Source organism: Pontibacter coccineus (assembly GCF_030546575.1).
Lineage (GTDB): Bacteria > Bacteroidota > Bacteroidia > Cytophagales > Hymenobacteraceae > Pontibacter > Pontibacter coccineus.
In genome coordinates this window covers 1-230,686 of record NZ_JAUOTN010000006.1, presented here as the reverse complement: position 1 = coordinate 230,686, position 230,686 = coordinate 1, and the positions used below count along the sequence as shown (strand labels likewise).

194 protein-coding genes and 3 tRNA genes (1 of these 197 cut by a window edge) are annotated in these 230,686 nt (G+C 50.5%); 107 read left to right on the top strand and 90 right to left on the bottom strand.

The features are described 5' to 3' along the window. The 4 genes from Q4E40_RS15310 to argH all read left to right on the top strand — a co-directional run. A protein-coding gene (locus tag Q4E40_RS15310; protein ID WP_303413380.1) for an N-acetylornithine carbamoyltransferase crosses the window boundary here: on the top strand, positions 1–349 show its final stretch. The gene continues 602 nt to the left of window position 1, outside the view; only the last 349 of its 951 coding nucleotides appear in the window; its start codon lies off the left edge, out of view; the stop codon is at positions 347–349. Between the two features lie 352 nt (positions 350–701). Then, complete coding sequence (gene argB / locus Q4E40_RS15305) at positions 702–1,499, top strand: acetylglutamate kinase (RefSeq protein WP_303413379.1); 798 nt, start codon at positions 702–704, stop codon at positions 1,497–1,499. Beyond that, on the top strand, positions 1,492–2,553 hold the full coding sequence (locus tag Q4E40_RS15300; RefSeq protein ID WP_303413378.1) for a M20 family metallo-hydrolase: 1,062 nt from the start codon (positions 1,492–1,494) through the stop codon (positions 2,551–2,553). The genes argB and Q4E40_RS15300 overlap by 8 nt, the downstream gene beginning before the upstream one ends. 150 nt (positions 2,554–2,703) lie before the next feature. Beyond that, positions 2,704–4,035 (top strand): argininosuccinate lyase, encoded by a 1,332-nt coding sequence (gene argH / locus Q4E40_RS15295; protein WP_303413377.1) that lies wholly within the window; start codon positions 2,704–2,706, stop codon positions 4,033–4,035. A 194-nt stretch (positions 4,036–4,229) separates the two neighbouring features. Here the strand turns inward: argH and Q4E40_RS15290 are convergent, their stop codons facing one another. Continuing rightward, positions 4,230–4,916 (bottom strand): MCP four helix bundle domain-containing protein, encoded by a 687-nt coding sequence (locus tag Q4E40_RS15290; protein WP_303413375.1) that lies wholly within the window; start codon positions 4,914–4,916, stop codon positions 4,230–4,232. A gap of 196 nt (positions 4,917–5,112) precedes the next feature. Here Q4E40_RS15290 and Q4E40_RS15285 point away from each other — a divergent pair, with 196 nt between their 5' ends. The 7 genes from Q4E40_RS15285 (at position 5,113) to Q4E40_RS15255 (ending at position 11,475) form a co-directional block, all read left to right on the top strand. After that, positions 5,113–5,835, top strand: coding sequence for a cysteine peptidase family C39 domain-containing protein (locus tag Q4E40_RS15285; RefSeq protein ID WP_303413373.1), 723 nt, complete (start codon positions 5,113–5,115; stop codon positions 5,833–5,835). A 3-nt stretch (positions 5,836–5,838) separates the two neighbouring features. Continuing rightward, a complete protein-coding gene (locus Q4E40_RS15280; RefSeq protein ID WP_303413372.1) occupies positions 5,839–7,314 on the top strand; it encodes a RimK family protein in 1,476 nt (491 codons plus the stop codon). Then, on the top strand, positions 7,304–8,560 hold the full coding sequence (locus tag Q4E40_RS15275; protein ID WP_303413370.1) for a carboxylate-amine ligase: 1,257 nt from the start codon (positions 7,304–7,306) through the stop codon (positions 8,558–8,560). The genes Q4E40_RS15280 and Q4E40_RS15275 overlap by 11 nt, the downstream gene beginning before the upstream one ends. Further along, the gene (locus Q4E40_RS15270) at positions 8,554–9,279 is read left to right on the top strand and encodes an N-formylglutamate amidohydrolase (RefSeq protein ID WP_303413368.1); all 726 of its coding nucleotides are present in this window, start codon (positions 8,554–8,556) and stop codon (positions 9,277–9,279) included. The genes Q4E40_RS15275 and Q4E40_RS15270 overlap by 7 nt, the downstream gene beginning before the upstream one ends. Before the next feature lie 141 nt (positions 9,280–9,420). Next, the gene (locus Q4E40_RS15265) at positions 9,421–10,029 is read left to right on the top strand and encodes a YqaE/Pmp3 family membrane protein (RefSeq protein ID WP_303413367.1); all 609 of its coding nucleotides are present in this window, start codon (positions 9,421–9,423) and stop codon (positions 10,027–10,029) included. A gap of 127 nt (positions 10,030–10,156) precedes the next feature. Beyond that, the gene (locus Q4E40_RS15260) at positions 10,157–11,089 is read left to right on the top strand and encodes a DnaJ C-terminal domain-containing protein (protein ID WP_303413365.1); all 933 of its coding nucleotides are present in this window, start codon (positions 10,157–10,159) and stop codon (positions 11,087–11,089) included. A gap of 29 nt (positions 11,090–11,118) precedes the next feature. Further along, positions 11,119–11,475, top strand: coding sequence for a hypothetical protein (locus Q4E40_RS15255; RefSeq protein ID WP_303413363.1), 357 nt, complete (start codon positions 11,119–11,121; stop codon positions 11,473–11,475). On the opposite strand, the gene Q4E40_RS15250 is transcribed toward Q4E40_RS15255, so the two are convergent. Further along, the gene (locus tag Q4E40_RS15250; protein WP_303413362.1) at positions 11,461–12,210 is read right to left on the bottom strand and encodes a pseudouridine synthase; all 750 of its coding nucleotides are present in this window, start codon (positions 12,208–12,210) and stop codon (positions 11,461–11,463) included. The two genes, Q4E40_RS15255 and Q4E40_RS15250, sit on opposite strands and share 15 nt — an antisense overlap. A 93-nt stretch (positions 12,211–12,303) precedes the next feature. Between Q4E40_RS15250 and Q4E40_RS15245 the strand changes: the two genes are divergently transcribed. Then, complete coding sequence (locus tag Q4E40_RS15245) at positions 12,304–12,504, top strand: hypothetical protein (RefSeq protein ID WP_303413361.1); 201 nt, start codon at positions 12,304–12,306, stop codon at positions 12,502–12,504. Positions 12,505–12,506: 2 nt separating this feature from the next. Here the strand turns inward: Q4E40_RS15245 and Q4E40_RS15240 are convergent, their stop codons facing one another. Next, entirely contained in the window at positions 12,507–12,770 is a 264-nt protein-coding gene (locus Q4E40_RS15240; RefSeq protein ID WP_303413359.1) for a hypothetical protein, read from the bottom strand. A gap of 33 nt (positions 12,771–12,803) precedes the next feature. Continuing rightward, positions 12,804–13,223, bottom strand: coding sequence for a hypothetical protein (locus tag Q4E40_RS15235; protein WP_303413358.1), 420 nt, complete (start codon positions 13,221–13,223; stop codon positions 12,804–12,806). A gap of 316 nt (positions 13,224–13,539) precedes the next feature. On the opposite strand from Q4E40_RS15235, the gene Q4E40_RS15230 reads away from it, so the two are divergent. The 6 genes from Q4E40_RS15230 to Q4E40_RS15205 all read left to right on the top strand — a co-directional run bounded on the left by Q4E40_RS15230 (position 13,540) and on the right by Q4E40_RS15205 (position 18,111). Then, a complete protein-coding gene (locus Q4E40_RS15230) occupies positions 13,540–13,812 on the top strand; it encodes a hypothetical protein (RefSeq protein WP_303413356.1) in 273 nt (90 codons plus the stop codon). A 47-nt stretch (positions 13,813–13,859) separates the two neighbouring features. Continuing rightward, on the top strand, positions 13,860–14,141 hold the full coding sequence (locus tag Q4E40_RS15225) for a GIY-YIG nuclease family protein (protein ID WP_303413355.1): 282 nt from the start codon (positions 13,860–13,862) through the stop codon (positions 14,139–14,141). Between the two features lie 120 nt (positions 14,142–14,261). Continuing rightward, positions 14,262–15,275: a cation diffusion facilitator family transporter gene (locus Q4E40_RS15220; RefSeq protein WP_303413353.1), complete on the top strand. Its 1,014-nt coding sequence runs from the start codon at positions 14,262–14,264 to the stop codon at positions 15,273–15,275. Between the two features lie 142 nt (positions 15,276–15,417). Then, complete coding sequence (msrA, locus tag Q4E40_RS15215; protein ID WP_303413351.1) at positions 15,418–16,050, top strand: peptide-methionine (S)-S-oxide reductase MsrA; 633 nt, start codon at positions 15,418–15,420, stop codon at positions 16,048–16,050. A gap of 95 nt (positions 16,051–16,145) precedes the next feature. Beyond that, positions 16,146–16,580 (top strand): phage holin family protein, encoded by a 435-nt coding sequence (locus tag Q4E40_RS15210; protein WP_303413349.1) that lies wholly within the window; start codon positions 16,146–16,148, stop codon positions 16,578–16,580. Positions 16,581–16,725: 145 nt separating this feature from the next. Then, the gene (locus tag Q4E40_RS15205) at positions 16,726–18,111 is read left to right on the top strand and encodes a thioredoxin domain-containing protein (protein WP_303413348.1); all 1,386 of its coding nucleotides are present in this window, start codon (positions 16,726–16,728) and stop codon (positions 18,109–18,111) included. Positions 18,112–18,300: 189 nt separating this feature from the next. Here the strand turns inward: Q4E40_RS15205 and Q4E40_RS15200 are convergent, their stop codons facing one another. The 10 genes from Q4E40_RS15200 to Q4E40_RS15155 all read right to left on the bottom strand — a co-directional run bounded on the left by Q4E40_RS15200 (position 18,301) and on the right by Q4E40_RS15155 (position 28,700). After that, complete coding sequence (locus tag Q4E40_RS15200) at positions 18,301–19,434, bottom strand: tetratricopeptide repeat protein (protein ID WP_303413347.1); 1,134 nt, start codon at positions 19,432–19,434, stop codon at positions 18,301–18,303. A gap of 69 nt (positions 19,435–19,503) precedes the next feature. Next, positions 19,504–22,056 (bottom strand): DNA gyrase subunit A, encoded by a 2,553-nt coding sequence (gyrA, locus tag Q4E40_RS15195; protein ID WP_303413451.1) that lies wholly within the window; start codon positions 22,054–22,056, stop codon positions 19,504–19,506. 66 nt (positions 22,057–22,122) lie between these two features. Next, positions 22,123–22,365, bottom strand: a complete 243-nt coding sequence (locus Q4E40_RS15190) for a hypothetical protein (protein ID WP_303413346.1) — start codon at positions 22,363–22,365, stop codon at positions 22,123–22,125. 147 nt (positions 22,366–22,512) lie between these two features. Then, entirely contained in the window at positions 22,513–23,283 is a 771-nt protein-coding gene (locus tag Q4E40_RS15185) for an SDR family oxidoreductase (RefSeq protein ID WP_303413345.1), read from the bottom strand. Between the two features lie 9 nt (positions 23,284–23,292). Further along, positions 23,293–24,312: a metal-dependent hydrolase gene (locus Q4E40_RS15180; protein WP_303413344.1), complete on the bottom strand. Its 1,020-nt coding sequence runs from the start codon at positions 24,310–24,312 to the stop codon at positions 23,293–23,295. 2 nt (positions 24,313–24,314) lie between these two features. Beyond that, positions 24,315–25,478: a hypothetical protein gene (locus tag Q4E40_RS15175; RefSeq protein WP_303413343.1), complete on the bottom strand. Its 1,164-nt coding sequence runs from the start codon at positions 25,476–25,478 to the stop codon at positions 24,315–24,317. A gap of 168 nt (positions 25,479–25,646) precedes the next feature. Next, a tRNA-Thr gene (locus Q4E40_RS15170) sits at positions 25,647–25,719 on the bottom strand. Between the two features lie 22 nt (positions 25,720–25,741). Then, positions 25,742–25,814: transfer RNA gene (locus Q4E40_RS15165), tRNA-Thr, on the bottom strand. 130 nt (positions 25,815–25,944) lie between these two features. Beyond that, complete coding sequence (locus Q4E40_RS15160; RefSeq protein ID WP_303413342.1) at positions 25,945–28,104, bottom strand: DUF349 domain-containing protein; 2,160 nt, start codon at positions 28,102–28,104, stop codon at positions 25,945–25,947. Positions 28,105–28,130: 26 nt separating this feature from the next. Next, positions 28,131–28,700 (bottom strand): YqgE/AlgH family protein, encoded by a 570-nt coding sequence (locus Q4E40_RS15155; RefSeq protein ID WP_303413341.1) that lies wholly within the window; start codon positions 28,698–28,700, stop codon positions 28,131–28,133. Positions 28,701–28,976: 276 nt separating this feature from the next. On the opposite strand from Q4E40_RS15155, the gene pdxH reads away from it, so the two are divergent. From pdxH to Q4E40_RS15135, 4 genes are all read left to right on the top strand, one after another. Further along, positions 28,977–29,627, top strand: coding sequence for a pyridoxamine 5'-phosphate oxidase (pdxH, locus tag Q4E40_RS15150; RefSeq protein WP_303413340.1), 651 nt, complete (start codon positions 28,977–28,979; stop codon positions 29,625–29,627). Positions 29,628–29,688: 61 nt separating this feature from the next. Next, entirely contained in the window at positions 29,689–30,987 is a 1,299-nt protein-coding gene (locus Q4E40_RS15145; RefSeq protein ID WP_303413339.1) for a DUF1015 domain-containing protein, read from the top strand. Next, positions 30,953–31,534: a Maf-like protein gene (locus Q4E40_RS15140; protein ID WP_303413337.1), complete on the top strand. Its 582-nt coding sequence runs from the start codon at positions 30,953–30,955 to the stop codon at positions 31,532–31,534. Before Q4E40_RS15145 ends, Q4E40_RS15140 begins: the two co-directional genes overlap by 35 nt. Positions 31,535–31,700: 166 nt before the next feature. Then, a complete protein-coding gene (locus Q4E40_RS15135) occupies positions 31,701–32,888 on the top strand; it encodes a class I SAM-dependent rRNA methyltransferase (RefSeq protein WP_303413336.1) in 1,188 nt (395 codons plus the stop codon). Between the two features lie 269 nt (positions 32,889–33,157). On the opposite strand, the gene Q4E40_RS15130 is transcribed toward Q4E40_RS15135, so the two are convergent. The 7 genes from Q4E40_RS15130 to sdaAB form a co-directional block, all read right to left on the bottom strand. Further along, the gene (locus tag Q4E40_RS15130; RefSeq protein WP_303413334.1) at positions 33,158–34,564 is read right to left on the bottom strand and encodes a methyltransferase RsmF C-terminal domain-like protein; all 1,407 of its coding nucleotides are present in this window, start codon (positions 34,562–34,564) and stop codon (positions 33,158–33,160) included. A 63-nt stretch (positions 34,565–34,627) separates the two neighbouring features. After that, complete coding sequence (locus Q4E40_RS15125) at positions 34,628–35,020, bottom strand: (deoxy)nucleoside triphosphate pyrophosphohydrolase (protein ID WP_303413333.1); 393 nt, start codon at positions 35,018–35,020, stop codon at positions 34,628–34,630. A 37-nt stretch (positions 35,021–35,057) separates the two neighbouring features. After that, on the bottom strand, positions 35,058–36,047 hold the full coding sequence (locus Q4E40_RS15120; protein WP_303413332.1) for an acyltransferase family protein: 990 nt from the start codon (positions 36,045–36,047) through the stop codon (positions 35,058–35,060). Positions 36,048–36,131: 84 nt separating this feature from the next. Continuing rightward, positions 36,132–37,121 (bottom strand): NAD(P)H-dependent glycerol-3-phosphate dehydrogenase, encoded by a 990-nt coding sequence (locus Q4E40_RS15115; RefSeq protein WP_303413331.1) that lies wholly within the window; start codon positions 37,119–37,121, stop codon positions 36,132–36,134. A gap of 9 nt (positions 37,122–37,130) precedes the next feature. Further along, on the bottom strand, positions 37,131–38,522 hold the full coding sequence (locus Q4E40_RS15110) for an efflux RND transporter periplasmic adaptor subunit (RefSeq protein WP_303413329.1): 1,392 nt from the start codon (positions 38,520–38,522) through the stop codon (positions 37,131–37,133). A gap of 7 nt (positions 38,523–38,529) precedes the next feature. Beyond that, complete coding sequence (locus tag Q4E40_RS15105; RefSeq protein ID WP_303413328.1) at positions 38,530–40,014, bottom strand: TolC family protein; 1,485 nt, start codon at positions 40,012–40,014, stop codon at positions 38,530–38,532. 14 nt (positions 40,015–40,028) lie between these two features. Beyond that, entirely contained in the window at positions 40,029–40,706 is a 678-nt protein-coding gene (sdaAB, locus tag Q4E40_RS15100; RefSeq protein WP_188499525.1) for an L-serine ammonia-lyase, iron-sulfur-dependent subunit beta, read from the bottom strand. Between the two features lie 346 nt (positions 40,707–41,052). Between sdaAB and Q4E40_RS15095 the strand changes: the two genes are divergently transcribed. The 3 genes from Q4E40_RS15095 to Q4E40_RS15085 all read left to right on the top strand — a co-directional run bounded on the left by Q4E40_RS15095 (position 41,053) and on the right by Q4E40_RS15085 (position 44,299). After that, a complete protein-coding gene (locus Q4E40_RS15095) occupies positions 41,053–42,021 on the top strand; it encodes a tryptophan 2,3-dioxygenase family protein (RefSeq protein ID WP_303413325.1) in 969 nt (322 codons plus the stop codon). Positions 42,022–42,268: 247 nt separating this feature from the next. Beyond that, on the top strand, positions 42,269–43,846 hold the full coding sequence (locus Q4E40_RS15090) for an NAD(P)/FAD-dependent oxidoreductase (protein ID WP_303413324.1): 1,578 nt from the start codon (positions 42,269–42,271) through the stop codon (positions 43,844–43,846). Between the two features lie 90 nt (positions 43,847–43,936). Then, positions 43,937–44,299, top strand: coding sequence for a CoA-binding protein (locus Q4E40_RS15085; RefSeq protein ID WP_303413323.1), 363 nt, complete (start codon positions 43,937–43,939; stop codon positions 44,297–44,299). Positions 44,300–44,468: 169 nt separating this feature from the next. Here the strand turns inward: Q4E40_RS15085 and Q4E40_RS15080 are convergent, their stop codons facing one another. The 4 genes from Q4E40_RS15080 to Q4E40_RS15065 form a co-directional block, all read right to left on the bottom strand. Then, positions 44,469–46,088, bottom strand: coding sequence for a GNAT family N-acetyltransferase (locus tag Q4E40_RS15080; protein WP_303413322.1), 1,620 nt, complete (start codon positions 46,086–46,088; stop codon positions 44,469–44,471). Between the two features lie 126 nt (positions 46,089–46,214). Beyond that, a complete protein-coding gene (locus tag Q4E40_RS15075; RefSeq protein WP_303413321.1) occupies positions 46,215–47,129 on the bottom strand; it encodes an ATP-grasp fold amidoligase family protein in 915 nt (304 codons plus the stop codon). 746 nt (positions 47,130–47,875) lie between these two features. Next, positions 47,876–50,386 carry an ABC transporter permease gene (locus Q4E40_RS15070; RefSeq protein WP_303413450.1) on the bottom strand — a complete coding sequence of 837 codons (2,511 nt, stop codon included), beginning with the start codon at positions 50,384–50,386 and terminating at the stop codon, positions 47,876–47,878. 226 nt (positions 50,387–50,612) lie between these two features. Then, the gene (locus Q4E40_RS15065) at positions 50,613–51,332 is read right to left on the bottom strand and encodes an ABC transporter ATP-binding protein (RefSeq protein ID WP_303413320.1); all 720 of its coding nucleotides are present in this window, start codon (positions 51,330–51,332) and stop codon (positions 50,613–50,615) included. 147 nt (positions 51,333–51,479) lie between these two features. On the opposite strand from Q4E40_RS15065, the gene Q4E40_RS15060 reads away from it, so the two are divergent. Further along, entirely contained in the window at positions 51,480–52,199 is a 720-nt protein-coding gene (locus Q4E40_RS15060) for an arylesterase (RefSeq protein ID WP_303413319.1), read from the top strand. Between the two features lie 184 nt (positions 52,200–52,383). Here Q4E40_RS15060 and Q4E40_RS15055 read toward each other — a convergent pair whose 3' ends face one another. The 3 genes from Q4E40_RS15055 to Q4E40_RS15045 form a co-directional block, all read right to left on the bottom strand. Then, positions 52,384–53,556, bottom strand: coding sequence for an efflux RND transporter periplasmic adaptor subunit (locus tag Q4E40_RS15055; protein WP_303413318.1), 1,173 nt, complete (start codon positions 53,554–53,556; stop codon positions 52,384–52,386). A 1-nt stretch (position 53,557) separates the two neighbouring features. After that, entirely contained in the window at positions 53,558–57,955 is a 4,398-nt protein-coding gene (locus Q4E40_RS15050; protein ID WP_303413317.1) for a CusA/CzcA family heavy metal efflux RND transporter, read from the bottom strand. Between the two features lie 105 nt (positions 57,956–58,060). Continuing rightward, positions 58,061–58,384 carry a DUF6660 family protein gene (locus Q4E40_RS15045; protein WP_303413316.1) on the bottom strand — a complete coding sequence of 108 codons (324 nt, stop codon included), beginning with the start codon at positions 58,382–58,384 and terminating at the stop codon, positions 58,061–58,063. A 257-nt stretch (positions 58,385–58,641) separates the two neighbouring features. Here Q4E40_RS15045 and Q4E40_RS15040 point away from each other — a divergent pair, with 257 nt between their 5' ends. The 3 genes from Q4E40_RS15040 to Q4E40_RS15030 are packed head-to-tail and all read left to right on the top strand — an operon-like array spanning position 58,642 to position 61,218. Next, positions 58,642–59,175, top strand: coding sequence for an RNA polymerase sigma factor (locus tag Q4E40_RS15040; RefSeq protein ID WP_303413315.1), 534 nt, complete (start codon positions 58,642–58,644; stop codon positions 59,173–59,175). A gap of 18 nt (positions 59,176–59,193) precedes the next feature. Beyond that, positions 59,194–60,078: a hypothetical protein gene (locus tag Q4E40_RS15035; protein WP_303413313.1), complete on the top strand. Its 885-nt coding sequence runs from the start codon at positions 59,194–59,196 to the stop codon at positions 60,076–60,078. Positions 60,079–60,090: 12 nt separating this feature from the next. Further along, positions 60,091–61,218 carry an outer membrane beta-barrel protein gene (locus tag Q4E40_RS15030; RefSeq protein ID WP_303413312.1) on the top strand — a complete coding sequence of 376 codons (1,128 nt, stop codon included), beginning with the start codon at positions 60,091–60,093 and terminating at the stop codon, positions 61,216–61,218. A gap of 65 nt (positions 61,219–61,283) precedes the next feature. Here Q4E40_RS15030 and Q4E40_RS15025 read toward each other — a convergent pair whose 3' ends face one another. After that, positions 61,284–62,036, bottom strand: a complete 753-nt coding sequence (locus tag Q4E40_RS15025; protein ID WP_303413311.1) for a TrmH family RNA methyltransferase — start codon at positions 62,034–62,036, stop codon at positions 61,284–61,286. Between Q4E40_RS15025 and tamL the strand changes: the two genes are divergently transcribed. Continuing rightward, positions 61,995–64,502 (top strand): translocation and assembly module lipoprotein TamL, encoded by a 2,508-nt coding sequence (gene tamL, locus Q4E40_RS15020; RefSeq protein ID WP_484573335.1) that lies wholly within the window; start codon positions 61,995–61,997, stop codon positions 64,500–64,502. The genes Q4E40_RS15025 and tamL overlap by 42 nt on opposite strands. 65 nt (positions 64,503–64,567) lie before the next feature. On the opposite strand, the gene Q4E40_RS15015 is transcribed toward tamL, so the two are convergent. Next, positions 64,568–66,646 carry an alpha-ketoacid dehydrogenase subunit alpha/beta gene (locus Q4E40_RS15015; RefSeq protein WP_303413309.1) on the bottom strand — a complete coding sequence of 693 codons (2,079 nt, stop codon included), beginning with the start codon at positions 66,644–66,646 and terminating at the stop codon, positions 64,568–64,570. A gap of 280 nt (positions 66,647–66,926) precedes the next feature. On the opposite strand from Q4E40_RS15015, the gene hemF reads away from it, so the two are divergent. From hemF to Q4E40_RS14995, 4 genes are read left to right on the top strand one after another with little or no spacing between them, the layout of a single operon-like run. Next, positions 66,927–67,826 carry an oxygen-dependent coproporphyrinogen oxidase gene (gene hemF, locus Q4E40_RS15010; RefSeq protein ID WP_303413307.1) on the top strand — a complete coding sequence of 300 codons (900 nt, stop codon included), beginning with the start codon at positions 66,927–66,929 and terminating at the stop codon, positions 67,824–67,826. Between the two features lie 2 nt (positions 67,827–67,828). After that, the gene (locus tag Q4E40_RS15005) at positions 67,829–68,416 is read left to right on the top strand and encodes a phosphatase PAP2 family protein (protein ID WP_303413305.1); all 588 of its coding nucleotides are present in this window, start codon (positions 67,829–67,831) and stop codon (positions 68,414–68,416) included. 43 nt (positions 68,417–68,459) lie between these two features. Further along, the gene (locus Q4E40_RS15000) at positions 68,460–70,832 is read left to right on the top strand and encodes a TonB-dependent receptor (protein WP_303413304.1); all 2,373 of its coding nucleotides are present in this window, start codon (positions 68,460–68,462) and stop codon (positions 70,830–70,832) included. Between the two features lie 4 nt (positions 70,833–70,836). Next, on the top strand, positions 70,837–71,769 hold the full coding sequence (locus Q4E40_RS14995) for a DUF4249 family protein (protein ID WP_303413302.1): 933 nt from the start codon (positions 70,837–70,839) through the stop codon (positions 71,767–71,769). Positions 71,770–72,177: 408 nt separating this feature from the next. On the opposite strand, the gene Q4E40_RS14990 is transcribed toward Q4E40_RS14995, so the two are convergent. Next, positions 72,178–72,765: a riboflavin synthase gene (locus tag Q4E40_RS14990; RefSeq protein WP_303413301.1), complete on the bottom strand. Its 588-nt coding sequence runs from the start codon at positions 72,763–72,765 to the stop codon at positions 72,178–72,180. A 237-nt stretch (positions 72,766–73,002) separates the two neighbouring features. Between Q4E40_RS14990 and Q4E40_RS14985 the strand changes: the two genes are divergently transcribed. From Q4E40_RS14985 to Q4E40_RS14975, 3 genes are all read left to right on the top strand, one after another. Next, positions 73,003–73,665, top strand: coding sequence for a protein-L-isoaspartate(D-aspartate) O-methyltransferase (locus tag Q4E40_RS14985; RefSeq protein WP_303413299.1), 663 nt, complete (start codon positions 73,003–73,005; stop codon positions 73,663–73,665). Between the two features lie 86 nt (positions 73,666–73,751). Continuing rightward, complete coding sequence (locus Q4E40_RS14980) at positions 73,752–74,282, top strand: acyl-CoA thioesterase (protein ID WP_303413298.1); 531 nt, start codon at positions 73,752–73,754, stop codon at positions 74,280–74,282. A 15-nt stretch (positions 74,283–74,297) separates the two neighbouring features. Further along, a complete protein-coding gene (locus Q4E40_RS14975) occupies positions 74,298–74,954 on the top strand; it encodes a hypothetical protein (RefSeq protein ID WP_303413297.1) in 657 nt (218 codons plus the stop codon). A 226-nt stretch (positions 74,955–75,180) separates the two neighbouring features. Here the strand turns inward: Q4E40_RS14975 and Q4E40_RS14970 are convergent, their stop codons facing one another. From Q4E40_RS14970 to alaS, 4 genes are all read right to left on the bottom strand, one after another. Further along, positions 75,181–76,290: a TlpA disulfide reductase family protein gene (locus tag Q4E40_RS14970; RefSeq protein ID WP_303413296.1), complete on the bottom strand. Its 1,110-nt coding sequence runs from the start codon at positions 76,288–76,290 to the stop codon at positions 75,181–75,183. Between the two features lie 75 nt (positions 76,291–76,365). After that, positions 76,366–77,823, bottom strand: a complete 1,458-nt coding sequence (gatB, locus tag Q4E40_RS14965; RefSeq protein ID WP_303413293.1) for an Asp-tRNA(Asn)/Glu-tRNA(Gln) amidotransferase subunit GatB — start codon at positions 77,821–77,823, stop codon at positions 76,366–76,368. A gap of 56 nt (positions 77,824–77,879) precedes the next feature. Then, the gene (locus Q4E40_RS14960; RefSeq protein ID WP_303413292.1) at positions 77,880–78,203 is read right to left on the bottom strand and encodes a hypothetical protein; all 324 of its coding nucleotides are present in this window, start codon (positions 78,201–78,203) and stop codon (positions 77,880–77,882) included. Positions 78,204–78,217: 14 nt separating this feature from the next. Then, positions 78,218–80,848, bottom strand: coding sequence for an alanine--tRNA ligase (gene alaS, locus Q4E40_RS14955; protein WP_303413290.1), 2,631 nt, complete (start codon positions 80,846–80,848; stop codon positions 78,218–78,220). Positions 80,849–81,051: 203 nt separating this feature from the next. On the opposite strand from alaS, the gene Q4E40_RS14950 reads away from it, so the two are divergent. The 3 genes from Q4E40_RS14950 (at position 81,052) to Q4E40_RS14940 (ending at position 83,505) form a co-directional block, all read left to right on the top strand. Beyond that, positions 81,052–81,399 (top strand): MerR family transcriptional regulator, encoded by a 348-nt coding sequence (locus Q4E40_RS14950; protein ID WP_303413289.1) that lies wholly within the window; start codon positions 81,052–81,054, stop codon positions 81,397–81,399. Between the two features lie 18 nt (positions 81,400–81,417). Next, positions 81,418–82,539 carry a DNA-processing protein DprA gene (gene dprA, locus Q4E40_RS14945; RefSeq protein ID WP_303413288.1) on the top strand — a complete coding sequence of 374 codons (1,122 nt, stop codon included), beginning with the start codon at positions 81,418–81,420 and terminating at the stop codon, positions 82,537–82,539. A 150-nt stretch (positions 82,540–82,689) separates the two neighbouring features. Further along, complete coding sequence (locus tag Q4E40_RS14940) at positions 82,690–83,505, top strand: aminotransferase class IV (protein WP_303413287.1); 816 nt, start codon at positions 82,690–82,692, stop codon at positions 83,503–83,505. A gap of 38 nt (positions 83,506–83,543) precedes the next feature. Here the strand turns inward: Q4E40_RS14940 and Q4E40_RS14935 are convergent, their stop codons facing one another. Beyond that, positions 83,544–86,186, bottom strand: a complete 2,643-nt coding sequence (locus Q4E40_RS14935; protein WP_303413286.1) for a SusC/RagA family TonB-linked outer membrane protein — start codon at positions 86,184–86,186, stop codon at positions 83,544–83,546. Positions 86,187–86,312: 126 nt separating this feature from the next. On the opposite strand from Q4E40_RS14935, the gene Q4E40_RS14930 reads away from it, so the two are divergent. Together Q4E40_RS14930 and Q4E40_RS14925 are read left to right on the top strand one after the other, a co-directional pair. Beyond that, positions 86,313–87,377, top strand: coding sequence for a Gfo/Idh/MocA family oxidoreductase (locus tag Q4E40_RS14930; protein ID WP_303413284.1), 1,065 nt, complete (start codon positions 86,313–86,315; stop codon positions 87,375–87,377). Positions 87,378–87,469: 92 nt separating this feature from the next. Then, complete coding sequence (locus Q4E40_RS14925; RefSeq protein ID WP_303413282.1) at positions 87,470–88,186, top strand: 3-ketoacyl-ACP reductase; 717 nt, start codon at positions 87,470–87,472, stop codon at positions 88,184–88,186. 60 nt (positions 88,187–88,246) lie between these two features. Here Q4E40_RS14925 and Q4E40_RS14920 read toward each other — a convergent pair whose 3' ends face one another. Further along, positions 88,247–89,041 carry a thymidylate synthase gene (locus tag Q4E40_RS14920; protein WP_303413281.1) on the bottom strand — a complete coding sequence of 265 codons (795 nt, stop codon included), beginning with the start codon at positions 89,039–89,041 and terminating at the stop codon, positions 88,247–88,249. Between the two features lie 220 nt (positions 89,042–89,261). Between Q4E40_RS14920 and Q4E40_RS14915 the strand changes: the two genes are divergently transcribed. Then, the gene (locus tag Q4E40_RS14915; protein WP_303413280.1) at positions 89,262–91,256 is read left to right on the top strand and encodes a monovalent cation:proton antiporter family protein; all 1,995 of its coding nucleotides are present in this window, start codon (positions 89,262–89,264) and stop codon (positions 91,254–91,256) included. 37 nt (positions 91,257–91,293) lie between these two features. Here Q4E40_RS14915 and Q4E40_RS14910 read toward each other — a convergent pair whose 3' ends face one another. Beyond that, positions 91,294–91,902, bottom strand: coding sequence for a DUF4136 domain-containing protein (locus Q4E40_RS14910; protein ID WP_303413277.1), 609 nt, complete (start codon positions 91,900–91,902; stop codon positions 91,294–91,296). 228 nt (positions 91,903–92,130) lie between these two features. Between Q4E40_RS14910 and Q4E40_RS14905 the strand changes: the two genes are divergently transcribed. The 3 genes from Q4E40_RS14905 to Q4E40_RS14895 all read left to right on the top strand — a co-directional run bounded on the left by Q4E40_RS14905 (position 92,131) and on the right by Q4E40_RS14895 (position 96,112). After that, the gene (locus Q4E40_RS14905; protein WP_303413276.1) at positions 92,131–93,420 is read left to right on the top strand and encodes an acetyl-CoA hydrolase/transferase family protein; all 1,290 of its coding nucleotides are present in this window, start codon (positions 92,131–92,133) and stop codon (positions 93,418–93,420) included. A 60-nt stretch (positions 93,421–93,480) separates the two neighbouring features. Further along, positions 93,481–94,323, top strand: coding sequence for a DUF1206 domain-containing protein (locus Q4E40_RS14900; RefSeq protein ID WP_303413274.1), 843 nt, complete (start codon positions 93,481–93,483; stop codon positions 94,321–94,323). A 430-nt stretch (positions 94,324–94,753) separates the two neighbouring features. Further along, entirely contained in the window at positions 94,754–96,112 is a 1,359-nt protein-coding gene (locus Q4E40_RS14895) for a sigma-54-dependent transcriptional regulator (protein WP_303413272.1), read from the top strand. 346 nt (positions 96,113–96,458) lie between these two features. Here Q4E40_RS14895 and Q4E40_RS14890 read toward each other — a convergent pair whose 3' ends face one another. Then, a complete protein-coding gene (locus Q4E40_RS14890) occupies positions 96,459–98,651 on the bottom strand; it encodes a PAS domain-containing sensor histidine kinase (RefSeq protein WP_303413271.1) in 2,193 nt (730 codons plus the stop codon). A gap of 484 nt (positions 98,652–99,135) precedes the next feature. Between Q4E40_RS14890 and Q4E40_RS14885 the strand changes: the two genes are divergently transcribed. The 3 genes from Q4E40_RS14885 to alr all read left to right on the top strand — a co-directional run bounded on the left by Q4E40_RS14885 (position 99,136) and on the right by alr (position 105,553). Continuing rightward, positions 99,136–103,098, top strand: coding sequence for a PAS domain S-box protein (locus Q4E40_RS14885; protein ID WP_303413270.1), 3,963 nt, complete (start codon positions 99,136–99,138; stop codon positions 103,096–103,098). A 114-nt stretch (positions 103,099–103,212) separates the two neighbouring features. Continuing rightward, entirely contained in the window at positions 103,213–104,394 is a 1,182-nt protein-coding gene (locus Q4E40_RS14880; RefSeq protein ID WP_303413269.1) for an amidohydrolase, read from the top strand. 7 nt (positions 104,395–104,401) lie between these two features. After that, complete coding sequence (gene alr / locus Q4E40_RS14875) at positions 104,402–105,553, top strand: alanine racemase (RefSeq protein WP_303413268.1); 1,152 nt, start codon at positions 104,402–104,404, stop codon at positions 105,551–105,553. 21 nt (positions 105,554–105,574) lie between these two features. Here alr and Q4E40_RS14870 read toward each other — a convergent pair whose 3' ends face one another. The 16 genes from Q4E40_RS14870 to Q4E40_RS14795 form a co-directional block, all read right to left on the bottom strand. Next, positions 105,575–106,402 (bottom strand): ion transporter, encoded by an 828-nt coding sequence (locus Q4E40_RS14870; protein WP_303413267.1) that lies wholly within the window; start codon positions 106,400–106,402, stop codon positions 105,575–105,577. Positions 106,403–106,410: 8 nt separating this feature from the next. Then, the gene (locus tag Q4E40_RS14865; protein ID WP_303413265.1) at positions 106,411–107,799 is read right to left on the bottom strand and encodes a TIGR00341 family protein; all 1,389 of its coding nucleotides are present in this window, start codon (positions 107,797–107,799) and stop codon (positions 106,411–106,413) included. 42 nt (positions 107,800–107,841) lie between these two features. Beyond that, the gene (locus Q4E40_RS14860) at positions 107,842–109,191 is read right to left on the bottom strand and encodes a DUF2254 domain-containing protein (RefSeq protein WP_303413264.1); all 1,350 of its coding nucleotides are present in this window, start codon (positions 109,189–109,191) and stop codon (positions 107,842–107,844) included. Positions 109,192–109,307: 116 nt separating this feature from the next. Then, entirely contained in the window at positions 109,308–109,682 is a 375-nt protein-coding gene (locus Q4E40_RS14855) for a Crp/Fnr family transcriptional regulator (RefSeq protein ID WP_303413263.1), read from the bottom strand. 13 nt (positions 109,683–109,695) lie between these two features. Continuing rightward, a complete protein-coding gene (locus tag Q4E40_RS14850; RefSeq protein WP_303413262.1) occupies positions 109,696–110,604 on the bottom strand; it encodes a universal stress protein in 909 nt (302 codons plus the stop codon). Positions 110,605–110,703: 99 nt separating this feature from the next. Continuing rightward, the gene (locus tag Q4E40_RS14845; RefSeq protein ID WP_303413261.1) at positions 110,704–111,420 is read right to left on the bottom strand and encodes a sulfite exporter TauE/SafE family protein; all 717 of its coding nucleotides are present in this window, start codon (positions 111,418–111,420) and stop codon (positions 110,704–110,706) included. Positions 111,421–111,424: 4 nt separating this feature from the next. Then, positions 111,425–111,892: a FixH family protein gene (locus Q4E40_RS14840; protein ID WP_303413260.1), complete on the bottom strand. Its 468-nt coding sequence runs from the start codon at positions 111,890–111,892 to the stop codon at positions 111,425–111,427. Between the two features lie 41 nt (positions 111,893–111,933). Then, complete coding sequence (ccoG, locus tag Q4E40_RS14835) at positions 111,934–113,340, bottom strand: cytochrome c oxidase accessory protein CcoG (protein WP_303413259.1); 1,407 nt, start codon at positions 113,338–113,340, stop codon at positions 111,934–111,936. A gap of 218 nt (positions 113,341–113,558) precedes the next feature. Next, positions 113,559–114,743, bottom strand: coding sequence for a c-type cytochrome (locus Q4E40_RS14830; RefSeq protein WP_303413258.1), 1,185 nt, complete (start codon positions 114,741–114,743; stop codon positions 113,559–113,561). An 8-nt stretch (positions 114,744–114,751) separates the two neighbouring features. Then, complete coding sequence (locus Q4E40_RS14825) at positions 114,752–114,946, bottom strand: hypothetical protein (RefSeq protein WP_303413257.1); 195 nt, start codon at positions 114,944–114,946, stop codon at positions 114,752–114,754. A gap of 105 nt (positions 114,947–115,051) precedes the next feature. Next, positions 115,052–117,235, bottom strand: coding sequence for a cytochrome-c oxidase, cbb3-type subunit I (ccoN, locus tag Q4E40_RS14820; RefSeq protein WP_303413256.1), 2,184 nt, complete (start codon positions 117,233–117,235; stop codon positions 115,052–115,054). A 144-nt stretch (positions 117,236–117,379) separates the two neighbouring features. Further along, positions 117,380–117,565 (bottom strand): cbb3-type cytochrome oxidase assembly protein CcoS, encoded by a 186-nt coding sequence (gene ccoS / locus Q4E40_RS14815; RefSeq protein WP_303413254.1) that lies wholly within the window; start codon positions 117,563–117,565, stop codon positions 117,380–117,382. 173 nt (positions 117,566–117,738) lie between these two features. Further along, positions 117,739–120,147 (bottom strand): heavy metal translocating P-type ATPase, encoded by a 2,409-nt coding sequence (locus tag Q4E40_RS14810; protein ID WP_303413253.1) that lies wholly within the window; start codon positions 120,145–120,147, stop codon positions 117,739–117,741. 325 nt (positions 120,148–120,472) lie between these two features. After that, positions 120,473–121,177, bottom strand: coding sequence for a Crp/Fnr family transcriptional regulator (locus Q4E40_RS14805; protein WP_303413251.1), 705 nt, complete (start codon positions 121,175–121,177; stop codon positions 120,473–120,475). Positions 121,178–121,348: 171 nt separating this feature from the next. Further along, the gene (locus tag Q4E40_RS14800) at positions 121,349–121,882 is read right to left on the bottom strand and encodes a plastocyanin/azurin family copper-binding protein (RefSeq protein WP_303413249.1); all 534 of its coding nucleotides are present in this window, start codon (positions 121,880–121,882) and stop codon (positions 121,349–121,351) included. 37 nt (positions 121,883–121,919) lie between these two features. After that, complete coding sequence (locus Q4E40_RS14795; RefSeq protein ID WP_303413248.1) at positions 121,920–123,659, bottom strand: L,D-transpeptidase family protein; 1,740 nt, start codon at positions 123,657–123,659, stop codon at positions 121,920–121,922. Positions 123,660–124,085: 426 nt separating this feature from the next. Here Q4E40_RS14795 and Q4E40_RS14790 point away from each other — a divergent pair, with 426 nt between their 5' ends. Beyond that, complete coding sequence (locus tag Q4E40_RS14790; protein WP_303413246.1) at positions 124,086–125,888, top strand: M1 family metallopeptidase; 1,803 nt, start codon at positions 124,086–124,088, stop codon at positions 125,886–125,888. Between the two features lie 145 nt (positions 125,889–126,033). Here the strand turns inward: Q4E40_RS14790 and Q4E40_RS14785 are convergent, their stop codons facing one another. Further along, positions 126,034–126,540, bottom strand: coding sequence for a YciE/YciF ferroxidase family protein (locus tag Q4E40_RS14785; protein WP_303413245.1), 507 nt, complete (start codon positions 126,538–126,540; stop codon positions 126,034–126,036). 348 nt (positions 126,541–126,888) lie between these two features. Between Q4E40_RS14785 and Q4E40_RS14780 the strand changes: the two genes are divergently transcribed. Next, on the top strand, positions 126,889–127,785 hold the full coding sequence (locus tag Q4E40_RS14780) for a cyanophycinase (protein WP_303413244.1): 897 nt from the start codon (positions 126,889–126,891) through the stop codon (positions 127,783–127,785). Here the strand turns inward: Q4E40_RS14780 and Q4E40_RS14775 are convergent. Continuing rightward, on the bottom strand, positions 127,782–128,708 hold the full coding sequence (locus Q4E40_RS14775; RefSeq protein ID WP_303413243.1) for an isoaspartyl peptidase/L-asparaginase family protein: 927 nt from the start codon (positions 128,706–128,708) through the stop codon (positions 127,782–127,784). The genes Q4E40_RS14780 and Q4E40_RS14775 overlap by 4 nt on opposite strands. Positions 128,709–128,876: 168 nt before the next feature. On the opposite strand from Q4E40_RS14775, the gene Q4E40_RS14770 reads away from it, so the two are divergent. Both Q4E40_RS14770 and Q4E40_RS14765 read left to right on the top strand, forming a co-directional pair. Continuing rightward, on the top strand, positions 128,877–129,254 hold the full coding sequence (locus tag Q4E40_RS14770; protein WP_303413242.1) for a DUF3127 domain-containing protein: 378 nt from the start codon (positions 128,877–128,879) through the stop codon (positions 129,252–129,254). 155 nt (positions 129,255–129,409) lie between these two features. Beyond that, positions 129,410–130,030, top strand: a complete 621-nt coding sequence (locus tag Q4E40_RS14765; protein ID WP_303413241.1) for an AlbA family DNA-binding domain-containing protein — start codon at positions 129,410–129,412, stop codon at positions 130,028–130,030. A gap of 789 nt (positions 130,031–130,819) precedes the next feature. Here the strand turns inward: Q4E40_RS14765 and Q4E40_RS14760 are convergent. Continuing rightward, complete coding sequence (locus Q4E40_RS14760; protein ID WP_303413239.1) at positions 130,820–131,290, bottom strand: toxin-antitoxin system YwqK family antitoxin; 471 nt, start codon at positions 131,288–131,290, stop codon at positions 130,820–130,822. A gap of 271 nt (positions 131,291–131,561) precedes the next feature. On the opposite strand from Q4E40_RS14760, the gene Q4E40_RS14755 reads away from it, so the two are divergent. Then, the gene (locus tag Q4E40_RS14755) at positions 131,562–132,977 is read left to right on the top strand and encodes a PhoH family protein (protein ID WP_303413238.1); all 1,416 of its coding nucleotides are present in this window, start codon (positions 131,562–131,564) and stop codon (positions 132,975–132,977) included. Between the two features lie 37 nt (positions 132,978–133,014). On the opposite strand, the gene Q4E40_RS14750 is transcribed toward Q4E40_RS14755, so the two are convergent. Next, positions 133,015–133,596 (bottom strand): SRPBCC family protein, encoded by a 582-nt coding sequence (locus Q4E40_RS14750; protein WP_303413236.1) that lies wholly within the window; start codon positions 133,594–133,596, stop codon positions 133,015–133,017. Between the two features lie 197 nt (positions 133,597–133,793). On the opposite strand from Q4E40_RS14750, the gene Q4E40_RS20450 reads away from it, so the two are divergent. From Q4E40_RS20450 to Q4E40_RS14720, 6 genes are all read left to right on the top strand, one after another. After that, on the top strand, positions 133,794–134,243 hold the full coding sequence (locus Q4E40_RS20450) for a YkvA family protein (protein ID WP_425475177.1): 450 nt from the start codon (positions 133,794–133,796) through the stop codon (positions 134,241–134,243). A gap of 318 nt (positions 134,244–134,561) precedes the next feature. Next, the gene (locus Q4E40_RS14740; RefSeq protein ID WP_303413235.1) at positions 134,562–136,889 is read left to right on the top strand and encodes a S46 family peptidase; all 2,328 of its coding nucleotides are present in this window, start codon (positions 134,562–134,564) and stop codon (positions 136,887–136,889) included. A gap of 480 nt (positions 136,890–137,369) precedes the next feature. Beyond that, positions 137,370–139,262: an NADP-dependent phosphogluconate dehydrogenase gene (gndA, locus tag Q4E40_RS14735; protein ID WP_303413234.1), complete on the top strand. Its 1,893-nt coding sequence runs from the start codon at positions 137,370–137,372 to the stop codon at positions 139,260–139,262. Positions 139,263–139,419: 157 nt separating this feature from the next. Next, complete coding sequence (nirK, locus tag Q4E40_RS14730; protein WP_303413233.1) at positions 139,420–140,898, top strand: copper-containing nitrite reductase; 1,479 nt, start codon at positions 139,420–139,422, stop codon at positions 140,896–140,898. 19 nt (positions 140,899–140,917) lie between these two features. After that, complete coding sequence (locus Q4E40_RS14725; protein ID WP_303413231.1) at positions 140,918–141,721, top strand: formylglycine-generating enzyme family protein; 804 nt, start codon at positions 140,918–140,920, stop codon at positions 141,719–141,721. A gap of 10 nt (positions 141,722–141,731) precedes the next feature. Further along, a complete protein-coding gene (locus Q4E40_RS14720; protein WP_303413229.1) occupies positions 141,732–142,391 on the top strand; it encodes an SCO family protein in 660 nt (219 codons plus the stop codon). A gap of 385 nt (positions 142,392–142,776) precedes the next feature. On the opposite strand, the gene Q4E40_RS14715 is transcribed toward Q4E40_RS14720, so the two are convergent. After that, positions 142,777–143,649 carry an SDR family oxidoreductase gene (locus tag Q4E40_RS14715; protein ID WP_303413228.1) on the bottom strand — a complete coding sequence of 291 codons (873 nt, stop codon included), beginning with the start codon at positions 143,647–143,649 and terminating at the stop codon, positions 142,777–142,779. Positions 143,650–143,772: 123 nt separating this feature from the next. Between Q4E40_RS14715 and Q4E40_RS14710 the strand changes: the two genes are divergently transcribed. After that, entirely contained in the window at positions 143,773–144,177 is a 405-nt protein-coding gene (locus Q4E40_RS14710) for a nuclease A inhibitor family protein (protein WP_303413226.1), read from the top strand. A 66-nt stretch (positions 144,178–144,243) separates the two neighbouring features. Here the strand turns inward: Q4E40_RS14710 and Q4E40_RS14705 are convergent, their stop codons facing one another. Continuing rightward, a complete protein-coding gene (locus Q4E40_RS14705) occupies positions 144,244–145,077 on the bottom strand; it encodes a DNA/RNA non-specific endonuclease (protein ID WP_303413224.1) in 834 nt (277 codons plus the stop codon). 201 nt (positions 145,078–145,278) lie between these two features. Next, positions 145,279–146,733: a phytoene desaturase family protein gene (locus Q4E40_RS14700; RefSeq protein WP_303413222.1), complete on the bottom strand. Its 1,455-nt coding sequence runs from the start codon at positions 146,731–146,733 to the stop codon at positions 145,279–145,281. Between the two features lie 81 nt (positions 146,734–146,814). On the opposite strand from Q4E40_RS14700, the gene Q4E40_RS14695 reads away from it, so the two are divergent. The 3 genes from Q4E40_RS14695 (at position 146,815) to Q4E40_RS14685 (ending at position 149,488) form a co-directional block, all read left to right on the top strand. Next, on the top strand, positions 146,815–147,642 hold the full coding sequence (locus Q4E40_RS14695; protein ID WP_303413220.1) for an SDR family oxidoreductase: 828 nt from the start codon (positions 146,815–146,817) through the stop codon (positions 147,640–147,642). 92 nt (positions 147,643–147,734) lie between these two features. Next, a complete protein-coding gene (locus Q4E40_RS14690) occupies positions 147,735–148,964 on the top strand; it encodes a BaiN/RdsA family NAD(P)/FAD-dependent oxidoreductase (RefSeq protein ID WP_303413218.1) in 1,230 nt (409 codons plus the stop codon). Between the two features lie 80 nt (positions 148,965–149,044). Next, positions 149,045–149,488 (top strand): ferritin-like domain-containing protein, encoded by a 444-nt coding sequence (locus Q4E40_RS14685; RefSeq protein WP_303413217.1) that lies wholly within the window; start codon positions 149,045–149,047, stop codon positions 149,486–149,488. 346 nt (positions 149,489–149,834) lie between these two features. On the opposite strand, the gene Q4E40_RS14680 is transcribed toward Q4E40_RS14685, so the two are convergent. Next, the gene (locus tag Q4E40_RS14680; RefSeq protein ID WP_303413216.1) at positions 149,835–151,709 is read right to left on the bottom strand and encodes a DEAD/DEAH box helicase; all 1,875 of its coding nucleotides are present in this window, start codon (positions 151,707–151,709) and stop codon (positions 149,835–149,837) included. 661 nt (positions 151,710–152,370) lie between these two features. On the opposite strand from Q4E40_RS14680, the gene Q4E40_RS14675 reads away from it, so the two are divergent. From Q4E40_RS14675 to Q4E40_RS14650, 6 genes are all read left to right on the top strand, one after another. Further along, complete coding sequence (locus Q4E40_RS14675) at positions 152,371–152,907, top strand: hypothetical protein (protein ID WP_303413213.1); 537 nt, start codon at positions 152,371–152,373, stop codon at positions 152,905–152,907. 175 nt (positions 152,908–153,082) lie between these two features. Further along, positions 153,083–156,481, top strand: a complete 3,399-nt coding sequence (locus Q4E40_RS14670; protein ID WP_303413211.1) for a UvrD-helicase domain-containing protein — start codon at positions 153,083–153,085, stop codon at positions 156,479–156,481. Positions 156,482–156,584: 103 nt separating this feature from the next. Beyond that, entirely contained in the window at positions 156,585–157,139 is a 555-nt protein-coding gene (locus Q4E40_RS14665) for a DUF4287 domain-containing protein (RefSeq protein WP_303413209.1), read from the top strand. 58 nt (positions 157,140–157,197) lie between these two features. Continuing rightward, positions 157,198–157,620, top strand: a complete 423-nt coding sequence (locus Q4E40_RS14660) for a VOC family protein (RefSeq protein ID WP_303413207.1) — start codon at positions 157,198–157,200, stop codon at positions 157,618–157,620. Between the two features lie 128 nt (positions 157,621–157,748). Continuing rightward, a complete protein-coding gene (locus tag Q4E40_RS14655; RefSeq protein ID WP_303413206.1) occupies positions 157,749–160,649 on the top strand; it encodes a PD-(D/E)XK nuclease family protein in 2,901 nt (966 codons plus the stop codon). 89 nt (positions 160,650–160,738) lie between these two features. Next, entirely contained in the window at positions 160,739–161,356 is a 618-nt protein-coding gene (locus Q4E40_RS14650; RefSeq protein WP_303413205.1) for a hypothetical protein, read from the top strand. Positions 161,357–161,420: 64 nt separating this feature from the next. Here Q4E40_RS14650 and Q4E40_RS14645 read toward each other — a convergent pair whose 3' ends face one another. After that, a complete protein-coding gene (locus Q4E40_RS14645) occupies positions 161,421–162,527 on the bottom strand; it encodes an NAD(P)-dependent alcohol dehydrogenase (RefSeq protein ID WP_303413203.1) in 1,107 nt (368 codons plus the stop codon). 258 nt (positions 162,528–162,785) lie between these two features. Here Q4E40_RS14645 and Q4E40_RS14640 point away from each other — a divergent pair, with 258 nt between their 5' ends. The 3 genes from Q4E40_RS14640 (at position 162,786) to Q4E40_RS14630 (ending at position 165,908) form a co-directional block, all read left to right on the top strand. Then, positions 162,786–163,529, top strand: coding sequence for a metallophosphoesterase (locus Q4E40_RS14640; RefSeq protein WP_303413201.1), 744 nt, complete (start codon positions 162,786–162,788; stop codon positions 163,527–163,529). A 267-nt stretch (positions 163,530–163,796) separates the two neighbouring features. Then, positions 163,797–164,894, top strand: a complete 1,098-nt coding sequence (locus tag Q4E40_RS14635; RefSeq protein ID WP_303413200.1) for an N-acetylmuramoyl-L-alanine amidase family protein — start codon at positions 163,797–163,799, stop codon at positions 164,892–164,894. 405 nt (positions 164,895–165,299) lie between these two features. Next, positions 165,300–165,908 carry a hypothetical protein gene (locus tag Q4E40_RS14630; protein ID WP_303413197.1) on the top strand — a complete coding sequence of 203 codons (609 nt, stop codon included), beginning with the start codon at positions 165,300–165,302 and terminating at the stop codon, positions 165,906–165,908. Between the two features lie 73 nt (positions 165,909–165,981). Here the strand turns inward: Q4E40_RS14630 and Q4E40_RS14625 are convergent, their stop codons facing one another. The 3 genes from Q4E40_RS14625 to parS all read right to left on the bottom strand — a co-directional run bounded on the left by Q4E40_RS14625 (position 165,982) and on the right by parS (position 168,252). Further along, positions 165,982–167,241, bottom strand: coding sequence for an alkaline phosphatase family protein (locus Q4E40_RS14625; protein ID WP_303413196.1), 1,260 nt, complete (start codon positions 167,239–167,241; stop codon positions 165,982–165,984). A 124-nt stretch (positions 167,242–167,365) separates the two neighbouring features. Next, positions 167,366–167,827, bottom strand: coding sequence for an RES family NAD+ phosphorylase (locus Q4E40_RS14620; RefSeq protein ID WP_303413195.1), 462 nt, complete (start codon positions 167,825–167,827; stop codon positions 167,366–167,368). Further along, positions 167,824–168,252 (bottom strand): type II RES/Xre toxin-antitoxin system antitoxin, encoded by a 429-nt coding sequence (parS, locus tag Q4E40_RS14615; RefSeq protein ID WP_188503061.1) that lies wholly within the window; start codon positions 168,250–168,252, stop codon positions 167,824–167,826. Before parS ends, Q4E40_RS14620 begins: the two co-directional genes overlap by 4 nt. 232 nt (positions 168,253–168,484) lie before the next feature. Here parS and Q4E40_RS14610 point away from each other — a divergent pair, with 232 nt between their 5' ends. The 3 genes from Q4E40_RS14610 (at position 168,485) to Q4E40_RS14600 (ending at position 170,903) form a co-directional block, all read left to right on the top strand. Next, a complete protein-coding gene (locus Q4E40_RS14610; protein ID WP_303413191.1) occupies positions 168,485–169,198 on the top strand; it encodes a tetratricopeptide repeat protein in 714 nt (237 codons plus the stop codon). Positions 169,199–169,282: 84 nt separating this feature from the next. Beyond that, positions 169,283–170,002, top strand: a complete 720-nt coding sequence (locus tag Q4E40_RS14605; RefSeq protein WP_303413190.1) for a tetratricopeptide repeat protein — start codon at positions 169,283–169,285, stop codon at positions 170,000–170,002. A gap of 43 nt (positions 170,003–170,045) precedes the next feature. Then, positions 170,046–170,903, top strand: coding sequence for an OmpA/MotB family protein (locus tag Q4E40_RS14600; RefSeq protein ID WP_303413188.1), 858 nt, complete (start codon positions 170,046–170,048; stop codon positions 170,901–170,903). An 83-nt stretch (positions 170,904–170,986) separates the two neighbouring features. On the opposite strand, the gene Q4E40_RS14595 is transcribed toward Q4E40_RS14600, so the two are convergent. After that, positions 170,987–171,556, bottom strand: coding sequence for a DUF2062 domain-containing protein (locus tag Q4E40_RS14595; RefSeq protein ID WP_303413187.1), 570 nt, complete (start codon positions 171,554–171,556; stop codon positions 170,987–170,989). Positions 171,557–171,899: 343 nt separating this feature from the next. On the opposite strand from Q4E40_RS14595, the gene Q4E40_RS14590 reads away from it, so the two are divergent. Together Q4E40_RS14590 and Q4E40_RS14585 are read left to right on the top strand one after the other, a co-directional pair. Next, a complete protein-coding gene (locus Q4E40_RS14590; RefSeq protein WP_303413186.1) occupies positions 171,900–172,085 on the top strand; it encodes a hypothetical protein in 186 nt (61 codons plus the stop codon). Between the two features lie 134 nt (positions 172,086–172,219). Next, entirely contained in the window at positions 172,220–173,599 is a 1,380-nt protein-coding gene (locus Q4E40_RS14585; RefSeq protein WP_303413185.1) for a DEAD/DEAH box helicase, read from the top strand. Positions 173,600–174,071: 472 nt separating this feature from the next. Here the strand turns inward: Q4E40_RS14585 and Q4E40_RS14580 are convergent, their stop codons facing one another. Beyond that, positions 174,072–174,353, bottom strand: coding sequence for a hypothetical protein (locus Q4E40_RS14580; protein WP_303413184.1), 282 nt, complete (start codon positions 174,351–174,353; stop codon positions 174,072–174,074). A gap of 309 nt (positions 174,354–174,662) precedes the next feature. Between Q4E40_RS14580 and Q4E40_RS14575 the strand changes: the two genes are divergently transcribed. The 3 genes from Q4E40_RS14575 to Q4E40_RS14565 all read left to right on the top strand — a co-directional run bounded on the left by Q4E40_RS14575 (position 174,663) and on the right by Q4E40_RS14565 (position 177,987). Then, positions 174,663–175,244, top strand: coding sequence for a coiled-coil domain-containing protein (locus tag Q4E40_RS14575; RefSeq protein WP_303413182.1), 582 nt, complete (start codon positions 174,663–174,665; stop codon positions 175,242–175,244). A gap of 163 nt (positions 175,245–175,407) precedes the next feature. Beyond that, the gene (locus Q4E40_RS14570; protein ID WP_303413181.1) at positions 175,408–177,348 is read left to right on the top strand and encodes an AAA domain-containing protein; all 1,941 of its coding nucleotides are present in this window, start codon (positions 175,408–175,410) and stop codon (positions 177,346–177,348) included. Positions 177,349–177,471: 123 nt separating this feature from the next. Further along, positions 177,472–177,987: an FKBP-type peptidyl-prolyl cis-trans isomerase gene (locus tag Q4E40_RS14565; RefSeq protein WP_303413179.1), complete on the top strand. Its 516-nt coding sequence runs from the start codon at positions 177,472–177,474 to the stop codon at positions 177,985–177,987. Between the two features lie 76 nt (positions 177,988–178,063). On the opposite strand, the gene Q4E40_RS14560 is transcribed toward Q4E40_RS14565, so the two are convergent. Next, entirely contained in the window at positions 178,064–178,651 is a 588-nt protein-coding gene (locus Q4E40_RS14560; protein ID WP_303413177.1) for an acyl carrier protein phosphodiesterase, read from the bottom strand. Between the two features lie 137 nt (positions 178,652–178,788). Between Q4E40_RS14560 and Q4E40_RS14555 the strand changes: the two genes are divergently transcribed. Continuing rightward, a complete protein-coding gene (locus tag Q4E40_RS14555; RefSeq protein WP_303413175.1) occupies positions 178,789–179,283 on the top strand; it encodes a pyridoxamine 5'-phosphate oxidase family protein in 495 nt (164 codons plus the stop codon). 117 nt (positions 179,284–179,400) lie between these two features. Then, the gene (locus Q4E40_RS14550; RefSeq protein ID WP_303413173.1) at positions 179,401–180,141 is read left to right on the top strand and encodes a spheroidene monooxygenase; all 741 of its coding nucleotides are present in this window, start codon (positions 179,401–179,403) and stop codon (positions 180,139–180,141) included. 2 nt (positions 180,142–180,143) lie between these two features. Here Q4E40_RS14550 and Q4E40_RS14545 read toward each other — a convergent pair whose 3' ends face one another. After that, positions 180,144–180,839 (bottom strand): DUF1003 domain-containing protein, encoded by a 696-nt coding sequence (locus Q4E40_RS14545; RefSeq protein WP_303413171.1) that lies wholly within the window; start codon positions 180,837–180,839, stop codon positions 180,144–180,146. Continuing rightward, a complete protein-coding gene (locus Q4E40_RS14540; protein WP_303413169.1) occupies positions 180,836–181,486 on the bottom strand; it encodes a DsbA family protein in 651 nt (216 codons plus the stop codon). The genes Q4E40_RS14545 and Q4E40_RS14540 overlap by 4 nt, the downstream gene beginning before the upstream one ends. Before the next feature lie 342 nt (positions 181,487–181,828). On the opposite strand from Q4E40_RS14540, the gene leuS reads away from it, so the two are divergent. Next, on the top strand, positions 181,829–184,600 hold the full coding sequence (leuS, locus tag Q4E40_RS14535; protein WP_303413167.1) for a leucine--tRNA ligase: 2,772 nt from the start codon (positions 181,829–181,831) through the stop codon (positions 184,598–184,600). 140 nt (positions 184,601–184,740) lie between these two features. On the opposite strand, the gene Q4E40_RS14530 is transcribed toward leuS, so the two are convergent. The 4 genes from Q4E40_RS14530 to ispG all read right to left on the bottom strand — a co-directional run bounded on the left by Q4E40_RS14530 (position 184,741) and on the right by ispG (position 188,125). Beyond that, a complete protein-coding gene (locus Q4E40_RS14530; RefSeq protein ID WP_303413165.1) occupies positions 184,741–185,247 on the bottom strand; it encodes a MarR family winged helix-turn-helix transcriptional regulator in 507 nt (168 codons plus the stop codon). Between the two features lie 269 nt (positions 185,248–185,516). Continuing rightward, on the bottom strand, positions 185,517–185,861 hold the full coding sequence (locus tag Q4E40_RS14525; protein WP_303413164.1) for an MmcQ/YjbR family DNA-binding protein: 345 nt from the start codon (positions 185,859–185,861) through the stop codon (positions 185,517–185,519). Between the two features lie 16 nt (positions 185,862–185,877). Further along, the gene (locus Q4E40_RS14520) at positions 185,878–186,042 is read right to left on the bottom strand and encodes a DUF6728 family protein (RefSeq protein WP_303413162.1); all 165 of its coding nucleotides are present in this window, start codon (positions 186,040–186,042) and stop codon (positions 185,878–185,880) included. A 109-nt stretch (positions 186,043–186,151) separates the two neighbouring features. Beyond that, positions 186,152–188,125: a (E)-4-hydroxy-3-methylbut-2-enyl-diphosphate synthase gene (gene ispG / locus Q4E40_RS14515; RefSeq protein WP_303413160.1), complete on the bottom strand. Its 1,974-nt coding sequence runs from the start codon at positions 188,123–188,125 to the stop codon at positions 186,152–186,154. Between the two features lie 180 nt (positions 188,126–188,305). On the opposite strand from ispG, the gene Q4E40_RS14510 reads away from it, so the two are divergent. Both Q4E40_RS14510 and Q4E40_RS14505 read left to right on the top strand, forming a co-directional pair. Beyond that, the gene (locus tag Q4E40_RS14510) at positions 188,306–188,818 is read left to right on the top strand and encodes a flavodoxin family protein (protein ID WP_303413158.1); all 513 of its coding nucleotides are present in this window, start codon (positions 188,306–188,308) and stop codon (positions 188,816–188,818) included. A gap of 11 nt (positions 188,819–188,829) precedes the next feature. After that, positions 188,830–189,201 (top strand): hypothetical protein, encoded by a 372-nt coding sequence (locus Q4E40_RS14505; protein ID WP_303413157.1) that lies wholly within the window; start codon positions 188,830–188,832, stop codon positions 189,199–189,201. A 52-nt stretch (positions 189,202–189,253) separates the two neighbouring features. Here Q4E40_RS14505 and Q4E40_RS14500 read toward each other — a convergent pair whose 3' ends face one another. Next, positions 189,254–191,446 (bottom strand): glutamine synthetase III family protein, encoded by a 2,193-nt coding sequence (locus Q4E40_RS14500; protein WP_303413156.1) that lies wholly within the window; start codon positions 191,444–191,446, stop codon positions 189,254–189,256. Positions 191,447–191,712: 266 nt separating this feature from the next. Here Q4E40_RS14500 and Q4E40_RS14495 point away from each other — a divergent pair, with 266 nt between their 5' ends. From Q4E40_RS14495 to Q4E40_RS14485, 3 genes are all read left to right on the top strand, one after another. Beyond that, the gene (locus tag Q4E40_RS14495; RefSeq protein ID WP_303413155.1) at positions 191,713–193,551 is read left to right on the top strand and encodes an LTA synthase family protein; all 1,839 of its coding nucleotides are present in this window, start codon (positions 191,713–191,715) and stop codon (positions 193,549–193,551) included. 139 nt (positions 193,552–193,690) lie between these two features. Further along, positions 193,691–195,010 (top strand): tRNA (N(6)-L-threonylcarbamoyladenosine(37)-C(2))-methylthiotransferase MtaB, encoded by a 1,320-nt coding sequence (gene mtaB, locus Q4E40_RS14490; protein WP_303413154.1) that lies wholly within the window; start codon positions 193,691–193,693, stop codon positions 195,008–195,010. A 73-nt stretch (positions 195,011–195,083) separates the two neighbouring features. Then, positions 195,084–195,725, top strand: coding sequence for an OmpH/Skp family outer membrane protein (locus tag Q4E40_RS14485; RefSeq protein WP_303413153.1), 642 nt, complete (start codon positions 195,084–195,086; stop codon positions 195,723–195,725). Between the two features lie 443 nt (positions 195,726–196,168). Here the strand turns inward: Q4E40_RS14485 and Q4E40_RS14480 are convergent, their stop codons facing one another. Beyond that, entirely contained in the window at positions 196,169–197,416 is a 1,248-nt protein-coding gene (locus Q4E40_RS14480; RefSeq protein ID WP_303413151.1) for an ABC transporter permease, read from the bottom strand. Between the two features lie 128 nt (positions 197,417–197,544). On the opposite strand from Q4E40_RS14480, the gene Q4E40_RS14475 reads away from it, so the two are divergent. After that, the gene (locus Q4E40_RS14475; protein ID WP_303413149.1) at positions 197,545–198,813 is read left to right on the top strand and encodes an asparagine synthetase B; all 1,269 of its coding nucleotides are present in this window, start codon (positions 197,545–197,547) and stop codon (positions 198,811–198,813) included. A gap of 177 nt (positions 198,814–198,990) precedes the next feature. On the opposite strand, the gene Q4E40_RS14470 is transcribed toward Q4E40_RS14475, so the two are convergent. The 3 genes from Q4E40_RS14470 to lpxK all read right to left on the bottom strand — a co-directional run bounded on the left by Q4E40_RS14470 (position 198,991) and on the right by lpxK (position 202,633). Next, positions 198,991–199,596 (bottom strand): MiaE family protein, encoded by a 606-nt coding sequence (locus Q4E40_RS14470; RefSeq protein ID WP_303413148.1) that lies wholly within the window; start codon positions 199,594–199,596, stop codon positions 198,991–198,993. Positions 199,597–199,609: 13 nt separating this feature from the next. Then, a complete protein-coding gene (locus Q4E40_RS14465; RefSeq protein WP_303413147.1) occupies positions 199,610–201,493 on the bottom strand; it encodes a putative porin in 1,884 nt (627 codons plus the stop codon). A gap of 66 nt (positions 201,494–201,559) precedes the next feature. Beyond that, entirely contained in the window at positions 201,560–202,633 is a 1,074-nt protein-coding gene (lpxK, locus tag Q4E40_RS14460) for a tetraacyldisaccharide 4'-kinase (protein ID WP_303413145.1), read from the bottom strand. 121 nt (positions 202,634–202,754) lie between these two features. On the opposite strand from lpxK, the gene Q4E40_RS14455 reads away from it, so the two are divergent. The 12 genes from Q4E40_RS14455 to groL all read left to right on the top strand — a co-directional run bounded on the left by Q4E40_RS14455 (position 202,755) and on the right by groL (position 215,363). Beyond that, positions 202,755–203,213 (top strand): hypothetical protein, encoded by a 459-nt coding sequence (locus tag Q4E40_RS14455; RefSeq protein ID WP_303413143.1) that lies wholly within the window; start codon positions 202,755–202,757, stop codon positions 203,211–203,213. A gap of 56 nt (positions 203,214–203,269) precedes the next feature. After that, positions 203,270–204,376, top strand: coding sequence for a Nif3-like dinuclear metal center hexameric protein (locus Q4E40_RS14450; protein WP_303413141.1), 1,107 nt, complete (start codon positions 203,270–203,272; stop codon positions 204,374–204,376). A gap of 8 nt (positions 204,377–204,384) precedes the next feature. Then, positions 204,385–205,116, top strand: a complete 732-nt coding sequence (locus Q4E40_RS14445) for a zinc ribbon domain-containing protein (RefSeq protein ID WP_303413139.1) — start codon at positions 204,385–204,387, stop codon at positions 205,114–205,116. A 72-nt stretch (positions 205,117–205,188) separates the two neighbouring features. Next, a complete protein-coding gene (locus Q4E40_RS14440) occupies positions 205,189–206,643 on the top strand; it encodes a tetratricopeptide repeat protein (protein ID WP_303413137.1) in 1,455 nt (484 codons plus the stop codon). A 4-nt stretch (positions 206,644–206,647) separates the two neighbouring features. Continuing rightward, positions 206,648–207,943 (top strand): anthranilate synthase component I family protein, encoded by a 1,296-nt coding sequence (locus Q4E40_RS14435; RefSeq protein WP_303413135.1) that lies wholly within the window; start codon positions 206,648–206,650, stop codon positions 207,941–207,943. A gap of 89 nt (positions 207,944–208,032) precedes the next feature. Beyond that, positions 208,033–209,472 carry a tRNA (N6-isopentenyl adenosine(37)-C2)-methylthiotransferase MiaB gene (gene miaB / locus Q4E40_RS14430; protein ID WP_303413133.1) on the top strand — a complete coding sequence of 480 codons (1,440 nt, stop codon included), beginning with the start codon at positions 208,033–208,035 and terminating at the stop codon, positions 209,470–209,472. A 108-nt stretch (positions 209,473–209,580) separates the two neighbouring features. Continuing rightward, a complete protein-coding gene (locus Q4E40_RS14425) occupies positions 209,581–210,858 on the top strand; it encodes a sigma-54 interaction domain-containing protein (protein WP_303413131.1) in 1,278 nt (425 codons plus the stop codon). Next, positions 210,842–211,366 (top strand): LPS assembly lipoprotein LptE, encoded by a 525-nt coding sequence (gene lptE, locus Q4E40_RS14420; RefSeq protein WP_303413129.1) that lies wholly within the window; start codon positions 210,842–210,844, stop codon positions 211,364–211,366. Before Q4E40_RS14425 ends, lptE begins: the two co-directional genes overlap by 17 nt. 33 nt (positions 211,367–211,399) lie before the next feature. Beyond that, positions 211,400–212,758 (top strand): hypothetical protein, encoded by a 1,359-nt coding sequence (locus tag Q4E40_RS14415; RefSeq protein ID WP_303413128.1) that lies wholly within the window; start codon positions 211,400–211,402, stop codon positions 212,756–212,758. A gap of 1 nt (position 212,759) precedes the next feature. Further along, positions 212,760–213,146, top strand: coding sequence for a preprotein translocase subunit SecG (gene secG / locus Q4E40_RS14410; protein ID WP_303413126.1), 387 nt, complete (start codon positions 212,760–212,762; stop codon positions 213,144–213,146). Between the two features lie 252 nt (positions 213,147–213,398). Next, complete coding sequence (groES, locus tag Q4E40_RS14405) at positions 213,399–213,689, top strand: co-chaperone GroES (protein ID WP_007659288.1); 291 nt, start codon at positions 213,399–213,401, stop codon at positions 213,687–213,689. Between the two features lie 36 nt (positions 213,690–213,725). Further along, positions 213,726–215,363, top strand: coding sequence for a chaperonin GroEL (gene groL / locus Q4E40_RS14400; RefSeq protein WP_303413120.1), 1,638 nt, complete (start codon positions 213,726–213,728; stop codon positions 215,361–215,363). A gap of 125 nt (positions 215,364–215,488) precedes the next feature. Here the strand turns inward: groL and Q4E40_RS14395 are convergent, their stop codons facing one another. Then, entirely contained in the window at positions 215,489–216,088 is a 600-nt protein-coding gene (locus Q4E40_RS14395) for a hypothetical protein (protein ID WP_303413118.1), read from the bottom strand. A 170-nt stretch (positions 216,089–216,258) separates the two neighbouring features. Further along, positions 216,259–217,845 (bottom strand): peptide MFS transporter, encoded by a 1,587-nt coding sequence (locus Q4E40_RS14390; protein WP_303413116.1) that lies wholly within the window; start codon positions 217,843–217,845, stop codon positions 216,259–216,261. A 210-nt stretch (positions 217,846–218,055) separates the two neighbouring features. Here Q4E40_RS14390 and pckA point away from each other — a divergent pair, with 210 nt between their 5' ends. The 3 genes from pckA to Q4E40_RS14375 all read left to right on the top strand — a co-directional run bounded on the left by pckA (position 218,056) and on the right by Q4E40_RS14375 (position 221,209). Beyond that, positions 218,056–219,672 carry a phosphoenolpyruvate carboxykinase (ATP) gene (gene pckA / locus Q4E40_RS14385; RefSeq protein ID WP_303413115.1) on the top strand — a complete coding sequence of 539 codons (1,617 nt, stop codon included), beginning with the start codon at positions 218,056–218,058 and terminating at the stop codon, positions 219,670–219,672. Between the two features lie 136 nt (positions 219,673–219,808). Beyond that, positions 219,809–220,525, top strand: coding sequence for a 16S rRNA (uracil(1498)-N(3))-methyltransferase (locus Q4E40_RS14380; protein ID WP_303413114.1), 717 nt, complete (start codon positions 219,809–219,811; stop codon positions 220,523–220,525). Between the two features lie 18 nt (positions 220,526–220,543). After that, a complete protein-coding gene (locus tag Q4E40_RS14375) occupies positions 220,544–221,209 on the top strand; it encodes a DUF4159 domain-containing protein (protein WP_303413112.1) in 666 nt (221 codons plus the stop codon). A 139-nt stretch (positions 221,210–221,348) separates the two neighbouring features. Here Q4E40_RS14375 and Q4E40_RS14370 read toward each other — a convergent pair whose 3' ends face one another. Further along, positions 221,349–221,897 (bottom strand): hypothetical protein, encoded by a 549-nt coding sequence (locus Q4E40_RS14370; RefSeq protein WP_303413111.1) that lies wholly within the window; start codon positions 221,895–221,897, stop codon positions 221,349–221,351. 141 nt (positions 221,898–222,038) lie between these two features. Here Q4E40_RS14370 and smc point away from each other — a divergent pair, with 141 nt between their 5' ends. Further along, on the top strand, positions 222,039–225,581 hold the full coding sequence (gene smc / locus Q4E40_RS14365; protein ID WP_303413110.1) for a chromosome segregation protein SMC: 3,543 nt from the start codon (positions 222,039–222,041) through the stop codon (positions 225,579–225,581). A gap of 219 nt (positions 225,582–225,800) precedes the next feature. On the opposite strand, the gene Q4E40_RS14360 is transcribed toward smc, so the two are convergent. The 6 genes from Q4E40_RS14360 to Q4E40_RS14335 form a co-directional block, all read right to left on the bottom strand. Further along, positions 225,801–226,148 carry an MmcQ/YjbR family DNA-binding protein gene (locus Q4E40_RS14360; protein WP_303413108.1) on the bottom strand — a complete coding sequence of 116 codons (348 nt, stop codon included), beginning with the start codon at positions 226,146–226,148 and terminating at the stop codon, positions 225,801–225,803. A 31-nt stretch (positions 226,149–226,179) separates the two neighbouring features. Then, positions 226,180–226,731 carry a 1-acyl-sn-glycerol-3-phosphate acyltransferase gene (locus Q4E40_RS14355; protein ID WP_303413107.1) on the bottom strand — a complete coding sequence of 184 codons (552 nt, stop codon included), beginning with the start codon at positions 226,729–226,731 and terminating at the stop codon, positions 226,180–226,182. A gap of 92 nt (positions 226,732–226,823) precedes the next feature. After that, positions 226,824–227,474 (bottom strand): hypothetical protein, encoded by a 651-nt coding sequence (locus tag Q4E40_RS14350; RefSeq protein WP_303413106.1) that lies wholly within the window; start codon positions 227,472–227,474, stop codon positions 226,824–226,826. 118 nt (positions 227,475–227,592) lie between these two features. Further along, complete coding sequence (locus tag Q4E40_RS14345; RefSeq protein ID WP_303413105.1) at positions 227,593–228,363, bottom strand: patatin-like phospholipase family protein; 771 nt, start codon at positions 228,361–228,363, stop codon at positions 227,593–227,595. Beyond that, on the bottom strand, positions 228,363–229,205 hold the full coding sequence (locus Q4E40_RS14340; protein WP_303413104.1) for an MBL fold metallo-hydrolase: 843 nt from the start codon (positions 229,203–229,205) through the stop codon (positions 228,363–228,365). The genes Q4E40_RS14345 and Q4E40_RS14340 overlap by 1 nt, the downstream gene beginning before the upstream one ends. A 231-nt stretch (positions 229,206–229,436) precedes the next feature. Further along, complete coding sequence (locus Q4E40_RS14335; RefSeq protein WP_303413102.1) at positions 229,437–230,387, bottom strand: acetyl-CoA carboxylase carboxyltransferase subunit alpha; 951 nt, start codon at positions 230,385–230,387, stop codon at positions 229,437–229,439. Positions 230,388–230,611: 224 nt separating this feature from the next. Here Q4E40_RS14335 and Q4E40_RS14330 point away from each other — a divergent pair. Further along, a tRNA-Asp gene (locus tag Q4E40_RS14330) sits at positions 230,612–230,685 on the top strand. The last annotated feature ends 1 nt before the right edge of the window (position 230,686 follow it).

Here is a 230,686-nt window from a genome sequence, read left to right as displayed (position 1 = left end):
GATCACCAACCCGGAAGGCTACGATCTGGCTGAAGAGTTTACCAGAGGCGCACAGGTGCTGCACAACCAGGAAGAAGCCTTGCAGGGAGCCGACTTCGTGTACGTGAAGAACTGGTCGAGCTACGAGCAATACGGTAAGGTACTGACTGATGGCGAAGGCTGGATGATCACCAACGAAAAGCTGGCCCTGACCAATAACGCCAAAGTGATGCACTGCCTCCCGGTACGCCGCGGTCTGGAACTGAGCCACGAAGTACTGGATGGTCCCAACTCACTGGTGATCGAACAGGCGAATAATCGTTTATATGCGGCACAGGCCGTGTTGAAACGGATGTTGGAGAAGAAGTGATTTAGTGATTGAGTGGATGAGTGATAGAGTGATTTGAAAATTTGGAGATTTGTGGATTTGCGGATGTTCCAGGTATACTTGTAGGAACTGGTTGTGACCTAATGCCGTCAACTTAGGGAGCAGCATTCCTAGTTTGTCATCTCGACAGCATGGAGAGATCTGGAACGATTTAGAGCAGTAGTAATACTTCAGATTTCTCACTGTGTTCGAAATGACAGACAATTGCCAAATTTGACGGAATTAGGGCGCAACCCGCCTCTGCAGAATCATCCACATCGCTCAACTTTTAAATTAATTCAATCGATCACTCCTTAGCCCACAATTTAAATCACTCATTCACTCAATACAAAAGATGTACATCATTAAAATAGGCGGTAACATTTTAGATAACCCGGAGCGGTTGCAGCGTTTTTTGATTGATTTCGTGCAACTGCCCGGGCCTAAGCTTCTGGTGCACGGCGGCGGCAAAGTTGCTTCTACCATTGGGCTGCAACTGGGTATACAGCCGCAATATGTAGAAGGCCGCCGCCAGACCGACGCCGAAACACTCAAGCTGGTAACGATGGTATATGCCGGGCTCATCAATAAAAACGTGGTGGCGCAACTGCAGGCGCTGGGCTGCAATGCCATCGGAATGACGGGTGCCGACGCGAATGCTATACCTGCTACCAAACGCCCTGTGAAGACGGTGGACTACGGTTTTGCCGGGGACATAGCTGGTCCGGAAACCATCAACGCCATCGCCATCAGAGCATTGCTAGACGCCGGACTTGTCCCTGTTTTTGCCCCACTCACGCATGATGGACAGGGAAGCCTGCTCAATACCAACGCAGATACCATTGCCTCTGTGCTGGCCACGGCACTGGCGCCAAATTATCAGGTACAGTTGGTTTACTGTTTCGAAAAGAAGGGAGTATTAGCTGATGCAGAAAATGATGACGATGTGATCGCCCATATAGACCAATACAAGTACCAGGAACTGAAAGAGAAAGGCGTTGTAACCGATGGCATGATACCAAAGCTGGACAATGCCTTTGCAGCGCTTCGCCAAGGGGTGAGTGCTGTGCTGATCGGGGAAGCTGAAGGGCTTCCTTCGTTAGCTGCTTCGGGCACTTTTTCAGGAACTACCATCACGCTTAGTCATGCATAAAGAATTATACCTGGAGTCACTGGCGCTGCTGCAGCAGCTCATCGCTATACCTTCTTTCAGCAAAGAAGAGGCTAAGACGGCCGACCTGTTGGCGGGTTTTCTGGAAAGCAAAGGCGTAAAAAATCAACGCAGACTGAACAATGTATGGGCATTTAACAAGCACTACGACCCTGCACTGCCAACACTGCTGCTTAACTCACACCACGATACGGTAAAGCCCAACACCGGCTATACCCGCGATCCGTTTGCTGCTACCATCGAAGACGGCAAACTCTATGGATTGGGAAGCAACGATGCAGGCGGTTGCTTGGTGTCGCTGCTGGCTACTTTCCTCTACTTCTATGAGCGCTCTGATCTTCGTTATAACCTGGTTTTTGCAGCTACTGCTGAAGAAGAGATTTCAGGTAGAAATGGTTTGGAACTGATTCTGCCTGAACTGGGAGAATTGGAGGCTGCCATTGTTGGAGAACCCACGCTCATGCAACTGGCTGTGGCCGAGAAAGGTCTGCTGGTGCTTGATTGTGTCGCAAAAGGCCGTTCCGGTCATGCTGCCCGCGAAGAAGGGTTGAACGCGATTTACGAGGCGCTGCCGGATATCACCTGGTTCCAGACCTACCATTTCCCGGAAGTATCGGAGCACCTGGGCCCTGTAAAGATGTCGGTAACCATGGTGCAGTCAGGCACGCAACACAATGTAGTACCGGACCAGTGTTCGTTCACAGTAGATGTGCGTCTGACGGATGCTTACTCGATGGACGAAGTGCTGGAGGTGATTCGCCAAAACGTAAAAGCAGAGGTGACGCCGCGTTCCATGCGACTCAAGCCTTCTGCTATACCGATGGTGCACCCTTTGGTGCAGGCAGGTATAGCATTGGACCGCACGACGTACGGCTCCCCAACCACATCCGACCAGGCGCTGCTCTCTATACCTTCCCTCAAACTCGGCCCCGGTGACTCCGCCCGCTCGCACATGGCCGATGAATTCATCTACCTGAACGAAATAGAAGAAGGTATAAATTTGTACATCGATATCCTGGAAAGAGTAGTTAAGTAGTACCAGGAGCGGAAATCGAACCAGCACAAAATGTCATTTCGAACAGCGCGACTAATCTGGATGTAAAAACCTGGATTCAGATTTCTCACTAGCGTTCGAAATGACAGAAAGAAAATCACGCATTCACTCAATCACCAAATCACTCAAAACATGAAACTCTGGCAAAAGAACACCAACGTCAAAAAGGAGATCGAACAGTTTACCGTTGGCCGCGACCCGGAATTTGACATGCAGCTGGCTGCTTTCGATGTGCTCGGATCTTTGGCGCACACGCGTATGTTGGAGCAGGTGGGCTTGCTGGAGAAAGAAGATCTGGATGCTTTGCAGCAGGAGATGAAAAACATCTACCATCGCATCGTGGCTGGAGATTTTGAGATTGAGCCAGGTGTGGAAGACATTCACTCGCAAGTAGAGCTGGAGCTGACCCGCAAGTTGGGAGAGGCCGGCAAGAAAATTCACAGTGGCCGCTCTCGCAACGACCAGGTGCTGGTAGACCTGAAGCTATACCTGCGCTACGAGCTGCAGCAACTGGTGCAGGAAGTAAAAGCCCTGTTTGATGTGCTGCAGGAGCAAAGCGTGCGTCACAAAGACAAACTGCTGCCTGGCTATACGCATCTGCAGGTGGCCATGCCTTCATCCTTTGGACTGTGGTTTGGCGCCTATGCTGAAAGTCTGGTAGATGACGTGCTGTTACTGCAAGCAGCTTATAAAATTACAGATAAAAACCCGCTGGGATCGGCTGCAGGCTACGGCTCTTCATTCCCGCTCAACCGCCAGCTAACGACAGATTTGCTCGGATTCGGCACCCTGAATTACAATGTGGTGTATGCACAGATGGGCCGCGGTAAAACGGAGCGGGTGGTGAGCACTGCCATGGCTTCGGTGGCGGCCACGCTGGCGCGTATGTCCATGGATCTGTGCCTGTACATGAGCCAGAACTTTGCTTTTGTGAGCCTGCCGGACAACCTCACAACCGGCTCAAGCATCATGCCGCACAAGAAAAACCCGGATGTGTTTGAGATCATGCGCGGCAAGTGCAACAAGATGCAGGCGCTGCCAACGGAGATCTCGATGCTACTTGTCAACCTGCCGTCCGGTTACCACCGGGAGTTGCAGTTGCTCAAAGAATCTCTTTTCCCGGCCATAACTGAACTGAAAGACTGCCTGCAGATGATGTCCTTTATGTTGCCGCAACTACAGGTACGCGATCAGATCATGGAGGAAGAGAAGTATAAGTATGCATTCAGTGTAGATGCTGTCAATGCAGAGGTGCTGGCTGGAATGCCGTTCCGGGATGCCTATAAAGTGGTGGGCGAACGAATTGAAGCAGGCACGTTCACCGTACCGGAGTCCGTCACCCATACCCATGAGGGTAGTATCGGCAATCTTTGCAACGGGGAAATTGCCGCGTTGATGGACCAGGCCATCAGCGGCTTCCAATTCGACAGGGCAGAAAAGGCGTTGAGCGAATTGGTGAAATAAGTTTAAGAGTTGAGGAGTTCGAGTGGTGTGGAATGATGAATTAGAAAAACTTTTGGAAGGCTAGTGCACTGCTTATTTAATTTCTTATACCTTGAAAACATCAAAGGCCTGCTACTATGCAGGCCTTTGATGTTTTTAGTATGGACTAAGCCCTGTTTTCTTAAACTCCTCAACTCTTAAACTCTCAAATTCCCTCAGTTCAGATGGTAGTTCTGCGGCTTGATGTTGTTCAATTTCCGGGTAGCCTGCAGGAGCGTGGCTACCAGCAGGCCGATAAAAACCGCCATACCGATGACCAGGTATGAGAGCACTTTCAGCGTTTTCACCTGACGGTCAGCAGACTGGTACAATTCCTTTCCCACTTCTCCCTGCAGTTTGATCAGTTCGTGCAGTGGCTCCAGCAGATGCAAAAATGCCTGATGCCCTTCTGTCCGGTATAGGTGCCCTGCCTGTGCTTTTTCTCCTTCACTACTCAGTTTTAAGATGCGGTCCTGCACCGCCACCAGCTTTCCGAACTCCTTTTTGTAAGTAGCCAACCGAGCACTTTCCCGCTCGATCAGGTAAGTTTTTTCAAACTGATCGATCAGCGCGTCGATTTCTACTGTATTTGCCACCACAAGCTGGTGCAGACTGTCATGTTCTGAGGCAGAGCCTGAAAGAATATGGTCCTCCAGGGTCAGGCGGTTTTGGTAGTAGCGTTCCATCACATCCGAAATAACCAGCGAAGGCACCAGCCGGTCGTGGTACACCTCACTGAACTGGTTACTCACCCGCCCAATGCTGTAGCTGGCAAACCAGTTCGCCAGAATAATGATAGCAAACACTGAACCCAGCGCAAATGCCACTTTATCACGTTTTGTAATCCGATAGGCCCAGTTCATACCAAACAAGATTTAGGTTAAAGACAAGATACGTTTTCGGCCTATATTCCCCAATATATACCTGGTTATTTAGCGCAGAAATAGCACTGAAACTGCGGCATACTGTTACTTCTTCTTTCTAAAATACAGATAACTTCTTTCATAGTCCGCGTATAACAGGCACACTGTTATTGAGTGCAACACAAAAAAGCTGCCTGTGATTCCGATCAAGATCCATACGCAACCTGACGACTCCACTTGCGGACCTACCAGTTTGCATGCGGTGTATCGCTATTTCAAAGATCCCATCTCGCTGAGCGAGGTCATCAAAGAAGTGCCATACCTGGACGAAGGCGGTACGTTGGAGGTACTGCTAGCCTGCCACGCCCTGAAGCGGGGCTACAAAGCCCGCATCTATACCTACAACCTGCATATTTTTGATCCTACCTGGTTCCTCCTCAGCAATGAGGAAATCATCGTGAAACTGGAGGATCAGCTTCAGTTCAAGAAAGGCGCCAAATTCAAACGGGCCACCCTAGCTTACATTGATTTTTTGCAGAGAGGCGGCGAATTGCGCTGTACCGACCTGACCAAAGTACTTTTGAGGGAGTATTTTGAGAAAGGCATCCCGCTGCTCACAGGACTTAGTGCCACGTACCTGTACCAGAGCGCCCGGGAAACGAGCGATGAAGCCGGCAACTCCATTTATGACGACGTGAGTGGCTACCCGATGGGCCACTTTGTGGTGCTATGCGGCTTTGCCGATGACCAGAAGCAGATTGTGGTGGCGGATCCGTACCAGGAGAATCCTTTTTTTCAAAACAATTACTATGAGGTGAAAGCATCGCACCTGCTCAACTCCATTATGCTGGGCATGGCTACTTTTGATGCCAACCTGCTGGCCATCAAACCAGTGGACTCTGAACCCATCGACGAATAAACCATGCGAAAAATAGTTGTAGTGGATTATCCCAAAGACTGGGATGTGGCGATTGAAGACGTAGAGGTGGTGGATGTGCAAACCTACCTGACAGACACCGCCTATACGGACATAAAGCATGCCCGCATTTTTAACCTGTGCCGTTCTTACAAATACCAGAGTGCCGGTTACTATGTATCTCTGCTGGCCGAGGCGCGGGGACACAAACCTATACCCAGCGTGGCCACCATGCAGGACCTCAAAAGCCCGACCATTGTACGGGCCATTACCGTGGAGCTCAACGACCTGATCCACAAGACCCTGGGCAGTCTGCGATCCAAGTCCTTTACCCTGAGTATTTACTTCGGGCAGAACGTGGCGCAGAAGTACGAGAAGCTTTGCAAGCAACTGCACGACCTGTTCCAGGCGCCGCTCTTGCGGGCGCAGTTTGTCTACAAAGATGAATGGGTGCTGCAAAGTATTTCGGCTATACCTATTAATGACGTGCCGGAGCACCATTGGCGCTATTTGGTGCGTTTTGCCAAGTCCTACTTTGCCAGACATCGCTTTTCGGGCGCCAAGATCGGGCGCAACAAAATCTACGACCTGGCCATATTGGTGGACCCGAACGAGAGTGAACCCCCGTCTAACAAAAAGGCCCTGCAGCACTTCGTAGAGGCCGGGGAGAGCATGGGCTTTTATGTTGAGATGATCACCAAAGACGACTACCGCCGGCTACCCGAGTTTGATGCGCTCTTTATCCGCGAGACTACTTCGGTCAACCACCATACCTACAAGTTCGCCCGCAAGGCGTATGCCGATGGTCTGGTGGTGATCGACGACCCGATCTCGATCCTGCGCTGCACCAACAAGGTATACCTGGCCGAGCTGCTCACCAAAGCCAAAGTGCCAATCCCTAAGACGATGATTATTCACAAAGACAACCGCGATCTGGTGGAGCAGGAGTTAGGTATACCTTGCGTGCTCAAGAAACCGGACAGTTCTTTTTCGCAGGGCGTTGTGAAGGCCAAAGACAGCGAAGGACTGCAGCGCGAGTTGGACGAGATGCTGGTAGACTCTGAACTAATCATTGGCCAGGAATTCACCCCGACGGACTTCGACTGGCGCATCGGCATCATGGACAAGCAGCCGCTCTACGCCTGCAAGTACTTCATGGCCAAAGGGCATTGGCAGATCTATAACTGGAGCGGTAAAAAGAACGACACGGAGGGCGACCACGAAACGGTACCCTTTGAAGACGTGCCCTTCGCGGTGCTGCACACGGCCATTAAGGCGGCGAACCTGATCGGCAACGGGCTGTATGGAGTGGATATTAAAGAGATTGACGGAAAAGCCTACGTGATAGAAGTGAACGACAACCCCAGCATCGACGCCGGTTGCGAAGACCAGATACTCAAAAAAGAGCTGTATACCTCCATCCTTAAATCCATAAAGAAACGCATAGATGACAACAAGAACGTTAGAACAGATGAGTACTAAACCCGCGACACTGCACCTGTTTGAAGGCTATGGTGTGGAAATGGAATACATGATCGTGGACAGGGACATCCTGCAGGTACGGCCCATTACAGACCAGTTGATCTATGACGAGGTAGGCGCCTACGTGTCAGATGTGGAGTTCGGCAAAATGGCCTGGTCCAACGAACTGGTCTTGCACGTGGTGGAACTGAAAACACAGGCACCCGCCCATACCCTGGAAGGGTTAGAGAGTGATTTTCAGGAACATGTCCGGAAGATCAACCAGTTGCTCGAAAAGCACAACGCCATGCTGCTACCGACGGGAGCGCACCCGCTGATGGACCCCTTCCAGGAAACCAAACTGTGGCCTCACGAACACAATGCCGTGTACGAGGCCTACAACCGCATTTTTGACTGCCGCGGACATGGCTGGGCCAATCTGCAAAGCACGCACCTGAACCTGCCTTTCGGCAACGACGAAGAGTTCGGAAAACTGCACGCGGCCATCCGGATGGTGCTGCCCCTTATACCTGCGCTGGCCGCTTCGTCGCCTGTGCTGGACGGCAAGGTTTCCGGTTTACTGGACACCCGCCTGGAGGTATACCGCCAAAACCAAAGCAAGATTCCGGCCATTGCAGGCAAGGTAGTACCCGAGGCTGTGTTCACGCAAAAAGATTACCAGGAGCAGATCCTCAACCGGATGTATGCGGCGGTAGCGCCACACGATCCGGAGGGGGTACTGCAGGAAGAATTCCTGAACTCACGCGGTGCCATCGCCCGCTTTGACCGCAGCGCCATTGAGATTCGCATCATCGACATTCAGGAGAGTCCGGTAGCGGACCTGGCCGTGCTGCAGGCTGTTGTGGCTGCCATTCAGGCGCTGGTAGGTGAGCGTTGGGTTGGTATAGACAAACTGAAGCAATGGGACGAAAACCGTCTGTCGGACCTTTTTCTGCAGGTGGTGCGCAGCGGCCAGGAAGTCGTGATCAGCGACCGTGAGTTCATCGACTGCTTTGGCTTCGACTGCAAAGACAACTGCACTGTTGGCGAACTGTGGAAGCACATCGTATCTGAAACGCTAAATCTCGAAGAGCAGCCTCATGTAGCCTATGCCCTCAATGTAATTTTGTCGCGCGGCTGTCTTTCCAAGCGTATAGTGGAAGCGCTGGGCGAACACCCAGGCGAGCAGGACATCCGGCGTGTATACCTGAGCCTGGCACGCTGCCTGCAACAAGGCAGTGTTTTTATACCTGAAAAACCATGCTGAGACTTTTACTGACATGCGAACACGGAGGTAACCTGATTCCCGCTGCCTATGCACCCCTATTCCAAGGGCATGAGGAAGTGCTAACCACCCACCAGGGCTACGACATTGGCGCGCTGGATCTGTATAACAGCCTCAAACCAATGGCGGATGTAGGTTTTTATTCGGAGACCAGCCGGCTATTAGTTGAATTAAACCGCTCCCAGCACCATGCCCGGCTTTTCTCAGCTTACACCCAGGTGCTGCCACCGGCTGAAAAGGCGCGTTTGCTCGAAAAACACTACAAACCCTACCGGGAGCAGGTAGAGCAAATGGTTTCGGATTTTGTTTCGGCGGGCAGGTGTGTGCTGCATGTGGCCGTGCATACCTTCACGCCGGAGCTTGATGGAGAGGAGCGCCAGGCGGACGTTGGCCTGCTCTATGACCCTAAACGGAAACACGAGCAGGATTTCAGCAGAAAGTGGAAGGCCGCTTTGAATAAAGCAGACAAAAACCTGCTGGTCCGCTTCAACTATCCCTACCTGGGTATAGCTGATGGTTTTCCGACATACCTGCGGCGCAAATTCACGGAGGATGAGTATGTGGGCATCGAGCTTGAGGTAAACCAGAAATACCCGCAACAGGGAGGTGCCCGCTGGCAGGAATTACAGACGCTGTTGGCCCGCACACTTCAGGAGGTGGTAAACTGTAAGGGAGCTATGTTTTCGAAGAATACTATTTAGAGAACAAAATATGTTGTAATACAGTACTGTATGATATATATGAAGAGTTTTGCATATAACCAGAGCACCAACTCATCCATATAGCATATGCCCTTAACCCGGGATCAATCTTTTTAATTTAATATCTTAAATTCTAAAACTATGAAGATCAAAAGTTTACTTAACCTGGTATTTGTACTGATAGCTGCCCAACTGATGTTCGCCTGTAGCTCAGCCAAGTACTATGAGTTTGCAGGCCACAAGCAGGCGCCTTACCATGACATGAAGAAGCCTGCAGCAAAGCAGGAAGTAGCCCCCGAGATATCACTGAGCGAAGTTGCCATGGCTGCAGCTGAAGAGAAAGCAACGGAGAAAGCGGTAGCGGAACCTGTGTTGGAGGCAAGTGCTGCTATACCTGCGGCTCCTGTAGCTCCGGCTCCTAAAATTGCCCCGATTGCCCCTGCTACCGCAGAAGAGGTAACCATTACTGAAGCAGAAGCGATGGCCATGGCGAAAGAGCGTCTTGCCAGTATGACCAAGTTAGAGAAAAAGGAGTTTAAGAAGGAGGTACGTGAGGCGTTGAAACAGGATCGTCGCGGTGGAGGTGATCTGAGCATTATTAAGATCATCCTGGCTGTATTGCTTCCTCCTTTGGCTGTGTTCCTGCACGTAGGTATAGGTACACAATTCTGGATCAGCCTTATCCTGACGCTCCTCTTCTGGATTCCGGGTGTGATCTACGCGCTACTCGTTGTGACAGACACCATCTAAAGTTCAGGCTTTACCCACTCATTAAAAGCACTGCCTTCCGGGGTGGTGCTTTTTGTTTTATACCTGCTTAACCCCCTGTGCAGGTTTGCGTTTTATACCTGTAGTTGACCTTTATACCTTAAAGAGTATGGAATACAAGGACTATTATAAGATTCTAGGTGTAGAGAAGTCTGCCTCCCAGGCCGAGATCAAAAAGGCCTACCGGGCATTAGCCAAAAAGTATCACCCGGATAAGACGAAAGGCGACAAAGCAGCTGAAGAGAAGTTCAAGGATGTCAGTGAGGCCTACGAAGTGCTGGGAGAAGAGCAAAAGCGCAAGCAGTACGAAGAGCTGGGCTCCAACTGGCGGCACTTCCAGCAGCAAGGTAGTCCGTACCAGGGCAGACCCGTCGGGGGCGGGGGCACTTACTACGAAGGCGACATGGGCGATATGTTCGGTGGAGGCAGCGGCTTTTCCGATTTCTTCGAGCAGTTCTTCGGAGGAGGTTTTTCGCAGCAGGGCGGTGGTTTCCGCTCCGGCAGGCGGGCGCCCAAAGGCCAGGACTACGAAGCGGAGATGCTCATTACTATGCAGGAAGCCTACAGCGGCACGTCCCGCCTGCTAACCGTGAACGGCCAGCAACTGCGGATCACGACGAAGCCCGGCGTGGCGGATGGCCAGGTGCTCAAGATCAAAGGCAAAGGCGGACCAGCTATGGGCGGTGGCACGGCCGGAGACCTCTACATACGTGTGCAGGTGCAACCTCTTCCAGGCTTCGAGCGACAAGGGGATGATCTGCACACGAGGCTGAATCTCGACATGTATACCGCCATACTGGGAGGGGAGGAGCATGTTAACACGTTGACCGGCAAATTGAAGCTTAAAATACCGGCCGGTTCGCAGAATGGCAAAACCCTGCGCCTGCGCGGAAAGGGGATGCCGGTGTACGGCAAAGCAGACCAGCACGGAGATTTGTACGTAAAGATAGAGGTGCAGCTACCGGTTCATCTCACAGAAGAGGAGCGGGGCCTGATGGAACGGCTCAAGGAACTGCACCAGCGTAAGACAGCCAGTGTATAAAAGTAAAGTTGAATTTGAACCCGAATGCCATGTTAATGACCATCGACCACCTCACTATCCACAGTCCGATCGATAGCTTTGTTGACAGCCTGGCCGATAGCAACCTGACCTGCTATGCCAGTGATCTGTTGGAGCAGCAAGGCAGTCAGAACCTGCAGGAGCTGAGTGAAGCGGTAAAGCGGGCCACAGAGGTGTGTAATTGCATGCACGTGCCACTACAGGAAAACTTTAAAGTAGTGTATCGCTCCATAAACGGAGAAGTGGTGCAGGACTGGCGCCTGTCACGTATGGCCTACCTGCTAACCGCCCTCAACGCCGATTCCCGCAATGCCTTCGTGGCGCAACTACAACTCGAAATGGTGAACCAGATGCTACGCCATACCTGATTCCAAAGTAGGGAGGTATGCAAACCCTTCTTTTTGTAAAGCCGACTCCCAGCCAAACTGCAAACAAAGCCGTTCGAAGTGCTGTGGCAACGGTGCCTGTATACGGACCAAACTGTCTTGAAAAGGATGAGTGAATGCCAGCGAGGCCGAGTGCAGCAGCATGATCGGGGACTCCAATTGCTCAAGGAACATCTGGTTGTGTCGCCAGTCACCGTGCCGCTTGTCACCAATTATGTAATGCCTGATGTGCGCAAAATGCTTCCGGATCTGGTGCATGCGCCCCGTCTCGGGTTGCACTTTTACCAACGAGTAACGGGCCGTGCTGTAGCGGCCGACAGGTATAGGCAGCTCTGTAGTGGCCAAACGTTCGTAGTGCGTCACCGCGTCCTGAGACGCCTTGTGCCGGTGGTCTTTATCGGGACGGATAGGGCTGTCGATCGTATCCTTTTCGGGGGTATAGCCACGCACGATGGCATAGTATACCTTGTCTACCTGCTTTTCTTCAAAAGCTTTTACCAGTGGCGCAACGGCTTCCGGGTTTTTAGCAAAGAGCAGTACGCCGGACGTGCCGCGATCGAGCCGGTGTGCCGCGTATACCGGATAGCCCAATTGGTCGCGCAGCATTTGGAGGGCAAACTCCTTTTTCTCTTCAGCTATGCGTGTACGGTGCACCAGCAACCCATTGGGTTTGTTCACCGCTACATAGCTTTCGTCCTCGTATATGATCTCTAACAACTTAATTTATTTTCGGCAAAGATAGCCTATCTGGAAAGAAATGAACGGAAAGCTGCCTATACTTGCCGAAAATATACAAGAAGAATACACGGCATGGCCATATCGTTTGACAACCTGAGAAAAGGGAAGAAGTATGTGATGGAGAATTACGGCGAGCGCTTTGAGTTTCAGGTGTTGGATATGCCTGAGGAGGGCAGTTACCTGGTAAAAGACCTGCATACGCTGGATGTGTTCTTGCTGAACGATTTGATCAAGTATGGCCGGGGCAAAGATTTTGACATGCAGGAGCTGTAGTATCAGGTGCTTCTGGTGACTTTTCCCTTTAGGTCCCAGTGGCTGCGTACCACCTTGCCTGTTTTGTTGTCGCGCACAATTTTACGCACATAGCGCTCCCCTGAGATCGCCCCATCATCCAGTCGCTTGCCGATAAACAAGGTAACTGGTTCTCCATTTTCATTGGTAATGAAGGTAAGGTCCTTGCCATTGTAGTGCTGGTCCACTTTACTGTCGGGCGCATACAGTTTGTCCAGTTTCTCGGTTAGTTTTGGTCCTAGTGCCATGTGTTCAGTATTGGTGTGCTTCCGTTCCGGAATTCAATTAACGGATAATAGACTTACCAGGGTACCCCAGGCCTTGGCATCCTTCGGGTCATGAAAAACCTCGGATTCGATGCAGTTCACGGTCAGCTCGTTGATCTGGCTAATTATCTTATGCGTGACCAGTTCCTGGAATACATCGATGGGCGTGACGCGTGCGAACCGCTTTATGGCAGTCTGCTTTATGCGGCCGGCTACCATTTGCGTCAAGGCGTGCTGCATCGACAAGTCTACCTGAAAGCCGATGCTGTTATCAGTTACCCAACTCACCGCCTGGTTAGAAATGGCCATGTCAAGTCCCTTGTCGTAACCGCAAAGTAGCGCCGCTTCATCTGGTGGAAGCAGCCATTTCAGGTATAGTTGGTTGGTGGAAGGGTTGTAGCTGATCTGGCAATAATTGTTGCTATATTGCTTCATGTGTGTTCTCAAATAAGTAGGCCGTATAAGTACAATAACAGTTAGGGGTGCTATAGTTCAAATGCATTACATTTAATGAGTTATTAGTAGGATAGTTCAATGAATAACTTAGTATAAGTAACATTAGATCAGGAGCTATGGTAAAAAATACAAGGAAAGGATAATCCGAGCTATTGTTATGTTATATGTACATGAAAATGAAGAACAGTTGGTACACAGCACTGATTACCTGGAGATCAGGGTGAATGCGGGAGACAAAATGTTACTATCAAATTGGCAAGGGTGGTTGGACTCAGCAAAAGGACATTCGGGCTGTTTGAAAATACTTGACTATGTGAATGAATATAAGATTACTAAAATTCTGAATGACAACTCGAAGGTGACAGGCCATTCGGGTGACACCAAATGGATGAACAAGGTTTGGATACCCGGTTTGCGTGAAGCAGGGGTGCAGTATTTTGCCTGGGTGTATTCTTATGAATTCTTCACACAGATGGAAATTGACAAAACGGTGGACAATAGCACCGGCATTGCGATGCGTACTTTCTTCCTTCCGGAGGATGCCCGTCAGTGGCTGCAGGTTTTCTAACAAGGTGATGCTACTTTCGTATACCTTGTTACAAACTCACCTAAGCCATGCAGCCAAACCAACACACAAATCACTTCTATGTTTACATCGTGGGCGATCAGTCCCAACTAGAGCTAAGCATTGGCGTTTCGAAAGACCTGCTCCAGCAGATGGCTGGCAAAGATGGCTACTCCGGACAGGCCAAACTGGTGTATTACGAACACTATGATCTGGAAGAGGTAGCCCGTGTGCGTGAGAACCGCATCAAATCGGCCGGACCTGAAAATCATCTGCGCCTTGTAGAATCCATGAACCCTAATTGGCTCGATCTGACAGATACGCTGAGCTGAGGATATTGACCGCTATTTCTATCCACTATTTTCCTTTTCGTTTGCCTCAGGAAACTGTACCTAGTATCTTGTGAGGTATAGGATGGTGTGCCACGCACCTGCCGAAACCCAGCTCTAGCAATGAATAAAATGCCGCCGCAGCAAAGTGAGAACGTTCGCATGCAACTACTTGTGCTTGTAGTGGGCGTTTTGCTGCTTCTTGCCAAATTCCTGGCCTATTATCTAACCAATTCCAACGCTATACTCACAGATGCCTTGGAGTCCATTATCAACGTGGTGGCCGGTGGGTTTTCACTTTATAGCCTGGTGCTTTCCGCGCGACCGAGAGACCACAACCACCCCTATGGGCACGGAAAGATTGAGTTCGTGGCTGCTACCCTGGAGGGTTCCCTCATTCTGGTGGCAGGAGGGGCGATCATTCTCAAATCCTTCTATAACCTGTTTGAGCCGCAGGTCATTTCCAGACTCGATGCCGGTATATACCTAATTGCGATTTCGGGTATAATCAATTTCGCAGTGGGCTATGTGACCGAGCGGCGGGGCAACAAGGCCAACTCCATGGTATTGGTGGCCGGAGGCAAGCACCTCAAAACCGACGCCTATTCCACAGCAGGTATACTGATCGGGCTGCTGCTGCTATACCTCACCGGGCAGGTATGGCTGGACAGTGCTGTGGCCATTCTGTTCGGTGCTTTCATCGGTTACACAGGCTATCGTATTTTGCGGGCCTCGCTGGCAGGTATCATGGATGAGGCTGACTATGAACTACTCAAGCGTATTGTGCGCGTGCTGAACGATAACCGCCGCGAAAACTGGATTGATATTCACAACCTGCGTGTGATCAAGTATGGCAACACGCTGCATATAGACTGCCACCTGACTGTGCCCTGGTACTTGACGGTATTGGAAGCGCACGAAGAAGTCGAAGCCGTAGGGGCGCTGGTGCGGGAGCAGATTGACCCGGATATTGAGCTGTTCATACACACCGACCCCTGTGTGGAAGTATCCTGCCCCATCTGCACCAAATCAGATTGCAACGTCCGGCGGGCACCGCTCAACAAGCGGGTAGAGTGGGATCTGGACAAAGTGATTGCCGATAAAAAACACGCCATCCAGGTGCAGGACAAAGTTTGAGAGACTGTGCGGGAGTGAAATGATGAAATTTTTAACAAAAACCTATCCAGTGCGGTTAAATTAGCGTAGCCAATAGAAAGGCTTGTGGCGTATGATCCGTAAATATAACTTTCTTTTCTTCCCCTTATTATTGCTGCTTTGGATGTGCACAGAATCCGGTGGAGAGCAGCGAACTTACTTGCAGCAAAGTGCCTACAGTTATGGCGATAGTCCGGATACCGTTGGGCTTAGCAAAGCTACTTTTGCAGGCGGCTGTTTCTGGTGTACGGAGGCTTATTTTGAACGGCTTAAAGGCGTAGACCGCGTAGAGTCCGGCTATACTGGTGGGAGAGAGCAGCGACCCACATACGAGCAGGTGAGTAGTGGTAAAACAGGCCATGCCGAAGCGGTACGCATCTGGTACAGGCCGGACGTAATCTCTTACCGGGAGTTGCTGGAGGTGTTTTTCGCCACACACGATCCGACTACCTTAAATCGCCAGGGACCTGATGTAGGCAAGCAGTACCGATCCGCCTTATACTATCACGACGACAAGCAACGAAATCAGGCCAGTAACTACATGCGCGCTCTTGAAGATGCTGGTACCTTCCGTAGCATGATCGTAACAGAACTTAAACCAGCTGGCAAATTCTGGATTGCAGAAGATTATCACCAGGATTATTACCGCAACAATCCCGACGACCCTTATGTCGTATCCATTGCCCGGCCTAAGGTTTTAAAGTTCGAAGATGCTTTCCGTAGCAAGTTGAAAGACAGCTATTTGAAACAGCAATAGCTGCCTGTGTATCACAAAAATATAGGTGAGAATATCCATTAAAGTTTGTATCCGTATTAGGACAAAAAAAAAATGAAACTAAATCACTACAAACTATGGACTTTTTACTCAACTTATTAGTAAGCGCCGGTGTCATCCTGCTTTTGTCCTACGCACTGCCACAGGTGCACGTCAAGAGCTTTCTTACAGCTTTGTGGGTGGCTTTTCTGATCGGTCTGTTCAATGCGACGATCGGTTGGCTGCTGCGTGGGGTGCTTAATCTGGTGTCCTTCTTCCTGCTCGAAGCTATTATCGGCCTTATTGTGACGGCGCTGATGATCAAGCTGGTGGATATGCTGGTGCGTAATTTTAAGGTAGACGGCTGGTGGCCGGCCTTTATTATTGCCATTGCAACAGCCATAGCCCTGGCACTGCTTGGCTGGGCTAGAGGTGGCGACGAAGAATACGCCAGACTCGATCATGAACCGAAGATCGAGCAGTATTTCGCCCATTCAGAAATTAACCAGGCAAATACGATTTTGATCGCTTAAAAACCTATAACAGGTATAGAAGGAGTAGCCAGATGACGTATCTGGCTACTTTTTTTATGTTAAATAATTAAATGCATTCAAAGCACCCTATAGTATCTTGTTTTTGCTATATTTAAGAGTATAAAGACACCATCCGAACAATAGTATGAAAACTTTTATTATTCTATTTTGCTTTGCCTTTATCAGCCACAGCGCCTACAACCAGCGCATCAATTTCGAGCAGGATTCTTTGGATGCGGTTTTGGTGAAGGCGCAGCAACTGAATAAACCAGTTTTTATCCTTGTTTCCGGGCCTGAGATCTCCAAGGATGTACCTAGGCAAATGCGTGAACAGATGGTAGGATCGGGGTTAGACCATCCGGAAGTTACAGCGGCTTTTAACAGTCAGTTTGTCAACTTTAAAGCCCCGTACAAATCCAGGGCTGGTAATCAGTTGTCCAATAAGTATAACATTCGCGCATTTCCGACCTTCCTATACCTGAATTCAGATGGCATGCTGATACACCGCAACCACGGAAATTATTCCTCCCCACAGCGCTATCTAAGCGACATTAAGGTCTTTCAGGACAAGCAGAACAGCACACACAACCTGGGTTATTTCCGGGAGGAGTTTGAAAAGGGGCGGAGAGACGTTGATTTTTTGAGACAATACCTGCAGTTGCACAAAGAAATGGGAGTGGAGCCGGAAGCCGGATTGCTCGATGCTTATGCCGGTAGCCTGGCAGATGCAGGTATATTATCTTTTTCTGAAGTGATCTTTATTTATGAGTTTGGACCTGTGGTAGATAGCCGCGCTTATCGGTATGCTCGCCAGGACCAACGCCTGGTGGACAGCCTGTATAGGAGTTTACCGAATGTAAAACGGGTTGAGATCAATAATAAGATCATCGGCAATACCATGCGGAACGCAGTTGAGTTGAAAGATAAACGTATGGCGGAGCATGGCGCTGGTTTTGTAAGAAACACCTGGGCAAATGATCGGGCACGCGGACAGCGGGTATACCTGAATAGCATGCTTAGCTTCCATAGAAATACCAAGGATACAGCAAGTTATATTCCAAGGGCCATTCATTACTACAACCGCTACTTCATGACTATAACCCAGGATTCTGCTGCAAAGCTTGTAGCTCGGGAAAAACAGTTATTACAGGAACGCAGAGCGTCTGGTGCAGCAATGGCTGAAAATATGAGAGATGTCCGTCAGCATAAAGAGACCATGGCCGTGATGCGATTTGAGACGGCGCCAAGTTCCTATACCATGGAACTGAACAACGCGGCATACCACATGTACCAAACCGGCACAACAAACAAACTGGCCCTGAATAATGCAGCGAATTGGAGCAAGCGCACGGTTGAACTGGATCCGACAGTGGCATACTTTCATACCTATGCGGTGTTGCTTTACAGACTGGAGGATTATAAAGGAGCTGAGTCTAACATACAGAACGCTATCAAGCTAGCCAAAGCGAACAACATACCCACAGATTGGTTGCAGGAGACGCTGCGTAAAATCAAATCAAGGAAATTGTAATTACTTTGGTGTACAAATTAAATACATTTACTTAACATAAAGTATATTATCAGTGACACTTATTATAGAGTATTTATACTCGTATATAATTAGTCTTATAATTTATATTATGTTAAGTAATAAATGTGGCAATAAGAAAGGGAGCCCGTTTTGGGCTCCCTTTCTTTCTCTTATTCTTTAAGAATAAGATTAGTTCTTCAGTTTCTTGCCGATTCTCTCCGCATCAGCCGTACGCTTCAGGCGCGTATAAACACGCTGCAGGTTAGCTAGAGTGGCCTGATCTTCTGGCTGAATCTCAAGAGCTCTTTCGAAGTATGGCAAAGAAGCTTCGTAATGCTTCACGGCCTGCTTCTCGAGTGCTGCACCTTGCTTCTTGTAAGTAGCATAGTCCATTTTAGCTGCTTTGTTGTTGAACTCGCTGCCCTTGTTGTATTCCAACACACCCAGGTTAAAGAATCCGTCGAAGTTGTTAGGGTCCGCCTCTACTGCTTTTTTATAGTTCTTATAAGCAGCGTCGATGTTTCCTTTGCGCTCTTCCAGGTTACCGCGAACGGCATACAGGCTGGCATTCTTAGGGTCAGCTGCGATTGCCTTGTCTAGTTTGGCCATCGCCTCGTCAGCGCGGTCGTTTTTCAGGTAGTAACGCAGCTCTTCCTGCATCAGGTATACACTGTTCGGGTGCTTCTCCAGGCCAGCAGCGATAGATGCCATTACTACATCATCTGGTGCTTCGATAGCCTGCTGCAACTGAATTTTGTTCTTGTAAACATCTTCCGTTGTGTGACCAATACTGATCAACTTATCATAATACTTCACCGCTGAGGCATAATCCTGCTTAGCAGTTGCAGCATAGGCAGAATAAAGAACAGCTGTTGTATCAGTTGGGTTTATTTTAGAAGCCATGTCATACTTGGCGATGGCATTGTCCCAGTCCTGCTTGTTATGGAATTCTACCGCCTGGTTCAGAACTTGACCGTATAGCATCTCCTTACGCTCAGGCACCATTTTGCCGAACTGACCGTTCTCACCGTCAATCTCAATTGTTTTGTTGAAAGAGGAAAGCACTACTTCTGGTGTTTGCTCCGTAGCCAGTTTGCCGTAGATCGGATTCCCGATCAGGTCCTGGTTGATCACACCGTGATAGAACCAGGTCTTTGCTTTATCCTGTGTCTTTTTGTGTTCTATCGCTTTGTTAATGTCAGCCAGCGCTTTGTCCAGCGTGCCGTTCTTGTGGTTAAGCACGGCGCTATTTACGGCCGAGTTCTGAGCGACAGCAACCTGAACGCTTACGGCTGCCATGGCTGTCATCAGTATTTTTTTCATACTTTTCAGAGATTGGTTTTTGTTTGTTTGTTAAACGATTAATAAATAAAATATAATTCCATCTATAGATTAAACTTCATCTTCGGCAACCTCAGGATCTATCTGAGTGTCAGGCTGCAGAGAGTCTTCCGGCTTCAGTTCCGACTGCTCCATCAGAGCTTCGGCTACCTCTTCCTCGTTCTCCATCTCCACTTTCGCTACAGACGAAATCTGGTCGCCTTCGGTCAGTTTGATCAGCCTTACGCCCTGTGTGGCCCGGCCGATAACACGGATGTCAGCTACACGAAGACGGATCGTAATACCCGAACGGTTGATGATCATCAGGTCATCGGTATCGACCACACCTTTGATAGCCACCAGTTTACCGGTCTTGTCCGTTACGTTCAGGGTTTTTACGCCTTTTCCGCCGCGGTTTGTGATGCGGTACTCTTCCAGCAAGGAACGCTTTCCGTATCCGTTTTCAGATACTACCAGCAGTTCTGTGCTCTCGTTTTCTACACAAACCATACCAACAACCTTATCGTCTGGTCCGGCTAGTGTTACGGCGCGCACACCAGCAGCGTTACGACCCATTGGTCTAACCTGAGTTTCGTTGAAGCGAATGGCACGGCCTGAGCCCAATGCGATGATGATCTCACTGTTGCCGGTTGTCAGCTGCACATCCAGTAAACGGTCGCCTTCGTTGATCGTGATCGCGTTAATGCCGTTGGTACGAGGTCTGGAGTAAGCCTCCAGCACAGTCTTCTTAATAGTGCCTTTTTCTGTACAGAATACCAGGTTGTGGTTTAGTACGAAGTCCTGGTTCTTCAGGTCACGCACATTGATCACCGCACGGATCTTGTCGTCTTTCTCGATGTTGATCAGGTTCTGAATGGCGCGTCCTTTGGTGGTCTTCCCTCCTTCCGGGATCTCGTATACCTTCATCCAGAACACACGGCCAAACTCCGTGAAGAACAGCATGTGATGGTGCGTGCTGGCAACAAAAAGGTGCTCTGTGAAATCGCTCTCCTTAGATGCGGCCACCCCTCTTGATCCAACCCCACCACGGCTCTGGCTGCGGTACTCGCTGAGCGAGGTGCGCTTGATGTAGCCTTCGTGTGAAATGGTGATCACCATGCTCTCTTCCGGAATCATGTCCTCGTAAGAGATGTCGCCGGTGGAAGCCTCGATGCTGGTACGGCGCCCGTCACCGTAGCGCTCTTTTATTTCATTTAACTCGTCTTTGATGATCTGCATACGCAGGCCTTCGTCATTCAGAACAGACGTCAGGTAGTCGATCAGTTTCATGATCTCTGTATACTCTGCCTGAATCTTGTCGCGCTCCAGACCGGTCAGGCGCTGCAGACGCATGTCAAGTATAGCACGTGCCTGAATCTCTGACAGCGCAAAGCGCTCCATTAAGCCATTGCGGGCAATCTCCGGGTCGCGTGACGAACGGATCAGGTTGATCACTTCGTCCAGGTTGTCGAGGGCGATCAGCAAGCCTTCCAGAATGTGGGCACGCTTTCTGGCTTCGTCCAGTTCGAACTGCGTTCTGCGGATCACCACCTCGTGTCTGTGCTCTACGAAGTAATGAATTAGTTCTTTCAGGTTCAGCGTCATCGGGCGTCCCTTTACCAGGGCCACGTTATTCACGCCAAACGATGATTGCAGTGCCGTGTACTTGTATAAGTTGTTGAGTACTACGTTAGGTATAGCATCACGCTTCAAGTCATACACGATGCGCATGCCGTCACGATCCGACTCATCTCGTAAGTCGGATATACCTTCTATTTTCTTGTCGTTGATCAGGGCAGCAGTCTTCTCGATCAGAGAAGCCTTGTTTACCATGTAAGGGATTTCCGTTACAATGATCTGCTCCTTACCAGCGGAATTTGTCTCGAAATTGGCGCGCGCGCGCATCAGCACACGACCGCGTCCAGTCTCGAAAGCAGCCTTCACACCGTCGTAACCATGGATGATACCACCTGTCGGGAAGTCAGGGGCCGTCACATAGTGCATCAGTTCAGCTATGGTGATGTCTCTGTTGTCGATGTAAGCGATCGTTCCATTGATCACCTCGGTCAGGTTATGCGGCGCCATATTGGTGGCCATACCTACCGCAATACCGGATGTACCGTTCACGAGCAGGTTGGGGAACTTGGCCGGCATCACAGACGGCTCTTTCAGGGAGTCGTCGAAGTTGGGCACAAAGTCCACCGTGTTTTTCTCCAGGTCAGCCAGGATCTCGTCGGCAATACGCTTGAGGCGGGCCTCCGTGTAACGCATCGCGGCTGGCGAGTCACCGTCTATCGAGCCGTAGTTACCCTGGCCGTCTACCAGCGGGTAGCGCAGCGACCACTCCTGTGCCATACGCACCATGGTCTCGTATACCGAGGAGTCACCGTGGGGGTGGTATTTACCCAGCACCTCTCCTACGATACGGGCTGACTTCTTATAGGATTTGTTATAAGATACCCCCAGTTCGGACATACCGTACAGCACACGGCGGTGTACTGGCTTCAGGCCGTCTCTCACGTCAGGTAAGGCTCTGGAAATGATAACAGACATTGAGTAATCGATGTATGCACCGCGCATCTCGTCTTCAATGTTGATCGGTATTATTCGTTCGCCTTCGTTCATGTTCAAGGTCTAAATAATAGTTTTGTGTTGGATAATATAATTTCAGGCTAAAGCCTGTTACATTCGTTAATTCTTGCGCTGGCTCTTGTCGTTGGTGCGCTTGCGCACCTCCTCTGTTTGCTTTGGTAGCTTTTCGCCTATTTTAGGGTTTTGCTTTTTGTAAATGGGCTGGCCACGGAATTCCTGTTCGCCATGCAAGTGCTCCATGCGCACCTGGCAGGAGGAGATCGGACACAATGGTTTACAGGATGAAACAGTCAGAAGCAGCAGAGCAGCGCTAAAGAGTAAAAGCAATCTAATTTTTGCCATGCATGTCGGGTTAAGAAGAGCGCTGAAAACAGGTGTTTTGCTCTTGAATCCTTATCATACAAAAGTAGTGAAATTTGGATTAATAAACCAGCGTTTCAGGGGATAGTTTAGCTAGCTAAAACGCTCGTTTTATACCTGTTTTGTAGCTTAGAGCGGGTGAAAACCGTTTATTGTAAATCCACCGTCAACTGACAGGGTCTGGCCCGTTATATAGGCTGCCGCCGGCATGCAGAGAAAGGCCACGGCACCTGCCACATCCTCGGGTTTGCCAATCACACGCATCGGGGTTCTGAGCAGCACTTCGTGCAGGTATTGTTCGTTCTGCAGCACGGTCTGGGCGAGCGGTGTGCTGATGTACCAGGGAGCGACGGCGTTCACGCGGATCCTGTCCGCGGCCCACTCCCCTGCCAGGTTTTTGGTGAGCTGCACCAGTGCTGCTTTTGTCATGCCGTAAATGGCACCGGTGCGCACATGTGTCAGGCCCGCCACGGAGGTCACCTGAATGATGTTGCCCTGCTCAGAGGCTTTGAGCAGCGGGTAAAAGCTACGACTCAGTTCAAAAGCAGAGCGCAGGTTCGTGCTCATCACAAAATCGTATTCTTCCGGGGTGTAATCTGTTACTGGTTTACGGATATTCGTACCTACGTTGTTGACCAGTATATCGAGGGCTCCCCAATGGTTATTGACTTTAGCAAGCAGCGCCTGCCGGCCTTCTGCCGTACTTACATCGGCAACCAGCACGTCCAATCCCTCCGGAAACTTCGCCTGCAACTGCTGCAGGTCCGCGTCTTTGCGTGCCACTGCCAGCACCTCAGCGCCCAATCCGATTAACTCTTCCACTACGGCGGCGCCTATACCTTTGGAGCCACCTGTGACCACGGCTTTTTTGCCGCTAAGCAACCATCTCGCTGATGTCATACGCCTAAATTAATTTTTATTACCCAGTATTCGGTTCAAATAAGCTTTCAGATAATCACCGTCTATTTTCGGGCGGTTGTTGATCTCCTCAAAGTGAAGGGATCCATCCTTCTCACGCCACACATGGTATACGAATACGTACTGGCCCTTACCCTCCCGCCAGCCGTCGAACTGACCAAAACGCAGGTCTTTGATATGAATCCCCTCAGGAGCTTCCTCTACCGCATGGTAGCCCTTTGTGATCTGTAGCAGACGTTCCATTTTCGGATCACCCCGGTACGTATCCAGCAACTGTTCCTCACGTGGCTCAAAGCTATACCTGATGTTTTGGTCCTGGTCCAGTAAGGAGTAGAAGCCGTTGTAATAGCCGTCCTCTGTTGCTGCTGTAACAGACCAGAGCAGGGTGTTCATGGGAGTGGCTTTCACGATCTCTGAATCATACCTTATACCTTGCGCATCCAGGCTGTTCCTGAAAACATTTTTAGCATAGGCTTGTGCCCCGAACGAGAACACCAGGTAGAGCGAGCTGATGATCAGTCCGGCATTATTCCAGCGCCGTCTTTTTGGGTTTCGACGGTCATAGAACAGCACCGCAATCACGCAGATCAGGAAAGGAACCGTGTACAGTGGATCGATGACGAAGATGTTGTAGAACGCTACGCCGTAATTGCTGAAAGGCCAGAAGAGCTGGGTGCCCCAGGTGGTGAAGCTATCCAGTATGGCATGGGTCGTGAAGCCCAGGAAAAACAACAGGGTCCAGTCCCGGAAGGTGGCATGCTCATTCTTGTAGAGCCGCCAAAGCATCCAGCCCAGGAGTGGCGAAGCGAGGATCGCAAAAAAGAATGAATGTGTGATGGAGCGGTGAAAGCTCAGTTGGCCAACCATATCCAGGAGCGGATTGGCCAGTACGTCCAGATCAGGTATAGTGCCGGCAATGGCGCCCCAAAGCAGTGCCTTGTTGCCCAGTTTGCGGCCAGCCACCGCCTCGCCTACGGCGGCTCCCAGTACGATCTGTGTCAGTGAATCCATGCTTACTTGATGATCGGTGCGCGCTTAAACTCTTTCTCGCGGTCGAAGAGGAAACGATAGGTCACATACGTTTTGAGGACGCGACTGCCCACCTGCTCCACTACCTTCATCATTTTCGGGTTAAAATCCCCGATCCAGTTCATCTGCATGTCATAGTAAGGGATGTTGGGATTGCCCTGCACCAGTTTGGCTGCAGACACCACCATGGCGGCCTCCACGCCTTTGCCCTGGCACTCTGGCGTAATGCCGAATACAATGCCGTACATGGTCTTGCAGGAGCCTCTCCAGCGGTGGTAAATGAATTTGATCTTGCCCCACGTATCCAGTTTCCCGTTGACATGTTTGAACAGTTGGTTCAGCTCAGGTATAGCAATAAAGAATCCGGCGGGCTCACCTTTGTAGTAGGCAAACCAGATGATTTTTTCATCCAGCACTGGCTTTAAAGCCTTCATAATAGACTTTGCCTGTGCTTCCCCCATGGGTTTCACACCTTCATGCTTTACCCAGCCTTTGTTGTACACAACCCTGAAATCCTCGGCGTACTTGTCCAGGTTACCCTTGTCGATGTGCTGAAAGCGATAGTCCGGATCCGACAGCACACGCTGCGCTTTTTCATGGTACTCCGGATTAAGCGGGTCTTCTACAGTGCGGTAGTAAACGTACTGGTTGAAGTATAGCTGGAAGCCGTAGTTCTCGAACAGTCTCTGGTAGTAGGGATGGTTGTAATTCATGCAATAGGTTGGCTCCAGGAAGCCGTCAACCAGCAGCCCCCACCACTTGTCGCGCTCACCGAAATTGATAGGGCCATCCATGGCTTCCATACCGCGTTCCTGCAGCCAGTTGCGACAGGCGTCGAAAAGTGTGTTAGCCGCCTGCTGGTCGTTTATGCAATCAAAGAATCCCATGCCGCCCGTTGGCTGCTCAAAGGAGTTCGCTGTTTTTTTGTTGATGAATGCGGCAACCCTGCCAATCGTTTCCCCGTCTTCCCGCAGCAGCCAGCGGATCACTTCGCCATCACGCAGGAGCTTGTTTTTCTTGGGGTCGAACACCTGGTGCACATCTTTGTCGAGCGGGCGGATGTAGTTCGGGTCTTTGCGATAAAGCTTGACCTGCATTTTTATAAACTCTTCAGCCAATTCCGGGGTGTTTACTTCTATCAGTTGCATAAGCTGTGTTCAGTGCATGGGTGAATCCCCAAAATAAGTCATAAAACTTGAAAAAGCATATATAGGCGCAGTCGCTTTGGGCCAAAAACGTTGAAAGGAGCAGCTGGAGGGGAAACTAGAAAGGTATAAAAACAAAAAAGGCTTCAGATTTCTCTGAAGCCTTTTAAGAGCCCCCAGTCGGAATCGAACCAACGACCTACTGATTACAAGTCAGTTGCTCTACCAGCTGAGCTATGGAGGCGGTAAAATTACAAATAAAGTTGAGCCCCCTGCCGGGATCGAACCAGCGACCTACTGATTACAAGTCAGTTGCTCTACCAGCTGAGCTAAGGAGGCGATACTTTATTTGTGGTGCCCTATCGTTCTAAAGCGTTGCAAAGGTATAATAAGGATTTTAATATACAAATACCCGTTGCAGGATTTTTTGCCCTTTTACGATAAGCTTTTGAGTATCAAACAGAAATTTTTATCTTCTGAAAGCGGCTAGCTGCCGCTGCAGGATATCGATGCGCTTTTGCGTGTCGTCTATACGGCCTTCATACTCCTCACGCAGTTTATCGGCATTCTTGGATCGCGCAAAGAAGTCGAGGTTGGTGCGCAGTGTCTGAATGTCGTTCTGCAGCTGCGAGATCTCGCGACGGATCGTCTGCTCCTTCTGGTACAGCTTCTGCGAGGCATCCGGACTGTTTTTCAGACGGTCTACCTGTAGTTGCGCCAGCATGGTAGCACGGTCGTCGTAATGCAGGTCTGGCACACGCTCCAGGTAGCGCTCCATCAGAGACAGGAACCGCTCTTCCACCCGCGCGTTCACACGCTTATTGCCGGCATCCAGTGTATCCCACTCTGCTACGATCCCATTGAAGTCATCAAGCGAAGTGGTCGTGTTTGGCTGTGCCAGCTCTTCTGTTAGACGGTCGCAGAGGGCCAGCTTTTCAGAAGATAGTTTTTCCATTTCAGCGCCCTTTTGCTGCTCCTGTACCTGCTTACGGTCAAAGAACTCGTTGCAAGCCGCTCTGAAGCGCTGCCAGATTTTATCGGAGTGTTTGTCTGGCACGCGACCAATCGTTTTCCACTTCTTCTGAAGCTGGATCATTTTCTCTTTGGTGGTGTTCCAGTCTGTGCTTTCTTTCAGACTCTCAGCCTGCTCGCACAATTCCGTCTTTAGACGCAGGTTCTGCATTTTCTGCTCATCCAGGCCTTTAAAGAACTGATTCTTGTGCTGGAAGAAAGCCTTATAATTGCCCCAGAAGTTCTTGTTGACCTCTTCGGCAAACTCTTTCGGTACCAGACCGGTGCTGTCCCACTCCTCTTTGAGTTTCTGGATCTCGTCTGTCTTGTCACGCCATTCGTTAATGCGGTCCGTATTGAAGCTCTGGAACTCCTGCAAACGAGCCAGTAGCCCGCGCTTTTTCTCCAGGTTAGCCATCTCCACTGTCTTGCGCTCTTCCATGTACGAGCGGCGTTGCTCGTGTACTTTTTCAGAAGCCTGAATAAAACGCTCCCAGATCGTGTCGCGCTGCTCGTTTGGCACCGGTCCTATGTTCTTCCACTCTTCATGCAAATGGCGCAGTTCCTGCAGGGCTTTGTTGATGGAAGGTTCGTTCTGAAGGGCCTCGGCACGTTCAATTAGCTGAGTTTTCGCATCCAGGTTACGGCGCCTGTCCAGCTCCTTCATTTCGAAGAACATGCTGCGGTTGTTGTAGAAAATGTCGAGCAGGGCATGATACGAATCCCACAGTTCCTGCGCCTCACCTGGCGGCACTGGTCCGATGCTCTTCCACTCTCCCTGCAGCTTTTTCAATTCGTCGCTGCTGTTTTTGGTCTCAGCCGATTCCACAAGGGCACGCAGTTGCTGAAGCAACTCGCGCTTGCGATCCAGGTTACGGCCACGCTGTTCTTCGCTGTGTTGTCGGTCCTGGTAACGTGCCTCACGGTAAGCGGCATAGAGCTGTTCCAGTTCTGTGTGTGCGACAGGTGCATGGTAGTCAAAATCTTCTTCGGTGCCTCCCTCCTGACGGAATCGATCAAGTGCCTGGCCTTTTTCAACCTGAAACTTATCTTCATACTGGCGATGGATTTCCTGTATCTTCTTATACTTGCGCTTTGCGTCAGGCACTTTGAGAAGCTGCGTCAGGTGATTGCGCAGTTCCTCCAGAGGCATCACGCTATAGTCCGTGTGGTCATCCTCATCCAGCTCTTCTTCGTCGTGGTGCTCTTCTGCAGCAGTAGCTACAGGTACCTGTGCGGCAGCCGTGTCAGGTACGGAGGTAGCATTGGAGGAAATATCAGCTGATTCTGCTAGAGTAGCTGCTTCTATAGCTGGTACTTCAGCTTGGGCCTCAGGAAGGTTTGCTTCTGCAAAAGCTTCGGTTATTTTTTCTGTTTCTGATGTTTCTGCCTCAGAAGCCAGTTCCGGGTTAATTTCAGGCTGATCTTCTTTAGGCACACCTGCATCTGATGGGTTGTCCTGTGCGCGCTCTTTCTGTGCGTTGATCTCAGCGAGACGCTGTTCTACAATATCCATCGGTGACGAGGCCTGCTGCCCATTGGTTTGTGCTTCGTCTTGCGGCAGTGGCTTGTTGGCCTCAGCCCCGTTTGCGTCGGTGTGCTGTTTATCAGTTGTCATGACTTCAGTTTTTAGTCCACTTTTTGTCAGTTCAGGCGGGGGTCTACCGGGTAGTTTGAAAGTACCTTGTATTTACCGCCCATTTGGCGCAGTATGTTACGCCAAAGCGTATCTGCTTCCAAATTAAATAATTTATTTGCAGCATTGTTGTTCACGATCCAAACATTTTTGTCGATCTCCTCCTGCAGCTGGCCGGGCGTCCACCCAGAGTAGCCAAGAAAAAACTTGATATCTGCCGGTGTCACTTCGCCGGTGCCAATCAGCGTACGGAGCGACTCAAAGTCCCCTCCCCAATACAGGTTGTCGTTCAGCTGCACAGCCTGAGGCAGGTCTGCTATCTGGTGTACGTAGTGCAAAGTGTTGTATTGCACCGGCCCCCCTATACCTAACTCGGCCTCAAAGGTATCATTATATATATCAACCACGTCAGACAGCTTAAGGTTTGACAAACGGTTCAGTACCAGTCCGAAAGTTCCCTCGCCTTCCACGTGGCTGCAGATCAGAACCACGGTGCGCTCAAAATTTGGGTCGCCCAGGTATGGCTCCGATATCAGTATACTGCCGTTTTGTGGCTTATTCTCGCTTTCTTCCTCCATTGGTTTCCAGGTTTTAGTGGCTATACCTTACATAAACTTCTGGCCTGGCAGGCCTGGCAATTGCTGTTTATACCTTCTTACGGAAACAACACATTAGGGTACAAATCCTGTAAAATGCCAAAGTCAATTAAAAACATCCGCTGACCACACAAAGCCTGCCAACACTGGAAATAAGTCTTCTAATTTTATAAAATATTTTTAAATTATTGCAATATTAATTAAAATTTAACCTGCAGCCGATTATTTTATAATTTTGGGCAAATCATCGTTTTCGCTATGGCGCTCCAACATGACATTGCCTCTATCCGGAAGAACTACTCCCGGCAGGCGCTTTCAGAAGAATCTGTCTCCAATGACCCGCTCGACCAGTTCAAGGTATGGTTGAACGAAGCCATCCTTGCGGAGGTGCTGGAGCCAACGGCACTGGTGCTGTCTACCGTGTCTGCCGACTGCCGCCCTGCGGCGCGGGTCGTGCTATTGAAGGAGGTTTCTTCAGAAGGCTTTGTGTTCTTCACCAATTACGATAGCCGCAAAGGCAAGCAACTGGCTGAGAACCCCTACGCTTCGATAACCTTTTTCTGGGCAGAACTGGAACGTCAGGTGCGGATAGAGGGCTCGATCGAGAAAGTGGCAGCGGACGTGTCAGATGTGTATTTTCACAGCCGACCACGTGGGAGCCAGATCGGGGCATGGGCCTCACCTCAAAGCCACGCGATAACCAGCCGCGAAGAACTGGAGCAGGCGGAGGCAAAGTACGAGCATGACTTCGCTAACCTGGATGTGGTGCCACGTCCGCAGCATTGGGGAGGCTATGTGCTGAAACCAGAGCGCATCGAGTTCTGGCAAGGGCGCCCGAATCGACTGCACGACCGCATCCTGTTCCAGCAAGCCGGTCAGCAATGGGCACGTAAACGCCTTGCTCCGTAATTTCTATACCTGAAAAACCTATACCTCTTAAGAGCTATACCTATACCTGTAAGCAAACCTAATGGCCGAAATATTACCCATTAAAGCATGGCGTTACAAAGATGAGCTGAGCCAGTCGATCGAAGAACTGACCTCTCCCCTTTTCGATGTGGTGTCGGCAAAACAGCGGGAGGCGCTGTACCAGAATCCGATCAACAGTATTCACCTCTCGGTGCCACGTGGCGAAAAGCCAGCCGACACCGCAGCAGACATGCTGCAGGAATGGAAAGCCACCGGTACGATTGTGCAGGACCCGCTGCCCGGCATTTATGTGTATTACCAGTATTTCAGGCTGCCCGGCAACGACCGCGAGTATTGCCGCAAGGGATTCATTTGCCACATTAAGGCCTACGACTGGAACGAAGCCGTGCTATTGCGCCACGAAAACACGATACCCAGCGCCGTGAATGACCGCATCGATCTACTGGACAAGACGCTGATGAACACCAGCGCCACCCATGGACTCTATACCGATCCGGATTTTGTGTTGGAGCGCTACATGGATGAGAGCATCCAATCGCCGCTTTATGTGACAGAAGACTACCAGGGCGTACGCGACGTGCTGGCCGTGATTCACGACCACGATGTGATCAGGCAATTTTTAGAGGTGCTGGAGTCGCGTCAGGTACTGTTAGCCGATGGGCATCACCGGTACGAGGGCTCGCTGGAATACCGCAAAAAGCGCATGGCCGCTAATCCGAACCACACCGGGACGGAAGCCTACAACTATCACCTGATGTACCTGACCAACTCCGAGGCCGATGACCTGCGCATCCTGCCAACGCACCGAGTGCTGGAGAAAATTGACTTGTCGGATGATGAGTTTCTGGAGCGACTGCGCGCCTACTTTGTGGTAACGCCGAAGGAGGATGCTTACGAACTCAACGAGGTGATCGTGGGCAAGAACTGGGCCTTCGGGCTATACCTGTCGGGCAATGCCTACAAGCTGCGCCTCAAGCCGGAAGTGCACCACTTGATCGACTGGCAAGTGCCACAGGAAGTAAAAGACCTCGACCTGACCGTGATGCATTATTTCGTTTTCGAGAAAGTGCTGGGCATAGGCCGCGAAGCACAGCGCGACTACCCGGGTCTGAGTTACGTGCGCAATTTCACGGCCTGTGTCAGCCAAGTGGACTCCGGCAAATCGCGATTGGCTCTGATCACCAACGAAGTGTCGATGGAACAGGTGAAACGTGTATGCTACAGCGGGGCCATCATGCCGCAGAAATCCACCTTCTTTTACCCGAAAACAATCTGCGGATTCTTATTTAGCTCAATCAAAGAAAATGAATTTATCTCGTCCGATACTGCTTGCCTCTAACTCCCCGCGTCGCAAAGAACTTTTAGCCGGGCTCGGAATCCAGTTTGAGGTGCGGGTAAAAGAAGTGGACGAGGATTTTCCGGCGCACCTGCAACGCGAGCAAGTGGCCGAATTCCTGGCTTCTCACAAAGCTGATGCTTATACCTCTGATCTGCAAAATGAAGTGCTGATCACGGCCGATACCATTGTTTGCCTGGGTGAGCGCATCCTGAACAAGCCGGCAGATGCTTCAGAGGCTTTTGCTATGCTGCGAGCCTTATCTGGAACCCACCATGAAGTGATTACCGGTGTCTGCATCCTCACAAAGAATTCCAAGACCATCTTCCATGATGTGACCAAGGTATACTTTAAAAAGCTGCGTGACGAGGAGATTAAGTACTATATCGAGCACTACCAGCCCTTCGATAAAGCGGGTGCCTATGGGATACAGGAATGGATCGGCAAGATCGGGATCGAAAAGATCGAGGGTTCCTATTTTAATGTAGTCGGCCTACCTGTCCAAAAACTTTATACCTATCTGAAAGACTTGCAGGTAATTACATTGTAATTTATTGCTCCATAGGTTTTTATGAATCCAAAGTTATGGCAAACTTAAAATTCCGGTCTTATACGGAACAAATTGCCTGGTCCCAAGCCTTTCATACTACCATATTGCTTTAGCACGAACATCATTTCAACATCTGCTCAATAAACAATCATCATATTTATATTGGATGCCATATAGCAAATTATACCTGGCCAAAGGAAAAGAACATTCATTGAAGCGTTTTCACCCGTGGGTTTTCTCCGGCGCTATTAAAAGAATTGAAGGAACGGAGCCCGAAGAAGGCGACACCGTAGAGGTGTACTCCAACCAGCGGGAGTTTCTGGGCATGGGCCATTGGGCGCCGGGTTCTATTGCCGTGCGCGTGTTCTCTTTTGAGCAGGTCGAGCCGGACTATACCTTCTGGAAAAGCAAGGTGCAGCAAGCCTACGACTACCGCAGTCGCCTTGGCCTAACCGATAATTCGCACACAGATGTATACCGCCTGGTGTATGCTGAAGGGGACGGCGTGCCCGGACTGATTGTAGACATGTACAAAGACACGGCCGTTATCCAAACGCACTCTCTGGGCATGTATTCGGTGCGGGAGCATATTGCCAAAGCCCTGCAGGAGATCTACGGTCCGCATCTGCGGGCAGTATATGACAAGAGCGCGGAGTCACTTCCCGCCAAGTCGCCTGTGCAGGCGGAGAACGGTTACCTGTTTGGCGAGTCCAACGGTGGCGTGGTGGTGACGGAGAATGAGCACCAGTTTTTCGTCGATTGGGAGAGCGGCCAGAAAACGGGCTTCTTTATCGACCAGCGCGAAAACCGGGAGTTGCTGGCCCGCTATGTGAAAGACAAGTCGGTACTGAACACCTTCTGCTATACCGGTGGTTTCTCGGTATACGCGCTCAACGCGGGCGCCAAAGAGGTACATTCTGTTGACGTGTCTAAGAAAGCGATCGAGTTGACGATCAAAAACGGCGAACTGAGCCAGGCACCCGAGCGCCACGAAGCTTTTGCAGTAGATACGTTTGAGTTTCTGAAGGGCAAGGAAGACCGCTACGATGTGATCATTCTGGACCCTCCTGCCTTTGCCAAGAGCCAGAAAGTGCGCCACAATGCTGTGATGGGCTACAAGCGCCTGAACGCCGAGGCCATGAAGCGCATCAAGCCGGGGGGTATCCTGTTCACTTTTTCGTGCTCCCAGGTAGTGGACAAATACTTGTTCAACAACACCGTAATGGCAGCTGCCATAGAGGCCGGGCGCAACATTAAGATCATGCACCACCTCTCCCAGCCTGCTGATCATCCCATCTCCATCTTCCATCCCGAAGGCGAGTATTTGAAGGGGCTGGTGTTGTTTGTGGAGTAAGTTAAGACTTTTAGGACAGTTTGCGATCTGTCCGCGCAACAGCCGATGATACTTCGATAAAATACCATGCTATAGATAGGCGAAATGCTTTTTGTAGCATGGTATTTTATTACAAATTAAAGAATGATTGCCGGTGCACATTCTGGACAGGTATAGCTCGGGGTTTGACTGTGCACGATTAAGACAAGTCGCGACCTGTCCCTACAAGGGAACATTAATGCTGCATATCAATACGTTGTCTCACTTTATAGTACATGCACATTAACTTTCTAACTTTTCAAATTTATACCTCTCAAACTTTCCAACTCTAAAACTTGTGGCAATTCCATGCGGATGCGCCACTCTTTGGGATAGTAGTTGTTGAGACGGTTGCCGACTTGTTTGGCCCAGCCGAGGGGCAGTCCTTCATAGAGGAGTAAGATCCAGTCGTTGCTGTTGCCGCTGATGCCGATGTCTTCCTTGCGGAGGTAGCGCAGGGCCGATTCTAAACCGAGTTCTGCGGTACGGAAAGCATTCTTGTTCAGGTGTTGAGACAGCCCCAATGCCTGTAGTGGTTTCAGTTTCTTTCCGTTTGATTCGGCTATTTCCGTACCGGCATAGATCACATAGAGGTTCTGGTAAAGCTCGTCCACTTCTTCAAATAGATTTTCAGGTATAGCTGAGATAACTTCTCCGTGCTGCACCCAGGCAAAGCGATCCGGCTCCACCAGCCAGGCATTGACCAAGGCCCGTTCTTTTTTGCCGGCCAGTGCCAGCTTATACTTTTTCTTTTTTGTTGATCGCTGTGGTGCCTCATACTCCCCGGCTTTGCGAACCGCTGCCAAAAACAATCCTTCGCCCTGTACCTGGTGCGGATAAAAACGGTAGCCGGAAATACCAGCGAGCGAAGTAGCTTCGACCCTCCAAGCCGGATCCAGGGTCAGCGGGAGCGGTTGTGCGTTTTCCTGATCGGCCAGCCAGGCGATGTTCTGTTCGTTCTCGGCCAGATTCCAGGTGCAGGTGCTGTAGATCAGGATACCTCCCGGCCGCAGCGCGTCCCATACGTCCATCAGGATACGCTGCTGGCGCTGGGCGCAGAGGTTCACGTTTTCGTCTGACCATTCGTTCATGGCCTGCGGGTCCTTGCGGAACATGCCTTCGCCACTGCAGGGGGCGTCAACCACCATTACATCAAAAAACTCCGACAGACGGCCAAAGTCGCGCGGATCGTTGTTGGTCACCACCACATTGCCGCTCCCCCATTTGGTCACATTCTCAGCCAGAATACTGGCGCGGCTGCGAATTACTTCGTTGGCTACTAACAGACTGTCAGGTGAGATCAGGCTGGCGATGTGAGTTGATTTGCCGCCGGGCGCTCCGCAAAGGTCCAGCACATGGAGCGATTGGTTCAGGTCCACATGCTGACGAAGTGCTTGCTCTAAAAACATGGAACTGGCCTCCTGCACATAATAGGCCCCGCCATGCAGCCGCGGGTCCAGCGTGAACTGCGGACGCTCAGGTAAATAATAACCCGTCTCCGTCCAGGGTATACGCGGTAGGTTGGGTTGCGCTGGCAGTTTGTTTTTGTTCAACCGGATACTGACAGGCGGGGGCTGTAGTAAGGCCTCCTCGAAGCGGGTATAGTCAGGACCCAATTGCCCTTTCATGCGTTGCGCAAATGATTGTGGTAATTCCATCCCCAAAGGTACGGCAATTTGACCTTTTCGTGAAAAGGTTGGCTTTACTTGTTACGCAAAAAATTACTTTTCTGTCAACGCCACATATTCCAGCATGATGGGGATGTCGGCCGGACACCAATCGTAATTGGCCAGATCCTGGGGCACTACCCAATGGTAAGACCGGTGTTCATCGAGTTTAATCGCTCCTCTGTTGTACTGGCAAATGTAAGGGATAAGCTCAATGGTTTTGTCGCCATAGGACTGTACCACAGGTTTAAGGCGCTTCACCGGGGTAATGCTTAGGTTCAGCTCTTCCTGTATTTCTCGTACCAGGCAGGCCTCCTCCGTCTCTCCTTCTTCTATTTTTCCGCCCGGGAATTCCCAGAGCATGGCTTGCGGCATGGTTTCGCTGCGCTGAGTTATCAGCACGCGACCAAACTGCTCGATCAAGGCACAGGTTACTTTTGTAATCATAGTTTAAGTTACTGAAATGGCGCGAAAACATATACTTTTACTTTGATATTATTTTGCTTAAATATGATTCAGTCCAGTAGAAGGCCAGACCTACCACGAGACATACAACCAAATTAAGTGTGATATGCGTGTCATCCTGCACCAAGCCAAAGTAAAGTACCTGCACCAGAAAAATGTGGTATGATGCCTTCCCAAGGGTAGCCATAGCCCGGAGCGCTGTAAAATCTGATTGCTGAGGGAAAGCCAGTATTCCCAGGTAAATCAGCAAAGCGGCATAAGGGAAAGTTAGGAACTGCTGCGCCTGCCACTCGGGTCTTATGAAAGGAAGGCTGAGACCAAGATACTGGTGGAAGTAGAGGTATACCCCACTGGCAATTCCTGTCAGGAACAAGAGCCAGCTATACCTGTAGTCAGATCTGGTGATGAGACGGGAGATCCAGAGCCCCAGGGCAATGGCCGAAAAGTAACGGAACAGAGCCGCATCGTAGAGGTAGCGGTCCTGCTCAAAATAGCTGATCTGATAGGCTACCAGCTGAAAGACGATTTCTGAGAGCACCAGCACCAGGGTGGTACGCACAGGCCAGCGATTGAAGGTATAACCAATCAGTGGAAGCGCTAACAGGGACTGCAGCAAAAGTGTGATAAAGTAATTGCCCTTGCCTGAAACCGGCAATACACCAATTAAATTCTTCCAGCCCAAGGTATAAACGTCCTGTGCGTATACCTGCTCCCAAACATAAGCCGCGACCAATGAAATAAGATAGATCAGTAAGAGCGGAAAAATGATGCGTAGGGCTTTCTTCTGAAAATAATGCGGGGTGTAGAGTTGGTCGAAGTGCAGGGTCTTGCTGCCGTAGGACATCCCCAGATTCAAACCCATCAGTACCATGAAGATCGGAACCGCCTGCCAGATGTGAAAGACCGCGTAGCTGGCTACCAGCTGCTCCCGCGAGAGCGAGTGCAACAGAAGCACGGCAATGATGGCCAGGCCCTTTAGGATGTCGATTTGCTGAAAATGCTGTTTCATGTGTAAGGCCCGGCCAGATGGCCAGGGCTTTAAACGCGAAAGGCACACCATGGGTATGCCTTTCGCGTTGTTTGGTAGGTCAACTTAAGTGAGTTTTTCCTTTAATATTTCAAACTCGACAGCCGGTGCGATGCGCTCGTACAAAATAAGGTATACCGCCTTCGTGATCGGCATATCCACTTTCAGCTTTTTGTTCAGCTCGTAAATGCTCTGAACGGCATAGTACCCCTCCGCCACCATGTTCATCTCTATCTGGGCCGATTTTACGGTATACCCATGGCCGATCATGTTACCAAAGGTACGGTTGCGGCTGAACTGCGAGTAAGCAGTCACGAGCAAATCACCCAGGTAGGCCGACCCGTTCAGGTCGCGGTGGATCGGCATAACGGCGTGCAGAAAACGCTCGATCTCCTGCATTGCATTCGATACAAGAACCGCCTGAAAGTTATCACCGTAGTTCAGGCCGCGGGCTATACCGCAGGCCAGGGCGATGATGTTCTTGATCACGGCGCAGTACTCGACACCGTCCAGGTCTTCGAGTGGGTTGGCTTTGGTGTAGCGGTTACGCAACAGTTCGCAGAAGCGCTCCGCCGTAGGTAGATCATACGAGCCGATGGTCAGGTATGACTGCTTCTCCATCGCAACTTCCTCGGCATGGCAGGGGCCGGCAATAACCAGTTGGTGACTGTTCGGTACGCCGTACTGCTGCCCCAGGTAGTCGGTGATCAGGATGTTCTGCTTCGGGATCATCCCCTTAATGGCAGATATCAGCACCTTGTCCTTCAAGGCATTCCGCTCCAGACCACTCAAAGCCTCTTGTATAAAGGCAGCGGGCACAGCCAGGATAACCCAGTCTGCCACGGCCACCACACTGCGCAGGTCCGTTGAAGGCTTTACGTAGTTCAGGTCGTACGTCACGCCACTCAGGTAGCGCGGGTTGTGGCGGTAATTGATCAGGTGCTGCACGTCGTTTTCGTTGCGCATCCACCAGTGAACCTGCGATTTATTCTCTGAAAGGATCTTCACCAGAGCCGAAGCCCAGCTTCCCCCTCCTATTACTGCAATTTTTTCCAAACCGGATGTTTATTTTTCTTCACCATTCGCATCAGCCAAAGCTGATTTGTTTAGTGACTTCTCGTCTTTCACAGCCACTTTAGCACCGTCTTTCAGGGTTTTCGATACCGCTCTGAAAGGACCTGAAACTACCTTCTGGCCTTCTTTCAGGCCGCTGAGGATTTCGATGTTATCGAAGTCGCTGATACCGGTTTTCACCTTTACGGATTTAACCGTGTTGTCAGCATCGTGCACAAACACTACTTCTTCAACCGGGCCGGCAGGTGCAACAGGAGCTGCTTCCGCATTTTTATCAGCGTCTTTTTCTTCGCCATCTTCTCCCTCCGCCTTGGCTGGCGTGTTCGAACGAGTCGTCACTGCAGACAAAGGTACAGATAAAACATTGTTTTTACGCTCTGTGATGATGTCAACTGAGGCAGTCATACCCGGACGGAACGGTCGGGCATTCTTATCTGCCAGGTGGCTGTAAGAATCGTTCAGTAAACGAATGCGCACCTCAAACTCGGTCACTGCCTCCAGCGAGGCGGCGTCCTTGGCGGTGTTGGCAATCGAGGTTACGATGCCTTTGAACTTCTCATCGCGGCTTGTGTACGAGTCGACTTCCACAATAACGGAGTCGCCCATACCTACCCGGATGATGTCGTTCTCGTTCACGTTCACGCGTACTTCCATGTTGTTGAGGTTGGCAATGCGCATGATCTCGGTACCAGCCATTTGGGAAGTACCCACCACGCGCTCACCCCGCTCTACATTAAGTTTTGACACGGTGCCACTTACTGGTGCGTAGATGGTCGTTTTGTTCAAGTTTTCGCGGGCATCATTCAAAGAGGCCTGCGCATTCTGAATACCAAACTCGGCAGCACGAACACTCTGCGCCAGTGACTCTATCTCTTGCTTACCGGCTTCGTACTGCGCTTTGATCTGCTGATACTCGGCCTCGGAGATTACTTTCTGGTCAAACAGTCTCTTATTACGTTTATAGTTCTGCTCTATCTGAGCAAAATTAGCACGCGATTGTGCCAGACGCGCCTTAGACTGCGACAAATTAGCACGGGCCTGGTTTACGCCGGCCGTCTGCATGTCTACCAGCGACTTGTAGTTATCAGGGCGTATGCGCACCAGCAACTGGCCTTTCACAACAGAGTCGCCTTCCTGCACGGTCAGCTCGATAATCTCACCCGATACGTCCGGGCTGATTTTTACTTCTGTCTCAGGTTGTACTTTACCTGAGGCGCTTACTTTCTCAACGATCTCGGTGCGCTTGACATCTGCTAACACGACCTCCGTTCCTTCTTCTTTACCGATCCAGCCTGCTTTTTTAGCTACCAGAGCCAGTACAAGAATCAGAACCAGTCCGCCTATCAGGGTGTAGATAAGCTTATTTGATTTTTTTGCAGCCATAATTTTATTAGAAAGAGAGGTCTTTGCCCTGGTAGAAGTCCAGGACTTTTAGTTTAAAGGTATATTCGTATTTTGCTTGTACCAAACTGGACTGAGCAGAGCGATAGGTGTTTGCTATCACATTGAAATCTACGGTGTTGATCACTCCTCCCTGAAGTCTTAATTCAGCATTGCGAAAGTTCTTTTCCGAAGCGTTTACCTGCTGGCGGGCCGCTGCATAACGGCGCTGGGCCGCAAGGGCATCCACATACGCCTGCTCAATGGTCTGGCGCAGGTTGTTTTTAGCTATGTCGGCATTCAACTGCGCGTTTTGCTGTTGCAGCTTGGCGCGTTGTACGTTGGTGCGTACCTGGAATCCATTGAGAATAGGAATGTCTAATGACACACCCACCCGTGTAGCTAAATTGCCTTCGAATTGGCGAAATAGCGGGTAATCTTCATCTAGACGCTGGGTTACTATATTTGGAAAGTATAGCGTCTCAGAACGTGTGCGTTGTTGGTCATAATACACAACTTGCGGACGAAGGGGGCCAAGCTCGACAGTTTCAACACCTGTGAAAAACCTGCTGGTGCTCAGGTACCGGCTGGATGCCGCTGCAAATAAGCTTAAGCGTGGGTAGTATCCACCCTGTGCCACTTCAACTCCTTTTTCAGTGCTGCGCAATCGTAAATCTGCTGCCTTTATTGCAGGCAGTGTTTGCAGGGCTACGTCGTACACCTGGCTACCATTCACGATCACCGGATTCTCATCTGGCTCCGGTATATTAGGTATCTCTACCTGAAAATCCTCTGTGGTCGGTATATTTAGCAGCTGCATCAGCCTCAGTCTGGAAATATCGCGCTGATTCTGAGCCGTGATATAGTTTAGTTCATCCGTTGCCAGCTGCGACTCCAGGTCCAGTACAGAGTTTTCGGCTAGGCTGCCTGCTTTGAAAAGGACACGCGTGCGGCTTAGTTGCTGGTTGGTCAGGTTGCGCTGCAAATCGGAAACACTCATCTGCTCGTTGGCAAACAAAATGTTCAGGTAGGCAGTCACGATCTGAATCGTAATATCGTTTTGTGCTGAAAGATACTCCTGCTCGCTTGCTTCTAAATTCAGCTCATTTTGCTTTACTTGATTTACCTGCTGAAACCCTGCAAAAAGTGGAAGGCTGGCGTTTATTCCTGCATTGGCTGACCATGCATTATCTGTGGTCAAAGTAAAGTTTACGGGATCCTGGAACGAACCTGTATTGAAGCCATAGCTTCCATTTGCATTTAAACTGGGCAGGCGGTTGTTTTTGGATTGGACAAGATCAGCCTTGCTCAAATCGCGGTTCAGGGCATTTTGGCGCACGTTCAGGTTGTTAGCCTTGGCATATTCAACCGCTTCCTGCAGCGACCAAATACCGTCGCCACCTGCTCCCTGCTGCTGCTGCCCCATGGCCGAGCCAAAACCGCCTACTGTTAAGCCAAGAGCCAGCAAGAGCACTTTATTTGACATTTTTTTCATAGTGTGATTTCTTCTTAAAGATCGATATTAGGAATGTAGATCACATGCTTCACCCAACTCAGCTGCTTCAGGTACTCCAATGTGATGGGCTTAATACCTGAATCCATCTCGATGAACTGGCGGGCCATTTCGTTTCTGCCCTTGCGTGACACGTTCATGGTGGCGATGTTGCAGTCATCGTGTGCGATCACAGTCGCGATGAAGGCGATACTGCCCTTCACGTCATCCGCGTCGATGATGAGCGTGTGCAGGTTAGCCGAAAAGCTGGCCGTAAAACCGTCTACCTCCACGATATTGATCACCCCCCCTCCGCGGCTCTGCCCGATCACTTCTACCTGGCGGTCTCCCGCCTTCAGGTTCAGTTTGATGGTGTTGGGGTGCATCGTAGAGGCATTTCCAACAGAACGGAAGGTATATTTCAGGCCACGCTCTTTGGCATGGTCAAAAGCCTCCTTAATGCGCTTGTCATCTGTTTTAAAATCCAGCAGGCCGGCCACGATGGCACGATCGGAGCCGTGTCCCTCATAAGTTTGGGCAAAGGAATTATAGAACGTGATGATGGCTTCTTCGGGAGCAGCTCCTAATACCCGAATCGCAGCGCGCGCAATGCGCACCACACCGGCGGTATGGGAGCTGGAAGGACCGATCATGATGGGACCTATCATATCAAAGACACTGCTTTTTTCTGCCATGGAGATGGATCGGGTAAATATCGTAAAACCCAAATTTAAGAAATAAGGCTAATGATAACATTTTTTCGCCGTTATATTCTTTGGATTTCTACCAACAGCCGGATTTACTCTATCAATATCGTCATCAAGGCCATTAACCTCCAGCCGCATACGCTTGATTCTTAAGACATCCGTACACAGGATGTTCGTAACGCAGAGAAGGTTGCCTGCAAGTTGTGGATTTATTTCTACCGATTTATGTTTTAAAGATAGTGTGGGATAAATATTTGCGTGTAGCCCGAATCTATGCGATTGTTTTAGTTTATTTGTAGGCTAATGGCGACTCATCAACCCCCATCTGTATACCATGGAGCAACAACTTTTTAAGCCGGAAGTGCTGGAGCAGCTCAGAAGACTGGAAGCCAAGTACGTACCACTCGGCCAGGATTTGGCTGCCTACCTGGAAGGCCTATACTACACCGACTACCTCAACTACTGGGACTACATTCACCTGGATACGTTGCTGAGCCTGCAGAATCCGCGCACGTCTATACCTGACGAAAAGATCTTCATCATGTATCACCAGATCACGGAGCTTTACTTTAAGCTTTGCCTGGAAGAATACAGGCAAATAGGTGAAGACAAGGCGCTTACAGGTGAAGTGCTCTTTAAACGCTTGAAGCGCATCAACCGCTATTTCGAGAACCTGATCGACTCGTTTGATGTGATGGTGGACGGGATGGACCCGAAGCAGTTTCTGCAGTTCAGGATGGCGCTGATGCCAGCCAGCGGATTCCAGTCGGTGCAGTACCGCATGATCGAGATTGCCTCGACCGAGCTGCGCAACCTGACCGATAAAGAAAAACGCAAAGCGCTGGGAATGCAGAGCACCCATGAAGAAATGATGGGCTGCATTTACTGGAAAGAAGGTGCTACTGAGGTTTCGTCAGGATCCAAAACGCTGACGTTGATCAGATTTGAAGAGAAATACACCCAGCAGCTGATACAGTTTGCCAGGCAATACGAGCATATGAACGTTTGGTCTGCTTACAAGCGTTTGTCTGAGGAGGAACAGCAAAACCCACGCCTGATCCGTCAGTTGCGCGAACTCGACAGCAACGTGAATGTGAACTGGCCGCTGATGCACTACAAGTCAGCCGTACGCTACCTGCAGCGTGACCCCGAAGTGATCGCAGCTACCGGCGGCACCAACTGGCAGAAGTACCTGCCTCCAAAATTCCAGAGGCGTATCTTTTACCCGGAACTCTGGAATGAAGAAGAACTAGAGAACTGGGGCAAAGGCTGGGTAGAGAAAGTGCTGAATGGGGATATTTAGAATTGTTAAATTGCTGATGGTTAAATTGTTGTTTTAGGTTGTTGGACCTTGCTGTTAATTAGGTATAGGTTGCTTTTAAGGTATACTGTCTTGTATGCGTTGTGATAATATCCAGTCTGATGTATAAGCGGGATAACATTGAACCGCTACACCTTTAATTCAAGAAACAACCATTTAACAATTTAACCATTTAGCAACTAAGTAATTTAATTGAATAATTTAAGGATAACTACCTTACTGCTTGTAAATGAATAAGAAAGAAATTGAAGTCGTGTTGTCGCCGGAAGTGGCGTACAACGACGAACTGTTGGAGCGTGAGCTTATAGTAAGTGCAGGTCTCAAGCCAGAAGATGTCAAGCACATCCACCGCATCAAGCGCTCGATTGATGCACGCGGTCGACAGGTTTTGCTCCGTGTGCGGGCTGACTTATACCTGGACACCCCTCCCGCCGATATCCTTTCGTCCAGGTATACCTACCCTGATGTCAGCAACGCCAGGAAAGTGATTATAGTGGGTGCTGGCCCCGCCGGACTCTTTGCTGCCTTGCGCTGCATTGAGCTGGGCTTGAAGCCGATTGTATTGGAGCGTGGAAAAGACGTCCGTTCCCGCCGACGTGACCTGGCAGCCATAAACAAAGAGCATATCGTAAACCCAGACTCGAACTATTGTTTTGGGGAAGGCGGTGCCGGTACTTACTCCGATGGCAAGCTCTATACCCGCTCCAAAAAGCGTGGTGATCTGCAGCGTATTCTCGAAATCTTTGTGCAGCACGGCGCCACCCGCGACATCCTATTCGATGCCCATCCGCATATTGGCACTAACAAATTACCCCGCATCATCTCTGCTATTCGTGAAAGTATAGAAGCAGCTGGCGGTGAGGTACTGTTTGACAAGCGTGTCACAGATTTTATCTTGGAGCAGGACGAGATGAAAGGTGTCGTGACGCAGGACGGACAAGAATACATGGGGGAAGCCGTGATCCTGGCCACTGGTCATAGTGCCCGCGATATATTTGAGTTACTGTACCACAAAGGCATTACCATTGAGGCTAAGCCTTTTGCCATGGGCGTGCGTGTGGAGCACCAGCAGAAACTGATCGACAGCATACAGTACAAGTGTGAGGACCGCGGTTGTTGGCTGCCGGCCTCTTCGTATGCGCTGGTGCACCAGACGGTATACGACAACAAACAGCGTGGTATTTTCTCGTTCTGCATGTGCCCGGGTGGCTTTATTGTGCCCTCGGCTACGGCTCCCGGCGAAGTAGTGGTGAATGGCATGTCGCCAAGCCGCCGAGACTCTAAGTTCGCCAACTCAGGTATAGTAGTCGCCATTGAGTTGGAGGACATGGAACTTGATAAGTACGGTCCGCTTGCCGGATTGCGCATGCAGGAAGCCCTGGAGCGAAAAGCCTGTGAAATGGCCGGCGGCACGCAAAAAGCCCCTGCTCAACTCCTCCTCGACTTTACACAAAAGAAGACAGGCGGTACCTTGCTGGAGACATCCTATCAGCCCGGCCTGACGCCTGTGGATATGAATGAGCTATTCTCACCTGCCATGGCCTACCGCCTGCGGGAAGGTTTTAAGGCGTTTGGCAATAAAATGCGCGGTTACCTGAGTAACTACGCTCAGATCATCGGGGTGGAAAGCCGCACCTCCTCCCCTGTCCGTATACCGCGTGACCGCGAGACATTGGAGCATGTGCAGATCAAGAACCTATACCCTTGCGCAGAGGGTGCCGGCTATGCAGGGGGTATTGTGTCTGCTGCCATGGATGGGGAGCGTTGCGCCGAGAAGATCGCGGCCAAAGTGCTGCGACAGGTATAGCCGATGGTATTGCACCTGGCTTATACCTGATTGCGCTGTAACGTTTCTGTCCTAATCGGGGTTAAATAGAGAGATCAAAATATCTGAGCCATGAAAAAGACACTTGTACTGGGTGCTACTGATAATCCTTCCCGTTTTGCCTATAAGGCCATACACCGATTGCAACAGCACGGACACGAGGTGGTGCCGGTGGGCATTCGCAAAGGAGAAGTCGGCGGGCAACCCATTATCACGGATAAAGAACAAAAAATTGAAGGCGTTGACACGGTAACGCTTTATGTGGGTCCGCAGAACCAGCCGACCTGGTATGACTACATAATCTCCCTGCAACCGAAGCGCATCATCTTCAATCCGGGTACCGAAAACCGCGAACTGGAGCAACTGGCTGAGGATGCCGGTATAGAAACCATGCACCACTGTACGCTGGTGATGCTGGCTTCCAGCACCTATTAAATTTTTCCATAATTTTTATCCGGGTGCTGTAACCTCCGGAAAAACCGGGCGTATAAACCAATATAATCAAAGTTTGCAGATGGCATTTGTTGTCTATGGAAACTTTAGAAAAAGGGATCTTTTAAGAGATCCCTTTTTTGTTTTTATATCTATTTTAAATGTCTAATAATCAAGGAATTGACTGTGATAGATCAATGTTGTTTCTAGATTTGAGCGAACTTACTATTCCTTCTTTTGCTGTATAAAGGTATACTTCGTTCTGTTTCTCTTCCTTCGAAATTTTATCAATAGCTGATATAATGAATTCACCCTCTTTATTCTTACGTTGTGGGTGACAGTAAATATCTGTCAACACAATTGCTCCCTCCGGTAGCTTGGGGCTTCCCTCCCAAGTGTCTTTCCAGACACAGCAAACTAGCTTTTTTTCATTAGTAATAGTGTAGCTGTGTTTGCCTTTTTCATAATTTTTAACAGCACCCATAAGAAACTCATATTTAGTCAATCCCTCTTGTTGTTCATATGCTAATAAATCTTTTAAATTGTTCTTGCTGACTCTAAATGTATTCAGATTTGTATCATAATTATGTATTACAAGCCGATACATTTCCGAGCTAATAGCTGCTTTTGTACCTCTGTCAAGCATAGACTTGAATGTATCTAGTCTAAGTGTATATAAAGACTTTAACAGAGTTCCCAGTTTCTCCTTTCTTTTGTTTAATTCTAGCTCAAAAGCTAAAGGGTTTGAATTGAATTTTCTTAGGATCGTAAAGTATAGTTCCCTTCTTATTAGGTTTTTCAAATAAGATTTTTTCTGACTGTAGTACCTGAATTCATATACTTTATCAAATGTCGTTGCAATAGTTTCTTTATATGCATCATCCCCCGGCGTAAGATCAAAAGCATCAAAGCCTTCTGATCCTAGTTGATGACAAAGCATTAGCAAATGGATAATACCTGGTGAATACTTCGCATAGAAGGGAGACCAAGTGTTCATTCCTTTTAGATACACCCATCCTCTTCCAGCTATCCCCACATTCGACGCTATTATTTCATCATTAAGTTTTAGAACTGATACATGTAGTAAGTTTAACTTAAACAGCTCAACGTAAAACGATTTGCTGATGCTATCAATTTTGTCCAAACTCCGATTATACTTGGAAGCTTTTCTAAATGCATAATGCACAGCTATGGTATCGAATGTTAAAATAAAATTCTCTAAATCGATTATTTTCTCAAATTTCAGTTCGCCTAAGCGCTTCAATCTGTTTATTTTCTCCTTCCTATTTTTCTTCTTTAGGTTTCTAAGGATGATGTCAGAATTGATTTGTATTAAAGGCCGAAGGCGTTCTCGTATTGAACAATGATATTTCAGGTCCTGATTTTCGTTTGTCCATTTCAATGGTGATTCTTTAGGAATGTACTTCAGTTCAATTTCAAACTTTTTAAACCTATTATGCAGTACCTGAAGGGCGTTGGCTATGAATTTGTCTGAATATTCAGTCGTTGAAAGCCATGTTTGATATTCAGTATCATAAATACCCGCTCCATAAATCTTTTGGCGGCCTCTTTTTCTGACTAAAGCAAAAAGTCCAGCCAGCTTATCTCCTTCATAAGATAAGATTAAAATGGGTGTTATTTTTTCATGATGAATATTATACCACGTAGTAGTGAACTCTTTTGATTGAAAAGCCGTGGCCCATGGACATGCATTGTAAAGTGAATCCCAATCACTTAAAAACTTTTCTTTCGTGAAAAGCTGATATACGTCTTCTCCTTCGTATAAATTCATACCGGAAAAGTTACTCGGTTAATGGTTCTTCATTATTAGATTACAACATCTTGGATTCTTGTTAGCTAGACTGATACAATTCAATCAATTAATAAGAATGGCAGCGTGCATATTAATGTAGAATAATCAAATCAGGCCTTTGCAATATTTATCCCAATAGCTGATAAATTTTTTATCAGCCTCTGGTGTAAAATAATCTCCTACAGATGGGGTAGGTGTAAATTCATTAAAAACTGCACCTTTGTCAGTAGCGAAAAAGTCTACTCTTACATAAATCTCGTAAGCTTTGCTGAGAATTTTCGCATGTGTTACAATCTCCTTTATGCAGTTAGGGGGCTTTTGATAAGGAGCGACAGGTAAATCACATGCTATGTTATTTATCATATTCCAATTCTCGTCATAAGCTCTCATAGTGCCTTTTCTGGGACCTACTTTATTTAAAACATTTATTCCGGCAATTTCCCCATTAAAGGTATGTATCTTATAGTTTACAGGAATTACATAATTCCCCTGTTCGTCCCTTACAAATTCTTCAATCAGAAATTCTAAGCGTGCATCTTTATTAAGGGCAGCCTCCATAACTTTAGAAATTTCTTCTGCCGAATAAAATTTATTATCCATTTGATTATAATTCTTATTCATTAGAAATACATTGTTTGAGGAGTGTCCAATAGTTGGCCTGATTACAAATTGTTCAGGCAATTTGGAGAAGTCTATCGCCTCAATATTTCTTCCTTTCCAATAAAGATCTGGCACACGGCAACCATGCTTTTTAGCAAACTCTCTCGCATTATACTTATTACTGAGTTTGCGCTGCCAGTTAGTTACATCCTTCCATTTTTCAATAGGATCACTTGCATTCATTTTAGTATTTCTAACAATTTCTGAATCTGGCTGCCCCCAAAAGGTTCGATGCCGCTGTTTTATTCTCCTTGATAATTCGCCATGACCTTTAATAGGCTTTCCCTGTACAGCCTTAATATTATCGTATAGGATATTCTTTATATTGTATAGCGAAGTGTTGAGTTTGCCTAAATCCATTATATTAATTTTATGTAGTGAATTAGAAGCTCGAATAATTGTTAATGAATGTATTGAACAATACATCAAAGGGGTACTCTGTTATATCTTGTATATGGAATAATAATTATAATTAATAATGGTATAGTATAACTATGTACTTCTTTATTTGTTTTTTGTTTAATTTATTGTCTGTTTTTTTGTTTATTATTTAGAATATTTTAAGATAATTTTTTGCCAATTTTATAGCAGAGAGAATGTTATTAAAGGTGTTAAATAAGTCTGCTTTGATGCCTTAGTTTTGCTAGCAATTTGAACTTATCAAAGATTTATAAAGGGCCTAATATCCTGATCAAAGGAAAATCTAGGAGGATTGTACTGGTTCTATTTCCAAAATTAGCAGATCAGGCTCCAGTCAATCAATAAAGGTATGACAGCCTAAATTGAAATTTTGTAACTATACTGCTGGCATCTGGATTCGAAAATGCAGCAATTACAACAAGCTTTGAATATAATTTTATAGCTAGAATAGATATGGTAATTATCTTAAAATTATCATCTATTACCTATCTGTCAGATAGGCATAAATGAATGAATAAGGTTCCCCTATTTTATAGTTGGAGTACTGGCAAAGTTGTTAAAGGCTTAGCAACTGAAAAAAAGATAAATCAATATCAAATCTTTTTACCTGCACTATGCACTTCAGGTGAAAATTACCTAATGGGTCCAATGGTGCTACTTACTATACATAGTATACTGACTTAATATTATGCCTCCCTTCGCAAAACTTCCAACGGCGGCCTGTTCAGCACACCACGGCTATTGAGCAGGCCTACTGCCACAGTCAGCAAAGTAACTACCACGAATATAACCAGCAGTGGCCATAGCACGGGCACAAACTCCATTTCGAAACTGAAAACCGCCAAGGCCCAGGCAGCGCCAAAGGCGATCACACAGCCCACAGCGGCAGCCAATATGCCCAACATGGCGTACTCCATCAGCGTTATACCTAGTATCTGTTTCTTGTTAGCGCCTAAGGTGCGCAATAGCACGCTCTCCTGCACCCGCTGGAATTTGCTGACATTGACAGAGCCCACCAGCACCAGCAATCCAGTGAAAATGCTGAAAAGCGCCATAAACTGAATTACAAACGAGATTTGACTGACCACTTCCTCCAGCGTACGCAGGATCAGGTCTAGGCCTATGGCAGATACGTTCGGAAAAGCTTCCACAACGCGTCGCTGGAATTGCGCGGCCTGTTGCTCGTTATCGCTGCGCGTCATTAGCACATGGAACTGCGGTGCTTCTTCCAGTACGCCTTTCGGGAAAAGCATCTGGAAATTAGTCTGTACCCGGTTCCAGTCCACACGGCGTATGTGGGCTACCCGTGCAGGTATAGTCGCGCCCTGTACATTGTAAATAAGGGAATCGCCCACTTTCACCTTGATGCGTTCCGCATAGCCTTCTTCCAATGACACAGGTACCCTGCCGCCAGCTTTGTACTGCCCCTCGCTCCACTCACCGGCTTCTGTTTTCTCAGAGTCACTGAGGTGGTCACGGTAGGTTACCCGGTATTCCCTGGTGAAGTTCCGCGGTCTGATCTCTAGGGTCGTGTCTTTGCGCACATCTGCCAGCGTCAGGTTATTGATCTGTTCCAGCCTCACCGTCACAATCGGGTCAAAATACAGGATCGGCAGTCCCTCCGCTTTGGTTAAATCAGCTATCTGGTCCCGTTGGCTGTTCTGGATGTCGAAGAGCACTAGGTTAGGCTGGTTCTCGGTGCCGGAGAGCGATACCTCGCTCAGTAAGGTACGCTGCACCATGAAGAGCGTGCCGATCAGGGCTGTTCCCAATCCGATCGATACCATCAGCAACAAGGTCTGGTTGTTTGGGCGGTAGAGGTTGGCCAGTCCCTGGCGCCATACGTAGCCCCAGTGAGTTGGGAAGAAGCGTTTGACAGTCCACGACAGGCCTTTGGCGAGCAAAGCCAGCACCAGGAAGGCCGCGATGACACCGCCCGTAAAATAGAGCGCCTGCCACCAGGTACCCATTTGCCAGCGTGAGAAGACGACAATAAAGCCCAGCAGCAAACCGTATACCGCCCAGCGGAGCGGATCTTTCTGGTTAGTCAGGTGCTCTATAGTAGCTCGCAATGTAATCAGCGGCGACACCTGCCGGATGCTCAATAATGGCAAAAGCGCAAAGAGCACCGACACCACCACACCCATTAGCACGCCCTGCGCCGCGGCTCTTACGGAGAAGTAGGCATCCACACTGACAGGCAGGAAGGTTTTGAACAACTCCGGTAGTATCAGTTGCACGACACTGCCCAGTGCCGCGCCGGCGATCCCGCCTATTAATCCCATACCCATTACCTGGAACAGGTATACCAAAAAGGCCTGTTTACCACTCATACCCAGACAGCGCAAAATACCGATGGTCGCCAGTTTGTCACGCATGTACACGTGCACTGCACTGGCTACCCCCACGCACCCCAGTAGCAGCGCCACAAAGCCCACGAGCGCCAGAAAGCGAGCCAGTTCGTCGTAAGAGCGGCCCATGCTCGCTTTTCGCGTTTCCACTGTGTCGTAGAACATCCCAAGCTCTTCTAAGCGTGGGTCCAGTTTATTGCCCAGCGTATCGGGCTGTACGGCCTCGTTCAGGTCATAGTAATAATAATAAGAAACCCGGCTGCCGCGCTGGATCAGACCGGTTTCGGGCAGGTATTGTCTGGGAATGTACACCACAGGTGCCACAGCCGCGGTCATGGCTGTCTGACCAGGTATACGGTGCAACGCTCCTTCGATGGCAAATGTCATAGCGCCGACCCGGATCGAGTCTCCGATCTGGGCTTCGTACTGCAGCATCAGATTATAATCAACGAGGGCACGTTTGTCTTCCCGGAAACTGCGGCTTGCCTCTACCGGCTCCGTCTCGATGGCTCCGAAGTAAGGGAACTCACCTTCCAGCGCGCGCACCTGTACCAGTCGGGTGTCGTTGCTTTTCACAAAATACACCATCGACATCATGCGGTTCTCGTCCGACCGCTTGCCCAGTGTGCTCACGGAGTCGATGATGGCCAGGGAAAGCGAGTCGGGTTCTTTATTCATGCCCACCACCAGATCAGCTCCGATCAGGGTTCGGGCTTTCTCGTCGATGGCTAACTGCAGACTGTCCCGAAACGAGTTGATGGCCACCAGGGCGGCTATACCCAGCACGATGGACGACAGGAACAGCAACAGCCTACCCCGGCTGCGACGGGTATCGCGCCAAGCCATTTTAAGAAGCCAGGGTATGTTCAGTTTTGGTTTATCCGGATTAGGCTTGTTGTCAGACAAGGTATAGGTGATGTTTAATTATTTAAGATTTTGTAATCTTGCGACTTATGGGGAACAGGACGAGAGGTTAATTGAAATGGGTAAAGCGCTTTCAAAGCGTAATACCTGGTGTTCCGTCTGCTTCCTTCTCAAATGCCTTTAGTCAAAAGCTCTCCTTTTAGCTGCCCTAAGAAAGGCTGGAGTCTTCCGGCTGGTGCACCCTTTCAGAGGTTCTCGTATCGGACACCACATGCCCACCTTTGATGCGGATGATGCGCTGCGTCTTTTCGGCCAGTTCCAGGTCGTGGGTGACGAGCACTAGCGTGGTACCCGCCTCGCGGTTCAGCTCAAATAAGAGCTTTTCTACTTTATCACCCGTTTCCTCGTCCAGGTTACCTGTGGGTTCGTCGGCAAACAGAATGGTGGGTCGGTTAGAGAAGGCCCTTGCCAGTGAAACCCGCTGCTGCTCCCCTCCTGACAGCTGCGTCGGATAATGGTCGTGGCGTTCAGCCAGGCCCACGCGGGCCAGCAAATCCATGGCTTGGCGCTGCACGTTTCTTTCGCCCCGTAGTTCGAGCGGTACCATCACGTTCTCCAGCGCCGTGAGCGTAGGTATAAGCTGAAAGTTCTGGAAGATGAATCCCACGTACTGGTTGCGTACCTGCGCTCGGGCATCCTCGCTGAGATTATCGAGCTGCACACCGTTCAGGATAACAGAACCACTACTGGCCCGGTCGAGTCCGGCGCAAAGGCCCAGCAAAGTAGTTTTGCCGCTTCCGGAGGGTCCTACTATCGCGCAGGTGTCACCGGCCTGCAGTGTAAAGTTGATACCCTCGAGCACGGTCAGGTGCCGGTCGCCGCTGTCGTAGGTTTTCTTCAGGTTGTTGATTTCTAGTATAGTAGACACGTAGCTTGTGTTTTAAAGAACAGTAAACGGCAGGTATAGCACCGCAGGTATAGGTATGCGCAGTGCTATTCCCGAACCTAATAACTTATACCGGTCGTTATAGGTTTTAAGATTGATAAAACTAAATTTAGGAAAAAAATCAGCTACATGAACAATAAGAGCCATTATATCTCCCTTTTTCTAGCCCTCTTCCTCACTCTTACAAGCTGTGAACAAGCTGGCACGACTGAGCAAGTGGCAACGGAGCAACAGGTACAAAACGACACAACCCTTACAACTGAAGCCCCGAAAAACGAGCGCATCAAGACCATCGTTTTTTTCGGGAACAGCCTCACAGCCGGGTATGGTTTGGAGCCCGACCAGGCTTTTCCAGCCCTTCTACAGGAGCGCATCGACTCGCTGGGATTGCCTTACAAAGCCGTCAATGCCGGTCTGAGCGGCGAAACCTCTGCTGGCGGCATAAGCCGCATTGACTGGTTGCTGAAGCAGCCGATCGATGTTTTTGTACTGGAACTGGGTGCAAATGACGGATTGAGAGGTATAGACCCCGCCTCCACTTACGACAACCTCGTCGCCATCATCGACAAGGTACGCGCGCAGAATCCGGATGCGGAGATCATCCTGGCAGGTATGCAGATGCCGCCCAGCATGGGACAGCGCTTTACAAAAGAGTTTGAGGAGGTATACAACCGGCTTGCGGAGGACAAAGACGTGGCGCTTATACCTTTTCTGTTAGAAGGTGTGGCCGGTGACCGGACACTGAATCAGGGTGACGGCATCCACCCGACTGTAGAGGGGCAGCGCATTCTGGCGGACAATGTATGGACAGTGCTAGAACCCATATTAGTGGCCAATAGAGCCTCCTGAGGCACTTTTTGAAAAATAATTAATTTATTTTCAAGGATTTGTAACCAAACTCAACCTTTGTCACGTATAAAAGCATGGCTAAAAGTTGAAAGTTTAATTAATAATTAATCCTTTCAAAAAATAACAGCGCCGGTCCCTTCATTGGAGCCGGCGCTGTATTTTTTTACATCGGTGCTATACCTGACTAGTCTTCGGCTACCTCCGACTTCATCTTCTCGGCCAGTACATAATAGGCGCCTTTGGTGATGACCTGTGCGGTTTCAGGCAGTTCTTTTAACGGTTTCACTTCCGTAAAGCCATTCTCGGCTATACCTGTTTCCACTTCCTGCATGCGGAATGTAGTTGGCCCTTCTTTCAGAAAAACATAGTGCTTGCCTTTGTAGCGCACAACCGACTCTTCTGGTAGCGCTGGCAGCTCCTGTTTGCCTGCCAGGATCTGTGCGTTCACATACATGCCCGGCAGCAGGTTCGTGTTTTTGTTATTCTTGAGCTCGGCGTGTACCGTCACCATGCGGGAATCGCCCTCAAAAGCCCTGCCTAAAGCGAAGACCTCCGCCTCCAGCGGCTCGCCTGCTACGTTAGGCAAGGTAAACAGCACCTTCTGCCCTTCTTTCATCTTATTGAAGTCACGCTCGAACACGCTGAGTTCCAAATGCAGGTGATGGTTGTCTACTAACTCAAACATCTGTTGACCCGGCTGCGCGTAAGAGCCCATGTTCACGTCGATGACGCGCACATAACCACTGATGGGCGCTGTTATAGCCATGGTCGAGGTAATTTGCCCGGCTTCCACGTTCTTAGGCGAAACACCCATGGCGGAGAGGTGCGTCGCGAGAGCCTTGAGGCGGGCCCGCTGCACCTGTACATCTGACTCGGCTTGTTCAAAGCGCTTTCGGGAGCCAACTTGCTCTTCGTTGAGTGTGCGCTGCCGTTCGAAGTCCTGTTCGGCAAACCGCAATTGGTTGCGGGTGGTGAGGTACTCTTCCTGTAGTTTGATCAGGTCCGGATTCTGGATGGTGGCCAGCACTTTTCCCTTCTGCACATACTCGCCCTCTTTAACAGGTATACTGCGCACCACCCCCCCCATCAAAGGGTTGATACTGGCCTTGTTCTGCGGCGGTATCTGAAGTTGCCCGTTAGCTGTGATGCGAGCTGACAAGGGCTTTTTCTCAATTGTGCCTAATTCGATACCGCCCACTTTTTGCTGTGATTCCGAAAAGGTAACAACAAAGGGAGATGGGTTTGTGGGAGTTTCAGTTGTTACGACATCCGGCTCTTCGGCCGGGGCTTGCTTGGAGCATGCCGAAAGACTGATAAGTCCGCAAAGGGTGATGATTTTGATTTTATTTACTGTCATGTTATTCGATTCCTGCAGTGAATTCTAAACTGATAATGGTTTGGTTGTAGTCGCGGAGCGCGTTGAGGTAATTACTGCGCAGCTGGTAAGCCTGGTCGAGCGCCTGCACATACTCCACGTAGTCAATGTCGCCGGTCTGGAAACTGAGCTCGGCAGCTTTGTTCAATTGATCGGCCTGCCGCAAGGCGCCCTGCTCAAAGAAAGCAAGGGTGTTAGAGTGCTTCTGGAGTTCCTGCGCCAGGTTCTGCAACTCAGTCAAAAGCAGTTGCTGCTGATAGCGCGCCTGACTTTTCACGGCTTCCTCGTTCATTTTGGCTGCCTTGATGCGTGACCGCTGCGCCCCGAACCAAAGCGGAAGAGCTATACCTACTTCATACCCCGTGAAGCGGTCGCCTGCGCCATATACCCGGTTGGGATTGTCCCGAGGTGCCTCCCCCCTAAAGGTTTGGTTGAAGTACCCTACTGTAAAGTCCGGTAAAATACGCGATTGCTCTAATTGTTTCTGCCGTTCGGCTACCTGCGTGGTGCTCTGCAAAAAGGCCAGGTATGGGTTTGAAGCAAGGGCCGTGCTATCGGCTTGTAAAAGCAGCTCCCGCTTGCTTAGGCGCTCTTCTGCAAACTGCAGTGGCTCATGTGCCTGCAATAGTTGGTGAAGCCGGCGTTCTGCAATTTGCTGATCGGCCATTGCCTGTTGAAGCTCAGTTTTTATACCTAGGCTGCGTGTCTCGGCAGTAGCTTGTTCTAAATAGCCCGTCTCACCAGTTTTGAAGCGAATGGTTGCCGCCCTGGTGAAACGACCATACAGGCTGTCCTGCTGCTGAAGCAGGTGCAGCCGCTCATTCTGGTACTGCAGCTGGTACCAGGCTTGCTTCACATCGCGGATCAGTTCCCGCTCCACAATCAGCTTCTGTGCTTCCGCCTGTTGGATGGTGGCGTCTGCCAGTTTGGCCTGATCGCGGTATACCGTCGGGAAGGCGAACTGCTGTGATGCGGAAATGTACTCGTCCTGGTTGGTGGTGCTGATCTGCCCGCGGCTGTAGGAAAGGTTAGTCTTTGGGAGATCAATCGCCGCGCCGCGCAATGCTTGCTCGCGCTCCACACTGAAGGCGGCGCTCTTTAAGCCCAGATTGTGCTCCCTGGCATAGTTGATACTCTGCTCCAGATTCAATGGGCCCTGTACCGACTGCGCCATACCTTGTCCGGCGTACAACACACCGCCCGCGATCAGCAGCAGAGTGATGATGTGAGCCGGTACCGCCTTGCGGTGTGCCTCCTTCTGGGCAGGTTTCTCATTGTTGGAGAAAATGTAGTAAAGCACAGGCAGTACCACCAACGTCAGCAAGGTAGAGGTGAACAGGCCCCCGATTACTACTGTGGCCAGCGGACGCTGTACCTCGGCTCCGGCAGAACCCGAAAGTGCCATCGGCAGGAAACCCAGGGCTGCTACAGAAGCTGTCATCAGGACAGGACGAAGGCGCACACTGGTTCCCAATAGCACCCGTTCGTATACATCGGTCATCCCTTCCCGCTTGAGTTGATTGAAATAGCCTATCAGTACAATACCATTCAGCACCGCCACCCCGAACAGGGCAATAAAGCCAACGCCAGCCGAGATACTGAAAGGCATATCACGCAACCAGAGCGCAAAGATGCCGCCAATAGCTGACAAAGGTATAGCAGTGAAAATGAGCAGACTTTGCTTGATTGACTTAAAGGCAAAGTATAAGAGCAACAGGATCAACAGCAGGGCGGCTGGCACGGCAACCGACAGGCGTTCCTTGGCATGCACCAGGTTCTCAAACTGTCCGCCATACGTAATAAAATAGCCAGCCGGAAGAGGCAGTTCGCGGTCCAGCTTGTCCTGAATTTCCGACACAATGGACTCCACATCGCGCTCGCGCACGTTAAAGCCCACCACAATACGGCGACGGCCTTCCTCACGGGAGATTTGCATCGGCCCCTCTTCAAACCTGATGTCAGCCACTTGTTGCAACGGTATTTGTCCGCCCTGTGGCAGCGACACAAACAGGTCTTCAATGTCATTCAGATCATTGCGGGAGCCGCCCTCCATACGCACGACTAAATCGAATCGACGGTCACCTTCGTAGATAGCGCCTGCTGTTTGCCCGGCAAAGGCCGTTCGCAGCACCGCGTTCACATCGGCTACCTGCAGCCCATACTGTGACATGCGGGCCCGGTTGTAGTTCACCACAATCTGCGGCAAGCCAGTCACCTCTTCCACATAGATGTCCTGCACCCCTTCCACGGGAGCAATCAACTTATCTACCTGGCCCGCCAGTTCGGAAAGCTGGTCCAGGTCCTCGCCGAATATCTTGATAGCCACGTCCTGTCGCGCACCCGTCATCAGTTCGTTAAAACGCAGCTGGATCGGTTGCTGAAATCCATAATTCACGCCTGGGAGCACTTTCAGGGCCTCGTCCATTTTGGCGGCTAGTTCCTGACGGTTGCTGGCGCTCGTCCATTCGTCCTTGTCTTTGAGCAGGATCATCACGTCAGCCGCTTCAATCGGCATCGGGTCAGTAGGAATCTCGGCCGTGCCTATCTTGCCGATCACCTCGGTCACTTCCGGGAATTGGGTCAGCAGGATTTCACTGGCTTTGGTAGTTGTTTCGATCGTCTGGCTGAGGGAAGCACCCGGTACCAGACGTAAGTCCATGGCAAAGTCACCTTCCTCCAGATCAGGCAAAAACTCGCCTCCCATCCGGCTGAACACAAATAAACTGAAGGCAAACAAGATCAATGCAGCACCAATCACGAGCGCCTTGCTACGCAGGGCGAACGTAATCACCGGACGGTATACCCGCTCCAGAAAGCCCATCAGCCTATCAGAAATATTAGGTTTGTGCTTGGTCGTTTTGCTTAATAACAGCGTCGACACCATCGGCACATAAGTCAGGGACAGGATGAAAGCACCCAGAATGGCAAAACTCACAGTTTGTGCCATAGGCTTAAACATCTTGCCCTCTATACCTACCAGGGCCATGATCGGCAGGTATACGATCAGGATGATGAGCATTCCGAAAGCGGCCGAGTTCATGATGTTCGATGCCGCTTCCTTAACTTCCAGGTCCATTTCGCGCTGGGTAAGGCGGCGGAGTGGTAGATCTTTGTTCTTTACCACGATAAAGTGCAGTACGCCCTCCACAATAATCACAGCTCCGTCCACGATCAGACCGAAGTCAATGGCACCGAGGCTCATCAGGTTACCGGATACCCCGAACACATGCATCATACCCAATGCAAAAAGCATCGATAGAGGTATAACAGACGCCACCACAAGTCCTGCCCGTAGGTTGCCCAGCAGAAGCACCAGCACAAATATCACGATCAGGCCGCCTTCGATTAAGTTAGTCGCCACAGTGTTGATCGCTTTACTCACCAGGTCACTCCGGTCCAGGTAGGCTTCGATCACGACGCCTTCCGGCAAAGAAGACTGAATGGTGGCGACTTTGTCCTGTACATTCTTGATCACCTCAGATGAGCTGGCACCTTTTAGCATCAGCACGATTCCGCCTACCACTTCGCCTTCGGTATTGCGGGTGAGCGCGCCGTAACGCACCGGATGGCCGTACTGCACCTTGGCCACGTCACGCACCAGCACAGGCAGGCCATTTCGGTTGGATACGACGATTTTCTCGATGTCCTCCAGCGTATTAACGAGACCGAGGCCACGGATAAAGAAGGCGCTCTGATTTTTTTCAATATAGGCTGCTCCGGTGTTCTCGTTGTTCTGCTCCAGGGCCCCGATCACGTCCGTCACGGACAGGTTCATGCTGCGGAGGCTTGCCGGATCCACCGCCACTTCGTATTCTTTCAAAAAGCCGCCATAGCTACTCACATCGGCTACGCCGGGTGTTCCCAGGAGCTGGCGACGCACGATCCAGTCCTGGATGGTACGCAGTTCGGTGGGGCTGTATTTTTTGTCGCTTTCCGGATCGGTCACCAGCACGTACTGGTAGATCTCGCCCAGTCCGGTCGTAACGGGTGCCAGTTCAGGGGTCCCCATCTGCTCGGGGATCTGTCTGGCAGCATCGCCCAGGCGTTCTGTTATCATTTGCCTGGCCAGGTATTGGTCCACTTCGTCTTTGAAAACGACCGTGATCACAGAGAGCCCGAAACGCGACACAGAGCGCATTTCAACGACATCCGGCACGTTGGCGAGTGCCATTTCAATGGGTGTGGTAATAAAACGCTCTACTTCCTGCGCAGCAAGTGTAGGCGAAGAGGTGACCACCTGCACCTGGTTGTTGGTGATGTCGGGAACGGCGTCTACGGGCAGTTGCGTCAGGGAGTAAGTTCCCCAAACGATCAATGCCAGCACCATCAGCCCGATCACCAGTTTATTGTTTATCGAAAAATCGATGATCTTATTAAACATGGTAAGCTTGATTTTTTAATCAATGGAATAGGTATGCAGCCAATCCGCAAGCGCCTTTCAGGGCTTGCGGTTGAGTTTAAACTGCATTTTATCTGGGATCTGGAATCAGGCTACCAGCCGTGGCGGGTGCCACCAGGTGGAGGCGATCTTGATTTCGCCTAACTCGGGGTAGATGAGTGGTTTGGTCTGTGGAATGACAGGTATACGAAACACGATGTGCTCCGGCTCTACTGCAACGGTAAACGTAGCGCAGCAGCCGCAACTGCAGAACAGCGGGCAGGTGTCTTCGTGAAAAGGCGATTCACCAGTCGTGTCAGCCACATCCGTCAGGTTTGGATGATGCTCGTGGCTGTCCATGATCTTATCCGTGCACGGCAGACAGGCCGTCCAGAACAGGAACAGAGAAAAAAGGATTGCCACGAATTTCATATTTCACAAATATAAGGTATTCCGCTAGAAAAGCCCCTTTTAGTGCCAATTCAGAATAGTTCTTGAGAAATTGAAATAAAATCTGGCTGATGATCAAATATTTAGAGTGGATGATTCCTGATACTTGAAAAAATATCAGAAATTTATTCCTGCTTAGGCAACCTCTGGACCCGTATCCACATCTAAGAGGTAAAGAGCAGCACAACAGCTCAGAAAAGGCCGGATAAGCGACATTATTTGATAAAATTTTACCCAGCGTGACGGAACAGGAGTTAATAGCAGGTTGCCAAAAGGCCGAAGGTAAAGCGCAGAAATGCCTTTACGAGCGCTTTGCCTCGCCGATGTACGGTGTGTGCCTGCGTTACCTCAAGAACCAGATGGACGCGGAGGACGCTTTGCTCAACGGGTTTATGAAGGTATACCAGAACATAGACAAGTTTGAGGGCAAGGGCAGCTTCGAAGGCTGGGTAAGACGCATCATGGTGAATGAAGCACTGGGATTTTTGAGGAAAAAAGAGTCGCTATACCTGTCGATCGAAGACGATCACGTACAGGTGGCGGGAGGCATGGCAGCCGACCACGATCTGGCCGAAGGCGAACTGCTGGAATTGTTGCGCACTTTACCTGCCGGCTACAGGGCAGTTTTTAACCTGTATGCAATTGAGGGATATTCCCACAAAGAAATAGCCGATATGCTGAATATAACGGAAGGTACTTCGAAATCGCAGCTAAGCAAAGCACGCGCTATGCTGCAGCGAAGACTAACCGGCCAGGAAGCAGTCGCCAGCTGATAAAAAGGAGGTTTAATCATGAAACCAGAAGACATAGACAAACTATTCAAGGAGCGTTTGGGACCCTCGTCGCCCACACCCCCTGCTGATCTTTGGAACAGACTGCAGGACCGGATAGAGACCGGAATGCCTGCCGCCAACAAAGAAGAATCGAAGCCACGGGGCTTTATGTGGCTCTCCTACTCCGTTGCGGCGGCTATTGCGCTGCTGCTCTCCGTAGGTGTTGTCTTCTACAACGTGCAAAACGGCACCGTGCCAGTTGATAGAGACGGCCTGGCCGATGTTAACGGACTGAAACCCGAGCAGCCGCTCCTTATCAAAGAACCCACCAGGACCGATGAGCAACTGGCACAAGTAACTGAGCAGCCGGCCACTACTGCCACATCATCTGAAGTATTGGTTGAGCCCGCCACGCCTACCGCTACTACTGCCCCGGTAAGCAAGCCGGCTGAAAAGGTTACGAAGCAAGTGATCGCTAAAGCAGGACCAGGAGCGGATGTGAAGAAGGCCAGCCCGAAAACCAGTACAAGAAGTTCGGTGCCTGTTCAACAGCTGGCAGCGCTGGCAGAGAAACCCGCTATACCTGAGACGTTACAGAAAGCGACTATTGATAACACAGGAGAAACCGCCCCGGTAGCGATAGCTGCCAATACAGTGAATATGAATGCGCAACCCGTCGAAATTATAATAAAGCGCGCCGCCGCGGTGCAGGAAGTAGAAGCAAATGAAGAGCTAAACGGCTTCGAAAAGAAGCAGAAACTGGCCAAGAACATCTTCAAGCAGGTTCGTAACCTGTCGAACGGGGAACGGGTGGAGCTGTCGGAACTCGGCATCAACGCAGACAGAATTGCACTGGAAACGCAAATTGGAAAACAGAAAATATCAAAAGTCATTCAACTCTAATCTTTTAAAACCATGAAAAAGTTACTACTTCTCGTAACAGCCATCATCATGGCTGCAGCCACCGGTGCGTCTGCCAAAGGCGGTCAAACCATAGGCGAGCGACTCGGCCAGCAGGACACGATCGTTGTGAAAATGGCCAACGGCGCCAAAATGGTGCTATACCTGCAGAACATGGAGCAGCTCAAAGCTTTTGAAAACTACAGCCTCGACTCCCTGATGCGCGTCCTGAACAAATATGTAGACCAAGTGGACCGCATGGACGGCGCTAACAAGGAGCTGAAGTCGCAGGAAACGACGGTAGTGTTTGGAAAGGATGACAAAAATCCTGAAACAGTCACCATTACGGTACAGGAAACGGATCAGGATGGCAAGGTGACGAAAGAAAAACACGAGATTCGCATCAACAAGAACATCAAGATCGATGTGGAAATCGAAGAAGAGGATGGTAACACCAAAGTTGACGTGAATGTGCCCAACCGGGCCGAACGCGATAGCATCCGCACCCGCAATGAAGAGAAGAAGTACAAAGCCACCCGTTATAATTTCGACTTCGATCTGGGCCTGAACACTTTTCTGAACGCCGACAACCAGCAGGTTCCTGACCTGAAGCCGACCGGATCCCGCTACGTGAGCCTCAACTGGCATCTCAACTCGCAGATCGGTGGTCGCAAGAGCCCCTTTTACCTGATGTCAGGCCTGGAGTTCGCTTTTAACAACTACATGTTCGACCGCAACTTTGTGATCGAAGAGGATGTGAACGATGTGACTTACTTCAGACGCGAAATGGAGATCAATTATGACAAGTCCAAACTAACGCACTCATCTGTAAACGTACCGCTGATGCCGATGCTGAAGTTCAAGCGACAGAACGGAAAAGAAGGATTTAAGATCGGTGCCGGACCTTTTGCAGGCTATCGCCTAGGTGCCCACTCGAAGTTCAAGTTCGAAGATGGCGGCAAGACGCAGAAGGAAAAGATACGCAGCGGCTACAACCTGAGCGACTTCCAGTACGGCCTGACCGGTGTGGTAGGCTACGGCAACCTGGACCTGTTTGTAAAGTATAATATGAATGACCTGTTCAAGGATAACCGTGGCCCGGATGCCAACGTGATCAGCTTTGGCTTAAGACTGTTCAATTAATAGACTGTTTGTTAGGCAATTATATTGTTTGCAAAAGAAGCCTCTGTTCGGAGGCTTCATTTGTTTCAGGTCCCGGCATGGCGCATAAAGTTGTCGATGATGATGGCAGTAGCCGTGGCTACGTTCAGCGACTCGGCTTTGCCGAAAGCAGGTATCTTGATAAGCTGGTTCACTTCGCCGGCGACCTCAGCACGTATACCATTGGCTTCATTTCCCATCACCACAACGCCTTGCGGCTGCAGTTGCATGCGGTGCAGGTTCTCGCCCTCCAATGAGGCTCCGTATATGGCGATGCCGTCCGGAAGTTCGCGCAACCACGCACCTAGATTAAGGTAGTAGGCCTTAACACGGGTAAAAGAACCCATGGTAGCCGATATAGTTTTAGGGTTGTAAAAGTCAGCACAGGTTTCGGAGCATACGATGTTTTGAATCCCATACCAGTCTGCAATACGAATGATGGTGCCCAGGTTGCCCGGATCGCGTATATCGTCCAGTGCGATCGTAAAATCACCGGATTTGAAACTAAAACCGGGGAACTGGCGCATGTGGGCGACGGCCAATCCGGCATTATTACTTGAAAAAGTACCTGCCTTTGTTAAATCCTGTTCCGTAACAAGTTCGTATCGTGTACCTTTGCTCAGGCTGTTGCCATGCTCCTGCAGGAACTCCTCGGTAATGAAAAGGTGCTGCAGCTCAAAGTCTGAGTGAAGGAGCTCCAGCACACTTTTGGCTCCCTCCACCACAAAGGCTTGGTGTTGGTTGCGGTATTTTTTTACTTGCAGGGCGTTTACGTACTTTACAATTGCTTTCGACAACATAGAGCAGAGAATCGTTTGAGAACACGATGTTACATATTCGGGCTGGTAATTACAATTATTAGTTTAGCTGCCTGTGTGCCCACCAAAAATCTGGGCGAGAACGAGCAACTCCTGCTAGGTATAGAGCCCAAAGGGATAAACCATGTTAGCCAGACTGATATTGAGGCGCTCTACGAACAGCAACCGAACCGCACCTTCCTCGCTTCCACCCCATACCTGGCCATTTATAATTTCGGTAAAAAGTTTTACAGTCCCTCGCGCATTGACGAGCGAATTGAGGAGCTTCGCACAAAACGCGCTGAAAAAATAGCCGAGGTAGGTGGTGATTCCACCAAGTCCCGCCGGATACAAGACCGCTTTGACCGCCGCATCGCCCGGCAGCGCGATCGCAAGGAAGAAGGCAACCTGCTCATGCAGATTGGCGAGCCCCCTGCCATCTACGACTCCCTACTGATGGGGCGCACCATGGACCAGATCGAGATCTACATGAACACCAAAGGCTTCTTTAATCACGAACTGAGCTATGAGAAGCAGGAAAAGGGCAAGAAGGTATACATTACGCTCAACATCGAGGAAAACGAGCCTTACCGCTACAGCGAGTTCAGCTACACCATACCCGATGATTCCCTGCTAAAGGTCGTGAAGCGGTATGAAGACCGGTCTTTGCTCAAAGTCGGCGATGTATATGACGAGCAGGTGATTAGCGCCGAGCGGGACCGCCTGTACGAAATGATTCGCCACAACGGGTATTTTGACTTTGCCCGTGCCTATACAGAGTTTGAAGTAGATACCAGTTTCGGAGGAAATACGGTTAAGGTGAATACCATCATCCAGAACCCGGAAGACCAGTCTGCCCATAAAGCCTATACCATCCGGAACGTATACTTCAAAACTGACGCAGACCGCTTTGGCCTGGTACGGGACACGCTGGAGTACAACAATGTGAAATACCTGGCCTATGACCAGAAGTTCTCGCCTAACATTTTAGACAAAAAGGTATCCATCTACCCTGGCCAGCGATACAGCCAGTTCAGGACCTCGCTCACGCAAAGGCGACTGGCCGAAATGGACGTGTTTCAGTTTAACAACGTCAGTTACAGCAAAATCACAGACCTGACAGATTCGCTGTCCGGTAATCAGCTCAATGCCTTTGTCAATGCCGTTCCTTCAAAAAAGTTTCAGGAAACGACCGAGTTGGGACTGACCTATTCGGAGCGTCGTCCGGGACCTTTTTCTACCGTCCGGTTAAAAATAAGGAATGTGTTTGGGGGAGCCGAGAACCTGGAGCTGGGTATCCGGGGTGGTCTGGAAGGACAGTATAACATATCCAACCCGGAAAAGACGGTGATGATACGGGAGTTTGGTGGTGACGCCGCCCTGACATTTCCATTGTTCATTCTGCCTTTCGGTGGCAAAAACATTTTGCAGGACTTCAATCCTCGCACCCGTCTGTATGCTGGTTACACCAACGTAAACCGCTTGGAGTTTCAGCGCACGCTCTATGAGGCTTCCCTGGACTATATCTGGTACAAATACCCGCGTCCGCTGCAAACGCCTACGGTGCAGTATGTGTTTTCACCCGTGAACGTGAACGTGATCCAGGTTGGTCGCATCGACCCTACCTTCGAAGCTGATCTGAGAGAGTTGAGTGACCTGAGTCGCTCTTTCATTGAAAGTTTCCGGAGCGGCTTTGTTTCTTTTATCGGATTCAACCTGATCTATAACACCAACGATTTCATTCAGTCGCGCAACGCGCGCTACATACGTGTGCTCAGCGAGGTGGGCGGACTTTCTTCCAAGCTTGGTATTTTGCCGGAATTTGGCAATTTGCGTCAATTTCAATATGCCAAGATCAACCCGGATTATCGCCGCTACATTCCTTTGGGTGGCCAGCGTTACTTTGTTTACAGGGTTAACGCGGGGGTGGGTGGCCCGCTTTTTGGCTCGAGCGCCCTGCCTTACGACAAGTACTTTTTTGCCGGCGGTGCTGCGAGCGTTCGCGCCTGGACAGCCCGCCGTTTGGGCCCTGGCTCCTACCGTACATTGCGTACCGATGAAGTAGACGGAGAAACCGTACAGCGTCCATACGTGGCAGAGCAGCCGGGAGAAGTACTGCTGGAGGCCAGTGCCGAGTATCGCTTCAATATGGTTGGGTTCCTGAACGGGGCGCTGTTTGTTGATGCCGGCAACGTGTGGATGCTCAAGCCTGATAGCCGCCCCGGCTCGGAGTTCCAGTTCAACCGCTTTTACAAAGAGCTGGCTGTCGGAACAGGTTTTGGCTTGCGACTCAACTTTTCAGTCGTGATCCTGCGCTTTGACTTTGCCACACAGGTATATGATCCGGCAGGCGATATCAACGGCAACAAGTTTGTGATCCGTGACTTCCGCTTCTCCGACTTTTTCCGTCAAACGGACCCCGCTGAGCGAAGGACCAACCTCAACATAGGTATAGGATATCCTTTCTAAGACCTGCTTCATAAAAAAAGCCCCGCCATGTATTGGCGGGGCTTTTTAATTATTCTATACCTGAATTAGTAGTTTAGCAACTCCTCCATGGCTGCAGCCACTTTCTCCGGGTTCGGCAGCATCATCTTCTCCAGTTCCACATTCAAAGGTATAGCCGGCAGGTTGGCGGCTCCCAAGGTATAGACGGGCGCATCCAACTGCTGGAAGCACTCCTTGGAGATGCGACCGGCCAGTGACTCGGCAAAGGAGTTCATCAGTGGTTCTTCGGTCAGTACCAAGGCTTTGCCATGGCGGCGAACTGAAGCTACTACCGCCTCAAAATCCAATGGGTTTAATGTACGCAGGTCGAGTATCTCTACGCTGCCTTTGAACTTTTTAGAGGCCGTTTTGGCCCAGTATACGCCCATTCCGTAGGTGATCACCGTCATGGAGTTGCCCATGCGGATCTCTTCGTCGCTGGCGTGCTGCACGACATTCGCTTTTCCGAGTGGCAGTATGTAGTTTTCGTCTGGCTCCACGGTCTTGGCGTCTTCGGTGCCGGCTACTTTCGACCAGTACAGGCCTTTGTGCTCGAGCATGATCACCGGGTTCGGGTCCAGGAAAGCGGCTTTCATCAAGCCTTTCATATCAGCGGCGTTGCTCGGGTAAACCACCTTGATGCCACGTATGGTCAGCAAAGTGGATTCGATACTGCCGGAATGGTAGGGGCCGCCGCCGCCATAGGCGCCAATTGGCACACGTATAAGCGACTGCACCGGGAATTTGCCCATGGACAGGTAACAGCTCTTAGAGAGCTCCTCTACTAGCTGGTTCATACCCGGCCAGATGTAGTCGGCAAATTGGATCTCGACAATGGCTTTAGCTCCCACGGCGGACATACCTGCAGTAGAACCTACAATATAGGCTTCCTGAATTGGGGTGTTGAACACACGGGCGTCGCCGTATTTCTTGGCCAGCAGAGCTGCCTCACGGAAAACGCCGCCGAGTTCCCCTCCTACGTCCTGGCCATAAAACAGCGCCTCGGGGTAGGTTCGCAGAATATCGTCCACGGCATGCAGGGCCGCGTCCACCATAATGGTTTTTTCAGCACCGGAAGGACTGCGCTCGCCTTTTTCCTCAGTTACGGGTGTCGGGGCAAATTCGTGCTGGTCGAATGTGATAGGGTCAGGCACAGGAGCATCCAAAGCACGTTGATAATCTTCAGTCACTGCTTTCTGAGCTTCCTGCTCCAGCCACTGTATTTCCTCGGACGTCACATCCGCTTCCAGAAGCGCCTGGCGCAATTTCGGGATCGGGTCGTTCACGCTGTGTTCCTGCAGGTTGTTACCGCGGTACCACTCCCGGCGCACGCCGGAAGTATGGTGGCCTAGCAAAGGCACCTTGGCATGCACCAGAATCGGCTTACGCACCTCCCGCACATACTCAAAGGCGACCCGCATCCCTTCGTACGACTCTGTAAAGTCAGAACCATTCACCCGCAGGCGCTCCATCCCCTTAAAGCCGGCCGCATACTCATAAGCATCCATGGCGCGCATCTCTTTGCCCGTGGCCGAAATGCCCCAGTCATTGTCTTGCACCAGGTATACGATCGGCAGATTCTTGAGCACGGCCATCTGGAATGCCTCCGCAACTTCGCCTTCGGTCACGGAACCGTCGCCGAGCGAGCAGAGTACCACGGGCTTCTCCTCACCGTTGGTTAACCCCTGCGACTCGAAATAGGAAATAGCATGTGCCATGCCCGTGGCAGGTATAGCCTGCATACCGGTGGCCGAGCTTTGGTGCGGTATGGTCGGGAAGCCTTCGCGACGCAGCGATGGGTGTCCGTAATAGGTGCGGCCGCCAGAAAAGGGGTCATCGGCTTTGGCCATCAGTTGCAGCATCAGTTCGTAGGGCTGCATGCCAATACCTAGCATCATGGAGTCGTCGCGGTAGTAGAGCGCGGCAAAATCGTAAGGCTTTAGCTGAAAGGCGGCCGCCAGTTGTATGGCTTCGTGTCCGCGCGAGGTGCTGTGCACATACTTGCTGCAAATGGTTTTATTTTCTTCGTAGGTGTCTGCCATCGTCTTGGCAGTTATCATGAGTCGGTAGGCTTTCTTAAGAATGGCTGTATCGATCTTAAATGCCTCCATCAGTTCTTTTGACATAGGTTGCGCGTAGTTATTGCCCGAAGTTAAGCAAAAAAGCCCTTTTTCTGAAATCCTTACGAATGTTCGGTAGAGCGGGGTTTATTTGGTAATTTTGGGCACTTTTGTGATGGGATTTACACAATACTGTGTAAATGTTGTAAAAGTATTTATACAGTATTGTGTAACTGTCAATCTTTTAATTTTAAGTGAGTGTCATAATTCAAGACTGAATCTATCTAATTAATTAGATTAATATTTAAAGTCTAATGTGTTGTGTCTTACATCTAACGTCTATAAAATGTTCAGAGAAGAAGTTGAAGCTTTTATGCGCCAGTTCCAGCTGGACCTGGTACGTGACCTTGAAAACTGTGATGGCGGTGCTACTTTCCAGAAAGACGAATGGCAGCACGAACAGGGCGGTGGCGGTATTTCCCGCATCATCGAAAACGGCAACGTGCTCGAAAAAGGTGGCGTCAACTTCTCTGCTGTACAGGGCGAGCTCTCTCCCCAATTCCTGAAAATGCTGCAGATGCCGGATCCTAAGTTCTTTGCGACGGGTGTTTCGGTGGTGATGCACCCGCACAGCCCCATGGTGCCGATCACGCACATGAATGTGCGCTATTTCGAAGCGGGTGACGGTACGGCCTGGTTCGGGGGCGGTATTGATCTGACGCCTATTTATGTGGATGTGAAACAGGCGCGGGAATTCCACCAGGCCATGAAGGAAGTATGCGACAAGCACCACCCATCCTACTACCCCGAGTTCAAGAAATGGGCCGATGATTATTTTTTTAATGAACATCGCAACGAGACACGTGGCGTAGGCGGCATTTTCTTCGATCGTTTGATGGCCACCGACGAGATCAGTATGGCGGAGCGCTTTGCCTTTGTGCGCGATGTGGCCTATGCTTTTGCACCATTCTATACCTCTATCATCAACCAGAACCGCAATCTGCCTTTCGGGGAGCGCGAGAAACAGTGGCAACTGATCCGCCGTGGTCGCTACGTGGAGTTTAACCTCGTTTATGACCGTGGCACCAAGTTCGGATTGGCTACTAACGGACGCATTGAGTCCATCCTGATGAGTTTGCCGCTGCATGCCTCCTGGGTATACAACCAACAGCCGGAAGCGGGCGGACCAGAAGAAAAAACGCTGGGCTATCTCAAGAAGGAAATCGACTGGATCAACGTTCAATAAGCATGCTGGATCAACTGGAGAAACTGGACCAGGAACTGTTCCTATACCTGAACGAGCAACAGAGTCCGTTCTGGGACGCTATTATGGTTACGGTTTCCAATAAGTACTTCTGGATTCCTTTTTATCTTTTGCTGATCGGCTACATTATCTGGCGCTATAAAATGCAGAGCATCCCCATGCTGCTGATGGCGGTGGCAGGTATCGGACTGGCTGATTATGTGGCTTCTGGTATCTTTAAACCTTATTTTGCCCGTTTGCGTCCCTGTCACGATCCGGAGCTTTCGGCTATGGTGAACCTGGTGCAGGGCTGCGGCGGGAAGTTTGGTTTTCTCTCCTCCCACGCCTCCACGGGTTTTGCGCTGGCCGTCTTTTTTAACCTGATCCTCTCCGACCGCTACCTGATCTTTAAGATCGTGCTGGTGCTCTGGGCCGTGCTGGTTTCGTATAGCCGCATCTACCTGGGCGTGCACTATCCGGGTGACATTTTGGGCGGGGCTTTGGTAGGCACCGGCACGGCCATGCTGGCTGTGGTGGGCTACCAGTTTTGGCTCCGAAAATATACCCGCTTTCAGCACAAACCTTTGGCATAATCCGCTGTTTCTGTCGTATTGTTAGAACAGCTGATTCCCGGACTTGCAACTACGACATTTCTTATACCTGTTTGTGCCGCTTTTACTCTTGTACGTGCTCCCCGCGCGGGCGCAGGACAGCTTTGTACTGCGTGGTCAGGTGCTCGACACGAACACTGCCCAAACACTAGCTGGCGCCTCCATTAGCTTGAAGGAACGTCCCTCTATTGGTACCATCTCGGAGCCCGACGGCAGGTATAGCCTGAGTGCCCCACCCGGTAACTATACCCTGGTTATCCGCTACATCGGTTACGAAAACCAGGAAACACCGCTTCAGCTCTTCAGAAACGAAACGCTCGATCTACAACTCACGCCAGCCACCTACAGCACCCGCGAGGTGGAAGTCATCGGCACACGCCTCCAGCCCATTACCCAAACCGCCACCATGGGCGAGCTCGACATCCCGATGCAATCGGTCAAGACGCTGCCTGTGCTGTTTGGCGAAACCGACATCATGAAGACGGTGCAGCTGATGCCGGGCATACAATCCGGCGGCGAAGGCAACACAGGTTTTTATGTGCGCGGCGGTGGTTCCGATCAGAACCTGATTCTGCTCGATCAGGCGGTGGTGTACAATCCGGGGCACTTGCTCAACTTCTTCTCTGTCTTCAACAGCGATGCCATCGGCAGGGTTACGATGATCAAAGGAAACATGCCCGCCAGGTATGGCGGGCGCCTCTCGTCGGTGCTGGATGTGGAACTGCGCGAAGGAAGTGCTGACAGTCTCCAGGCCGAGGGCGGTATCGGGCTGATCGCTTCCCGCCTGACGGTGCAGGGGCCGTTGTTAAAAGACAAAGCTGCGTTCATATTCTCGGCCCGCCGCACCTATGTGGATGTATTGTTCGGCCCTTTTCTGCGAGACACCGAGCAAGGCGGCGTGCCTTATTTCTTCTACGATTTCAACGGGAAAGTCTCCTATACCTTGTCTCCCAAAGATAAGCTATACCTGAGCGGATACTATGGCAAGGATGTGGGCACGCTTACCCTTTCTTCCGGGCGCTTTGAGGCTGACTTCCAATGGGGCAACGCCGCGGCCACCGCTCGCTGGAACCACAAATTTTCGGACAGGCACTCTGTAGATGTTTCAGGTATACTGACCCACTATGCTTTTGATTTCTCCTGGGATTTTGCCGACATCACCACGACCGTGGAGACGGGCATTCGGGATTATACAGTCAAAACTGACTTTGTCTATTCCCCCTCGGCACGGCACCAATTAGAATACGGCGTGCAGTACACCCACCATACCCTGCGCCCCCGCACGGGCAGCGCTGAAACAGCCGAGGGCGATGTGTTCTCTACAGATCGGGTTCTTTCCAAAACGGCTCAAGAAGCTGCCCTCTACCTGTCCGATGACTGGAACGTAACCGATCGGCTCTTGCTGAGCCTAGGTATACGCGGCAGTTATTTTGCGCAGATTGGCCCTTTTACTTTTTATGAATTCGACCAAAACCAACGCGCTATTGATTCTGTGGCGTATGCCGAAGGAGAGCGGGTGAAGGTCTTTCAGGCACTGGAGCCGCGTTTTTCATTGCGCTATACCTTGGGTGCTGCTTCGTCTGTCAAGGCCAGCTATACCCGATCGGCGCAGTACCTCCATTTGGTTTCCAACGCCTATACCACCCTGCCGTTGGATGTCTGGGTGCCGAGCTCAGCGATTGTAGAGCCGCAGCGGGCGACCCAATATGCGATCGGGTACTTTCAGAGCTTCAGCCAGAACATGTACGAAGGCTCTGTGGAACTCTATTATAAGACGATGGAAAACCAGCTGGAGTATCGCGAGGGATTTGTGGCCGGTCCGAGCAACCGCGACCTGGAATACGAGTTTGTGCGGGGCAGCGGCGAATCTTATGGGGCGGAGTTTTTCCTTCGTAAGAATTACGGCGATCTGCAGGGCTGGCTCGGCTATACCTTGTCACGGACCGAGCGCACCTTCCCCGACATTAACCGGGGCCGCACCTTCCCTGCCCGCTTCGACCGTCGGCATGATTTGTCGGTAGTGGCCACCTATACCTACAATCCGCGCTGGACATTCGGAGGAAGCTTCGTCTACGGAACGGGGCAGGCGACTACCATGCCTGAGCGACGCTACCTGATCGAAGGGACGGTAAACTACCAATACGGCGAGCGCAACAGTTTCCGGATGGAGCCCTTTCACCGGCTGGACTTGTCCGCCACGCTGGAGGGAAAAGCCCGGCAAAGGCTGCAATCGAGCTGGACCTTTGCGATCTACAACGTGTATGGCCGCCGCAATCCGTTCCTCTACTACATCGACAGCGAAGGAACACCTTACGGCACAAATACAAAGGTGCAGGCCAAAAAGGTGTCGCTGATCCCTTTCCCGCTGCCCTCTGTTACCTGGAACTTTAAATGGTGAAAAGATGCGACTGAAATATATCCTGCTTTTGCTGTTGCTTTCATCCCTTGCCTCCTGCGAAGAGAACCTGACCCTTGACATACCTGCCGGACAGGAGCAATTGGTGGTGGAAGGGCATATAGAGCAAGGGGCTCCGCCCGTGGTGGTGCTCACGCGAAGCAGGCCAGTCTTTGCGGGCTTCTCTCCTGCCGATATCGAAGACAGTTTTGTGCACGGAGCGCAGGTAGTGGTGAGCTCAGCCGGTAAAAGCTATACCTTAACAGAAGTGCCTGCCGCCACCTTTTGGCCCGAACTGCGGCGGGTGGTTTCGGAGCAATATGCTATACCTGAAACACAACTGACCGGCAGCAGCAACTTTATCTTTTATGTCTATACCTCCGAAGAATTGTTGGGCGAAGTCGGTAAAAGCTACCAATTGCGGATTAGTCACGAAGGGCGCGTGCTGACCTCCTCTACCACCATCCCCCACCTGAACCCGCTGCAGGAGCTGTTTCTGCAACCCCACCCCGACCCGAGTCAGGACAGTTTGTTCACACTCTTCTACCGTTACCAGGACCCCGACACGTTGGGAAACAGCGTGCGGTACTTTACGAGGCGCAACAGCGAACCTTTTTATCCGGGCTATTTTGCTTCCGTCTTCAATGACGAATTGATCAACGGCGTGCGGAACCTAAGTTTCCCGCTAGACCGTGGCGAGCCCCGTGGTCAGGATGTGGACTTGAATACCTACAGCTACTTCGGGAAGGGAGACACGATCGTGGTGCGCTGGGGCGCCATCGATATTGAGCATTACCGCTTCTGGTATACCCTGGAGAACGAGCGCAACAACAACGGCAGTCCCATTGGCTCACCCAATACCACGCGGTCAAATATCAACGGCGGACTAGGCGTATGGGGCGGTTACGGGGTTACCTACCATCGGATTGTGGTGAAGTAAAATTTGAATCAGGATTTAAGAATTGACAGAATTTTCACTGTTTCCGGGTCCAACCACCCCTAACCCCTCAGAGCTACGCTCGCTACTTTCGAACTCTCGTTCTCAGTAGTCCAAGGCGGGGAATCTGTAACTGCCATTTCAAGGTATAAGTCTGGTAGTAGAGACCACACAGACCACTGGCAGGTATAGCAGGACTAACTTGCCCCGGAAGCAATGAAACAAATAGCCTTAGCCAGGTGCACTTTTCGGCGCTCCACTGTTTGAGCGTTCAGCGAGTTTGGAGCGTATTGATTTTTTTGCTTACTTTTTTCATCAAGGAAAAAAGTGAGTGCCCGCCGCACAGGCGAGGCTATAACACAATACTGGTTTCTATACCTGCAACGGCAGTAGCTATATTAGCACAAGCAATTAAGCTTTCCCCAGCAACCTCGCCACATACTTCCCGATAATATCAAACTCCAGGTTAACAGTGGATCCCGGCTTTACCTGGTGCAGGTTGGTATGCTCGTAGGTATAAGGAATGATCGCCACCGAAAAACGGTCATCTTTTGAATTCACAACCGTCAGGCTGATGCCGTTTACCGTCACAGACCCTTTCTCCACCGTTACATTTCCTAGTGTTGGGTCATAGCGGAAAGTGAACACCCAGCTGCCGTTCTGGTCTTCCACGGACTCGCACACCGCCACCTGGTCCACATGGCCCTGCACGATGTGTCCGTCGAAGCGGCCGTTGGCACTCATGCAGCGCTCCAAGTTCACTTTGTCGCCTACTTGCAGACTGTTCAGGTTGGTTTTTTGCAGCGTCTCGTCGATGGCCGTGACCGTATAGCCAGCATCCGTGATGTTTATCACCGTCAGGCAAATGCCGTTATGGGCCACACTCTGGTCGATCTGCAGCTCGTGCGTGAAAGGGGATGACAGGGTGAAGTGCTTGTTGGTGCCTTCTTCCCGAATGGCCTGCACCTGGCCCATGCCTTCTATTATACCTGTGAACATGGTTTTCTGAATTGTTGTCTGATTACAAAATTAACCATGATTTCACTCAAATGCACGGTTACAACCTGTTATTCCGTTGGAGGCAAGATTAAATTACGATCCGGTTAGGTAACTGTGGGCAGGTATGCTTATTTTCGCATACACTATTTTCAGGCGGAGTTCAGACAAGGTATAGCGGTATTCCTATACCTGAAACTGCTTAGCCTGTTTTTTTACATTTTACAGATTCAGAGGGAAATGCAGACAGATTTGTACAAGCACAAAGGCATGCGCCGCGCCTTGGTAAAACAGTTGAGAGACAAAGGTATACGCGATGAACGGGTGTTGGCAGCAATCGAAACAGTACCCCGGCATTTTTTCTTTGAGAAAGCTTTCCTCGAGCAGGCCTACCAAGACAAAGCTTTCCCGATTGGCGAGGGCCAGACCATCTCGCAGCCCTATACTGTGGCTTTCCAGACGGAGCTTTTGCGGCTGCAGCCTACCGACAAAGTATTGGAGATCGGGACCGGCTCCGGCTACCAATGTTGTGTGCTGTTGCAGCTCACGCCTACGGTATACACTATCGAATACAACAAGCCCCTCTACGAAAAGGCGGTGAAGTTTTTCAGAACCTACGGCCTCTTTCCGCATACCTTCCATGGCGATGGCTCGCTGGGTTTGCCAGCGCACGCGCCTTTTGACAAGATCATCGTGACGGCCGGTGCACCCGGTATACCCAAGACGCTGGTGAGTCAGCTGAACATCGGTGGCATACTGGTAATTCCTGTTGGGGGCGAGTCGAGCCAGAAAATGCTGCGCATTACGCGTACCAGCGAAAATGAATTTGCGCAGGAGGCCTTCACCGACTTCAAATTTGTGCCATTGCTTGGTAAATCCGGCTGGGACAAGCCTTCTTTTTAGGATCAAGTAAAACTATCTTAATTTATACCTGGCTTTTTGTTTGGCCCTCCGTCCCCTATCTTTGCGGCAGAATTTATAAAACTGACATGCGTAAACAGAAAAAAGTAAGCGAATCATACGTCATCATGACCGAGCTGGTATTGCCCAACGATACCAACACCCTGCACAACCTGATGGGTGGCAAAATGATGCATTGGATGGACATTGTGTCGGCCATTGCTGCGCAGCGCCACTCCAACCGCATTGTGGTGACGGCTTCGGTAGATAACGTGTCTTTTGCTGAAAGCATAAAATTGGGCAACGTAGTGACCCTCGAGGCCAAAGTAACCCGCGCTTTTTCTTCTTCTATGGAGGTGCATATCGTGGTGTATGCCGAAGACATTCCTTCCGGAAGGAAAGTAATGTCGAACCAGGCTTTCTTTACGTTTGTAGCGGTTGACCAGTCCGGTAAAGCGATCGATGTGCCAGAAGCTATACCTGAAACAGAAGAAGAAATTAAGCTTTATGACGGTGCGCTGCGCCGTCGCCAATTGCGCCTGGTGCTGGCCGGCCGTATGAAGCCGAGTGAAGCAAACGAACTACGCTCTATTTTTGACTTGAAGGAAGACCAGCAGTAAGCTATACCTACTACGATGACAGCACTGACGCCAGAACAACTAAACAGTGAGTTCCTCCGACATTTCATGCCGGAGACGCTATACCTGATCCCCGAAGAGCAGGTAGCAAAAGTCAGTGCCCCTGCAGCTGAACCAGCGACTGAAAGTGTGGTTATCCCTGTTGTTGATGAAAAGGCGAAACCAGAGGCTATACCTGCTGAACAGGCTGCACCAGTGGCTTCCCCTCCGGTAGCAGCAGCTATACCTAAATTACCGAAAGTAGAAAAGACAGCACTGCCGAAGTCCTTTGAGGTGATCGGTGAAAACCGAAAAGGACTGGTTGTCTTAGTAACCTTGCCGGAGCCGGCTTTTAAGGCGCTGCCGCAATCCGATTTCCTGATTAAGATACTAGCTGCGATCGGCTTTGGACCTGCCGATGTTGCTTTTGTGAACAATGTATCGGGTGCCACGACCCGGTTTGAAACGCTCTGCGACACTTTGCAGACCAGCTATATCCTCAGCTTCGCCAGTCGCCTGGATACTGACCTGCCGCATGATAAGTTCACGCTTTACAATCCGGTGCTGGTTGGCAGTGTGCCGGTGGTGTTTTCCCAGTCTTTGGCTGTGCTCGATGGTGATCAGGAACAGAAAAAGCTGCTTTGGGGAGCATTGCAACGCGTTTTTAAGAAGTAATTTCAAAGTTTCGCCTATTCGGGAACCCCGCAGTTGGCTTATTTAGTTTGACGGGAGTGAAAGAAATAAGAAAACTTATTTTTCGTGATCTGATGAAAGCATAGATCGGGTGCGCTATACCTTGACCCATCTTGCGAAAGTCTAACAGAATTCTATTACCCTAACTTATAAAAAAAGCCCCTCCTGTGCGGAAGGGCTTTTTTGATCTTAAAGGTATAGCAATACCTTACTGTACAAGCGAGGCAATTTTCGCTTCCAGTTCTTCTCCTCTCAAACCTTTGGCGATTATGTTTCCTTCTTTATCGAGCAGGATGGTCTGTGGGATGGCATCTACCTGGTATAGTTGAGCGGCAGAACTTTCCCAGCCTTTCAGATCCGAAACCTGTGGCCAGGTCAGTTTATCATCGGCAATCGCCTTCAGCCATTTTTCACGCGACTGGTCAAGCGACACGCCGAAAATCTCAAAGCCCTTGTCTTTGTATTTGTTGTACATCTTCACCACGTTCGGGTTTTCTTTGCGGCACGGAGCGCACCAGCTGGCCCAGAAGTCGATCAGCACATATTTGCCCCTGAGTGAGGACAGGGCTATTTCACCACCTTCCGGTGTCGGCAGCTTAAAGTCCGGCGCAACAGAGCCAACGGCAGTTGTACGCATGCCGGCCAGGCGATCGGTCAATGTTTTTGTATACTTCGACTCAGGTATGTGCTGGGTATAAAGCGTCAGCATGCTGTCGGCAAAAGCGAAGTCAAGCTGCGGGTTTACCAGGCTCAGTGTACCAAAAGCCGACACAATGGACCCAGGATGCTTGGCGATGAAATTCTTTACCTCTTTCTGTAAATTCAAATACTGCTGACGATAGCCTTCTGCCTCTTCCGTTTTGCCTTCCGACATGGCCCGGTTAAACTGCTCGCTCAGCGCCATTTCCTTCTGACGGTTTTCATTCACCATCTTGTTGAGCTGCTGGAACAGCTCTGAGTCTTCCGAGTTCTCGAACTTAGCGGTATTGTTCAGGTCGCGGGCATCTGCTTCTACCTTTATGGCTTTGTTCTCCAATACCATCATCATCGCATTCTGCTGATCGAGGCCGAGGCGATACAGGGTAGGCTCTGTTACCTCACCCTGAAAAGTAAAGGTGCCATCCTGGCTAATGTCAGCCGTATCGCGGGCAATGAACTGTTGTTCACCCAACTCGAACAGAAAAATCTGTCCTGGGGTGGCATTCTGCAGCTTGCCTTCAATTGTATAGGCGCTGCCGTTGGTAGCCGTCTTGTTGCCCTGGCAACTGGCCATCAATGCAGCTGCTGAAGCCAGTACTACATAATTTCTAAGGTTCATGTCTTTTTTGGTTTAGATGATCGTATCGGGCAGCACAAATTGAGTCGCATTTGACCTGATACGTAAAGCATTAAACTACGCCTTTAACCCTTCTTGCAGCAATTTGTTTGCCACCTTCGGGTCTGCCTTGCCTTTGGTCTTTTTCATGATCTCACCCATAAACATGCCCACCAGCGATTGCTTGCCTGCCTTGTATTCCTCCACTTTTTGCGGATTGGCAGCCAGCACTTCAGCTACAATGGCTTTGAGTGAGTCCGAATCTGACTCCTGTAGCAGGTTCTGCTCCTCGGCTACCTGATGCGCAGGTATACCTGGGTTTTCGAGCATGAAAGGGAAGATCTTCTTGGCCGCTACCGAGTGACTCACCTTGTTTTCGTCCACCAGCGCAATGATCTCAGCAATGGCATGCGGTTGCAGCGGGAAATCCTTGATATGCAGTTGCAATTCGTTCAGGTAAGACTTCACCGGACCGGTTACCCAGTTAGCGGCTCCTTTGTAGTTTTTGGTATGCTTGCAAAGCTCCTCGTAGTAGAGTGCGATCTCTTTGGCATCCGTCAGAACACCCGCATCATAGTCAGACAGACCGAACTCCTCCGTGAAACGCTTGTACAGCTCCTGCGGCAGACTTGGCATGGTCGCTTTGATACGCTCCATCCACTCCTGTTCTATTACCAACGGTGGAAGGTCCGGCTCCGGAAAGTAACGGTAGTCATTGAGTGTCTCTTTGGAACGCATGGCTGTGGTCGTGCCGGTGTTCGCATCGAAGTTGCGAGTCTCCGAATCAATTGTGCCACCGTTTTCAATCACCATGATCTGGCGCTCGATCTCGTGCTCGATGGCACGCTGCACGTTGCGGAAGGAGTTCATGTTCTTCACCTCCACTTTGGTACCCCAAAGCGGTGAATCCTTTAGCATCACCGAAATGTTGGCGTCGCAACGCAGCGAGCCTTCTTCCATGTTACCGTCGCAAATTTCGAGGTAACGCACCAAACGGCGTATTTCGGTCAGGTAATTGTAAGCTTCTTCTGAATCACGGATATCCGGCTCAGACACGATCTCGATCAGCGCGACGCCGGCACGGTTCAGGTCAATCAGAGTTTCCGTTTCGCCTGCCAGGTGCATGGACTTGCCAGCGTCTTCCTCCATGTGAATGCGCGTGATGCCTATGCGCTTGTCATTACCCGCAGCGTCTTTTACATCCAGGTAGCCAGCCGTACAGACAGGTGTTTTGTCCTGCGTGATCTGGTAGCCCTTCGGAAGATCCGGGTAGAAATAGTTTTTACGGGCGTAGATGTTGTAGCGCGTAATGTCGCAGTTGGTAGCCAATCCCATTTTTACGGCCATTTCCACCACAGTTTTATTAATACGCGGCAAAGTGCCAGGGTGCCCCAGTGTAATGGCGCTCAGGTTGGTGTTGGGCAGCACGCCGTACTCCGTCGAGTCAGACGAATAGGCTTTGCTTTCTGTCAACAGCTGGGCGTGTACCTCCAGACCGATAATTGCCTGGTATTTGTCTCTTATTGCTTTATCCATGATTCTTATAGCAAGAACACTTAATCAGATTGAAATGGTGTTTCCTTCCGCTAAAATTAGGCGAAAATTTTACTTATGTCCGAAATGATAACTAAAACCATTGCGACAACGATAAGATTAAAGAATATCATACCAAACAGGTATAAAAGTTTCTGTTTCTTATAATTCTCCTTTTTCAGGTAACTCTTTAAAATATAAACCAGCCCTAGTGGCGAAATAGCAAAAGCTAGCAAAGCGGGTAATCCTATCAGCAAGTCAGCTACATAATATCCTCGCAAATCCAGTAACCTTACTACCATTGACATCAGGATAGAAGCACCTAAGGTATACCAGATTACTTTGTATAGTGCCTTTGCTTTATATAAATAAGGAGCTTCCAATTCTTATCGGTTAATTACAACAGGCTCTTTACCAACTCCGCTGCCTTTGCTGGCACAGCCTGCAAACCTGCAACTTCTTTACCACCTGCTGTGGCATAGAATGGCTGTCCGCCGCCGCCGCCTTTGATCTCCTTCGCCAATTCACGCACCATCTGGCTGGCATTTAGCTTACGGTCGGCAACCAGGTTGTCTGACAGCATCACCGCAATTTGTGGCTTGCCGTCGATTTCAGCAGCCAGCACCAGCACCAGACTGTCAACTGCCTGACGCATATCGAAAGCCAGTTTCTTCAGGTAATCAGCCGTTGAAACGTCTACTTTCTCGGCTACGAAGTTGACACCGTCGATGGACTGGGCTTTCTGCACCAGGCTTTCTTTCAGGCTGGTCAGCTGCTTCAGCTCAAATTGCTCTAGTTGCTTTTGAAGGGCTTTGTTGTCTTCCTGCAGTTTTTGCACGGCACCTGACATGTTGCTGTGCGTGCCCAGCACCTCGCGTACGGCATTCAGCTCGTTGAGCTGCTGTTGCATATACTCTTCAGCCGACGCTGCCGTGGTGGCTTCAATACGTCGCACACCAGCGGCTACTGAGCTTTCAGAAAGTATTTTGAAATAACCGATCTCACCTGTGTTGTACACGTGTGTACCTCCGCAAAGCTCTACGGAGTGGTCACGGTCGAACGCGATCACGCGCACAAACTCACCGTATTTCTCACCGAACAGCGCCATGGCACCCATTTCTTTTGCCTGGGCAATCGGCACATTGCGCTGCTCTTCCAAAGGAATCGCCTGACGCACGCGCTCGTTCACAATGGTTTCTACTTCACGCAGCTGTTCGTCTGTAACTTTAGAGAAATGCGAGAAGTCGAAACGAAGCACTTTCTCGTTTACCAGAGAGCCCTTCTGCTGCACGTGTTCGCCTAAAACTTTCCTTAAAGCGGCATGGAGTAAGTGCGTAGCCGAGTGGTTCTTACGGATCAGGTTGCGGCGCTCAAAGTCCACTTCGCTTCTGAAAGTTGCCTCGATGTTTGTTGGCAATTTAGAAGTGATGTGCAGGATCAGATCATTTTCTTTCTTCGTGTCCAGCACCTCAACTTGCTCCGAATCAGAGATCAGGTAACCGGTGTCGCCTACCTGTCCGCCGCTTTCAGCATAGAACGGGGTGCGATCCAGCACGATGTGGTACTCGGTCTTCGCTTTTGTCTTTACCTGGCGGTAGCGCACAATGTGCGAATCAGCCACGTCGTGCTCGTAGCCCAGAAACTCTGTCTCCACATCTGGCTGAATAGTCACCCAGTCGCTCTGCTCCTGTGCCGAAGCGTTGCGGGAGCGGTTCTTCTGTTGCTCCATTTCTACGCCAAAGCCAGCCTCGTCTACCTTCAGGCCTTTTTCACGGGCAATCAGGGCAGTCAGGTCCAGCGGGAAGCCGAAGGTATCGTATAGTTCGAAGGCGGTTTTGCCGTCGATGGTATTGTTGTTCTCTTTGAATTTGGCTTCTAAAGCGTCTAGACGCTTCAGACCATTTTCGAGCGTTCTTAAGAAAGCGTTTTCCTCTTCCTCGATCACGCGCTGTACGAAGCTCAGTTGCTGCTTCAGCTCCGGGAATACGTTCTCCATCTGGTCGGCCAGCACGGCGGCTAGCTTGTAGAGGAATGGCTTTTTGAAGTCCAGGAAGGTGAAGCTATACCTAACCGCACGGCGCAGGATACGACGAATCACATAGCCGGCCTTGTTGTTCGATGGCAGCTGTCCGTCCGAGATCGCAAAAGCGATGGCGCGGATGTGGTCGGCCATGACGCGGATGGCAATGTCTACCTGCTCGTTCTCGCCATACACAACCCCCGCTTCTTTGGCGATGAATTGAATCAGCGGCTGAAACACATCGGTGTCGTAGTTGGAGCGCTTGCCCTGAATGGCCATGCACAAACGCTCGAAGCCCATACCGGTATCGACGTGCTGGGCAGGGAGTTTTACCAGTGAGCCATCCGCCAAGCGATTGAACTCCATGAATACGTTGTTCCAGATCTCCACTACCTGTGGGTGGTCTGCATTCACGAGTGTTTTGCCATCCACCTGCGCACGCTCTTCGTCTGTCCGCAAGTCCACGTGTATTTCCGAGCACGGACCACAAGGGCCGGTGTCACCCATCTCCCAGAAGTTGTCCTTCTTGTTGCCCATCAGAATGCGGTCTTCCGCAATCATAGACTTCCAGATGTCAAAGGCTTCCTGATCCATCGGCAGGTTCTCAGACGCATCGCCCTGGAACACGGACACATACAGCCTGTCTTTCGGCAGCTGGTATACCTCTGTCAACAGCTCCCAGGACCAGGCCAGGGCTTCTTTCTTGAAATAGTCGCCAAAAGACCAGTTGCCCAGCATTTCGAACATGGTGTGGTGGTAGGTGTCATAGCCTACTTCCTCCAGGTCGTTGTGCTTGCCCGATACGCGCAGACATTTCTGGGTGTCGGCGATGCGCTTAGACGGAGCCGGTTTGTTGCCCAGGAAGTAATCTTTGAAGGGCGCCATACCTGAGTTGATAAACATCAGGGTGGGGTCGTCTTTTACCACGAGGGGTGCCGACGGCACGATCTGGTGCTGCCGTGAAGCAAAGAAATCAAGAAATTTTTGTCTAATCTCAGCTGAGTTCATCTATGAGTATTAAGCCTTTAGATACAATGTGCTATACTTGTTGTTTAATAACAAAAAATATAGAATTTTTGCCTTACAGAAACAGCCCTTTCGGGCAATGCTTACACAGTCCTGTATATGGGCAAAAGTAGCAATTTTAGCCGTAATTATGCGTGCTATACCCGAAAATTAGTGCTGTGGCCCTATACCCTGAAACTGACACCATGCCTTATAAAGAAAAAGAAATCGAAAAACAGTACTACACCATTGGCGAGGTAGCTGCCATTTTTGACGTTGCCCCCTCCCTTATCCGTTTCTGGGAGACCGAGTTTGACCAGCTGAAGCCCAAAAAAAACAAGAAAGGCAACCGCCAGTACACGGCCAAGGACATTGAAGAACTGCGTTCGGTTTACCACCTGGTAAAAGAGCGTGGCTTCACGATACAGGGCGCCAAAGAGGTTTTGAAGAACAAATCGGTGCAGACGAAGGACAAAATTGAGATCATCAATTCGCTGGAAAAAGTGCGTTCTTTCCTGGTAGGTATAAAAGATCAGCTGAACACCAAAAGCTAAGCCTGCGTACCTTGGTGCATGTCACACGAAGCTCAGTTTGAAGTAGCCCTTTCATTTCTGCCCCACGTTGGCGATCAGCTGACGAAGTTGCTGGTGAGCTATTGCGGCTCTGCTAAAGCCGTGTTTGAGGCGCCTGTGCCTAAGCTGATGAAAGTGCCGGGTGTGGGCGAAAGAGTGGCGAAAAGCATTCGCGACAACGGTCGTCAGGCCTTGTTAGAAGCGGATGATGTGCTGAAGAAAGCTTCGGATAAAAGTGTGGAGCTTCTTTTCTATACCTCGTCCAGGTATCCAAACCGGCTCAAGCAGTTGCCTGACGCTCCGCCCCTTCTCTACTTCCGGGGCAACACGGACTTAAACCATCGCCGTATCGTCAGCATAGTAGGTACACGTAAACCAACCAGTTATGGACAATCCGTAACCGAACGGATCGTGGAGGAGCTTAAGCCCTACAATGTGATGATCGTCAGTGGACTGGCCTATGGAATCGACATTGCCGCGCACCGTGCCGCTTTGCAGGCCGGATTGCCGACCATTGGCGTGATGGCCTCCGGACCTGACACGATCTACCCGGGTGTGCACAAGAAGTACGCTGAGAAAATGCTCGAGCAAGGCGGTGTGATCACCGAAAACACCTTTGGCACGAAACCCGACGCGCCCCGCTTTCCGGCACGTAATCGCATTATCGCCGGTATGTCGGACTGCACGATTGTGGTGGAAGCGGCTTTTAAGAGCGGCACCCTGATCACCGCCGACATTGCCCACAGTTATGACAAGGAGGTGATGGCCGTGCCCGGCAATATCAACTCCCCTATGTCGGAGGGTACCAACTGGCTGATCAAATCTCACAAAGCCGCCGTGCTCACCTCCACACAGGACCTGATCGAGCTACTGAACTGGGATGTGGAGGACAAACTGGCCTCCAAACGTGCCACCGCTATACCTGCCCTCGACCCGGCTGAGTTCACACCCGAAGAAATGCAGGTGCTGCAGGTGCTGATTCAGTCCGGCGAAGAGCAAATGGACAACCTGGGCTGGAAAGCACAGGTGCCCGTTAGTCAGTTGGCCTCGATATTGTTAGCGCTGGAGTTTAAAGGGATGGTAAAGGCAATGCCAGGTAAACGCTTTGCTTTGATTCGGTGATTCCAGTTCACCATACTTTGTCATTCAGGAGGAATCTTGTTTACTAGCTCCGAAGCATTAGGCAGCTCGCCACTAAGATCTTTACAAGATGACAACAGGTATTGAATTTCTGTTTTCTAACTTCCAACCTCACTAATTTTCTAACTCAATTTGCTTCTCTACAACAACCACTTCCTGCCGCTACAAGATCTAAAGCTTTCTGTCACAAACCGGGCTTTTCAGTACAACGATGGCTTTTTTGAGACGATGATCGTGGTAAATGGAAAGTTTCGTTTTTGGGCAGATCATCAATCGCGCATGAATGAAGCGGCCGCTGCGCTGCACTTGGCTATACCTGCATACTTTTGGGAGGGAGAGCTCGAGGAGAAATTGTTGCAACTGGCTAAACAGCGCAACGCGATCAAGTACGGACGCATCAAACTGAAGGTATGGCGTGCTGGGGACGGTTTGTATACCCCGCAAACAAACGAAATAGAGTGGTTGGCGACCGTAGATATTGCGCAGCCTATACCTGAGGCGGGTGTTTCTGTCGGCATCTGTCTGGGCGTACGCACCTGTTTCTCCCCCCTCTCCCATTTCAAAGGCCCTCAAGCGCCGCTTTATGTGTTGGCAGGTATAGAGAAGCAAGCCACTGGGTTTGATGATATGCTGGTGCTGGATACACAGGGGCATGTATCTGAATTGATCTCTTCCAATATTTTCTGGGTGACAGAGGGGGCGCTGTGTACTCCTGCCCTGGAAACAGGATGTGTGAACGGAATTATGAGACGCGGCCTTACGCGCTGGTGTCTGCAGCAAGGTATAGCGGTACGGGAGGTTTTAGCTAAACCGGAAGAGTTAAATCAAGCTGATTGCGTGTTTGGGGCCAATGTCACAGGCATACGAGGTATAGAGAGACTGGTAGATCAACAGCTGCAAATCAATAATGCTTGGCTGCAGGGCATTAAAGCTGGTTTACAGGTATAGAAAAGGCTGCCCTTAGTAGAGAGCAGCCTTTTTATTTATCAAATACTCAGATTTAAACCCAGAGAGAATGTACGGGGCTGAGGATAATTTCCTCTATCAATCCCATTTGCAACTTCTTGATCCTGGCCGCTATACCTGGTTATAACAAAGGCGTTTTGTACCGTGGCATTGACTTTCATATCAAGTTTACTGCCCAATATTTTCCCGGCATTGTAGCCAAGTTGCAGATACTCCAGGCGGAGAAAAGAGGCATTCTCGAGGAAGTGGCTGGACTCTGAGTGGGAACTAATAAAGCCGTTTTCCAGATAGCTTCGGGTCGCATTCGATAAATACGCATATTGATCATTTGCATATAGCCAGCTGCGATTGGCATCCGCTTGATTGAACACCTGTTGTCCGACCGAGCCACGCACTAAGAATGACATTTCCCATTTCCGATAGCCGCCATTTGAACTGATACCAAAAAAAGTATTGGGCTGGTTGGTGCCCATGGGTTTTCTTTCAGCATAGCCATATTCATTTTTCTCATACCCACCTTGTAGTGGTTTTCCAGACGCATCATACAACTGATTGAATAGATTGAAAACCTGTGCCGGTTCATCAACAGCTAAACGGAGGCCATAATCATTATCAGAGAAAGTATACACTTGCAAATCCCCCATGCTGGTAACCCGGTTTCTGAGAAATGTAGCATTCATTCCTACCTTCAAATGCACACTTTCCCGCTGGACCAGCGTGTATTGTAGTGAAGTCTCCAACCCGGCAACCTGCAGGCCACCTGTGCTCTGGTATCTGATTGTTGTGCCACTTCCAGATGCTGTCCGAACGAACATGAGGAGATCGCTGGACCTGTTCTGAAAAAGACTTAGGTTGCCCATTAGCCTGTTTTGCAGCAGACCAAACTCGAGTCCCAGGCTCTTCTGAAGTGTTTTTTCAGTTACAATCCTGGGTTGAGGGCTAGTGAAGCCATATTCCAATACCCTGCCCTGCACTGGTGTCCAGATCACAGTTCTGAATCTGTTAGGCTCGTCCATCCTGCTGAATCTGCCAATGTCCGCCTTAAGTTTCAGGTGGGAAACGAAATCCGACTTAACCATAAGCGACTCTTTACCGATGTCCCAGCCTATTCCAATTGCCTTTGACTGATGCCTGAGCTCATCCGCATTGTAGTTCAAGTCTGACAGGCTTCGGAAAGAGGCCTTGAAGGTAAAGCGGTCCAGCAAGTTATAGCCGAGGCTGCCATAGTAGCTGAAGTTTTTCTCCTTGGACCAGAAGGTTCTGCCCCTCGAGTAAAAGGTTTCGTCTCGTTTGCCTTCTTTAGACCCAGATTCAATTTCCCGCCCTGTCTTCAGCGTGCCAACCGTCAGGTCGAATTTGCCGCGCAAGGACGGTATAGCCTGGTACATGGAAACAAAACCCTCTGAGTGCGTAATGCTGGAAGCCAAACGGTGCGTAATTAAATCAATAGGGATCCACTGGCCCGATGCCATCTCAAATGGCCAGCTACTGCTGTAGTCGCTATCAGATTTGAGATAAGCATACCTGTAATTGGCCGTGAGTGAGGGTAGGAAGTGGAGCTTGTACTGTACATGTGCCTGTCCGGAAAGTGTTCTGATGTTCTCCCGGTTTTCCTTCTGCTCCAACAGACTAACTGGGTTGATTTGGCTCACCAGCAAAGAGCCATCCGGCCTAGTATGAGCAAAATACCCTCCAAATTTATTATCAGCATGCACAGGCTGCGTAGGGTCAAAAGCCATGGCAGCTGGTATAGCCCGTTCATCGGCCAGTTGCAATTCCTGCCGGGTATTATGCAGGGACAGTTTAAAAGTCAGGTGTTTCTGAAACAGACTGGGTTGGAGGTTGACGGACAGTGTGTTGCGCTTATACCCGGAGGTTTCCAAAATCCCGTTTTGCTTCAGCTGTCCGACAGACACCCGATATGGTACTGGCCCCATTGCGCCACTCACACTTAGCTTGTTGGTCAATCCAAAGCCCGTACGATAGATCTCATCTTGCCAGTCTGTGTCGTGTTCACCTAACAGCCTTTGCTGGTTAGGATATCGCTCGCGTATCAGACTTCTGAATTCTTCTGCAGAAAATATATCAGCTTTTTTCCGCAGACTTGAAACTGCGCCTGTCGCATTGTATTGCAGCTGTATTTTATCACCCGCGTTTCCTGTTTTCGTCGTGATCACCAAAACTCCATTTGCGGCGGCACCACCATAAAGGGCTGTTGCGGAGGCATCCTTCAGCAGCGAAACAGAGGCAATATCATCAGCATTGAGCCAACTCAGGTTACTGGCATGAAGGGAATGACTGAAAATATCGAGCAGAACGCCATCAATTACTACCAATGGACTGTTGTTACCAAATAAAGAAGTACCAGATCGATGCACCATCTCTGCTCCTGTACCGGGCGCACCTCCGGCTGGCACCACCCGCAGACCTGCAAACCTGCCGATGATCGCATGTTCCACAGAGGTGACAACTCCTTTGTTGAGATCGGATGCGCTTAATTCGTAGGGCTTGTATGCGACCTGTACTGTAACGGAGGCAAACCTGGTAGAGTCGGCAGATGGCTGATTCTGACCTAAGCTAGCAGCAGAGGTTATGGTGAGTAAGCCAAAAGCGACAGAGCTATACCTTAAAAACTTAATTGTTTGGGGTAAAATTTGTTTCAAATTGCAAGTATGGTTGATGGAAGTAGAAGCTAAATATAGTAGATTCCTTATTGTTGTGCAGCAAATAGGTTTGCCCTTCGTAGACAAATGAATGCCGCAATGATAATTTCCCGTAAAGAACCCGAAATGACAAACAAAATTATAAACATCGGCCTTTTGGGCTTCGGCGCAGCCGGGCGGGTCTTTCACGCACCGATCGTATCTTCCGTGGAGGGCTTGAGACTCAACAAAATAAAGGCAAATCGACCCGAGAGCATTGCTTTTGCCCGACAGCTATACCCTGAGGCAGCAGTTGTGTCTGATACCGCCAGCATTTTGGAGGACAATCAGATCGACCTGGTCATTGTGGCCACCACCAACGACACGCATTATACCTTGGCCAAAGCAGCCCTACTTGCCGGCAAGCATGTGATCGTTGAAAAGCCATTTACAGTCACCTCTGTTGAGGCTGGCGAACTGATAGAACTAGCCCGTTCAAAAGGAAAGCTGCTGACTGTCTACCAGAACCGCCGCTGGGACAGTGATTTTAAAACGGTGAAGAAGCTGCTTGAGAATGAAATGCTCGGCCGCTTAGTAGAGTACGAAGTGCATTTTGACCGCTTCCGCCCCATACCTGCTGCGGAAACCTGGAAAGAGGAAGAGTTGCCGGGTTCAGGGATACTCTATGATCTGGGCGCGCATCTGATCGACCAGGCACTCGTTCTATTTGGGACGCCGCAGCAAGTTTACGCCGACCTGCGCACCCAGCGTAGCGGCGGCCGAATCATCGACAACTTTGACCTCACCCTCTTTTATGCTAATGGACTGAAGGCGATATTGAAAGCAGGTATGCTCGTGAAGCAGCCAGGTCCCCGCTTTAACCTTTGTGGCGACAAAGGTTCTTTCGTTAAATATGGCCTGGATGTGCAGGAAGCGGCACTCAAGGCAGGTCTCTCCCCCGTAGGGCCAGACTGGGGCGTTGAGCCGGAAGCGATCTGGGGCAAATTGGATACAGAAATCAACGGACAGCACCTCATCGGCAAAATTAAAAGCGAACGGGGCGACTACCGCGGTTTTTATGAAAATGTGCGGGACGCCGTCTTAGGTATAGCGGAGCTGGAGGTAAAACCGGAACAGGCCCGAATCACGATCCGGGTGATAGAACTGGCCATGCAAAGCAGCAAAGAAAAGAAGGTAGTAACTTATCATTGAGTTTTTCTTTTGGTCTCCCCTCTTTTAATTGCGTTAAACTTTCAAACGTTTCTATTGTATATTTGTAGCTACAAACATTATTTGCTTACAACATGGAATCATTAAAAGGAAAAAGCGCCCTAATCACGGGTGCTGGAAAAGGAATAGGCAAAGCCATTGCGATCGCGCTGGCCAAAGAGGGTGTAAACGTAGGATTGCTGGCCCGCACCAAATCACAGTTAGAAGAGGTTGCTACCGAACTTAAAGCACTTGGGGTAAAAGCGGCGATTGCGCCGGCTGATGTGACGGATATAAACTCAGTGAACGAAGCGGTGAAGAAAATTGGTGCTGAGCTCGGCCCGATTGATATCCTGATCAATAACGCAGGAATAGGTAAGTTTGGCAAGTTCCTGGAGCTGGAGCCGGCCGAGTGGGAAAACATCATCCGGGTGAACCTGATGGGCGTGTACTATGTAACCCGCGCGGTGTTGCCGGAAATGATCGAGCGTCAGACAGGCGATATCGTCAACATCTCCTCCACAGCGGGACAAAGAGGCGCTGCGGTTACCAGTGCTTACAGTGCTTCCAAATTTGCGCTTATTGGCCTGTCAGAGTCGCTGATGCAGGAAGTGCGCAAGCACAATATCCGTGTGAGCACACTTACACCAAGCACCGTGGCCACCGACATGGCCATCAATCTGAAGCTGACCGATGGCAATCCGGAGCGCGTGATGCAACCGGAGGACTTTGCCGAGTTGATCGTGGCGCAGCTCAAACTAAACCGCCGCGTCTTCATCAAGGAAGCCGGTATCTGGTCAACCAATCCCTAACGAAAAATGCCCGAAGTTAAGCTTCGGGCATTTTGTTTTAAGGCGCCATACCTGAAAAACTTATACCGCAACAGGCGCTTTTATACCCGGGTGCGAAACGTAATTTTCCAGCTTAAAGTCTTCGTATGTATAGTCGAATATATCCTTTACATCTGGGTTCAGACGCATGGTGGGCAGTGCATGGGGTTCACGTGTTAGCTGCAACTGTGCCTGCTCCAGGTGGTTGAGGTATAGGTGCGTGTCGCCACCGGTCCAGATAAACTCACCCGGCTCCAGGCCCGTCACCTGCGCCATCATCAGCACTAGCAAGGCATATGAGGCGATATTAAACGGCACACCCAGGAACACATCGGCTGAGCGTTGGTATAGCTGGCAGCTTAGTTTACCCTCGGCCACATAAAACTGGTAGAAAGCGTGGCAAGGCGGCAACTTCATGTTTTCGATCTCGGCCACGTTCCAGGCGCTCACAATGATACGGCGCGAATCAGGGTTGCGCTTTAATTGGTTCACCACCTGGCTGATCTGGTCAATGTGGCGACCGTCTGGCGTAGGCCAGCTGCGCCATTGCGAACCATAGACCGGGCCCAGGTTCCCGTTCTCATCCGCCCACTCATCCCAAATGGTGACCCCATTTTCTTTGAGGTAGGAAATATTGGTGTCTCCTTTCAGGAACCAAAGCAATTCGTGGATGATGGATTTCAGGTGCACCTTCTTGGTCGTCACCAGCGGAAAGCCTTTGGACAGGTCGAAACGCATCTGGTGTCCGAATACGCTCAGGGTACCGGTGCCGGTACGGTCTTCTTTTCTCACCCCCTTGTCAAGGATGTGCTGCATCAGGTCCAGGTACTGTTTCATAAGGTATATTGCTTTTCTAGTCTCTTCGGACCCTAAATATAGCGTAAAAATCATCCGGCTAAAAACCTGCTGGCAGTTTTATAAAAACATTTCACGAATCTCTCATTCCTTCCAATTTTATAACATATTCCTTTTAATACTTCACTAAATTGTTCCAGATTTCAACCCGATCGGACTGAAACACGAATACAAAAAAGGACCTGTGTCTAATTAAAATCGAATGGAAATCCCTCTACTTTCTGACGTTGTTATCATACTGGGATTGGCCGTTGTCGTGATTTTGCTCTTTCAGCGTTTCAGACTACCTACCATTCTGGGTTTCCTAATGACAGGTATGATCGCCGGTCCGCATGGGCTCAACGTGAGCGCAGACGTACACGACATTGAGATACTGGCCGAGATTGGTGTCATCCTTCTCCTATTCATTATCGGGATGGAGTTTTCGCTGCGTAACCTTGCGCTGATCAAACGAACGATACTTTTAGGAGGTGCTACCCAGGTACTGGTCACGATCCTGCTCGTAGGCCTGGTCCTGATGATGTTTAATTTCTCGGCAGCGGAGGGTTTCTTCGTCGGGTTCCTGTTTGCGTTGAGTAGTACAGCCATTGTACTTAAGCTCTTGCAGGACAAAGGCGAGATCAACAGTCCGCACGGGAAGGTGGTGCTGGGCATTCTGATCTTCCAGGATATTATCGTTGTGCCCATGATGTTGGTAGCCCCGCTGATGGCAGTCGGCTCAGAAAATATCGTGGTGGAGTTGCTGCTAATGGTGCTAAAAGGGGCTTTTGTGATTGTGTTTGTTTTGATCAGCGCCCGCTATCTAGTACCTAGACTCTTGTTTGTAGTGGCTCAAACCAAGAGCAAAGAGCTTTTCATTCTCAGCATCGTCGTGATCTGTTTTGCAGTAGCCTGGATGACGCAGAGCCTTGGTTTGTCTCTTGCTTTGGGTGCTTTTCTGGCCGGTCTTATAATTTCAGAGTCGGAGTACAGCCACCAGGCTACCAGCAACATCCTTCCCTTCCGGGAAATTTTCACCAGTTTCTTTTTTGTGTCGATCGGTATGCTGCTCGACTTCGGTTTTATGCTGCAGCACTTGCCTCTGATTCTGCTGCTGACATTCTGTACTTTCATCTTGAAAGGGTTGATAGCCGCCATGGCAGCCCGAATTTTGCAGTACCCATTGCGTACCTCCATTCTGGTGGGGCTTTCGCTCTTTCAGGTTGGTGAGTTTGCGTTCATTCTCTCAAAGACAGGAAGCAAGAATGGGCTGCTTTCGCTGGAGGTTTACCAGTATTTCCTCTCCGTTTCGTTGCTCACGATGGCCATCACCCCTTTTGTGATTAACTCATTTCACACCATTGCCAATAAACTGAGCGCCCGTTGGGTGCCTGCAAACAACCAGCTGCCCAATGCGCCTGCCATCCCTGAATTTGCAGACGAGATGCATCATCTGGAGGACCATATCGTGATCATCGGCTATGGTATAAACGGTCGGAATGTGGCCAAAGCGGCCCGACACGCCAGCATACCCTATGTGATTGTGGAACTCAATGCCGTCACTGTAAAAGTAGAGCGCCTTCATGGAGAGCCTATCCTTTATGGCGATGCAGTGCATGGCGTTATTTTGTCACACGTCAACATACACAAGGCACGGGTTGCGGTGATCGCCATATCAGACCCTGAAGCGACCAGGCGAATTGTCTCCAGTATTAGAGAAGTCAGCACTAAAGTACACATTATCGTCAGGACCCGCTTTGTGCAGGAAATGGAAGAGAACTACCGGCTGGGAGCCGATGAGGTTGTACCTGAGGAGTTTGAAACTTCGATCGAGATTTTCACGCGCGTGCTTTCCAAGTACCTGATGCCACGCGACGAAATCGATAATTTTACTAACAGTATCCGGGCCGACAACTATGAAATGCTCCGCAGCATGGGAGGCAGCAAAACCAATGGCGGCAATTTTTCGCAGGAGCTGCCTGATATTGAGGTGGCCAGCCTGCGGATCTTTACCAAAGACGACACGCTGATCGGTAAAACGCTGATAGAAACCGATGTGCGGAATCGCTTCGGCATTACAGTGGTAGGTATAAAGCGAGATGGCGATACATTGTTAGAGATCAATGCTCAGACCAGACTAAAACGGGGAGACGTCATCTATGTGGTTGGAAAGCCTGCCGACGTGATGCGCTTTCATAATGTTGTAAGGGCAGATTAGGTATAAGAAACCCCGCGTTCATGGCGGGGTTTTCTGTTTAAGGCTGAACGCTGGCCGGCATACGGTTTACGATCCGCTGCACCTGGCTTTTCACGGTGCCATAGCCTGCACCAAAGTCTTTGATCGCCCCTTCGGTCCAGCCGCGCCAGAGCAGCTGCTTGGTTTTCGGATCGATGACGTCTAAAATCAGCGTCCCCTGCTTGAAAAGGTCCACGGCACGGTAACCAGGTAGCTCTGCGTTGCTATACTTATACCTGTAGCCACTCATATAGGCGTAGCTATACCCGAAACCAGGACCATACAGTTCCGGTTTATCCATGGCGTCCGGCACCGACACGCTCACATCATAGGCTACCAGCATATCCGGGTTCACGGTGGTTTTGGTGTAGCCCTTGCGCTCCAGTTCTTCCTCTATCGCTTTCAGCAAGTGCTTGTGCAGGCTGGCGTCAAAGTCGGTTCCGTAAGCAGGCTGCGTAGCCGGTGTGGGCTGGTACCAGGCATAGGTCGTTTTTTTAGCCAGAACGCCTTCTGATGAGCTGATCGTGTTGGTGTGGTCGATGCCGGAAGTGGCTACGCATGAGCTGAGAAGAATTGCGCACAGAAAGAGGTATAGCGCCGAAGACAGTTGATTTTTAAAGCTTTTCATAGTTGGTGTGGGTGTGTGGCCGGTGGAGGTAAAGGGCTTCTCCCCTCCCCTCCTTACGCGTGCTTATTTTTAAGGGTGACATTTATCATCGCTTGCTGTCAAATTTATATATTCTTTTGCAAATAAATAAATAGGCCGTCCCGATTTTGGAGGCATTTCAAACCGAGTGTCTGGCAAGCCGTAAGTTAAGCGATACGCCCAAAGCTTACACTCAAAAACAAAGAAACCATGAATCAAGCCCAATTGAAGTACACTTCAGCCGAAGAAGCCCTTTCTGCTATCAAATCAGGAGATCGTGTGTTTGTGCATGGCAGTGCCGCCACACCACAGTATCTAATGCATAAACTGGCTGAGCGTGCTGATGAGCTTCGAAATGTGGAGCTGGTGAGTATCTCCACTTTTGGCGACATGCCCTGCGCCGATGAACGCTGCAGCGACGCTTTTTATATCAATTCTCTTTTCGTATCTGCTAACGTGCGGGAGGCGGTTAACAGCGGCCGCGGCGACTATGTGCCCATTTTCCTGAGCGAAATTCCGAACCTGTTTCGCTCCGGCATCATGCCGCTGGATGTAGCCATTGTGCACGTGTCGCCACCCGACCGACACGGTTTCTGCTCGCTGGGAGTTTCTGTGGATATTGCCCGCCAGGCGGTTATTAGTGCCAAGCACGTCATCGCGCAGGTAAACCCCCAGATGCCCCGCACCCACGGCGATGCCCTGATCAATATCCGTCGTTTTAATGCGCTGGTAGAGGTGAACGAGCCGCTTCCGGAAGTGGACTATGGTCCGCGCATCACCCAGACGGAGGAAACCATAGGCCGCTACATTGCCGAAATGGTAGAAGACGGCGCCACCCTGCAAATGGGCATTGGCGGTATACCGGACGCCACGCTCCGAAGCCTGACCAACCACAAAGGCCTGGGCATCCATACCGAGATGTTCTCTAACGGGGTGCTGCCGCTGGTAGAGCAAGGTGTTATTACCAACGAGTTCAAGAAGAAGCACAGGGGCCGTATTGCGACGGGCTTTATCGTGGGCAACCGCGAGCTTTATGACTTTGTGGATGACAACCCACTGATTACGATGCTCAGCTCCGACTATGTGAATGATGTGACGGTCATCCGCTCCAACCCGAAAGTGACCGCCATCAACAGCGCCATTGAGATTGACCTCACCGGCCAGGTAGTGTCTGATTCCATCGGTACGTACCAGTTTTCAGGTATAGGCGGCCAGATGGACTTTATCCGCGGGGCGGCCCTCTCCGATGGTGGGAAGCCGATCATTGCGCTGCCGTCGGTGACGAACAAAGGCATATCGCGTATCACGCCCTACATCAACCAGGGAGCAGGTGTGGTGACAACGCGCGCGCACGTGCATTATGTGGTGACGGAATATGGTGTGGCTTACCTGTACGGGAAAAACCTGCGGCAGCGTGCAAAGGCCTTGATCGAGATCGCGCACCCGGACCACCGTGCCCGCCTGGAGGAAGAGGCCTTCAAGCGATTCAAAAACTTATAGCTACGATACTAAACCTTAGTTAGAGGTTTGCGTGTATGGGAAGGTTACTATACTTGCCTTATGGATATTTCAATTTCACCTTCCCGTATACCTACCCCCCGTCCGGAATGGGTCGTGCGATTCGCTCGCGTTGGTCTGATCGCTAAAGGAGTCGTGTACTGCCTGGTTGGAGCGCTCGCCTTTATGGCGGCCTTCGAATTGGGTGGTCAGACAACAGAAGAGGCCGGCAAGACCGGTGTTTTTCAGTTCATCCTGGAGCAACCCTATGGCAAAGTACTGCTGGCCATAGTGGCGGCAGGTATGCTGTGCTATACCTTGTGGCGCTTTATCCAGGCCTTCCGTGATACAGAAGAGAAAGGCTCTGACGCAAAAGGTATAGGAAAGCGCATCGGCTACGCATTTAGCGGTGCTGTTTATGGTGTGCTTGCTTTTACAGCCGCCCAGTTGCTATTGGGCAACGGTGGCGGAGGCAATGGTGATTCACGTCAATCGCTGGCCCGTGAGTTGCTGTCACAGCCTTTTGGGCAGTGGCTGCTGGGAGCTGTGGCAGTTGGCACGATGATCATGGGGATTTACCAGTTTTACCGCGCCTATTCCGGTAAGTACATGAGCAAAGTGCAGGCGCAGCAGCTGAAACCAGAGCTAAGAACTTCGCTCGTACGCGCCGGACTGGTGGGCTACATTGCCCGCGGCGTAGTCTGGCTGATCATTGGCTATTTGCTCTTACGTGCCGCCCTGACTTCCAATTCCCGTGAGGCGGGCAGTAGTTCGGAGGCCTTCCAATTCTTAGAGGAGGCATCTTATGGCTCCTACCTGCTGGGAATACTAGCCCTGGGGTTGATTTGCTACGGCGTATTTATGTTTGTGCGGGCTAAGTGTGAGGTGATCAGCGCGAAGGTATAGCCAACCCTTTTTCGTTTTTTCGGTATCGGACCTTTAACATGTAATTTCCTACTGACGTTACAGCTTAGACCCGGCATTCAGCACTAAAATATTCCTGTGCGAGCCAGTAATTTATATCTGGCTATACCTGTCAGAACCGACCCATTTCGTCGTAATCATCAACCCGGTTACAGAGTGCCCTGCGGTGCAAGATTTGATGCTGAGTAGCTGTGTAAATTATTCGATACTCACCGCTTGATTAGAGACATTGCTGCATTAGGTCGGGTAGGCACCATTGCGTCATGCAAAGTACTGAACCATGGCGAATTATAACATTCTTTTGAAATGTTAATTTATCAGTACGGTTAAACCAAAATTGACCAGGAATCTGTTATCAGGATATAACATTTCAGTTATATTTGACTTCAAATTGCATTTACCCGACCACCTGATGACAAACGGTTCTTTTAAAATATTTATCCTGGATGATGATATCTGGTATAGCGAACTGCTTGAGTACCACCTCTCGCTGAACCCGGACTATGAGATCCGTAAGTTTCATTCAGCCAACGATTGCCTTGCCAACATGCACCTGCGCCCCAATGTGGTGACGCTTGACTATTCATTGCCAGACAAAAACGGATCGGAGGTACTCAAACGCATCAAAGAGCAGAGCCCGGATGTGCAAGTGGTAGTGATTTCAGGTCAGGAAGATGTGGCCACGGCTGTGGACCTGCTCAAACTGGGCGCTTACGACTATATCGTAAAGGACGAAGACACCCCGGAACGCCTCTGGAACACCATCAATAAGATACGGGAGAACGTGTCGTTGCGGGAAGAGATCGACCACCTGAAAGAAGAGATCGGACAGAAGTACGATTTCGGTAAAGTGATCATTGGCAACAGCGATGCCATCAGAAAGGTGTTCAACCTGATGGATAAAGCTACCAAAACCAATATCACGGTATCAGTACACGGTGAGACGGGTACGGGTAAGGAACTGGTTGCCAAGGCGATACATTATAACAGTACACGTAAAAAGGCGCCTTATGTGGCTGTAAACGTGGCGGCTATACCTCGAGAACTGATTGAGAGCGAACTGTTTGGGCACGAGAAGGGCGCTTTTACGGGGGCCGTATCACGCCGACTGGGTAAGTTTGAAGAAGCGAACAAGGGCACCATTTTTCTGGACGAGATCGGCGAACTGGAAATTAGCTTGCAATCCAAACTGCTGCGTGTACTCCAGGAAAAGGAGATTACACGGGTTGGCGGCAACTCGGTGGTGCCGGTTGACGTGCGCATTATTGTGGCCACGCACAAAAACCTGGCGGAGGAAGTGAAGAAAGGCCGGTTCAGGGAGGACTTGTATTACCGCCTGTTGGGCTTGCCTATCCAATTGCCACCTTTGCGCGAAAGGGGCAGCGACATTCTGGTACTGGCCAAGTTTTTCATTGATGCCTTCGCCAAGGAAAACGGGCTTGGCCGCAAACAATTGTCACCGGAGGCGCAGCAGAAACTCCTCTCTTATGCTTTCCCGGGTAACGTACGCGAATTAAAAGCCCTGGTAGAATTGGCCGTCGTGCTGGCGGATGAGGATATGATACAGGAACAGGACATCAATTTTTCGGCCAGTCACACCGAGAAGGATTTTCTGGCCGAAGAACGCAGCCTTAAAGAGTATACCACGGCCATCATTCAGCGGTTCCTGGACAGGTATGATTACAACGTGCTGCTAGTAGCTGACAAACTAGACATCGGCAAATCCACGATCTACCGGATGATCCAGAGCCACGAACTTACGGTTAAATAGGTATAGGATGGTGCTATTAAGTGTCTCACACAGATTTGTGCAGGTATAAGGCGAGCTAGTTTATAGGTAGTGTAACTGTAAAAGTAGATAATTCGTCTACCCGGCTTTCGACTTTTAGCTGACTGTCCAGCAGCCTGACCTGCCGGTTCACGAAGCAGCGACCGAGCCCGTTTCCTTCCGCACTTTGGCCGCAAGGCTTCGCTGTATCTGAATCAATTCCCTATCAATGCCAAACAGGTTCATCCCGAAGCCTTTGTCATATACAGAATTGGTGATGAGTTCTTCATGCGCTAGCGGATGATGTCATCAGGTATATCACGCCTCCCCGACGTCACCATTGTGTACTTTACCGGGCCCCGACTTCAAACTGAATCTTAAAACTGGTGCCCTTATCTGGTTCTGATGTCACACTGATCTTTCCCTTGAGTATGTCGAGGTAGGTTTTGACCAGAAATAGTCCGATGCCCCTGCCTTGGTAGCCTACATGAAATCTCTTGTATATTTTGAACAGGTCTTCCCCCACACGTTGCATGTCCATGCCTATGCCATTATCGCTTACCTTGATCGTTATGGTTCTTTTTCCCTTACTGGCGACAATGTTAAGCACTAGTGGCTTGTCCTTCTGTTTGAACTTAACGGCATTTGAGATCAGGTTTTTGAATATTTCCAGCAGGTATGCTTTGTTGGAACACAGCACGATTTCTGGGGCTACCGCAATATGGAGACGACATTCCTGGCGGTTGAGTTTGTAGTCCATCACGGCGATGGCTTCTTCCACCACCTTTGCCAGGTATACCTCCTCGCGTTGCAGGTCCTCATGCTGTTCGCGCACGGAGAGGACATGGTTCATGTCGCGAATAACCGTGTCGAGGTTGTGCGCTGATAGTTTGATCTTCTGTACGAGTTGATCATACATCGCATCCTTTTTATCGACCCGGGTCATCAGGCTCGAGAGGCCCATGATGTTGGCAGCCGGCGCCCGCAGGTTGTGCGAAACCATATAGCTGAAGTGCTGCAGGTCGTGGTTTTGGCGGAATAGTTCGCGGGTCGCTTCTACCAGTTCTTGTTCCCTGGCCTTTCGCTGTGTAATGTCGGTCCGGATCGAGATGAACTTAACGAGTTCTCCGTTCTCTGCATGGACGGGGGTGATCTCCAGGTAAAACCAGATCTCTCGGCCATCCTTCGTGTAATTGAGTACCTCACCCCTGAACGGCTTGCCGGCGGCGACGCGTTTCCGGATCCTGTTCATTGTCTTCGGGTCGGTCTCCTTCCCTGTCAGCAACTCCGTCGGATTCCGGAGTGCCACCTCGCACAAGGTATAGCCTGTCACGTTTTCAAAGGCTTCGTTCACCCATTCAATCTGCCCCAGCTTGTTTTGTATCAGGATACAGGTGTTTGTCTTGCTGGCAACCAGGGACAGTTTTTCAAGCTGGTCCTGCTCCTTTTTCTTTTCCGTGATGTCTACAAAATGGACAGAGATATCTTCGCCGGTCGGGTATATCTGCAAATGGATGGTGGTGTCGTTTTGGTAAAGGGACTTTGCTTCCGCGGTGGCCGGTATACCTGTCTGTGCCACCTGCAGGCAGGTTTTGTAAAAATCGGTGTTCACCGCTCCCGGAAACATGTGCCAGATATTCTTGCCAAGCAACTCTTTTTTAGAAACGCCCAGGTACCGGCAGTAAAAGTTGTTGACATAGGTATAGCGCCACTCCCGGTCGAGCGAGTAAAAAGACTGGGGTAAACGCTCCATGATCTGGTGCAGTTGCCTGGCTTGCGCATCCGCATAGCGTTCTAAATTTTTCTGCAGCGTGATGTCGCGGGCTATACCTTGAATCTTCACAATGTCGTTTCCTAACACCACCGGTACAATGGCTATGGTCAGGTATACCGCCTCCCCGTCGGGTTTTACAAAAGACAGCTCCACCTGGTGGGGGCTTCCCTCCAGCGCTCTTATAAAAGTATTCATGGCGATCGGGAGGTCTTTTTCCAGCACCAACTCACGGAAATGGGCTCCTTTAATCTCTTCCGGAGCATAGCCTGTCAGCTTTGGGAAGTTTTTATTGAAGAGTGTGAAAAAGCCACCGCGGTCCAGTTCGAATACCGCATCCGGGTGATTGTGGAACAGCGACTCGTAGTGTGCCTGGCAACGCACCTGATGCCCCTCCACTTCTACCCGCTCTGTTATGTCAATGGAATTGGTGATATACCCTCTCACCTCCGGGTTATCTGCCATGTTGGTAATGCGGCACTGCAGCCAGCGCCAGCTTCCGTTCTGGTGCCTGAAGCGAAAATTAGGCAGGTGGGTTGTTCTTCTGAAGAGTGCGCTCCCAATAGCCGCCTCAATCAAAGTCCTGTCTTCCGGGTGTACGTACTCAAACGCCGATCGTGAGACCAACTCATCGGGGTGGTAGCCCAGCTGGTTCCGAATAGAGCCGCCGACAAACTGGTAGTTGCCAGAGGCATCGATCACAGAAAACAACTCTGCGCTGTTATCCATGATCGAACTGATAAATCTTTCCTTCAGGCGGGCGAATTTCATAGGCGGGTGGGTTGTAGAGGTAGACCAGACATTGCTGCATATAAAGTATACTCAAATTTTCAATATATGAAATAAACAATATTGTAATTAAGTATGATTTATTCAATATTCAGGACGTGCTTTGATAAGCGGTTCATTCCATAAACACGTCTGTAATCTTTTGACCCGAAATAGGACGGGCTAATACCCACTTGGAGCGGCTGTCTCTGATGGAGACAGGTATAGCATTCTTCCAGTTTTAGCACGCCGTAACACAGGGAGTATTTTGTAGAAAAATGCTATCATCCCCTCAGCTTGCACACTTAAAGAGGCTTTCATTATGATCTTTAGACTGTCACGGTCATGTCTACAATCAGGCAGCGTTTGGGGAATAAATTAATAGGCAGTCCTTTAAATTATCTTCCCACATTGATTGTTACCTTACAGAAAAGCGATAATTTGCAAGGAAATCCGCTTTCCTTTTTATCCGGATTTAATTGATTGCATGATGGAAACTCCATACGAGCTGCAGGCACTGCAACGGGAGCTCGAAAAAGAAAGAAAAGCACGGCAGGAAGCCGAAGTAAAGGCCGATTCATTTGCCTGTGAGCTACAGCTACTCCGTACAAATCAGTCTGATACAACGGCGGAGCTGGTGCTAAACGTCATGCACATGGTGCCGAGCATCATCTACATCTATGACCTGGACCAAAACAAAAGCATCTACCTTAACAACTGCATAAAGACTATCCTTGGGTTTTCGCAGCAGGAGTTGGATGCAATGGATGGGCACTTCTTCATGTCCGTTGTGGATGACGAGGACAAGCCGCTTTTGCTGCAGCATTCCTCTGGTATGCTCAGTGCCCTGGATGGCGAAGTACGCGAAATTACGTACAGTGTGCGGGCCAGTGATGGCTCCAGCAGAGTCCTATTCTGCCGAGAGTCCGTTTACAGGCGTAATGCCGATGGCAAAGTAAGTCAGATTATCGGGTCAGCCGAAGACATCACCAGGCTGCATCAGAAAAACCAGGAGCTTGCCGAGCAGAAGGAGTTCTACGAAGCCATCCTGAATAATCTTCCCTCCGACGTGGCCGTTTACGACAGCAGGCTGCGATACATTTTCGTGAACCCGATTGCCGTGTCGGCCCCCCACCTGCGGGAGTGGATCATCAACAAAACAAATGAGGAGTACTGCGCTTACCGCAATGTGCCGCTGCACCGCATCGAAAGCCGAGGCAAGCACCTGCTGAGGGCTTTGCATGAGCGCCGCCAGGTGGCGTTTGAGGAAAGGCTGGTCGACAAGCAGGGCAACGAAAATTACCATATCCGCAAACTGAATCCGGTGCTGGACGAGCAGGGTGAAGTAAGGCTGATCATCGGGCATGGACTCAACATCACCGATCTGCATCGCGCTCAGGAGGAGATACGGAACAGCGAAGCCAAAATCAGGGCTATTCTGGATGCCATACCTGACCTTATGTTTATTATAGACAAACAAGGGGTATACCTGGAGATGCACAACGAGCACCTGCAGGGCAATTTGGAAATTCCTGCCGATGTAGTCGGCAAAACGCTCTCCGATCTATTGCCTGCTCCTCTTAGCGAGCAAACATTCGAACTGCTGCAAGAGGTGCTGGCAACCGGGCAACTGCATTCTATAAACTATGAACTGTACGATCGCTACTTCGAAGGACGTATCGTGAAGTACAATGATGAAAAGGTGCTCACCATAGTGCGCGACGTAACCGAAGAGCGCAAGGCTGCCCTTGAAGTAAAAGAGAAAAATGACTTTATCAGACTGGTGCTCAATACGAGTCCTTCGTTGATTTACGTGAAGGATGGTGAGGGCAACTTCAAATTGGCTAATCAGGAGTTCGCAGCTTTGTTCGGCCTTACCCCAGAAGATGTGATAGAGCAGAATAACCGTGATCTGCATGATGTAGAGCAGGAACTGCATCACTTCAACCGGATTGATCAGATAGTAATTGAGACAGGTCAGGAACTGCGTTTGCAGGAAAAGTTTACCCTGCTCGACGGCCGGGTGGAGTGGTTCAACACCATTAAAAAGCCACTGATCACAAAAGGTGGGGAAGTGCACGTGCTTGGCATTTCTGACAACGTGACGGAGCAATACAACGCCAATAAAAGACTGGAGGAAAGCGAGGAACTGCACAGGCTGCTGTCAGAGAACTCACGCGACCTGGTTTGTCTCTACGATGCGGAGGTCCGCTACACGTATGTGTCGAATGCCGTGGAAGAAATGCTCGGCTACAAACCGGAGGAGCTGATCGGTGCCTTCGCCGCTGATTTCATACACCCGGATGATGTCACTAAGATAGAGATCATGGGCCAGCAGGTAGCTCTGAAGCAGCGAAACAATACAACCGTGCAGCACCGCCAAAAACACCGCGACGGCTATTACATCTGGGTGGAGACCAGCATCAAGCCGATCATAGACAGTTCCGGCAACGTAGTTAAGTTCCAGTCCTCCTCGCGTGATATCAGCGAGCGTCGCCTGGCGGATGAAGCGCTCAGGAAGAGTGAAAAAAAATACCGTGACCTGATCCAGTACAGCCAGGCCTACATGTGTACGCACGATCTGCAGGGTGTTATCCTGTCCGTTAACCCCTACCTGGTCGAAATGCTGGGCTATAGAGAAGAGGAGATTCTGGGCAAGTCAATGAAGCAGTTTTTTCCGCTGCTGCACCGTCAGAATTTCCCGGATTACTTGAAGCAATTTGAGAACCAGACGGTGGTCAAAGGTATACTGAGCGTGTTGCGCAAGGACAAGGAAGAGCGCTTCCTCAGTTATCAGAATTACAAGGTAAGGGAGGATGGGCAGGAGCCTTATGTGATCGGTTTTGCGCAGGATGTGACTGACCGCATCCAAACCGAGCATGAGCTCAAAAATGCGAAAGAGGCGGCAGAAGAATCGGCCCGTGTGAAAGAAAATTTCCTGGCCAACATGAGCCACGAGATCAGGACCCCGCTCAACGGTATACTTGGCATGAGTGGCCTGCTGCACAAAACCCAATTGGACGAAACGCAACTCAATTACCTCAAGATCATTAACCAGTCGGCTGACAACCTGCTGGTGGTCATCAACGATATTCTGGACGTGGCTAAGATCGAAGCCGGCAAACTGGAGCTCGAATCCATTCCATTCAGGATTGAAGAGACGGTGCAGACGGCCTATCAGACACTGAAGTACAAGGCAGAAGAAAAAGAAATTGCCCTACGGCTTGGCGAACTGGACCTTCCGCATACCTTGCTGCAAGGCGATCCGTTCCGCCTGAACCAAATCCTGCTTAACCTGTTGAACAACGCCATCAAGTTCACAGAGGAAGGAAGCGTTACCCTGCATGCCAGAACACTGGAAGAAACGCCTGCTACCCTCACCATGGAGATTTCGGTAGTTGATACAGGTATAGGCGTGCCGGCTGATAAAAAAGAACTGATTTTCGAAGGCTTTACGCAGGCTTACTCCAGCATTACGCGCAAGTATGGAGGCACCGGACTCGGACTCAGCATCTGCAAAAACCTGGTCGAGCGGCAGGGCGGCGATATCTGGGTAGAAGACAATCCGGAGGGTGGTAGTATTTTCCGCTTTATGATCACCTACCCCAAAAGCGAAGAGGGGCAACTGGAGGAAAAGGAAGCCGTCGCCATCGACTTTAGCAGCCTGGGTGCCGTGAAGGTGCTGCTGGCGGAGGACAATGAAGTAAACGTCTTCCTGGCGCAGGCGATCATGGAGGAATGGGGCTTTCGGCTGGACGTGGCCTACAATGGCCTTGAAGCTGTCGATATGGTGAAGCATTCCGACTACGATATCGTGTTGATGGACATCCAGATGCCGGAACTGAGCGGTATTGATGCGACGATGCAGATCCGGTCTCTGAGCGACCAGGTAAAGGCTGCTGTCCCGATCATCGCCCTGACCGCCAATGCCCTGAAGGGGGATGCTGAAAAATACCTGAGCGCAGGTATGAGTGATTACCTCTCGAAGCCTTTTGAAGCGGAGGTACTATATACTAAAATCTCCAACCTGTTGCCTAAAAAGCAAAACGAAGGTGGGAAAGGAAACAGGAATACGGCCCATTACGCCAAAGAGGAGAAAGAAAATGCTGTCCCGCTTTATAGCATGGAGGTCATTCAGAAGATGTCGCATAACAATGTGGCCTTTATGAACCGTGCACGCCAGCTTTTTGCTGATACCATACCTGTTACCGTGCGGGAAATGCAGAAGGCCATGGAGCTGGAAGACTGGAAGATGGTGAGCGCACTGGCGCATAAGGTAAAGTCCACCATCGACACCATGAAGATTGAGTCCCTGAAAGAAGTGGTGCGCTTTGTGGAGTTGAATGCCAAACAGGAGACCAACCTGGCTGAGGTACGCAATGGCGTACATAAACTAGGGCAAGTGTTGCTGCAGGTTGTGGAAGATATTTGTGCCGAAATGAGCTTGTAATTAACTTCTACTTATAAATTGAAAGCCTGTCCTGCCAGCATGATGATGTTGCAGGGCAGGCTTTTTTGTAAAGTTTTGGCCAAAAAACCGTAAGCCCTACTAACAGCTATGCGTATGCACCCTATGTCCCCTACCCTTTCCTCCGTTTCTATACCTGATCTGGAAGAGATCATCGCGTTGCGCCACCATTTGCACCGGCATCCCGAACTCTCCGGGCTGGAGTATGAAACAAGTCATACCCTTCAAAATTTTTTGCAGCGTTATCAGCCTGATGAAATAGTATCAGCGTTAGGCGGCACCGGCTTCGCGGCTATCTTCCATGGAAAAGAATCTAGTGCCGGGCCAACCGTACTGTTCCGTGCAGAGTTGGATGCCCTCCCAATTGTTGAGCAAAACGAGCTGCCCTATACCTCCCTGCAAAAAGGTGTCAGTCATAAGTGTGGGCACGACGGACACATGGCTACTTTAGCCGGGCTCGCCAGCATGCTGCACCATCACCCGTTGGCGAAAGGCCGTGTGGTATTGCTGTTTCAGCCCGCAGAGGAAACCGGCGCCGGCGCCTGGGCGGTACTCCATACACCGGCCTTCCAGAAAATAGCGATTGAGCATGTCTTTGCGCTGCATAACATGCCGGGCTTACTGATGGGTCAGGTACTGGTGCGCCCTGAGATATTTGCCGCGGCTTCAGTGGGGCTTCAAGTAAAGCTATATGGAAAAGAGTCGCATGCGGCAGAGCCTGAAAATGGGGTGAACCCAGGCGAAGGTATGAGCGAACTGATACAGGCCTTTAATGCGTTGGTACGGGATCAGCAACGCTTTCAGGACCTGACCTTGCTCACGGTCGTGCATGCCCGTTTAGGGGAAGTTGCTTTTGGAACCAATCCGGGATTTGCGATGGTGATGGCCACACTCCGGGCTTTTGAGCAGGAAGATCTGAACCAGTTGAAATCGCTTGCCCTTGAAGCTGTTAAGCTGGTTTCGCTCAAGTACGGATTAAGGTATGATTTTGAATGGTTGGAAGAGTTTCCTGCTACACGCAACAGTGCAGAAGCGGTGGAGTGCATAGAGCAGGCGGCGCAGTATCTGCGTATGGATATAAAGCAGGCCGCACAGCCGGTACGCTGGTCAGAAGATTTCGGACATTTAACCAACAGGTATAGCGGCGCTCTGTTTGGACTAGGATCCGGTACAAACCAACCCCAGTTACACCATGCCGATTATGACTTTCCTGACGAACTTATACCTGTGGGTGCCGCCTTGTTCTATCGCATCGCGGAATCCATTCTAAATCCTTAGCCATTTCATGTTTTACAGTTCCTCTATCGAAATAAGCCGTTCAGCCTTAGTACATAACATTCGCTTTATTAAAGCGCAGCTCAGACCGGGTACCCGTTTTTCTTCAGTGATCAAAGGGAACGCTTATGGGCATGGCATAGAGGAGTTCGGGCAGCTGGCCTATACCTGTGGGGTGGATCATTTCTCGGTTTTCAGTGCCGATGAAGCCTACCGCCTGCACCAGGTGCTGCCACAGAAGGTCACCATCATGGTCATGGGCTACATTGATGAACAGGAACTGAAATGGGCCATTACTAACGATATTGAGTTCTATGTTTTCTCGATCGATCGGTTGGAGCAAGCGGCAAATGCTGCGCGCTCTTTACAAAAGCCCGCCCGGATCCATCTTGATCTGGAGACAGGTATGAACCGCATCGGTCTCGACACCAAAGAAATAGAACGAGCTGCTGACATGATCCTGAAGCAACCTGATGCATTTGAGGTAGTGGGTGTTTCCACGCATTATGCAGGTGCCGAGAGCAGCGAAAACCATGATCGGGTAACGGAGCAATTAGAGCAGTACCACCAAGCCGTACGCTTTCTCCGGCAAAAGGGACTCAAGATCAAGACGCTGCACACGGCCTGCTCGGCAGCCGTTATGGCGTATCCTGAAACACACCTGGATATGGTACGGGTGGGAATCATGCAGTACGGCTTCTGGCCAAGCCCGGAGATTTACCAGCGCTATACGGGCGCAAGCACCGATCGCGCAGATCCTTTGAAGCGGCTGATCAACTGGAAAAGCCACGTGATGAGCCTGAAGCTTGTAAAGGCAGGTGAATTTATAGGGTATGGCAAAAGCTTTCAGGCTGGCTGCGACATGCTGGTCGCTGCTATACCTGTAGGTTACGCCTGGGGGTATAGCCGTAGCCTGAGCAACCAGGGCCAGGTGCTGATCAGGTCGCACAAAGCACCGGTGGTGGGCATCGTCAATATGAATGTGCTGATGGTAGACGTGACAGGTATACCGGGTGTGGCACTCAAAGACGAGGTGGTGCTGCTTGGCAAACAGGGCAATGAGCATATCACCGTAGCCTCCTTCGCCGAACTGAGCACGCAACTAAACTATGAACTGCTGACGAGACTCCCGATGAACATTCCCCGCACTATCGTCGACTAAAGGCCACTCCCCAATCCGACACTATGCTTTTCCTCTCAGTAGATGGCCGCAGTTATCGCAGTATTTGGCGTCGGAACTGTGCCCTTCCTTGTGGCAATTCGGGCAGACACGTGACGTGGCATCCAGTTTATCAGCCCTGGACAGCTCCACTGATACGATGCCGGTGGGAACCGCAATGATGCCATAGCCCATGATCATCAGGCAACTGGCCAGTAACTGGCCCAGGGGGGTAGCAGGTGTTATATCGCCAAACCCCACTGTCGTGAGCGTCACGATGGCCCAGTAAATGCTGATGGGAATGCTGGTATATCCGCTTTCTCTGCCCTCAATGACATACATCAAAGTGCCTACTACGATCACCATCATCAACACAACGCCCAAAAATACGGTGATTTTGGTAATGCTGGCATTCAAGGCTCTGGATAGAACCTGGCCTTCATTAACGAATCTGGTGAGGCGGAATACCCTGGCAATTCGCAGCAGGCGAAAAACGCGGATCACCAAGAGGTATTGAGAACCTATCACGAACAGGCTTAGGTATGTCGGAATAATAGCCAGAAAGTCTATGATCCCGAAAAAGGAGAATATGTAATTAACAGGCTTTTGCGAACTGTAGATACGAACGAAATATTCTATTGTAAAAAGGATAGTAAAGGACCACTCTAGTGTTTGAAATAATTGCAGGTGGTCCCTCCTCAGCGAAACAACGCTCTCCAGCGAAACCACCACGACACTGGCCACAATTATGATCAGCAGGATAATGTCAAATGTCCTGCCAGCGGTTGTTTCAGCTTCAAAAATGATGCTGTAGAGTTTTCGTTTCAAAGAGTCATTTTTCTGACTTACCATACTACTGTTTATAAGGAAGATGAAACTCTCACTGAATCGCGGCGAAAGCGGCTGGCCATATACTGCTTTATACGTTGTTCATATTCAGGTACCCTGGCCGGATCTACAAATACGGCACTGGTATTTTTAGCCGGATTGGCAGGCTTCGGCTTTTTCCACCCGATCATCACCAACATTACTGTATCGAGTTTTGCCTTGTTTTCGGCGACCGATACGATCTCCCCTACCTCCACCTTTTCTATCTCCGGGAAGATGAGCTTGAGTTCACGGCTGGCACTGACGGGTGTGTAAGAGTTGGCCATCCGCATCAGGCTGTCGGCCCGCTGGCTTTGCAGCTTCTGGATCTCAATCGTTCTCAGAAAGTCCTGCGTCAGGTTATTTGTCAGATCGGAAGCCATGCGGCGCACATCCTCGGCTGACACGTCGAGCTGCACCAATTTCACCTTGTGCTTTTCAAGCGAATTGTTGGCCAGCAGTGTGTTGTAGTGCGTGATGAGGGTGTCGTTCACAGGATTTCCGACGCTGTAGATCTTGATCGTGCTGAGCGTATCGGTATCGGTCACCTCCCACTTAATGATCTCGTTGTTCCGGCTAGCGAAATCGCGCACAATCAGGTTCTCAATTTTCTTTTTGGTCTGAACGCTCTGGTAAATATTGTAAAGAAAGTAGGCGCTCGGCGACACCACGATGAAAAGCATGACCGCCATGATACGGGCCACACGGCGTTCCGTGGCTTTGTCCACGTAATGCTTGGTATCGAACTTCAGGTACTTTACGATCAGGAATGTTGCCAGGCTGATAAAGACGGCGTTAATGAAAAAGAGATAAAAGCCTCCAAAGAAGAAGTCGAAACGGCCCAGAGCTAGTCCGTAGCCCGCTGTACACAGCGGCGGCATCAGGGCAGTGGCAATGGCTACCCCAGGTATAGCGTTCGATTTATCGGACCTCGAGATAGAAACAATACCGGCCACACCGCCAAAAAAAGCCACCATCACATCAAGCAAGGTAGGTTTGGTACGTGCCAGCAGCTCGTTGGTAGGCTCGCCCAGTGGTGTGATCATGAAGTAAAATGTACTCACGATGAGACCGGCTGCGGCTGCAATGGATAGATTCTTAACCGATGCCCAAAGCATTTCGCGGTCGTTGATGCCCACCGCCAACCCAAGCCCTAGAATGGGCGACATGAGCGGTGAGATAAGCATGGCACCGATAATAACGGCGCCGGACCCAGTGTCCAGACCAATGGAGGCCAACATGGCAGAGCAGATCAGCATCCAGGTGTTGTTGCCGCGCACCGGGATCTTATCGTAAATTTCACGGATCGTGCCGGGCTCATCGGTTTCGTGGATGATGTTGAGCACACTGTCCAGCGCTTTCTTTATCGAATTAAAAATCATAAACAGGAAGTTGCAATTCCTGTAAAAATAACTTTTCCCTGCTTAAGTCCCCAATTTTATACTGAGTTTAGGCAGTGTTTGAGGCAGCACGCTGGTGTTGTTCAGGGCATCTATCATGTGGTTTATCTTCTCCCGGTCCCCCACATTATGCAGGGTATCGTCTGCATCTGCTATGATGATGCGGGCCTCCGAAGCGATCGGCTCCAGCCTTTGGGGATGTGAATTTGCGGTAGCCTGACACAGATTTTTGAGCAGGTTCAGCAGACGCAGCAAAATAAAAGGGTCTTCCCTGCCATAGATCCTGATGGGACCCAAACACTGACTGAGGAGTTCCTGGTAGCTCACCTCATCCAGACGAAGGCGAAGCACATTCTCCTTGTCATGAAATATTTTCTCGTCCGTGAGCCGCATCCGAACGATCAGGAGATCTGTCAGGTAATCTATTGCCTTAAAGGCGGTGCCGGGGTCGTTTATGCCGGGACTAAGCGCTTTGACCGCGCTTTCTGTGATCTGCTTAAATCCATAGCGGTAATTCATTTCTGCTATTTCTTCCTGGTAGTAGCTCACGAGCGAATTCAACTCATCGCAAAAAGCCTCCTTCTCCTTCAGCTGACCAGTCACCCTTGCAAAAGGCAGGCCCTTGATCACAAATTGTCCGAGAGGCTGCAAAAACTCCAGCACCACGTCATATTTCATGCAAAGTTCAACGATGGCATTCCGCTCTACCTTTTGCAGGTAACCGCTCTGACTGCTGTCCAGGCTTTGCCAGTTTCCTGTTTCAAATATGGCGGAGAGTTCTTTTCCTTCATCCTGCTCTATTTCTTTGCGCAACTTGTGCAGGGTATGTTTGTAGATACTCTCCAGAATGTTGCCAATTTGTATCGCAGTAGAGATGGAGTGAATGAAATAGACAAAAAAGGCCAGGCAGATTATCGTGAAGCACATAGCCAGGAACACGGCCACCCCCGGCAATTCGGTGGCATAGTGTTCGGAGCGCACGTTCACCATCACCACCAGGGTATAGATCAGCGTGCCCAGGAAAAAGCCCAGTACCTTCTGGTTCGATTTGGAAGTTATAAGTCCCGGAATAACCCGGGGCGAGAAGTTAGCGCCAGCCTGGTTGAGCACCAGCATCACCATGGTAAAACTGAAAACGATCAGCGAGAACAGTCCTGTTGTAATCGAACTCAGGACCATGTTGGCCGTTTCGCCATGCCGGATAATCGCAAAGGGCAACACGTCGTCCAGGGCTTTGCTGATGCCTCGTGTTTCGAGGTAGATCATAAAAGCGGCAAAACCGAAAAAGAGCAGGGAGATCAGGGTCGGGTAAAAACCGATGCTGGTATAGATGAACTGAACGACAAGCTTCAGCCGGCTTATGATTCTCTTCATAGAGTTGTGGCGAGATCAGACTGCTTCTGTTTACTGCCAGCTATAGGTATAGGTTGTAAAACAAAGAGCCGGCAACTGTAGGCTGCCGGCTCTTGAAAATAAAGTAAGTGCCTGGATTATTCGAAAGCTGTCTTGGTGAGGCTTGCTTCCCAGCTCATCATTTTGAGCAGGTATAGTCGCAACATCGGGTTTTCCTGCAACGCTTTTTGTATCGCGACCTTTTTTATCCGGATCAGTTCCGTATGCTCCAGGGTATAGGCTGTGAAGCTATAGGTATCATGAAGCAGGTCAGTGATGCCGAGTAGAAAATCAGGTGGGGCAACAACCTGTTCATCTATGCCCATGGTATGGTCGGCCAGTGCCACAGTGCCTTTCGTGACCAGATAGAAAAAGTGAACATCTTCCCCCTGCCTGAAAATGCTATTGCCACGCTCCAGGGTCTCCGACTCTCCTTCAACGATCCCCCTGCTTATGAAATCCCTTACTGCCATATCTTTAAGGTGTTTACTGGATGGTGGCTTGCAGTTGCAGCTGCTCCTGTTTGCTTTTGCAGTTTGCACAGCAGCCGGAGCATGGTTTTTTCTTGTACTGCCGGTAGGTCAGCAGCGGTATGCGGGTATGGAATGCCATGGTTTTCATGTAGTTCGTGCTAAAGAGCCGCTCCATCAGGTAGTTGTCTTGCGTGGCCAGTATGAGCATATCTGCCGAAGCGTCCTCTGAAAACTCACTGACGCCTTCCAGTATATCTTCTTCTTCCAACAGCCTGAAGGCGACTTTCCGTCCTTTCAGCTGCCGCTCAAGTTCCAGCATGGCAGACTTGTAAGTACACAATTCGGATCGCTCCTCTTCGCCGTATACCTGCACCAGAATCAGTTTAGCTTTTAGCTGCTGCGCCAGGTCTGCTATACGGAAGAGCACCCGTTGGTCCTGATCCGTAAAGTCAGTTGCAAACACCAGGTTCTTTAGTCTTTTATACCTCACCTTGGCTGGCAGCACCATCACCGGGCAGGAAACGAGCTCCATAATGGCTGCGGTAAGTTCTGCCGCTTCGCCCGTAAGGCCCGTGTTGGCACGTGCGCCCGCATCCATCAGCACAAGATCAATCTGATAATCCTGCACGACGGACTGTATGCTGTCTCTAATCTGCCCCGGGCGCACCACGCAGTCGAAAGGTGCTGCAACCTTGTCAGCCTGGAATTCCCGGCTAAACACACGCTCGGCAAACGACCGTAACTTTTGAATACAGCTGCTTTGCTGTGTAAAGGTCATGTCGGCCGTTTTGCAGGCATGGAACAGGTATAGCTCCGCCCCCAGCGCATGCGCCAGCTGCCCGGCATAATACAACAGGTCTTCCCCCGTTTCGTTCAGGTCCAGCGGAACCAGGATGCGCTTAGTCTGCGATAGCGTCGTCATAGTAGTAGATGTTTGTATGGTAAAGGTATAGGAAGTCCGGTTCGGCTGCAGTGAGTTGCATCATCCGAAAAAGTGACTTTTTACAGTATTGGCTTAGAGTTATTTTGGCTTTGAGCAGCAGCTCATTTCGGTTGTATGCTGAGCCGTCTGCACAACCTTAGGGCTTAGGTAAGGTATACCGAGGCCGAGACCGCGCATAATGAACAGCACAGCCAGTGTCATTCCCACGTAAGGAACGGCCCGGTTAAACATGCCGCGCACCTTCAGACTGATCAGTTTGCCTGACAGCGAGACGATGTACATAAGGGGAAAAGTACCCAACCCGAAGAGCGCCATATAGAGCATGGCACCGCCTATACCCGGGGCGCTGATGGCACCAGCCAGGGCAATGTAAACGAATCCGCAGGGAAGCAGACCGTTGAGCATGCCCACCATAAAAAGTGCGCCCATAGAGTTTTTCTGGAAATAGTAGCCGAGTTTTCGGCGGACCCAAACCATCACTTTGTCTGTTCCCATTATACTGGAAGCCTTGCCCTTGAAAGCGGCCGGCAGCACCAGCAGTAACAGGATCAGTACACCGGATACAATAGAAACGGTTTGCTGCAGGCCGGCCATCTCGAGGGACTGACCAAAGGCGCCTGCGAGCGCGCCCAACGATGCATAGGTAACGATGCGACCACCATTGTACAGGAGCCGGCCAACGTAGTAACGCCAGCCGGAACTCCCGACAAATGGTAGCGCCATTGCTATAGGGCCGCACATCCCGACACAATGGAAACTGCCTAGTAAACCAAATAGAAATCCTGCCCAGATCATGGCTTTATTTTATTTGGATGGTTTTTTCTGAATAATATGCCTCTTCCCCGTCACTGAAGTTCACGCGAACTTTCCAAAGTCCTTTCTCCAGATCGCTTACTTCAATGAGTTGGCTCTTGTCGCGGCCAAGCTGCAATGGCAGCTGCTTGTCCAGCTTGTCATCCGATGGCCGGAACAGTGTAATGGTCCCGCTCAGCTTCTTGTCCTGGTAAGTGGCCGGTACCTGTAGCAAGAGGTTTCCTGCCGCTTCGTCGTATTGCAGCATCACATCGCCCAAGGCCTGTGTGCGACGTATGCGGTCTATCTGGTCTTGGTAGGCGATCTCCTGGGCATAGTAGTCTTTGCTCACCAGGTCAACATCCTGGTTCATGGCCTGTACGACAAAGTAGATGATGTAAGCCATGAAAGAGGCCAGCCCGATGACGATGGCGTAAGGCCAGAAAGTGAATTTTTTATTTTTATCAGTTTTCATGATGAATGCGCTTGAATGGTTGCTCTTAATTAAAGCTGAATTTATTTGGCAGGGGCCAGAAACTTGGTGTCCTGTGTGGTGATGAGTTCACCACCGTGGTACACCCCTATTTCAATTTTGGCGTTCATGCCCGTCAACTGATCTTGTGGAATCTCTGCGAAGAACACCCCATCAGCCTTGCCCTGTGCCGGCAGGACCAGTTCGCTGCCCACCATCTGGATGGAGCCGTCTGTGTTGTGCAGTTTCAGGGTCAGCGGCATGTCCAGGTTGGTCTTGTTGATAACCGAGATGTTGTACAGGTTCTTCACCGTGCCCTGCTCTGTTTTCTGGTATAGCTGGCCTGGCGTGCGCAGTATGGTTGCCTGGGCGTCGTCGCGTGTCAGCAACAGCGTCGTCAGCACCACCATAAGCATCAGCAGCACAGCGCTGTAACCCATCACACGTGGCGTAAAGAGTTTCCACTGGCGACCTTCTGCAATAGCTTCTTCAGAGTCGTAACGGATCAGGCCCTCGGGCTTGTCGATCATGCGCATGATGTCGTTACAGGCATCGATGCAGGCGGTACAGTTAATGCACTCCAGTTGCTGCGCCCCGTTGCGAATGTCTATACCTGTCGGGCATACCTGCACGCACTGGTGGCAGTCAATGCAGTCGCCTTCGGTGCGCTCCTGCCCTTTTCTGAGTTTGCCGCGTGGCTCACCCCGGCCGTAGTCATAGGCCACTACTAGGCTCTTTTTATCGAGCATCACGCCCTGCAGACGGCCATAGGGGCAGACGATGGTACATACCTGCTCGCGGAAGTAGGCAAACACCCAGTAAAAGACGCCCGTGAAAGCCATTAGAGAGCCAAAGCCGGCCATATGATTGATCGGGCCTTCTACAATCACTTTCTTCAGTTCGTCTATACCTATCACATAGGCCAGAAACAAGTTGGAGATCAGGAAAGAGATCAGCAGGAAAATAGCAGTCTTGGAGCTTTTCTTCAGGATCTTCTCGGTATTCCAGGGCATTTTATTCAGTGCCCGCTGTTTGGTATAGTCGCCCTCAATCAGGTATTCGATGCGACGAAATACCATTTCGAGGAAGATAGTCTGCGGACAGACCCAACCGCAGAAAAGTCTGCCATAGACCACCGTGAACAGGATGATGAAGACCACCAGCGCCAGAAAGGCCAGAACCAGAATAAAGAAGTCCTGTGGCCAGAAGAGAACGCCGAAGATGACGAACTTGCGCTCTACGATGTTGAGCATCAGCAGCGGCAGTCCGTTGATCTTGATGAAGGGCCCTATAAACAGCAGCGTCAGCAAGCCGTAGCTCACCCACTTCCTGTAGTCATAGAGTTTACCCTTGGGCTTTTTGGGGTACACCCATACCCTTTTTCCATGCTCGTCTACGGTCGAGATGTGATCTCGGAATTCGTCCGGAGCGGTGTGCAATTTAGTTGCCATGGCAGTTTAATTTGTGCGGATATTAATCCTGCCTGTTAAAAGATAAAATCGTAGCTAGAGGCTGCTTTGTGCGCCTCTTTGCTGACACAAAATTCCAGATTTGCGGACTGTAAAAAGATGACCAATGTCATTCTTCCAGGTGATTGTCATCAGTAATCCCCTGAAACGCAAAAGGCAGGCGCTCTTTCGAGTGCCTGCCTCTCACATAAGGGTTTGGTTTATTCTTTTTCGCCTTGCGCCTCTTTGCCATTCGGCGGGTTGCTGCCTTGCAGTGACAGAATGTAGCTGCTCACTTCCAGCATCTGGTCTTTGGTCAGCTTGCCCTGCCAGGGCACCATGCCTTTGCTTGGCACACCGAATTTCACGGTCTTGAAAATATCGTTCACATCACCACCATGCAGCCAGTATTCGTCTGTCAGGTTAGGACCTACTGTGCCTTCGCCGGCCTGGCCGTGGCAGGCGGCGCAGTTCTGGATGTAGAGCGCCTTGCCAGCCTCAAGGGCGGCAGCGTCCGTCAGCACTTCGAAATTGGTGACCGCGTTGGGGTCCTCCACGTTTTGGGCGGCAATCAGGGCTGCCTGCGCCATTTCCGTTTCATACTCCTCTATCTGAAGCGCTCCGGTGCGGAACACGTGGTAGTGCAGCATGTAACCTACAGCAAACACGATGGTTACATAGAACAGATACTTCCACCAGGGCGGCAGGTCATTGTCGTACTCCTGTATACCATCGAAATCGTGGGTGGAGTGGATCACGTCTTTTGCCTTGCCCGTCATTACGGTGGCATCGCCCTTCAGTACTGCATATACACGCCCTGAAAAAGTGGACTGAAACTCTTCGTCCTGCAGCGAGTCGCCCATCATTGGCACGATCAGGCGGAAGAGCGTAAACAGTACCACTATAATCAGCAGGATGATCAGACCAACCAGGCCATAGATAAAGTGCACGATCGGTGGCAGGTCCATGAAGGCAACTTCCTGCACGGCAGCAGGTGCTGTCGCTTCAGCGGTTGTCGTGGCTGCCGGCGCTTCTGCCACGGCAGGCGCAGCGGCGCTGGCCTCTTTGATGTAAGCGATCACATGGCTGATGTCATCCTCCGTGAGGGAGCTTCCAAAAGCCGGCATCGGCATCTTTTTGAACTTTTCGTACACAGCGACGGCATCCGCATCACCTGACTCGATCAGCTCCTGTGAGTTGCTGATGAATTTATGCAACCATTCGTCGCCACGGCGCTCGTGCACATTCTTCAGAGCAGGACCTACCACGTCAGCGTCCAGGCTGTGGCAGGCGGCGCAATTCCCTTCAAATATTTTCTTGCCCTGCACTGCATCCTGGGCAAAGGCCGCAGCACCCGTCAGCAGGACAAAGCCGGCCGCCAGGGCCAGTTGTCTCAGTTTTATCATGGGAGATTTCATTGTCTGTTCCCTCCTATTGTTTGGTCTTCCTCGTCGTCTCCACAGGCGAAGCTGCTCATGTTGCTCACATACTTCTTGTCCATCAAAGCCACGTAAACCAGCAGCCCCAGGAAGAACAAAAAGAAGATCGTAAATGAAATGAGCGGGTATATTTCAATGCCTTCTATGGCTTGTAACACGTTCTTATACATTTTTCTTTGACTTTTAAGACACTCGTATCACGTATCCCGAATCAGGTAGCACGACTGTTACTTTCTAATCGTGGGTCGTGATACGTGATACTTATGTCGTTTCTATTACTCTACAGGTTCAGCTTTTACCTTGATATCGGTACCCAGACGTTGCAGATAGGCAATCAGGGCCACAATTTCGGTTTCAGGACGTACTTCCAGCCCCTCTTTGGCCAGGTCGGCGGTGATGGCGCGTGCCTGCTTCATCAGTTCCTCGTTTGCGTTGGCGATGTACTCGTCCTCGTAAGGAACACCCAGTTGCTTCAGCACCTTCAGTTTTGCCTCTGTTGTGGTCAGGTCCACGTCCTGCTCAAACAACCATGGGTAAGCCGGCATGATAGAGCCCGGTGACATGGAAGTCGGGTCGAGCATGTGGTGGTAGTGCCAGCTGTGCGGATACTTGCCACCCACTCGGTGAAGATCCGGACCGGTACGTTTGGAGCCCCACAGGAAGTTGTGGTCGTACACGAACTCACCCGCTTTGGAGTACTCCCCGTAACGCTCGGTTTCGGAGCGAAACGGACGAACCATTTGCGTATGGCAGTTCACACAACCCTCTTTGATGTAGAGGTCACGGCCCTGCAACTCCAGTGAGGTATAAGGCTTCACGCTGGCGATGGTCGGTACGTTGGATTTGATCACGAAGGCAGGTATAAACTCTACCAGACCACCGATCAGGATCGCTACTGTTGCCCACACGGCCATTTGCATTGGGCGTTTCTCAATCCAGCTGTGCCAGTGACCGGCATTGTGGCTCACTTCTTTCACAATCGGGGGAGCTACTGCCGCCTCGTTTGCCTCCAAAGCACCAGACTTGGCCGTCTTGTACAGGTTAAAGATCATCAGGAACACGCCGCTCAGGTATAGCACACCGCCAATACCGCGCAGGTAGTACATCGGAACGATCTGCAGCACCGTCTCCAGGAAGTTAGAGTACTGCAGGGTGCCTTCCGGTGTGAACTGTTTCCACATCAGACCCTGGGTGAAACCAGCCCAGTACATAGGTATAGCATAGAACAGGATACCCAGTGTGCCCAGCCAGAAGTGCGCGTTGGCCAGTTTCTTAGAGTGCAGTTGTGTCTTATACAGACGTGGGAACAACCAATACAGCATCGCGAAAGTCAGGAAGCCGTTCCAGCCCAGGGCACCTACGTGCACGTGTGCTACGATCCAGTCCGTAAAGTGCGCAATGGCGTTTACGTTTTTCAAAGACAGCATCGGGCCTTCGAAAGTAGCCATACCGTAGGCAGTGATCGCCACTACCATAAACTTCAGAACCGGCTCTTCACGCACCTTGTCCCAGGCGCCGCGCAGTGTTAGCAGACCGTTGATCATACCACCCCAGCTCGGAGCGAGTAGCATGATGGAGAACACGACACCCAGTGACTGTGCCCAGTCAGGCAGTGAGGTATACAGCAAGTGGTGCGGACCAGCCCAGATGTAGATGAAGATCAGCGACCAGAAGTGGATGATGGAAAGTCTGTAAGAGTAAACCGGACGATTCGCAGCCTTTGGCAGGAAGTAGTACATCAGGCCCAGGAAAGGTGTGGTCAGGAAGAACGCAACCGCGTTGTGGCCATACCACCATTGCACCAGCGCGTCCTGCACCCCGGCGTAGCCAGAGTAGCTCTTAAAGAAATTGACAGGCAATGCGTATGAGTTCACAATGTGCAGCACCGCTACGGTCAGGAAAGTCGCGATGTAGAACCAGATGGCTACGTACATGTGCTTCTCTCTGCGTTTTGCGATGGTACCGAACATATTCCAGCCAAACACTACCCAGATCAAAGTAATGGCGATGTCAATTGGCCACTCCAGCTCGGCATACTCTTTCGAGGACGTCATACCCAGCGGAAGCGTGATGACTGCGGCTACGATGATCAGCTGCCAGCCCCAGAAGTTGAGTTTGCTCAGCAGGTCGCTGTACATGCGCGACTTGCAAAGTCGCTGCAGCGAGTAGTACACCCCCATGAAGATGGCATTGCCCACAAAGGCAAAGATCACCGCATTGGTGTGAAGCGGCCGGATACGGCCAAAAGTCGTGTACTGGTTGCCCATGTTCACGTCGGGGTTTGCGAGCTGGAACGCGATCAGCGTACCGATGATCATACCGGCTACGCCCCAGAATACGGTGGCGATACCAAAGTCGCGAACGATCTTGTTGTCGTAGAAAAAGGATTCTATCCCCCCAGAATCCTGGCCTGTCCGTTTCGGGTTCGGCTCTAAGACGGTTCCTGCATTAGTTGACATGTGCGGTGTCCTCCATTGGTTAATGAGTGTTGTGAAATACTGTTTGTTTGCTTGATATTGATGTGCAAAATTGAGAAATCGGCCTTTCCGAAAAGATGACCAATGTCATTCTTCCAGGTGATTGTCGTCAGTAATAAGTGTCGTTTACTGCTGTTTCTGGCCTGCTTTGTCGGTTTTAGGCCCGCCGCCTACCTCGTTTTCGAAAAGCATGCGGACGGCTGGTGTGTAGTCATCGTCGTACTGCCCGGAGCGAACGGCCCACAGGAAAGCGCCCAGAAAGGCGGCTGCGACAAGCACACTGATGGCGATAAGAATGAATATGATGTACATGGGAGTAATCGATTTAGTGATTTAGTGAATGAGTGAGTTAGTAAATGATTAATGAGTAGTGATTAATGAGTAATGGTGGGTAAAATGACGATTGATGAAGGGGCCTGACTCTACATCCCCGCAATCCGCTCATCATTCTTCTCCTCATTATTCATTAGTCATTATCCATTAAATCAAAGCCCCGCTTTTTTGGCGGCGTACTTCACAGAGAGTGTGGCAAAAGTCATCACGCTGAGTGTACTGATCGGCATCAAGATGGCGGACACAATGGGCGTAAACAGTCCCATCACAGCCACCGTCAGGCCAACCACGTTGTAGACCAGCGACACCGCGAAGGTCAGCAGGATCAGGTTCATGGTCTTTTTGGAGAAGTTCAGGAACAGACTCAGTTTGTCAAATGACTCGGCATCCAGGATGGCGTCGCAGGAAGGCGAGAAGTTGGTGACGCTGTTGCTCAGGGCTATACCTGCGTCGCTTTGCTTCAGGGCACCGGCGTCGTTGAGTCCGTCTCCCACCATCAGTACATTGCGGTGATCCTGTTCTTTCAGCTTCTGGATGTACTCCAGCTTCTGCACTGGCGACTGGTTGAAATTAAGCTCAGCTTCGTTGCCAAGCAGTTCGCGCAGTCTTGTTGCCTCGTGGTCGTTGTCCCCGGAGAGCACCGCGATCTTTTTGTCTTTCAAGTCGCCCAGCACCTTGCTCAACCCGTCGCGGTACACATTAAAGAAGGTATAGAAGCCGAGCACCACCCCATCTACGGACACATAAACCGTTGTTTTGAGCGTGTCTTTTTGCTTATCTACCGGCACTCCCAGGTATGCAGCCGAGCCAACTCGTACCAGCATGCCGTTCACTTGGCCTGCCAGCCCTTTGCCGGTAAACTCCTGGAAGTTTGTAACTGGTGCCGTACTGCCTTTCATGGACTCGCTGATGCGTTGGCTGAGCGGGTGCGTCGAATGGCGCAGCACTGAAAGTATCGCTTGCAACTGATCAGCTGAAAGGGTTTTGCCAGTGTAAGTTACTTCTGCTTCGCTAGGCTCTGTCAGCGTACCTGTTTTGTCGAACACCACGGTGTCGATCTTGGCGAGTCTCTCTACTACGCCTGTATTTTTGAGGTAGAACTTATTGCGTCCGAACACGCGCATGGTATGGCCGTGCACAAAAGGTGTGGCCAGCGACAAAGCACAGGGGCAGGCGATGATCAACACTGAGGTAAACGCCTTCATGGCGATGTCGATGTCGCGGGGTACCCAATAAATGAGAGCTCCGGCTGCCACCATCAAAGTCACAATGATAAAGTACTTGCCCGCTATGTTGGAATAGGTATGCAGGTACTGCGCTTCATCTTTAGAGAAGACGGTGTCGTTCCAGAGCTGCGTTAGGTAACCCTGCGAAACCTCCTTTACAACTTCCAGTTCAATGCTCTCGCCCATCTGGCGACCACCGGCATAGATCACTTCGCCTACCACCTTCTCCACCGGCTCCGACTCACCGGACACAAAGCTATAGTCGATCATGGCGCGGCCACGAAGCAGGATAGCATCGGCAGGTATAAGTTCCTGGTTCCGAATACGGATACGGTCTCCTACCTGAAGGTTTCGTACAGCTGTAGAGCTTTCCTCGCCGTTCTCTTTCAGCACCGTGATCGATACCGGGAAATAAGAGGTATAGTCGCGGTCGAAGGACAGCGTGTCGTAGGTGCGCTGCTGGAAGTATTTGCCGATCAACATGAAGAACACCAGGCCCGTGAACGAATCCAGGTAGCCGGGTCCGCGGCCGGTAATAATGTCGAAGAGGGAAACAAAGAAGAGCGCGAGCAAACCCGTGGAGATCGGCAGGTCGATGTTGACCATGCGCTGCTTGATACCCTCCCAGGCCGAAGTGAAGAAACCACGGGCGCTGTAGAAGAACACAGGTATGGACAGCAGGATGCTCAGGTAACCGAAGAATGATCCAAAGTTATTTTGCAGCCCTTTCGTAAAGTCCAGGTAATCAGGGAAGGCCAGCAGCATGACGTTACCGAAGGCAAAACCGGCTATACCCAGCTTGTATATAATAGTGCGGCTCTTACTGGTGGTTTTCTTGCCGTCCGTGTCGGCCAGCGTAATGGCGGGTTCGTAACCGATGCGGGTCAGCAGCTCTACTACTTCACGCAACGAGGTCTTTTCATGCAGGTATGTGAGGGCTACTTCCTTGCGCATGAAGTTCACCGTCGTCTCGGCTATACCTGGGTTTAGCTTAAAGAGGTTCTCCAGCAGCCAGATACAGGAACTGCAGTGCATCTGCGGGATATAAAAGGTCAGTTTGCATATCTTATCGCTGCGGAAATTGATCAGCTGGTCCTCTACGCCACGATCGTCCAAATAGGCAAAGCGGGCCTCCGACACAGGCTTTTTACCAGTCAGGCCCGGGCTTTCCTCCAGGTTATAGTACGTGCAGAGATTGTTTTCTTCGAGAAGTTCATAAACTGCCTTGCACCCATCGCAGCAGAAAGCTTTTTCGTGCGCTACAATGGGCTCGTCACCGCAGGAATCCCCGCAGTGGTAGCAGTTCTGAATATTGGTTTGGAGTGCGGCTTCCATCACAATTATCCTTTATTAATGTCTGTGACAAAGGTAATTGGATGCTAAAGCCTAAAAGATGATGCATGTCACTTTATGAACTGACATACCTCAGTGCATAGCCCGGCCGGATGCCCGACATTTGTAACATCAAGAATGACAAAAAAGGCAAGCACAAGAGTGCTGAAAGCCTTTCCAGATAATGTTTTGTGATTAAAGTTTAGTGTTTAGTATAAGGTGATTTAGCTTAGAGGAGAGACTAAGCTACAATAACGGCAGGCGTCCTACGGCTGCCGTTTTTTAATGCCTATACCTATACCTATACCTATACCTAGCGCCGAATGGCTTAGTCGTACATGTGGCTGATCTTGTACAGCTTTTCGTGATCCAGAATGGTGATGGAGCTGCCCTTGGCAGTGATAAGGCCCTCGTCTTTGAACTCGGAAAGCAACCGGATGGTGGTTTCCTTGGCGGTACCGACAATGGAAGCCAGGTCTTCGCGTGAGATGGAAATTGTGAACTGATCGCCTTCTTCGCGCTCCTGGTAGGTTTTCTGTAACAGCAGCAGGGCCTCCGCCAGACGCTCGCGCACCGGCTTGTAGGCCATCTGCACCATGCGTTCTTCCGCCTCCCCCAGTGCATTGGAAATCAGCTTCATCAGACCGCCGGCAAACTCCACGTTCTGACTAATCAGCTCCAGGAACTGCGAACGGGGAATAAAACAGATCACGGCATCTTCGAGGGCCACTGCCGAGGCAGAGTAATTGGTGTCGGCCATCAGGGCGCGGTAGCCGATCAGGTCGCCGGGTTTGGCCAGGCGCACGATCTGCTCTTTGCCGTCGCTGCCAAGTTTGGCGATTTTGATCTTGCCGGTATTGATGCAGTAAAGGCCCGAAGGCTTGCCTCCCTCATGAAAGATCAGTTGCCCTTTCTTGTAAGCGAAACAGGATTTCGTTTCAGAAAGGTGCGACAGTTCAGACGCCCTGCAGCAGCTCAGCAGGGAGTGTGCTCGGCTCGAACAGTTCAGACAGTCAGGGTTGGTGAATTTCATAAGCTATCAGGATACTGCAAAAGTATGCATTCCCTCTAATATCGTCTGCCTTCTAACTTGGATTTTTTGCAATTCGTTCTCAGGCCATACCCGGTAAGTGTTTAAAACTCAAAAAGAAAGCCCCTGCTTGTGGGCAGGGGCTTTCCTGAATGCTATACCTGGTACGGGCGCTTACTCCTTGATAATCAGCTTTCCCTTCATCAAGGGTGTTTCGCTCGGGTAGGTGTTCACATATTCAAACACGCCGCTTGTGTCGGGTGCTGTAAACTCCATCGTCACAGACTGACCGGGCAGGGCAAGGGGCGACGCCGCCAGTAGCAGGGAGCTGTCCGGCAGGTAATTGCCCGATGCGCCTGCTTTGCCACCCTCGTGGGCAGCCTGGGCCGAATAGCCTTCTTTTGTAAACACGATGTTGTAGATCATCTTCGGATCTTTTCCTTCGTTCGTGAATGTCAGCTTCACAAGTGTGCCGGCTTTTACCTCGATCGTGTCCTGGTCAAAGGTCATGTTTTCCAGTTTGTCGCCACCGGTGGCATGTATACTGATCTCTGCCACATGCTGCAGCGTAGTATCCGGCTCCGCTTCGCGCTGTGTCAGGGGCGCTTCTGTTATATTCTCTGGCGTGTCTCCCGCGCCCTGCTCCTCGCCGCAGGAAGCAAGCGAGAGGAGCCCGAAGAGTAGGCCTGCTATACCTAACTGTTTCATAGTTCTCTTGTTAAGAGTCAATCCTTATACCTCCGGATTAACTGAAAAGCTCTTGCTCCAGTCGCTTGTCGTGGCCGTAGATATCATCCCGGAAATGCACGTTTCCATCCTCGTCTACCCAGCTGGTGAAGTATACCAGGTATACCTGGATTTTTTTCGGCAACGTGATCCACTCCTCTTCACCTCCATTGATGGTCTCCTGGATGCGGCTCTCGTTCCAGTCAGGCATGTCCTTTAGCACAAATTTTGCCAGGTCCATAGGCCGTTCTAACCTGACGCAGCCATGGCTGAAACCGCGTTGGGTCTGGCTGAACAAGGAACCCGAAGGTGTGTCGTGCAGGTATACGGCGTGCTCGTTCGGGAACAGGAATTTCATGGTGCCGAGCGAGTTCTTAGGCCCCGGACGCTGGCGTACCATATACGGAAAATTCTTTTCCGTAACAGATGACCAGTCGATGGACCCCGGATCTATCTGCTTGGGTTCTTTCTCTTTGGTTACCACTTCCATGTTCTGTCTTTCCAGGTACCCGGGTTCGCGCAGTATACCTGGCGCAATCTCTTTCTCCACGATGCTATTGGGTACATTCCAGTAAGGGGCCAGCACCACATATTCCATCCTGTCGCTGAAAATCGGAGTTGAGTGCATGGTTTTGCCCACGATAACGTTCATTTCCATGGTCTTTTTGTAAGCACGCTCTGCTTCCGGGCTGTTGTTGGGGTCTTCGTACACGTAAAGTTTGTACTCAGGTATGTTCACCCAGATATACTTCTGGTCCAGACTTTTTGGTACCAGGCGCTTGGGTATCCAGCGCCAGCGCTCCATGTTCATCATGATCTGCTGGATACGGTCCCCCACCGGCACATTCATCGTGCGCAGCGTGTTGCCACCCACTTTGCCATCCGGCACAATGCCATGCAGCTCCTGAAATGTTTTTACCTGCGCCTCCAGCTTGTCATCAAACTTGCGCATCGCCGGATCATTGGCGTTGATTTGTGCAGTTGGGTTGAGGCGTTTACGAAGCGATACGACTGCAGCGGCTGTATCCCCTTTCGTCAGCATCTTTTTGTTGCCCAGCTCCACTTTGGCCCAGCCCCCTTTTTCTTCCAGCTCGCGGTACTGCTGCAGGGCATCGCGCAGGTCGGTGTAGCCTTTGTGCAGTGCTTCAAACTCGTAGTACGGGTAGGTGCTCTCCCGCTCCCTCAGTATGGTCTGCAATGCCTTGTGCAGTTTTATTTTGTTGTTGCGTACGCCCCACTGCACCTGTTTCACATTGCTTGGGTCGATACGGCCTTTGTAAAAGTCAGAGGCATAATTAAAGTAAGTGGCGGTCAGGGCAATGTCGATCTGCTGCTGCAGTGCCAGCCGGGCGGAGTCCTTGCGGCCCAGTTCGTTGTATTGGCTAATCATCTCGTCGATGGCGACAACCTTATACTCTTTGGGGTCCAGGCCTTCCTGCGCTGCTTTGTTGAGGGTTTCCAGCAGTTTCTCTGACTCCGGCACCAGGTCGGAACCTTTGAACCAGCCCAGGCGGTAATCCCGGTCCCCGTAAAACTGGTAGATCAGGTCCTGGTGTTCTTTGAACTGCTTGTGCTGCCCAATGTAGTCTTTGATGTACAGGCTGTCGGTTTCTGTGGCGGCCACGGTGTTTAGGCCCAGCATTTCTTTAACGCCGCCTTCTTCTTTATTTTCTCCGCTTTTATTGCAGGAGGCCAGACTAAACAGGCAAAGAATGACCAGGCCGAGCGGTCTAATTTTTTGTAGGATGAAAGGGTTCATGTTTGTTGGTTTAATGGCTTAAGCGAAAAGTTGGGAAAACGCGGATATGAATTCGCGCTTAAAATTGTGCTATTTCTCTGCTTTGGTGCCTTTTCGCTTTGGTTTTGCTTTATGTACTTTAAACAGGTATAAAATGTTCTATATATGCCAGCACAGCCAACCCGAAGAGCTGGTACGGAACTTGTGATGATACGGCGACATACCTTTATCTCAGGCTTATACCCCTATAACATATTACGTACCTGTTGTGCGAACCGCTGTATTTAGACCACAGTAGTTTACAGTTCTTGGCAAAAAATGTATCTTACCGCACCATAACCAAAGTATACGATGACTCCATACCGCAAATTTTTACTTGGACTGGGTTTGGCCGGCAGTTTGCAGCTAGGCGCCTGCTCCACCCAAACCACTACAACCGATGAAACTATGACAGCAGAACAGCAAGGCATGGCCCAAGCGCCAGCCGACGTACACAGTTTCGCCAGGCCTGCCGAGGCTGTGGCGCGCCACCTGGACCTGGACATTGCCGTGAACTTTGATGAGAAGGTGATCTCCGGCAAAGCTTCTTACCAGATCGAAAACCTGGCCAAAGGCAACGAGATCGTGTTCGATACGCGCGGGCTGGAAATTGAGCAGGTATACCTGGGCAAAGAGCAGACGCCGACCACATTCAAGCTCGGTGATGAGAAAGAATTTCTGGGTCGCCCGCTGATCATCGCGATACAGCCCGAGACGGACTACGTCACCATACAATACCGCACCACCGCCAACGCGGATGCGCTGCAGTGGCTCAACCCGCAGCAGACGGCCGGCAAGAAGCACCCTTTCCTGTTCACACAGTCGCAGGCGATCCTGGCCCGCACCTGGATTCCGATCCAGGACAGCCCGGGCATACGCATTACGTACAGCGCCAACGTGCAGGTACCAAATGAACTGATGGCCGTGATGAGCGCCGAGAACCCGCAACAGAAAAACAACACCGGAAGCTATACCTTCGAAATGCGCCAGGCGATCCCTTCTTACCTGATGGCTCTCTCCGTGGGTGACATGGTGTTCAAGCCAATCGGGCAACAGACGGGTATATATGCCGAGCCAGCCACGATTGGTGCCGCCGTGTACGAATTTGCAGAGATGGACAAGATGCTGGTGGCCGCCGAAAAACTGTACGGCAAGTACCGCTGGGACCGCTATGATCTGCTGGTGCTCCCTCCTTCCTTCCCCTTCGGAGGCATGGAAAACCCGCGCCTGACCTTCGTGACGCCTACCGTGCTGGCCAAAGACCGTTCCCTCACCAGCCTGATCGCGCACGAACTGGCGCACAGCTGGAGCGGCAACCTGGTGACCAACGGTACCTGGGACGATTTCTGGCTGAACGAAGGCTTTACGGTATACTTTGAACGCCGCATCATGGAAGAGATCTACGGGAAAGACTATGCCGACATGTTGAACGTGCTGGGCTACCAGGATCTGCAGAATACGCTGGAAGAATTAGGGCCAAACAGCGAGGACACCCGCCTGAAGCTGGACCTGGAGGGACGTGATCCGGACGAAGGCCTGACGGACATTGCCTACGAGAAAGGCAATTTCTTTTTGCAGAACATAGAGCGTGCTGTGGGGCGTGAGCGCTTCGACCAGTTCCTGAACAAGTATTTCCAGACGTTTGCTTTCCAGAGCACAAACACCGACCTCTTCCTGGATTTTCTGCGCAAAGAGCTGATACAGGGAGATGAAAAAATAGCGGAGCAGATCAACATCGAAGGTTGGGTGTACACGCCAGGGCTTCCGGAAGATCATGTGAAGCCAACCTCCAAGCGTTTCGCTCAGGTGGAGGAATCGTTCAAGGCCTGGCAGGGCGGCAAACCGGCCAGTCAGCTGCAAACCAAGGACTGGTCGAGCCATGAGTGGCTGCACTTCATCCGCCTGCTGCCAGAGCAGATGAGCCAGCAGCAGATGGCGGATCTGGACAAGGCCTTTGGCTTCACCAACTCAGGCAACTCCGAGGTACTGGCCGCCTGGTTCATCCACACCATCCGCAACAATTACACCGCTGCGGACAAGGCGCTCGACAACTTCCTGACCAATGTAGGTCGTCGTAAATTCCTGGTGCCGATCTATAAGGCACTTGCTGCAACGCCCGAAGGCAAGAAAAAAGCACAGGAGATCTACAGCAGAGCCAAGCCTAACTACCATGCCGTGTCCACCAACACGCTGGATGCCATGCTCAAATAGGTACAGCTACCCAAGAAAAAAAGCCCTGCAGCAATGCGGGGCTTTTTTTGTGTAAACTGGTATAAACAAAAAAATCTGTCTCCTTCTGGCCAGCTTGGTTAGCATGGGGAAAGGACAGATTTTTTTCGGTATGTCTTTTAGAGGTTTACTTTGCGCCTCTGCCGTGTTCAGCTTTTATATTGATCTTGCTTTCGGCCAGACCGGTTAGCTTCATGTCAGTGGCTTTCTCTTCTTCTAGTGTGGTGTGCAGCAGGTTCACAATCTCTTTATGACCCAGCTGCTTGGCATAGGTACAGAGTGTGCCGTAACCGGCAATTTCGTAGTGCTCCACACGCTGGGCAGAAGCGATCAGGGCAGCGTCCATCACATCCGAGTCCGCGTTTTCGGACATCATGTCCTGCGCCTCCTTAATGATGCCTTCCATGGCTTTGCACTTTTCTCCGGAGGCCTTCATGCCCAGTAAATCGAAGACTTGCTCAAGCCGCTCTATTTGTGTCTCTGTTTCGCCGAGGTGCATCTCAAAAGCCTTCTTCAACTGAGGGGAGGTAGCCTCTTTCATCATTTTCGGTAATGCCTTTGTAATCTGCTTTTCAGCGTTGTAGATATCCTTTAGTTCGTGGACGAATAAGTCATTCAGGTTATTTAGTTTCATAGCTTGGAAAGGTTTAGCGTCGTAAATAATTATAAGCCGAAGCTTGTGAGATTACTATACGGGAGGATATGGCGGAGGTTTAGAAATATAAATTTAATTAGATAAAATATATATAGTAAGAATACTGAGCAGTCGAATATGTAATATTTGTGATATTTTTATTGTGAGCACCCTCCATTTAGTTGCGATACAATTCACCAAATGACGTTTATATGGACTTAAAACGTAATAAAGGCGCTCTTCCCGTAACGATTTTCAAAATAATTGGTAATCTTATGGGGGGTGATGCCAGCATAATACATCATACCTTTAGTGTAAGCGTACAATTAGCATAAAACAGAAGCACCCGTGGATAGACCAAAAGGAAAGCTCATAGCCATTGGCGGAAATGAAGACAAAGGCTCATACCCGAACCCAAAGCACAAAAAAAAATACTACCTCGATTTTTTTGAGTTGGGTATACTTAAGCGCTTTCTGAGTGAAATACCGGCCAGCAACCCTACCATAGAAGTGATTACGACGGCCTCGCTTATACCGGAGGAAGTAGGTGAGCGTTACGAGAGCGCTTTCGGGATCTTGGGTTGCGAGAACGCCAACATGATGCACATTCGGGAAGAAGAAGATGCGCTGAAACCGGAGTACTTGGAGCGCATCCGCAAAGCCGATGGGGTGATGTTCAGCGGTGGCGACCAGTCCCGGTTAACCCGCATTTTTGGTGGCACTGAGTTTTTAAAGATCGTGCAGGACAGGTATTGGCAAGAGAATTTTGTGGTAGCCGGAACCAGCGCGGGCGCCATGGCCATGTCAGAGATAATGATCAAAGGGGGCAGCTCCACGGAATCACTGCTGCGGGGTTCTGTCAAGATGGGCCAGGGCTTCGGCCTGATCAGCGGCGTGATCATCGACTCGCACTTCGTGATCCGGGGTCGGTTCGGCCGGCTGATGGAAGCGGTGGCGACTTATCCTAAAACCGTAGGTATCGGGCTGGGCGAAGATACGGGCGTTCTGATCACGGACGGGCACATGATCGAAACCATTGGCTCTAACCTGGTGGTGATCGTGGACGGGCACAGCGTAAGCTACACGAATATCAACCACATAGAGCCCGGGCGCCCGGTAGCCATTGCCGGTATGATGATGCATGTGCTGGCAAAGGGCAATGTGTTCAACATCAACTCCCGTTCCTTTTACAAGGGCATGGCGGATGTGGAGAAAAACGAATTGGCATCCGAGTCGCGCAGCTAATCTTTGTAGATCGCTACCCTGCCCTCCTGCCCACGGCTGCGGTAACCCCGGTACATTCCCTCAGAGTTAAATGGAAGGGCCAACTCTCCTGTGCCGTCCACAGCGATCAGGCCACCTTCTCCCCCAAACTTGACGAGCTTGTCCATCACCACTTCATCGCAGGCCTCCTGCAAGGTATAGCCTTTGTACTCCATCAGGCAGGACACATCGTAGGCCACCACCGCCCGGATAAAGTACTCCCCATGGCCTGTGCAGGAAATAGCGCAGGTTTTGTTATTGGCGTAGGTACCTGACCCAATTAAAGGGCTGTCGCCGATGCGGTTGTAATTCTTGTTGGTCATGCCGCCGGTGGAGGTAGCTGCTGCCAGGTCGCCGTTCGCATCGCGTGCGACGGCGCCTACCGTCCCGAATTTCCGTTCCTTGCTGTGGTCGAGCATAAAGGTATCTGTATCGCGTACATCGCGCCACTGGTTGTAGCGATGCTGGTTATAAAAGTATTCTTCGGGCTCAAAATCGATGTTGTATTTGCGGGCAAATTCTTCCGCGCCATAGCCACTCAGGAGCACATGGTCGGATTGCGCCAAAATGATGCGGCTGAGGCGCACCGGGTTGCGGATACTGCGAACGCCTGCCACTGCGCCGGCATTCAGCGTCTTGCCGCACATGATGGCTGCGTCCATCTCGTGCTTGCCTTCTTTCGTGAACACAGAGCCTCTTCCGGCATTGAACAATGGCGAGTCTTCGAGCAGCGCCACGGCCAATTCTACGGCATCCAGCGCGGAGCCTCCCTTTTCGAGCGCCAGGTAGCCCTGATTCAGGGCATGTGAGAGGGCTTGCTTGTAGGCTTTCTCAAGCTCAGGCGTCATAGAGGCGGGTGTGATCGTGCCGGCCCCTCCGTGTATGGCAATGGCTAGGTTTTGCATAGTAATAGGTACGTTATAGTAGGCTCGTACGCCTGCAGGGCCCCGGCTGTTTTGTTAGGCCACTATTAGACCGAAAATTTAAAAAAGCTGCCATTTTTCAGCCCCGCCGAAACCAAAGATTTTGTATATTTGTCCTTAGGTCAATCTATTCATTATAAAGTTTATTTTATGTCGTTTGATATTCAAGGAAAGCTGTACGAAGTGTTTGAGGAACAGCAGGTAAGTGAAAAGTTCAGAAAGCGTGAGTTTGTGCTGGAGATTCCGGACGGTTCGTTCACGCAGTACTGCAAGTTCCAACTGACGCAAGACAAGTGCAACCTGATCGACAACTACAAGCCGGGTGACGAAGTGAAAGTAACGTTCAACCTGACAGGCAAGCCTTTCACAAAGAACGGCCAGACCATGTACTTCACTAACCTGCAGGCATGGCGTGTTGAGGGTGCTTCCGCCTCTGGTGGTTTTAGCGCTCCTGCCGGTGCTCCCGCTCAGGAGTCAGCGGCTCCTTCTTTCTACAGCAGCGATGCAGACAACGATCTGCCATTCTAATACATATTGCGTATAAACAGAGCGAGCCCCGACAGGCTCGCTTTTTTTATGGCTTTATAGGTATAGCATTTAGCTGGCAGTTATAAGCAAAATCTGCTGCTACAGCTTGGTATCGTAGCACCAGGTATAGCGGCTATACCTAAACCCTTCTGACTATGGACGAAATACAGCGCCTGATCTGGCAGGGCGAAAACGATCAGGTGGATTTTAAGCAACGCGTCACGCAGCCCGACAAAATAGCCCGTACCCTGGTGTCGTTTGCCAACACCCGCGGAGGCACCATCCTGATCGGGGTGAAGGATGACGGCAAGGTAGTTGGTGTGGACCCGGAGGAAGAAAAGCATACCCTGGAACTGGCTGCCAGCTTTTATTGCGATCCTCCCCTTTTGCTCGGCTATGAAGAAGTTGAACTGGACGGCTATACCATCCTGAAAGTATCGGTTCCTGAAAGCACTGTGAAGCCCCACTTTGCCAAAGTGAAGGAAGATGACTGGCGGGGCTATGTGCGGGTAAAAGACACGAGCGTGCAGACCAGCAAAATGGTTGAGAAATCCTTACAGACGGAGGAGCCGGTTTTCGAACGCATCCCGCTGGACCGCCACGAGCGCGCCGTGCTGGATTACCTGGCGCTGTACCGGCGCGTCACCTTGCGACAGTATATGAAGATTGCGAACTTATCCGAACGGAGGGCTTACCGGATGCTGGTGAAGCTGGTGATACATGGGTATGTGCGCCTGCATGATAAGGAAAAGGAGGAGTATTATACCTTGAGTTAAAGGTAGGTATAATTAGCGGCAATGCATGGCGCGAGTCGCAGAACCCGAACTGGCTTCGGGACGTCCCCGCTCATATCTATTATGGTGTGGCCTCCGGCCCCGTTGTCAGGTATAGGTATAGCTGCACCAATGCTCCATACCGCAATTTTAGCGTCAGCGCAACTTGTGGTGGCACAAATGGGGCCAGTTTGCAACTAGCGTAGCTTCTGTTGCAGGTATGGCAAGCTTTATTGCTTTGTAGCTTCGCCTGTGCGGCGGGCACTCACTTTTTTCCTTGATGAAAAAAGTAAGCAAAAAAATCAAGACCCTCCAAACTCGCTGACCGCTCGAACAGTGGAGCGTCGAAAAGTGCACCGGGCTCCGTTGTTTGCTGCATAGTAAGCGTGCAAGTTAGCCTTGCTATTCCTGCCAGTGTTGTGTGCGAGTAATAGAAACTACAATGCTAATACCTACAAAGTAGTAGTGGCAAAAGCTCCCCTCCTTGGACAAGGAGGGGCAGGGGTGGTTGGACCCGGTACTGTAAATAAGAAGCTACAACGCTATACCTTTACATTAGAACAGCAACTGAGATTCCCCTCTTGAGAGGGGCAGGGGTCTGTTATAGCAACTGCCTGTCCTCCCTTCAACCAAGATCCTTTCAGGATGACAGACAGAGAAGGCAAAGTCCCCCTTTGAAGGGGGCAGGGGGATGTCAATCGTACCCGAGAATCCTGAAAATCCCTTAATCCTGAAAATCCTTGAGGTAGGGCCCCTATATAAAGATTCAGACAAATAACAACCTCTCTCCCATCACCACTTGCTCACCTCCAGCTTCATCTCATTCCCCTTTTCATAATACTCGGTATGGGTAAGCTGCCCGGCGCGGTTGTATACCTGCCAGGTGCCAAACCAGTAATAGTGGATCACGCGCTCAGTTTCGACCACCCTGGCCATTCCCTGCTTTTCGAGTTCGCCGTTGTCGTGAAAGAACTTGATCAGGAACTCCCTGGAGTGAGGCCTGTAATACTCGATCTTCCGGAGACTGCCATTGGGGTAATAGTAGCGCCACTTGCCCCGCTCCTGCCCGTGCCTGAATCGGCCGTTGCGCAACAGGGTGGTGTTGTCTGACAGGTATAGCTTCCAGCGTCCGTGGTGACGGCCTTCTTTGTCGAAACGATTAATTTTAAATGGCCACACCCCTTTTTTAGACTTCGGTTGTGACTGCAAGGCCAATGGAAGGGCGAGAAACAGTAGCAAAAAGAAGGTATAAGTGGTTTTCATACGCCTACTGAATATTATATGACTTCGCAAAAAGGTGCCCGCTGCTCTGGCAGAATGCTCAAACAAATATAAATTATTTTTTTAATATAACTAACTATTTAGTTATACCTGTTTTTTGTGTAATCGGTTATGAATCAGATATCTAAAAATCATAAAAATTTTGGCTTGCTAACAGGGCCTGTGCGAGTCAGAAAATTGCCTATTCTATAGATAGACTAAGCACTATGTATTTGCGTAAAACAGGTATGTCTCCCACTTTATTTCCTCCCTTATGCCCAAACAGACGAAGACAACCCAAGACAAAACCGAAAAAATTTCACGTACAGCCGGCAAGGTAAAAGAACTGGCGCCCAGCAATGGAATTGACCCGAAAGGCAAAAAGATATTTGTGCTCGACACATCGGTCATCCTCTACGACCACAGTGCGGTGCAGAACTTTCAGGAGCATGACGTAGCCATCCCGATCACGGTACTCGAGGAGCTCGACAACTTCAAGAAAGGCAATGACATCAAGAACTTCGAGGCCCGTGAATTTATTCGTTTCATCGACAAGCTTTCCTCAGAGCACATGCTGCAGGAGTGGATTCCGCTCAATGGCAAAACCAAAGGCAAGTTTAAGGTGATGATGAACGGGAGCACTAAACTGGACGCCACCAAAATTTTCGGCGACAAGAACGACCACCACATCCTGAACTCCGCTCTGCAGATGCAGCAGGATTTTCCCAAGAGCAAAGTCGTGCTGGTTACCAAGGACATTAACCTGCGGCTGAAAGCCCGGGCGCTCAACCTGATCTCAGAAGACTATGAAACCGGCAAGATTCAGGATGTGGCGGGCTTGTATACCGGCAGCGATACCCTCGAGGAAATTGACCCAGGCGTGATCAACGACCTGTACGAAAAAGGCAACTCCGAAAGCGGCAAAGTGATCAAGGAAACACCGCCCGACAACCACTTCTATGTACTGAAAAGCTTTAAGAGCTCCATCCTCTCCTACTACAATCCGGTTGAGGACCAGTTTGAGCGGGTGGACAAGCAGACGGCCTACGGTGTGAAGCCGCGCAATGCCGAGCAGACGTTCGCCATGCATGCCTTGTTAAATCCGCGCATCAAGCTGGTGAGCATACAGGGTGTGGCCGGTACGGGCAAGACGCTGCTGGCCCTGGCCAGTGCCCTGGAGCAACGCCGTGATTACAAGCAGATCTACCTGGCGCGTCCCATCGTGCCACTCAGCAACAAAGACATCGGCTACCTGCCCGGCGACATCAAATCGAAACTGAACCCTTATATGGAGCCGCTGTGGGACAACCTCAAGTACATCCAGAACCAGTATGCCGAGAACAGCAAGGAGTACCAGAAAATAAAGGATTTGGTGGAGCTGGAAAAACTGGTGATCACGCCACTGGCTTACATTAGGGGACGCAGCCTTTCAAACATCTATTTTATAGTGGATGAAGCGCAAAACCTGACGCCGCACGAGGTTAAGACCATTATCTCGCGGGCAGGAGAAAACACCAAGATCGTGTTCACAGGCGATATCTACCAGATCGACACACCCTACCTGGATTCGCAAAGTAACGGCCTCTCATACCTGATCGACCGGGCCCGCAACCACCCGCTCTACGCGCACATTACGCTGCAGAAGGGTGAACGGTCCGAGTTGGCAAACCTGGCAAACGAACTGCTTTAGCTATACCTGTATAAATGGCAAAAGGCCGCTGCTATACCTAGCTGCGGCCTTTTCTGTCTGCGATCTGCGCTTTACTTTCTGATTTATCAGTCGGGTCTAACAGTTCTTTGAGTGAAAGCAGGCTTTGCTCGGCTTCCGTTTCTGTTTTAATCTTTTTGAAGAATCCCCTATACCTGTTGTACAGATCATCAGCTACCCGCGATTTCTGATGCCACACCACGCGTGTTCCATCTTCCAGCGGCTCCAGGCTAAAAATGCCGATCGTCTCGAACTCCTCTCCTTTTGTCTGCTGCTTATAATACAGTTCGGATGGGGCTGTACTTTCCGTAAAGAGTATTTTCACAGTGCCTACTCTGTCGCCGTTCCATTCCTGGTGGGCGCCTTTACCAGACAGCGGGCCACCGTAAAGGCGAATCATGGTAGGGTCGTAATCCTTGTTCCAGGAATTCCACTCTTCCCACTTGGTCGGGTTGTTCAGGTATGGAAATACCTGCTCCGGCTTGGCGTTGATCACGAGAGAACGCCTGACCTCGTAGGAGTCAGGGAGGAGAAAGGAACCGAGAACAACTGCGGCCGAAGCTACCAGCAACGACACCAGCATGATGAGGGACGCTTTCATATACGATGCGACATGCCTGTAAGTGTATGGGATAATTTAGGGCTAAAAGTACACCAATTTAAAGGAGAAAAAACAAGATTGACAAGCAAGTGTGTAAGATTTTTTTTCTCATACCACGCCTCTCATTGTATACCTTGCCAGTGTTTATACCATTTAGCACCATGATGCCGTATAAGGGCCAAACAAAAGATAAAAATATGATTCAGGATCTTATCAATAAAGGATTAAAACTATCGCAGCATACTATTTTCAAGCGTTTTCTGGGCAAGGCCGGCGTTTTGATGTCGAAGCCTGTTAAGCTGGGCATGCTGCTGACTACGGCTTATGGCAAGTTAGTGGATGTGGAGAGCAACAAAAGTGGCTTCGATCAGGTGAAGGAAGTGATGCAGACATTCATCCGTCTGGCGAAGGCCTATATCAACGGCTCATACCGTGAAGTTTCCAGCAAGTCGCTGCTCGCCGGCGTGGCGGTGTTGCTATACCTGGTCACCCCCCTCGACATCATACCTGATTTTATACCTGTGATCGGCTTCCTCGACGACATCAGCCTGATGGCCTGGTTCATCGACTCGTTCCAGAAAGAGATCAGTAATTTCAAAGCCTGGGAGAGCAACAGGAATTTTGAGCCGACAATGGGAACGCTTTGATTAATGAATAATGATTAATCAGTAATGACGAATGAATAATGAGTAATGGCGATTAACGTTTTCATTGTCACTTAAGCGGAACAAGAGAAATCAAGAAATGCCCTTATTCAAATTCTTTTGGACAAGGGCATTTTCGTATTCATTTATACCTGTGCTTTACTTTTTGGAGTCCTACCATTATCAAGCAACATTCCATCTATTTCAGTTAGTGGAGATCATTAGTGATTTGTCATTAATCATTCGTCATCATTCATTATTCATTACTCATTCGTCATTATTAGCTAACTTGGGAGCTCAAAACCAACTCTTATAAAAACCATGATCAGTAAGCGCATTATAGCATTTTTTGCTGCAGCCTGTCTGAGCCTGGGTATAAGCACGGCCAAGCCTGATGAAGGTATGTGGCTGCCTATGCTCCTCAAGCAGCTCAACGAAGCAGAAATGCAGAAAAAGGGCATGAAGCTCTCTGCCGAAGACATTTACAGCATCAACCAGTCGAGCCTCAAGGACGCCATCGTGTCGTTTGGTGGTTTTTGTACCGGCGAAATGATCTCTTCAGAAGGACTTCTGCTGACCAACCACCATTGCGGCTACGGCCAGATCCAAAGCCACAGCTCCGTGGAGAAAGACTACCTGACCGAAGGATTCTGGGCTATGAACCGTGAGCAGGAGCTTCCGAACCCGGGCCTGTTTGCCACCTTTATCGTCCGCATGGAAGATGTGACACAGCAGATTCTGGCAGGTATACAGGCTAACGTAACAGAAGCTGAACGCGAGAAAATGGTGCAAAAGAATATCGCGAAGGTACGCGAGCAAGCCATTGCCGGCACGCACTATGACGCGATTATCCGCCCGTTCTTCTATGGCAATGAGTACTACATGTATGTGACCGAGACCTTCCGTGACATCCGTCTGGTAGGCGCTCCCCCATCATCCATCGGTAAATTTGGTGGCGACACCGACAACTGGATGTGGCCGCGCCATACCGGCGACTTTGCCATGTTCCGTATCTATGCCGACGAGAATAATAATCCGGCTGAGTACTCCCCGAACAACAAGCCTTACAAGCCGAAGCACCATTTGCCAATTTCACTGAGCGGTGTGCAGGAGAATGACTTTACGATGGTGTTCGGCTTCCCTGGCCGTACGTACGAGTACCTGACCTCGCATGCCATTGAGGAGATCTACGAAACCTCCAATCCGCACAAGATCAAGATCCGTGACACCAAACTTGCTGTACTGGACAAGGACATGAAGGCTTCGGATGCCGTGCGCATTCAGTATGCAGCCAAGCACGCTAGCGTGGCCAACGCCTGGAAAAAGTGGATCGGTGAGAGCCGTGGTTTGCGCAAAGCCAATACCATAGAACGCAAACAGGAGCTCGAGAAGCAGTTTACCGCCTGGGCCAATGCCGATGCCAGCCGCAAACAAACATATGGCAACCTGATCAATGAATTCGCGCAGAACTACAAGCAGCTGGAGGGCATCACAATCGCCCGCGACTACATCATGGAAGCTGCCTGGGGTGTGGAACTGGTTCGCTATGCCAACGACTTCATTAAGCTGCATGAGTTGATTGAGGCCAAAGCACCGCAGCAGGAAATCAATGCGCAGCTCGACCGATTGGAGAAAGGCGTGGCGGGTTACTTTAAGAACTACAACGCCCCGACTGACAAGAAGGTGTTTGCCGCTCTGCTGAGCATGTACTACGAAAACCTGGATCCGAAACTGCATCCTTCTGCCTTCGCGATGGTGCGTCAAAAGTACAAAGGTGACTTCAGCAAGTATGCCGACGAGGTATACAGCAAGTCGCTTTTCACTTCCGAAGCCGGCGTGCGCAAAGCAATTGCCGACATCAAAGCGGGCAAAACCAACCCACTCAAAAATGATCCGGGCTTCCAACTGGCCAGCAGCATCAACGATTATTACCGCACCAACGTGCTGCCAACCTATACTAAGGTAAACGACAACCTGAACCTGCTGTACAGAACCTACATGACTGGTTTGCGTGCCATGCAGCAGGACCGTAAGTTCTATCCGGATGCTAACTCTACCCTGCGTGTAGCCTATGGCAAGGTAGAGCCTTACGAGCCGGTAGACGGCGTGAAGTACAAGTATTTCACTACTCTGGAAGGCATCATTGAAAAAGCGGCTTCCGGAGCGGCTGAAGATTACGCTATACCTGCCCGTCTGCAGGAGCTGTACGACAAAAAGGACTACGGTCCGTATGGCGTGAACGGTCAGCTGCCAGTTGCCTTTATTGCATCGAACCATACCACGGGCGGCAATTCCGGCTCACCGGTGATCAATGCCAATGGACAGCTGATCGGTACGAACTTCGACCGTAACTGGGAAGGTACCATGAGTGACCTCACTTACAACCCGGACCAGGTGCGTAACATTTCAGTGGATGTACGCTACATGCTTTTCATTGTAGACAAGTTTGCCGGAGCCGGTCACCTGGTGAAAGAGATGACGCTGGTGAATGACAACACGTCTGGTTTGCCACAGGTAGATGCCCGCCGCAAAGCGGAAAAGCCGGCAGATGCGCCGCAACTTTCTAAAAGAGAGCAGCGCAAAGCCGCGAAAGCCGCTAAAAAAGCAGCCAGGAAGAAAGAAAAGGAAGCTGCCGAGTTAGTCAACTAAGCACTAAGTATCCCCTATTTCAGAAAGCCCCGACTGGTTATCAGTTGGGGCTTTTTGTTTGTGCTATACCTGAACAAAGGTTGCCCTATACCATACTTTGCTTTATATATGACTGCCTGTTCCCGATCAGCAACTTCCCATCGGGCAGCAACAAGTTACAATGGCTGAAAAATCGATTGCCCCCTAGGGGATGGCGCCTGCTGTATACCTGAGCCCGGATGCAGACATACTCGAACTGAGCATTCGGCAAATGCGCCAATTACAGCAAACGGAGAAAACGCACTCTTCAATCAAGGTATAGACGCTACAGTTTTATCTTTTTAAAGGAAGGCACATACTGCCTACTGCTAATTCGAACAGGCACTCAAAAGTGATAAGCATTCGATTATTTGCAAACTAGTCTCTTCAATTCCGTACAAAAACCCATCAGTGTAAGGAAATACTTGAAACAGCAGGGTGAGCACTTTAACTACAGCAAATATGATCTACATCGTGATGGGAGTTACAGGAAGTGGCAAAACCACGGTCGGACTGAAACTGGCTGACAGGCTCCGGCTCCCTTTTTATGATGCGGATGACTACCACCCCCAACAAAGCATTGACAAGATGCGCCAGGGCATACCCCTGCACGACAGCGATCGCGCTCCCTGGCTGGCGCAGCTGGCTAGTCTGATTCCTGATTGGGAAGCGAATGGAGGTGCCGTGCTGGCCTGCTCAGCCTTGAAGGAAGAATATCGCAAGACCCTGCAGACCGTCCCCGACATCAGCTGGATCTACCTCGATGGCTCCCGCCACACCATCCTGAAACGGCTACAGGCACGGCATGCCCACTTCATGCCACCTGCTATGCTGGAGTCACAGCTGCAGGCACTGGAGAAGCCGGCCTATGGTATACACGTCGATGTTTCCTTAAGTCCTGAACAGATCGTACAGGAAGTAATCTCAAAACTAGAGCATATGAACCCTCATTCAGAATTTGGTGTGATCGGACTAGGTGTGATGGGCAGAAGCCTGGCCCTGAACCTGGCGGGCCATGGCGTGCGTGTCGCGATGTATAACCGGCACGTGCCGGGTAAGGAAGAAGGTATAGCCGGACATGTTATTGCAGAAAACCCCACCTTCACCAATATAAAAGGCTATGATCAGCTCGAAGAGTTTGTGCAGTCCCTGGAGAAGCCGCGCAAAGTACTGCTGATGATCTATGCAGGCGCCATCGACGCGCAGCTGGATGCGCTTATCCAGCTGCTGGAGCCCGGTGATGTGGTGATAGACGGCGGCAACTCTTACTATAAAGACACAGAAAGGCGTACTGCGCTGCTCTCTAGCAAGGGACTGCACTTTGTGGGTACCGGCATTTCGGGTGGAGAGGAAGGTGCCCGCAAGGGGCCGTCTATCATGCCTGGGGGGCCACGTGAAGGATATGAACAGGTAGCTAAATACCTGGAACTGATCGCAGCTCGGGACAGCAAGGGAAAACCTTGCACCACTTACATCGGACCTGACGGAGCCGGTCACTTCGTGAAGATGGTGCATAACGGCATCGAGTACGCTGAGATGCAGGCACTGGCAGAAGCTTATTCGCTCTTACGCTATATGTTAGGTATAGCACCCGCCGACATTGTCGTCATTTTTACGGAATGGCAGCAGAGCGGATTAGGAAGCTATCTGCTGGAGATCACCATTGACATTCTGCAAAAGAAGGAGGAGGACGAGTTGCTACTCGACAAGATACTGGATCAGGCAGAGCAGAAAGGCACCGGGGGTTGGTCTGCCGCCGTAGCTTTGGAGTACGGCATACCTTACGACACCCTCTCAGCCGCCGTCATGGCCCGGGCGCTCTCTGCTATGAAAGCAGAACGGGTTAAAGCGGCAGCGCTCTACCAGAAACAAAACCCCAATGTCACGATTGATGAAAAAAGCTTTGTTAACAGTCTGAAGCAAGCGTATCAGGTAACCCGCATTATCAATCACGAAATCGGTTTTAGCTTAATGCGTGAAGTATCAGCACAGTTGAACTGGGAACTTAACTTCAGTGAGATTGCCCGCATCTGGACCAACGGCTGTATCATTCGCTCTGAGCTGATGGAAGAGCTGGCAGAAATCTACCAACAGGAGCAGCGCCTGCTGCTGGCCCCTCCTATCGTCAACCGGATCCGCAACGCAAGACAAGGCTTCGCCTCGGTGGTGGCATTAGGATTGCAGTATGGCATACCGCTGCCAGTGCTCTCCGCCGCTCTTAATTACTACTTAGGATATAGTACCGCCGATTCGGCGGCTAACCTGATACAGGCGCAGCGGGACTATTTCGGGGCACATACCTACCAGCGCAATGACAAACCCGGCGGCACATATTTTCATACCCAATGGAAGTAAACCGGGGAAGCCCTTGCTTTAAATTGATGTTATAACATATTCATGATTTTATATATCGAAGTGATATAAGTCACTTCTGCCACTGACCAGCGTCATTAGAATAGAGGAGTTTGAGGTGTTCTTTTGTAACTATAAAGACACTCTAACAGCAACTCTTATGAAACGGTCACATTTACCAAAAGCAATACGGCTGACCATGGTGGGCATTTTCTGCCTCGGCATGGCCTCTTCCTGTGGCACCAAGACCACAAACGCCGAGATCCTAAGTTCCCTCAACGAAACGGCCGCTCCCGCTGAGTTGTCCGTGATCGAAGCGGAACTGACAGATGCCCCCCTTGTGCCAGCCCCGATCACCCGCAAGCACCCCGCTAAAGTGGTGGTGCGCCTGGAGGTGACCGAAGTAGTGAAGAAACTGGCTGACGGCGTAGACTATACCTTCTGGACCTTCGGTGGTTCGGTGCCTGGCAAGTTCATCCGCGTGCGTCAGAACGACGAGGTGGAGTTTCACCTGATGAACCACCCGGACAGCAAGAACCCGCACAACATTGACCTGCATGCCGTAACCGGCCCGGGCGGTGGCGCGGCCGCTACCTTCACAGCCCCTGGTCAGGAAACAGTATTCAATTTCAAAGCGATCAACCCTGGACTGTATGTGTACCACTGCGCTACAGCACCGGTAGGTATGCACATCGCCAACGGTATGTATGGCCTGATCATGGTGGAGCCTGAAGAAGGTATGGAGCCGGTTGACAAGGAGTACTACGTAATGCAGGGCGACTTCTATACCAAGGGTGCCTTCGGAGCCCCTGGCCTGCAGCCTTTCGATATGGAGAAAGCCCTGGATGAAAGACCCTCTTACGTGGTGTTTAACGGCTCTGTAGGTTCTATGACAGGCGACAATGCCATCACTGCCAAAGTAGGTGACAAAGTACGTCTCTTCGTAGGTAACGGCGGTCCAAACCTGGTGTCCAGTTTCCACGTGATCGGTGAGATCTTCGATAAAGTACACCCTGAAGGCGGTTCTAACGCTAACACAAACATCCAAACCACGCTTGTACCTGCCGGCGGTTCTGCCATCACCGAGTTTAAAGTTGATGTGCCTGGCAACTATGTGCTGGTTGACCACTCCATCTTCAGAACCTTCAACAAAGGTGCACTGGGTATGCTGAAAGTAGAAGGACCGGACAACCTGGCCATCTTCTCAGGACAAACTGAGCAAAAGATTTACCTGCCAGAAGGCTCTACCGTGCAGGAAATGCCGAAGTCTAACACACCGAAAGCCGCCTTTGCCTCAAACAAGGACATGCGGTTGGAGCTAGGCAAAACCCTGTACGCTCAGAACTGCCAGGCCTGTCACCAGGCAGAAGGCCAGGGCATCAAAGGCGCCTTCCCTCCGCTTGCCAAGTCTGACTACCTGAATGCTGATATTGACCGCTCCATCGGGGTAGTCGCACACGGTCTGGAAGGCCAGATCAAAGTGAACGGTGAGGTATACAACAGCACCATGCCGAAGCTGAAGCTGACAGAAGAGGAGATCGCCAACGTGATGACCTATGTGGTAAACAGCTGGGGCAACAAAGGTGGTGAGATCACACCGGAGCAGGTGAAGAAAGCCAAAGCCAAGTACAAGCACTAATCATTAACACGTATCAATCATGCGACGACTTCTGACAATCTTGCTGATGCTCGGAGCCTGTAGTATAGCACAAGCACAAAAGGGTACTCCTGCCGACATGGTTCATGTCAAGGGAGGCACTTTTGTGCCGCTTTACGGCAGCAACAACCAGGCTGTCACAGTGCAGGGCTTCCAGATGGACAAGTACCCGGTCACCAATGCCCAGTACGAGGCCTTTGTAGGCAAATACACGAAATGGCAGAAGTCGGAAGTAAAGGCGCTTTTTGCAGATGCCGGCTACCTCAGGCACTGGGCCAGCCCACTGGGTGTAGGTCCTGCAGCCGATAAGCTTAAAGACAGCCCCGTGATCAACGTGTCGTGGTTTGCCGCCAAGGCTTACTGCGAGTGCCAGGGCAAGCGACTTCCTACCGTAAACGAATGGGAGTTTGCCGCACTGGCCAGCGAAACGAAAAAGGATGCCTCCAGTGAGCCCAGCTTTTACCAGCGCAGCCTCGACTGGTACAGCCAGCCAAACCCTAAGTACCTGCCTCCTGTGCAGAACACTTTCAAAAACTACTACGGGCTGTACGGTATGATCGGGTTGGTATGGGAATGGACCTCTGATTTCAACTCGTCCCTGATCGTGGGTGAATCCAGACAAAACGCCAGCATGGACAGGCAACTGTTCTGCGGAGCCGGATCGACCGGTGCCAGTGATGTGAAAAATTATGTGGCCTTTATGCGCTACGCCTTCCGCTCCAGCCTCAAAGCCAACTACACGGTGGCTAACCTGGGCTTTAGATGCGCGCAGGATGTACCCGCACAGACCACAGCCAAAAAATAATCTGATTGTTATGAAACGCTATATCTTATACCTGCTCACATTGGTCGCTTTTGGTTTTACAGCCTGCCAGCAGGAAGTGGCTCATGAAGATGACAGCTGCTGCACCAAACCTCTGGCCACTGAAGAACTTCCTGACGGCACGGGGAGCCTGGCTATACCTGTGGGCACGCTCACAGACCTGTCGCTTTACCAACTGGAGTCTGACTGGCAGAACCAAAATGCTGAGGACGTGAAGCTATACGAGTTCCAGGATAAAGTGCAGCTGGTGGCCATGGTGTACACCCATTGCGGATATGCCTGTCCGCGCATCATCGCGGACCTGAAGCGCATTGAGATGGGGCTGGACCAATACAAGCGGGAAGACATTGGCATCGTGCTCGTGACCATGGACCCCGCCCGCGACACACCAGAGCGACTGTTTCAATTCGCCAAGTCCAACAACCTGGACCCGAAGCGCTGGACGCTGCTGACCAGCGAGCAGGACAATATCCGCGAGCTCGCCGCCTTGTTGAACATGAAGTACAAAGTAGAACTGGACGGTGAGATCTCCCACTCCAACATCATCTCTGTGCTGAATGAAAACGGCGAGATCATCCACCAAGCCGAAGGGCTCGGCGTAGAACCCGATGAAACCGTTAACGCCATCAAAGGCCTGCTGCAGAAAATTTAAGGTATAGCCACTCATAAAAAAATCCCTGAACTGCATACAAATGCATTGTCCAGGGATTTTTTTTATTTACAGAGACTGTGGTTTGAAGTAGGCTGATAATAGGAAGGATTTATTCTCGAGGATTCTCCCCTTGAGGGGAGTTGGAGGGGTGTTAAATTTTAGCTGAAGACTTTACCAATTTGCTTAACACCCCTATAATCCCCTCAAGGGGATAGTTTCCTACGTGGTAACTAACAAAATTCTGGTTTGTGCAGGCGTAGCAGCGTTTTTATAAATAATTTGAATAAAAATTTAAGTTTCTGTGCACGAACCGGACAGATCGCGACCTGTCCCTACAATAAACCTGCTACCATCGTGGCATCTAACCCACTCATTCACTCAATCACTAATTCCCCTTTCCTCGCATCTGCTTCTCCATCGCATCCCACATTTCCTGCGGAATTTGGTCAAAGGAATTGAATTCGCCGGCGCCGTAGAGCCATTCGCCTCCGTCAATCGTTACCACTTCCCCGTTAACGAACGCGGCGTAATCTGACACCAGATAGGCGGCCAGGTTTGCCAGTTCCTGGTGCTCGCCAAAGCGTCCGACAGGTATACGCTTCACAGGATCCAGCTTGTCAGCAAGTTGTTTTGGGAACAGTCGGGTCCAGGCCCCTTCGGTTGGGAAAGGGCCGGGAGCGATGGCGTTGGAGCGGATACCATACTTGGCCCACTCAGAGGCCAGCGAGCGTGTCATGGCCAGCACGCCGGCTTTGGCGCAGGCGGAAGGCACTACGTAGCCGGAACCGGTCCAGGCATAGGTGGTCACGATATTGAGGATACTTCCCTCCTGCTTTTGCTCGATCCAGTGTTTGCCCAGCGCCAGCGTGCAGTTGTAGCTGCCCTTGAGCACGATATCGGTGATCACGTCGAAGGCTTTGTGGCTGAGGCGTTCTGTTGGGCTTACAAAGTTGCCGGCAGCATTATTGACGAGCACATCTACCCTGCCAAACTTGTCGAGCGTGGCCTGTAGCATGGCTTCGATCTCGTTGTACTTGCGCACGTCGCACACGACAGGCAACACCTGGCCGCCGGTTTCCTGCATCAGCTCTTCGGCAGCTTTTTCGAGCACATCCTGCTTCCGGCTGCAGATCACGGCATTGGCACCGAGTTCCAGAAAATACTTTGTCATGGAGCGTCCAAGGCCGGTGCCGCCTCCGGTTACCACTATGGTTTTGCCTTTCAGGGCGCCTTCTTTCAGCATAGGTTCTGCCTTCATCGTCATATTTTGTTTGTTTTAAAAAGCTAACGTATAATTGTCAGGGCTGACTAGCTAAAGATAAGAACCTATGGCGAGAATAAGAGTAAAAGAAGCATTCTTTTGCTGAAGCAATTTAAAACTATGGATCTAAAAACAATTGAAGCAGAACTGAAGGAGGCCACCGACGGACTGCTCATGATGAGCGAGACAGACGCCCCCTTTGAATTCTACCAGGCCGAAAACTTCCGAAATAAGCAACTGGACAAAGAGACGGTGCTGCGACTAGCGGGCATGCCTGCCGAATACCCTTTTGAGGAACTGGAGCTGGGGTATTTTCTACGGAATATGACCCAGGCCAGCCCGGAGGCGCATGAAGAGGCAAAGCAGCAGGCCAATCGCTTTCAACACCTTCAAAAGAAGCTGCATGAACTGTTGCAGGATGTGAAGGTATACCGCGTCGGTGAAACACAAAAGCTAGTACTGATACTGGGCCGTACAACTGAGGGCGAGATAGCAGGCCTCAAAACTATTGTAGTGGAAACCTGATCAAAAGAAAAATCCCCGACTTAAGCAGCCGGGGATTTTTTTATAGCCTGATGGATCAGCTATACCTTAGGAAGTCGGTCCATTGTCAACGCTGGCCTCAATCACTTTCTGAATTGAAGCAGGCACGTTGGAGAGCACGTCATAGCCCGTTTTGGCCTCGATCGCGTCCACGGTTGTCCGGTAGGTTGCCCAACTGGTGTTGATGCTATTTGAATTCGGCGTGTCGATGGCGATAACGCGGGTACTGCTCGTTACCCGGCCCACGTCATTTGTGCCCACCGGCAGCACCACAATCACTTTCCAGATGCGGTTCGGCACTGTTACCTTGCCACCCGCCAGTGTCTCTTTGTAGCCTGCGCTGCCGGTTCCTCCTTTTCCATACTGCCCCATGATGATGTACAACTCGTTGCCCTGGCTCACCAGCTTGCGGCAGTAATTCTCCAGGTTCGCCCAGGTCTGCTGGTTGTTATTAGGCGCCTGTGGGATCATGTTGGACATCAGGAAGGTGGCAGAATTGTCCGTGATCGTGAGTGTTCGGTCCGCTGACGGCGCATTATGGCCCCGGTCGAAGCCGCTGCCAGTATAATCTGCCGGCGTAACGCGATGGAAAGCAGTCGGTAGGGAGTTGTCTGCCCGGAAGTCATCCTGACGCGCTGCGCTGCCCAACCAGGCGCTGCTCAGGTGCCAGCTCACCCAATTCGGTGTACCCCGGTATGAGTTATAGGACATAGCGTACTGCGCCTTTTCAATAAAGTAATTTGCGAAGTCCGTACCGGCCTCGCTCGGGTTACCCATAGCCAGGTTGTCCCCTTTGGGAACAACGCCTTCTTCTTTTGAACAGGATACAAACATCCATCCGACCAGGACGAAGTAGGTGACGCGTTTTAAGCTCTTTAGCATTGCTTATGCTTTGGTTGAGGCTGTAAAAATGCCATTCTTACTCGAAACGAGCAGTGTGGGAGCTTCATATTCTCATAAGTTTATATAAAATCATAGAACAGCCTCAAATCTGAAATATAGTGTCGCACAAACTTTGGGATATCAATACATATTGATGCAAAATGAGCAGGTAGGGTAAAAAAAAGAAAGCGAAGGCTATACCTAGAAATGATCCCGCAGCAGTTTGTTGGCCGCGATGATGCCACTCAGGCAGACGCCCACGATCCCCTGCCCCGGATAGACCGTGTCCCCACAAACGTAGGCGCCTTTGTGATCAAGCCGGGCGTCCTTCATTTGCCAGGGTTTGATGTCGCGGTACTGCGGGTAGCCGCCTACCATGCCATAGGCTCTTTGCGTCCAGAAGATCCAGGCGCCCGGTGTGGCAGAGTCCAGGTAAAGTATATCTTCCCGATTTAGCATTCCCAAAGCTTCCATTTTAGTGATGATCGCTTCTTGCAGTAGCCTTTTGTCATAGATCCGAAGCGCCGCCGGATCGGGAACGTGCGTGCTGACAGCCAAAACGCACTCTCCTTCCGGCGCCCTCACCCTGTCTGCAGGGTGACTGTAACTGACAAAGAAGCTCTTGCTGCCAATAAGAGGCAAGCCTTCCGGCACATGCACCTGGTGGTGGAGTACCGCTAATGCAGGAGCCTTGCGAAGCGCAATGGCCATGGTAAAGGCTCCGTTCAGCTTCTCAGAAGGCAGCAGGTATCGCTTCAGTTTCTGCCTGACCTTATCATCCTGAAACAAGTGTTGGGTATCGTTCAGCGGTATACCACTGATCACAAAAGGGGCCTGGTACGTTCCTGCCATACAACACACTTCATAGCCATTTGCCCTGGGGCTAATGCTGTTCACATCGTGCCGATACAAAATGGTGCTGCCTTTTTCATGCAGGTATACCTCAAGCGCCCGGGCCAGTCCGATCATGCCGCCCTCTACATAATAGTTGCCGAACAAGGTATAGCAGAGCGCGGTTGCGCCGAAGAGCTCGTTCACCTCCTCCAGGTGGTTTTGCGCCGTGATCAGTAGTTGTTCGTTCACGAAGTCGGTGAACAGTTTGTTATGCAGCAAGCCATACCGCTTGAGCAGGTCTTTCATGGTTCTGAAAGCGCCCGGCAACAGCGAAAGTTGGTGAGGGCGTACCTGCCGCATGGCCTGCCACAGATCCTGCACATTTGAAAATGGAAAGGACTGTTGCTTCAGTGAAGTGCGCCATACCTGCTGACTAATTCGATAACAGTGTTCCCAAAAAGGTCGCTGGCCCTTTGGCCCAAACACGCGCTCTGCTTCTTGTATCCACTCCTCGATGTCGGCATAGCGGGTCAGCAGTTGGCCATACGGCAGATGCACCTGCATGGGGGTTTGGAGTTTAATTAACGGGAGTTCTATACCTGTTTGATCGAGCAGGTGGCGCAGTGGCATGTGCTCATCCAGGCCGACCAGCGTGGTGGCACCTGTCTCAAACCAGTAGCCTTTGCGTTTGTAGGAAGAGGCGCAGCCACCCGGGTACTTGGCCTGCTCCAGCACGGCTACTTTCATTCCCTTGTGGGCAAGCAGCGCGGCGGCCGTCAGTGAACCGAATCCAGAACCGATCAGGATGACGTCGTACTGCATGTTTGTATTTATTTAGGCTTACCTTTGTCGCAAACGTTAACAAGTGAGCTTACGGAATGTTAATTCCAAAACACCAAAGCGATGCAAAATAAAGCTGAAATCAGTGTGATGGGCTGCGGCTGGCTCGGTCTTCCGCTGGCAGAGAGCCTGGTACGTTCCGGTCGCCGGGTAAACGGGTCCACTACCTCTGAGCAAAAGCTGGACGTGCTTCATCAGGCGGGTATAAATCCTTTTCTGATAAACCTTTCCGATACGCTTGTTGACCTTCAGGCACTTGATGATTTTCTGCAGGCGGAAGTGCTGGTACTCAACATACCGCCCAAGCTTCGCGCTGATGGCGGCGAGAGCTACCTGCAACAAATGGCGGTATTGCACAAAGCGCTGCTGGCTTCGCCCGTTAGCCGGGTGCTTTTTGTTTCCTCTACTTCAGTTTACCCGGAGCTAAATCGTGTTGTGACTGAAGAAGATACCACCTTTACAGATGAACTTGACCCCGACAATGTGCTGCTCAAAGCAGAGCGTATGTTTCAGCATAGTGAGAACTGGGTATGTACGGTGGTTCGTTTTAGCGGTCTGGCCGGTGGCGATAGACAGCCGGGTCGCTTTCTGGCAGGTAAACGTGATCTGCCAAACGGAGACGCACCTGTCAACATGATCCACCTGGATGACTGCCTGAACATTTTGGAGCGCATCATTGCACAGGAAAAATGGGGACAGGTATACAACGCCTGTGCCGACGGCCATCCGAGCAGAAGAGAATTCTACGAAGCTGCCACAAAAGCTCTTGGCCTGGAAGCTCCGACCTTCAGAGACATGGAAGAAACCCATTTTAAACTGATCAGCAACCAAAAGCTGAAAGACGACCTGGCTTATGTCTTCTCCTATCCTGACCCCATGGCATTCTTTTAGGGCGTTAAAAGGTTAAATTGTTAAATGGCTAAATGGTTTTTTTCTCCTAGAGTGAACAAACAACAATTATCAATCAACAAGCAAGCACCCAAATGAATATAGTAGTGATAGGTGGCGGTGCGGCGGGCTATTTTGGAGCAATTGCCTGTGCGCAGGCCAACCCGAAGGCACAGGTGACCATCCTCGAGAAGAGCAACAAGCTGTTGTCCAAAGTGCGGGTGTCGGGTGGTGGGCGCTGCAACGTAACGCATCACTGTTTTATACCTACCGTATTTTCGCAGCATTATCCGCGGGGAGCCAAGCAGCTGAAGGAAGCTTTCAAAATTTTTGGGGCATCCGAAACAGTGGAATGGTTTGAGCACCGCGGCGTGAAACTAAAAGCGGAACCCGATGGCCGTATGTTCCCGGTGACCGACAATTCCCAGACCATTATTGACTGCCTGCAGCGGGAAGCCGCTAAAGCCGGCGTGGAGGTGAAAACAGGTATAGCCGTGGAGCGCATTTTACCCGATCCTGATAAGGAGGGCTATACCTTATACCTGAACAACAGCAATGAACTATACGCAGACCGGGTGCTGGTGAGCACGGGAGGCAACCCTAAAAGTCAGGGGTATGATTGGCTGCGGGCGCTCGGTCATACCATTCAGGAGCCGGTCCCTTCCCTGTTCACATTTAATGTACCAGGCTCTCCGCTCAAGGACCTGCAAGGTATAGCAGTGCCACAGGCCAGGGTGCGCATAGCCGGCCAAAAACTGGAGTATGAAGGGCCGCTGCTGATCACGCATTGGGGCTATAGCGGTCCGGCGGTGCTCAAGCTCTCCGCCTGGGGAGCCCGCCTGTTTCATGGCATGGACTACCGCTTTACAGCCATGGTCAGCTGGGTGCATGACCAAACCGAAGAAAGCCTGCGCGAGCATTTGCACAATTTCCGGAAGGCGCATCCCAAGAAAGTCGTGCCCACTAACCCGCTTCTCGGTTTGCCGCTACGGCTCTGGAAAGCGCTGACTGGTATAGCCGGAATAAGCAATGAAGTAAAATGGGCTGAACTGCCTGCCAAGAACACGAACAAACTGGTGGAGGCCCTGCTCCGGTTGCCTGTGGAAGTAGACGGCAAAACCACGTTCAAAGAGGAGTTTGTGACCTGTGGCGGTCTGGACCTGAGTCAGATCAACATGAAAACGATGGAAAGCCGTCTGCAGCCGGGCCTGTACTTTGCCGGTGAGGTGCTCGATATTGATGGTATTACAGGCGGCTTCAACTTCCAGGCTGCCTGGACAACCGGCTACCTGGCGGGCCGTGCCATGGCCACTTCCATATCCTAGTATAGCGGTATAGCCATTTTGGTAACCAAAACCAGGTTAATGCAGTACATCAGCATACAAAACCTAAAAAAAATATCACTATGGAAGTTAATAAAGAAGTTCACTCAACCGTACACCACCTCATCGAAAGATGCAAAGACGGTGTAAAGGGCTATAAAACCGCTGCCGAAGATGTAGAAGACCAGGACCTGAAAGACCTGTTCCGTAAGTACGCTGTGCAGCGCGACAGCATGATCACCGAACTGCAGGACCAGCTGCACAAAATGGGCAAGATGGACGATGAAACCAGCTCCATCGAAGGCACCCTGCACCGCGCCTGGATCGATATCAAAGCAGCTCTTTCTTCGAAAGATAGAAAGCGTATACTGGAAGAGTGCGAGCGCGGCGAAGACTACGCCGTGAAAGCCTACGAGGAGGCGATGCAGAAGAACCTGCCAGGTGAGCTGAAGCCGATCATCGCCCAGCAGTACCAGGACGTGAAGAACGCACACGACCACATCCGCTCGCTGCGTGACAGTGCCTGATTTTTCGTAATTGGTAGATAAAACAGAAAGGAGCTTTTACAGCTCCTTTTTTTGTGCCTTCGCAGTTTAGGGAAGGTATAGACGGGTATAAAAGTAATAAGCCTGACATCCGTCTGATGTCAGGCTTATCAGTTCTAACTGCGTAAAACAGTAGAATAATCTTCCAACCTTTTTATGATACCTTCTTTAACGCAAAGGTATAGCCAGGGTTACGTGCTCTGTGAAAAATATTTTAAAACAAAAAGGCTGACGTTTCAAGTCAGCCTTTTCTAACAATTCGAAGCTTTTTACACTTCAAGCGTTGTATATCCTTTTATACGATTTGCCCTGGGGCAGGTTCGTATAATTAGAATCTTTTTTTGCGGAATCCGCCACGATCGCCACCGCTGCTGCGACGGTCACCGCCTCTGAAAGAGTCACGGTCGCCACGTCCACCGAAACGGCTTCCACCGCCTCCGTATCCGCTGCCGCCGCCTTCTCTGCGTGGACCACGATCACGGTCGCCACCAAAGCCTCCGCGGTCACGGTCACCAAAACCACCACGGTCGCCTCCGCCGAAGCGCTTGCCACCACGGTCGCCACCTCGGTCACGGTCACCGAAACCGAAGTCTTCTCTACCACCGCCGGCTTCGCCTTCTTTCTTCTGCGATTTCTCCACGATCACCGTGCGTCCGTCTACTTCGATGCGGCCTACTTTCTGCAGGATGTCTGCCGTGTATTCGGTAGGTACCTCCACAAAGCTGAACTTGTCGTACAGGTCGATGTCGCCTACTTTAGAGGCAGGTATATCAGCGTTCTGGCTCAGCAGATCGATCAGATCCTTTGGATGCACGCGGTCTTTTTTGCCGATGGTGATGAACAGACGGTCGAAACCGGCTTTTGGTCCACCCATGCCTTTTTCTGCCTCTTTGCCAGCTTCTTTCGTCTTGGCTTCTTTCAAAGACATTTTCAAAAGGGCGGCGGCGATCTCAAGGGAGGTATACTCTTCGTTTACCAGGCTTTCGATTTTGGTGATGTGCTTGGTCAGGTTGCCCTTTTCCAGTACTTCACGCACCTTCTCCAGGTATACGCTGGTACGCAGTTCGTTCACGTCATCGTACGTCGGTACCTGCTGCAGCTGGATATTGGCTTTGGTATAGCGCATGATATCCTTCAGCTTGTACATGTCGGAGCGGCCAGACACGAAAGAGAATGCACGGCCAGACTTACCGGCACGGCCAGTACGACCGATTCGGTGTACGTAGGCTTCTTCGTCCTGCGGCAGGTCGTAGTTGAACACCGCCTCTACGTTATCCACGTCAAGACCACGGGCAGCCACATCAGTTGCTACCAGTATCTCCAGCGTCGCGTTACGGAACTTGCCCATCACGTTAGAGCGCTGGTTCTGGTTCAGGTCACCGTGCAGCGCATCGGCAAAGTAGCCGCGGGCCTGCAGGTTGGTTACCAGTTCGTCCACCATTCGCTTGGTATTGCAGAAGATGATCACCGACTTCATGTTGTGCATGTCCAGGATGCGGGAAAGTACTTCCTGCTTCATGGAGTTACGCACCTCGAAGTATACCTGGTCAATGTTGGTTACCGTCAGTTCCTTGTGCACCACCTTTACGATCACCGGATCGGTTTGGTAACGCTTGGTCAGGTCCATGATCGGCTTGGACATAGTAGCTGAGAAGAAGATCGTCTGGCGCTCTTCCGGCATTTTGCTCAGCACAAACTCGATGTCGTCACGGAAACCCATGTCGAGCATTTCGTCAGCCTCGTCCAGGATGATCTTTTTGATCTTGTCCAGCTTCAGGGTGCCGCGCTCGATGTGGTCCATCACACGGCCCGGCGTACCGATCACGATCTGCACACCCTGCTTAAGGGCACGCAGCTGACGGTCGTAAGCCTGTCCACCGTAGATCGGCACGATGCTGATGCCCGGCTTGTACTTAATAAGTTTCTGGATCTCTCCGGCTACCTGAATAGCCAGTTCGCGCGTTGGGCACAGGATAAGCGCCTGCACACTGCGGTCGTTCTCGTCGATGCTCTCGATGGTAGGGATACCGAAGGCGGCCGTCTTGCCCGTACCCGTCTGGGCCTGGCCAATAATGTCGCGTCCTGCTAAAACTACCGGGATTGCTTCTGTTTGGATGGGAGATGCTTCTTCGAAGCCCATGTCAGCGATAGCTCGCTGGACTTCCGGCGAAAGCGGAAGCTCGTCAAATCTGATTTTGTTCATTCTGTTTTTAATAACTTTTTACACTTCATCTGGAGACAGCCTGTCCATAAACCCTTCTTTACGAAAAAGAAGTCCGACAAGAAAAAAAATCAACCAGGTTATGCTCTAAAAAGCGGTGTAGCCAGTTTTACTTAAATCAGACTGATCCCAAATCGGCTGCAAAGGTACGCAGAATAAATGAAATCATTGTCATATGACCTAATTTATTCTTAAACAAACCTGTGCAATTCATTAGGTATTATTCGATTAAAAAATTGTTCTGAGAAAATGGTGAACAATTATATTTATTTCAAATTCTTTTTTATTTTGCGTCAAAATATTCCAAATAATTATTGAAATAAGAAACTACCAGACCATTTGCCCGTAAATAGAATACATTCACCCTCAATATCAAGCCGTTAACTATTATTAAAGTTTTTCATTGGTATATCCAATATTAAGCTCGTAGTTTAGTATATCACAGGATCTAAACCAGTTCAATTTTAAAAGGTGCTCAATCAGCATCATTTGAATGATCGATTTGTCCGATTCTGTGCATCTTTAGCTTTACCTCCGCCCCCGCCCCGTTACCTGAAAGCGAAATTTTAAGCTCAAACTATAGAAAAAAAATTTCATCAATTAAAAATACTGTTGATCATTAACCCTTTAATCCTTTCTAATTATGTTACACTTCTCCAAAATCACAGCTAAAAGCAAGGACTTTCATTTGATCGCCTCGGGCGCACTGGCCTTTAAGATTCATAACAAGATCTTGAAAGACGAAGACTTTATGAAGGGTGCCAAAGTCTCACGCAATTTGCTGCCAAGCAATGCAGTTATCAAATCCGATAAAAGCGAGGCCAAAGTGTTCTTTGTGATCATCTCGGACCTGGACAAAATGAATGCATCCAACTTGTGTAGCATGATTGCGAAGGAGCGTGCTAAGGGTAGTTATGCCGTATGCCAGGTGATTCCGATGTACTACAACGAGCCGTCTTTCAAGGCGCTCAAGATGCTGCGACAGAATTTTGATGAAGTGATTGAACTGAACAAACTGACGCTGGGTGGCGGCAAGGCGCTGATGAGCACCGAGCAGCAGCACTGCATTATTACGGATTACTCCATCTCAATGGCTCGCATTGTGCGCAACGTTTGTGTAAACGACCATGCTGCTGCTAAAGAAAAAGAAGAAAAGAAAGGGCAGATCGTATACGCATAATCCTTTACTCAAACTTAGAAAGGCAACAGGCTCCTTCGCTTAGGCGGGGGAGCTTTTTGTATTTTATACCCTGATCGACAAACACTTGCTTGGAGCGCCCATTATTTTAAACCCCGCTACTGGCATAAGCCACCCAGTAAATGTATCTTTAGAATCCCGTTTAATGCCGCCAGCTATGTCGCAAAATTTCAAGATACTCTCCTCCTCAGCAGGTTCGGGTAAAACCTATACCCTGACCAAAGAATACCTGAAACTAGCGCTGCATACCTCGGACCCGGACTATTACCGCTCCATTCTGGCGATTACCTTTACAAACGACGCAGCCGCCGAAATGAAAGAGCGCATTCTGGGGGCATTGCGGAACTTAAACAACCCAAACCTGAGTGAGGCGGAGCGTCAGAAAAGTGAGGATTTGCTGGAGAAGATCACGGACGAGCTGCAGAAACGCTTCCCGGACGAGCGCTATGACAAAGAGCAACTACGCCAGCGTGCCGGTCATTTGTTTACACAGATCCTCTACAATTACAGCGACTTCTCTGTCAGCACTATCGACAGCTTTGTCAATAAGATCGTGCAGGCCTTTACCAAGGAACTGAACATACCCTATAACTTTGAAGTAGATCTGGACTCCCAGACGCTGGTGAGCACCGCTGTGCAGTTGCTCCTAGATAAGGTGAGTAACCGGAAAGACGACCTGCTTTCGGAAACGCTGGAGCAGTACGCCCTGGAGAAAGCCCGCGAAGGACGCAGTTGGAACACCCTGGCCGATGATCTTGCTGATTTTGCCAAAAACCTGCTGAACGAACAGGTATACGAAGCGGTATCGGACCTGCAGGGGCTTACGCTGGAAGACTTCAGCGAAATCAGGAAGCAGCTTAAAGAACTGCAGGAAGGTATTCTGGCTGCTTTGCAGGAAGACGCCGGCAAGGCGCTGCAGGCCATCGAGCAGGCTGGCCTCTCCCCTTCTGATTTTTACCAGGGTAACCGGGGGCTATTCGGCTATTTCACGAAGTTTAACCGCGAAGCTGATCTGACCTACGGCAACAACTACGCCCGCCAGACAGTGGAAGAAGATAAGTGGTATGCCGGCAAGGCTACTTCGGCCACTAAAAACCAGATCGACGGTATACGCCAACTGCTCACAGACCTTTACTACAACATAGAATCCATCAAGGAACAGTATGCGGGCACTTTTACCCTGATCTCGGCGGTGGTACCACACTTATATAAAGTGTCGGTGCTGAACGAGCTGGAAAAATGCCTGCAGGAGATCAAGCTCGACCGTAACACCGTGCATATTTCGGAGTTCAACAAGCGTATCATCGACATTGTGCTCAAGGAGCCGGTGCCCTTTATCTACGAGCGGCTTGGTGAGAAGTACAACCACATCCTGATCGACGAGTTTCAGGATACCTCGGTACTGCAGTGGAACAACCTGCTGCCGCTCGTTGACAATGCACTCGCTTCCGGGCACTTTAGCATGGTGGTGGGCGATGCCAAGCAGGCGATCTACCGCTGGCGTGGTGGTGAAATGGAGCAGATACTGCACCTCTATAAAAAGAACACACACCTGCTCTACGAAAACCGGCGCCATGGTCATATGATCCGGGAGCGCTACGAATCGGTGCGCGAGAACCTGGCTCCTGATGTGCTGCAGCAAAACTTCCGGAGCCGTCGCGAGATCATCGAGTTCAACAACAAGCTCTTTACCTTCTTTAGCGAGCAACACAAGGTATACGGCACCTTCACTTCGATCTACGACGACAAGTTTGTGCAGGAAGCTCCTGCATCAGGCAAGGCTGGCGGGCATGTGCAGATCATGTTCACCTACCCCGACGACCTGAACTATAAATACAACCTGAGCAGCTGCGTCCGAACCGAAGAGCTCTACGATGAATACACCCATGAACAGGAACTGAGTTATGACGCCAGCACGCTGAACATGGTGATTGAGCTGGTTCGCCAGGGTTTGTCGGATGGCTATACCTTAAAGGATATGGCGATACTCTGCCGTACCAATGCCAAGAGTAAGCTGATTGCCAATTTCCTGAAAGAGAAGCAATACGATATAATCTCACAAGACTCGCTGTCGCTGCAGTTTGCCGAGGTGATCAACCTGATCATCGCCATGTTCCGGGTTTTTAACCGCCCGAACGATACGCTGGCAAAATCAGAGGCGCTCTACCTGATCTATACCGTGACGGAGGGCAAAGTACCCACCACGGAGCTCGCACAAACGATCGCCCAAATAGCAAACCAGGCGGATCCGAAGCTTTTCTTCGATTTTCTACGCGAAGTAGGCTATGATGTGAAGGAACGGGAGACGGGCAACCTGTCGATCTATGAACTCACCGAACAGCTGATCCGCATTTTCAATTTGCTGGGACACAACAACGAATGCGAGTACCTGTTCCGATTCCTGGACCTCGTGTTGGAGTATGGCCTGAAAAACAGCAACAACCTGAATAACTTCCTGGCTTATTGGGATGTGCAGAAAGAGAAGCTGAGCATCAACACGCCCAAGGATCGCAACGCCATCACGATCACCAGCATACACAAGGCCAAGGGCCTCGCCTACCCGATCGTGATCGTTCCGTTCGCGGACTGGAGCACCGAGCCGCAGACCAGGGCCCTGATGTGGAGCCGTCTGTCGGACGATAACAAGGTGATGGGCAAATTGCGCAGCGTGGCCGTGAACATCAGTTCCCGCCTGGAGCATACCGAGCTGGCCGAGCAATACAACACCGAGATAGAGAAGACCTTTATCGAAAACCTGAACATGCTGTACGTGGCGCTCACCCGTCCCAAGGACCGGCTATACCTGATCGGCAACGGAAAGGACCTGCTGGAAGAGCGAAAAGCGCAGAAAGCACTGGAAGGAACAGCCAAAAACGTGAGTCACCTGCTATACCGTTACCTGGTGGCCGAAAACCTGTGGGAGCCCGGCAAGCTTTGCTACCAGGTATACGCTGGTCAAACAACCAAACAGGATTGTGGCAATCGTGAGATTGGCCCTGTCTATACCTTGGATTACCTGCAGACGAACGACTGGGCACAACGCCTCCAGCTCAAACAGCACGCTAACAACGTGTTTGACTTCGAGACGCAGACCGAGCAGCGCATTCAGAACAAAAAACTGCACTATGCCATCTCCCGCACCCTGACCGCCGCGCAACTGGACGATGTGCTGCGGCAGATGGTATACCAGGGCATTATCAGCGACCGCGAAAAGCTGACGCTAAAGGAGCGCTTGCTGGAAGTGGTGAATCACCCGAAGATCAGCCGTTACTTTTCGGAATCTGTGATCGTGGAGCACGAAAAAGAACTGCTCGATGCCCGCGCCTACCTCTACAAACCTGACCGGGTGGTGTTTGACGGAGAGCAGGTCGTGCTGATGGAGTTTAAACTGCCGCCGCCCCTGGAAGAGCACCGCAACAAACTTGATCACTATGCCGTGCGCTTCAAGCAATTGGGGTACGAAAAAGTAAAATGCCTCCTTTACTACTTCGATACTGAAGAGCTGTACGAATGGTCCTATGGCGGCAAAAGCCAGCAGATTGGTCTGGCGCTGTAATAATGTATAATGAGTAATGTTTAATGAAGAATTACTCTTCAGTTACAGCCCGAACAATTTCTAATCACTAATCATTAATCATCATTAATTATACATTAGCAGGATGGACAAAGCAGCACAAACCATGATTGACAACCTGGAGAAGAACACAGGCAGGAAACTGGAGGAGTGGATTCAGATCGTGCAGGGTACCGGCTTGCAGAAGCATGGCGAGATCATAAAGTTTTTAAAATCGGACCATGCGTTTACACATGGCTTCGCCAACCTGGTAGCGCTCAAAACCAAGGGAACCGATGCTGGTTCGGCTGAAAACCCGGAAGATCTGATCGAGAAACAATACAAAGGAAAAGAACAGCTTCTGCCCGTTTACGAGACCCTGGTAGCGCAGCTAAAGCAGTTTGGCGCTGATGTCGAACTGGCGCCCAAGAATGCTTATGTGAGCGCGCGGAGCAAAAAGCAGTTCGCCCTGCTCCAGCCTTCTACCAAAACCAGACTGGATGTGGGCATCAACCTGAAAGGCCGGGAACCGGAAGGAAGACTGGAAAAGTCGGGTAGTTTCAATGCCATGTGTTCGCATCGTGTGCGACTTCAGAATGCAGAAGAGGTCGATGCCGAACTGATCGGTTGGTTGAAAGCAGCCTACGAAGAGGCCAGGTAGGTAACAGTAGGTATAGCAGGCAGGTTAACAGTTATCAAGAAAGAGATCAGAGGAAAATATGGAACAGAGAATTACACTTATCACACTAGGCGTCAGAAATCTGCAGCGGTCAAGGGAGTTTTACCAGAACATCTTTGGCTGGCAACCGCTTGAGAGCAGCACAGAAAGTATTGTTTTCTTTCAGCTAAATGGATTGCAACTAGCCTTGTTCCCGCAGGAGTCGCTGGCTGATGATGCCGGACTGGAGGCCGATGGCAAAGGCTTTAAGAGTTTTTCGTTGGCCTATAACGTGCAATCGGAACAAGCAGTAGATGGGCTGGTAGCAGAACTTGCCGGTATGGGCGTGCGCGTGCTGAAGCAACCGGAAAAAGTTTTCTGGGGCGGCTACAGCAGCTACGTCGCCGATCCGGACGACAACCTCTGGGAGATTGCCTATAACCCCTTTCTGCCTTTGGATGAAAAGGGAAATGTTTTAAGTTAGAAAGTTTAGAAGTTAGAAAGTTAAAAAGTTGGATAACCAGTAGGGATAGGTCAGGGCCTGTCCGAATCATGCACCAACCATTTAACCATTCAACAATCACTCATCAACTCATTCACTCAATCACAAAAGTGCAGACCTTCCTTGAGCTAGCGGCAAAATACGTATACGAGAAGTATAAAGAGAACATCAGCGAGCTGTGCATTGTGCTGCCATCCCGTCGTGCGAGTTTCTTTTTCAAGAACGCGCTGGCGCAGGCTGCTCCAGAACCCATCTGGTCACCGGAGGTGTCAGGTATGGAGGACTTCATCACCAAACTGGCCAAAGTGGATGTGCTGGAGCCGATCAATCTACAGCTCGAGCTCTATGACCTGATGCGGGAACAGGATCCGAACCTGGATTTTGATCAGTTCATCACCTGGGGTAGCACCCTGCTCGACGACTTCAGCCGCATCGACCAGAACCTGGTGGACACAACGAAGCTGTTTGATTATGTGAGCGAAGCAAAAGCACTGGAACGATGGGACCCGGCCCACCTGGGCAAAGAGTTGACGCCTGCCGTTAAAAAGTACTTCAGCCTCTGGGACAACATCGAGAAGACTTACCACAACCTCAAAGACCACCTCGAAGAGCGTAAGCAGGCCTATACAGGTATGGCTTTCAAGATTGTTGCCGATAATATAGAGCAACTGGCCAAGTCCCCTGAGTGCGCCCAGTACCTGTTTATCGGTCTCAACGCCCTCACTAGTTCAGAAGAAAAGATCATCCGTACGCTGCTCAAGCACAACAAGGCCGAGGTTCTGTTTGACTCCGATGACTTTTACATGGAGGAAGGCACGCCAAACCGTGCCGGCAGCTTCCTGCGCAGGTATAAGAGCACCTGGAATCTGCCGGACTGGCGCTGGCAACAAAACCTGCTGCTGACCGACGAAAAAGAGATCAACGTAATCGGGGTGGCCAATGCGAGTATGCAGGGCAAGCTGGCTGGGCAGTTGATACAGGAAATCAGGCAGCGTGACAAGCACGCGCAGGTGGCGGTGGTGCTGCCCGATGAAACGCTGCTGCTGCCTGTGCTGCACTCTATCCCGAACGAGATCCCAAATTATAACGTGACCATGGGCCTCAGCTTCAAGGGCACGCCGCTCTACAATCTGATCGACCTGCTGTTTGATGTGCACCTAACGGGCGTAACACAGCTGCAGGAGTCGGGTTACAAGGTATACCAGTACCACCACCTGACGGTGACTAAGCTGCTCTCCCACCCTTTCATCCGCAGGTATGAGCTATACCTGAACGAGCAGCCCGACAAGCAGGAACTCCATGGTTTTGTGCAGCGTGTGCTGGACCAGATCGTGCAGGACAACCGCGTGCTGATCACGGCCAATGACTTGCTGAAGATGGGCAAGCATGAGCCGCTCTTCGAAGCGCTGTTCAAGTCCTGGCGCGACTGCGATGACATCATTGCCTCGCTCTACCAGCTGATCGACCTGCTGCACAAGATGTACAGTCACCAGCCCAGCACCATCGAGACGGAGTACCTCTATATTTTCTATACCATCGTAAAGCGCCTGGACACGATCTTCGATTGCCGGGAGCAGAAGATTTCGGTACGCAGCTTCCGCAAGTTTCTCAATGAACTGATTGCCAGGCAGCGACTGCCTTTCAGCGGCGAGCCTATCTCGGACCTGCAGATCATGGGTATGCTCGAAACCCGTGCGCTCGACTTTGAGAACCTGATCATCCTCTCGGTTAACGAAAACACGCTGCCAGCCCCGAAACGGCACGAGTCACTGATGCCCTATGATGTGCTCAAGCAGTTTGGTCTGCCCACCTACGCTGAAAGCGAAGGTGCCATGGCCTATAACTTTTACCGACTGCTGCAGCGTGCCAAGAACGTGCACCTGCTCTACGTACTGCCATCTGATACCTATGGCTCCGGAGAGAAAAGCCGATTCATTCTTCAGCTCCAAAACGACCTGGCGCTACGCAACCCAAAGATCAAATTCCGTGACCTGACCGCTACGGTGGAGCTGCGCGATCAGAAAAAGTACGACGAGGATATTGTCATTCACAAAGACGCCCAGACGCTGGAGCAGCTGCGGCAGGAACTGAAGCGCGGCCTCTACCCTTCGCACCTGAACATGTACATCAACTGCTCGCTGCAATACTACTTCAGTCGCATTGCCAAGATCAGGGAGATCGACGAAGTAGAAGAGCAGCTGGGCGCTGACCAGTTTGGCACCATCGTGCACCAGGTGCTGGAGGACTTTTTCCGGCCTTTTGAGCAGAATGGGAAGCCGATCGAGAAGCCGCAGGTGGAGAAGATGCTGCAGGCATTACCAGCTAAAGTAGAGACCGAGTTCCGTAAAGTGACGCGCGGCGCCAGTCCTGAGCGGGGCATGAACTTCCTGCTTTTCAAAGTGGCCGTGCAGGTACTGGAGAAGTACCTGGAGGGTCTGCTGAACTCTGAAGACGAACTGCCGCTCTACGTACTACGCCTAGAAGAGCAACTCGAAACGATCCTAGAGGTGCAGGTAGGCGATGAGCTTATATCGGTAAAGGTGGCAGGCAAGGCCGACCGCATCGACCTGAAAGGCGCCGAGCTCCGCGTAATTGACTACAAAACCGGTAAGGTAGAGCGCAACCAGGTGAGTGTAAAAGCGGATGATGTTGCCCTGCATTTTATCACCTCGCCCAGGTATGACAAAGCCCGGCAGCTGTGGCTGTACGAGTACATTTTGCAACGCAACCTGCAGCAAAAGCCGGAGCTGTTGCTCCGCAACGCATCTCACCTGGACCCGGCCCGCATCGTGCCCAAGTCAGGTATACTGTCCTTCCGCAATCTGGACGCCGGCGTGCTCACTGCTGATTTTCCGTTTGAGCAAGCGACCGGTCAGGACTTTATTTCGGCATCCGAAGCATTGCTCACCCGTTTTGTGCAGGAACTGCTCGACCCGAACGAAGTGATCCGGAAGACAAAGGAGCTGGAGATATGCCAGTACTGCCCTTACCGGGGTATTTGCGCACGCTAAAGCATACTATATCTTATTTTTGCAATATTATTTTGGCAATGCATGCAACGTTTCAGCAATAATGGGTATCATACATTTAAAAGATAGCCATGAAACAGCAGCCCTTACTCAGAAATTTCACCCTCTTCTGTTTGTCCCTTTTCCTCTTTTCATGTGAGAAAGAAGAAGTGATAGAACCCGTGGAAGCCATCATACCGTTGCAGGTAGGCAATGAATGGGTTTATGACATAATCGATTACAATACCGATGGTGCTGTTTTGTCAACTAGTTCCTTCAGACGGCAGGTCGTAAAAGACACGCTGATCCATAAAACCACCTGGTATATTTTAAACAACGGCATGATCGTCCGGAATGACAAGGATGGCTATGTGCACTATCGAAAGGATGCCGGAGAGCAATATATCACGTACCCCAGTCCGGAGATGTCTGGCATTGCATACGGGTATCAATACTCGAGCTATACCTTGTGGATTTACCACAGAAGAACCGCGGGGCTGGTGGCATTACCCAACTCAAAGTATGCCAGCCAAGCCCTTGAGTTCAGCTTTGAAAGGCAAACCGAGCAAAAAGCATCCTCGTCGCTGAGCACTACCTGGGTGAAGGAATACGTGACTCCCGATATTGGCATGATCCGAACGGATTGGTACTACGCTGACTCTGACAAACTGATGCGGCGGTACGAACTTGTCCGTTACCGCGTACAGTAAAGGTTGGCATGTTCTACTTTGCCGAAGGCTCAGTCAGCCGCTTTGCTCAGGATAGGATCTGGCTTTATTGATATCCGATTTTAATGACGGGTTTAACCGTAACGCCTTTTTCAGAATCTTCCACAGCCTGGTTGATCTGGTCAAAAGGATATACTTTAATCAACTTGTCGAACGGGAACTTACCTTGCTGGTAGAGTGCAATCAGACGCGGGATGAAGAGGTCCGGAATGCTGTCTCCTTCCGTGATGCCGCGCAGCGTAAGCCCTTTTCCTACCAGCAGGTTAGGGTCGAGTTGCACAAATTTATCCGGCGGCGTTACCCCCACAATGCCGCACACTCCTTTTGAGGCCAGCGATTCGAGAGCACTCACGATTACCTGGATGTTGCCGGTGGTGTCGAAAGCGTACTCTACCCCATTCTCCATAATTTGCGCCAGGCTTTTACCCAGGTCCTGGTTTTTGCTGTTGATGGTGTGTGTGGCGCCTAACTCCTTCGAGAACTCCAGCCGCTCCTGATTTATGTCTACAGCAATGATGGTGGTGCAACCTACCACTTTGGCAGCCATGATGGCAGACAAGCCAACGGCACCGGTCCCGAAAACGGCTATACTTGATCCGGCAGCTGGGTTCAGATTATTCATGACGGCGCCCGCGCCTGTCTGAATGCCACAGCCCAAAGGTCCCAGAATCTCCAAGGGAACATCCTGGGGTACTTTTACCACATTCCGTTCTGTGGCCAGCGCATAGGTGCCGAAAGAAGATTGCGAGAAGAAGCAGCTGCTCAGGGCTTTTCCGTTCTGGTGCAGGGTGTGTGAGCCATCGGGCCGGGAACCCCCGAAATTAAGTGGCAAGATATAGTAGCAATAGGCCGGGAAACCTTTCTGGCAGTTCGGGCAGTGACCACACGAACCGAACGACATCACCACACGGTCACCGGGTTTCACTTTGGTAACGTCCTCTCCCACTGCTTCGACTATACCTGCGCCCTCGTGCCCCAGCACCACAGGCAATGGCGTCGGCATTTGCTGGTCACGTACAGCCATGTCGGTGTGGCACATGCCGGTAGCTACTACTTTTACCAGTACTTCATTGCTTCTGGGATCATCCAGCTCGGCTTTTTCAAGCACAAATTCGCCGCCCTTCTTTTTAGTAATCGCTACTGTAATTTCCATAGATTTTGCTTCTAATAATATAATATATAATTGTACGGAGAGGTTCCTCTATTGTTAATAGAAGCATATTTTAAACTTTGCGAAGCGTCGTGCCGGGTAAGGAATGGTTAAATGAAAGAAAACAACCGGCATGCTTAAGCATTTAGCTGAAATGGTTTTTTATTTCGTCTACCGGATTTAATGCGGTATAGCTCCAGTCAAAAACGTATCAACCTAAGTAAGATCAGCTATTAATTCAGGCTACCCATCACGTACGTTATGAAAAGGTTTGTCACATCCGATAGCCATGGAGGATACAAAGCACTGGTGCAGTGCCTGAAGCGGTGCGGGTTCAACAAGGACAATGACCTACTGATCTTTCTGGGAGATGTGGTCGATGGCTGGTCAGAAACAAAAGAGAGTGTAGACCTGTTGCTGGAATTAAAGCACCTGGTATACCTGCTCGGCAATCACGACCAGTGGGCCTTAAAATACTACACTGGCCAATTAAAACAGGAAGCCGAACTACGAAGCTGGCTGCGACAGGGAGGTGCCGCTACCGTAGCCTCCTATGGTGAAGGTAAACCCATGCCTTTGAAGCACCTGGCGCTATTGCAGCAGGCAAAGCTATACCTGGTTACAGACGACAACATACTGTTCGTTCATGCAGGTTTCGACATCAACAAACCCATAGCTGAAACAGATGCATATACCATGATCTGGAGCCGGGACTTTGTACAGCATCACTACCGCAGCTATCAGAAAGGGCATCCGCTTCACATTATCGCCTACAAAGCAGTCTATATCGGTCATACCCCCACTATACTGCTGGACAATAAGCAGACGGTTCCCTTGCGGATGGATAACCTGATCCTGCTGGACACCGGTGCCGGCTATACCGGTTGCCTCTCCATCATGGATATTGACAGCCAACAGGTATGGCAATCCGACCCGGTGATGACTTTGTACCCACACGAGGAAGGCAGAAGCGGGATGAGTTGGAATGACAGGAAGCTATGCTGAAGAAAGCAAGTGATCAGCAGGCATCCTTTTAACTTAAGGAGGCACGTTCGCCTGACTTAAACTTCTGACTAAAGCAGCACCGGATGTTGCTGTAATTGATTTAAGGTTAGCGGATTAAGCCTCTCTTCTAATTCAGGACGAAATATGCATGGGCAAACCACGTTAAAAACACAAAACCCGTCATCTTAAAACGCAGTATGGAGAACACCAACTGTCAAATTAGCTTTTATCCTTCATACATTTTTTGTAATATCGGAATCTCAAAATATGCCGGTAAACCTTATTCTATTGCGTACATCTATTTTCGCCCTTTTCTTACTTGCCTTATCCCTTGACGCCTACGCCCAGAGTTCAAACCTGCAGGTAGTTGCCATGCCCGGTGACGGTATCTATACCTTGTTGCGCCGTCACGGGCTTAACCCTACGGAGCATCTTCAAAAGTTTGTGGAGATCAACAAAGACCGCTTTGGCAAAGACAATGGCCTGATCGTCGGCAAAACCTATACCTTGCCTGAGGGTGCTACCCTTACCGATAACACCACCATGGCTACCGACAATACACGGGTCGCCCCTGTGGACAGTAAAACACGCATCGATGTTACGGCTGGTCCTGCCAAGGTATCCGCCCGCGTGCTCGAGATGCCGCTGTTTGGCGAAAAGTATTCACGAGTTGAAGTAAAGTCTGCTAAGCTGCAGGGCGCGGTCTACTACCTGAGTTCCGGCCATGGCGGTCCTGACCCGGGAGCCGTGGGCAAGTATGGCAGCAACGACCTGGCCGAAGACGAATACGCTTACGATGTGACTGTCCGCCTGGCGCGCGTGCTGATGGAGCACGGGGCCACGGTTTACATGATCGTGCAGGATACGGACGATGGCATCCGCGATGAGGGTGTGCTGAAGATGGACCGTGATGAAATTGTGTACCCCAACAAGAAGATACCACTCAACCACAGCGCCCGACTACGTCAGCGCACAGAGGCTGTAAATGGCCTATACCTAAAGCACAAGGGCGCCTACCAGCGCATGCTGGCCATCCACGTCGACAGCCGCAGCGAGAGCCAGAACATCGACGTATTCTTCTACCACCACGAAAACAGCAAGGATGGGGAGCAGCTGGCCAAGAATATTCACCAAACCTTTACAAACAAGTACAGGCGCTACCAGCCTAACCGCGACTATTCCGGCAACGTGACACAACGCAGCAGCTTGTATGTCATCAAGTACAGCCATCCGCCCACCGTTTTCATTGAGCTGGGCAATATCCGCAACGTCAAGGACCAGCGCCGTTTCGTGATAGCGGACAATCGGCAGGCACTCGCCAACTGGATATACGAAGGCCTGCTATCCGATTACAAAACTCCATAAGCAAAAGGGGCGGGCGATACTACTATCGCCCGCCCCTTTTGCTTGTAAAGGCCCTCTGAACTATCCAGGCAAAAGCATACACCCTCTCACTTAACTAATCAGCGCATACCGCCCACGCACGATATTCTATTTTTAATGCTCCATTTTCGCTTCACGGAAACATCCTGATGAAGCAACAGATGCCTCTGCCAAGTCACTGGGTACGTTTACCCGGTGATCGCCTTCGTTTACAAATAAACCCGCCAGTAAATCCAATTCCATTCACTTCACTCTTCCTTGTCTTTAAATCTGTAGTTGTCTGGTTATAAGGCATTGTAAACAAAAACACGAGCGCTTTCGTTATTAATAATGTTTATACTTCAATTATTTAAGTACAATTAATTGCTAATTTTTAAAGCTACTCCTATGAAAAGAATCTACATCTTATTTACTTTATGCGCATTTTTTACAACTAGTTCGCTCCTTGCGCAGGACACCGATTTAGACATTGAGAAACCCCAAACTTCGGCAGATGTGGCAAGTGAATCTGTAAGGCAGGGCAACTGGCTGGTGGGCGCCAGTGTGGGCTCTCTGGGTTATAATTTTAAATCGGAGACTTTCCAGTTAATCCTGGAGCCGAGGGCAGGTTACTTTATCAGTGACAATGCCGTGCTGGGTACGCAGGCTCAGATCGGCCTTACGTTTTATGATGGCGGTGAGAACTTCAGCTACGGCTTAACACCTTTTGCACGCTACTATTTTCCGGAAGGCGCCTCTCCAAACAGCCGCTGGTTTGGCGAAGCATTGGCTGGTTTCGCAGGCAGCTCTTTAAAGGATAGCGACGGTGACCGAATTTTCGGTTCGGTGCTGGGGTTACGGGCGGGATACGCACACTTCGTTGCCCGCAACGTTGCAGTCGAAGCCACGCTCAACTATACCCGTACCAGCGCCGACATCACAGTGGACACCAGTACTTCCGGTCTGTCAGTAGGGGTTGGTTTTCAGATTTACCTGCCGGGCCGCGGTAATATGTAGGACATGACATTTTTAAAATAAAAAGCCCGTCTCCACTCAGGAAACGGGCTTTTTAATGATTAAATACATTGAATTATGGAAGTACTTTCTCGATCAGGTGTCTGCTGCCGTCAATTTTAAAGGTATAAGGCAAGCCTAAAATCTCAGCAATCAGCGGGTATACGTCTACGTTTTCGAAAGTCTCGATTTTTATGCCTTTTTTGAATGCCGGGCCCCAGGCATAGAAGACAGCGTGCATCTCTTTTACTTTGGTGGCATCGTAGCCGTGTTGGCCAGGCGAAGGCGGGCGGGACGAGAAATGGAACACCTTTGGGGCGTCTGAAAGCAGCAGAATGTCGCCCACGCGGCCATACTTATCGTCTTTAGCGCTATAGTGCAGGTGTTTGGGCATCTTTTTTCTTGTGTATACCTGGTACTCCTTCGCTTCCTTCTTCAGCTTGCGGTAGGTAGGTTTGATGGCTTTCTTATCCTTTGCGTGTAACTCCACAACCATACCTCCTCCGGATACCATGAATTTGGCCGTATCAATGGCGGCTGGCATGGGTAAGGTGTTTTCAGTATCTACTTGAAGCATGCCGTGGTCCGACACGAACACGTAGTTGACAGGCAGTCCTGTATTGGCTACGGCCTCCGTCAATAGCTGCATGTGCTTGTCCAGCTCTTCGACAGCCTGCCTGGTTTGGGGAGCATCCGGCCCGTATCGGTGACCGGCATGGTCTACTTCAGGCAGGTAAAAGGTGATCAGGTGCGGCCGCTTCTCGGCCGGCAGGTTCAGCCAGTCCACTACCGTCTGGATACGGCGTTCGATCGGCATCACCTCGCTGTACTGGTAATGGTAAGTAGGCAGTATACCTTGTATCGGCGCCTCGGAGCCTACCCAGAAAAAGCTGGCTGCCACCATTTGCTGCTGTTCTGCCAGCACCCAAAGCGGCGTGCCGCCATACCAGCTGCCATCTTCCACTTTGCTGCGGTCGCGCATGGTATAGTGTTCTTTGCGTTGCGGATCGTAAAAGTAATTGTTGATCAGACCGTGACTGGCCGGGTAAAGCCCCGTTACGATGGAATAATGGTTCGGGAACGTTTTGGAAGGGAAGGCCGGCAGCATCGACTCCGCCTCTATACCTTCCGCTCGCTTCGACTTCAGAAATTGAGCGTCGTACTTATCGGCATAGTCGTAACGGAAGCCATCGGCTGAGATCAGAATCACATAGGGTTTTTCCTGTTGCGCCGGGCTGTTGTACCTGTCAGATTGGACGCGCTGCACTGTATCAACTTGAGCAAATGCCAGTCCTTGCCAGAGCAGGCAAACCAGCAAAACGAAGATCTGTTTCATGCGGCGAAGATACGGCAAAAGCGGCGTAGCTGCCAGCCTGCTGGTTTTAAATTACTGTTAAGAGTCAGGTCAAGAACTGCACTTGATCCATTGCAGCCAGGCAAGGTGGCGTTACACGGAGGAATTATTTGATGAACAGGCGCTTGTCGAACACAAATGGCTCTGTTTTGAGGATGCGCACCTTGTGAAACGCAGGATGGCGCGGGTTTACCAGGTAATTGAACGTGCCCTGCACAGTGGCGGAAGGCACCTTTAAGATCAGGTATGCCCCGTCCCTGACGTAGCTGTCCCCAACCTTTTGGGTGACGCTGCTGTGCGGAAATGATTTCCAGGACGAAGCGAGGTTTTTTTCGTGAATCTCTCCGATCGGGGCATCGTCCGGTAGTTCGATAGTGACCAGGTAGTAATCTTTAGGCACAATGCCCAGCGGCATGTGCACGGCAATCTCCACGGTACACAGCGCAATGGATTCGCTGGTATAAAGAACGGCGATGCCTTTGCTGTTCCAGCGGCCGCCCGCCAATTCGGCGCCCTTGCCAGACAGGTCATTGCAATACAGTTTTCTGCTGAGGCGGTATACGATCATGCCAGCACGCCGTGTTCAATGCGGGTGAGTTCATCGCGCAGTAGCCCGATGCCGAAGGTGCTGTCGAGCAGTTCTTTGGGGCGTATGCCCCCCAGGGCCACATTTTTGGCCTCCAGCCAGGCGTCAAAGTCTTCTTTCTCGCCGAATACCTCTACCCCCTTGTTATACACCAAGGTAATCTCGAGTATCTTCTCGGAATGCAAGGGGTCGAACTTGCGCTGTTCTTTTTTGTAGCGTTGAAAGGTGCGCTCCGACAGGTGTAGGAACTCCGACCACTCACCCAGGCTAAAAGGAATCTTGTTTGCGATATTCTGAAAAGTAGCGTACTTTATACCTTCCCGAACGGTTGTGATCAGCATAAAAACGTCCCTGTCGTCTAGCAGACTAAAGTTAATTCCGCCGTTTATTTTTAATGCCTTTCCCATATACATTTCCTTTTCTCAAATATACGAACATTGTCGTAAAATATCCGACAAGTTGCAAATAATTTTCTGGCTATACCTATCCGGCCCCTGGGCTAAACACCAACAAAACGAAATTAAGTAGGGCTATACCTGTGTGAAAATGGACAATAAGACCAATATCAGTTGGTTGACCGGAAGGAGGCACTATTTCAGGGATCGCCTCGTTTGAAGCGAGAATCAACCCACTTTACGCATGCGAAGTCCCCTTCTCGCTTTTGGATTTATGCTGGCAGGCACGATGGCCGCCTGTACTTCCCAAAACGCCATCACCGAAAACAGGCAGTCTCCCAGACCAGAACTCACCATGGCCGATGTCATTCCAGTCAAAAAAGCACTTACCCCACAGGAAAAGCAGCAGCAAAAGCGACTGCTGGACAGGGATGCAAAACGCTTTAAGAGCCGGAAAGCGGCCTCAGCCTATTATGTCCTTCAGGCAAAACGCACTTTCAACGAACAGAAACCAGACTCTGCGAGCCTTCTCTTCGGGCGGGCCTGGCTGATGGATAGCACCAACAATGAGGTATACTGGGGCTACGGACTGGTTTACGGACAACAAAAATCATTCGACAAGGCGCTCTTCGTGCTCTACCATGCGCTGGAGAAAGACCAGCACAACCCGCGGCTGCTCACAGACCTGGCCACCAGTCACCTCGGGCGATTCTATGCCGAAAGCAACCCAGAAGACCTGAAGCAGAGCCGCAAACTCCTCGAAAGCGCCGTGCGCTACTCCCCCGACGCGGCTGACGCCCATTACAAGCTGGCCATCAGTCATTATTACCTGCAGGAATACGGCAAGGCGTGGGGTTATCTGCACAAGAGCATCAGCAAAGACAAAGGTATAGCGGATGCGGCGTTCATTGCCGCCCTGCTGGAGAAGCAGCAGGACCCGGCCGGGAAATACCAGTAAATGACAGGACGGCATTTGTTATTTCAAGACAGGTGGTGTAAATTTAAACCAGGAAGGACTACCAAACCTAGCTGATACCATCACATGAAAAGAATTTTCCTGGCTGCGGCCACTATTTTACTGGGTGCCTCCATGGCCTTCGCGCAAGAGCAGCAGCCTGAATTGCCCCCTAAAGTACGCCCGATGTTTGGGCAGGTAGCTAAAACAGATGCTGAGCAGAAAGCCGATGAAAAATTCCTGACCAGCTGTGACAAGAGCTTTGAAAGCCGCACGGAGGCCAGCAACTTTTTTATGGAGCGCGGCTGGGAATTTATGAAGGAAGGGCAGGTCGATACTGCTGTGTACCGCTTTAACCTGGCCTGGCTGCTGAATCCGGATAACTACAATACCTACTGGGCTTTCGGGGTGGCGGAGTACAACAGAGGAAAAGTTGGCGATGCAATTGGTATGTTTGACCGCGCGCTGAAATACCAGCCGAATAATTCATTGCTCCTGTCTGACATGGGCTCTGCTTATCTGCAGCAGTATATTTCAGACAAAAAGAAGAAGAACCTGAAGCAGGCTGCTGCGTTTCTGGACCGCTCCATAAAGGCAGATCCGAATAATGCCTTTGCCCTGGCTAATCTAGCGCAGGTCAACTTCCACAACAAGAAATACGCCGAAGCCTGGGAATACCTGCACCGCGGGCGTGACCTTAACATCATGTCACTGGATTATAATTTCCTGTCAGATCTAATGACCCAGATGCCCGACCCCAAAGGCTTGTTCCGCCTCGAAACCGAAGCTGCCGCACCAGCTAACTAAACAAAGGACAACACTTACGTACCATCCAACCTTAACGATTGATATGAAAAAGAATTTCTACAGAGCTTCCCTGTTCCTTTTGATCGGGAGTCTTTCGCTTTCATCCTGCGTTGTTTCCAAAAAGAAATACGATGACCTGATGACACGCAAAAACGCCCTGGAACTGGACAAGTCCGACCTGGAGCAGCAAAAGTCATCCCTGGAAAAAGAAAAAGCCCAGCTGGAGCAGGAACGTGCCGAACTGGAAAAGCAAAAAGCCGAGTACCAGGCTAGTTTGCAGCAGGCCCTGAAAGAAGGCAAGGCTCTGGGAGATAACCTGAACATGAGCAAGTCGCAGATCGACAAGCTGAACGCCGACCTTAAAGCCCGCGAGCAGCGATTGGCCGAACTGCAGCGCATCCTCGATGACAAGGACAAAGCAGTGAATGCCCTTCGCTCCAAAGTGAGCAACGCCCTGCTTGGCTTCAATGACAAAGATTTGACGGTGAATATCCGAAACGGCAAGGTATACGTATCGCTGGCAGAGCAATTGCTGTTTAACTCCGGCTCTACCAAAGTGGATCCAAAAGGCGTAGAGGCGCTGAAGAAGCTGGCCGCCGTCCTGAAAGAGCAGCAAGATGTGAACGTGGTAGTGGAAGGCCATACCGATGATGTGCCGATCGCCCGTGGCACCGTAGGCATGCAGGACAACTGGGACCTGAGCGTGCTCCGCGCCACCGAGATCACCCGCATCCTGACGCAATCCGGCGTGCAGCCCGATCGCGTAACACCTTCCGGACGCAGCCTGTATGTGCCACTCGACAATGCCAAAACAAAAGAGGCCCGTCAGAAAAACCGCCGTACGGAGATCATCCTCACCCCTAAACTGGACGAATTGTTCCAGATCCTGGAGTCAGCCTGATCAGCTTAAAAACAAAAAAGAAAGCCAGCTTCGTAAAGGAGCTGGCTTTCTTTTTTACTGACCTCAGGTATAAGGGCTATACCTTAGAGCTGAGATTGTACTTCGGTTTCAGGTATGGGTATAACCGGTAGTGTTATCTCAGGTATGGAGGTGACAGGTATGGTCTCGACAACTGGTGAAGACTTTGGCAGTACCCGCTTTAAAATAGGAAGCAGGGCAGCATATAACAGTAACCCCACAGGTAGCGCCAGTATGGCCCAGGCCGAAACAGCAGCCAGGTTAGCGATCCAAAGCTTGTTGAGGGCAGCGAGCCAGTCTAACTGGAACATGGCAATCATTTCATCCAACGTCAATTTCAGGTCATCCATACCAAACATAAAGATGCCCGCCTTGATAAAAGGGATGATCAGCAGCAGTTGCAGTGGGTGAACCAGATAACTCACTAACACGGTGGCAGCGATATTCAGTCTGAAGCGGGCGGCCAACGCCGTTCCCATCACCGTCGTGACACCCAGCGCAGGCAATATACCCACCACTGTGCCGAGCGCAACGGTAACGGCCAACTTATGTGGCGTCATACCTTGCCGGAGCAGGTTGAGCACAGGCTGTACGATGCGGCGCTTGAAAAATGCGGTAATGATGGAGGCGGACAAATCGGTGGCTAAATAAATTTTCGTTGGGTGACAGGACTATAGAGAAGACGCCCCAAAACTTAAAAGAGTTGCATGTGCTACAGCATAAAAAATCACGCGTGTCTCTTTCGTGTTAATGCCGGGAATCCTCCAAAGTAACCTGTCAGCAATAGTAATGTTCAGGTTATTTTAATTGGCTCAAAAAGCATTCCACATTATGTTTTAAATTTCCTGATGCGTACAGAACGAAAGACTTTCTCAAATGTGAGTGTGTACCCTACTTGCCCAGATTAAAAGAAGGCTACAGATCGGGTGAAAGACAAAGTATATTTCAAAAATGCCCGGAACGGGTACCACCACAAACATGCCCAGCGCCGCAGACTGCTCCTATCATATTGCTGAGAGAGGTAACGAGTGGATAGATGTTGACGCAACACCCTATTATGGTGGGTATAAAGAAGTTATTTTCATCGAAAGCCCTCAGCAGAAAGCGCAACAGCACGTCAAGGTCTTTTGGCAGATCTGCCTGCACCACCACGGTATAGAGTAAAGGATTACCGGAACAAATAGTTAGTAATTCTCTTTTATACCCGTTTACAGGTATCTGCCAAACCCTTCACACTGAAAAAATAGCAGAGGGGATGTATGGGAATCCGTACCTTTGCGCTTCACGTACGCATGCCTATGGCTTCTTTTGATCAACTGGGACTCTCCCCTGCGCTGTTGGAGCGCCTTGCTGAGTTAGAATTTCACACCCCTACCCCTATTCAGCTTGCTGCTATACCTCCCCTTCTGAAAGGGCAGGATGTGGCCGGGCAGGCCGAGACGGGCAGCGGAAAAACAGCAGCCTTCGGGTTGCCGCTACTGCAGCAGATTGATACAAACAAGCAGGTGGTACAAGCCCTGGTGCTGGTGCCCACCCGCGAACTGGCCGTGCAGGTGCGCCACGAACTGAAGCAACTCGCCCAGAAAATAGATAACCTCAAGATCAGCGCCTTTTACGGCGGACACTCTTTTTCGCAGGAACGGGCATCGCTCGCTTTCCCGCCGCAGGTGCTCGTAGGCACGCCCGGCCGCCTGACTGATCACCTCTATCGCCAGACAGTCGACTTCAGTCAGGTGCGCATGTTGGTGCTCGACGAGGCCGATAAGCTCCTCGAAATGGGGTTTGCCGATGAAATAGACCAGATACTGGAGGCTATACCTAAAAAGCGGCAAGCCGTACTGTTTTCCGCCACCATGCCCGACGAGGTAAAGCAGCTGATATCAGAATCGCTCAAGAATCCGCAGTTCGTACAGGTATCGCCCAACGCTATACCCGATCAGGTGCGGCTCACAGGTATAAAAGTCACGCAACCGGATAAGCAACAGGCTTTGCTCCACCTCCTGCAAAGCATCAACCCGGCCGGTACGGTCGTTTTCTGCAACACCCGTGGAGCCTCCGATGATGTTGCGGCTATGCTGGCCAAGCACGGCTTCGGTGCGCGCTCCCTGCATGGCGGCATGGAGCAGCAGGACCGCGACAAGGCCATGACGCTCTTCCGCAACGGCACCACGCAGGTGCTGGTCGCTACGGACCTGGCTGCCCGCGGACTCGATATTGCCGCACTCAAAAACATCATTCACTACGAACTGCCAGACGACGAAGCTGCCTACCTGCACCGCAGCGGCCGCACCGGTCGTGCCGGACGAAGCGGTGAGGTCTATACCTTCGCCACTATCCGTGACGAAAAAACTCTCCGTGACTGGGGCCTGGTGCGTATGGATGAATGGCTGAACACAAATGAACTGGCTGCGCGGGTTGAGAAAGCTGAGCCCGAATCCACCGAAGCCTTTGCTACACTCCACATCAACGCCGGTCGTAAGGATAAACTGAGTCCACGCGATATTGTGGGCGCTTTGATCGCTGCCGCCGGATTAAAAGCTGACCAGATCGGCCGCATTGAGGTGCAGGACAAAGCCAGCTATGTGGCTATACCTGCAGAGCGTGCAGGTGAAATTGTAGAGGCGTTAACAACCGGAAAGATCAAAGGCAGGAAGTTTAGAGTTGGGTTGGTGAAGTAGTTGCGTTAGACAGGTGAGCACCGCCCTCGCTCACGTCCCGCGAGTGTGAGCTATTGTGCGGACTCTGGCCGCTTTTTCGAATGTCTCATTGCTCTTTCGTACATCCATGTCTGAAAGCTTTATCGTTGGCCCTTACCCTTACTGCCGGGGATATCCACATCCCAGTATGCTTATCAAGTTTTGCAGGTATTGGGGACAAGGATATACCCGCCAGACATACTTTCGGACACAGATGTCCAAAAGAGCGCGATATACCTGCAAAACCTTCAAACCGGGATTAGGAAATCACCAAGACATTTTTTGGAGATCGCTAAATCCCAAAGTGAATTGTAGCGGAACCCTCTGAATGCGTATTCGTCTGTAGGGGCAGGTCGCGACCTGTCCGAATCGTGCACAAGCTATACCTAAAAATGAAAAGAGGACTTACTGAAATAGCAGCAAGTCCTCTTCTAAACCTACACCAAGCCTAGCGCTAATTCTTTGTCTCTTTGGCAGCTTCAGTTTTAGGCGCGTCTTTCTTGGCGCAACACGACTTTTCTGAGGTCGAAGCAGTTGCTTTACCATCTTTTGGTGTAGAAGTTTCTGCCATCATGTGGCAGGACTCGGCCTTCTCCCCTTTTTTAGCCTTCTTGGTTTTGCCGTCTTTGCTGGCATGTTCCATCTTGCATTTGCCGCCTTCGCAGGCGAAGGCTGGGGTGGCTACTCCGGCACCAGCAAATCCTGCCAGGGCCAGCGCTAAAATTAATCTTTTCATATCCTTTTGACTATCAATTGTGTTTTCAAAATACAGGACTACATTCAATGCAGTAAATATATATTTTCTACTTAAACCTCAAAATGACTACCGTCATCTTTAAAACATAAAGCCACCAAAACAGCAGTTTATCCAGACTCACCAACTTTTAGAAGCATAACATTCCATAAACATTCGACACAGTCCGAACGCTTGCGACTGTCCATTCAACACTTCTATTTTTAGAGGCTAATCTAAAAAATAATTTGTGCCTAATCCAATAAGGATGGCCATATTTGCGTGATAGATTAAAGCATTTCCCTTTTTATGATGATGAAGAAACTACTGGCTATTTGTATTTGCTGCCTTTGGTTTGTGGGCGCGCAGGCACAGGAACAAGCAACACCGCAGGAAGACAAGCTCACAAGACTGATGGGCGAGCGTGAACAGTTGATTCTGGAATACCAGTACTACAGTGGACAAAACAGCAATTTCTGGGGCAAGCAATCCAAAAAGGACCTGCTCAACATCATTGATACCCTCAAAGAGATCATCCGCAAAGACTCTGAGCTGATCTCGGCAGTGAAGGAAGCGAGCGTGCGCAGGATAGCCGAGAGTACTGTTGAAAGCCAGCGCGCCGGTAAAATGATTCAGCAGGACGAGCGCCTGATCAACAACCAGATCAGCGACCTCAAAGGGCAGATCAGCACACTGGAGAGTCAGGCCAAGAAGCGTGAGCGTGTTATACTGGACCTGAAAGAACAACTGAAGGCCACCGACGAGGTGCGCTACGGCAAAGACCGCGTGATCGCCATACTGGGTGGTACTGCGTTCCTCTTTTTCCTCTACGCGGTGTTCCTGCAAGTTAGGCTGAGCACCCGGAAGTCGACTAAAAAACGTAAGAAGGCCTAAGGCCGTATAGCTGCCACAAGTATAAGAAACTGCCAGTTGCGGCGGAATTATTTAGCACACGCTTTTTGTTATAAAACGGTACCTTTTTCAGGTATAGACAAATAAGACAAAAGCTATGGAAAAGGCTGGCGCTTCGTACCCAGCCTTTCTTTTTTAGATAAGAATGATCGATATTTTTGAAGAACTGCGGCAGGTACAGGACCTGCTGAAAATAGAACAGGAAGAAGACCGGCAGCAGTACAAACTGAAGGCAATGAAAAGCACGATCACGGAGCGCAAGGAAATGGGTCTTTGCTGGTATCCGGTCGTGATCGCCAAAGAAGAAATCGGTTTTGGCAACAAGGTGGTCATCGAGCTGGAGCGCACCTCCGACCGGGATCAACTGCACCTTTTCCAGCCGGGCAAAACAGCCTCACTTTTCATCAACAGCAGTGAAAAAGCCAGCCTGAGCGGCGTGGTGTTGGGCGTCAAGCGCAACAAGGTAATTCTGGCGACAAACAAAGAGGACCTGCCTGACTGGGTGGGAACGGGGCGTATGGGCATCGAGCTGACTTTTGACGAGATCAGCTACCGCGAGATGGAGATTGCCATGAAGAAGGTGCAGGAAGCCAAGGGTACGCGTCTGGCTGAGCTCCGCGACATCATGCTAGGTATAAAGCCGGCTACTTTCACTGACGAGAAGCTGGAGGAAATACAGGCTCTGAACGAGTCTCAGAACGAAGCCGTACAGAAAATTGCGCAGGCCATGGATGTGGCCATCATTCATGGACCTCCGGGAACAGGTAAAACCACCACGCTGGTGCAAGCCATTCTCCATACCTTGAAATCGCAGAAGCGCTTGCTGGTAACGGCTCCATCTAACACGGCCGTCGACCTTTTAACTGAAAAACTGGCCAACGAAGGCGTGAACGTGATCCGCATCGGCAACCCGTCACGCGTGTCGGATGTGCTGTTGGAGCATACTCTGGATGCGCAGGTCATGGCGCACCGGGCGTACAAAGACCTCAAAAACCTGCGGAAGACGGCCGAAGAGTACAAGCGCATGGCCTACCAGTTCAGGCGCAAGTTCGGACACCAGGAGCGTGCGCAGCGCCAGCTGTATAAAAACGAAAGTAACCGTCTGCTCGAAGAAGCCGACAATGTGGAGCATTACATCACCGACGACCTGCTGGACAACGTGCAGGTGATTACCTGTACCCTGGTGGGTGCGGCCAACAAAGCCATCCGCCACCTGACCTACGATACGGTATTCATTGACGAAGCAGCGCAGGCGCTCGAGCCGGCTTGCTGGATTCCGATCAGCCGCACGAACCGCGTGGTGCTGGCCGGAGACCATTGCCAGCTGCCCCCTACCATCAAGTCTATTCAGGCGGACAAAGGCGGTTTGAGCGTGACTTTGTTTGAGAAATGTATCAATCGGCAGCCACAGGTATCAGTCATGCTGAAAACGCAGTACCGCATGCACCACCACATCATGCAGTTCTCGAACCAGCAATTCTACGGCGGTGAGCTGGTGGCGCACGAAAGCGTGCACAGCGCCGAGTTGCACGGGTATAGCCCCATCTTCGCACCCGACATGGCCGTGGAGTTTATCGATACGGCGGGTTGCGGGTATAACGAGGCCGAAATGCCCGAGACACTGAGCTCTGCCAACCCCGAAGAGGGAGACCTTTTGATCAACCACCTCTCTAACCTTCTGAAGGAGTATGAAGAGGAGGCGGAAGTGGCCCCGCTCAAGATCGGGGTAATAGCGCCTTACCGCGCCCAGATCAATTACCTCCAGGACAAAGTGGAGCATACGCCGCGTCTGCACGAGTTGCATCAGAAACGTCAGTTGAGCATCGGCACCGTGGACAGCTTTCAGGGGCAGGAGCGCGACATCATCTGCATGAGCCTGGTGCGCAGCAACGAGCGGGGCGAGATCGGCTTCCTGGCAGATGAAAGACGCATGAACGTGGCCATGACACGCGCCCGGCGCAAGCTGATCCTGGTGGGTGACAGTGCTACGCTTTCAACTAATCCGTTTTTTGCACAGTTGATCGCTTATGTGGAGAGCATCGGGGCGTATAAAAGTGCCTGGGAGCTAACTGAGAGCCTGCCTTAGCGTAGGTATAAGTCTAAAGATTAAATTATTCATCATCAGAGAGTCGTTCGAAATATACTGTGAGGGCTATGCTTCTCCGGTTAATCTTTTTACCTTTCTGATACCAAACCAAAGCACAACATTATGAAAATTGAGAAAAACAAAGTGGTGACGCTTACCTACGAGCTTCATATTCAGAGCGAAGGCGGTCAGCAAACCCTCGTTGAAACGGCCAATACAGAAAATCCAATGGTGTTCATATACGGCATGAGCGGCCTACCAGATCAGTTCGAAGAAAACCTGGACGGCAAGAGCGCTGGTGACGGGTTCGAGTTTAAACTGGATTCGGAAGCCGGTTACGGTGAGTTCGACCAGAACGCAGTGGTAGAGCTGCCGATGAGCGTATTCGAAGTTGAAGGTGGTATTCCGGAGAACATGCTGGAAGTAGGCAACTTCATTCCGATGGCGGACAGCGAAGGCAACCAGCTGCAGGGCCGCGTAGCCGAAGTAAAAGAAAATGCTATCCTGATGGACTTTAACCACCCCCTGGCCGGCAAAGAGCTATATTTCAAAGGCAAAGTGGAAAAGGTGCGTGAGGCAACATCCGAAGAACTGGATCACGGTCACGTGCACGGTGAAGGTGGTGTGCACCATCACTAAGAACCACTCACAATAAAAAAGAAGGAGTCGCAGGTATAGCGGCTCCTTTTTTGTTTATACCTACTGGCTATACTACTTATCTCAAGTCCGGCAGCACCTTCTCCACATAAGCGATCAGTTCTGGGAAGAACAGCGAAAACTCTGCGTCATACAAGGTATAGTTCTCCAGCAGTTCCTCTCCTGCCCGCTCCATACCTGACTCAAACGAAGTGCGACGGCTCAGCCCACCCAAAGCCTGCGCTATACCTGACACCTCGGCATAAGAAAGCAGCCAATTCTGGCGCATCATATAGGGGAAGAAATACTGCACCCGCTCCGGCAGGTTTGGCAAGTGCTGGTCAATCAGGGTATAAACGCGGGAGGTATAGGGCTTCAAGGGTTCAGAAGCGAATTCCTCAAAACGGCTGGCCAGAAAATGGTCGAAGTACAGGTCGGCCACCACTGGCGCGTACTTGCGGAAGTGCGGACGCAGGCGGGCTTTGGTCTCCCTTACGACCGGGTGCGTGTCGGTATATGTGTCGATCAGGCGGTGTAGCCGGATGCCCCGGGCTATACCTTCCGGGTACAGCTCCAGCTGTTTTCCCTTCACGGCATCGGCTATAAAGTTGCCTATCAGAAGGGCTTCGTCGTCGCCGGAGAGAAAAATATGGGCCAGGTAGTTCAAATCAGTTCAGCTTGGGTACGTATTTGTCTAAACATCTTACTTGATGCTCGGTTGTAAGGAGAGTTGAGCAAAGGCCAACCAACTCTTTGAGGAAAGCACCCGTACTCAAATACAAATCCAATTTACAACATATCACTATGAATAACGAACGAAAAGAGAATCTGAATAAGCTGATAGACATGGTAAAGGACATTGACTTCACCATGATGACGACCATTGATGATGACGGAAGCCTGAGAAGCCGCCCCATGAGTACTCAAAAAATAAGTGAAGACGGGGTGATGTGGTTTTTCACGGGCTATGAATCAGGTAAGTCGCATGAAATCAAGCACGATTCGCACGTGAACCTGAGCTACTCCAAGCCATCCGATAATTCATTTGTATCTGTATCAGGCAGAGCCACCCTTTCAAAAGACAAAGCCAAGATTGAGGAACTCTGGTCACCGGAATTGAAAGCCTGGTTTCCGGGCGGAAAAGATGATCCGAATGTCGGTCTTATCCGTGTCGACATCGAAAAGGCTGAATACTGGGATTCTCCCAATAGCGCCGTCACCCACCTGATCGGTTTCGTGAAGGCGACTTTGTCCGGCGAAAGTTACGATCCGGGCGAGAATAAGAAGATCAACTTATAGGTATAGCGCCAGGTCGATAATAAAAGAGACACCTGCCAAACATTTCGGTTAGGCAGGTGTTTTTGATTTATTCCTTTTGTAGATTGCATTTGTACTTACCATCTAATACCGAACCCCTTGCGACGAGTTACCCCACAGTCTGACAGACTCACCACCCTGACGCTTTTCGGTTTTCGGAAAGGCCATATCCGTTGGGGTTTGGCCCAAATGGGTACCAAAGGAGCCGTACTAAGCCAGGTTCCCGGTCTGCTTTTTTACAAATTGCTCGGCAGCGGCCAGGGAAAAGGCTTCAGCATCAAGCCCAATTTCAGAAGGTATGGGCTAATGTGCACCTGGGAGAGCGAAGAGGCGGCAGACGAGTTTCTGGAGCGCTCTGAGTTGATGCTCGAATACCGCTTGCATGCCTCCGAGATCTGGACGGTGAAACTTTTGCCCACACAGGCCCACGGACTCTGGAACGGGTTGCAACCATTTACGCCGCAGCTGTCCGAAAAACAGCCCGAGGGTCCGGTAGCGGTGCTCACCCGGGCTTCTATCAACTGGCTGGCTTTGCCACAATTCTGGCGTTTCACTCCTAAAGTAAGCAAGTCGCTCGATGAGGCCAAGGGACTCATCTGTTCTATCGGGCTGGGTGAGATTCCGCTTATCAGGCAGGCTACGTTCAGTGTGTGGGAATCAATGGAGGCCATGAAAGCCTATGCTTACCAAAGCGCACTACACAAAGAAGTGATCAAACGTACACGCGCTGAGAAGTGGTACAGCGAAGAGCTTTTTGCCCGTTTTATACCTGTGGAGAGCCAAGGCCTGTGGAATGGGGCGGATCCTCTGGCCAAAGCCATTAGCAACACCCTAAATTAAACTTACTTCCTGGACCGGTTCAGGATATCCTCCATCAGATCGATCTGAATTTCCTGAATTTCGAGTAAGCGCTGGTTCTGGTGCACGATCAGGTGGTCGATCTTTTCGTGCAGCAAGCGTATCTCCAATTCCGCCTTCAGGTTCACTTTATAATCGTATTCAGAGCGCTGGCGGTCTTTTGCCTCTTTCCGGTTCTGACTCATCATGATGATGGGAGCTTGTATGGCCGCCAGACAGGAAAGGATCAGGTTAAGCAGTATGAAGGGATAGGGGTCAAATGGACGGGTGGCGAGCAGGTATACGTTCACCAGCATCCAGACGAGAATGAACCCGAAAAAAGCCATAATGAAGGTCCAGCTACCACCGAATGTCGCAATCCGATCGGCCATCCGATCTCCTAGCGATAGATTTTCCCGTAACTCCTCCTCGATGTTGCTCGATAAGAGTTCGTTTTCATGTATGCTGTCGATCACCTCCTTTTCGAGCTCCGAAATCTCACCCAGTTCTTTTTCCAGCATCTGCTCCAGGTACTTTTTGCGGTACAAGTTCATATTGCCTACCGCCACATACGACTCGTCGGTAAAGTCCGGGTAGTCGGCCTGAATCAGCTTGAAGATGGGGCGCCGGATGGTGGCCCCCAATACAAGTTGGTTTAAAGGAAGATGCCTTTTGGTGAGTTGACAGACGGCGGTTTTCACGCTTTGCTCCCTTTGAGTGCTTCCTCTAATTTGGCTTTCATGGCATCGTACAGACGGTAACCGCGGCTCAGCAGACTCAGGTTGTGACCCACCAGCAGGTATACGCTCGGGAAAGCATTTGCCTGCAGGTGGCGGGCAATCAGGAAATCCTGCTGCGTCTTCTCTTTCATTTCATCGGAGTGAAATTTCTCCAGAAAAGTGTCTTCCGCTATACCCAGGCCCAGCGCAATCTCTGCCAGTACCTCCGCTTTTGTGACATCGTTATTGCGGGCATAAAACGCACGCTGCACTTCTTCGGCCATTTCCAGTTCCTTTTCCGGCTGCAGGTAGCGCACAGTTACCACAGCGCGGCAGGCAGGCTCTGTATCGTACACAAAACTGTCGCGCTCAAAAAAATCGAAATCGAAAGGCTGTCCGGTGGCCTTCTCTACTTCCTGCCAGTGCTGCTGCACGGCGGCTTTCATCTCCTCACCCATCGGCTCGGTCGTGCCCGGACGCAAACCGCCCAGCACCAGCTTGAAATTGAGTTTGCCTTCGTGTTCTTTTTTAAGCTGGTGCAGCACCGGGGCAAAACCATAGCACCAGGAGCACATCGGGTCCATCACATAGATCAGGTGCGGCACATCCAGCAGGTCGTATTTTTCCATTTTCTTCTGTTTTGCTTCAAACTGCAAAGGTATAGAGTAATTGTTAATTGCTGCTTGTTGTTTGTTATAAGGTAAAATGATTAAATGGTTGAATCTGCCTATCGGGAAAATCATTAAAATAAGTAGACTCGAATCACCCGGATCCTACCATTCAGCATAGAGAACAACTAAGCCAAGCTAGTCAGTCTATCAGCAGCAGTCAATAATTCAACCACAGCTTAACCGGCCAACAAACAGCAATTAACAACTAACAAGCAACAATCAACCATTTAACAATTCAACCATTTAACAATTTAAAGTATCTTAGCAGCTTGTACTGATCAAGCGAATACACGATAAACTATGTCAGAGTATAATTTCAATCAGATTGAGAAAAAGTGGCAGCGCTACTGGGAAGAGAATCAGACGTTTAAAGCCACTGAAAACACCGATAAACCGAAGTATTATGTGCTGGATATGTTCCCCTACCCTTCTGGCGCGGGTTTGCACGTAGGGCACCCACTCGGCTACATCGCCTCTGATATTGTGAGCCGCTACAAACGCGCCAAAGGGTTTAACGTGCTGCACCCCATGGGCTTTGACGCCTTCGGTTTGCCAGCCGAGCAATACGCCATCCAAACCGGCCAGCACCCGGCCATCACGACTGAGCAGAACATTGGCCGCTACATTGAGCAGCTGAAAAATATCGGCTTCTCTTACGAGTGGGAGCGCGAAGTGCGCACCTCTGATCCGAGCTATTACAAATGGACGCAGTGGATCTTCATGCAGCTTTTCAACAGCTACTATAACTATGCGGCTGACAAAGCCGAATCCATCGATAAGCTGATCGCTTCCTTTGAAACAAATGGAAATACAGGTATAAATGCCGCCTGCGACGAAGATACGCCTGCTTTTACGGCCGAAGAATGGAAAGCCATGAACGAGCAGGAGAAAGCGCACATGCTGCTGAAGTACAGACTGACCTACGTAGCGGACGCCGTGGTAAACTGGTGCCCTGCCCTGGGTACGGTGCTGGCTAACGATGAAGTGGTAGGCGGTGTATCCGAGCGCGGTGGTTACCCGGTAGAGCGCAAACTGATGCGCCAGTGGATGATGCGTATTACCGCGTATGCCGAGCGCCTGTTACAGGGTCTTGAAGGTATAGACTGGCCAGAACCGGTGAAAGAGATGCAGCGCAACTGGATCGGTAAATCCGTAGGGGCTGAGTTGGACTTTGCCATCGAGGGCGGCGCCTCTGAAAAGATCAAAGTGTTCACGACCCGAATAGATACCATTTACGGCGCCACCTTCGTGGTGCTGGCGCCTGAGCACGATTTAGTAAGTGAAATTACGACTGATGCACAACGTGCTGAAGTGGAGCGCTATGTAAACGTAGCCAAGAACCGCTCGGAGCGTGAGCGCATGACGGATGTGAAGACCGTAAGCGGCGTGTTTACAGGAGCCTATGCCATCAACCCGATCTCAGAAGAGCGTGTGCCGATTTGGATTGCGGATTACGTGCTGGCAGGTTACGGCACGGGTGCCGTAATGGCCGTTCCCGGTCACGACTCGCGCGACTATGCTTTCGCCAAACATTTTAACTTGCCGATCAGGGAAGTTGTAGCCGGGGGCAATCTCGAAGAAGAAGCCTATGCCGGTAAAGAAGGAAAGATCATCAACTCTGGTTTCCTGAACGGACTGGAGGTGAAAGACGCGATAAATGCAGGTATAGCCAAAGCCGAAGAGCTGGGCGTGGGCAAAGGTCGGACCCAGTACCGTATGCGTGACGCGGTGTTCAGCCGTCAGCGCTATTGGGGTGAACCAGTGCCCGTTTACTTCAAAGACGGCATTCCCCACTTGTTGGACGAAAGCGAATTGCCACTGGAACTGCCAAAGATCGATGCCTACCTGCCAACCGAGACGGGTGAGCCGCCACTGGGTCGCGCTGTGGACTGGAAATACCAGGATCAGTATGAGTACGAACTGAGCACTATGCCGGGCTGGGCCGGTTCCAGCTGGTACTGGTACCGCTACATGGACCCTCAGAATGACCTGGCCTTCGCTGACAAAGCAAAGGTAGCATACTGGCGCAACGTGGACCTTTACATGGGTGGTGCCGAGCACGCTACGGGGCACCTCCTCTACTCCCGCTTCTGGAACAAATTCATGTTCGATCTGGGGCTGGTGGTTGAGGAAGAGCCGTTCAAAAAGCTGATCAACCAGGGGATGATCCAGGGTCGCTCAAATTTTGTGTACCGTGTGAAGGACAGCAATACGTACGTTTCCTATGGTCTGCGCAAGCAGTACGACACAACGCCCCTGCACGTGGACGTGAACATTGTCGAGAATGATGAACTGGACCTGCAGGCTTTCAAAGCATGGAGACCAGAGAATGCTAATGCAGAGTTTGTGCTGGAGGACGGCAAGTACATCTGTGGGGTCGAGATCGAAAAGATGTCGAAGTCGAAGTACAACGTGGTGAACCCGGATGTATTGGTGGAGCGCAACGGTGCCGACACCCTGCGCATGTACGAGATGTTCCTTGGTCCGCTGGAGCAGTTCAAACCCTGGAACACCCATGGTATGGACGGTGTAACAAAGTTCCTGAAGCGCTTCTGGAAACTCTTCCATGACAACGATGGCAACTTTTCCGTGTCAGACGAAGCACCCACTGCTGCGGAGTTAAAATCACTGCACAAAACCGTGAAGAAGGTGGAAGAAGACATCGAGCGTTTTTCATTCAATACCTCCGTTGCCACGTTCATGATCTGCGTAAACGAGCTGACGCCTCTCAAGACGAACAAGCGGGCTATTTTGGAGCCACTGACCATTGCGTTGGCCCCTTACGCGCCGCATATTGCGGAGGAACTATGGGAGAAGCTGGGTCACAGCGAGAGCATCACCTTTGCTTCGTTCCCGGCCTGGGATGAAAAGTACCTGGTGGAAAATACGTTTGAGTACCCGGTATCTGTGAATGGAAAAACACGCGGAAAACTGGCTTTTGCTACTGATGCACCGCGGGAGGAAATGGAGAAGGCTGTTTTAGCTGACGAGCAGATCATTAAGTTTCTGGAAGGTAAAACACCAAAGAAAGTTATTATCGTCCCTAACAAAATCATCAACGTGGTGGTATAAGGAGTTCCATCTTACCACTAACTTTTCCAAAAGCCGCTCAGACCCCAAATCTGGCGGCTTTTGGTTTTTAAAGCCGTGGTCTTAGTGACAAAAAAAAGGATAGCCCGTAGAGCTATCCTTACCAAGTGGTCTTATGTTACTTACACAGCTTCATTAAGCTGGAGGGCGGCCGAAAGACGTTCCTCTGCAGTAGAGATCGATTCACGTGCTTTAGCCAGCAGGCTGGCCAGTGTGGTAGCCTCTTGCTCCGTTAGCCCCTGCAGCAGGTTGTCCAGCTTGTAGAGGTTGTTGCCGATATGTTCCAACAGCCTGAATCCTTTGTCGGAGATCACGATGTTAACCAATCGCTTGTCAGATATGTTGCGCTCTACTTCTACCAAGCCTTTAGTTTTGAGACGGCCAACCAGACGAGAGGTATCCGACATCTTGTCGAGCATGCAATTACGCAATAGCGAAGTGGATACCGGCTTAGGATAGTGTTCTCGTAAGATGCAAAGAATATTGTACTGCTGGCCCGTTACGTCGTGCTTTTTAAAGAACTCCTCGTAACTGTTAAGCAGCAAACTGTTGGTTAAGATAATGTTTAGACTGGCATGTTGCCATTCGTTTCTGTAAGCGAATACGCCTACACTGCGTTGAGATTGCATAGTGAGATATAGGGTGAATAGTTGCGAAATTGATCTTAATATACATATAAACTTTTATATATGTTACAAATTCCGGATCAACAATTTAACCCTAAAATCTACCTTTAAACTGGATCAGGCGCGTATTCGGACAAAACACTCACAAACAGGCAACAATGTATAACTTATGTTATAATGCAATGCGTTTTTATGCGGAAATCACCTCTCTGAAGGCAAAAACCGGAGAAAGAAAAAATCTTGTTATAACGATGTTTTTGAAATATTATTATCTAAACCGGCTTCAGAGCTTTGGGCAACTTCGCTACAACCAAGGTATAGGAGTGATCGATCAGCGATTTGAGAAACTCCGGTGGCAACCCTGCTTCAGGGAGGACAGTATTCCAGTGCTTTTTGCTCATGTGATAGCCGGGCAAAATTTGTGCATACTGCTCGCGTAGAAGAACAGCCTGCTCGGGGTCGCATTTCAGGGCTATACCCTTCCCATACTCAGACAGGCTGCACAAGGCGAACATTTTACAGCTCACTTTGAAAACAAGCGTGTCTTCGTCAAAAGGCAATTCCTCGGTGGTGCCCGGTTTCGCCAGACAGTAATTCCTGAAGTCCACGATGTTCACGTTCGTATGAAGCTGGTTACCAATGCTTGATCACAAAGTAAAGCATGGCAGCCAAAAACATCAGGATCGAGATCTTGTTGATGGTGTGCATGGCCCGAAGGTTAAAATTGCTTTTTCGATTCGGGTCTTTTTTGCGAAAGAAGTAGGTAGCCACTTCCGTGAAGTCAAATAATCCTTTCATTTGCGGTGATTTAAATTTAAGTAAACTTTTAGGAAGACTGCTATACCTGCATTCACGTCAACAGCTTTAATTTAAACGAGCTACCGGCATGGAACCAGCAGATATTTCATTACGCCTCCAATTGCATCGGTTCAATCCACTTTTCGTCTTCCCGGATCAACTCTATCAATTCATCCACTGCCCTGTCGGCAGGCACTGATTTTTTGACAACAGTCTGCCCGCGATACAAGGCGATCTTATCTTTCCCAACACCTACGTAACCGTAGTCTGCGTCCGCCATTTCGCCGGGACCGTTCACGATACAGCCCATGATGCCAATCTTCACGCCTTTCAGGTGGTCGGTTCTTTTACGGATCATGGCCGTGGTTTCCTGCAAATCGAATAAGGTGCGGCCGCAGCTTGGGCAGCTGATGTATTCGGTTTTGCTCATGCGGGTGCGGGCAGCCTGCAAGATTCCAAAGCTCAGGTTGTTAAACTTCTCAATCGTGCTTAACCAGGCGCCTTTTTCCTGTGCCGGCAAGAGCTCAGTGCCGAGCATGATGCCATCCCCGAGTCCGTCGATCAGCAAACCACCTACATCTGTGGAAGCGTAGAGTTGTACCTCATCTGCTGTTAAAGCCCCATAAGAACGCTTGATGATAGCGGGCGTATTGACACCATTGTTCATCAGGCGGAAGAAACATTTGCGAAGCTCCGGCATAGCGTGCTCATTGGAGGTATACAGTACCAGCACCGCAGTCGGATCGCCTTTCAATCGCTCCATCAACTCTTGAGAAATCACGCTAATATCCGCTTCTATGAAGTTCAGCTTCGGATGAAGTTGCGTAGCTTCCAGGTACTGCCTGGCAGTGAGCAAAGGATGCCGGTGCTCCTGGTCTTCCACTAACTGCCACGGCACATAGTTAATAATTTCCTTCAGGCCGTTTGGCAGCATGAAGTCAATCGGGTGATCGCCAGTGTAGATATAATCTGCCCCCAGATCGTTCATGTTGAACTTATCCAGTAGCATAGAGTACAAATGGCCAACGCTTTTCAGGTCGGCATACTGCACGTCGCGTAGTTGGCTCAGGTCAGCGATCACACGCGGCACATTCTGGTGTCCCACATTCTCGACCTCAGCCGTTTCGCGGCGATGGTATTGGAATGGATCGATCGGGATGTTACATAGCGGCTTGATCGACTGCGCATTTTCGGCCCGGTAGGTATAGCGGTCGATCAGTGCTTTGGCTACAGGCGCTTCTGCTTCCGGTGCCTCCGTCAGGGACACACGCACGGTATCACCCAGTCCGTCTTCCAGCAGGGTGCCTATACCTACGGCAGACTTAATGCGGCCATCTTCGGCCTCGCCGGCTTCTGTTACGCCTAGGTGCAATGGGTAGGGCTTCAGTCCCTCCTCTTCCAGTTTTTGCACCAGCAGTCGGTAGGCCTGCACCATCACCTGCGTGTTCGAAGCTTTCATGGAGATGACGATGTTATAATACTGCTCGTCTTCACAAATGCGCAAGAACTCCAACGCACTCTCCACCATACCCAGCGGGGTGTCGCCGTAGCGGCTCAGGATACGGTCGGACAGGGAACCGTGGTTGGTGCCGATGCGCATGGCGGTGCCGTGCTCTTTGCATATTCTTACCAGTGGCACAAAGCGTTCGCGTATGCGGTCCAGTTCAGCTTGGTAAGTTGTGTCGTTGTACTCGATTACCTCAAACTTCTTCTTATCGGCATAGTTACCCGGATTAATGCGAACTTTCTCCACGATACGGGCAGCGACCTCGGCAGCGTTGGGTGTAAAATGAATGTCGGCTACCAGCGGGGTATTATAACCACGGCCGCGCAACTCTGCTTTAATATGACGCAGGTTTTCGGCCTCTTTGATGCTGGGCGCCGTAATGCGGATGTATTCGCAGCCCGCCTCGATCATGCGGATGCACTGCTCCACAGAGCCCAACGTGTCCATGGTGTCCACGGTCGTCATGGATTGAACACGGATCGGGTGGTGGGCACCCATCGGCACCTCACCGATTTGTACTTCAATGGTCTCTCTGCGTATATACTCCGTCAGGCTGGGGCAATAGATCTTGTTCATATAGGATTAGGCCTTCGCTAAAGCTTCTTTCTCTTAACTTATTTCAGACCTGCTTTGTTCAACAGGCATACAGCGTAAATTTAGCATCATTATTTTAAAGGGCCTTCATTCCGTTGTGTTTTGTATATTGTAGTAGATTTATGCTACAAACTGTACGTCTTATACCGTCAGAAGCAAACTATGGCGACAAACCCTCTGATTATTTCGGCCAGTGCCAGAAGGGAAAGCGACACAGGGGCTTTTGTGCAGACCCTTTTCAGAGAAACTCCGGCGTATACGCTGCAATTGCTGGACTACCCGATAGATCATTACCGTTATGATGGAAATTACTCAAAGGAAGACCAATTCAATGAAGTAGTAGACCGGCTGCTCACACACGACACGGCCGTGTTTGCGACACCCGTTTACTGGTATGCGATGAGTGGGCATCTGAAAGTTTTATTTGATAGACTGACAGATTTGGTCACTATTAAAAAGCAAATCGGTCGGAAGTTGGCCGGGAAACGTATGTTCTTAATAGCAGTAGGTGCGGATGAAGAGTTGCCTGCAGGCTTTGAGGAACCATTCAGACGAACAGCTGCTTATTTTGATATGAAGTTTATCTCCACTCTTTACTGCCAGTCTTACCATGTAAGAAAAAGAAACCACGAACAGGAGATGTTCCTAAGCAGCATAAGAGAAAACTCAATTTAATAGCCAAAATTATGATACACATGAGCGCCTATATACCTAAAAACGCGGACGTCAAGCTTCGTTCCCTCCTACATTGGGGCAAACTGCGGCAGGAACAGCTGGGAGAAGCCTTTCTGATTACGAAAGACACCGTGATGGGCTTCCTGAAAAGGCAAATAGAACACGGCAACTGGCGAAGCGTGATGGAAGTGCTGAAAGGGAAGCCGATGACGCAGGCGGGCAGGTATATGCTGAGCGAACTACGAAGCAAGGCGGTTAAAAAACTTATCATGCGTATGGGGCTGCGACCAGTCATTGCCACGGCGTTGGTCATTGTGCTTTTACCCATCATACTGGCCAAAGTGGCTGGAGAAGTCGTTGGCTGGATCAGAAACCGAAACTAAATAAAAAAGAGCGCCTACCGCAGGCGCTCTTTTTTATTATAGAATATTGGTTCTAGCGTCTGAACATCAGCTCGCGGTATTTCACCAGTGGCCAATCCTCGTCGTCCACCATCAGCTCCAATTTGTCCACGCTCGTACGGATGGTCTCAAAGTAGGGCATTACTTTCTCGTTGTAGAAGATCGCCTTCTCGCGCACGTCCTCGATCCTGTTAGCCACCTTACGCTGCTGGATCATATCCACTGCGTTGGTCTGGATCGTTTTGATATGGCGGGAGATACGCTTGATCGAGTCTAACGTGGATTCGGTGAACTCGTCTTCCAGCCCCAGCTCTTTCAAGCCGCGAATGTTCTGGATCAGCTTGTTCTGATAGGCAACAGCCGTTGGTATCACGTGGTTGAAGGCAAGGTCGCCCATAACGCGCGACTCGATCTGGATTTTCTTGATATAATCTTCTAACAGGATTTCGTGTCTTGCGTGCAATTCTTTTCTGGAAAGGATGTCATGCCGCGCGAAAAGGTCCTGTACACTTTCACTGCTGTATACATCCAGTGCACGTGGAGTCGACTTGATGTTGGATAAACCACGTGTGGCCGCCTCATCCTCCCATTCTTTTGAGTAGCCATTGCCCTCAAAGCGGATCGCTTTGGAAGCAGCCACATACTCGCGCAGCACCTGGATGATGGCCAGCTCCTTCTTCATGCCCTTGTTATCTATCAGGTCGTCCACTGCCACACGGAAGTCGATCAGCTGATCAGCCACGATCGTGTTCAGCACGGTGATGGAAGAAGAACTATTGGCAGACGAACCCACAGCGCGGAATTCGAACTTATTGCCCGTAAAAGCAAAAGGGGACGTACGGTTACGGTCGGTGTTGTCGCGCAGGATTTCCGGTATCTTGTCTATACCTAGTTTCAAGTACATGTTGTCCCCTTTCTCCATCGGCACCTTGGCCGTACGCTCCAGTTCCTCCAATACCGCGGTCAGCTGCTGGCCCACAAATACCGACATGATAGCCGGAGGGGCTTCGTTGGCACCTAGTCGGTGGTCGTTGCTGGCAGAGGCAATGCTGGCGCGCAACAGGTCGGCGTGCTTATGCACGGCCATCACTGTGTTCACAAAGAACGTCAGGAACTGCAGGTTTTCCTTCGGCTTTTTGCCCGGCGAAAGCAGGTTGACACCTGTGTTGGTGCTCATCGCCCAGTTGTTGTGTTTACCGCTGCCGTTTACGCCTTTATATGGCTTCTCGTGAAGCAGTACTTTAAACCCATGGCGCTCGGCCACACGGTCCATGATGTCCATCAAAAGTTGGTTGTGGTCCACGGCCAGGTTGGCATCCTCAAACGTCGGGGCACATTCAAATTGGTTCGGTGCCACTTCGTTGTGACGGGTGCGCAAAGGTATACCCAGCTTCAGGGCCGACTTCTCGAAGTCTACCATGAACGAGTGCACGCGGCTGGGGATTGAACCAAAGTAGTGATCCTCCAACTGCTGGCCTTTGGCAGGCGCATGGCCAAACAAGGTACGGCCCGTCATCGCCAGGTCAGGGCGCGCTTCGTATAGGGCGCGGTCCACCAGGAAATACTCCTGCTCTATACCTAAGGTGGTGTTCACTTTTACTACCTCCTTGTCGAAATACTGGCAAACCGGAACTGCCGCCTGGTTGAGGAGGTTCAGCGATTTTAGCAATGGGGTTTTGTAGTCCAGCGCCTCTCCGGTGTAGGAAACGAAAATAGTAGGGATACACAGCGTGCGTGTGCCGTGATTTTCGATCAGGAAGGCTGGCGAGGATGGGTCCCAGGCAGTATAGCCACGTGCCTCGAAGGTATTGCGTATACCACCGCTCGGGAACGAGGAGGCATCCGGCTCCTGCTGCACCAGGGCACTGCCTTTGAAGCTCTCGATCGGATCACCCTCGCTGGTCAGGTCAAAGAAGGAGTCGTGCTTTTCGGCTGTGGAGCCTGTTAGCGGCTGAAACCAGTGCGTATAGTGTGTGGCACCCTTGCTCATAGCCCATGTCTTCATGGCAGCAGCCACAGCATCCGCCAGATGCCGGTCTACTTTTTCACCCGCGTCGATGGTAGCGCAAAGCCTTCTGAAGTTTTCGGTCGACATGGTGGCGCGAAGCGCCGAATAGCCTAACACATTTTCACCGAAATACTCTGAAATTTTGCTGGTTGGCAGTACTAGCTCTGCCGGTTTGCGCTGACTTACCAGTTCGAGCGCCTTGAAACGAAGAATTGCCATGGGGAGAAGGAAGTTAGGGTATAAATTCTGACCAAAGGTAAAAACCAGATTAATACGTTGTATCAGAGAGGGTATGTTTTTTTAGGGGGTAAACTAAATTATTTGGTAGAATACTTCAGGACACCCCTAATTATATAGGGGTATTTTTAATAAACTCCATTTTAAAAGTATTTAATCAGGTGTAGTTGACCAGAACATGACCGACCTGAATTATAATTGAACAAGCGGCGTTTAAGAGAGGACGCATAAGTTGTATATTTGCAGCCGTGAAACGAAGCCTATTATATCAGCCACTCTATTTTCTATTCTGGGTGCTCTACTTTGTTGCAGCCAGGGCTATTTTCCTGTTTTACCACGACAACCGCACCCAGGAGTTGTCGCAAACTGACCTTTGGACCATCTTTGCCAAGGGCTTGCGCCTCGATCTTTCGTTCAGTTCTTATGTGAGTGCCATCCCTTTTCTGGCTATTCTGGCCACTGCCCTGTTCCCTGGACTGCGGGTGCGTAAGTTTATCCGCTACTATACCTATACTATATTGGTGTTGCTGTCGGTGTTGATGGCCGTAGACCTGGAGCTCTATACCTACTGGGGTTTCAGGCTCGACTCCACCCCTATGCTATACCTGAACACACCGGGTGAAATGGCGGCATCTGCAGCGGCTGCACCCATCCTGCTGCTCAGCGCCATCGCACTTGCCACCAGTCTGGTCTTCGCCGTGCTGTTCCGCTATACCTTCGATTACAAAAATTACCACCTCAGTTTCTCGAAGCTGCGGTATGCAGGTATAGCCCTGCTGTTCACTGTCCTGCTAATACTACCTATGCGGGGCGGCTGGCAGCAGATTCCGATTAACCAGAGTGTGGTGTATTTCTCGGAGAACCCCTACGCTAACCATGCCGGTCTCAACATGCCCTGGAACCTGATGGACACCATGCTGAAGTACAACGAGGAGACGCGCAACCCCTATCAGTACATGGACCATGAAGCGGCCGCTGCGAAAGTAGCTGAACTCTACGCTGCCACTGCAGACTCATCAGAGAACATTTTAAGGGTAGAGCGGCCGAATGTACTCTTTATCATCCTGGAGAGCTATACGGCCAAGTATGTGGAGCATCTGGGTGGTGAGCCGGGCGTTACGCCCAATCTGGATCAGCTGGCTAAAGAGGGGGTTAGCTTCACCAAACTCTACTCGAGTGGCGACCGCAGCGAAAAAGGCATGGTGGCCTTGCTAAGCGGCTATCCGGTGCAGACCACGACCTCTATCATCAAAAACCCGAAGAAAACAGAGAAACTTCCCTACCTGAGCCAGGTGTTTAAGCAAGCTGGGTATGGCACCTCCTTTTATTATGGAGGCGAGTTGGAGTTTGCCAACATCCGGTCATACCTGCAAAACGGCAAGTACGACCGCCTGATCGACAAGCATGATTTTCCGGCCAAGAGCTACAATTCCAAGTGGGGTGCCCATGACCATGTTCTCTTTGAGCGTGTGCTGAGAGACCTTTCCAGCGAAAAAGAACCCTTCTTTAGCACCGTCTATACCTTGAGCAGCCACGAGCCTTTCGAGATTCCGATCCCTGCCAAATTTAAGGGGGAGAAAGTAAGCGACAAGTTCAAAAATTCGATTTACTATACCGATTGGGCTTTGGGTCAGTTCATCGAGCAGGCGCGGCAGCAGGCGTGGTGGGACTCGACCTTAATCGTGCTGGTGGCAGACCACGGTCACCCGTTGCCATACAACGACCCAAATTACCGCAGCACCAAGTTCCGTATACCTTTTATATTAACCGGTGGCGCTGTGGCTACAAAAGGTCAAACGATTGCTACCATTGGCAGTCAGACAGACGTTGCTACTACCCTGCTCTACCAGTTGGGCTTGCCTTATCAGGACTTCAAGTGGAGTCGCAACCTGCTGGCACCAACTTCCTATCCTTTTGCGTTTTATGTATTTCGGGATGGCTTTACGTTCATCACACCGGGCAAGGTACTTTCCTTCGACAATGTGTCCGGGAAACCCATTATCAAAGGCAAGGGAGTCACGCAAAAGCAGCTTGAATTTGGGAAGGCCTACATGCAGTACTCCTTCGAGGACTTTGTGAGAAAATAGATGGCAGGTAGCGTGGTCAGGTATAGGGCGTGCAAAAATGCGGGCAGGTATAAGGTATTGTACTGGATCCCAATAGCTTCATTACATAGCGGCGCGTTCACGCTTTGAAAATTTTAATTCTTATCTTTGCACCCTTATTATGAAAAAGGTAGCATTTTATACACTGGGCTGTAAGCTCAACTACTCTGAAACCAGCACGATCGGAAGGATATTCCAGGAGCGTGGTTTTGAGAAGGTGGAGTTTACCGATACACCCGACATTTACGTGATCAATACCTGCTCTGTCACTGACAATGCAGATAAGAAATGTCGTAAGATCGTGAAGGAGGCGCAAAAGCACTCCCCAAATGCTTTTATAACGATAGTGGGTTGCTATGCCCAGCTTAAACCGAAAGAGATCAGCGAGATTCCGGGGGTCGATGCCGTGCTCGGTGCCGCTGAGAAGTTTCAGTTGGTGGACATCCTGGAGACCTTTGAGAAGAGAGAACAGCCGCAGGTATACGCCAGCGCCATCAGCGAGGCCAACACGTTTCATAACTCCTACTCCTTCGGCGATCGCACCCGCACTTTCCTGAAGGTACAGGACGGTTGCGACTACTCCTGCACATTCTGCACCATTCCATTGGCCCGCGGCAACAGCCGCTCCGATAGTATTGCCAATGTGGTGCGCGCCGCCAACGAAATTGCCGAGTCCGGCGTGAAGGAGATCGTGCTGACGGGCGTGAACACCGGTGACTTTGGTTTGCAGGACGGAGAGCGCGTGGAGACTTTCTTCGGGCTGGTGCAGGAACTTGATAAAGTGGCAGGTATAGACCGCTTCCGGATCTCTTCGATCGAGCCGAATTTACTCAAGGACGAGATCATTGAGTTTGTGAGTCAGAGCGAGCGCTTCATGCCGCACTTCCATATACCCCTGCAGTCCGGCTCTAACAAGATACTGAAGCTGATGCGCCGCCGCTACCTGCGCGAGCTTTATGCTGACCGTGTCGCCACCATCAAAGCCCTGATGCCGCATTGCTGCATTGGCGTGGACGTGATCGTGGGCTTCCCGGGCGAAACAGAAGAAGATTTCCTGGAGACTTATAATTTTATTAACGGCCTTGATGTGAGCTACCTGCACGTGTTCCCTTACTCGGAGCGCGAAAACACCGTAGCACCCGATATGCCGGGCAAGGTGAGCATTAAAGACCGTAACCGCCGGGCAGACATGCTGCGCATCCTTTCCGAAAAGAAAAAGCGCTTTTTCTACGAACAGAATATTGGCCGTGAGTTTACAGTGCTGTTTGAGGACGATGTGAAAGATGGTGTGATGGAAGGCTGGACAGAAAATTATGTGCGCGTAGCGGCTAAATACGACCCTGTCCTTGTCAATGAAACAAAGCACGTACGACTGACCGGCATCAACGAGCAGGGCTTAATGGAGGCCGAAGAAACTTATATTGAGGTACTGAAACATTAAAAATTCTGAATTTTTAAAAATTAGCCCTATATTTTCAGCCTGAAACAATCAATAACAGTTTAATTAACTACTTGTGAACCTATCTAGAATCGTTTTGGGAGTTGCTTTGGGCGCTCTAGTGACTGCTTGTAACACAGATCAAAAACCTCAGGCGACCGGTACCGCCACTACTTCGTCCACCAGCACAGACACCCTGGCTACCGCTGGCACAACTGACATAGTGTACATCAATTCAGACTCTCTGCTGAGCAAGTATGAGTATTTCAAAGACGCTCGTACGCGTTTCCAGTCCAAAACGCAGAAGGCCGAGAAAGATTTACAGTCCAAGGCGGCTGCTTTCGAGAAAGATGTGCAGAACTACCAGCGTAACGGAGGCGGCATGACCGTGGAGCAGCGTGCTTCTACAGAGCAGAAACTACAACAGCGTCAGCAGCAGTTGCAGCAGCAGAGCCAGAACACTGGTAACCAACTCGCCACAGAAGAAGCAGAGGAAATGAAGAAGATCTACGACCGCGTAGAGGCATACCTGCAAAAGCTGAGCCAGGAAAGAGGTTATAAGATGGTGCTGACCTACTCCAGAGGCCAGAGCGCTATCCTGTACGGCGATAATTCCCTTGATATAACAGAAGAAGTACTGACTGGTTTGAACAACGAGTACGACCAGGAGAAAGAAGCAGCGAAGTCAACAGACACTGCTGCTACCAAAAAGAAATAACCTGAAACACAGGTATAGCAAAAGAAAAGGCGGACTCTTAAGTCCGCCTTTTTTATTTCATTCAGTTAATGCAGTCGCCATTATCCCCTTACCCCGAACGCTGCTCACTTGATGACATTAGGTATGCTATACCTGTCTAAAAGAACTTGTAAGAGATCGGTGCAGTCAGTCTACAGCGAAGTCCGGTGCTAGTATCTTTTATACCTTTCTTTTACTGCCATTCAACCAGGCATAACCTTGCTTGCTCCAGCTGCTCCCACCGGATGGATACCTACCCGACTGTTCCCACCATCCTGTAGGTACATAGGGCTTAAAAAGATTCCTAATAGGAAATTCGCGTATTACCTTGCTCAGCTCGCGAAACTTTGTTGCAATTAAGGATCTGCACCAATCGTTTCTCTGCGAAGAAGCGTTCAGGTACATCCAGAGACTCCACCAAAGGTTTACTCGTAGCGGAGCGATTCGATTGGGTCGAGCTTAGAGGCGCGGTGAGCGGGGTAGTAACCGGAAAGCACGCCCACAACCACACAGATCGTTAAACCCACCATTACCCAGATCCAGGGCACAATAAAGCCGCCCTCTCCGATCAGGGACGCGATGCCATTGCCCATCAGGATGCCCAGGAAAATGCCGACGATACCGCCCAGTATACAGATCACCACGGCTTCGATCAGGAACTGCTGCTGAATTTGCTTTGCTGTTGCTCCCAGCGCCTTGCGGACACCGATCTCGCGCGTACGCTCATTCACCGACACCATCATGATGTTCATCAACCCGACTGAGGCTCCCAGCAAAGTGATGAAGCCGATCACAAAGCCACCTACTTTCAGGTAACCGGAAATCTCGTTCAGGCTCTGGATCAGGGAGTCGCTTCTTCTGATCTCAAAAGACTCGTCTTGCCCTAACCTGTCCTGGCGCACGTTGCGCATCACCCCTGTCGCCTCGCCCATCACATAGGTGAGCTCTTCGGGTTTAGAGATAGAGGTCTTGATATTATAGGTCAGAGTGCCCGTACCTGCCTGCGGAATCTGCCGGCCTGTTTCGAGCGGAATCAGGATCATGCGGTCGCCGCCGCTGCCGCCCATGCTGCTACCGCGCTTCTCGAGTTCACCCACAATCTTGAAACGGCGTCCCAAAAAGGTGATATATTGGTTGATCGGGTCTGTTTTGGGGAAAAGTTTGGCAGAAATTTCTTTACCGATAATGGCGACATTTGTTCCCAGCTCCAGTTCGTAGCTTGAAAAGGCGCGACCACGCTCCAGGTTTAGGTTCTGGCCAGCCAGGTAGAATTCGTCGCCGGCTATCACGTTTATGTTCGGGTTCGTCTTATCCATGGCGCTCTTCACAACAGTAGCACCTGAAACATTCGCCGAAAGGCTTACCTGTGCCTTCGCCCCCATCAGCTCCTTGTACTTAATGGCCTGCTCGTAGTTGATATTCGGGTATACCTTTTCGGTTCTGCCTTGTCCGTTGTTACCATTGCCGCTGTTGAACTTCTTCCGGATATCGAATGAGTTGGCTCCCAGGCTCGAAAAGGTCTGGTTGAGGGAGTGCTTCATGCCGTCTACCGCCGTGAGTATACCGACCAGCGACATAATACCGATCGAGATGATCAGGCCGGTGAGGACAGTGCGCAGCAGGTTATTTTTGATGGCTCGAATACTTTCCCGTATATTTTCGAACAGGTCCATAGCTTAGGTCTATATGCGAAACGTTCCCCCCTGCGTTAAGTATAAGGGAGAACCTCTTGTTTCTAATTGACCTCTAATATCTGAAAAAAGAACCAATTTCAATACATTTGTTACCATATGTTAAGCCCATGAAGATATTCCGCCATTTTCTACTGCTCGCCGCATACCTGGTGCTCCCTTTCCATGCGTTCAGTTCTACGGTGCTGATACCGATGGACGGGACACAGAAAGACCACCTGAAATCGTATGGAGCAGCGTATTGGGTACTATCCAAAAGCGTGTCAGTGGACTGGCTGCTCAACTTCAGGGGGGGAAGTTTCGCCTTTCAGCATGCGCCGCAGCTCGAAAATGAACTGGTCGTCCGGGGCATCAGCTACCAGGTTATTTCGGATGCGCAGTACAATACCATCCTCACCCAGATCAGCGACCCGGAGGCGAACATGGACGTGATGAAACTGGAGAAAGTGCCGAAGATCGCGGTCTATACCCCAAAATCGAAGATGCCCTGGGACGATGCCGTGACACTGGTGCTGACCTATGCCGAGATTCCCTACGATAAAATTTACGACGAAGAGATCATACGCGGCGACCTGCCCAAGTACGACTGGTTACACCTTCACCATGAAGACTTTACAGGCCAGTATGGAAAGTTTTACTCCAGCTACCGCCACTACCCCTGGTACCAGGAGCAACAGAACGAAGCGGAGGCCTCAGCCAAATCCCTCGGCTTTAAAAAGGTATCAGAACTGAAAGGCGCCGTGGCACGCACCATCCGTGACTTTTGTGCAGGAGGAGGCTTCTTGTTTGCCATGTGCTCGGCTACCGACACCTACGACATAGCCCTGGCTGCTGAAGGGCTGGACTTTATTGAAGCGATGTATGATGGGGATGGCGCTGATCCCAATGCCCAAAGCAAGCTGGACTTTGGTAAAACCTTTGCCTTCAAGGATTTTTCGCTGGTTCGCAATCCCCTGGAGTACGAATACTCCAACATCGATATGCAACCGCAGGAGCGCGGCCTGACCGAGCAGAATGACTTTTTCCAGCTCTTCACTTTTTCTGCCAAGTGGGACCCTATACCTACCATGTTGACACAGAACCACGCCAAAACCATCAAAGGATTCATGGGCCAAACCACCGCTTTCCGCAAAGGACTGGTGAAACCTGAAGTAGTGGTGATGGGCGAGAACAAAGAAATAGGCGAGATAAGGTATATGCACGGCACCTTCGCCCGGGGCACCTGGACCTTCTATGGCGGCCATGATCCGGAAGACTACCAGCACCTGGTGGGCGAAGACCCGACCGACCTAGCCCTACATCCCAACTCACCCGGCTACAGGCTTATCCTGAACAACATCCTGTTCCCGGCAGCCAAGAAGAAAAAGCAGAAGACGTGATTTTTAGATTGCTAAATTGTTGATGGTTAAATTGTTTTAAAAACTCACTCCTAATTTGTTTCTTCTTTAGATTATTTGACGAAGTACATTAGTGGCCAATCCCGAAGAATATGTTATCGGAATGAAACCAACAATTTAACAATAGCTCCGCAGGGGCAAACAATTTAACAATTCAACCTAATGCATCCTGTCCGGGCGGGGTTCCAACTTTCGGATGATCTCTGCTTCGATTTCGAGCAGTTCTTGCAGGCGGACATCCACTACGTCGGCGGGCATATATTCCTTGGCCAGCTTCACGAAGCTTACGTAATGGCCTGCCTCTGATACCATAAGCTCGTAATAGAATTTCTGCAGGTCCTCGTCCTGTATGTTCTTCCAGAGCAATTTGAAGCGCTCGCAGCTGCGGGCCTCAATCAGGGCATTCACCAGCAGGTGGTCCATCAATTGTCTTTCGCGCAGGCCCCCTTTCCGGATGTGCTTGGTCAGTTCCACCACATACTCGTCGGGTCGGTTACGGCCCAAGCCCCAGCCGCGCTTCTTGAGTTCTGCCAGCACGCGCTCGAAGTGGCTCCACTCCTCGGCCACCAGATCCGTCATTTCTTCCACCAGGCGGGTTTTGTCCGGGTATTTTACGATCAGGGATATACCTGAAGTCGCCGCTTTCTGCTCGCAATAAGCATGGTCTACCAGGATCTCTTCAATGTTTTTCTCGGCAATATTCACCCAACGCGGGTCTGTAGGGAGTTGAAGGCGCAGGATGGTTTTGGTGAACTGGGAAGACATAGGTAAGAATCAATTAATCGAAGAACATCCACTTGATGCCGAACACAAAGCTCGTGCGCATACCCGGGTAGTAGGGTGTGGTAAAGTAACCGGGCGCTGTCAGGTCGGAAGCGATGTTCGACATTTTCAGGAACACGTTCAGGCTTTTGATATCCGCCGTGATGAACACATCCGCTATCGGGTAGGGTTGAATTGTAAAAGCATTCTGCAAATGGAATTGCTGCGTCACCGGCATGTAGGCATCGGCCATGTAGGCGGTAGGCGTATATACCTGCACCCCAAACTGGCCTATCAGCGCTCTTCTGAACAAAGCCCCTTCGAAGTATAGCTTGGAATCAAAGAACCACTCCGGTATGCGGAAAACCGGGGCTTCGTTGGTGTTGGTATAGGCGACAAAGTTTTCGAAATGAATCTTACCGAAACGAATGTGATGCTGGAGTTCAACGCCAAACACTTGCTGGTTGTCTGCATACTGCGTAGGTACGGCAACCGTGTCGAAATATATGTGGCGTTTGATGTGGTTGAAGTGACCGGTCAGCCGCACATACTGTCGTTCACCCAGCTTGCTGGCGAAGGTTGCTTCCAAGCGATCGGTTACAGAATTGTTGAAATAGTTGATCCAGTCAAAGTGGTTGCTGATCAAACGCTGCTCCACTAAGGATGGGGAACGCAAGACACGGCTAACCCGCCCCTGCAGAGGGCCCAATTTGGCTGTGGCGCCAACTTTGTAGTCGTTCGTCATCTGGAACTCCCCGTCAAAGGACAGCAATGCCTGCTTGTACATGAGCCGGAACTCACCGCCTACAAACAGTTGGTTCAGGCTGTTGCTAATTTCGTTGTATACCTCAACGCTCGAATCCTGCGCTGCCGTGCTCAGCACCCTGTAGTCCAACTTGGAATTACGGTACTTGGCGTAGGCTTTGTAAAAAGAGATTTTATTGTTGCCGGTTACACCTGCCACGTTCTCCATTTCGCGGTAAAAACTGCGGTCATCCGTTCGGTTGAGCCCAGAAAGCACGCGTGGGTAAAAAATAGGCGTACGTTCTTCATTGGTCTGTCTTGGAATGGCATCATCCTGAAAAATATCATTCTGGCTGCCCCAGTCAAAGCTATGGAAGAGCTTCAGGTCCTCTCCTGCCAGCTTATACATGTGCAGCAGGTGGTAGTTGTTGCGGAGTTCACGCGTGGATGCCTGGTCCAGATTTGTAGTCGCCTGCTGGAACAGAAAACGGTTTGCCTCCTCGGCTGTTATACCGCCAAACTCAATCTGCTCGTGGTTGAGGTGCGTAAAGTTGGCAAAGAGGTGGTATTTCTCGTCTTCAGAGCGGTAGTGGGTAAAAGCTTTCACAGCCTGGCTGCTCAGGATACCATCCCGATTGGTCACGCCCGGGCCTATCTGCCTGTTTCCGGAAATGATCTGGTAAGCCACACCGGCATTCCAGCGTGGGGTAATGTTGCGGGCATGGGTGGCTTCAAAGATCTGCTCTCCCCGCTGCCCCTGAACATAGTAAATATGGGAGTATGGGGAACGCGTGTCGTAATAATTGATGGTGTGCGGATCATAGGCGTAACGGTCAAACACGTTTTTGCCCAAGCGGGCGCCGATCTTGTTAGGTACTCTGAAAAGGATGGGTTTGGAAGCTGTTCCCACATTGCCCAGATGCTGATAATAGGCCGTATCCTGATACCAGAAGCGCTCATTTTGCATGTTGTTAATACTGGTATCAATGCGCTGCAAGAGGTACCGTCCTTCCAGCACGTCGTTTTCATACAACTGCAGGGTTGTTTTAGGACTGTAGAGTGCTTTCGTCGTGTCGTCGATGATCTGGGACTGTGCCTGCGCGGCGCCAGCCAGACCCACCAGGAGCCATATTACTGCTAAGAGCTTACTTTTCACAAGCCAAAATTAGTGATTTTCGTGCAACCCGTATACGTACTGACAGGAAGTATCAGGTGCTTTCCTTTAAATTTTATCCGTTGCTAACGATTTAGCCTCTTGAAAAGAGCTGATGTGCTGCCTGATCAACGTATCAAACACCTCGCCCTGCTGCAGAAAATATACCTCTATCGGCACATAAAAAATAGGCAACTGGCAGGTAAGATTTGCCAAAGTGCTATCAGTTAATTTAACAGCGTCTTTCCGTGTCGTGATGATACTTAAGCTTTTACCCCGCTCCTGCTCCAGCAAAGCTTGCAGTTTTTGCATATCGGCCAAGGTATAGCTGTAGTGATCCGCATACTCCAGATGCGTTACCACTTCATACCCTTTATCAGTCAGATAACGCAGCAGAGGCTCCGCATTCGCTATACCTGTGAGCAAAGCCACGCGTTTAGATACCTGCACCACATTGCCTATACCTACCGGATTGCCATACCGGAACGCGCTGAAGAAAACCGGCGTGTCGGGTAAACTATACCGCTGTACACTTTTTGTGATGTCGGCTAATTGAGCAGGCTCCAGACCGGGTGGACACTTGGTTACGATGATGGCATCTGCCCGTCGGGCGCCCTGTCGCGGCTCGCGCAGCAAACCAGTTGGCAGTACGTGGTCTTTGTAAAACAGACGTCCAAAGTCCGTTAGCATTAGGTTCAGCGAAGGGCGAACGGGCCGGTGCTGCATAGCGTCATCCAGAATGACGACCTGCGTGGCTGGTTGAATATCAAGTAGTTGCGATATACCGGCCGGTCTGCTCTCACACACTGCCACCAGCGCCTCCGGGAAATCAAGGTGGTACTGAAAAGGCTCGTCCCCCAACGTCTCGGCCGTCGCGCGTTCATTAGCCAGCACAAAACCTTTGCTTTTCCGTCGGTAGCCTCTGCTCAGCACTGCCGTTTTTTTATCGGCTACCAGGCGCAGCAGGTACTCGACGTGCGGTGTTTTACCGGTACCTCCTACGGTCAGGTTCCCTACCGAGATAACCGGCACCTCAAACCGCTTTGAACGCAGCCAGCCTATGTCATAGAGCCAATTCCGCAGCAGCATGATGCCGCCGTAGAGGATCGAAAAAGGCCATAACAGGTAACGCAAAACAGTCATAGGGGTTCGCTATACCTTGCAAAGGTATAGAAATATGCGCAAAGGCTATACCTATACTTGATTCGTATACTCTGAATACACTATATTTAGTACCGACAATATCCGACCCTACAACCATCACATGAAAACGAACCGTACCATTGCCTGTCTTTTGCTCGCGCTGCTGCTTAGCGCGGCCGCCTGCTCGCCCTGCGCCACCATGCGCTCTGACCCACCGGCACCTGTTGCTTTTTACCTGGTAGATGCCTCCGGCAGCAGTCCGTTCAATAACCCCAGTACCGGCATGCACCCCGACTCTATTCAACTGTTACTGGACGGGGAGCCCTTTAACTACCTCTTTACAGGGACTGATGAAAAGGTCAACAACCTGATTTTTGAGACCTACCCGGTCATGTATACCAAGTCGAGGGTGCGCATGCTGCTGCGCCTCAACAGCCTGAATACCGACACGCTGGATATCGCTTATACCGTGAGCCGGGGCAAGTGCTATACCGACTACACCTACTCGGCCTTTTACTTCAACGGCAAAGAGCTCAAGCGCCAGCCTGAGACGGGTTATCTGCAACTCCAAGTGCTTTAAATTTTCAAGGCTGTCCCGATCTTCGTAATTTGGTGCTTTCAAAAGCAGTCCGGACTATGAATGAGAAAAACACCATTGGCGATATTATAAAGGTACTTGAGCAGTACGCTCCCATCCCCTATCAGGAAAGCTACGACAACTCCGGCCTGCAAACCGGATATGCCAGCGATGAAGTAAAAGGCGTCCTGCTGACGCTCGACTGCACTGAAGAGGTCATAGAAGAGGCGATTGCCAAAGGTTGCAATTTAGTGGTGGCGCACCATCCGGTTATCTTCAAAGGCCTCAAAAGCCTAACCGGTCGGAGCTACGTGGAGCGCACCATCATCAAGGCCATCCAAAATAACATTGCCATCTACGCCTGCCATACCAACCTGGACAGTGTGCACAATGGCGTGAATGCCAAGATCGCGGAGAAGCTCAAACTGCAGAACACCCACCTGCTCACCTCCAAGCCGCATACCTTGATGCAACTGGCCTTTTTTGTGCCTGTTGAGAACACTGATGAGGTGTTAGCCGCTATTCACAAGGCCGGGGCCGGTCAGATCGGCGAGTACAGCGACTGCAGTTTCCAGGTACAGGGCACCGGCCGCTTCCTTCCCTCCGAAAATGCGGACCCCACCATTGGCAAGCCAGGTAAACCGGAACAGGTTGCGGAAAACCGGGTGGAAGTAATTTTCCCGGCCTTCAAGCAACAGCGCATCATGCAGGCCCTGATGGAGGCGCACCCCTACGAAGAAGTAGCACACTTTCTGACCCTGCTCGAAAACGGCAACCAGGAAGTTGGTATTGGGATGATCGGAGAACTGGCAGAACCGATGCAGGAGCAGGAATTTTTGGACTACCTGAAAAAGCACATGCAACTGTCGGTTATTCGCTATGCCCCGGTGGGAGACAAAAAGATCAAGCGGGTAGCGGTTTGTGGCGGATCAGGCAGTTTCCTGATCAAGGACGCCATGCGCCAGGGAGCGGATGCCTACGTGACGGCCGATGTGAAGTACCACGAGTTCTTCGATGCTGAGGGGAAGCTGCTTATTGCCGACATCGGACACTACGAAAGTGAGGTATTTACAAAGGAGATTTTTTATGATACAATTTCCAAAAACTTTGCTAATTTTGCAGTCTATTTATCGGAAGTAAACACAAACCCTATCAGATACACCTAATTAACTACATGGAAAGTACGGTAGCCAGCAAATTAGAAGCATTGCTAAAGCTTCAGAGTATCGATTCGCAGCTTGACGAAATCAGACGAGTAAGAGGCGATTTACCAGAAGAGGTTCAGGACCTCGAAGATGAAATTGAGGGCTATGAGGTAAGGGTTCGTAAGTTTGACGATGAAGTGGCCGCCCTGAACGACAGCATTGCCCAGCGCAAGCAGTCTATCAAAGACGCCGAAGGTCTGATTCGCAAATACGAAGACCAGCAGACGAACGTCCGCAACAACCGCGAGTACGACGCCATCACGAAAGAGATCGAACTGCAGAAACTGGAGATCCAGATCGCAGAGAAGAAAATCAAAGAAGCACACTACCAGATCGAGCAGAAGATCAACGAGATCGAAGGCACGAAGAACCGCCTGGAAGAGCGTCGCAAAGACCTTGACACAAAGAAGCACGAACTTGACCAGATCGTAGCCGAGAGCGAGGAAGAGGAAAAGAACCTGGAGAAAGACCGGGATAACGCTGCCCACCAGATTGAGGATCGTCTGCTAACCGCTTATAACCGTATCCGCAAAAACGTACGCAACGGTCTTGCCGTGGTGTTGGTAAAGCGTGACGCCTGCGGTGGTTGCTTCAACACGGTGCCTCCTCAGCGCCAGGCTGACATTGCAGCCCAGAAAAAAGTGATCGTATGCGAGCACTGTGGCCGTGTAATGGCAGGTGTTGAGCAGCGTATCTACTAAATCATTGATGTGTTGAGCGTTATGCGCTTGCATACATACTTAAAAAGGATGGCGTTTGCCCATCCTTTTTTTTTGTGTCTATATCTGTTCCTTTCTTTTCCTTCACAGGCAGCCTCCGTCTACAGTCCGGCCGTGCGCCAGGCCTATGAGGCCACGATCAGTCTGCGCATACCGGAAGGCCGCCGCCTGGTCCAGCAGGAACTCATTGGCAATCCTGACAACGCCGCCGCCCTCCTGGTCGCCAACCAGCAGGATTTTCTAACCTGGGCAATTCAGCAAAACCCGGAGGTATCCGACGGCATACTCGCCCGGCAGGAGAAACGGTACCAGCGGCTCAGCAGCCTCAAGGAAAATTCCGTTTGGGTTAGTTATGCTCTCGCCGAAGTGCGACTGCAGATCGCTTTGAGTAAACTACTACAAGGTAACAAGCTGGGTGCCGCCTGGGATTTGCGCCAGGCCTACCTGCAGTACAGTGCCAACGCCCGTCTATACCCTGACTTTCTGCCAAACCGCAAAACACTGGGTGCCCTGCAGGTGCTCATCGGCTCCGTGCCCGACTCCTACCGCGTGCTGCTCAACATCATCGGGATGCAGGGTAGTATCGAGACAGGTATGACCAACTTAAAAGCAGCTGCTACCAAAAGCAATCCCTTCCGGGAAGAGGCGCAGCTTCTGCTGGCGCTGCTGCAGCATCTGGTGGATCCGGAAGCAAATGATCTGGCAGCTGAATCAGTTCTGAAACTTAGCAGGCAGTCACCCGACAACCTCCTGTTTAGCTTTGCGGCCATGCACGTACTCAAAAAGACGCGTGAAAGTGATTTAGCTTTGCAGGTATACCTTGTTAGGCCACAGCAACCCGGCTACCTCGCTTTTCCTTACCTCCACCACATGGCGGCCGACCTATACCTGTACAAGGGCGACTTCAGCAACTCCATCAGATCAAACCATTTGTTTCTGTCGCAGCATAAAGGCGATAACTACCTGAAGGCGGCAAACTACAAGCTATACCTGGCCCACTGGCTGGGCGGGCAGTCGCAACAGGCAGAGAAGCACCTGGCGTTAATAGCACAACAGGGCAAAACGAAAATGGAAGAAGATGCCTATGCTGAACGATTCATAAAGGAACAACCGAACCCGAACCGCTACCTGATGCTGGCCCGTTTGCAGTATGATGGCGGCTATTATGAGGAAGCGCTGCAAGTCATGTCTCAGATATCGCTAACACCAGAAACCAGCCCAGCTGAGCGAGCCGAGTACTATTACCGGAAAGCCCGCATCAACCATGGCATGCACAATCTGCCACAGGCCAAACGCAATTATGAACAAGCCATTGCAGCGAGCCAACACACGAGCCTGTACTTTGCGCCATACGCTGCCCTGCAACTAGGTTACCTATACCAGGACGAGCAAAAGCCCCAGCTAGCCAGACAATGGTACACCAAAGCCCTGGCCTACAAAGGGCATCCCTATAAAAACAGCATAGACGGCAAAGCCAAACTGGCTCTCCAGACGCTTAAAAAGCCGTAAACCCATGGACTATACCTTCCACATACCTATACCTGAGTTGCCGGTTCCGCTTGACATTTTCCGTCGGAAGGCGCTGGCCTGGGCGCAGCAGTTTCCGCTGGTAGCCAGCTATACCTCCAATGGAATCACCTATCCCTATGGCGGCTTTGATGAATTGATCGCCGTGTCGAATGGCGAGCCCGTTAAGTGGGAGCATGAAAACGCATTTGAGGAATTGCAGCAAAAACTGGCAACGCAACAGCAACTCTGGTGCGGCTACCTGGGCTATGACCTCAAAAACCAGGTCGAAAAACTAAGCAGTCGAAATCAGGATGAAGTAGGATTTCCGGATATTTTCTTCTTTGAGCCGGAGTTATACCTATACTTCCAGGAAGACGGCATAAATATTTGCAGTAAAGACGATAATATTCCTTCCATTCTATCTAGAATTCAGGCTACATCTATACCTGAAGCCTTCAGCAACCCGCCGATTCAACTAAAGCAAAGAGTTGCAAAAGATGACTATGTCCGGAACGTAGAGCGGGTGCGGGACTACATCCGGGATGGGGAGGTGTACGAGTTGAACTACTGCATGGAATTTTACGCTGAGGAGGTCAAGTTAGACCCATTGCCGTTATACCTGCAGCTCAACGCCCTTTCCCCTACTCCCTTCTCAGGCTTCCTGAAGTACGGCGATCTATACCTGCTGTGCGCTTCACCGGAGCGTTTTCTCAAGAAAGAAGGTCGGAAACTGATCTCCCAGCCGATTAAAGGGACGATCCGCCGAGGCGTCACGCCCGAGGAAGACCAGCAACTACAGCACCAACTGCGGCACGACGAGAAAGAACTGGCCGAGAACATGATGATCGTGGACCTGGTGCGCAACGACCTGCGCCGCTCTTGCGCCACGGGCACGATTCGCGTTGAAGAAATGTTCGGCATTTACGGCTTCCGCCAGGTTTCGCAGATGATCTCCACGATTACCGGAGAGCTGCGGCCTGAATGTGGTATAGCCGATGCACTGAAAGGCGCTTTCCCAATGGGCAGCATGACGGGCGCGCCTAAAATACGGGCCATGGAACTGATCGAGGAGCTCGAAGTTACCAAACGGGGCCTCTACTCCGGCGCTTTCGGCTACCTGAAACCTAATCAGGATTTTGATTTCAATGTCGTGATCCGAAGCTTACAGTTCAATGCTGCTAAAGGCTATTTATCTTTTATGGTGGGCAGTGCCATCACCTACGACTCTATACCTGAGCAGGAATACGAAGAGTGCCTGCTCAAAGCGCAAGGTATACGCAAAGCACTGGGGCTGGAATAAGCCTTATATTTTGAGAATTCCTCTGCCATTCTGTCACGTTTTACAGCGGATTATAGTATATTTGCACCTCCTAAGAGATTTTTTGAAGCATGGATCCAATCATTGATTTAGATTTTATAGATAACCGCACACCAGAGCAGGCAACTGCCGCGGCTTCCTGCGACACCAAAGTAACAGCTGAAACCAATACCGGCAAATCCCGCAAACTCTACATCGAGAGCTACGGCTGCCAGATGAACTTCTCAGACAGCGAGATCGTGTCGTCAATCATGTTTGAGCAGGGTTTTGATACCACGGCGCATATTGAGCAGGCGGATGTGGTGTTTCTGAACACGTGCTCTATCCGTGAAAAAGCGGAGACAACCGTACGCAACCGATTGGGTCAGATCAATTATTTCAAGAAGAAGAAGCCCGAGATGGTGATCGGCATACTCGGCTGTATGGCCGAGCGCCTCAAAAAATCGCTGTTGGAAGAAGAAAAGATCGTGGACCTGGTGGTGGGTCCCGACGCCTACCGCGACCTGCCCAACCTGATCAGCGAAGTGGACGGCGGGCAGAAGGCGGTGAACGTGCTGCTTTCCCGCGAGGAAACCTATGCCGACATCAACCCAATACGCCTGAACAGCAACGGAGTAAGCGCCTTTATCTCTATTATGCGCGGCTGTGACAACATGTGCTCTTTCTGCGTAGTGCCCTTCACCCGTGGTCGTGAGCGCTCACGCGATGCCCACTCCATTGTGCGCGAGGCTCAAGCCCTGGTAGCACAGGGATACAAAGAAGTAACCCTGCTGGGTCAGAACGTGGACTCCTACAAATGGGCTTCGGAAGACAGGACTGAGCAGGTAAACTTTGCCCAGTTGCTGGAGATGGTGGCCAAACTCAGCCCGACTATGCGGGTGCGCTTCTCTACCTCCCACCCCAAAGACATTACGGACGAGGTGTTGTACACGATGAAAAAGTACGACAACATCTGCAAATACATTCACCTGCCGGCACAGAGCGGCAACTCCCGTGTGCTGGAGCTGATGAACCGTACTTACGACCGTTCCTGGTACCTCAACCGCGTCGATGCGATCCGTGCTATACTCGGCGAAGACTGCGGCATCTCCTCTGACATGATCGCGGGCTTCTGCTCCGAGACAGAGGAAGAGCACCAGGACACCCTTTCGCTGATGGACTATGTGCAGTACGACTACTCATACATGTTCTTCTACTCTGAGCGCCCCGGAACTCTGGCTGCCCGCAAACTGGAGGACGATGTGCCGCTGGAAGTAAAGAAGCGTCGCCTGGCCGAGATCATCGAAAAGCAGCGCGAATGCTCCCTGAACCGCAACAAGCGCGATGTGGGCCGCATGCACCGCGTGCTGGTAGAAGGATTCTCCAAGAAGTCGGACCAGCAGCTGAGCGGACGCAACGACCAGAACAAAGTGGTGATCTTCGATAAGAAGCATTACCAGAAAGGCGACTACGTGAACGTGTTCGTAAACGACTGCTCCGTTGGCACCCTGTTCGGTGAGGCAGTAGACTAATTTGGAGATTTGAAAATTTGGAAATTCGAAGATGACGAATCGTAAGCTTTGCTCTTCAAAACCATTTTCAAATCTGCACATCTCCAAATCTTCAAATCAAGATAATTCATGCGCAACATCGATATACAGAGCATAAAACAGCGCTTTGGCATTATTGGCAACTCACCCTTGCTCAATTACGCCATACAGGTAGCGGCCCAGGTCGCTCCTACCGAGATGACCGTGCTGATTACGGGTGAGAGCGGCAGCGGCAAGGAGTCATTTTCCAAGATCATTCACCAACTGAGTCCGCGCAAGCATGGACAGTTCATTGCCATTAACTGCGGCGCTATACCTGAGGGAACCATCGACTCAGAGCTGTTCGGTCATGAGAAGGGTTCATTTACAGGCGCCTCCGACACGCGTAAAGGCTACTTTGAGGTAACGGACGGCGGCACGATCTTCCTGGACGAGATCGGTGAAATGCCACTCGCCACACAGGCTCGTCTGCTGCGTGTGCTCGAAAACGGGGAGTTTATCAAGGTAGGCTCTTCCAAAGTACAGAAGACGGACGTGCGGGTAGTGGCCGCGACCAACGTGAACCTGATCAATGCTGTGGAGCGGGGCCGCTTCCGTGAAGACCTGTATTACCGCCTGAACACGGTGCCGATCACAGTTCCACCTTTACGCGAACGTGGCGAGGATATTTATTTGCTGTTCAGAAAGTTCGCCTCCGACTTTGCGGAGCGTTACCGCGTTAAATCCATCACGCTGACGCCGGATGCGGTGGAGGAGCTTTTGAGCTTTCGCTTTCCGGGCAACATCCGCCAGCTGAAAAATATCGTGGAGCAGATCTCGGTGCTGGAATATGATCGTGAACTGGACGCTGCCAGGCTGCGACACTACCTCCCCCGCGAACAGGACGGCAGCCAGGTGCCGGCGCTGCTGGCCAGAGAACATGGCGCGGACCAGTCTTTCTCTGAGCGCGACCTGTTGTATAAAGTGCTCTTTGATATGCGCCGCGATGTATCGGATCTCAAAAAGCTGGTGTACGAACTCATGACGCGGCAGCCCGGCGACAACGAGCTGCTGAAAGAGCACAGTCACTTGTTTGAGAACATGGAGCAGTTGAACCATGCCCGCACTTACAAGAGCGCGGAGCAGCATGAGCCTTACTACCTGCCAGTGCAGCAGCCACGCAACGAAGATTATGACGAAGACGAGCCCGTAGAGGACATCTCGCATGAAACCGAGGAAGAAGGCCTGTCGCTGGAGTCGATGGAAAAGGAAATGATCCTCAAAGCGCTCAAAAAGCATAATAACAAACGAAAATACGCAGCCAACGACCTGGGTATTTCGGAAAGAACGCTGTACCGCAAACTAAAGCAATATGATATCGAGAACTAAGAGCTTAACCCTGTGCCTGACTGCGCTGGTCTTTGTCTGCTGCACAGCTTGTGGCATTTACTCATTTTCAGGGGTAAACGTAGATCCTTCTATCCGCACCATTTCTATTCAAACATTCGAAAACAGTGCCGGCGAAGGCCCGTCCAACCTGACGCAGATAGTGACCAACAACTTCAAGAACTACTATCAGCGCAACACCAACCTGACTGTTTTGCAGCGCGACGGCGATTTGCAATTAGAAGGACAGATCGTTACTTTTACACTGACGCCAAACGCTGTGGTGCGCGAGGGAAACATTGACCAGGCCACGCTGAACCGCCTGACGCTGGGGATCCAGATCCGCTATACAAACACTGTGGATCCGGAACAGGATTTTGATCAGCAGTTCACCATCACGGAGGAGTTCCCGCCGACCGTGGACATCACAAGCATTCCGCCAGCGGCCATCGAACGCATGACCGAGCGACTAGTAGCCGATGTGTTTAACAAGACGGTTGCCAACTGGTAGTCATTATATAGCTTCATTACCCTTAACCCTTACATGAACAAATCTGCCTTTCTTAAACTGATCAAGCAGGTATCCGACATTTCTGACCAGCAGCAAAGCGAACTGGAGCAGGTGGCGGCGACCTTCCCTTATTGCCAGACGGCCCATCTGCTGCTGGCAAAGTCAGCTTACGACAGAGGCAGTATGCTCTCTACGCAGCGGCTGCGCCGGGCGTCCGCCTATGCCACCGACCGCCAACTACTGAAGCGCCTTATCTATGCTTCTCCTGTGCTGGAGCCAGTTTATGCTGAAGAAGAAGCACTAGTTGCAGAGGAAACAGAGACGCCCCCGGTAGAAAGTGCCATCATTGAAGAAACCATTGTTGAGACAGTGGAATCCATAACAGAGGATACTGAAACTGTGGTTGCTATACCTGAGTCCGAAGACGGAGACCAGGACGAAACACTGGAGCAAGTGTACAGCCCCGCCTCTGTTGAGCAGCACTCATACCTGCCGGAGGACTCCACTGAACCTACCACAGAAACTCCTGATGCAGAAATAGACTCCGAACTTGCCTTGCTGTTTACTTTTAACAGCATCAGCTCCTCTTCCACTGACCTTCTAAGTAACCGCGAGGAAGAAGATAGTTTGGAGGAGATAGAGCAGGAGACTCAGCACGCGCATCTCTCAGAAGCAGCTGAAGCACTGCATAACCTGGAAGAATCACAGCAGACGGAAGAAGTTTCCTTTTCAGAAGATCAGCCTGATGAAGCTGATGTTGCGGTGCAGGCTATATCTGTTCCGCAGCCCGAACTGACCCTGGATACCCAGTCCGATGAAAAACTGGTAGCTGAGGCCTCAGAATCGGATGTGGAACTGTACGAAGAAGAAGTAGAAGAACCCGCACAGCCAAGCGCGGAAGATGCGGAGATTAACTATTCGTTTGACGAAATTGACCGCCTGTACGCAGAGGACGCCCTGGGCTATTGGATGGGCTCCAGCCGTATGGGCGAAGTACTGCAGTTAAAGGATGATTATACCCGAATTCGTCCCCTTGGCTTCCACCCGGAACTGATCTTAGAGTATAGCAAAACCCACGAACTTGAAAAAGCGATCCAGCCAACGGCGCATGTTCTGAGCAAACAGCTTGACATTATCGACCAGTTTCTGAAGCTCAACCCGAGGCTCAAAACCATGGCCACCCTGAAGCTAAAGCCTGAGCCACAGGAAGATTTATCGCTCAAAAGCTCTAAAATAAAGAAAGGCATGGCCACTGAAAGCCTGGCCAACATCTTTATAAAACAAGGAAAGCCCAAAAAAGCTGCTAAAATTTATGAACAGCTTATTTTGAAATATCCGGAAAAAAAGTCTTACTTTGCCGAACAGATCGAGAAATTACAAAACATAACATAAAATGTATATCGCCCTAATCAGTATCATTCTTTTCATTTGCGTACTTCTTATTTTAGTAGTACTTGCTCAAAACCCTAAAGGTGGCGGACTCTCAAGCCAGTTTGGCGGCGGTGGTGCCAGCCAGCTAATGGGCGTAAAGCGCACAGGCGACCTGCTTGAAAAACTGACCTGGGGTTTTGCCATTGCGTTGGTAGTACTGACACTTGGCACGCACATGATGGTTGATACAAGTACTGACACCACTATCCGCAGCGTAAACGAAGAGCGTGCCCGCCAGATGGGTACTCCAGCTGCTCCGGCCCTGCCAGGAGCTGAAGGTGAAGAAGACATGTCGATCCCAGGTACGGGTGAGATTCCTGAAATGGTAGACACTGCGCAGCAACAGTAGCATTAACACAATATCTGAGAAAGCCGGCCTCTAAAGCCGGCTTTTTTATTTTAGCCGCTCCCTTCCTGCCACTCCATACTGACAGTTCACGCATACCTGACACAGCCTGACAGAAATGTCAGTCACCAGGTAGCCGAAAGCTGCAAAAATGGCTCAAAATGGCAGGAAAATGGCCTTGGCACAGGAAATGATAGAGGGAGTATGGTTTCAACGTTAAATCATTAACCACAAAAACTAAAAACATAACAAACTATGTCAATCAGCATTAAACCATTAGCAGACAGAGTAATTGTAGCTCCTGCTGCAGCAGAAGAAAAAACGAAGTCTGGTATCATCATTCCGGACACTGCTAAAGAGAAGCCACAGCGCGGCGAGATCGTGGCTGTAGGTGAGGGCAAAGTATCTGAGCAAGGCGCTTTGATGAAGCCACAGGTTGCCGTTGGCGACCAGGTGTTGTATGGCAAGTATGCAGGTACCGAGATCTCCGTCGACGGAAACGACTACCTGATCATGCGTGAGTCAGATATTCTGGCTATCCTTTAATTCATCCCATTTAATTAAAACAAAAGCAATATAACTATGGCTAAGAACATCACATTTGATGCTGAAGCTCGCCACAAGATCAAAACTGGCGTTGACAAACTGGCAAATGCTGTAAAAGTTACCTTGGGTCCTAAAGGCCGCAACGTAATCATTGATAAGAAATTTGGTGCCCCTACCATTACAAAAGACGGTGTTTCAGTAGCGAAAGAAATCGAGCTGAAAGACGCGATCGAGAACATGGGCGCACAACTGGTAAAAGAGGTTGCCTCTAAAACCGCTGACCAGGCTGGTGACGGTACTACGACGGCTACTGTTCTGGCGCAGGCTATCTACACAGCCGGTATCAAGAACGTAGCGGCTGGTGCTAACCCAATGGACTTAAAGCGCGGTATCGACAAAGCGGTTCACGCTGTGGTTGAGAACCTGCGTTCACAGTCTAAGAAAATCGAGAACTCTTCTGAGATCGCTCAGGTGGGTACTATCTCTGCCAACAACGACGCTGAGATCGGTAAAATGATAGCCGATGCAATGGACAAAGTTGGCAAGGACGGTGTGATCACGGTAGAAGAAGCAAAAGGCACAGAAACTGAGGTGAAAACTGTAGAAGGTATGCAGTTTGACCGTGGTTACCTGTCTCCTTACTTTGTGACTAACCCGGAGAAAATGGAAGCTGAGTTCGACAATCCTTTCATCTTGATCTACGACAAGAAAGTTTCTACCATGAAGGAATTGCTTCCTGTGTTGGAGCAGGTAGTTCAGACTGGTAAGGGCCTGGTGATCATTTCTGAAGATGTGGACGGCGAAGCACTTGCTACCCTGGTAGTGAACAAACTGCGTGGCTCCCTGAAGATCGCTGCTGTAAAGGCTCCTGGCTTCGGTGACCGCAGAAAAGCGATGCTGGAAGACATTGCCATCCTGACTGGTGGTACTGTCATCTCTGAAGAGCGCGGTTACAAGTTGGAGAACGCAACACTTGATTACCTGGGTACTGCTGAGAAAGTAATCATCGACAAAGACAACACCACGCTTGTAAACGGTGCTGGTCAGAAAGATGATATCGTGGCTCGTATCAACCAGATCAAGTCTCAGATGGAATCTACTACATCTGACTATGACAAAGAGAAACTGCAGGAGCGTCTGGCGAAGCTTTCTGGTGGCGTTGCCATCCTTTACATTGGTGCTTCAACTGAAGTGGAGATGAAAGAAAAGAAAGACCGTGTGGATGATGCGTTGCACGCGACCAGAGCTGCCGTTGAAGAAGGTATCGTAGCAGGTGGTGGCGTTGCCCTGATCCGTGCGCTGGATGCCCTCAATAACATCGACGTATACAATGCGGATGAGCAGACAGGTGTAAGCATTATCAAAACAGCACTTGAGTCTCCGCTTCGTACAATCGTAGCCAACGCTGGTGGCGAAGGTTCTGTAGTGGTACAGGCGGTTCGCGAAGGCAAAGCTGACTACGGTTACAACGCCCGCGACGACAGATACGAGAACATGTTTGCGGCCGGTATTATCGACCCAACCAAGGTGACGCGTCTGGCGCTTGAGAACGCTGCTTCTATTGCCGGTCTGCTGCTTACTACCGAGTGCGTAGTGTCAGAAGAGCCAGCTGAAGAAGGTGGTGCTCCAGCCGGTATGCCAGGTGGCATGGGCGGTATGGGCGGCATGATGTAATCGACTCCCATAGTCTATATAACAAAGCCCCGGGCCTTTTGGTCCGGGGCTTTGTGTTTACAGATGTAGTTAAGTAAGTCGCTATACCTATACCTATACACGGCGGGATAGGTCGCGACCTGTTCCTACAGTAGCTCTCTGATCCGGATCGTAATATCGTGCGGAGCGGTTTCGTCACCTCCGAAGTAAGGGTATAGCTGGTAATGGCTGCCCGCCGTGTTACAAAAGCGCGGAAGTGTAACCTGTTTGTCATTTACTTTAAAGGTATACGCCTTCTCCCCCAGCACGAGCTCATATCTGTTTGTCTGGCCGGGCTGTACAGAAGTGATGAAGACTGTGCTACGCTTTTTGTTGCTGTAGGTATAGGCGTGTATTTCCAGACGCCCCTCATACCAACGCCACCCAAATCGCGCGCTGTTGGTTTGATGGTCAGTTTCGCAATCCGAGAGGCCGTACAGTTTATTGATATCAGCCTGGTTGCCCGGTATGCTAGTCGAATAAATCGCGGTGCTATCGAAGGTTGCCTCAAAGCGGATGGTAGAAGTCTCGACAAACCTGAGCGGGTTCTGGGTCGTGTGTCCCCCCTTCTTAATGGTAAAAGTTGTGCTGGCTGGCTCCGGTATGGTTGAATCTGTTGCCGTGACAGTGGTCGTTTCTACTTCGCAGGAGGACGCTAAAAACAATAGGGAGGCAGCCACAGAAAAGCGCCTGATTAATAAAAGCATGTAAATGGTAAAATGGCTAAAAGTTGAAATTTCAGATAATCACCAAACCACTAGCTGTCAAGCAGTTCAACGCTAACCTGAAATTTGTCGCAATATCACCAATAGCACTTTAAAAACAAAGAGCCCGCACTAGTTAAAGTACGGGCTCTTTTTCTATAAGAATATTCAGATTAGTGAATACCATGCATCCACTTACGCATGATTGGTGTAAGCAACAGGGCTAGCACGGCAAAGCCAAAGGCCACATAGGCAATCTGCTCGAACACGCCTGTGTAAACCAGCAGAGAAGCCATACCTGTAGCTGCTTCACCTTCTGTACCGCTCACGGCCGTCAGTTTGGCGATGATACCCGCGATGTAGTGCGCGAAGGAAGAAGAAAGGAACCAGATACCCATGATAAAGGCCACAATCTTCTTTGGAGAAAGCTCCGTTACTTTGGAAAGACCCACCGGTGAAACAAACAACTCACCCGTTGTGATGAACATGTAACCCAGGATCAGGAACCAGATAGACACTCTGCCATCAGCATCGGCATAGTTGGCACTCCAGGCAAAGATCAGGAAGCCTATACCAAGCTGCGCTATACCCAGCGCAAACTTTACCGGCGTAAATGGGTTAATACGACGCTTGGACAAGAATACCCACATAGCCGAGAAAGGCAGGGCAAACAGAATGATGAAGAATGGGTTGATCGAGTTGGTCTGCGCCGCGTTCATGAAAGTCAGGTTCACGTTACGCTCAGCAAAAAGCGTGAGGGAAGAACCCGCCTGCTCAAAGAACGACCAGAAAACAGTGATGAAAAAGGTAAGCAGAATTACTACGAACAAGCGCTGACGCTCTACACTGTCCACTTTCACCAGGTTATAAATCAAAACCAGCGCGATAACCGGGAGCAGAATGTAGTTCATCACGATGTGCATGATGGAACCATCAAAGATCGTTTCTCCAAAACCCGGTAGGTCAAGCGTACCGTTAAACAGCAGCAAACCGAAAACCGGAAGCGACAGGAAGCTCAGGATGGTGACCCAGGCCTCTTTTGAAACACCAGCAACACGCTCCTTGATAACAGCCGGCTCCGGAGGAAGACCGTTGCTGCCAAAAACGCCGCTACGGCTACCTTGCCAGAACATGATCAGGCCAAGTAACATACCCACACCGGCGGCGCCGAAGCCAAAGTGCCAGCCATAGGTCATGCCTAACCAACCACAAATAAGCGGTGCTACCATAGCGCCAATGTTAATACCCATGTAAAAGATGGTGAAACCCGCATCGCGACGGGTATCGCCCTCTTTGTAGAGAGTACCTACCATTGTCGAAATATTTGGCTTGAAAAAACCGTTACCTACAATCAAAAGGGCAAGAGAACCGTAGAAGAAAACAGGATGCTCGATGGCCAGTGCAAAGTGGCCCAATGCCATCAGAACGGCACCCAGCATGATCGCTTTGCGGTAACCCAACAATCTATCGGCAATCATACCGCCGATTACGGGAGTGGCATAAACTAAGGCACCGTAGGCTGCGTAGATACCAATTGCGATTTCATCACGGTTAGCGAATGACTCAAACAGGTTATTCACCATGTAGAGCACCAACAGGGCGCGCATGCCGTAGAAACTAAAGCGCTCCCAAAGTTCGGCGAAGAAAAGGTAGAAAAGCCCCTTCGGATGCCCGAACATTTCTGGTCCAGTCGGGTCAGCGCCAATCGGTGCATTTTGCTCACTTACCTGGTCAGTAAGCGTATGATCTTGATAAGACATAGGGTTTTTGTTGATTGTTTAGTTTAGTTGAGCATACAAAGAAGGTAAATATATTGGTTTAAACACTTACAGACAAATTTTTTTGGTAGAACGCCATTTGAAAACCTCTTTTTTAATTATAGCGACTAAACTTATTTTAATATCTAATATTTTATATTTTTGTAGCACCGTTGTGAAACAAACAGTTCACTTAAACCCCTTTATTTTCAAATGAAAGAATCTGGTAATAAATCAGGTAAAGTAGGTCTGGAGAGCCTGGGCATCAAAGAAGCGAAAGAAGTGCTCTGGAACCTCACGCCTGCCGAACTAGTGGAAGAGGCTCTGAAAAATGGCGAAGGCACACTCACTGACACTGGCGCCCTGATGTGTGACACAGGCAAGTTTACAGGTCGTTCTCCTAAGGACCGCTTTGTGGTGAAGGATGCCAAAACCGAAAACACCGTTTGGTGGGGCGACATCAACATTGCGTTCGACCCGGAGAAGTTCGACAGACTTTATGACAAAATGGTTGATTTCCTCAAAGACCGTCGCCTTTATGTGCGCGACGCCTATGCAGGCGCTCACCCCGACTACCGTCTTGACCTGCGCATCATCAACACACAGGCCTGGCATAACCTCTTCTGCAACAACATGTTCCTGCGTCTTGAGAAAGAAGAGCTTAAAGACCACAACCCTGCCTTCACCATTATCTGCGCCCCTGAGTTTGAGGCTGACCCGGAAGTAGACGGCACACGCCAGGCTAACTTTGCGATCATCAACTTTACCCGCAACATCATCCTGATTGGTGGCACTGGCTACGCAGGTGAGATGAAGAAAGGTATATTCGGCGTGCTGAATTACATCCTGCCGGAAGAGAGAAACACCCTGTCCATGCACTGCTCTGCTAACGTAGGCAAAGACGGCGACACGGCTATCTTCTTTGGTCTGTCCGGCACGGGCAAGACGACCTTGTCTGCTGACCCGAACCGTGGCCTGATCGGTGACGACGAGCACGGCTGGACGGCTGATAGCGTATTTAACTTCGAAGGTGGTTGCTACGCCAAAGTAATTGACCTGACCCGCGAAAAAGAACCACAGATATGGGATGCCATTAAGTTTGGTGCCATCGTGGAGAATACGCGCTTTGTAGAGGGCACGCGCACTGTAGATTACGAGAATAAGTCTGTTACAGAGAACACGCGTACGGCTTATCCTATCGACCACATCGACAATGCGGTAGAGCCATCCAGAGCTGATATTCCAAAGAACATCTTCTTCCTGACGGCGGATGCCTTTGGTGTACTGCCTCCCATCTCGAAACTGAACACCAGCCAGGCCATGTACCACTTCATTTCCGGCTACACAGCGAAGGTTGCTGGTACGGAAGTAGGCGTTACAGAGCCTCAGACGACGTTTTCTGCCTGTTTTGGTGCTGCTTTCCTGCCGCTCCACCCTACCAAGTACGCGGAAATGCTCGGTCAGAAAATGAGCGAGAACAACGTGAACGTTTGGCTGGTGAACACCGGCTGGACGGGTGGTCCTTACGGAGTGGGCTCTCGTATGAGGCTGCCTTATACCCGCGCTATGATCACGGCTGCGCTAAACGGTGAGCTTGACAACGTGGAATACACGAAGCACCCTATCTTCGGAGTGGAAATGCCAAACACTTGCCCGAACGTTCCGGCAGAAATTCTGAACCCACGTAACACCTGGGCCAATAAAGAAGAGTACGACGCGAAGGCTACTGACCTGGCTTCTAAGTTTGTGAAGAACTTCAGCAAATACGCTGACTACGCAAACGAAGACATTCTGGCAGGAGCTCCTCAGGTAGAGGTTTCTATCAACTAACTTGATTCCAAAGTATAAAAAAGCCTTCCTGCACAAGTGGGAAGGCTTTTTTTATGAACATCAGCCTGTTTCCGTGTTATATTAATGTCTACATTCGTATACCTGTAACAGGCTTTATACACCAACCGATCATATCGTGCACTTATTCTATACACCCGACATCAGTTCAGAAATCTATACTTTGCCCGAAGATGAATCGAAGCACTGTACCCGTGTGCTGCGTCTGCAGCAGGGCGACACGGTATACCTGGTAGACGGACGGGGCGATAAGTATACGGCCATCATACAGGATGCGCACCAAAAGCGCTGCCAGCTGCAAATAATTGACAAGCAGCTTGAATATGGCAAACTCCCCTATTACGTGCACATAGCCGTGGCTCCGACCAAAAACATCGAGCGTATCGAGTGGTTCGTGGAAAAAGCCGTTGAGATCGGCGTCAGCGCAATCACTTTTCTGGAGTGTGAACATTCCGAGCGCCGGCAGCTTCGGCTCGACCGCATCGAGAAAATTGCGGTGAGCGCCATGAAACAGTCGCAAAAGGGCTATCTCCCATTGCTGAACGAGTTAACGCCTTTCCAGCGATTCATCCAGACCTGTATACCTGAAGATACCTTTATTGCGCACCTGGAAGACGATGTGACCAAATCGATCCGGGATTACTATAAGCCAAACCGACAGCACTGCATCCTGATCGGCCCGGAAGGTGACTTTTCCACCGAGGAAATAGCTGCTGCTTATAAGTTAGGTATAAAGCCCGTAACGCTGGGCCAGAGCCGGCTGCGTACCGAAACGGCGGCTTTGGTCGCCTGCCATACCTTGCACGTACTACACGATATCTACGCCCCGTTATAAACCTAAAACTTCTGACTTATGAAGCGCTCCCTCCTGTTCCTATACCTCATTCTGTTTTGTGGTGTGCTGGCTGCACAGCAGAAGTATAGCTTTAAGATTGCCAAGCTGAAGTATAACGGAGGCGGTGACTGGTATGCAAACAAAACTTCCCTGCCCAATCTGATCAAGTTCTGCAACCAGAACCTGAACATGAACATCGCCCCGGAAGAAGGTGTGGTGGAAGTAGGCAGTCCAGAGCTCTTCACCTACCCCTTCGTACATATGACGGGGCACGGCAATGTGGTGTTTTCAGACGCGGAGGCCCAGAATCTGCGCAATTACCTGGTCAGCGGCGGCTTCCTGCACATCGACGACAACTACGGGATGGACCAGTACATCCGGAAAGAGATGAAGAAGGTATTCCCGGAATACGAGTTTGTGGAATTACCTTTTGATCACCCGATCTACAGCCAGAAGTATACCTTCAAGAACGGCCTCCCTAAGATTCACGAGCACGATAACAAACCGCCACAGGGCTTTGGCATCATCCACAAAGGCCGGTTGGTTTGTTTCTACAGCTACGAGACAGATTTAGGCAATGGCTGGGAAGATGCGGAAGTACACAATGACCCCGAAAACAAAAGAAAGGAAGCGCTTCAGATGGGCGCCAATATCCTGGCTTATGCCCTCACGCAGTATTTATAGTAGATTATGTACGCTATACCTGAGTCAACCAGCAAGACTTACTTCACCCCTACTAGCAGCAGAAACTATTCGTTCTTGAGGTGATTCAACCAATTCAGAGGAGCGTAACGCATCGCCTTTCAGTAGCACTCAGGTATAGCTAGTACTGTTTCCTGTTAAAAATTTCTGAAAAAATGAAGGCCTGGCGAATAGACTGTGGATTATGCAGCAACTCCCCATAAACATTCGGAACTACCCTCCGTTCTTGCTTCTTTGACTCATAGAGGGCATCGGCAGCGGCCAGTCGTTCCTTCCTTTGCTGTTTATAGAGACGGGCTTGTTCAGGATTTTCTAACGAGAGCGCACGATTAGGTATACGCTCTTTGCTAACCGGCTTCGAGATTGGTTGCAGGACTGGTTTCGGCTGCTCTACAGGGGCTTTATGCTGCTCATTTGCCCGCTCCATTTTACTCTGCATCTCGCGCAGAATATCCTCAAACGAAGTAGCTGGTGCCATCGGTCTTTGCTGTCGGGGCTGTGACGAGGTGGTAGGTACAGGCCTTGGCGTCGGACGCTCCTGCACGGGTCGCTCCTTCGGGGCCGGAGGTCTGCCATCTTCGTCCGGTGTCTTGAAGGCTTTGCGCCAGGCCGTATAAATAAAGTAGGCCACAATAGCCAGTATGTACAGGATCAGTTTAAAATCTTCCATGTGCTTGGTCTCTTATCAAATATACCAGAATTAATGTATTTCACCCGCATCCCTCCTGCATATTTATACTAGCCCCTTGTGACATGGTAAACAAATTAGTCTTATTTTTGAGTTTGGTTTGAATAGATTCCGCTGACGCGAATGCAAGTATCAAGATTAGAGATTAAAGGATTCAAGAGTTTCGGTGACCGCGTTGTCATCAATTTTGATGAAGGTATCACAGGTATAGTTGGCCCGAACGGCTGCGGCAAGTCCAACATCGTGGATGCCATCCGCTGGGTACTGGGCGAGCAAAAGACTCGCAATCTGCGCTCCGACAAAATGGAGAATGTGATCTTCAACGGCTCCAAAACCCGCAAGCCGGTGCAGATGGCCGAAGTGTCCATTACCTTCGACAACAACAAAGGCATCCTCCCCACCGAGTACTCGCAGGTAACCGTTACGCGCAAATACTACCGTAATGGCGACAGCGAGTACATGCTCAACGGTGTGACCTGCCGACTGAAGGACATCAACGAACTCTTCCTCGACACAGGTATAGGCTCAGATAGTTATGCCATCATTGAGCTCAAGATGGTGGACGAGATCCTCAACGATAAAGAAAACTCTCGACGATTACTCTTCGAAGAGGCTGCCGGTATCTCTAAGTTCAGGGTGCGCAAAAAGCAAACGCTGAAGAAACTGGAAGAAACCGATGCCGACCTGGAGCGTGTTGAAGACGTGCTCTTCGAGATCGGCAAGAATATGAAGACGCTGGAGCGGCAAGCTAAACAGGCGATTAAGTACTTCCAGCTAAAAGCTGACTATAAGAAATTCAGCCTGGAGTTTGCCCGTCGCAACATCAACCAGTACCAGCAAACGCTGGAGCGACTGGAGCAGGATGTGCAGCGCGAAACCGAACTGAAAGAAAATTATGTGCTGGCGGTAACAGAAGCTGAAGACGCCATTGCCGATCAGAAATCAGAGCTTAACCTGACGCAGGAGCAGCTGGCCGAGATGCAGAAAACCATGCAGGTGCAGACTGCCAAATTGCGCCAGCTGGAGAATGATATTAAACTGAAATCAGAACGCAGCAACTTCCTGAAGGAGCGCATGACGCAATTGCGCCAGCAAATCAGTCAGGATACCGCAAACCTGGAGCACACCCAGGAAAGCATTGTGGAGCTGCGTGACGAACTGATGCAGGTACAGGATAGCTTTGCAGGTGCCGAAGACCAGGTGAACGCCTTTAAAGAGCAACTGCAGGAGGCTAACGAGCAGAAGTTGAGTTTGCAGGAAGCTTTCCAGGAGTTGTCACAGGAACAGCGCAGCAAGCAGAATGCCGTATTTCAACTGAACAAATCCCTTGAGATCAGTCAGGTACAGATCCAAAACCTGACACAGGACCTGGAGCAAATCAGGCAGCAACAATTGACAGCAGACGAGGATGCGGCCGTACTGCAGGAACAACTGCATGAGGCACAGGCTGAGCTCGAAGATAAGACCGCTACCCTGGTGAGTCTGCAAGCAAAGGAAGAGTCGCTGCTGCAGAACGTGGAGAAAACAGAAGCCGACATTGAGGGCCTGAAGGAACAGCTGATAGCGCTCAACCGAAAGCGTGACGCACGCCAAAACCAATACAGTCTCACCAAATCCTTGGTTGAGAACATGGAAGGTTTTCCGGAGGCGATCAAGTACCTGGCGCAGTCAGACGACTGGACCAAACCGGCTCCTCTCCTATCTGACATTATTGTATGTGAGCCTGAGTATAAGTCGCTTATCGAAAGTTACCTCGAGCCCTACATGAACTTCTTTGTGGCAGAGGAACTACAAGATGCTGTGGATGCCATTGCCCTGCTTAAGCAGCACAACAAGGGTCGTGCAAACTTTATCATCCTTTCCGAGATTGAAGAACTGGAGCCGACGGCTACGTTCAGTGATGGAGCTCTGAAAGCGGCATTTGAAGTAGTAAAAGCAGATAAAAAATACAGCAGTCTCCTTAAGTACATGCTGCGCAACGTGTACATCAGCGATGAAAGCGAAGAGGATTTTTCAACAGAGGATTACCGCACGATCATCCTGAAAGACGGCTCCGCTATCAAGAAGCCTCTCAGCTTATCAGGAGGGTCCGTGGGTCTATTTGATGGCAGTCGCCTGGGGCGTAAGCAAAACCTGGAGCAGCTGGCCGAAGAGTTGGAGCAGCTGCAGCAGGAAGTGGATTTGATGCAAAGCCGCATTAACGCACAGCAGCAGATTTTGCTCAGTTACCGCAGCGAATCCCAAAAAGAGGCGATCAAGCAATTGGAAAAAGAAGTTGCCAAACTCCAGCAGGATCTGCTCACGGTCCGCATCAGAAACGAGCAGCACCAGCAGAACAGCAAAAACTTCGTTCAGAAGCAGCAGGAACTCCAGCAGCGCCTCGACGATCTATACGTGCAGAGTCAGCAGGTATCGCCTCAGGCGGAGGAAGACATGCAGGAGCTGAAGCAGCTGGAGGAGCAACTGGCAGTTCTTTCGTCGCAGATCAACCTGCAGCAAGAGCAGATCACGGTGATTTCGGGTATGTATAACCAGGAGAACATTCAGTTTCATCAGCTCAAAAACCGCTTTGGCTCCCTACAGCAGGAGATCACCTACAAGCAGAAGACGGTAGAAACGAACCAGGAGCGTATCGAAGGCCTTCGTCAGGAAATGCAGAAGTCTGAGGAGGAAACGGTTGAGGCAAAGGATTTCATTGAAGAAAATGAAGCCTTGGTTCAAGCCATGGTGGAAGCCCGTCGTGAATTCGGCTACGAGTTAGAGGAAGTAGAAAAGAGATACTTCAGCCTGCGTGGCGAACTGGACGAGAAAGACAAAACCATTCGGGAACTGCAGCGCAAGCGCCAGAATGCCGATGAACTCCTGATGCGGATGCAACAGACCATCAACGATACACGCATCAAGCTTGTGTCGGTGCAGGAACGTTTGGGAGCAGAGTTTAACATTGCTACCGAAGAACTGGAGCAACCTATACCTGAGTTGGAGCACGATGGGCTATTTCAGCTGAGCAACGAAGAGTTGAACAAGAACATCAGCGAGATCAGGACAGCGCTGGATAGAATGGGCCCGGTCAATGCCATGGCTGCCGAAGCCTATACCGAGATCGAAGAGCGCAACAGGTTTATCACAGAGCAGCGTGACGACCTGGTGAATGCCAAGAATGCGCTGATCGATACCATTAACGAGATCGATACTGTGGCGAAGGAAAAGTTCTTGTCTTCCTTTAACGAGATCAAGCAGAACTTTATTCGCGTGTTCCGCAGCCTGTTCACCGAAGAAGATAACTGCGACCTGGTGCTGACCGATCCAAAGAACCCGCTGGAGTCGCGTATCGAGATCATGGCGCAGCCGAAGGGCAAACGACCGCTGACCATCAACCAGCTGTCAGGCGGTGAGAAGACTCTGACGGCCATCTCCCTCCTCTTTGCCATCTACCTGCTCAAGCCAGCACCGTTCTGTATTTTCGACGAGGTAGATGCGCCTCTGGATGATGCGAATATCGACAAGTTCAACAACATCATCCGCACCTTCTCGAACGAGTCGCAGTTCATTGTGGTAACACACAACAAGCGCACGATGGCCTCTACGGACGTGATGTACGGCATCACTATGATCGAGGCTGGTATATCCAGGGTTATACCTGTAGACTTGAGGCAGATCGCTTAGCTATTGGTTATACCTGAAAAATAAAAGGAGCCGCTTGTCTAAAGCGGCTCCTTTGTTTTGTGTACTTAGCGTGAATAGCTGAGAAAACATCAGAAGATTCAAAAGCTGAGTTATACCTGTGCTATACCTTAGCCCGGCACCAACTGCTTACTGAAACTGGTTTTTAAAGAAAGCACCCTATACCTATACCTCATATATCAGCCCACAAGCACGCTATACCTATAAGGCTTCAATCTCCTTTTGCAGCTTCTTTGTCAGCTTCGACTTGACGATTGTATAAGATTGCTTAACATAACTTTCCCACTCTTGCTCAGTCAGCCTGTCCCAGGACTGTACCTGTACCCATTTATTACGGGCCATGTAAGGTGCCGGTATGATACCTGCTGAGGTCGACAGTTCATCATAATCAGCATCTGGCACCTTAAAGGAAATGCTTGGATCGCCCTCCAGACTTGTGACGCAGAACATTTTGCCCCCGATCAGGAAACAAAGGTCATGTCCCCACTTCACGTCTTCCGTTACACCTTGCAGGCTAAGGCAGAAGGCTCTTAATTTTTCTATATCCATTTGAGAATTAATGTCTTTAAAATCGAGTGCACTACAATACACCATTCTCCGGGAACTTGCCTTGCTTGGTGCGGTAGTAAGCTTTGATCTTTTCCAGATCAGCCTCCACATCGCCCGTCGGGTAAATAGAAGGCCCTATACCTGCCTCCTTCCTCGCATAATCGACATAGCCAAGCACAATAGGTACACCGGCACCGATGGCCACATGGTAAAAACCAAGCCGCCAGCGCGGTTGATATTTCCGGGTTCCTTCCGGTGTTACGAGCACACACATATCACCAGGTGTTTCCTTGATGATCTTGATCATGGCGTCTACCATGCGGGTATTTTTGGAGCGGTCGACAGGCAAGGCGCCCATCGATTTAAGAAGACCGCTAAAAGGAAACCGCATAAACTCCTTCTTAATCGTGAACCGTATGGGGGCCTCCATCATGTAAAAGGCGGCGCGGGCGAAAATGAAATCCCAGTTGCTGGTGTGAGGAGCGGCCACCATGACGCAACGCCGCTGGTCGGGCGCCAGGTTGCCATTTAACTTCCAGCCTGCTAGTTTGAAGATAAGTTTTGAAATTGCTTTTGCTAACATAAAAAGGCTATAAAAAAATGCTAATCCTTGACTCAATCAGAGAGTCAGGATTAGCATTTCAAATATAGTATATTCTTTGTTAAATCAGAACCCTAGAGGGCGCGTTTGATCACATGGGATTTCTGGCGCAGTAAGTAGGCTTGTAATCCGAAGCCGATCATCGGACCAAATTCGCTATAAGCCCTTCCGTCCCGGTCTACCTTGCGGAAATAACGCATAGAGAGCACCGGCTCCAAAGAAAACTGCCTGTTGAGGAAAAACGCATAGCCCAGTCCTACGCCACCTTCCAAGGATTTGTACTTCTGATCAACGTCATTGAAATTATGAAGACCCGCCAACATAGTTAGCTCGCCGAAGACGCCATTGAGCATATAATAGCGAAGGAAAGGCCCCGCCATCACAAACGTCTCCCTTCGTGGCTCGCTTACCCTATCTGACACACTAGTAAGCTTGTTACTCTGGTGCAGCACACTCAGGTCGAGCCCCACTGCCAAATCTTCGAGAACAAAATAACCGTTCTTACTGCGCAAATTAAAATCGATGCGGCGCCCATCAACCTTTTGACCTGTGCTGTTTAATTCGCTGGACGTGACCTGGTAACTCCCCTGGAGGTTACCGCCCAACAATAGAGAGCCATGCTTGATTTTAGCTCTGATGAGCGAGCTTTCGTTTTCCTGGGCCCTAAGTGAACAAACAGATAAAAAAAATAGGGCTACAATAAGGGTAAAGGTGCGTTGTAGCATAGTAGAGTAGGATTGCATATGCAGGTCTTTACGGGCAAAACGAAAAATAGATTGATATTTATCTTCCTAATATTATCAAAATAACATTAGATAAAGAAATATTTTTCGCTGAATTGTTCTAACTTATGTTAGCTGCCTGCAACAACTCCTTCTTTATGCTCATGGTGTAGGTATAGCCAATGTCAAAGAGCGCATCCGCCTTACTAAAACTCATCAGTCTGTAATGCTTTAGCTCGGGTGGCTCTATAAAAAAATCGGATAGGTGACGGCGTAACTGCACATTGTTATTAATAGCCAGGTGCGCCGTTCGCTCTATCATACTCCGCAGGCTGGTGATGCGTGCATCATGGTTCAGTGGGTTGCTATGCACTCCCATTATGACTTCACACTTCCCTATCAATGCCTCAGCCGGGAGGTTGTCGAGCAGTCCGCCGTCGTTTAGTAACATACCCTGGTATAGCACAGGCCTGTACAGTATGGGAACTGCAGAAGAAGCAATCAGCGGTTTGACCAGTTCGCCGCTAGAGAAATTGACGGTGGCACCCGCATGCATGTCGGTTGCTCCGATGATAACCGGTATGTCCAAGCCTTCAAATGTGGCCTGCTCACCCAGGTAGCGGTAATATAGCTTCTCAACTGCGTCGAGGTGTAGTATACCCACCTGCCCGATGGCCAGCCGCATGATGCGGTAAATTTTCAGCTCTTTTATAAGGCGCAGTATCTCATCCGGGCTATAGCCTGCAGCATAGAACACCGCAGCGATAGCCCCGGAGCTCACTCCCGAAAGTATAGCCGGTTTTATACCCAGCTCGTCAAATGCCTTGAGTACTCCTAAATGAGCTATTCCTCTGGCAGCGCCACCTGACAACGCCAGCCCAATTTTCTTCATTAAAGTTCGCTAAGTGAAAAAGTTGAGTCCAGACGAATACCTTTTTCGGTGTGCTGCACGGTGCAGCATTCACTCACGGCATCATGCTCCAGGTATAGCACAAAGTGCTCGTCAGCCGCCATCTTCAGAAAACGGGCTTTCTCATCCATGGTCAACAGGGGGCGTGTGTCGTAGCCCATCACATAGGGCAGCGGAATATGGCCCGTGGAAGGCAGCAGATCAGCCATGAATGCCACTTTGCGGTTTTTGTAGGTGATGATCGGCACCATCATCTTGTCTGTATGCCCGTCAGCGTAGAAAATGTCGAATTGCGGGAAAGGAGATGGTTTAGAAGGATCTACAAACTTCAGGTGCCCGCTTTCCTGCATGGGCAGTATGTTCTCTTTCAGGAAAGAAGCTTTCTCCCGTGCATTCGGCTCGGTGGCCCATTTCCAATGGTCAGCATTGGACCAGTAGGTGGCATTCGGGAAAACCAGTTCCAGGGCACCGTCGCTGTTCTTATACTTTACGCCGCCTCCACAATGGTCGAAATGGAGGTGCGACAGAAAAACATCGGTCACATCCTGGTGCGAAAAGCCCGCCGCATGCAGGGATTTGGCAAGTGTGGCTTCACCGTGCAGGTAATAGTGGCTGTAAAATTTTGCATCCTGCTTGTCGCCAATGCCATTATCGATCAGAATAAGTCGATTGCCGTCTTCGATCAGCAGGCAGCGCATGGCCCAGGTACATAAGTTGTTTTCATCAGCAGGGTTCGTACGCTGCCAAAGCGACTTGGGAACAACCCCAAACATGGCGCCACCATCCAGTTTAAAGTACCCGGTATCAATTACGTGCAGTTTCATCTGAGTTACAATGTTAAAAAGTTAGAAAGGCGGAAAGTTAAAAAAAGCGGTCATCTCGCTTATGATTATGTAAGTAAACTCGGCTTTGTTTAACTAATTAGCCTAGGGACTAAAGTTAGTAAAACGATAAGAGGTGGCCAAGCAAAATGCCTAACCACCTCTCGTATCTTTGAAGAAATGAAACTTAGAAAGTAGCTCGCTATGGCTCTAACTTTCTTCCTTTATTACTTACTAGCTTTCCTGTACCACGCCCATGGCAGAGAACTTGTCGATGCGTTGCATGATGCGATCTTCAGGCGCTATACCTTCCAACTCATCCAGCATTTTACAGATCTCTTTCTTTAGGGCGCGCATCATTTTATCTGGCTCAGTGTGCGCTCCGCCCAGTGGCTCCTTAATAATGCCGTCAATTAACTTATGCTGCAGCATGTCGGTTGCAGTCAGCTTCAAGGCTTCGGCTGCCTGCTCTTTGTAGTTCCAGCTACGCCATAAAATAGATGAACAGGATTCAGGTGAAATAACCGAGTACCAGGTGTTCTCGAGCATCATCACACGGTCACCGATGGCTATACCTAACGCACCGCCTGAGGCACCCTCTCCTATGATAATACAGATCACCGGCACTTTCAGCATGAACATCTCTTTCAGGTTACGGGCAATCGCCTCGCCCTGTCCACGCTCCTCTGCCTCCAGACCCGGAAAAGCGCCCGGCGTGTCGATGAAAGTCACAATAGGACGACCAAACTTCTCCGCCATTTTCATCAGGCGAAGTGCTTTGCGGTAACCTTCCGGATTGGCCATGCCGAAGTTACGCATCTGGCGCTGCTTGGTGTTGCGACCTTTCTGCTGCCCGATAAACATGACGCTACGGCCATCTATATCTCCAAAACCGCCCACCATCGCTTTGTCATCGCTTACGGTACGGTCGCCGTGCAGCTCCACAAACTTAGAAGTGATGCCTGCAATATAGTCTAAGGTATACGGTCTGTCGGGGTGGCGCGAAAGCTGCACACGCTGCCAGCGGGTAAGGTTGGCGTAGGTTTCCTTCTTAAGCGTCTTTATCTTCTCTTCAAGTGCTTTGACTGCTTCGGAAACGTCTACCTGGCTTTCGCTGGCCAGTTTTTTCATTTCCTGCAGTTTGCCCTCCAGGGCCGCTATAGGTTGTTCAAAATCCAAAAGCATAAATCCTCATTGCTGATTGAATCACAAATTTAACAGTTTCAGAATATGGAATAGCGATTATTCGAAATTTATCCTGCATTCCAAAAAAAGAATATTTGGTTTTGAGCGACTTACGGTTTCAGGCTAAAAATATAGGGGTAAAATATAGCACTGCTCTTGCAGAATCGAAATTTACCGTCTACATTTGTGACACTTTAACGGATAGCGTTAATGTAAAACACTTTGGTCTGGTAGTTCAGTTGGTTAGAATGCCGCCCTGTCACGGCGGAGGTCGCGGGTTCGAGTCCCGTCCAGACCGC

Excerpts from the sequence above, each read along its gene's own strand:
- argB (WP_303413379.1), top strand. The coding sequence starts at position 702 with ATGTACATCATTAAAATAGGCGGTAACATTTTAGATAACCCGGAGCGG.
- Q4E40_RS15300 (WP_303413378.1), top strand. The coding sequence starts at position 1,492 with ATGCATAAAGAATTATACCTGGAGTCACTGGCGCTGCTGCAGCAGCTC.
- argH (WP_303413377.1), top strand. The coding sequence starts at position 2,704 with ATGAAACTCTGGCAAAAGAACACCAACGTCAAAAAGGAGATCGAACAG.
- Q4E40_RS15290 (WP_303413375.1), bottom strand. The coding sequence starts at position 4,916 with ATGAACTGGGCCTATCGGATTACAAAACGTGATAAAGTGGCATTTGCG.
- Q4E40_RS15280 (WP_303413372.1), top strand. The coding sequence starts at position 5,839 with ATGCGAAAAATAGTTGTAGTGGATTATCCCAAAGACTGGGATGTGGCG.
- Q4E40_RS15275 (WP_303413370.1), top strand. The coding sequence starts at position 7,304 with ATGAGTACTAAACCCGCGACACTGCACCTGTTTGAAGGCTATGGTGTG.
- Q4E40_RS15270 (WP_303413368.1), top strand. The coding sequence starts at position 8,554 with ATGCTGAGACTTTTACTGACATGCGAACACGGAGGTAACCTGATTCCC.
- Q4E40_RS15265 (WP_303413367.1), top strand. The coding sequence starts at position 9,421 with ATGAAGATCAAAAGTTTACTTAACCTGGTATTTGTACTGATAGCTGCC.
- Q4E40_RS15260 (WP_303413365.1), top strand. The coding sequence starts at position 10,157 with ATGGAATACAAGGACTATTATAAGATTCTAGGTGTAGAGAAGTCTGCC.
- Q4E40_RS15255 (WP_303413363.1), top strand. The coding sequence starts at position 11,119 with ATGTTAATGACCATCGACCACCTCACTATCCACAGTCCGATCGATAGC.
- Q4E40_RS15245 (WP_303413361.1), top strand. The coding sequence starts at position 12,304 with ATGGCCATATCGTTTGACAACCTGAGAAAAGGGAAGAAGTATGTGATG.
- Q4E40_RS15240 (WP_303413359.1), bottom strand. The coding sequence starts at position 12,770 with ATGGCACTAGGACCAAAACTAACCGAGAAACTGGACAAACTGTATGCG.
- Q4E40_RS15235 (WP_303413358.1), bottom strand. The coding sequence starts at position 13,223 with ATGAAGCAATATAGCAACAATTATTGCCAGATCAGCTACAACCCTTCC.
- Q4E40_RS15225 (WP_303413355.1), top strand. The coding sequence starts at position 13,860 with ATGCAGCCAAACCAACACACAAATCACTTCTATGTTTACATCGTGGGC.
- Q4E40_RS15220 (WP_303413353.1), top strand. The coding sequence starts at position 14,262 with ATGAATAAAATGCCGCCGCAGCAAAGTGAGAACGTTCGCATGCAACTA.
- msrA (WP_303413351.1), top strand. The coding sequence starts at position 15,418 with ATGTGCACAGAATCCGGTGGAGAGCAGCGAACTTACTTGCAGCAAAGT.
- Q4E40_RS15210 (WP_303413349.1), top strand. The coding sequence starts at position 16,146 with ATGGACTTTTTACTCAACTTATTAGTAAGCGCCGGTGTCATCCTGCTT.
- Q4E40_RS15205 (WP_303413348.1), top strand. The coding sequence starts at position 16,726 with ATGAAAACTTTTATTATTCTATTTTGCTTTGCCTTTATCAGCCACAGC.
- Q4E40_RS15200 (WP_303413347.1), bottom strand. The coding sequence starts at position 19,434 with ATGAAAAAAATACTGATGACAGCCATGGCAGCCGTAAGCGTTCAGGTT.
- gyrA (WP_303413451.1), bottom strand. The coding sequence starts at position 22,056 with ATGAACGAAGGCGAACGAATAATACCGATCAACATTGAAGACGAGATG.
- Q4E40_RS15190 (WP_303413346.1), bottom strand. The coding sequence starts at position 22,365 with ATGGCAAAAATTAGATTGCTTTTACTCTTTAGCGCTGCTCTGCTGCTT.
- Q4E40_RS15185 (WP_303413345.1), bottom strand. The coding sequence starts at position 23,283 with ATGACATCAGCGAGATGGTTGCTTAGCGGCAAAAAAGCCGTGGTCACA.
- Q4E40_RS15180 (WP_303413344.1), bottom strand. The coding sequence starts at position 24,312 with ATGGATTCACTGACACAGATCGTACTGGGAGCCGCCGTAGGCGAGGCG.
- Q4E40_RS15175 (WP_303413343.1), bottom strand. The coding sequence starts at position 25,478 with ATGCAACTGATAGAAGTAAACACCCCGGAATTGGCTGAAGAGTTTATA.
- Q4E40_RS15160 (WP_303413342.1), bottom strand. The coding sequence starts at position 28,104 with ATGACAACTGATAAACAGCACACCGACGCAAACGGGGCTGAGGCCAAC.
- Q4E40_RS15155 (WP_303413341.1), bottom strand. The coding sequence starts at position 28,700 with ATGGAGGAAGAAAGCGAGAATAAGCCACAAAACGGCAGTATACTGATA.
- pdxH (WP_303413340.1), top strand. The coding sequence starts at position 28,977 with ATGGCGCTCCAACATGACATTGCCTCTATCCGGAAGAACTACTCCCGG.
- Q4E40_RS15145 (WP_303413339.1), top strand. The coding sequence starts at position 29,689 with ATGGCCGAAATATTACCCATTAAAGCATGGCGTTACAAAGATGAGCTG.
- Q4E40_RS15140 (WP_303413337.1), top strand. The coding sequence starts at position 30,953 with ATGAATTTATCTCGTCCGATACTGCTTGCCTCTAACTCCCCGCGTCGC.
- Q4E40_RS15135 (WP_303413336.1), top strand. The coding sequence starts at position 31,701 with ATGCCATATAGCAAATTATACCTGGCCAAAGGAAAAGAACATTCATTG.
- Q4E40_RS15130 (WP_303413334.1), bottom strand. The coding sequence starts at position 34,564 with ATGGAATTACCACAATCATTTGCGCAACGCATGAAAGGGCAATTGGGT.
- Q4E40_RS15125 (WP_303413333.1), bottom strand. The coding sequence starts at position 35,020 with ATGATTACAAAAGTAACCTGTGCCTTGATCGAGCAGTTTGGTCGCGTG.
- Q4E40_RS15120 (WP_303413332.1), bottom strand. The coding sequence starts at position 36,047 with ATGAAACAGCATTTTCAGCAAATCGACATCCTAAAGGGCCTGGCCATC.
- Q4E40_RS15110 (WP_303413329.1), bottom strand. The coding sequence starts at position 38,522 with ATGGCTGCAAAAAAATCAAATAAGCTTATCTACACCCTGATAGGCGGA.
- Q4E40_RS15105 (WP_303413328.1), bottom strand. The coding sequence starts at position 40,014 with ATGAAAAAAATGTCAAATAAAGTGCTCTTGCTGGCTCTTGGCTTAACA.
- sdaAB (WP_188499525.1), bottom strand. The coding sequence starts at position 40,706 with ATGGCAGAAAAAAGCAGTGTCTTTGATATGATAGGTCCCATCATGATC.
- Q4E40_RS15095 (WP_303413325.1), top strand. The coding sequence starts at position 41,053 with ATGGAGCAACAACTTTTTAAGCCGGAAGTGCTGGAGCAGCTCAGAAGA.
- Q4E40_RS15090 (WP_303413324.1), top strand. The coding sequence starts at position 42,269 with ATGAATAAGAAAGAAATTGAAGTCGTGTTGTCGCCGGAAGTGGCGTAC.
- Q4E40_RS15085 (WP_303413323.1), top strand. The coding sequence starts at position 43,937 with ATGAAAAAGACACTTGTACTGGGTGCTACTGATAATCCTTCCCGTTTT.
- Q4E40_RS15080 (WP_303413322.1), bottom strand. The coding sequence starts at position 46,088 with ATGAATTTATACGAAGGAGAAGACGTATATCAGCTTTTCACGAAAGAA.
- Q4E40_RS15075 (WP_303413321.1), bottom strand. The coding sequence starts at position 47,129 with ATGGATTTAGGCAAACTCAACACTTCGCTATACAATATAAAGAATATC.
- Q4E40_RS15070 (WP_303413450.1), bottom strand. The coding sequence starts at position 50,386 with ATGGCTTGGCGCGATACCCGTCGCAGCCGGGGTAGGCTGTTGCTGTTC.
- Q4E40_RS15060 (WP_303413319.1), top strand. The coding sequence starts at position 51,480 with ATGAACAATAAGAGCCATTATATCTCCCTTTTTCTAGCCCTCTTCCTC.
- Q4E40_RS15055 (WP_303413318.1), bottom strand. The coding sequence starts at position 53,556 with ATGACAGTAAATAAAATCAAAATCATCACCCTTTGCGGACTTATCAGT.
- Q4E40_RS15050 (WP_303413317.1), bottom strand. The coding sequence starts at position 57,955 with ATGTTTAATAAGATCATCGATTTTTCGATAAACAATAAACTGGTGATC.
- Q4E40_RS15045 (WP_303413316.1), bottom strand. The coding sequence starts at position 58,384 with ATGAAATTCGTGGCAATCCTTTTTTCTCTGTTCCTGTTCTGGACGGCC.
- Q4E40_RS15035 (WP_303413313.1), top strand. The coding sequence starts at position 59,194 with ATGAAACCAGAAGACATAGACAAACTATTCAAGGAGCGTTTGGGACCC.
- Q4E40_RS15030 (WP_303413312.1), top strand. The coding sequence starts at position 60,091 with ATGAAAAAGTTACTACTTCTCGTAACAGCCATCATCATGGCTGCAGCC.
- Q4E40_RS15025 (WP_303413311.1), bottom strand. The coding sequence starts at position 62,036 with ATGTTGTCGAAAGCAATTGTAAAGTACGTAAACGCCCTGCAAGTAAAA.
- Q4E40_RS15015 (WP_303413309.1), bottom strand. The coding sequence starts at position 66,646 with ATGTCAAAAGAACTGATGGAGGCATTTAAGATCGATACAGCCATTCTT.
- hemF (WP_303413307.1), top strand. The coding sequence starts at position 66,927 with ATGTTCAGAGAAGAAGTTGAAGCTTTTATGCGCCAGTTCCAGCTGGAC.
- Q4E40_RS15005 (WP_303413305.1), top strand. The coding sequence starts at position 67,829 with ATGCTGGATCAACTGGAGAAACTGGACCAGGAACTGTTCCTATACCTG.
- Q4E40_RS14995 (WP_303413302.1), top strand. The coding sequence starts at position 70,837 with ATGCGACTGAAATATATCCTGCTTTTGCTGTTGCTTTCATCCCTTGCC.
- Q4E40_RS14990 (WP_303413301.1), bottom strand. The coding sequence starts at position 72,765 with ATGTTCACAGGTATAATAGAAGGCATGGGCCAGGTGCAGGCCATTCGG.
- Q4E40_RS14985 (WP_303413299.1), top strand. The coding sequence starts at position 73,003 with ATGCAGACAGATTTGTACAAGCACAAAGGCATGCGCCGCGCCTTGGTA.
- Q4E40_RS14980 (WP_303413298.1), top strand. The coding sequence starts at position 73,752 with ATGCGTAAACAGAAAAAAGTAAGCGAATCATACGTCATCATGACCGAG.
- Q4E40_RS14975 (WP_303413297.1), top strand. The coding sequence starts at position 74,298 with ATGACAGCACTGACGCCAGAACAACTAAACAGTGAGTTCCTCCGACAT.
- Q4E40_RS14970 (WP_303413296.1), bottom strand. The coding sequence starts at position 76,290 with ATGAACCTTAGAAATTATGTAGTACTGGCTTCAGCAGCTGCATTGATG.
- gatB (WP_303413293.1), bottom strand. The coding sequence starts at position 77,823 with ATGGATAAAGCAATAAGAGACAAATACCAGGCAATTATCGGTCTGGAG.
- alaS (WP_303413290.1), bottom strand. The coding sequence starts at position 80,848 with ATGAACTCAGCTGAGATTAGACAAAAATTTCTTGATTTCTTTGCTTCA.
- Q4E40_RS14950 (WP_303413289.1), top strand. The coding sequence starts at position 81,052 with ATGCCTTATAAAGAAAAAGAAATCGAAAAACAGTACTACACCATTGGC.
- dprA (WP_303413288.1), top strand. The coding sequence starts at position 81,418 with ATGTCACACGAAGCTCAGTTTGAAGTAGCCCTTTCATTTCTGCCCCAC.
- Q4E40_RS14930 (WP_303413284.1), top strand. The coding sequence starts at position 86,313 with ATGACAAACAAAATTATAAACATCGGCCTTTTGGGCTTCGGCGCAGCC.
- Q4E40_RS14925 (WP_303413282.1), top strand. The coding sequence starts at position 87,470 with ATGGAATCATTAAAAGGAAAAAGCGCCCTAATCACGGGTGCTGGAAAA.
- Q4E40_RS14920 (WP_303413281.1), bottom strand. The coding sequence starts at position 89,041 with ATGAAACAGTACCTGGACCTGATGCAGCACATCCTTGACAAGGGGGTG.
- Q4E40_RS14915 (WP_303413280.1), top strand. The coding sequence starts at position 89,262 with ATGGAAATCCCTCTACTTTCTGACGTTGTTATCATACTGGGATTGGCC.
- Q4E40_RS14910 (WP_303413277.1), bottom strand. The coding sequence starts at position 91,902 with ATGAAAAGCTTTAAAAATCAACTGTCTTCGGCGCTATACCTCTTTCTG.
- Q4E40_RS14905 (WP_303413276.1), top strand. The coding sequence starts at position 92,131 with ATGAATCAAGCCCAATTGAAGTACACTTCAGCCGAAGAAGCCCTTTCT.
- Q4E40_RS14900 (WP_303413274.1), top strand. The coding sequence starts at position 93,481 with ATGGATATTTCAATTTCACCTTCCCGTATACCTACCCCCCGTCCGGAA.
- Q4E40_RS14895 (WP_303413272.1), top strand. The coding sequence starts at position 94,754 with ATGACAAACGGTTCTTTTAAAATATTTATCCTGGATGATGATATCTGG.
- Q4E40_RS14890 (WP_303413271.1), bottom strand. The coding sequence starts at position 98,651 with ATGAAATTCGCCCGCCTGAAGGAAAGATTTATCAGTTCGATCATGGAT.
- Q4E40_RS14885 (WP_303413270.1), top strand. The coding sequence starts at position 99,136 with ATGATGGAAACTCCATACGAGCTGCAGGCACTGCAACGGGAGCTCGAA.
- Q4E40_RS14880 (WP_303413269.1), top strand. The coding sequence starts at position 103,213 with ATGCACCCTATGTCCCCTACCCTTTCCTCCGTTTCTATACCTGATCTG.
- alr (WP_303413268.1), top strand. The coding sequence starts at position 104,402 with ATGTTTTACAGTTCCTCTATCGAAATAAGCCGTTCAGCCTTAGTACAT.
- Q4E40_RS14870 (WP_303413267.1), bottom strand. The coding sequence starts at position 106,402 with ATGGTAAGTCAGAAAAATGACTCTTTGAAACGAAAACTCTACAGCATC.
- Q4E40_RS14865 (WP_303413265.1), bottom strand. The coding sequence starts at position 107,799 with ATGATTTTTAATTCGATAAAGAAAGCGCTGGACAGTGTGCTCAACATC.
- Q4E40_RS14860 (WP_303413264.1), bottom strand. The coding sequence starts at position 109,191 with ATGAAGAGAATCATAAGCCGGCTGAAGCTTGTCGTTCAGTTCATCTAT.
- Q4E40_RS14855 (WP_303413263.1), bottom strand. The coding sequence starts at position 109,682 with ATGGCAGTAAGGGATTTCATAAGCAGGGGGATCGTTGAAGGAGAGTCG.
- Q4E40_RS14850 (WP_303413262.1), bottom strand. The coding sequence starts at position 110,604 with ATGACGACGCTATCGCAGACTAAGCGCATCCTGGTTCCGCTGGACCTG.
- Q4E40_RS14845 (WP_303413261.1), bottom strand. The coding sequence starts at position 111,420 with ATGATCTGGGCAGGATTTCTATTTGGTTTACTAGGCAGTTTCCATTGT.
- Q4E40_RS14840 (WP_303413260.1), bottom strand. The coding sequence starts at position 111,892 with ATGAAAACTGATAAAAATAAAAAATTCACTTTCTGGCCTTACGCCATC.
- ccoG (WP_303413259.1), bottom strand. The coding sequence starts at position 113,340 with ATGGCAACTAAATTGCACACCGCTCCGGACGAATTCCGAGATCACATC.
- Q4E40_RS14830 (WP_303413258.1), bottom strand. The coding sequence starts at position 114,743 with ATGATAAAACTGAGACAACTGGCCCTGGCGGCCGGCTTTGTCCTGCTG.
- Q4E40_RS14825 (WP_303413257.1), bottom strand. The coding sequence starts at position 114,946 with ATGTATAAGAACGTGTTACAAGCCATAGAAGGCATTGAAATATACCCG.
- ccoN (WP_303413256.1), bottom strand. The coding sequence starts at position 117,235 with ATGTCAACTAATGCAGGAACCGTCTTAGAGCCGAACCCGAAACGGACA.
- ccoS (WP_303413254.1), bottom strand. The coding sequence starts at position 117,565 with ATGTACATCATATTCATTCTTATCGCCATCAGTGTGCTTGTCGCAGCC.
- Q4E40_RS14810 (WP_303413253.1), bottom strand. The coding sequence starts at position 120,147 with ATGGAAGCCGCACTCCAAACCAATATTCAGAACTGCTACCACTGCGGG.
- Q4E40_RS14805 (WP_303413251.1), bottom strand. The coding sequence starts at position 121,177 with ATGAAATTCACCAACCCTGACTGTCTGAACTGTTCGAGCCGAGCACAC.
- Q4E40_RS14800 (WP_303413249.1), bottom strand. The coding sequence starts at position 121,882 with ATGAAACAGTTAGGTATAGCAGGCCTACTCTTCGGGCTCCTCTCGCTT.
- Q4E40_RS14795 (WP_303413248.1), bottom strand. The coding sequence starts at position 123,659 with ATGAACCCTTTCATCCTACAAAAAATTAGACCGCTCGGCCTGGTCATT.
- Q4E40_RS14790 (WP_303413246.1), top strand. The coding sequence starts at position 124,086 with ATGACAGCAGAACAGCAAGGCATGGCCCAAGCGCCAGCCGACGTACAC.
- Q4E40_RS14785 (WP_303413245.1), bottom strand. The coding sequence starts at position 126,540 with ATGAAACTAAATAACCTGAATGACTTATTCGTCCACGAACTAAAGGAT.
- Q4E40_RS14775 (WP_303413243.1), bottom strand. The coding sequence starts at position 128,708 with ATGCAAAACCTAGCCATTGCCATACACGGAGGGGCCGGCACGATCACA.
- Q4E40_RS14770 (WP_303413242.1), top strand. The coding sequence starts at position 128,877 with ATGTCGTTTGATATTCAAGGAAAGCTGTACGAAGTGTTTGAGGAACAG.
- Q4E40_RS14765 (WP_303413241.1), top strand. The coding sequence starts at position 129,410 with ATGGACGAAATACAGCGCCTGATCTGGCAGGGCGAAAACGATCAGGTG.
- Q4E40_RS14760 (WP_303413239.1), bottom strand. The coding sequence starts at position 131,290 with ATGAAAACCACTTATACCTTCTTTTTGCTACTGTTTCTCGCCCTTCCA.
- Q4E40_RS14755 (WP_303413238.1), top strand. The coding sequence starts at position 131,562 with ATGCCCAAACAGACGAAGACAACCCAAGACAAAACCGAAAAAATTTCA.
- Q4E40_RS14750 (WP_303413236.1), bottom strand. The coding sequence starts at position 133,596 with ATGAAAGCGTCCCTCATCATGCTGGTGTCGTTGCTGGTAGCTTCGGCC.
- Q4E40_RS20450 (WP_425475177.1), top strand. The coding sequence starts at position 133,794 with ATGATTCAGGATCTTATCAATAAAGGATTAAAACTATCGCAGCATACT.
- Q4E40_RS14740 (WP_303413235.1), top strand. The coding sequence starts at position 134,562 with ATGATCAGTAAGCGCATTATAGCATTTTTTGCTGCAGCCTGTCTGAGC.
- gndA (WP_303413234.1), top strand. The coding sequence starts at position 137,370 with ATGATCTACATCGTGATGGGAGTTACAGGAAGTGGCAAAACCACGGTC.
- nirK (WP_303413233.1), top strand. The coding sequence starts at position 139,420 with ATGAAACGGTCACATTTACCAAAAGCAATACGGCTGACCATGGTGGGC.
- Q4E40_RS14725 (WP_303413231.1), top strand. The coding sequence starts at position 140,918 with ATGCGACGACTTCTGACAATCTTGCTGATGCTCGGAGCCTGTAGTATA.
- Q4E40_RS14720 (WP_303413229.1), top strand. The coding sequence starts at position 141,732 with ATGAAACGCTATATCTTATACCTGCTCACATTGGTCGCTTTTGGTTTT.
- Q4E40_RS14715 (WP_303413228.1), bottom strand. The coding sequence starts at position 143,649 with ATGAAGGCAGAACCTATGCTGAAAGAAGGCGCCCTGAAAGGCAAAACC.
- Q4E40_RS14710 (WP_303413226.1), top strand. The coding sequence starts at position 143,773 with ATGGATCTAAAAACAATTGAAGCAGAACTGAAGGAGGCCACCGACGGA.
- Q4E40_RS14705 (WP_303413224.1), bottom strand. The coding sequence starts at position 145,077 with ATGCTAAAGAGCTTAAAACGCGTCACCTACTTCGTCCTGGTCGGATGG.
- Q4E40_RS14700 (WP_303413222.1), bottom strand. The coding sequence starts at position 146,733 with ATGCAGTACGACGTCATCCTGATCGGTTCTGGATTCGGTTCACTGACG.
- Q4E40_RS14695 (WP_303413220.1), top strand. The coding sequence starts at position 146,815 with ATGCAAAATAAAGCTGAAATCAGTGTGATGGGCTGCGGCTGGCTCGGT.
- Q4E40_RS14690 (WP_303413218.1), top strand. The coding sequence starts at position 147,735 with ATGAATATAGTAGTGATAGGTGGCGGTGCGGCGGGCTATTTTGGAGCA.
- Q4E40_RS14685 (WP_303413217.1), top strand. The coding sequence starts at position 149,045 with ATGGAAGTTAATAAAGAAGTTCACTCAACCGTACACCACCTCATCGAA.
- Q4E40_RS14680 (WP_303413216.1), bottom strand. The coding sequence starts at position 151,709 with ATGAACAAAATCAGATTTGACGAGCTTCCGCTTTCGCCGGAAGTCCAG.
- Q4E40_RS14675 (WP_303413213.1), top strand. The coding sequence starts at position 152,371 with ATGTTACACTTCTCCAAAATCACAGCTAAAAGCAAGGACTTTCATTTG.
- Q4E40_RS14670 (WP_303413211.1), top strand. The coding sequence starts at position 153,083 with ATGTCGCAAAATTTCAAGATACTCTCCTCCTCAGCAGGTTCGGGTAAA.
- Q4E40_RS14665 (WP_303413209.1), top strand. The coding sequence starts at position 156,585 with ATGGACAAAGCAGCACAAACCATGATTGACAACCTGGAGAAGAACACA.
- Q4E40_RS14660 (WP_303413207.1), top strand. The coding sequence starts at position 157,198 with ATGGAACAGAGAATTACACTTATCACACTAGGCGTCAGAAATCTGCAG.
- Q4E40_RS14650 (WP_303413205.1), top strand. The coding sequence starts at position 160,739 with ATGAAACAGCAGCCCTTACTCAGAAATTTCACCCTCTTCTGTTTGTCC.
- Q4E40_RS14645 (WP_303413203.1), bottom strand. The coding sequence starts at position 162,527 with ATGGAAATTACAGTAGCGATTACTAAAAAGAAGGGCGGCGAATTTGTG.
- Q4E40_RS14640 (WP_303413201.1), top strand. The coding sequence starts at position 162,786 with ATGAAAAGGTTTGTCACATCCGATAGCCATGGAGGATACAAAGCACTG.
- Q4E40_RS14635 (WP_303413200.1), top strand. The coding sequence starts at position 163,797 with ATGCCGGTAAACCTTATTCTATTGCGTACATCTATTTTCGCCCTTTTC.
- Q4E40_RS14630 (WP_303413197.1), top strand. The coding sequence starts at position 165,300 with ATGAAAAGAATCTACATCTTATTTACTTTATGCGCATTTTTTACAACT.
- Q4E40_RS14625 (WP_303413196.1), bottom strand. The coding sequence starts at position 167,241 with ATGAAACAGATCTTCGTTTTGCTGGTTTGCCTGCTCTGGCAAGGACTG.
- Q4E40_RS14620 (WP_303413195.1), bottom strand. The coding sequence starts at position 167,827 with ATGATCGTATACCGCCTCAGCAGAAAACTGTATTGCAATGACCTGTCT.
- parS (WP_188503061.1), bottom strand. The coding sequence starts at position 168,252 with ATGGGAAAGGCATTAAAAATAAACGGCGGAATTAACTTTAGTCTGCTA.
- Q4E40_RS14610 (WP_303413191.1), top strand. The coding sequence starts at position 168,485 with ATGCGAAGTCCCCTTCTCGCTTTTGGATTTATGCTGGCAGGCACGATG.
- Q4E40_RS14605 (WP_303413190.1), top strand. The coding sequence starts at position 169,283 with ATGAAAAGAATTTTCCTGGCTGCGGCCACTATTTTACTGGGTGCCTCC.
- Q4E40_RS14600 (WP_303413188.1), top strand. The coding sequence starts at position 170,046 with ATGAAAAAGAATTTCTACAGAGCTTCCCTGTTCCTTTTGATCGGGAGT.
- Q4E40_RS14590 (WP_303413186.1), top strand. The coding sequence starts at position 171,900 with ATGCCCAGCGCCGCAGACTGCTCCTATCATATTGCTGAGAGAGGTAAC.
- Q4E40_RS14585 (WP_303413185.1), top strand. The coding sequence starts at position 172,220 with ATGGCTTCTTTTGATCAACTGGGACTCTCCCCTGCGCTGTTGGAGCGC.
- Q4E40_RS14580 (WP_303413184.1), bottom strand. The coding sequence starts at position 174,353 with ATGAAAAGATTAATTTTAGCGCTGGCCCTGGCAGGATTTGCTGGTGCC.
- Q4E40_RS14575 (WP_303413182.1), top strand. The coding sequence starts at position 174,663 with ATGATGAAGAAACTACTGGCTATTTGTATTTGCTGCCTTTGGTTTGTG.
- Q4E40_RS14570 (WP_303413181.1), top strand. The coding sequence starts at position 175,408 with ATGATCGATATTTTTGAAGAACTGCGGCAGGTACAGGACCTGCTGAAA.
- Q4E40_RS14565 (WP_303413179.1), top strand. The coding sequence starts at position 177,472 with ATGAAAATTGAGAAAAACAAAGTGGTGACGCTTACCTACGAGCTTCAT.
- Q4E40_RS14555 (WP_303413175.1), top strand. The coding sequence starts at position 178,789 with ATGAATAACGAACGAAAAGAGAATCTGAATAAGCTGATAGACATGGTA.
- Q4E40_RS14540 (WP_303413169.1), bottom strand. The coding sequence starts at position 181,486 with ATGGAAAAATACGACCTGCTGGATGTGCCGCACCTGATCTATGTGATG.
- leuS (WP_303413167.1), top strand. The coding sequence starts at position 181,829 with ATGTCAGAGTATAATTTCAATCAGATTGAGAAAAAGTGGCAGCGCTAC.
- Q4E40_RS14530 (WP_303413165.1), bottom strand. The coding sequence starts at position 185,247 with ATGCAATCTCAACGCAGTGTAGGCGTATTCGCTTACAGAAACGAATGG.
- Q4E40_RS14520 (WP_303413162.1), bottom strand. The coding sequence starts at position 186,042 with ATGAAAGGATTATTTGACTTCACGGAAGTGGCTACCTACTTCTTTCGC.
- ispG (WP_303413160.1), bottom strand. The coding sequence starts at position 188,125 with ATGAACAAGATCTATTGCCCCAGCCTGACGGAGTATATACGCAGAGAG.
- Q4E40_RS14510 (WP_303413158.1), top strand. The coding sequence starts at position 188,306 with ATGGCGACAAACCCTCTGATTATTTCGGCCAGTGCCAGAAGGGAAAGC.
- Q4E40_RS14505 (WP_303413157.1), top strand. The coding sequence starts at position 188,830 with ATGATACACATGAGCGCCTATATACCTAAAAACGCGGACGTCAAGCTT.
- Q4E40_RS14500 (WP_303413156.1), bottom strand. The coding sequence starts at position 191,446 with ATGGCAATTCTTCGTTTCAAGGCGCTCGAACTGGTAAGTCAGCGCAAA.
- mtaB (WP_303413154.1), top strand. The coding sequence starts at position 193,691 with ATGAAAAAGGTAGCATTTTATACACTGGGCTGTAAGCTCAACTACTCT.
- Q4E40_RS14480 (WP_303413151.1), bottom strand. The coding sequence starts at position 197,416 with ATGGACCTGTTCGAAAATATACGGGAAAGTATTCGAGCCATCAAAAAT.
- Q4E40_RS14475 (WP_303413149.1), top strand. The coding sequence starts at position 197,545 with ATGAAGATATTCCGCCATTTTCTACTGCTCGCCGCATACCTGGTGCTC.
- Q4E40_RS14470 (WP_303413148.1), bottom strand. The coding sequence starts at position 199,596 with ATGTCTTCCCAGTTCACCAAAACCATCCTGCGCCTTCAACTCCCTACA.
- lpxK (WP_303413145.1), bottom strand. The coding sequence starts at position 202,633 with ATGACTGTTTTGCGTTACCTGTTATGGCCTTTTTCGATCCTCTACGGC.
- Q4E40_RS14455 (WP_303413143.1), top strand. The coding sequence starts at position 202,755 with ATGAAAACGAACCGTACCATTGCCTGTCTTTTGCTCGCGCTGCTGCTT.
- Q4E40_RS14450 (WP_303413141.1), top strand. The coding sequence starts at position 203,270 with ATGAATGAGAAAAACACCATTGGCGATATTATAAAGGTACTTGAGCAG.
- Q4E40_RS14445 (WP_303413139.1), top strand. The coding sequence starts at position 204,385 with ATGGAAAGTACGGTAGCCAGCAAATTAGAAGCATTGCTAAAGCTTCAG.
- Q4E40_RS14435 (WP_303413135.1), top strand. The coding sequence starts at position 206,648 with ATGGACTATACCTTCCACATACCTATACCTGAGTTGCCGGTTCCGCTT.
- miaB (WP_303413133.1), top strand. The coding sequence starts at position 208,033 with ATGGATCCAATCATTGATTTAGATTTTATAGATAACCGCACACCAGAG.
- Q4E40_RS14425 (WP_303413131.1), top strand. The coding sequence starts at position 209,581 with ATGCGCAACATCGATATACAGAGCATAAAACAGCGCTTTGGCATTATT.
- lptE (WP_303413129.1), top strand. The coding sequence starts at position 210,842 with ATGATATCGAGAACTAAGAGCTTAACCCTGTGCCTGACTGCGCTGGTC.
- Q4E40_RS14415 (WP_303413128.1), top strand. The coding sequence starts at position 211,400 with ATGAACAAATCTGCCTTTCTTAAACTGATCAAGCAGGTATCCGACATT.
- secG (WP_303413126.1), top strand. The coding sequence starts at position 212,760 with ATGTATATCGCCCTAATCAGTATCATTCTTTTCATTTGCGTACTTCTT.
- groES (WP_007659288.1), top strand. The coding sequence starts at position 213,399 with ATGTCAATCAGCATTAAACCATTAGCAGACAGAGTAATTGTAGCTCCT.
- groL (WP_303413120.1), top strand. The coding sequence starts at position 213,726 with ATGGCTAAGAACATCACATTTGATGCTGAAGCTCGCCACAAGATCAAA.
- Q4E40_RS14395 (WP_303413118.1), bottom strand. The coding sequence starts at position 216,088 with ATGCTTTTATTAATCAGGCGCTTTTCTGTGGCTGCCTCCCTATTGTTT.
- Q4E40_RS14390 (WP_303413116.1), bottom strand. The coding sequence starts at position 217,845 with ATGTCTTATCAAGATCATACGCTTACTGACCAGGTAAGTGAGCAAAAT.
- pckA (WP_303413115.1), top strand. The coding sequence starts at position 218,056 with ATGAAAGAATCTGGTAATAAATCAGGTAAAGTAGGTCTGGAGAGCCTG.
- Q4E40_RS14375 (WP_303413112.1), top strand. The coding sequence starts at position 220,544 with ATGAAGCGCTCCCTCCTGTTCCTATACCTCATTCTGTTTTGTGGTGTG.
- Q4E40_RS14370 (WP_303413111.1), bottom strand. The coding sequence starts at position 221,897 with ATGGAAGATTTTAAACTGATCCTGTACATACTGGCTATTGTGGCCTAC.
- smc (WP_303413110.1), top strand. The coding sequence starts at position 222,039 with ATGCAAGTATCAAGATTAGAGATTAAAGGATTCAAGAGTTTCGGTGAC.
- Q4E40_RS14360 (WP_303413108.1), bottom strand. The coding sequence starts at position 226,148 with ATGGATATAGAAAAATTAAGAGCCTTCTGCCTTAGCCTGCAAGGTGTA.
- Q4E40_RS14355 (WP_303413107.1), bottom strand. The coding sequence starts at position 226,731 with ATGTTAGCAAAAGCAATTTCAAAACTTATCTTCAAACTAGCAGGCTGG.
- Q4E40_RS14350 (WP_303413106.1), bottom strand. The coding sequence starts at position 227,474 with ATGCTACAACGCACCTTTACCCTTATTGTAGCCCTATTTTTTTTATCT.
- Q4E40_RS14345 (WP_303413105.1), bottom strand. The coding sequence starts at position 228,363 with ATGAAGAAAATTGGGCTGGCGTTGTCAGGTGGCGCTGCCAGAGGAATA.
- Q4E40_RS14340 (WP_303413104.1), bottom strand. The coding sequence starts at position 229,205 with ATGAAACTGCACGTAATTGATACCGGGTACTTTAAACTGGATGGTGGC.
- Q4E40_RS14335 (WP_303413102.1), bottom strand. The coding sequence starts at position 230,387 with ATGCTTTTGGATTTTGAACAACCTATAGCGGCCCTGGAGGGCAAACTG.